188 protein-coding genes, 14 pseudogenes and 1 other annotated feature (1 of these 203 running past the window's edge) are annotated in these 223,967 nt (G+C 60.9%); of the genes and pseudogenes, 106 read left to right on the top strand and 96 right to left on the bottom strand.

Annotation, left to right across the window (positions count from 1 at the left end):
* The 5 genes and pseudogenes from VHN57_RS26880 to VHN57_RS26860 all read right to left on the bottom strand — a co-directional run.
* A pseudogene (locus VHN57_RS26880) lies at positions 1–227 on the bottom strand (c-type cytochrome); the annotation flags it as partial.
* A complete protein-coding gene (locus tag VHN57_RS26875; protein WP_423286524.1) occupies positions 224–820 on the bottom strand; it encodes a cytochrome c oxidase assembly protein in 597 nt (198 codons plus the stop codon). The pseudogene VHN57_RS26880 and the gene VHN57_RS26875, both read right to left, overlap by 4 nt.
* Entirely contained in the window at positions 817–1,194 is a 378-nt protein-coding gene (locus VHN57_RS26870) for a hypothetical protein (RefSeq protein ID WP_125990379.1), read from the bottom strand. Before VHN57_RS26870 ends, VHN57_RS26875 begins: the two co-directional genes overlap by 4 nt.
* Positions 1,191–3,713, bottom strand: a complete 2,523-nt coding sequence (locus VHN57_RS26865; protein WP_423286522.1) for a cbb3-type cytochrome c oxidase subunit I — start codon at positions 3,711–3,713, stop codon at positions 1,191–1,193. The genes VHN57_RS26870 and VHN57_RS26865 overlap by 4 nt, the downstream gene beginning before the upstream one ends.
* On the bottom strand, positions 3,710–4,678 hold the full coding sequence (locus VHN57_RS26860) for a cytochrome c oxidase subunit II (RefSeq protein ID WP_423286520.1): 969 nt from the start codon (positions 4,676–4,678) through the stop codon (positions 3,710–3,712). The genes VHN57_RS26865 and VHN57_RS26860 overlap by 4 nt, the downstream gene beginning before the upstream one ends.
* A gap of 182 nt (positions 4,679–4,860) precedes the next feature.
* On the opposite strand from VHN57_RS26860, the gene VHN57_RS26855 reads away from it, so the two are divergent.
* The 8 genes from VHN57_RS26855 (at position 4,861) to VHN57_RS26820 (ending at position 15,472) form a co-directional block, all read left to right on the top strand.
* Positions 4,861–5,289: a DUF2231 domain-containing protein gene (locus tag VHN57_RS26855; RefSeq protein ID WP_069339012.1), complete on the top strand. Its 429-nt coding sequence runs from the start codon at positions 4,861–4,863 to the stop codon at positions 5,287–5,289.
* Positions 5,286–6,581 carry a PQQ-dependent sugar dehydrogenase gene (locus VHN57_RS26850; RefSeq protein ID WP_423286518.1) on the top strand — a complete coding sequence of 432 codons (1,296 nt, stop codon included), beginning with the start codon at positions 5,286–5,288 and terminating at the stop codon, positions 6,579–6,581. The genes VHN57_RS26855 and VHN57_RS26850 overlap by 4 nt, the downstream gene beginning before the upstream one ends.
* A 28-nt stretch (positions 6,582–6,609) precedes the next feature.
* Positions 6,610–6,837 (top strand): hypothetical protein, encoded by a 228-nt coding sequence (locus VHN57_RS26845; RefSeq protein ID WP_017503822.1) that lies wholly within the window; start codon positions 6,610–6,612, stop codon positions 6,835–6,837.
* Between the two features lie 264 nt (positions 6,838–7,101).
* Positions 7,102–9,348, top strand: a complete 2,247-nt coding sequence (locus tag VHN57_RS26840) for an acyl-CoA dehydrogenase (RefSeq protein ID WP_423286515.1) — start codon at positions 7,102–7,104, stop codon at positions 9,346–9,348.
* Positions 9,345–10,631 carry an acetyl-CoA C-acetyltransferase gene (locus VHN57_RS26835; RefSeq protein ID WP_423286513.1) on the top strand — a complete coding sequence of 429 codons (1,287 nt, stop codon included), beginning with the start codon at positions 9,345–9,347 and terminating at the stop codon, positions 10,629–10,631. Before VHN57_RS26840 ends, VHN57_RS26835 begins: the two co-directional genes overlap by 4 nt.
* 8 nt (positions 10,632–10,639) lie before the next feature.
* Entirely contained in the window at positions 10,640–12,733 is a 2,094-nt protein-coding gene (locus VHN57_RS26830) for a 3-hydroxyacyl-CoA dehydrogenase NAD-binding domain-containing protein (protein ID WP_423286511.1), read from the top strand.
* Entirely contained in the window at positions 12,730–14,574 is a 1,845-nt protein-coding gene (locus VHN57_RS26825) for an acetyl-CoA hydrolase/transferase C-terminal domain-containing protein (RefSeq protein WP_423286509.1), read from the top strand. The genes VHN57_RS26830 and VHN57_RS26825 overlap by 4 nt, the downstream gene beginning before the upstream one ends.
* Positions 14,575–14,632: 58 nt before the next feature.
* On the top strand, positions 14,633–15,472 hold the full coding sequence (locus tag VHN57_RS26820; RefSeq protein ID WP_423286507.1) for a formate/nitrite transporter family protein: 840 nt from the start codon (positions 14,633–14,635) through the stop codon (positions 15,470–15,472).
* Between the two features lie 9 nt (positions 15,473–15,481).
* On the opposite strand, the gene VHN57_RS26815 is transcribed toward VHN57_RS26820, so the two are convergent.
* Complete coding sequence (locus tag VHN57_RS26815; RefSeq protein ID WP_313230971.1) at positions 15,482–16,201, bottom strand: glutathione S-transferase; 720 nt, start codon at positions 16,199–16,201, stop codon at positions 15,482–15,484.
* Between the two features lie 267 nt (positions 16,202–16,468).
* Between VHN57_RS26815 and VHN57_RS26810 the strand changes: the two genes are divergently transcribed.
* A complete protein-coding gene (locus tag VHN57_RS26810; RefSeq protein ID WP_423286505.1) occupies positions 16,469–16,678 on the top strand; it encodes a hypothetical protein in 210 nt (69 codons plus the stop codon).
* Between the two features lie 57 nt (positions 16,679–16,735).
* Here the strand turns inward: VHN57_RS26810 and VHN57_RS26805 are convergent, their stop codons facing one another.
* Positions 16,736–18,637: a GGDEF domain-containing protein gene (locus VHN57_RS26805; RefSeq protein ID WP_423286503.1), complete on the bottom strand. Its 1,902-nt coding sequence runs from the start codon at positions 18,635–18,637 to the stop codon at positions 16,736–16,738.
* A gap of 285 nt (positions 18,638–18,922) precedes the next feature.
* Here VHN57_RS26805 and VHN57_RS26800 point away from each other — a divergent pair, with 285 nt between their 5' ends.
* A complete protein-coding gene (locus tag VHN57_RS26800; protein ID WP_017503103.1) occupies positions 18,923–19,477 on the top strand; it encodes an outer membrane protein in 555 nt (184 codons plus the stop codon).
* A gap of 970 nt (positions 19,478–20,447) precedes the next feature.
* Positions 20,448–22,592 (top strand): catalase, encoded by a 2,145-nt coding sequence (locus tag VHN57_RS26795; protein WP_423286500.1) that lies wholly within the window; start codon positions 20,448–20,450, stop codon positions 22,590–22,592.
* A gap of 352 nt (positions 22,593–22,944) precedes the next feature.
* Here the strand turns inward: VHN57_RS26795 and VHN57_RS26790 are convergent, their stop codons facing one another.
* A complete protein-coding gene (locus VHN57_RS26790) occupies positions 22,945–23,571 on the bottom strand; it encodes an outer membrane protein (protein ID WP_423286498.1) in 627 nt (208 codons plus the stop codon).
* Between the two features lie 841 nt (positions 23,572–24,412).
* Here VHN57_RS26790 and VHN57_RS26785 point away from each other — a divergent pair.
* The 16 genes and pseudogenes from VHN57_RS26785 to VHN57_RS26710 all read left to right on the top strand — a co-directional run bounded on the left by VHN57_RS26785 (position 24,413) and on the right by VHN57_RS26710 (position 38,510).
* The gene (locus VHN57_RS26785; RefSeq protein WP_164546082.1) at positions 24,413–24,559 is read left to right on the top strand and encodes a hypothetical protein; all 147 of its coding nucleotides are present in this window, start codon (positions 24,413–24,415) and stop codon (positions 24,557–24,559) included.
* Positions 24,560–25,590: 1,031 nt separating this feature from the next.
* Positions 25,591–26,690, top strand: a pseudogene (locus VHN57_RS26780) (IS3 family transposase).
* 174 nt (positions 26,691–26,864) lie between these two features.
* Positions 26,865–28,093, top strand: a protein-coding gene (locus VHN57_RS26775; RefSeq protein ID WP_423282422.1) for an IS3 family transposase whose coding sequence is annotated in 2 segments (ribosomal slippage) — positions 26,865–27,153 and positions 27,153–28,093 — 1,230 coding nt in all. Because the reading frame shifts where the segments join, the coding sequence is not laid out codon by codon here.
* Positions 27,146–27,262: a sequence feature (AL1L pseudoknot), on the top strand. It overlaps the preceding gene by 117 nt.
* Before the next feature lie 227 nt (positions 28,094–28,320).
* Positions 28,321–28,887, top strand: coding sequence for a type 1 glutamine amidotransferase domain-containing protein (locus tag VHN57_RS26770; RefSeq protein WP_063976883.1), 567 nt, complete (start codon positions 28,321–28,323; stop codon positions 28,885–28,887).
* 54 nt (positions 28,888–28,941) lie between these two features.
* Entirely contained in the window at positions 28,942–29,232 is a 291-nt protein-coding gene (locus VHN57_RS26765; protein ID WP_017503095.1) for a hypothetical protein, read from the top strand.
* Between the two features lie 384 nt (positions 29,233–29,616).
* The gene (locus tag VHN57_RS26760; protein ID WP_026109599.1) at positions 29,617–30,333 is read left to right on the top strand and encodes a Crp/Fnr family transcriptional regulator; all 717 of its coding nucleotides are present in this window, start codon (positions 29,617–29,619) and stop codon (positions 30,331–30,333) included.
* Between the two features lie 57 nt (positions 30,334–30,390).
* On the top strand, positions 30,391–30,591 hold the full coding sequence (locus tag VHN57_RS26755) for a hypothetical protein (RefSeq protein WP_080727390.1): 201 nt from the start codon (positions 30,391–30,393) through the stop codon (positions 30,589–30,591).
* A gap of 160 nt (positions 30,592–30,751) precedes the next feature.
* Complete coding sequence (locus tag VHN57_RS26750) at positions 30,752–31,846, top strand: glycosyltransferase family 4 protein (protein ID WP_017503093.1); 1,095 nt, start codon at positions 30,752–30,754, stop codon at positions 31,844–31,846.
* 8 nt (positions 31,847–31,854) lie between these two features.
* Complete coding sequence (locus tag VHN57_RS26745) at positions 31,855–34,074, top strand: amylo-alpha-1,6-glucosidase (RefSeq protein WP_063976882.1); 2,220 nt, start codon at positions 31,855–31,857, stop codon at positions 34,072–34,074.
* A gap of 114 nt (positions 34,075–34,188) precedes the next feature.
* Positions 34,189–35,253 (top strand): AI-2E family transporter, encoded by a 1,065-nt coding sequence (locus tag VHN57_RS26740; RefSeq protein WP_063976881.1) that lies wholly within the window; start codon positions 34,189–34,191, stop codon positions 35,251–35,253.
* A 117-nt stretch (positions 35,254–35,370) separates the two neighbouring features.
* On the top strand, positions 35,371–35,556 hold the full coding sequence (locus VHN57_RS26735) for a hypothetical protein (protein ID WP_063976880.1): 186 nt from the start codon (positions 35,371–35,373) through the stop codon (positions 35,554–35,556).
* A 259-nt stretch (positions 35,557–35,815) separates the two neighbouring features.
* Complete coding sequence (locus VHN57_RS26730; RefSeq protein WP_063976879.1) at positions 35,816–36,292, top strand: hypothetical protein; 477 nt, start codon at positions 35,816–35,818, stop codon at positions 36,290–36,292.
* 107 nt (positions 36,293–36,399) lie between these two features.
* Entirely contained in the window at positions 36,400–36,594 is a 195-nt protein-coding gene (locus VHN57_RS26725; protein ID WP_063976878.1) for a hypothetical protein, read from the top strand.
* Positions 36,595–36,640: 46 nt separating this feature from the next.
* Positions 36,641–36,787 (top strand): lmo0937 family membrane protein, encoded by a 147-nt coding sequence (locus VHN57_RS26720; protein ID WP_017503455.1) that lies wholly within the window; start codon positions 36,641–36,643, stop codon positions 36,785–36,787.
* A 545-nt stretch (positions 36,788–37,332) separates the two neighbouring features.
* Positions 37,333–37,509: a hypothetical protein gene (locus tag VHN57_RS26715; protein WP_007711008.1), complete on the top strand. Its 177-nt coding sequence runs from the start codon at positions 37,333–37,335 to the stop codon at positions 37,507–37,509.
* Positions 37,510–37,616: 107 nt separating this feature from the next.
* Positions 37,617–38,510 (top strand): SDR family oxidoreductase, encoded by an 894-nt coding sequence (locus VHN57_RS26710; protein WP_026109678.1) that lies wholly within the window; start codon positions 37,617–37,619, stop codon positions 38,508–38,510.
* Between the two features lie 120 nt (positions 38,511–38,630).
* Here the strand turns inward: VHN57_RS26710 and VHN57_RS26705 are convergent, their stop codons facing one another.
* From VHN57_RS26705 to VHN57_RS26690, 4 genes are all read right to left on the bottom strand, one after another.
* The gene (locus VHN57_RS26705; RefSeq protein ID WP_017503453.1) at positions 38,631–38,981 is read right to left on the bottom strand and encodes a response regulator; all 351 of its coding nucleotides are present in this window, start codon (positions 38,979–38,981) and stop codon (positions 38,631–38,633) included.
* A complete protein-coding gene (locus VHN57_RS26700; RefSeq protein WP_017503452.1) occupies positions 38,978–39,865 on the bottom strand; it encodes an iron-containing redox enzyme family protein in 888 nt (295 codons plus the stop codon). Before VHN57_RS26700 ends, VHN57_RS26705 begins: the two co-directional genes overlap by 4 nt.
* 805 nt (positions 39,866–40,670) lie before the next feature.
* Positions 40,671–40,844: a hypothetical protein gene (locus tag VHN57_RS26695; protein WP_170828702.1), complete on the bottom strand. Its 174-nt coding sequence runs from the start codon at positions 40,842–40,844 to the stop codon at positions 40,671–40,673.
* Positions 40,845–40,872: 28 nt separating this feature from the next.
* A complete protein-coding gene (locus tag VHN57_RS26690; RefSeq protein ID WP_423286491.1) occupies positions 40,873–41,517 on the bottom strand; it encodes a type IV toxin-antitoxin system AbiEi family antitoxin domain-containing protein in 645 nt (214 codons plus the stop codon).
* A 201-nt stretch (positions 41,518–41,718) separates the two neighbouring features.
* Between VHN57_RS26690 and VHN57_RS26685 the strand changes: the two genes are divergently transcribed.
* Entirely contained in the window at positions 41,719–42,930 is a 1,212-nt protein-coding gene (locus VHN57_RS26685) for an IS256 family transposase (protein ID WP_099231114.1), read from the top strand.
* Here the strand turns inward: VHN57_RS26685 and VHN57_RS26680 are convergent.
* The 3 genes from VHN57_RS26680 to VHN57_RS26670 all read right to left on the bottom strand — a co-directional run bounded on the left by VHN57_RS26680 (position 42,897) and on the right by VHN57_RS26670 (position 43,935).
* A complete protein-coding gene (locus VHN57_RS26680; protein WP_423286543.1) occupies positions 42,897–43,133 on the bottom strand; it encodes an AbiEi antitoxin N-terminal domain-containing protein in 237 nt (78 codons plus the stop codon). The two genes, VHN57_RS26685 and VHN57_RS26680, sit on opposite strands and share 34 nt — an antisense overlap.
* Before the next feature lie 160 nt (positions 43,134–43,293).
* Positions 43,294–43,662 (bottom strand): hypothetical protein, encoded by a 369-nt coding sequence (locus VHN57_RS26675; protein ID WP_063976876.1) that lies wholly within the window; start codon positions 43,660–43,662, stop codon positions 43,294–43,296.
* A 138-nt stretch (positions 43,663–43,800) separates the two neighbouring features.
* Positions 43,801–43,935 carry a hypothetical protein gene (locus VHN57_RS26670; protein ID WP_017503737.1) on the bottom strand — a complete coding sequence of 45 codons (135 nt, stop codon included), beginning with the start codon at positions 43,933–43,935 and terminating at the stop codon, positions 43,801–43,803.
* Here VHN57_RS26670 and VHN57_RS26665 point away from each other — a divergent pair.
* Complete coding sequence (locus tag VHN57_RS26665; protein WP_063976875.1) at positions 43,934–44,152, top strand: hypothetical protein; 219 nt, start codon at positions 43,934–43,936, stop codon at positions 44,150–44,152. The genes VHN57_RS26670 and VHN57_RS26665 overlap by 2 nt on opposite strands.
* 173 nt (positions 44,153–44,325) lie before the next feature.
* On the opposite strand, the pseudogene VHN57_RS26660 reads toward VHN57_RS26665, so the two are convergent.
* Positions 44,326–44,534 (bottom strand): annotated as a pseudogene (locus VHN57_RS26660) (helix-turn-helix domain-containing protein); the annotation flags it as partial.
* A gap of 251 nt (positions 44,535–44,785) precedes the next feature.
* Complete coding sequence (locus tag VHN57_RS26655; protein ID WP_063976827.1) at positions 44,786–46,204, bottom strand: ISNCY family transposase; 1,419 nt, start codon at positions 46,202–46,204, stop codon at positions 44,786–44,788.
* A 234-nt stretch (positions 46,205–46,438) separates the two neighbouring features.
* On the opposite strand from VHN57_RS26655, the gene VHN57_RS26650 reads away from it, so the two are divergent.
* The 4 genes and pseudogenes from VHN57_RS26650 to VHN57_RS26635 all read left to right on the top strand — a co-directional run.
* A complete protein-coding gene (locus tag VHN57_RS26650) occupies positions 46,439–46,852 on the top strand; it encodes a site-specific integrase (RefSeq protein ID WP_234781603.1) in 414 nt (137 codons plus the stop codon).
* Between the two features lie 98 nt (positions 46,853–46,950).
* A complete protein-coding gene (locus VHN57_RS26645; RefSeq protein ID WP_017503640.1) occupies positions 46,951–47,220 on the top strand; it encodes a CopG family ribbon-helix-helix protein in 270 nt (89 codons plus the stop codon).
* Entirely contained in the window at positions 47,217–47,510 is a 294-nt protein-coding gene (locus tag VHN57_RS26640; RefSeq protein ID WP_017503639.1) for a type II toxin-antitoxin system RelE/ParE family toxin, read from the top strand. The genes VHN57_RS26645 and VHN57_RS26640 overlap by 4 nt, the downstream gene beginning before the upstream one ends.
* Before the next feature lie 163 nt (positions 47,511–47,673).
* Positions 47,674–47,856, top strand: a pseudogene (locus VHN57_RS26635) (transposase); the annotation flags it as partial.
* Between the two features lie 36 nt (positions 47,857–47,892).
* Here VHN57_RS26635 and VHN57_RS26630 read toward each other — a convergent pair.
* A pseudogene (locus VHN57_RS26630) lies at positions 47,893–47,967 on the bottom strand (hypothetical protein); the annotation flags it as partial.
* A gap of 117 nt (positions 47,968–48,084) precedes the next feature.
* Between VHN57_RS26630 and VHN57_RS26625 the strand changes: the two are divergent.
* Together VHN57_RS26625 and VHN57_RS26620 are read left to right on the top strand one after the other, a co-directional pair.
* Positions 48,085–48,907, top strand: a protein-coding gene (locus VHN57_RS26625) for an IS5 family transposase (RefSeq protein ID WP_423286486.1) whose coding sequence is annotated in 2 segments (ribosomal slippage) — positions 48,085–48,755 and positions 48,754–48,907 — 825 coding nt in all. Because the reading frame shifts where the segments join, the coding sequence is not laid out codon by codon here.
* Between the two features lie 116 nt (positions 48,908–49,023).
* Positions 49,024–50,061 (top strand): IS110 family RNA-guided transposase, encoded by a 1,038-nt coding sequence (locus VHN57_RS26620; protein WP_161730774.1) that lies wholly within the window; start codon positions 49,024–49,026, stop codon positions 50,059–50,061.
* Positions 50,062–50,586: 525 nt separating this feature from the next.
* Here VHN57_RS26620 and htpG read toward each other — a convergent pair.
* The gene (gene htpG / locus VHN57_RS26615; RefSeq protein ID WP_017503637.1) at positions 50,587–52,473 is read right to left on the bottom strand and encodes a molecular chaperone HtpG; all 1,887 of its coding nucleotides are present in this window, start codon (positions 52,471–52,473) and stop codon (positions 50,587–50,589) included.
* Between the two features lie 654 nt (positions 52,474–53,127).
* Positions 53,128–53,256 (bottom strand): hypothetical protein, encoded by a 129-nt coding sequence (locus VHN57_RS26610; RefSeq protein ID WP_017503785.1) that lies wholly within the window; start codon positions 53,254–53,256, stop codon positions 53,128–53,130.
* A gap of 177 nt (positions 53,257–53,433) precedes the next feature.
* Here VHN57_RS26610 and VHN57_RS26605 point away from each other — a divergent pair.
* From VHN57_RS26605 to VHN57_RS26580, 6 genes are all read left to right on the top strand, one after another.
* Positions 53,434–54,566 (top strand): IS3 family transposase gene (locus VHN57_RS26605; protein ID WP_148564904.1). Its coding sequence is split into 2 segments (ribosomal slippage): positions 53,434–53,695 and positions 53,695–54,566, totalling 1,134 coding nucleotides; the frame shifts between segments, so codons are not numbered across the junction.
* Between the two features lie 621 nt (positions 54,567–55,187).
* Complete coding sequence (locus VHN57_RS26600) at positions 55,188–55,679, top strand: hypothetical protein (protein WP_063976920.1); 492 nt, start codon at positions 55,188–55,190, stop codon at positions 55,677–55,679.
* 477 nt (positions 55,680–56,156) lie between these two features.
* The gene (locus tag VHN57_RS26595; RefSeq protein ID WP_063976921.1) at positions 56,157–57,668 is read left to right on the top strand and encodes a Fic family protein; all 1,512 of its coding nucleotides are present in this window, start codon (positions 56,157–56,159) and stop codon (positions 57,666–57,668) included.
* A 416-nt stretch (positions 57,669–58,084) separates the two neighbouring features.
* On the top strand, positions 58,085–58,612 hold the full coding sequence (locus tag VHN57_RS26590) for a lipocalin family protein (protein ID WP_234792487.1): 528 nt from the start codon (positions 58,085–58,087) through the stop codon (positions 58,610–58,612).
* A 120-nt stretch (positions 58,613–58,732) separates the two neighbouring features.
* Positions 58,733–59,134, top strand: coding sequence for a hydroxyisourate hydrolase (uraH, locus tag VHN57_RS26585; RefSeq protein WP_081331805.1), 402 nt, complete (start codon positions 58,733–58,735; stop codon positions 59,132–59,134).
* Positions 59,135–59,486: 352 nt separating this feature from the next.
* Positions 59,487–59,654 carry a DUF6771 family protein gene (locus VHN57_RS26580; RefSeq protein WP_164522541.1) on the top strand — a complete coding sequence of 56 codons (168 nt, stop codon included), beginning with the start codon at positions 59,487–59,489 and terminating at the stop codon, positions 59,652–59,654.
* A 572-nt stretch (positions 59,655–60,226) separates the two neighbouring features.
* On the opposite strand, the gene VHN57_RS26575 is transcribed toward VHN57_RS26580, so the two are convergent.
* Positions 60,227–61,404 (bottom strand): IS3 family transposase gene (locus VHN57_RS26575; protein ID WP_423286482.1). Its coding sequence is split into 2 segments (ribosomal slippage): positions 60,227–61,140 and positions 61,140–61,404, totalling 1,179 coding nucleotides; the frame shifts between segments, so codons are not numbered across the junction.
* A 216-nt stretch (positions 61,405–61,620) separates the two neighbouring features.
* Between VHN57_RS26575 and VHN57_RS26570 the strand changes: the two genes are divergently transcribed.
* Positions 61,621–62,040 carry an HD domain-containing protein gene (locus VHN57_RS26570; protein ID WP_202968880.1) on the top strand — a complete coding sequence of 140 codons (420 nt, stop codon included), beginning with the start codon at positions 61,621–61,623 and terminating at the stop codon, positions 62,038–62,040.
* Between the two features lie 126 nt (positions 62,041–62,166).
* Here the strand turns inward: VHN57_RS26570 and VHN57_RS26565 are convergent, their stop codons facing one another.
* The 11 genes from VHN57_RS26565 to VHN57_RS26515 form a co-directional block, all read right to left on the bottom strand.
* Positions 62,167–64,173: a hybrid sensor histidine kinase/response regulator gene (locus VHN57_RS26565; RefSeq protein WP_234791908.1), complete on the bottom strand. Its 2,007-nt coding sequence runs from the start codon at positions 64,171–64,173 to the stop codon at positions 62,167–62,169.
* Positions 64,174–64,246: 73 nt separating this feature from the next.
* Complete coding sequence (locus VHN57_RS26560; RefSeq protein ID WP_069335645.1) at positions 64,247–65,749, bottom strand: ATPase domain-containing protein; 1,503 nt, start codon at positions 65,747–65,749, stop codon at positions 64,247–64,249.
* 411 nt (positions 65,750–66,160) lie between these two features.
* Entirely contained in the window at positions 66,161–66,907 is a 747-nt protein-coding gene (gene arsH / locus VHN57_RS26555; protein ID WP_037523027.1) for an arsenical resistance protein ArsH, read from the bottom strand.
* Positions 66,904–67,932: an ACR3 family arsenite efflux transporter gene (gene arsB, locus VHN57_RS26550; RefSeq protein ID WP_037523025.1), complete on the bottom strand. Its 1,029-nt coding sequence runs from the start codon at positions 67,930–67,932 to the stop codon at positions 66,904–66,906. Before arsB ends, arsH begins: the two co-directional genes overlap by 4 nt.
* Before the next feature lie 5 nt (positions 67,933–67,937).
* On the bottom strand, positions 67,938–68,474 hold the full coding sequence (locus VHN57_RS26545) for a GNAT family N-acetyltransferase (protein ID WP_037523024.1): 537 nt from the start codon (positions 68,472–68,474) through the stop codon (positions 67,938–67,940).
* Positions 68,471–68,884: an arsenate reductase (glutaredoxin) gene (gene arsC / locus VHN57_RS26540; protein ID WP_037523022.1), complete on the bottom strand. Its 414-nt coding sequence runs from the start codon at positions 68,882–68,884 to the stop codon at positions 68,471–68,473. The genes VHN57_RS26545 and arsC overlap by 4 nt, the downstream gene beginning before the upstream one ends.
* A gap of 10 nt (positions 68,885–68,894) precedes the next feature.
* A complete protein-coding gene (locus VHN57_RS26535; protein WP_048938527.1) occupies positions 68,895–69,224 on the bottom strand; it encodes an ArsR/SmtB family transcription factor in 330 nt (109 codons plus the stop codon).
* Between the two features lie 547 nt (positions 69,225–69,771).
* A complete protein-coding gene (locus VHN57_RS26530; RefSeq protein ID WP_423286540.1) occupies positions 69,772–72,054 on the bottom strand; it encodes a heavy metal translocating P-type ATPase in 2,283 nt (760 codons plus the stop codon).
* 333 nt (positions 72,055–72,387) lie between these two features.
* The gene (locus VHN57_RS26525) at positions 72,388–73,914 is read right to left on the bottom strand and encodes a S10 family peptidase (RefSeq protein ID WP_069335648.1); all 1,527 of its coding nucleotides are present in this window, start codon (positions 73,912–73,914) and stop codon (positions 72,388–72,390) included.
* Complete coding sequence (locus VHN57_RS26520) at positions 73,914–75,455, bottom strand: S10 family peptidase (protein WP_026109422.1); 1,542 nt, start codon at positions 75,453–75,455, stop codon at positions 73,914–73,916. The genes VHN57_RS26525 and VHN57_RS26520 overlap by 1 nt, the downstream gene beginning before the upstream one ends.
* An 11-nt stretch (positions 75,456–75,466) precedes the next feature.
* Complete coding sequence (locus tag VHN57_RS26515; protein WP_423286477.1) at positions 75,467–78,250, bottom strand: TonB-dependent receptor; 2,784 nt, start codon at positions 78,248–78,250, stop codon at positions 75,467–75,469.
* A 242-nt stretch (positions 78,251–78,492) separates the two neighbouring features.
* Here VHN57_RS26515 and VHN57_RS26510 point away from each other — a divergent pair, with 242 nt between their 5' ends.
* The 6 genes from VHN57_RS26510 (at position 78,493) to VHN57_RS26485 (ending at position 85,358) form a co-directional block, all read left to right on the top strand.
* Positions 78,493–79,077, top strand: a complete 585-nt coding sequence (locus VHN57_RS26510; protein ID WP_026109424.1) for an RNA polymerase sigma factor — start codon at positions 78,493–78,495, stop codon at positions 79,075–79,077.
* Positions 79,061–80,011 carry a FecR family protein gene (locus VHN57_RS26505; protein ID WP_069335650.1) on the top strand — a complete coding sequence of 317 codons (951 nt, stop codon included), beginning with the start codon at positions 79,061–79,063 and terminating at the stop codon, positions 80,009–80,011. Before VHN57_RS26510 ends, VHN57_RS26505 begins: the two co-directional genes overlap by 17 nt.
* A gap of 592 nt (positions 80,012–80,603) precedes the next feature.
* A complete protein-coding gene (locus VHN57_RS26500; protein WP_069335651.1) occupies positions 80,604–82,124 on the top strand; it encodes a TolC family protein in 1,521 nt (506 codons plus the stop codon).
* Entirely contained in the window at positions 82,121–83,125 is a 1,005-nt protein-coding gene (locus VHN57_RS26495; RefSeq protein ID WP_017502347.1) for an HlyD family secretion protein, read from the top strand. Before VHN57_RS26500 ends, VHN57_RS26495 begins: the two co-directional genes overlap by 4 nt.
* Complete coding sequence (locus VHN57_RS26490) at positions 83,122–84,249, top strand: ABC transporter permease (protein ID WP_017502348.1); 1,128 nt, start codon at positions 83,122–83,124, stop codon at positions 84,247–84,249. Before VHN57_RS26495 ends, VHN57_RS26490 begins: the two co-directional genes overlap by 4 nt.
* Entirely contained in the window at positions 84,246–85,358 is a 1,113-nt protein-coding gene (locus tag VHN57_RS26485) for an ABC transporter permease (RefSeq protein ID WP_017502349.1), read from the top strand. The genes VHN57_RS26490 and VHN57_RS26485 overlap by 4 nt, the downstream gene beginning before the upstream one ends.
* Positions 85,359–85,735: 377 nt before the next feature.
* On the opposite strand, the gene VHN57_RS26480 is transcribed toward VHN57_RS26485, so the two are convergent.
* The 5 genes from VHN57_RS26480 to VHN57_RS26460 all read right to left on the bottom strand — a co-directional run bounded on the left by VHN57_RS26480 (position 85,736) and on the right by VHN57_RS26460 (position 91,624).
* A complete protein-coding gene (locus VHN57_RS26480; protein ID WP_423286472.1) occupies positions 85,736–85,963 on the bottom strand; it encodes a hypothetical protein in 228 nt (75 codons plus the stop codon).
* 112 nt (positions 85,964–86,075) lie between these two features.
* A complete protein-coding gene (locus tag VHN57_RS26475) occupies positions 86,076–87,287 on the bottom strand; it encodes an IS256 family transposase (RefSeq protein WP_099231114.1) in 1,212 nt (403 codons plus the stop codon).
* A 118-nt stretch (positions 87,288–87,405) separates the two neighbouring features.
* Positions 87,406–88,734: an IS630 family transposase gene (locus tag VHN57_RS26470; protein ID WP_423286470.1), complete on the bottom strand. Its 1,329-nt coding sequence runs from the start codon at positions 88,732–88,734 to the stop codon at positions 87,406–87,408.
* Between the two features lie 600 nt (positions 88,735–89,334).
* A complete protein-coding gene (locus VHN57_RS26465) occupies positions 89,335–90,408 on the bottom strand; it encodes an alpha/beta hydrolase (RefSeq protein WP_069335652.1) in 1,074 nt (357 codons plus the stop codon).
* A 16-nt stretch (positions 90,409–90,424) separates the two neighbouring features.
* On the bottom strand, positions 90,425–91,624 hold the full coding sequence (locus VHN57_RS26460) for an MFS transporter (protein WP_423286468.1): 1,200 nt from the start codon (positions 91,622–91,624) through the stop codon (positions 90,425–90,427).
* A 107-nt stretch (positions 91,625–91,731) separates the two neighbouring features.
* Here VHN57_RS26460 and VHN57_RS26455 point away from each other — a divergent pair, with 107 nt between their 5' ends.
* Positions 91,732–92,655 (top strand): LysR family transcriptional regulator, encoded by a 924-nt coding sequence (locus VHN57_RS26455; RefSeq protein WP_017502354.1) that lies wholly within the window; start codon positions 91,732–91,734, stop codon positions 92,653–92,655.
* Positions 92,656–92,853: 198 nt separating this feature from the next.
* Here VHN57_RS26455 and VHN57_RS26450 read toward each other — a convergent pair whose 3' ends face one another.
* Genes VHN57_RS26450 through VHN57_RS26440 form a run of 3 tightly spaced genes read right to left on the bottom strand, consistent with a single transcriptional unit; the run spans position 92,854 to position 95,200 of the window.
* Positions 92,854–93,969, bottom strand: a complete 1,116-nt coding sequence (locus VHN57_RS26450; RefSeq protein WP_069335654.1) for an NADH:flavin oxidoreductase/NADH oxidase — start codon at positions 93,967–93,969, stop codon at positions 92,854–92,856.
* Between the two features lie 29 nt (positions 93,970–93,998).
* Positions 93,999–94,682 (bottom strand): type 1 glutamine amidotransferase domain-containing protein, encoded by a 684-nt coding sequence (locus VHN57_RS26445; protein WP_069335655.1) that lies wholly within the window; start codon positions 94,680–94,682, stop codon positions 93,999–94,001.
* A 5-nt stretch (positions 94,683–94,687) separates the two neighbouring features.
* Complete coding sequence (locus tag VHN57_RS26440; RefSeq protein ID WP_202968882.1) at positions 94,688–95,200, bottom strand: SRPBCC family protein; 513 nt, start codon at positions 95,198–95,200, stop codon at positions 94,688–94,690.
* A 98-nt stretch (positions 95,201–95,298) separates the two neighbouring features.
* On the opposite strand from VHN57_RS26440, the gene VHN57_RS26435 reads away from it, so the two are divergent.
* The 4 genes from VHN57_RS26435 (at position 95,299) to VHN57_RS26420 (ending at position 101,012) form a co-directional block, all read left to right on the top strand.
* Positions 95,299–96,252 carry a LysR family transcriptional regulator gene (locus VHN57_RS26435; RefSeq protein WP_017502358.1) on the top strand — a complete coding sequence of 318 codons (954 nt, stop codon included), beginning with the start codon at positions 95,299–95,301 and terminating at the stop codon, positions 96,250–96,252.
* Between the two features lie 430 nt (positions 96,253–96,682).
* Positions 96,683–98,302, top strand: coding sequence for a glycoside hydrolase family 43 protein (locus tag VHN57_RS26430; protein ID WP_423286464.1), 1,620 nt, complete (start codon positions 96,683–96,685; stop codon positions 98,300–98,302).
* Positions 98,303–98,325: 23 nt separating this feature from the next.
* On the top strand, positions 98,326–99,894 hold the full coding sequence (locus VHN57_RS26425; protein ID WP_069335658.1) for an MGH1-like glycoside hydrolase domain-containing protein: 1,569 nt from the start codon (positions 98,326–98,328) through the stop codon (positions 99,892–99,894).
* Complete coding sequence (locus VHN57_RS26420; protein WP_069335659.1) at positions 99,891–101,012, top strand: endo-1,4-beta-xylanase; 1,122 nt, start codon at positions 99,891–99,893, stop codon at positions 101,010–101,012. Before VHN57_RS26425 ends, VHN57_RS26420 begins: the two co-directional genes overlap by 4 nt.
* Here the strand turns inward: VHN57_RS26420 and VHN57_RS26415 are convergent.
* Entirely contained in the window at positions 101,009–102,598 is a 1,590-nt protein-coding gene (locus VHN57_RS26415) for a rhamnogalacturonidase (RefSeq protein ID WP_069335660.1), read from the bottom strand. The genes VHN57_RS26420 and VHN57_RS26415 overlap by 4 nt on opposite strands.
* Positions 102,599–102,663: 65 nt before the next feature.
* A complete protein-coding gene (locus tag VHN57_RS26410) occupies positions 102,664–105,762 on the bottom strand; it encodes a TonB-dependent receptor domain-containing protein (RefSeq protein WP_069335661.1) in 3,099 nt (1,032 codons plus the stop codon).
* 193 nt (positions 105,763–105,955) lie between these two features.
* On the opposite strand from VHN57_RS26410, the gene VHN57_RS26405 reads away from it, so the two are divergent.
* Entirely contained in the window at positions 105,956–107,020 is a 1,065-nt protein-coding gene (locus tag VHN57_RS26405) for a LacI family DNA-binding transcriptional regulator (protein ID WP_069335662.1), read from the top strand.
* 86 nt (positions 107,021–107,106) lie between these two features.
* Positions 107,107–108,129: an IS110 family RNA-guided transposase gene (locus VHN57_RS26400; protein WP_423286461.1), complete on the top strand. Its 1,023-nt coding sequence runs from the start codon at positions 107,107–107,109 to the stop codon at positions 108,127–108,129.
* A 338-nt stretch (positions 108,130–108,467) separates the two neighbouring features.
* Here VHN57_RS26400 and VHN57_RS26395 read toward each other — a convergent pair whose 3' ends face one another.
* From VHN57_RS26395 to VHN57_RS26370, 6 genes are all read right to left on the bottom strand, one after another.
* On the bottom strand, positions 108,468–109,586 hold the full coding sequence (locus VHN57_RS26395) for a hypothetical protein (protein WP_081331581.1): 1,119 nt from the start codon (positions 109,584–109,586) through the stop codon (positions 108,468–108,470).
* 10 nt (positions 109,587–109,596) lie between these two features.
* Positions 109,597–111,228: an alkaline phosphatase D family protein gene (locus VHN57_RS26390; protein ID WP_069335663.1), complete on the bottom strand. Its 1,632-nt coding sequence runs from the start codon at positions 111,226–111,228 to the stop codon at positions 109,597–109,599.
* A gap of 70 nt (positions 111,229–111,298) precedes the next feature.
* Positions 111,299–114,466: an outer membrane beta-barrel protein gene (locus tag VHN57_RS26385; RefSeq protein ID WP_202968884.1), complete on the bottom strand. Its 3,168-nt coding sequence runs from the start codon at positions 114,464–114,466 to the stop codon at positions 111,299–111,301.
* A 143-nt stretch (positions 114,467–114,609) separates the two neighbouring features.
* Positions 114,610–115,620 (bottom strand): FecR family protein, encoded by a 1,011-nt coding sequence (locus VHN57_RS26380; RefSeq protein WP_125999163.1) that lies wholly within the window; start codon positions 115,618–115,620, stop codon positions 114,610–114,612.
* On the bottom strand, positions 115,589–116,125 hold the full coding sequence (locus VHN57_RS26375; protein ID WP_423286458.1) for an RNA polymerase sigma factor: 537 nt from the start codon (positions 116,123–116,125) through the stop codon (positions 115,589–115,591). Before VHN57_RS26375 ends, VHN57_RS26380 begins: the two co-directional genes overlap by 32 nt.
* Positions 116,126–116,695: 570 nt before the next feature.
* Positions 116,696–117,220: a GNAT family N-acetyltransferase gene (locus tag VHN57_RS26370; RefSeq protein ID WP_423286538.1), complete on the bottom strand. Its 525-nt coding sequence runs from the start codon at positions 117,218–117,220 to the stop codon at positions 116,696–116,698.
* Positions 117,221–117,494: 274 nt separating this feature from the next.
* Here VHN57_RS26370 and VHN57_RS26365 point away from each other — a divergent pair, with 274 nt between their 5' ends.
* The gene (locus VHN57_RS26365; protein WP_037522378.1) at positions 117,495–118,022 is read left to right on the top strand and encodes a LysR family transcriptional regulator; all 528 of its coding nucleotides are present in this window, start codon (positions 117,495–117,497) and stop codon (positions 118,020–118,022) included.
* Here the strand turns inward: VHN57_RS26365 and VHN57_RS26360 are convergent.
* Both VHN57_RS26360 and VHN57_RS26355 read right to left on the bottom strand, forming a co-directional pair.
* Positions 117,985–118,317 (bottom strand): LysR substrate-binding domain-containing protein, encoded by a 333-nt coding sequence (locus VHN57_RS26360; protein WP_412458749.1) that lies wholly within the window; start codon positions 118,315–118,317, stop codon positions 117,985–117,987. The two genes, VHN57_RS26365 and VHN57_RS26360, sit on opposite strands and share 38 nt — an antisense overlap.
* Positions 118,318–118,329: 12 nt before the next feature.
* Positions 118,330–118,413: pseudogene (locus tag VHN57_RS26355) on the bottom strand (helix-turn-helix domain-containing protein); the annotation flags it as partial.
* Between the two features lie 554 nt (positions 118,414–118,967).
* Here VHN57_RS26355 and VHN57_RS26350 point away from each other — a divergent pair.
* Both VHN57_RS26350 and VHN57_RS26345 read left to right on the top strand, forming a co-directional pair.
* Positions 118,968–119,213 carry a BrnT family toxin gene (locus VHN57_RS26350; protein WP_017502885.1) on the top strand — a complete coding sequence of 82 codons (246 nt, stop codon included), beginning with the start codon at positions 118,968–118,970 and terminating at the stop codon, positions 119,211–119,213.
* The gene (locus VHN57_RS26345; protein WP_017502886.1) at positions 119,210–119,497 is read left to right on the top strand and encodes a BrnA antitoxin family protein; all 288 of its coding nucleotides are present in this window, start codon (positions 119,210–119,212) and stop codon (positions 119,495–119,497) included. Before VHN57_RS26350 ends, VHN57_RS26345 begins: the two co-directional genes overlap by 4 nt.
* A gap of 97 nt (positions 119,498–119,594) precedes the next feature.
* Here the strand turns inward: VHN57_RS26345 and VHN57_RS26340 are convergent, their stop codons facing one another.
* Positions 119,595–120,824, bottom strand: a complete 1,230-nt coding sequence (locus VHN57_RS26340) for a Fic family protein (RefSeq protein WP_026109546.1) — start codon at positions 120,822–120,824, stop codon at positions 119,595–119,597.
* A gap of 73 nt (positions 120,825–120,897) precedes the next feature.
* Here VHN57_RS26340 and VHN57_RS26335 point away from each other — a divergent pair, with 73 nt between their 5' ends.
* Positions 120,898–121,215, top strand: coding sequence for a hypothetical protein (locus VHN57_RS26335; protein ID WP_080727349.1), 318 nt, complete (start codon positions 120,898–120,900; stop codon positions 121,213–121,215).
* A 117-nt stretch (positions 121,216–121,332) separates the two neighbouring features.
* Here VHN57_RS26335 and VHN57_RS26330 read toward each other — a convergent pair.
* A pseudogene (locus tag VHN57_RS26330) lies at positions 121,333–121,524 on the bottom strand (hypothetical protein); the annotation flags it as partial.
* A 129-nt stretch (positions 121,525–121,653) separates the two neighbouring features.
* On the opposite strand from VHN57_RS26330, the gene VHN57_RS26325 reads away from it, so the two are divergent.
* Both VHN57_RS26325 and VHN57_RS26320 read left to right on the top strand, forming a co-directional pair.
* Positions 121,654–121,857, top strand: coding sequence for a hypothetical protein (locus VHN57_RS26325; protein ID WP_017502892.1), 204 nt, complete (start codon positions 121,654–121,656; stop codon positions 121,855–121,857).
* Between the two features lie 318 nt (positions 121,858–122,175).
* Entirely contained in the window at positions 122,176–122,796 is a 621-nt protein-coding gene (locus VHN57_RS26320) for a hypothetical protein (RefSeq protein ID WP_125999161.1), read from the top strand.
* A gap of 254 nt (positions 122,797–123,050) precedes the next feature.
* Here VHN57_RS26320 and VHN57_RS26315 read toward each other — a convergent pair whose 3' ends face one another.
* The 4 genes from VHN57_RS26315 to VHN57_RS26300 are packed head-to-tail and all read right to left on the bottom strand — an operon-like array spanning position 123,051 to position 127,805.
* A complete protein-coding gene (locus VHN57_RS26315) occupies positions 123,051–123,908 on the bottom strand; it encodes a glucosamine kinase nucleotide-binding domain-containing protein (protein WP_017502894.1) in 858 nt (285 codons plus the stop codon).
* Positions 123,905–125,602, bottom strand: coding sequence for a D-lactate dehydrogenase (gene dld, locus VHN57_RS26310; protein WP_069337484.1), 1,698 nt, complete (start codon positions 125,600–125,602; stop codon positions 123,905–123,907). The genes VHN57_RS26315 and dld overlap by 4 nt, the downstream gene beginning before the upstream one ends.
* Positions 125,599–126,750 carry an N-acetylglucosamine-6-phosphate deacetylase gene (nagA, locus tag VHN57_RS26305; RefSeq protein ID WP_069337485.1) on the bottom strand — a complete coding sequence of 384 codons (1,152 nt, stop codon included), beginning with the start codon at positions 126,748–126,750 and terminating at the stop codon, positions 125,599–125,601. The genes dld and nagA overlap by 4 nt, the downstream gene beginning before the upstream one ends.
* Positions 126,747–127,805, bottom strand: a complete 1,059-nt coding sequence (locus VHN57_RS26300) for an SIS domain-containing protein (protein WP_069337486.1) — start codon at positions 127,803–127,805, stop codon at positions 126,747–126,749. The genes nagA and VHN57_RS26300 overlap by 4 nt, the downstream gene beginning before the upstream one ends.
* 172 nt (positions 127,806–127,977) lie before the next feature.
* Between VHN57_RS26300 and VHN57_RS26295 the strand changes: the two genes are divergently transcribed.
* The 4 genes from VHN57_RS26295 to VHN57_RS26280 are packed head-to-tail and all read left to right on the top strand — an operon-like array spanning position 127,978 to position 132,125.
* A complete protein-coding gene (locus VHN57_RS26295; protein ID WP_125999159.1) occupies positions 127,978–128,868 on the top strand; it encodes an N-acetylmuramic acid 6-phosphate etherase in 891 nt (296 codons plus the stop codon).
* Positions 128,869–128,874: 6 nt separating this feature from the next.
* On the top strand, positions 128,875–129,606 hold the full coding sequence (locus VHN57_RS26290) for a GntR family transcriptional regulator (RefSeq protein ID WP_017502154.1): 732 nt from the start codon (positions 128,875–128,877) through the stop codon (positions 129,604–129,606).
* Positions 129,607–131,100 (top strand): MFS transporter, encoded by a 1,494-nt coding sequence (locus VHN57_RS26285; protein ID WP_063976950.1) that lies wholly within the window; start codon positions 129,607–129,609, stop codon positions 131,098–131,100.
* 8 nt (positions 131,101–131,108) lie between these two features.
* Positions 131,109–132,125, top strand: coding sequence for a serine hydrolase domain-containing protein (locus VHN57_RS26280; protein ID WP_017502152.1), 1,017 nt, complete (start codon positions 131,109–131,111; stop codon positions 132,123–132,125).
* On the opposite strand, the gene VHN57_RS26275 is transcribed toward VHN57_RS26280, so the two are convergent.
* On the bottom strand, positions 132,122–133,255 hold the full coding sequence (locus VHN57_RS26275) for a serine hydrolase domain-containing protein (RefSeq protein ID WP_051035781.1): 1,134 nt from the start codon (positions 133,253–133,255) through the stop codon (positions 132,122–132,124). The two genes, VHN57_RS26280 and VHN57_RS26275, sit on opposite strands and share 4 nt — an antisense overlap.
* A 190-nt stretch (positions 133,256–133,445) precedes the next feature.
* Here VHN57_RS26275 and dacB point away from each other — a divergent pair, with 190 nt between their 5' ends.
* On the top strand, positions 133,446–134,888 hold the full coding sequence (gene dacB / locus VHN57_RS26270) for a D-alanyl-D-alanine carboxypeptidase/D-alanyl-D-alanine endopeptidase (RefSeq protein ID WP_234792400.1): 1,443 nt from the start codon (positions 133,446–133,448) through the stop codon (positions 134,886–134,888).
* A 3-nt stretch (positions 134,889–134,891) separates the two neighbouring features.
* Here dacB and VHN57_RS26265 read toward each other — a convergent pair whose 3' ends face one another.
* Positions 134,892–137,276, bottom strand: coding sequence for a penicillin acylase family protein (locus VHN57_RS26265; protein WP_327197082.1), 2,385 nt, complete (start codon positions 137,274–137,276; stop codon positions 134,892–134,894).
* Positions 137,277–137,678: 402 nt separating this feature from the next.
* Between VHN57_RS26265 and VHN57_RS26260 the strand changes: the two genes are divergently transcribed.
* The gene (locus tag VHN57_RS26260) at positions 137,679–140,555 is read left to right on the top strand and encodes a TonB-dependent receptor plug domain-containing protein (protein ID WP_206435073.1); all 2,877 of its coding nucleotides are present in this window, start codon (positions 137,679–137,681) and stop codon (positions 140,553–140,555) included.
* 239 nt (positions 140,556–140,794) lie between these two features.
* On the opposite strand, the gene VHN57_RS26255 is transcribed toward VHN57_RS26260, so the two are convergent.
* A complete protein-coding gene (locus tag VHN57_RS26255; RefSeq protein WP_206435072.1) occupies positions 140,795–142,426 on the bottom strand; it encodes an N-acyl-D-amino-acid deacylase family protein in 1,632 nt (543 codons plus the stop codon).
* Positions 142,427–142,592: 166 nt separating this feature from the next.
* Here VHN57_RS26255 and VHN57_RS26250 point away from each other — a divergent pair, with 166 nt between their 5' ends.
* From VHN57_RS26250 to VHN57_RS26230, 5 genes are all read left to right on the top strand, one after another.
* Positions 142,593–143,477 (top strand): LysR family transcriptional regulator, encoded by an 885-nt coding sequence (locus VHN57_RS26250; RefSeq protein ID WP_125999158.1) that lies wholly within the window; start codon positions 142,593–142,595, stop codon positions 143,475–143,477.
* Between the two features lie 94 nt (positions 143,478–143,571).
* Entirely contained in the window at positions 143,572–144,609 is a 1,038-nt protein-coding gene (gene dgcN / locus VHN57_RS26245) for an N-acetyltransferase DgcN (protein WP_423286448.1), read from the top strand.
* Positions 144,610–144,614: 5 nt separating this feature from the next.
* Positions 144,615–145,607: an N-acetyl-D-Glu racemase DgcA gene (dgcA, locus tag VHN57_RS26240; RefSeq protein WP_063976945.1), complete on the top strand. Its 993-nt coding sequence runs from the start codon at positions 144,615–144,617 to the stop codon at positions 145,605–145,607.
* 16 nt (positions 145,608–145,623) lie between these two features.
* Positions 145,624–146,856, top strand: a complete 1,233-nt coding sequence (locus VHN57_RS26235; protein WP_017502143.1) for a dicarboxylate/amino acid:cation symporter — start codon at positions 145,624–145,626, stop codon at positions 146,854–146,856.
* 169 nt (positions 146,857–147,025) lie between these two features.
* The gene (locus VHN57_RS26230) at positions 147,026–147,289 is read left to right on the top strand and encodes a hypothetical protein (protein WP_017502142.1); all 264 of its coding nucleotides are present in this window, start codon (positions 147,026–147,028) and stop codon (positions 147,287–147,289) included.
* A gap of 27 nt (positions 147,290–147,316) precedes the next feature.
* Here VHN57_RS26230 and VHN57_RS26225 read toward each other — a convergent pair whose 3' ends face one another.
* Positions 147,317–148,795: a tyrosine-type recombinase/integrase gene (locus tag VHN57_RS26225; protein WP_423286445.1), complete on the bottom strand. Its 1,479-nt coding sequence runs from the start codon at positions 148,793–148,795 to the stop codon at positions 147,317–147,319.
* 206 nt (positions 148,796–149,001) lie between these two features.
* On the opposite strand from VHN57_RS26225, the gene VHN57_RS26220 reads away from it, so the two are divergent.
* Positions 149,002–150,006: a hypothetical protein gene (locus VHN57_RS26220; RefSeq protein ID WP_139149894.1), complete on the top strand. Its 1,005-nt coding sequence runs from the start codon at positions 149,002–149,004 to the stop codon at positions 150,004–150,006.
* A gap of 413 nt (positions 150,007–150,419) precedes the next feature.
* Here the strand turns inward: VHN57_RS26220 and VHN57_RS26215 are convergent, their stop codons facing one another.
* From VHN57_RS26215 to VHN57_RS26195, 5 genes and pseudogenes are all read right to left on the bottom strand, one after another.
* Positions 150,420–151,631: an IS256 family transposase gene (locus VHN57_RS26215; protein ID WP_099231114.1), complete on the bottom strand. Its 1,212-nt coding sequence runs from the start codon at positions 151,629–151,631 to the stop codon at positions 150,420–150,422.
* Positions 151,632–153,957: 2,326 nt separating this feature from the next.
* Positions 153,958–155,088: a replication initiator protein A gene (locus VHN57_RS26210; RefSeq protein WP_063977119.1), complete on the bottom strand. Its 1,131-nt coding sequence runs from the start codon at positions 155,086–155,088 to the stop codon at positions 153,958–153,960.
* A 74-nt stretch (positions 155,089–155,162) separates the two neighbouring features.
* Positions 155,163–156,236 carry a ParB/RepB/Spo0J family partition protein gene (locus tag VHN57_RS26205; protein WP_026109382.1) on the bottom strand — a complete coding sequence of 358 codons (1,074 nt, stop codon included), beginning with the start codon at positions 156,234–156,236 and terminating at the stop codon, positions 155,163–155,165.
* A complete protein-coding gene (locus VHN57_RS26200; protein ID WP_037522374.1) occupies positions 156,233–157,429 on the bottom strand; it encodes an AAA family ATPase in 1,197 nt (398 codons plus the stop codon). Before VHN57_RS26200 ends, VHN57_RS26205 begins: the two co-directional genes overlap by 4 nt.
* A gap of 588 nt (positions 157,430–158,017) precedes the next feature.
* A pseudogene (locus tag VHN57_RS26195) lies at positions 158,018–158,958 on the bottom strand (IS110 family RNA-guided transposase).
* Between the two features lie 214 nt (positions 158,959–159,172).
* Between VHN57_RS26195 and VHN57_RS26190 the strand changes: the two are divergent.
* Entirely contained in the window at positions 159,173–159,475 is a 303-nt protein-coding gene (locus VHN57_RS26190) for a transposase (protein WP_017503617.1), read from the top strand.
* A gap of 226 nt (positions 159,476–159,701) precedes the next feature.
* Here VHN57_RS26190 and VHN57_RS26185 read toward each other — a convergent pair whose 3' ends face one another.
* The 5 genes and pseudogenes from VHN57_RS26185 to VHN57_RS26165 form a co-directional block, all read right to left on the bottom strand.
* Complete coding sequence (locus VHN57_RS26185; protein WP_125989604.1) at positions 159,702–160,022, bottom strand: hypothetical protein; 321 nt, start codon at positions 160,020–160,022, stop codon at positions 159,702–159,704.
* 281 nt (positions 160,023–160,303) lie between these two features.
* Positions 160,304–160,879 (bottom strand): hypothetical protein, encoded by a 576-nt coding sequence (locus VHN57_RS26180; RefSeq protein WP_081261097.1) that lies wholly within the window; start codon positions 160,877–160,879, stop codon positions 160,304–160,306.
* The gene (locus VHN57_RS26175; protein WP_125989606.1) at positions 160,876–161,424 is read right to left on the bottom strand and encodes a hypothetical protein; all 549 of its coding nucleotides are present in this window, start codon (positions 161,422–161,424) and stop codon (positions 160,876–160,878) included. The genes VHN57_RS26180 and VHN57_RS26175 overlap by 4 nt, the downstream gene beginning before the upstream one ends.
* Before the next feature lie 698 nt (positions 161,425–162,122).
* Positions 162,123–162,913, bottom strand: a pseudogene (locus VHN57_RS26170) (IS5 family transposase).
* Positions 162,843–164,438: a hypothetical protein gene (locus tag VHN57_RS26165; protein ID WP_423286441.1), complete on the bottom strand. Its 1,596-nt coding sequence runs from the start codon at positions 164,436–164,438 to the stop codon at positions 162,843–162,845. The pseudogene VHN57_RS26170 and the gene VHN57_RS26165 overlap by 71 nt, the downstream one beginning before the upstream one ends.
* 62 nt (positions 164,439–164,500) lie before the next feature.
* On the opposite strand from VHN57_RS26165, the gene VHN57_RS26160 reads away from it, so the two are divergent.
* Positions 164,501–165,633, top strand: a protein-coding gene (locus VHN57_RS26160) for an IS3 family transposase (RefSeq protein ID WP_148564904.1) whose coding sequence is annotated in 2 segments (ribosomal slippage) — positions 164,501–164,762 and positions 164,762–165,633 — 1,134 coding nt in all. Because the reading frame shifts where the segments join, the coding sequence is not laid out codon by codon here.
* A gap of 111 nt (positions 165,634–165,744) precedes the next feature.
* On the opposite strand, the gene VHN57_RS26155 is transcribed toward VHN57_RS26160, so the two are convergent.
* The 3 genes and pseudogenes from VHN57_RS26155 to VHN57_RS26145 form a co-directional block, all read right to left on the bottom strand.
* Positions 165,745–167,109 (bottom strand): hypothetical protein, encoded by a 1,365-nt coding sequence (locus VHN57_RS26155; RefSeq protein WP_423286439.1) that lies wholly within the window; start codon positions 167,107–167,109, stop codon positions 165,745–165,747.
* Between the two features lie 2 nt (positions 167,110–167,111).
* Complete coding sequence (locus VHN57_RS26150) at positions 167,112–168,704, bottom strand: hypothetical protein (protein WP_126000369.1); 1,593 nt, start codon at positions 168,702–168,704, stop codon at positions 167,112–167,114.
* Positions 168,705–168,874: 170 nt separating this feature from the next.
* A pseudogene (locus VHN57_RS26145) lies at positions 168,875–169,630 on the bottom strand (IS3 family transposase); the annotation flags it as partial.
* Between the two features lie 9 nt (positions 169,631–169,639).
* Here VHN57_RS26145 and VHN57_RS26140 point away from each other — a divergent pair.
* Positions 169,640–170,183: pseudogene (locus tag VHN57_RS26140) on the top strand (IS5 family transposase); the annotation flags it as partial.
* Positions 170,184–170,251: 68 nt separating this feature from the next.
* Here VHN57_RS26140 and VHN57_RS26135 read toward each other — a convergent pair.
* Positions 170,252–171,187, bottom strand: a complete 936-nt coding sequence (locus VHN57_RS26135) for a LysR family transcriptional regulator (RefSeq protein WP_063975933.1) — start codon at positions 171,185–171,187, stop codon at positions 170,252–170,254.
* A gap of 113 nt (positions 171,188–171,300) precedes the next feature.
* Here VHN57_RS26135 and VHN57_RS26130 point away from each other — a divergent pair, with 113 nt between their 5' ends.
* From VHN57_RS26130 to VHN57_RS26095, 8 genes are all read left to right on the top strand, one after another.
* A complete protein-coding gene (locus VHN57_RS26130; RefSeq protein WP_063975932.1) occupies positions 171,301–172,095 on the top strand; it encodes a type 1 glutamine amidotransferase domain-containing protein in 795 nt (264 codons plus the stop codon).
* 71 nt (positions 172,096–172,166) lie between these two features.
* Positions 172,167–172,463 carry a putative quinol monooxygenase gene (locus tag VHN57_RS26125; RefSeq protein ID WP_026109582.1) on the top strand — a complete coding sequence of 99 codons (297 nt, stop codon included), beginning with the start codon at positions 172,167–172,169 and terminating at the stop codon, positions 172,461–172,463.
* Positions 172,464–172,473: 10 nt separating this feature from the next.
* Entirely contained in the window at positions 172,474–172,650 is a 177-nt protein-coding gene (locus tag VHN57_RS26120) for a hypothetical protein (protein WP_155737981.1), read from the top strand.
* A gap of 18 nt (positions 172,651–172,668) precedes the next feature.
* Positions 172,669–173,409 (top strand): SDR family oxidoreductase, encoded by a 741-nt coding sequence (locus VHN57_RS26115; RefSeq protein ID WP_017503035.1) that lies wholly within the window; start codon positions 172,669–172,671, stop codon positions 173,407–173,409.
* 110 nt (positions 173,410–173,519) lie between these two features.
* A complete protein-coding gene (locus tag VHN57_RS26110; protein ID WP_017503034.1) occupies positions 173,520–173,813 on the top strand; it encodes a putative quinol monooxygenase in 294 nt (97 codons plus the stop codon).
* Between the two features lie 110 nt (positions 173,814–173,923).
* Positions 173,924–174,334: a GlcG/HbpS family heme-binding protein gene (locus tag VHN57_RS26105; protein WP_125999637.1), complete on the top strand. Its 411-nt coding sequence runs from the start codon at positions 173,924–173,926 to the stop codon at positions 174,332–174,334.
* Positions 174,335–174,633: 299 nt separating this feature from the next.
* Positions 174,634–175,773, top strand: a complete 1,140-nt coding sequence (locus VHN57_RS26100) for a glutathione-independent formaldehyde dehydrogenase (RefSeq protein WP_026109581.1) — start codon at positions 174,634–174,636, stop codon at positions 175,771–175,773.
* Positions 175,774–175,804: 31 nt separating this feature from the next.
* Entirely contained in the window at positions 175,805–176,374 is a 570-nt protein-coding gene (locus VHN57_RS26095) for a type 1 glutamine amidotransferase domain-containing protein (RefSeq protein ID WP_125999638.1), read from the top strand.
* Positions 176,375–176,630: 256 nt separating this feature from the next.
* On the opposite strand, the gene VHN57_RS26090 is transcribed toward VHN57_RS26095, so the two are convergent.
* The 3 genes from VHN57_RS26090 to VHN57_RS26080 all read right to left on the bottom strand — a co-directional run bounded on the left by VHN57_RS26090 (position 176,631) and on the right by VHN57_RS26080 (position 181,887).
* Complete coding sequence (locus tag VHN57_RS26090; protein WP_459116446.1) at positions 176,631–179,291, bottom strand: excinuclease ABC subunit UvrA; 2,661 nt, start codon at positions 179,289–179,291, stop codon at positions 176,631–176,633.
* Between the two features lie 394 nt (positions 179,292–179,685).
* Positions 179,686–180,795 carry an S-(hydroxymethyl)glutathione dehydrogenase/class III alcohol dehydrogenase gene (locus VHN57_RS26085; protein WP_063975929.1) on the bottom strand — a complete coding sequence of 370 codons (1,110 nt, stop codon included), beginning with the start codon at positions 180,793–180,795 and terminating at the stop codon, positions 179,686–179,688.
* Between the two features lie 102 nt (positions 180,796–180,897).
* A complete protein-coding gene (locus VHN57_RS26080) occupies positions 180,898–181,887 on the bottom strand; it encodes a zinc-dependent alcohol dehydrogenase family protein (protein WP_063975928.1) in 990 nt (329 codons plus the stop codon).
* 138 nt (positions 181,888–182,025) lie between these two features.
* On the opposite strand from VHN57_RS26080, the gene VHN57_RS26075 reads away from it, so the two are divergent.
* From VHN57_RS26075 to VHN57_RS26065, 3 genes are all read left to right on the top strand, one after another.
* On the top strand, positions 182,026–182,604 hold the full coding sequence (locus tag VHN57_RS26075; protein WP_234781428.1) for a TetR/AcrR family transcriptional regulator: 579 nt from the start codon (positions 182,026–182,028) through the stop codon (positions 182,602–182,604).
* Positions 182,605–182,679: 75 nt separating this feature from the next.
* On the top strand, positions 182,680–183,510 hold the full coding sequence (locus VHN57_RS26070) for an aldo/keto reductase (RefSeq protein ID WP_206434201.1): 831 nt from the start codon (positions 182,680–182,682) through the stop codon (positions 183,508–183,510).
* Positions 183,511–183,516: 6 nt separating this feature from the next.
* A complete protein-coding gene (locus tag VHN57_RS26065) occupies positions 183,517–184,266 on the top strand; it encodes a TMEM175 family protein (protein ID WP_081260918.1) in 750 nt (249 codons plus the stop codon).
* On the opposite strand, the gene VHN57_RS26060 is transcribed toward VHN57_RS26065, so the two are convergent.
* Entirely contained in the window at positions 184,206–185,159 is a 954-nt protein-coding gene (locus VHN57_RS26060; protein WP_081260921.1) for a xanthine dehydrogenase family protein molybdopterin-binding subunit, read from the bottom strand. The genes VHN57_RS26065 and VHN57_RS26060 overlap by 61 nt on opposite strands.
* Here VHN57_RS26060 and VHN57_RS26055 point away from each other — a divergent pair.
* From VHN57_RS26055 to VHN57_RS26030, 6 genes and pseudogenes are all read left to right on the top strand, one after another.
* Positions 185,101–185,518: pseudogene (locus VHN57_RS26055) on the top strand (site-specific integrase); the annotation flags it as partial. The gene VHN57_RS26060 and the pseudogene VHN57_RS26055 overlap by 59 nt on opposite strands.
* A gap of 244 nt (positions 185,519–185,762) precedes the next feature.
* Complete coding sequence (locus VHN57_RS26050; protein ID WP_125999639.1) at positions 185,763–186,335, top strand: class I SAM-dependent methyltransferase; 573 nt, start codon at positions 185,763–185,765, stop codon at positions 186,333–186,335.
* A 48-nt stretch (positions 186,336–186,383) separates the two neighbouring features.
* The gene (locus tag VHN57_RS26045) at positions 186,384–186,575 is read left to right on the top strand and encodes a hypothetical protein (RefSeq protein WP_026109716.1); all 192 of its coding nucleotides are present in this window, start codon (positions 186,384–186,386) and stop codon (positions 186,573–186,575) included.
* Between the two features lie 520 nt (positions 186,576–187,095).
* A complete protein-coding gene (locus VHN57_RS26040; protein WP_063975941.1) occupies positions 187,096–187,569 on the top strand; it encodes an Hsp20 family protein in 474 nt (157 codons plus the stop codon).
* Between the two features lie 100 nt (positions 187,570–187,669).
* A complete protein-coding gene (locus VHN57_RS26035) occupies positions 187,670–188,185 on the top strand; it encodes an Hsp20/alpha crystallin family protein (RefSeq protein WP_037522336.1) in 516 nt (171 codons plus the stop codon).
* Positions 188,169–188,651 (top strand): NADH dehydrogenase ubiquinone Fe-S protein 4, encoded by a 483-nt coding sequence (locus tag VHN57_RS26030; RefSeq protein WP_069336890.1) that lies wholly within the window; start codon positions 188,169–188,171, stop codon positions 188,649–188,651. The genes VHN57_RS26035 and VHN57_RS26030 overlap by 17 nt, the downstream gene beginning before the upstream one ends.
* Positions 188,652–188,679: 28 nt before the next feature.
* Here VHN57_RS26030 and VHN57_RS26025 read toward each other — a convergent pair whose 3' ends face one another.
* The gene (locus tag VHN57_RS26025; protein ID WP_063975924.1) at positions 188,680–188,949 is read right to left on the bottom strand and encodes an usg protein; all 270 of its coding nucleotides are present in this window, start codon (positions 188,947–188,949) and stop codon (positions 188,680–188,682) included.
* Positions 188,946–189,182 carry a hypothetical protein gene (locus tag VHN57_RS26020; RefSeq protein WP_063975923.1) on the bottom strand — a complete coding sequence of 79 codons (237 nt, stop codon included), beginning with the start codon at positions 189,180–189,182 and terminating at the stop codon, positions 188,946–188,948. The genes VHN57_RS26025 and VHN57_RS26020 overlap by 4 nt, the downstream gene beginning before the upstream one ends.
* Before the next feature lie 271 nt (positions 189,183–189,453).
* On the opposite strand from VHN57_RS26020, the gene groES reads away from it, so the two are divergent.
* From groES to VHN57_RS26000, 4 genes are all read left to right on the top strand, one after another.
* Entirely contained in the window at positions 189,454–189,768 is a 315-nt protein-coding gene (gene groES, locus VHN57_RS26015) for a co-chaperone GroES (protein ID WP_017503362.1), read from the top strand.
* Between the two features lie 55 nt (positions 189,769–189,823).
* Positions 189,824–191,449, top strand: coding sequence for a chaperonin GroEL (gene groL, locus VHN57_RS26010; protein ID WP_125999640.1), 1,626 nt, complete (start codon positions 189,824–189,826; stop codon positions 191,447–191,449).
* 56 nt (positions 191,450–191,505) lie between these two features.
* Positions 191,506–191,691 (top strand): YdcH family protein, encoded by a 186-nt coding sequence (locus VHN57_RS26005; protein ID WP_004209658.1) that lies wholly within the window; start codon positions 191,506–191,508, stop codon positions 191,689–191,691.
* A 359-nt stretch (positions 191,692–192,050) separates the two neighbouring features.
* Positions 192,051–192,338: a hypothetical protein gene (locus VHN57_RS26000; protein ID WP_063975922.1), complete on the top strand. Its 288-nt coding sequence runs from the start codon at positions 192,051–192,053 to the stop codon at positions 192,336–192,338.
* Here VHN57_RS26000 and VHN57_RS25995 read toward each other — a convergent pair.
* Together VHN57_RS25995 and VHN57_RS25990 are read right to left on the bottom strand one after the other, a co-directional pair.
* A protein-coding gene (locus VHN57_RS25995; protein ID WP_125985834.1) for an IS5 family transposase occupies positions 192,328–193,088 on the bottom strand; the annotation gives its coding sequence in 2 pieces (ribosomal slippage) (positions 192,328–192,755 and positions 192,755–193,088; 762 coding nt in all). The two genes, VHN57_RS26000 and VHN57_RS25995, sit on opposite strands and share 11 nt — an antisense overlap.
* Before the next feature lie 264 nt (positions 193,089–193,352).
* On the bottom strand, positions 193,353–194,918 hold the full coding sequence (locus VHN57_RS25990; protein WP_423286418.1) for a GH32 C-terminal domain-containing protein: 1,566 nt from the start codon (positions 194,916–194,918) through the stop codon (positions 193,353–193,355).
* 99 nt (positions 194,919–195,017) lie between these two features.
* Between VHN57_RS25990 and istA the strand changes: the two are divergent.
* The 5 genes and pseudogenes from istA to VHN57_RS25965 all read left to right on the top strand — a co-directional run bounded on the left by istA (position 195,018) and on the right by VHN57_RS25965 (position 200,470).
* Positions 195,018–196,540 (top strand): annotated as a pseudogene (gene istA / locus VHN57_RS25985) (IS21 family transposase).
* Positions 196,530–197,336: an IS21-like element helper ATPase IstB gene (istB, locus tag VHN57_RS25980; RefSeq protein WP_069338825.1), complete on the top strand. Its 807-nt coding sequence runs from the start codon at positions 196,530–196,532 to the stop codon at positions 197,334–197,336. Before istA ends, istB begins: the two are co-directional and overlap by 11 nt.
* A gap of 105 nt (positions 197,337–197,441) precedes the next feature.
* On the top strand, positions 197,442–199,637 hold the full coding sequence (locus VHN57_RS25975; RefSeq protein ID WP_423286415.1) for a catalase: 2,196 nt from the start codon (positions 197,442–197,444) through the stop codon (positions 199,635–199,637).
* Positions 199,634–200,263, top strand: a complete 630-nt coding sequence (locus VHN57_RS25970) for an ankyrin repeat domain-containing protein (protein ID WP_423286412.1) — start codon at positions 199,634–199,636, stop codon at positions 200,261–200,263. The genes VHN57_RS25975 and VHN57_RS25970 overlap by 4 nt, the downstream gene beginning before the upstream one ends.
* A gap of 24 nt (positions 200,264–200,287) precedes the next feature.
* Positions 200,288–200,470 (top strand): hypothetical protein, encoded by a 183-nt coding sequence (locus VHN57_RS25965; RefSeq protein ID WP_063975903.1) that lies wholly within the window; start codon positions 200,288–200,290, stop codon positions 200,468–200,470.
* A gap of 64 nt (positions 200,471–200,534) precedes the next feature.
* Here VHN57_RS25965 and VHN57_RS25960 read toward each other — a convergent pair whose 3' ends face one another.
* The 5 genes from VHN57_RS25960 to VHN57_RS25940 all read right to left on the bottom strand — a co-directional run bounded on the left by VHN57_RS25960 (position 200,535) and on the right by VHN57_RS25940 (position 205,037).
* Entirely contained in the window at positions 200,535–200,708 is a 174-nt protein-coding gene (locus VHN57_RS25960) for a helix-hairpin-helix domain-containing protein (protein ID WP_277788564.1), read from the bottom strand.
* 12 nt (positions 200,709–200,720) lie between these two features.
* Positions 200,721–201,218: a nucleoside deaminase gene (locus VHN57_RS25955; protein ID WP_125989765.1), complete on the bottom strand. Its 498-nt coding sequence runs from the start codon at positions 201,216–201,218 to the stop codon at positions 200,721–200,723.
* Between the two features lie 71 nt (positions 201,219–201,289).
* Positions 201,290–202,183, bottom strand: a complete 894-nt coding sequence (locus tag VHN57_RS25950; RefSeq protein WP_063975901.1) for an SDR family oxidoreductase — start codon at positions 202,181–202,183, stop codon at positions 201,290–201,292.
* The gene (locus tag VHN57_RS25945) at positions 202,180–204,039 is read right to left on the bottom strand and encodes a glycoside hydrolase family 15 protein (protein WP_423286407.1); all 1,860 of its coding nucleotides are present in this window, start codon (positions 204,037–204,039) and stop codon (positions 202,180–202,182) included. The genes VHN57_RS25950 and VHN57_RS25945 overlap by 4 nt, the downstream gene beginning before the upstream one ends.
* On the bottom strand, positions 204,036–205,037 hold the full coding sequence (locus VHN57_RS25940) for an SDR family oxidoreductase (protein WP_063975899.1): 1,002 nt from the start codon (positions 205,035–205,037) through the stop codon (positions 204,036–204,038). The genes VHN57_RS25945 and VHN57_RS25940 overlap by 4 nt, the downstream gene beginning before the upstream one ends.
* Before the next feature lie 299 nt (positions 205,038–205,336).
* Between VHN57_RS25940 and VHN57_RS25935 the strand changes: the two genes are divergently transcribed.
* Entirely contained in the window at positions 205,337–205,783 is a 447-nt protein-coding gene (locus tag VHN57_RS25935; RefSeq protein ID WP_063975898.1) for a PA2169 family four-helix-bundle protein, read from the top strand.
* A gap of 561 nt (positions 205,784–206,344) precedes the next feature.
* On the opposite strand, the gene VHN57_RS25930 is transcribed toward VHN57_RS25935, so the two are convergent.
* The 6 genes from VHN57_RS25930 to VHN57_RS25905 form a co-directional block, all read right to left on the bottom strand.
* The gene (locus VHN57_RS25930) at positions 206,345–206,659 is read right to left on the bottom strand and encodes a hypothetical protein (RefSeq protein ID WP_125989763.1); all 315 of its coding nucleotides are present in this window, start codon (positions 206,657–206,659) and stop codon (positions 206,345–206,347) included.
* A gap of 66 nt (positions 206,660–206,725) precedes the next feature.
* Complete coding sequence (gene treY / locus VHN57_RS25925; protein WP_423286404.1) at positions 206,726–209,119, bottom strand: malto-oligosyltrehalose synthase; 2,394 nt, start codon at positions 209,117–209,119, stop codon at positions 206,726–206,728.
* Positions 209,116–210,891, bottom strand: a complete 1,776-nt coding sequence (locus tag VHN57_RS25920; RefSeq protein WP_423286401.1) for a 4-alpha-glucanotransferase — start codon at positions 210,889–210,891, stop codon at positions 209,116–209,118. The genes treY and VHN57_RS25920 overlap by 4 nt, the downstream gene beginning before the upstream one ends.
* Positions 210,888–212,591 (bottom strand): malto-oligosyltrehalose trehalohydrolase, encoded by a 1,704-nt coding sequence (treZ, locus tag VHN57_RS25915; protein WP_423286398.1) that lies wholly within the window; start codon positions 212,589–212,591, stop codon positions 210,888–210,890. The genes VHN57_RS25920 and treZ overlap by 4 nt, the downstream gene beginning before the upstream one ends.
* On the bottom strand, positions 212,588–214,693 hold the full coding sequence (gene glgX / locus VHN57_RS25910; RefSeq protein ID WP_423286395.1) for a glycogen debranching protein GlgX: 2,106 nt from the start codon (positions 214,691–214,693) through the stop codon (positions 212,588–212,590). Before glgX ends, treZ begins: the two co-directional genes overlap by 4 nt.
* 46 nt (positions 214,694–214,739) lie before the next feature.
* Positions 214,740–215,066, bottom strand: coding sequence for a DUF2934 domain-containing protein (locus VHN57_RS25905; RefSeq protein ID WP_202906983.1), 327 nt, complete (start codon positions 215,064–215,066; stop codon positions 214,740–214,742).
* 43 nt (positions 215,067–215,109) lie between these two features.
* Between VHN57_RS25905 and amyA the strand changes: the two genes are divergently transcribed.
* Both amyA and VHN57_RS25895 read left to right on the top strand, forming a co-directional pair.
* Positions 215,110–216,600 (top strand): alpha-amylase, encoded by a 1,491-nt coding sequence (gene amyA / locus VHN57_RS25900; protein WP_277788570.1) that lies wholly within the window; start codon positions 215,110–215,112, stop codon positions 216,598–216,600.
* Between the two features lie 775 nt (positions 216,601–217,375).
* A pseudogene (locus tag VHN57_RS25895) lies at positions 217,376–217,882 on the top strand (IS110 family transposase); the annotation flags it as partial.
* 66 nt (positions 217,883–217,948) lie between these two features.
* Here the strand turns inward: VHN57_RS25895 and VHN57_RS25890 are convergent.
* A complete protein-coding gene (locus tag VHN57_RS25890; protein ID WP_099231114.1) occupies positions 217,949–219,160 on the bottom strand; it encodes an IS256 family transposase in 1,212 nt (403 codons plus the stop codon).
* A gap of 95 nt (positions 219,161–219,255) precedes the next feature.
* Between VHN57_RS25890 and VHN57_RS25885 the strand changes: the two genes are divergently transcribed.
* Positions 219,256–219,927: a transposase gene (locus tag VHN57_RS25885; RefSeq protein ID WP_423286391.1), complete on the top strand. Its 672-nt coding sequence runs from the start codon at positions 219,256–219,258 to the stop codon at positions 219,925–219,927.
* A gap of 333 nt (positions 219,928–220,260) precedes the next feature.
* Here VHN57_RS25885 and VHN57_RS25880 read toward each other — a convergent pair whose 3' ends face one another.
* Positions 220,261–221,046 carry an IS5 family transposase gene (locus VHN57_RS25880; protein ID WP_423285053.1) on the bottom strand — a complete coding sequence of 262 codons (786 nt, stop codon included), beginning with the start codon at positions 221,044–221,046 and terminating at the stop codon, positions 220,261–220,263.
* Between the two features lie 45 nt (positions 221,047–221,091).
* Positions 221,092–223,967 carry the 3' portion of a beta strand repeat-containing protein gene (locus VHN57_RS25875; protein ID WP_423286388.1) on the bottom strand. It continues 1,489 nt past the right edge of the window, so the window shows 2,876 of its 4,365 coding nt (coding positions 1,490–4,365); the start codon falls outside the window, past its right edge; it ends in the stop codon at positions 221,092–221,094.

Genomic DNA, 223,967 nt, shown 5'->3' with positions numbered 1-223,967 from the left:
GCTGCACTGACCAGGCCCTCATCGTCGAGCGGGTCGGGCGGTGCGTCCAGCCAGGCATAAGTCCGCACGGAATTGCGCATCGTCCAGTGAAGGAACCAGTCGGTAATACGCCAATGGCCCGACGAAGCGGAAATCTGCATGGCCCCGGACCAGGCGATCAGCATGCCGAGAATCCCAAGTCCGAGCAACGCGACAATTGCGCGCTTCAAGCTGATGCGAATGGTCATGCCGCCCCCCTCTGGCGAAGGAGGCTCGCCAACAGGACAAGACCACCGATGAAATAGCTGGCCCCGCCGACCAGCAGCATGAGGACACCAGCCAGTTGCTGGTCGATCAGCGGGTCGATGCCGGCCAGATGATGATGATCCGCGGCCGCGTAGAGAGGTCTTGGCGCCAGGCCGATCAGGACACCAAGCAACGTCATGTGCATCGATGTCAGCAGCAAGGCACCGATGCCAGCGGCCCGATGATCGGCGCGGAGCACCGATGACCAGAGCAGCAGACCTACGCCAAGGAAACTGACCTGCTCGAGCCCCAGCACTGGCAAGGACGTCATTGTCGCCGCGCGAAGGGCCGGCAGGTGCCAGAGCCAGACCGTGACAAGTTCCACCAGCATCATCGCCATAGGGGTTATAAGGCCGGGCCAGAGACGCGCAGGATCAAGCCGCCCTTGCGACAGGCCAATGGCAAGAAAAGGCGCTGCAATCGCCACGGCAATCATATGGCCTGCCATATGGCCAGTCATGCCAAGCGGAACGCCAGCCAGGAGCCAGCCGATCGGTACCAGCGCGAGGCCGGCGGCAAGTGCGGCACGTTTCATCGGCAGTCCCGCAGGAAGATGACCGGAAGCGCCGTGAACAGCACCCCGACGAAGCTCAGCCCTGCCAGGAGCAAGGTCGACTTGGCCAGGAAACGGAGCCGGTCGATCCGGGTCGAGTCCTCATGGGGCGGCGGATTGCCCGGCAGGCGTGCCTGCGCCCAGGCGATCCATCCCGAAAGCCCGATCATCAGCAGCGCAAGCATCGTGCCGATGACGAACAGCAGCGGAAAACTGGCAAAGCGCCCGGCCTTGGCACAGGAAATGGCCGCCCAGAGATAGGAGGCGAGGAAATGCCCCGCCCAGATAGCTGGTGGAATGATGAGCGTCCAGAGCGTGACCTTGAGCCGCTCATGCCATTTGCCTCGCTCGCTCATGTGATCTGCGGGAACAGGCCGATCGTCGCATAGGTGACGATCGCGGTTAGCGCATAGAAATGCATGTAGACGGTGACGTTGCGCAGGTCCGCGTCATGCACCGGGTCCATGCGCCCGGCGAGACTGCGCGCCAGTGCATAGCCCTGCATGATGGCGGCAACGCCCGCATGGGCCGTGGCCCAGATCGCGAGGGTCCACACGATTGCAGGATAGCTGTGCGCCTGCGGGTCCATGCCATGGGTCCATGGTCCGGCCAGACCCGCCCCAATTCCGGCAAGGCTGAGCACCAGCGCGACCAGGAGGAAAAGCCGGGCCATGCCCACATACTTGCGGGCATGCACCTCGCGCGCGCCTAGCGTCAGCAGCCAGCTTGCGATGCCCAGGAAGAGCGCAATCATCGGCCAGGCCAAGCCGGGTCCGTCCGCCAGAGCGACCGGCGGGAAATCGGCATGGCGGGTCCAGAAGAAGAAATAGCCAAAGACGAGCCCGGAAAAAGCCGTCGCATCGGCCATCATCGTGATGAACATCGCCCACCAGCCTGGCGCCGATGGCCCGGACAGATATAGCGGCAGTTCAAGGCCGTGTCCGATCGGTTTGCTGGGCTTTTCCGGAATTTCAGCCGTCCCGGTCCATAGCCACCACAGGGCGAGAGCGAGTGTGGCGATGCCACTGACGAGCGCAGCCCAATAGAGATGATAGGTGGTGAGGATAAAGACCCCGCCGAGCGCGACCGCCGTCAGCATGGGCTTGATGCTCGGGGTTCCCAGGCGGATCACTGCCAGTGGCCGGGCATCAAGGACGCTCGTGACGATCGTCTCGCGTCGCCCTTCCTCTGCATCGGGCAGGAAGAAGCGGCCCTCATCCACCTTGCGCACGAAATCTGTCTGGTCCCAGATCGGGTAGCGGCTCTCGATCAATGGCACCGACCTTATGCCCCAGTCCTCGTCCTCGGGATGGGCGAGCCACTCCAGCGTGCCCGCATTCCAGGGATTGCGGACGGTCCGAACACGGCGCGGCGAGAGGCTAAGATCGACGCATATCACCGCCACCCCCGCGGCAAACAGCCAGGCCCCCAGGGTGGACGCCATATTGAGCCCGCCCAGCCCCAGCTCGGCCGGATAGGTGAAGACGCGGCGCGGCATGCCCATCAACCCGGAAAGATGCATCGGGAAGAAGGTCAGGTTGGCACCGACAAACAGCATCCAGAAAGCGATCCGGCCAAGCCGGTCGGACAGCTTCTTGCCCGTCACCAGCGGCCAATAATAATAGAGGCCGGCAAAAAGCGGCATCAGCGTACCACCGATCAGCACATAATGGAGATGGGCGACGACGAAATAGCTGTCATGCGCCTGCCAGTCGAACGGTGCCACCGCCACCATCACGCCGGTAAGACCACCGATCACGAAAATGGCGAGGCTACCGGTCGCATAGAGAAGGGGCGTCGACCAAGTGACCCGCCCCGCCCACAGCGTTGCTATGAACACGAAGATCTGGACGCCGGTCGGAATGGCCACGGCTTCGGAGGCGGCCGAGAAAAACGCCAGGCTGATCTTCGGCAGCCCGGTGGTGAACATGTGGTGGACCCACAGGCCGAAGGACAGGAAAGCAGTACCCACGGCCGCCAGCACGATCCACGGATAGCCCAGGAGATGGCGGTTGGCGAAGGTCGGCACCAGCATCGCGAACAACGCGATCGAGGGCAGGAATATGATGTAGACCTCGGGATGACCGAAGATCCAGAACAGATGCTGCCACAGGAGCGGATCCCCGCCCCGGCGCGCATCGAAGAAGGGCCAGTTCAGCAGCCTCTCCATTTCGAACAATATGTCGCCGGCGATGAGCGGCGGAAAGGCAAAGAGGATCATCACCGCCACGACCAGTATGTACCAGGCATATAGCGGCATGAGATTGAGCCGCATGCCCGGCGGTCGACATTTGAGCACGCCGACGATCAGTTCGACGGCGGCGGCGACCGACGACACCTCGATGAAGGAAAGACCGAGCATCCAGATATCGGCTCCGAGCCCCGACAGGTCGGTCCGGGTGGTCAGCGGTGGATACATGAACCAGCCGCCGTCAGGGGCGGCATTGAAGAAGATAGATCCCCCAACGAACAGCCCGCCGATCAGGAAGGACCAGTAGCCAAAGGCCGACAGGCGGGGAAAAGGCAGGTCGCGCGCGCCCAGCAATTGCGGCAGCAGGATGATCGACACCGCCTCGAACATCGGCACGGCGAAGAGAAACATCATCATCGAGCCGTGCAGGGTGAAGAGCTGGTTGAAGGTGCCAGGCCCGACCAGATCATTGTCGGGCACGGCAAGCTGGGTGCGCATGATGAGCGCGAGCATGCCGGCAAAGAGCATGAAGCCGAAGGCGGTCAGCACATACCAGACGCCGACGCGATTATTGTTGCAGTCGGTCCAGCGCAGGAAGATCCCCCTGGGCGGTGCCCACACCGCGCGCAACCTTTCTTCCTGCGCCGCGCGGAGCGCCGGGTCATCCTGATCGTGGAGGCTCATTTCAGCCCCTCGAGATAATGAGCAATGGCAATGGCCTCCTGCTCGGACAGCTGGGGATAGGCGGGCATGCGCGCGCCTGGCTTTGCGATCTGGGGCGCACGGATGAAGGCCGCGATATTGGCGGTGGTCGGTGGCAATATCCCTGCCCCCAGCGTCCGCCTTTGCCCGAAACGGCTAAGGTCAGGCCCGATTGCCGCATGATGCGCGGTTCCCCGGATGGCATGGCAGGCGCCGCAGCCATGCGCATCGAAGAGGGACTGACCCCTCGATGAAACCAGGCCCGTGCCGGCCCCGCGCGCGTCCGCCAGCCATGCGTCGAAATCCGCTGGGTTCATGGCAATCACGTCGAAGGCCATCAGCGCGTGCGACAGGCCGCAAAACTCGGCGCAAACGCCCCGGAAGCGGCCGGCCTTTTCGGCGCGCACGACCAGCCTGTTGGTCCGTCCGGGGATCATGTCCATCTTGCCGGCAAGACCGGGGATCCAGAAACTGTGGATCACGTCCTGCGCGCCGAGTTCAAGGATCACCGTCCGCCCCACGGGAAGGCGGATCTCATTGGCAGAAACAAGTCCAGGCCCTGCGCGTGATGCCCCATAGGCGACCCGCCACCAGAATTGCTCGCCCTCGACCCGAATGGTGAGGTCGCCAGGCGCCGTGTCGCGCGGGCGCATGGCAGGCAAAGCGTAGAGAAGCAGCGCGCCAAGGATCAAGGCCGGGCCGATGGCGCCCAGCCACAAGATGATCCGCATGCCGCCATGATGGCTGAGCGCCCCTTCCGGAGCGCGAAGCGCGCGAACATAGATGAGGACCATGACCATCACGATGATCGCCGCACCGATGGTCAACAGGATCGCCATCTCGCGCACCTGCCGCGCTTCGGCGCCGAAGACATGGAGGGCCGACTGCTGCGCATTGCAGGCGCCAAGGCCGAGCAACATAATGGTCCAGAGCCATGGATTGCGCATTGCGCCCGCGTCACCCCTTTCGCGCCGCATCCGGTGTGCAGCGTCTTTCGTGCCAACACGCGAAGCGGCATCAGGTTCAAACATTTCTGTTTCGTAACAAGTGGATGAATTGCCGGTGTCGGCGAAACCAAAAGCCATCCGGCGCATTGGCGAGGGATCATTCTTCGACAAGGAGACATGTTTTGCCCAGCGCCCCGCCGCGCACCCGGCCCTTGCTCCATCCGCTTCACGGCCTGCTGCTCGCTTGGCCGGTCGCCCTTTTTCCCGCTGCCCTGCTGTCGGACATCACCTATCTCAACAGCGCGGAAATCCAGTGGAGCAATTTTTCGGCCTGGCTGATCACCGGCGCGCTGATCGGCGGCGGCCTAGTACTGCTATGGGCCTTGATCGCACTGGCGCGCGCCAAAGGGTCGGCACGTCGGCAGCATGGCCTTTATCTGCTGCTGTTGGCGCTGATGTGGGCCTGCGGGCTCATCAACGCCTTCCAGCATAGCCGCGACGGCTGGAGTTCAGTCGGGACCATCGGCCTCATCCTCTCCCTCCTCAGCAGCCTGGCTGCCCTTGCCGCGGGCTGGACGGCCTTTGCCGGCTATCGGGAGGTTCGGCCATGACCGTGCGTGCCCTCATCCTGGGCGCCAGTCTCCTGGCCCTTGCCGCCTGCGGGCGCAGCCAGCCTGGCCTTGACCAGACCGGTGCGCAGCCGGACCTGCCCGATCAGCGCCAGACATTGCTGCCGCCGATGAAAATCGCGACGCCCGCTGGCTGGGGGAATGAGAAGCCGTCGGCGCCGGCCGGCTTTAGCGTGACGGCCTTTGCCACCGGGCTCGCCATTCCCCGCCAGATGCTGGTGCTGCCCAATGGCGACATCCTGGTGGCGGAAGGGTCGGGCGGTTCGGCCCCTGCCCTGAGGCCCAAGGATGTCATCGCGACCCAGATCAAGGCCATGGGGAAGACCTCGGTCAAGGGTGGCAATCGCGTCACCCTGCTGCGCGATGCCGATGGCGATGGCCGCGCCGAATTGCGCAGTGCGCTCATCACCGGATTGAATGCGCCCTATGGCCTCGCCCTGGTCGAGGGCCAGCTCTATGTCGCGACACAGGACGCGCTGCTGCGCTTTCCCTATCGCGAGGGCGAGACGCGCATCACCATACCGGGCGTCGAAGTGACCAGATTGCCCTCGCGCATCAATCATCACTGGACCAAGTCGCTGGCAGCTGGCCCGGACGGATCGAAACTCTATGTCGGTATCGGCTCCAACAGCAATGTCGGCGAACGCGGCATGGCGGTGGAGGAAGATCGCGCCGTCATCTGGGAGGTCGATCGCCAGTCCGGCATGCATCGCACCTATGCCTCGGGCATCCGCAATCCGACAGCACTTGCCGTTGAGCCGCAGACGCGCCGGCTCTGGGCCGTGGTGAACGAACGCGATGAGCTCGGACCGCAACTGGTGCCCGATTATATGACTTCGGTTCGTCCCGGGGCCTTTTATGGCTGGCCCTACAGCTATTGGGGACAGAATGTCGATCCGCGGGTGCGTCCGCAGCAGCCCGATATGGTGCGACGCGCGATCCGGCCAGATTATGCCCTGGGATCCCATGTCGCGGCACTCGGCATCAGCTTTGCAACCGGCGCCGGTCTTGGCCCCGCCTATGCGCAGGGCGCCTTCGTCGGGCAGCATGGCAGCTGGAACAGGCAGGATCTGGCCGGCTACAAGGTGGTCTTCATCCCCTTCGCCAATGGTCGCCCCGCCGGCAAACCCCAGGACTTCCTGACCGGGTTCATCAAGGATGGACATGCGCGCGGACGTCCGGTGGGCGTAAGCTATGATCCGGTCCATGGCGCGCTGCTGGTCGCCGATGACCTGTCCAACAGCGTCTGGAGGATAGCCCCAACCCGTCGCTGACATGAGGCAAAGAGCAAGGAGAGAGAAAATGGAGAAACGACAGGAAGATGGCGAAACGGTAACCCATCTCTCGAAAGTCGAGGCGCGCAGCGGATCGCGAACGACCGTGACCCGGTCGATATTGGTCACAAGCCTTGCGCTGGTCATCGCGGTTCTGCTCATCGTGGTTGCGATCGGCTATTTCAGGGCCGACCAGACCGGCGCAGACGAGGTCAATAGCGACAACAGTTCGCAAACAATGTCGGCGCCAAATTGACATAACCGACATGACACCCGCCAGCAAATCCATCGCGATGGACGCACTGGCAAGGTGGATTGGCGACAAACTGCCCTGATCATTGCGAGCGGCCATCAATCGGGCAACGGCCCGTCCTTTCCATGGAGCGCTTCATCGCGCATGCCGCCGCACCCGCTGTTGGTTCGAAGGACATTTTGCGGCCGATTTTCAGGCGAGGCTTCCTGTCGCGACGGATCATGTGCGGGGTCTTCCGCGTTCATGGGGCAAGCAAAAAGGACAGAGATGATGCTTGCCAACGCCCGCCGTGAAATCCTCACCCGCCCGATCTTCTCCCTCGTCGAGGCAGCCCTGCCCGCCCTTTCCGCTACGGAGAGCGAAGCGATCGAGGCGGGCAACAGCTGGTGGGACGCGGCCCTCTTTACCGGCAATCCGGATTGGGATCAGCTTCTTGCCGTGCCGCCCGCCAGGCTGACCGCCGCAGAACAGGCATTCATGGATGGCCCTGTCGAACAGCTGTGCGGCATGATCGACGACTGGCGCATGACCTGGGAAACGCACGACCTGTCGCAGGAAGCCTGGGACTATCTCAAGCAGGAAAAATTCTTCGGCATCATCATTCCCGAGGAATATGGCGGCCTTGGCTTCTCCAATTTCGCCCATAGCGAGATTGTCCGCAAGATCGCCACCCGATCCGTATCTGCGGCGGTCACTGCGATGGTCCCCAACAGCCTGGGACCGGGTGAACTCATCCTGCGCTTTGGAACCAAGGAACAGCAGCGCTACTGGCTGCCGCGGCTGGCGGACGGACGCGAAATTCCCGCCTTTGGCCTGACCAGCCCGGAAGCCGGCTCCGATGCCGCCGCGATGGTCGACGAAGGCGTCATCTGCAAAGGTCAGTGGGACGGCGAGGAGGTGGTGGGCATCCGCCTCAACTGGCGCAAGCGCTATATTACCCTGGGTCCGGTCGCGACGCTGCTGGGCCTCGCCTTCAAGCTTCGCGATCCCGACCATCTGCTGGGCGGGCAGGAAGAAATCGGCATCACGGTCGCGCTGGTCCCCACCGACCTGCCCGGCGTGTCGATCGGGCGCAGGCACATTCCCTCGATGCAGAGTTTCCAGAACGGCCCCAATGAGGGCCATGACGTGTTCATCCCGCTCGACAACATCATCGGCGGCCCTGATCGCGTCGGACAGGGCTGGAAAATGCTGATGAGCGCCCTGGCGGCCGGCCGGGGCATTTCCCTGCCCTCCCTGTCTGCAGCCGCCGGCGCTTTTGCTGCCCATACGACCGGCGCCTATGCGCGGGTCCGCTCCCAGTTCAACCTGCCGATCGGCAAGTTCGAGGGGATACAGGAGCGGCTGGCGCGGATCGCGGCCAATGCCTATCTGCTCGATGGCGCGCGCCGCCTGACCTGCGCGGGTCTTGACCAGGGCAACCACCCCGCCGTCATTTCCTCAATCCTCAAGCTCCACGCGACCGAACGCATGCGGACCGTCATCAACGACGCGATGGACGTGCATGGCGGCAAGGGCGTGATCGACGGGCCCAATAATTACCTCGGCAACCAGTATCGCGCGATCCCGGTCGGGATCACGGTCGAAGGCGCCAATATCCTCACCCGCAGCCTGATGGTGTTCGGCCAGGGCGCGATCCGCTCCCATCCCTATCTGCTCCAGGAAATCCGCGCGGTCGCCGATGCCAATCGCGGACGGGCGCTGGCGCAGTTCGACGATGTGCTGTGGAAGCATGTCGGCCACGCGCTCAAGACCGCGATCCGGGCCTTCGCCCGCAACTGGACCGGCGGCCTGTTTGCGCCAGCGCCCAAGGCCGGGCGCGCGACCCGCTATTATCGCCAGATGAGCCGCTATGCCGCGGCCTTTGCCTTCATATCCGACATTGCCTTCCTGACCCTGGGCGGCGAGCTCAAGCGGCGGGAACTCCTCTCTGCCCGGCTGGGCGACATACTGTCGGAACTCTATCTTCTTTCCGGCGCCCTCAAGCGCTGGGAGGATGAAGGGCGACAGGATGATGACCTTCCCCTGCTCGCCTGGTGCATGGACAGCGGCTTTGCCACGATCGAACAAAGGTTCGTCGAGATCATCGAGAATTTCCCCGCGCGGCCCGTCGGCTGGATGCTGCGCCTGTTCATCCTCCCCTTTGGCCGGCGTCGTCATGGCCCGACGGACCGGACCATCCGCCAGTGCGCGCAGATCATCCTGGAACCCTGCCCGGCGCGCGAACGGCTGATCGACAATGTCTTCATCGGCGGCCCGGAAGAACCCGTCGCCCGCCTGACCGAAGCCTTCCGCCTGATGGTCGATACCCAGCCGATCCACGACCGGCTGCGCAAGGCGCGGATCAAGGATTGGGCCAAGGCGCACGAGCGCGGCCTGCTGTCGAGCGCAGAGCTGGCGCAGCTTGAAGAAGCCGATCGCGCGGTCGCGGACGTCATCGCCGTGGATGATTTTGCACCCGAGGAGCTGCCGCGCAATTCTGCTGCATCGGACCTGGCGCAGGCCGCCGAATGAGCCGGCCGGTCTATATTGTCGATGGCGCCCGCACGCCCTTTCTCAAAGCGCGCGGCGGCCCCGGTCCGTTCACGCCTGTTGACCTGGCAGTGCAATGTGGGCGCTCGCTCCTGCTGAGGCAGAAATTTGCCCCCACCGATTTCGATCAGGTCATATTGGGGTGCGTCAACGTCATCGCCGATGAAGCCAATCCGGCGCGTGTCGCCGCGCTGCGTCTGGGCTGCGGGACGCAGACGACCGCCTTTACCGTTCAGATCAATTGCGGTTCAGGCATGCAGTCGATGGACACCGCCTACCGCTATATCGCCGATGGCGGCAGCGACCTCATCCTGGCCGGCGGTGCCGAAGCGCTCAGTCACGCGCCCCTCGTGTTTCGGCAGGATGCCGTCCAATGGTTCGCCGCGATGCAGGGCGACAAGAACAGCCCCCTGGCCTCGCTCAAAGCGGCCAGCGGATTTCGCCCCGACTTCCTCAAGCCCATCATCGGATTGGAACGCGGCCTCACTGATCCCATCACCGATCTTGGCATGGGTCAGACCGCGGAAATATTGGCGCACCTCTTTTCAATCTCGCGGGCGAACGCGGACGCCTATGCGGTCGAAAGCCACAAGCGTCTTGCCCGGGCGCAAGCGGAGGGATGGCTGGAGGGCGAACTTGTTCCCGCTTTTGCCAGGGATGGGACCGTATATTCCCAGGATGATGGCGTGCGGCCCGACAGCAGCACAGAGAAGCTCGCGACGCTGAAGCCCGTTTTCGAGCGCCCTTATGGGAAGGTCACTGCGGGCAATAGTTCGCAGATCAGCGACGGCGCCTGCTGGACCATCCTCGCCTCGCAAGAGGCCGTCGAGCGCCATGGCCTTATGCCCCGCGCGCGGATCATCGACAGCCAGTGGTCGGCGATTGATCCCGCCATCATGGGCCTAGGCCCAGTGCTCGCCTCAACGGCACTCCTCAAACGCAATGGTCATGCATTGGCGGACATCGATCTGTGGGAATTGAATGAAGCCTTCGCTGCGCAGGTGCTGGCATGTCTTGCGGCATGGGAGGACGAGGACTTCTGTCGTACCATATTGGGCCTTGAGGGGGTAGCCGGGCGCATCGACCCCTCGCGCCTCAATGTCGATGGCGGCGCGATTTCCCTGGGGCACCCGGTGGGCACGAGTGGCACGCGGATCGCGCTGCATCTCGTTCAAGCGATGGAGCGGCTCGGGCTGAGGCGCGGCATCGCCACCGAATGTATCGGCGGCGGCCAGGGCGGCGCCATGTTGATCGAACGGCTGTGAAGGAGACCATGATGAACGATCCTGTCTGGTCCTTTCTGGCCGATCGCGATCTGGAGACCGGTCCCGCGCCCCATCGCGCGGAGGCCCTGCATCACTGGCGCTTCACGCGCGACGCCCAAGACATTGGCTGGGCTGTCCTCGATCAGCAGGGAACGGACACCAATCTGCTGTCCCAGGCCGTGCTCGAAGAGCTTGACCATATACTCGACATGATGGCGGACCGTGCGCCCCGGGCGCTGGTCATTCGCTCAGGCAAGAAACAGGGCTTTCTTGCCGGCGCGGATATCAGCGAATTTCGTGACATGCGCGACGAGGCGATGGTGCGCGACCGGATCGCCGCCGCGCATGCGATCGTCGACCGTCTCGAAGCGCTGACCTTTCCGACCATTGCGGTCATCCACGGCTATGCCATGGGTGGCGGTCTCGAGGTCGCGCTGGCGTGCCATCAGCGCATTGCCATCGAAGGGACAAGGCTCGGCTTCCCCGAAGTGCAGCTTGGCCTGCATCCAGGGCTCGGCGGCACGGCGCGCTTTACCCATTTATGCGATCCGATCGCGGCGATGGAACTGATGCTGACCGGCAAGTCGATCGATGCTGGCTATGCGAAAGACATGGGGCTGGTCGATGCGGTCGTCCCCGAGCGCCACGTCCACGCCGCCATCATCGCAGCGGTAGATGGAAATATGGATCAGGGCCGTCAGGCATTGCTGGATCGCCTGAAGGACGCCGCGCCAGTCCGCCATTTGGCGGCGCGGCAGATGCGCAGCCAGGCTGAAGCCAGGGCACCCTTGGCCCATTATCCCGCGCCCCATGCGCTCATCGACCTTTGGGAAACTCATGGTGGCGACCGGGAGGCGATGAAACAGGCGGAGATCATCTCCTTCGCGCATCTCATGATGAGCGACAGCGCGCAAAATCTCATCCGCGCCTTTTTCCTGCGCCAGAAGCTCAAGACACTGGCTGGGCCGGAAACGAAGACGATCGCCCATGTCCATGTCATCGGTGCGGGCGCGATGGGCGGCGACATCGCGGCCTGGTGCGCCTGGCGCGGTCTGCGCACCAGCATTTCCGACGTGAAGCCAGAGCCGATTGGCGCTGCTCTTGGCCGAGCCGCGAAGCTGTACGAAAAGCTCGCCCATGGAGATCGGCTCAAGGTTCGCGATGCGCTGGATCGGTTGATCCCTGACCCGGATGGTGCGGGCATCGCCAAAGCCGACCTCCTGATCGAGGCTGCCCCGGAAAAGGCCGATCTCAAGCGCACCCTCTATGCGAGCGCCGAGCCACGCATGAAGGACGGCGCAATCCTGGCGACCAACACCTCCTCCATTCCGCTTGAGCAATTGCGCGAGGGGTTACGCCATCCCGAGCGGCTGATCGGCATCCATTTCTTCAATCCCGTGTCGCGGCTCGACCTGGTGGAGGTCATAAGCCATGACGGCGTCGATCCGCAGGTCGAGGCCAGCGCAAAAGCCTTTGTCGGCATGATAGGCAAGCTGCCGGCCCCGGCCCGCAGCGCCCCCGGCTTCATCGTCAACCGGATCCTCACCCCCTATCTGGTCGAGGCGATGACGATGATGGACGAGGGCATCGCGCCCGAGACGATCGACAGGGCGGCAATGGATTTCGGCATGCCCATGGGCCCGCTGGAACTTGCCGATCAGGTCGGCCTCGATATCGGCCTTGCGGTTGCCGACATGCTGAAACGCGAACTGGACTGGCCCATGCCCGCCACGCCGATTTGGCTCCACGACAGGGTTTCGGCGGGTCATCTGGGGGCAAAATCCGGCAAAGGCATATATGCCTGGCAGGATGGCCATGCAGTCAGAAACAGCGCCGCCCCGCCCGCGCCGGACATGGCTGACAGGCTCATCATGCCGATGCTCAACATGGCCGTCGCGGTCCTGCGCGAGAAGGTGACCGATGATCCCGATATCATCGACGCGGCCATGATCTTCGGCACCGGATTTGCGCCCTTTCGTGGCGGACCGCTCCATTATGCCCGCGCACGCGGCGTTGGCGAAGTCAAAGCCGTGCTGGAGGGGCTGCGCGAAGCCCATGGCGAGCGGTTCCGGCCCGATCCGGGCTGGGACATGCTGCAATGAGGACCGGCGGGATCGAGCCCCTGGAACTTGGTTCGGCAGAAGAGGTAGCCGACCGCATCATCGCTCGCACCGACGGGCATATCGTCCTTGGCCTGCCGCTGGGCCTTGGCAAGGCGCCTCATGTCGTCAATGCCCTCTTCGCCCGTGCCAGCGCTGATCCCGCCATCAGGCTTCGTATCTTCACGGCGCTCACGCTCGAGCAGCCCTCGCTTGGCACGGACCTCGAGCGTCGTTTCCTCGAGCCCGTGTTCGAGCGGACAATGGGCGGATATCCCCGCTTTGCCTATGCGCAGGCGCAGCGCGCAGGCGAGATGCCGGCCAATATCGAGGTGAATGAATTTTTCTTCCAGGCCGGCAGCCGGCTCGGCAATGGGGACGCGCAGCGCCACTATATCGCAGCCAATTATACCCATGCGATGCGCTATCTGATCGACCAGGGCGTCAATGTCGTGGCGCAGATCGTCGCGCGACGGGGGAACAGCTATAGCCTCAGCTGCAATAGCGACATGACGCTCGACCTGCTGGCCGAGCGCGATCGGGGCCGGGCCGATTTTGCCCTGATCGGACAGGTCAATGACGAGTTGCCCTTCATGCGCGGGCCGGCCGAAATCCCGTCCGATCGGTTCGCCATCATCCTCGATAGCGCGCACACGCGCTTTCCTCTCTTCGGGCCGCCACGCCAACCCGTAAGCCCTGCCCAGCACGCCATCGGCGCCCATGTAGCCGCGCTGATAGCCGATGGCGGCTCGCTTCAGATCGGCATCGGCGCGATCGGCGACGCGATCGCCCACAGCCTAATCCTGCGGCAGGAACAGCCCGGTGCCTATCGCGCAACGCTCGACCGGCTGGGCGCTCCCGAGCCATGGGAAACCGGCCCCTTTGAGGAAGGCCTATATGCGCCGACCGAGATGCTGGTCGACTGTTTCCTCGATCTCATTAGGGCCGGCATCATCAAGCGCGCAGTGGATGGCGCGATCGTGCATGGCGGCTTCTTCGTTGGCCCGCGCAGCTTCTACGCCGCGCTGCGGGACATGGACGAGAAGCTGCGCGATCGCATCCATATGCGCGAGATCAGCTATATCAATGCGCTGTTTGGCGACGAAGCGGCCAAGCGCAAGGCGCGGCAAAAGGCCCGCTTCGTCAACAGCGCCATGATGGTCACGCTGCTGGGCGCCACGATCTCGGACGGGCTTGAAGATGGCCAGGTCGTCAGCGGCGTAGGCGGGCAGTATAATTTCGTGGCGCAGGCGCTCGAACTCGACGGCGCGCGTTCGATCCTCACCCTGCCCGCCACCCGGCGTCACAAGGGCGAGACCCGGTCCAATATCGTCTGGAGCTATGGCCATGAAACCATCCCGCGCCATTTGCGCGACATGGTCGTGACCGAATATGGCGTTGCAGACCTGCGCGGCCAAAGCGATGAGCAGGTCATCCAGCGCCTGATCGCCATCGCCGACAGCCGTTTTCAGCGCGAACTTGTGGAAATGGCACGGTCCGCGGAAAAGATAGCGCCCGACTGGGACATTCCCGAAGCGCACAGGGATAATCTGCCCGAGCGGATCGGCGCGGCCATGCCCAAGGAGACATTTCCTTCCTTCCCGTTCGGCACGGACTTTACGCAGATCGAGCAGCTGCTGCTGCCGGCGATGCAATATCTGGCAGACCATGCGGCAAGACCCGCCCAGCTGGCCGCCCTGATTGCGCGCGGCCTGCGCGGTGGTCAGCCCGACGAAGCGGAATTGGCCGCGCTCGAGCGCATGGGGCTGGATGCGCCCCATGGCGTCAGGGAGCATAGCTACCGTGCGCTCATCCTGGGAGCCTTGCGCAGTGCCGGACAGTAAGAACAGGAAAGCGGCGAGAGAGGCAGACGTCATTTCGGCAGACAGGGGAAGGGACCAGATGCATGAAGCCAAGGATAGCCCGCATCCCGATTTGGACGCTGAGGAGGCCGCGCATGTCGAGGAGCGCAGCACGGGTTCGGCAAAGGTGGTCCATGAGGTCGTGCGGCTCCAGGGCGAGGAAGAGCTGGATCGACCGATCCTCGCACTCATGCTTTCTGGCCTGGCCGCCGGCCTCGCGATCACCCTGTCGCTCATGTCCGAGCTGTTCCTGCGGGCAAGGCTGCCCGACACAGACTGGGCGCCTCTCATCTATCTGCTGGGCTATCCGGTCGGATATCTGATCGTGATCATGGGGCGGCTGCAGCTCTTTACCGAAAGCACGGTCACAGCGGTGCTGCCCGTCGCGACCCGTCCGAGCCTTGGCAATCTGGGCCGGCTCGCGCGCCTGTGGGGCTGCGTGCTGGCCGGGAACCTTGTCGGCGTCACGCTCGTAAGCGCGCTGATGGCCGGTGAGGTCATCATCACGCATGAACAGCGCATCGTGGCGCTGGATATTCTCGCCAAGCTCGAATGGCAGGACTGGTCGAAAACCCTGATGCTCGGCATTCCGGCGGGCTTCATCATGGCCGCGATTGCCTGGGCCCTGCCCAATGCCAGGGGCAGCGAATTCTGGGCGATCTTCCTCCTCACCTATGTCATCGGCCTTGGCGGCTTTTCGCATGTCGTCACCGGCTCGTCCCAGATCAGCTTCCTCTGGCTGAGCGGCGAGGTCAGTTTCCAGCAGGCCTGGTTCGGCTTCTCCCTCCCTGCGCTGGTCGGTAATATCATCGGTGGAAGCGGCCTGTTCGCGGTCCTGGCCCATGGGCAGATGCGAAGCGACCTTACCGAAGGGGGATAGCGTTCGGTTTCAAACACCGCCGGCGGGCAGAACTGCGCGCAGAGACTTCTCGATTTCCCCGCCGCAATAGGCGTCGCCATAGCGCGTCACGCCTCTTGCCTCGAGCCTCGCCAAGGCAGGATGAGCGCGCAGACGCTGGACCAGCTCCATCGTTGCAGGCGCATGTTGGGAGAGCATGGCAGCGATCGCGCCGAAGCGGCTGGCCATTGTGCCCCATAATGTCACGGTCACGATATCGGCCAGATCTGGCTTTGCGATGCCGAGCATGAAACCGTCTCCAGCTTCAAGGCCGTTGGTTGTGCCCACAGCCTCCCAGATGCGCATCCATTTCACCAGCCGAGGAATAAAGCTGGCCCATCGATCCTCCGTCCACATCTGCCGGCCGCCATCCAGCGTCAGTTCGTCAATGATATCATTCGCGTCATTGACGAGCTTGACCGTCAAGGCGCGTTCGCGGGTACCGCCATGCACAAGGGCAAGACGTTCTGCCAGATAGACCATGATTGCTGGCATCTGCGACAGGGCTAATCCGGTTTCATTATCAATCAGGAGGGGTGGCCCCATGAAGGGCACCGGCTGATCCTCCGGAGCCATTTTCATCAGGGCGGCGATCTCACCCTCATCATGTTCGTTCCAGCTCTTGCCCGCGAAGGCAAGCGCGGCCCTGATGAACTGTCCGCGGAATGGCAATGGCCAATAATAGAGCTCGAAATCCTTCACCACCTTCATCCCTCCTTTACGTCGGCACCTTTGCCAGAAGGCTTTCCTGAACATATTGGTTGCCATGGAAATCTAGCGGGCAACCGTCGGGCTATAGCGGTGCGCAGGAACACAATGGCGGAGTTCGCGTTGTCCGACGCCAGCTGCCCTCAGCAGTTTGCAGCGGCAGTTTCGGGGCCGACGCAGGCGATGAGACCGAAGCTTCGATGGGGGCATAGCCTCGAAAAAGGTCTTTTCCGGCAATGATGGTGCAGGTGCGCAGAGAGCTTGGGACGCATGTCGAATGAAATAGGTTCGGTTCGCCAATGGGATGAGGGTGACCTGATGGAAGCCTTCCGTCTTATTCAAAGCGAGCGCCATACCGGTGACGACCAGATAATTTTTGCAGAAATGCGGCGCCGTGGCGGTGGCGGCGCACGTGAGCAGCGCGATGCTTCGAACCGGCCTCGACTGTGGGACTTCGAGCCGGACAAGCCTCTGTGCTGAGATATGGTCGCCAGCCCGGCGCGCGCCAAAGGCGAGGCGTCGCCGGGCCGGAGCACCTCAACCCGCTGCAACCACGTCAGGCGAAAGGGGTCTGTCATTTTGACGAGCGCCCGCCCACTCACCCAGGCGGATTGCGATCTGATCGCGCCCCCCGCGCTTGGCGTCGTAAAGCGCTTCGTCTGCCAGCCGGTAAAGCGTGCCAAAGTCAACGCGGGATGCCGAGGCTGTCACGCCGATACTCACCGTCACCATGCGATTACCGATGATGTCGCCGTGGCTCAGATTGGCCAAAGTTCGCCGCAGGGTTTTTGCAAATTGCTCGATGTTCCCAATTTCAGCTCCTGTGATCATCATCGCAAATTCCTCCCCACCCAGGCGGCACACGGCGCAGGAGGAATTTTCATGCCGTGCGATGCAGCGGCCAATAGCTGCCAGAACGTGATCGCCAGCCTCATGACCATAGACATCGTTGATCGACTTGAACCAATCGACGTCGATCAGGAGCAGGGCAACCAGCGCGCCTGACGCAGGCAAGCCTTCAAGCATCCCGCCGGCTCTTTCCGTGAAACCCCGTCGGTTTGGCAGCCCTGTCAAAACGTCACGGCGGGCAAGCTCATGGGCCTTAGCCTCTGCGAGCCGGGCGAAGTCTCGTTCCATCCGCAACCGGGCATGAGCACGCGAAGCGGCAGCTGAGAGCCACAATGTTTGCCAGGCCGCTGCGAACAGGACCAGAATTTGCGACCCACCGCCCCAGAACATGGCGTCCGCGTCGAAAAAGCTGGTCGACGCAAGAACGGTCATTGGCAGTGCCCAGGCCCCACCGAGGCTCTGCGCCGCGCTGCTTCCCCGTCGCCATGCCTGGCCAATACAGGATGCGACCGCCGTCAGATTGGCCCGGACCAGGAATCCTAGCAGATTGCCGAGCATGTCGAACGGCCCCAAACGCATCAGCGAAAGCGGTAAGCCCAATGCGCACACGCTTGCGGTGAGGCCCAGGACTGTGCGCCTCAACCCCGCGTCGAGATGCTGTCTTTCAAGAGCAGTGACGGCGCTCAAAGTGGCGAGCGTGATGGCGAGACAGGAGAGACCAGTGCAGATTTGCGCCGATACCGCGCTAGCCATGGAGGGAAAGAAGAACAGATGAAGTTGCGACCAGCACGCCCCCCATATGACCATGCAGAATGCCCATGCAGCCTGCCAGCCGGCATGTTGCTGACGGACGGCAAGAGCCAGTGAGGCGTTATAAATCGCGCCCACAATCAGCAGAACGAGCGCAGCACCGGTCAAGGTAGCCAAGCCAGTTGTCTGGGTGGCTTCTTCACCACGCGCGACAAGCCTCATCCGCAGGAGATGCGCGCTCGCCACTTTGTCAAATCTTAAGGTGAAGGCCACGACAGGAACGTCGCGATAGGGCGCGCGGAACGCGAGTTGGCCGCCAGCTCTCCAATAGGTCCCGAAATTACCGCTCCGGACATGTTGCTGCTCGACGGCACCGTCACGATAGATGAAGCGCACGACGAGTCGATCAAATCGAGAGCTGTGGATGATCAGCGACAGATCCTCATGATCGCGCGAGCCTCGGGGCAAGGCGGCATGGAGCCACAATGTACCCTTCTGATAGCCATTAGGATCACCATTACAGGCAAAATGGGATGGGCGCATGTCGTTAGGGGCGATCGATCGGTTCACTGCGTGAGATAGGGCATCGCCAATGCGTAGCAATTCAGCGCGCGCAGGCGGTGCCCAGCCCAAGAGTAGCAGTGCGATCGAGAGAGCATGGGGCAGGCAATCGCCAGAACTTGTCGGGATAAACCCGTGGTCAGAATGCGCCCGTTCATCGCGCGCGCTTAGCATGAAATGCACGACGATGCCGGGCGCGGGTGCATGGCAACTGGGTCCGCTGCAGGCAGCGATCCGCCTGTATTGCGTCAGTTCTCGCCCTAGACTGACGAAGGCCAAAAAATATCTGAGAGTCGCAGAGCAAGAAATTTAATCCAAGTTAAAGATAGTCCCGGTCATGTTGCAAAAGTGGCATCATGATATTCTTGCTGAAAATTACGTAACGATGCCGAAACAAATTTAGAGAATGCAGTTCTTTGGATAATTTCATTGCAGAAGGCCTTGGCGATGGCATCCTAATAGTGTCAAAATTGCAACATCAGCATTATTGTTTTTGCATCGAGCAACCGTTGCGCATGTCCTTTAGTTTGAGCCTCGTTAAAAAATCAAACAGGGACGTACATCATGATGAAGATCATTCTCCCATTGCTGGGCTGCCTGGCACTGCCGACTGCTGCCATGGCCCAGGACGATACCGCACCCGATGGCAGCAAGGCCTTCGGTATCGAGCCGTATGTCGGCATTCTCGGCGGTTATCACACCTTTGACCGCGGCACCGAGTTCGGCAGCGTTCCGGGCGAGACGATCATGAACGGCGCTCTGATCAGCGGCATCGCGGGCGTGAACGTGCCGCTCGGGCCGGTGTTTGTCGGGGTGGAAGGGAACGCCTCGAAGGGTTTCAGTGACATTGACTGGGAGTATGGCGTGAAGGGCCGTGTGGGCGCCCGCGCAGGCGAGAGTGGCTTGATCTACGCCTCGGCCGGCTACCAGTGGGTCAATGGCAAAGGCGGCTGGCCCGACGAGAAGGACTGGATGTACGGTGCGGGTGTCGAAGTGGGGCCAAAGGAGATCGGCCTCGGCGGGGTTACAGGCAGCAGCGGTGTGCGCCTGCGCGTGCAGGTCGACACCTATGATTGGGACAGCTTCCGCCCCATGGCTGGCGTCATTTTCCACTTCTAAAAAATAGCATTGTCCAGGGGAGGGGATGAGGCGTTCCCTTCCCTGGGACGCAAATGCCTCAAGTGGAACACGGGTGGTGCCATGGAGTTGTGCTTGCAACTACAGTAGGGGCCGATCCACTGTTCAGCTAGAATCTGTTGGGCTAGTCCGCCTGTCCTGGGAATTTTCTCAGACCGTGAACTCGTTATATCTCAAGGCGTTTTGCGTTGGCTACTGCGCTTGTTGCAGGATTTTGGAGGCTTGCGAATGACGATTGAGGTTCGCTTTCCCGATGGTAGCCATCGTGATGTGCCGAGCGAACTTCGCATTCCGCACCCAGATAGCGGAAGCGAAGAGCACGCATTCAGGCATGTACCGCTCAACTGCGATTCCTGTTGGCGTTTTGCGTTTGACGGCGTCCTTTGGAATGCGCTCCCCAGGATCGGCAGTCTTGCTATGTTCCGCGGCCCGAGCACTGAGTGGTGGAGGGGCATTATAACAATGTCGGACGGACGGGCTGTGGATCACGAGCGGTGCCTTCCCGTCGCCGTCAACGCGTGATGGCCAATTAGCGCGAGCCGATGCGCTCCCAGTGTCGGCATAATTCATTAGAGCCGCTGCCACCCGAGCAGAGATCATCTCCAAATGCCAGCATGATGTAGAACATGAATGCGGGGGACACGCGTCAGCCTGTCGGTCGCAATCAGATCCTGATTACCACCGATATCCGCCATATCGGATGACAAAGATATCACCACGTCATTGACGGCACTTCGCGCGAAAAGGGGTATATCCACAGAAGGTTCTCACAATTTGTGACGGCCGGTTTCATGCGATCAAATCCCGCGCTGCCAACATTCCACGTTCATATTGATCGAGATTGGTTCTGGACATCTTCTTGCCACTCGCCGGAACCCAGCCTGCTGCTTCCAGTTAGAGGTCTGTCTGCTGCGACGATCGCAGCCTCGCATGATCATCAGGGAGAGTTGATATGACCGCTTCGGGTCCCAAGAGTGATGCAGCTCTGGAAAATAGTCTGGCTGATCACCGGCCCGGAGCTGGAAGTCCCGATTATGAGACGACGGCCGGAGAAGGTGGAGAGACGCAGCAGAAGCTGAAGGCAGAGCAATCCGGTGATGCCCTCACAGACAATTTCGGGCACCGGATCGCAGACAACCAGAACAGCCTCAAGGCGGGCGCTCGCGGTCCGACGCTACTAGAAGATTTCGTCCTGCGCGAGAAAATTTTCCATTTCGACCATGAGCGCATCCCTGAACGGATCGTACATGCCCGCGGCTCTGGCGCCCATGGGATTTTCGAATGCACCAAGGCCATTACTGATGTTACCAAAGCGAGCATCTTCCAGAAGAAAGGTGCGCATTGCCCCGTGTTCGTTCGCTTCTCGACTGTGGCCGGTGGCGCGGGTTCCGTCGATACACCGCGCGATGTGCGCGGCTTCGCAGTGAAATTCTACACCGATAGCGGCAACTGGGATCTGGTCGGCAACAACATTCCGGTATTCTTCATTCAGGATGCCATAAAATTTCCTGACCTTATCCATTCGGTCAAAATGGAAGCGGATCGCGGCTATCCCCAGGCGGCGAGCGCCCATGATACGTTCTGGGATTTCGTGTCACTCATGCCAGAGAGCATGCACATGATCATGTGGGCCATGTCCGATCGGGCCATTCCTCGGTCCTTGCGGATGATGGAAGGTTTTGGCGTCCACAGCTTCCGCTTCATCAACGAACAGGGCGACGGCAAGTTCGTGAAGTTCCACTGGAAACCGGTTCTGGGCGTCGCGTCCCAGGTCTGGGATGAGGCCGTGAAGACGGCAGGCGCCGACCCCGATTTTCATCGCCGCGATCTGTACGAAGCCATTGCCAGCGGTGATTATCCCGCCTGGGATCTGGGCGTGCAGATTTTCGATGAGGCTTGGGCGGCAGAACAGCCCTATGATGTGCTGGACGCAACCAAGCTGATCCCCGAAGAGGATATTCCTGTCGAGATCATCGGGCGTCTCACGCTCAATCGCAATGTCGACAATTTCTTTGCCGAGACGGAGCAGGTTGCCTTCCTGCCCAGCAACCTCATTCCAGGCATCGACTTCTCGAATGACCCCCTGCTGCAGGGGCGACTTTTCTCTTATCTCGATACGCAAAAGTCGCGTTTGGGAACGACCAACTTTCATCAAATTCCGATCAATGCGCCAAAATGCCCATTCCACAATATGCAGCGCGACGGGTTGATGCAGACGCTGGTTCCCAAGGGGCGCGCCAATTACGAACCAAACAGCCTGAATGAGGCGGGTGAGGATAGTGGTCCCCGCGTCGCGTCCGAAACCGGGTTCACATCCTTTAGTGATAATGGCGAGCGCAACGATCCAACTGAAAAGATGCGGATACGTGCCGAAACATTTGCCGATCATTATAGCCAGGCTCGGATGTTCTATCTGTCGCAGACGCAGAATGAGCAGGCGCACATCGCATCAGCCATCGTCTTCGAATTGTCGAAGGTGGCCTTGCCTCATGTGCGGCTACGGGTTCTCGCGCGTCTGCGCAACGTTGACGAGGTTCTGGCGCAACGAGTCGCCGATGGGCTGGCGATCGCTCTACCTGAAAAGGCGCCAGCGGCCCGAGAAATTGTGGAGATGCCCGTTTCTGACGCTCTTTCCATCCAGAAGAATGCCAAGGATGGCTTTGCGGGCCGTAAGGTCGGAATTCTGTTTGCAGAGGGTTCCGACAAAGCGATGGTGGAGAAGATCAAGGCAGGCGTGGAGAAAGCGGGCGGCAGCGTCTTTCTGGTTGCGCCGAAAGTCGGTGCCCTCAACGTCAAGGGCGGGACACTCGAAGCGGATGGAAAGCTCGATGGCTCGCCGTCGGTACTGTTCGATGCGATTGCGTCCGTGCTGATGCCGGAAAGCGCGGAAAAACTGTCGAAGCAGGGCGCTGCAGTTCAATGGTTCATGGACGCCTATGGGCATTGCAAAACCATCGCCCATTGCCCCGGCACGCAGATCATTCTGGACAAGGCAGGGGTAGAAAAGGACGATGGTGTCATTCCAAACGAAATGCTCCTGGACAAGGGACCCAAACGACATTGGGCGCGAGAACCAAAGATCCGAGATCTGGCGTGAGATAAGCTGCTGGTTCCGCATGCGCCCTAATACTGCGCATGTGGGCCTGTCTGTGCTACCAGTTTCAGCGCTGCCTATTAGTAGAGTCATACTCCACCTTCGACTGGAGGCTGGACTGGGCGAAATTCATCCGCGGCGCAAAGCACACTCCATCGAGCCTAGCCGTCACAGTTCAAGAGGACACGGTTCCAGGCCCTGGGGGAGCAAGCCGTATCGCTTGGCTATCGCAGCGCGGTCATTGCGGCAAAAGGAAAATGGCGGCCTGAAACGAAATTGGCCCCGACCATTTCCATGATCGGGGCCGGTGCTCCTGGACCGTCGTCCAAGGGCGAGTCGCTAAATCGCTATATCGTCAGAAATGGAAACCGCCAGTTACTGCAACTTGGTGACGCGACATTTTGACGCCGGTGTCGAGTTCGATGCCGCCTTCGCGATACACATATTTCCCATAGTCGCTGTAACGATATTCAAGGCGCGCGAAGTTTGAACCGTTGGTGAATTCTGCGCCTCCGCCGATGCGATAGCCATCGATATTGTCGCCGATGCTTGCACTGTCGCCATCGAGAGAATAGCGGAGCTTGAGGCGGGCATTGGTGTAGCCGCCCTTGGCATAAAGCAGCATGTTGGGGGAGACCGCGAAGCCGATCCGGGCACCAATATACAGGTCACGATCAGCGAGGAGCGACAGTTTGTCACCCTCGAACAAAATGTCGTGCGCCGACGTTTTCGTGGTAGAATCCGATGCCTCGGCTTCGATACCAAGGATTGCACCGCTGTTGCCGAGGGCGAAGTCATAGCCCGCCGTGACACCATACAGCATGCCGCTTTCGGACGCATCGACATCGTAACCATAATCAAAGTTCACGGTGTCGTAGCCGAGAACGATACCGGCTTTTCCGCCTTCGAAGTTGGAGGCGTCCTGAGCGAGAGCAGGAGCGGCGATAGCAACAGATGCCGCGCAAACGATGAACCTGACCACGGTTAACCCCTTGAATCGTTGTATTTGGTGGGGTGTCATGGCAGATGATACTTATTGATCGGTTAATTGCTCAGCGTGATAAGTATGACGATGCTTGTATTCTATTCATTGCCGCAGCCTGGTCAACAATCGCTTATGTCTGCAGATTGAAAGGCTCCTTTCTTACAGTGATGGAACGCAGTCGGGCCACGGACTGATTCACCAAGCGGCAGGCTTCGATCTGAGACAGATCAGGCCGAACCGAACGATCTATTAGTTCCCGACTTTTTGTTGTCGATGTTCGGCCATGACTCAGGGCGGCCGATCCCCGAACGCTCCAACTACGTCACTACCTAGGCGTCATCGGCGTAGAGGGATGACATACAGACGGCCGTGGAAACTCCTACCTATCTCAACGCTGCCAAAGCGGCAGTCATCTTGATGACGAGCGCACAGCTATCGTTGATCACGTTGCCGCTAGCCCGACAAATCGGCGACATCATCACAGGCGGTAGCCGGTTCGCAAGCTCCGGGTGCCGCGTGAAGGAAAGTGTAAGAGCAGTAGTTGCCGGGTGATCACCTATTACCAGAATGCCGATGAAACGGTTTTTTGTGACTGTTCTTTCAAAGTAAAATTAGATAAATTTAACAGGAGAAGAGAGCAAGCAAGCCAAGCATTCAGCGAAATAAATTAAAAAAGGATAATGGTCGTTGATGACGAAGATTTAGCCGAGATCATGTCTGGTCTGAACGATGTGAAGGATTATTACGCGATCAAGCGCTAAGAGTTGTGGTCCTTTAGCCGGTTGACGTGAGGGCCGTCCGTGCAGCGACGAAACTGTCTCAGGCGAGATCTGCCGAGGTGGACCATCTGCAGCTGCCGACGGTGAAAGGATGGGAGCAGAACCGCCGCGCCCCGGATCAACCCGCCCGCGTCCTCCTGCAGATGATCGCTACAGACCCAACCGGCGTAGCGAAGATGATCGAGCGGATCGCGCAACCGGCCTGAATTGGGACGTTCAGAAAATGAACATCAGATTAATGGTTGCCAACGATCGCGGAACAGCGCATGCGTCGATCGCGACCCGAAGGCTGTAACAAGCCTTCAAATAAACTCGGCCCATCCGAACTGTCGGATGGGCCGTTCCTTTTTCCGCGACGATTAACCCGATTTTCGCACCTTTGGCGCATACCAGCACCACAAGAGATCGCCATTTTCCCGGCGCTCCGAATTCAGTAGCGGCGAATATTAGCTGGCCCGATCCGCTCCCTGGTCGGGCCATTTTTTGACTTGAAGTCCCAAAAGACGTAGCATCGGAGGCGGACGGTCCCGAAGGTGTTATCGTTACCCCGGTGACGCCGTTCAGCGGTTGGGGCCGTCCAATCACATTGCATTGAACACTTGAAGCCCGATAAACTCTCGATATTGGCCGCCAGACAACCGCCCAGCGCCTTGATCGATCGCAACACCTCGAACCCACATCCGCTTAACGGCGCCTTTGCACCGGCATTCTAGCCAAGGAGCTGCTTTGTCGATGCTTTCGACACGAAGCCGGATCACGCCTGCGCGGGTAATCAATCACGTTTTTGCGCTCACGCCGGACAGGAACAATGGCGTGGGGAACCTTGCCCCCGCGTGTGCACCTTGCAACGATGCAACAGGAAGCTTTGAAGCGAGGTTCGTGCGCCGTGATTAGGCGCGCACGATGGATACCCGGCTGTGCGCCACCTGCCACCAACGTCCACGACACCGCAACGCCGTGAAGGCTCGCCTTGACTAAGTCTATTGTCCGGGAGGGTAAGGTACCCAATTCTTTTGGCCGGGGGCGCCTGCAACATCGTGATTTGAAGAAATCGACCCCGTGAATAGCCCTGACCGTATCATAGGACTCAGAACCGTTCTGGCCCGCACCGTGCTTTCCCCACGACGCTCTATCGCAAGATGGGCGAAGGCACTTGACCTGCTCCCCGTAAACTGGTCCGAGTTTGGAGAGAAATTCTCGGTTAGGTTTGGCGAATGCCGAACAAGGGAAACCGTGGATGAAAACGTCGAGATTCAGCGAGCAACAGATCGCGTTCATTCTCAAGCAGGCTGAGGACGGAACGACCGTTGAGGAGGTGTGCCGGAAGGCGGGCATCTCAGTTCAAACTTACTACCGATGGCGGAGCAAATATGGCGGCTTGATGCCGTCGGAGATGAAGCGGCTGAAGCAACTGGAGGAGGAAAATGTCCGCCTCAAGCGCCTCGTGGCGAACCTGAGCCTGGACAAGGAGATGCTGCAGGATGTCATCCGCCGAAAAATGTAAGGCCTGATCGAGCTCGGGAAATCGTCAGCTAACTGCGGACGAGCTACCAAGTGAGCGAACGGCGGGCCTGCAGCGCGTTTCCGATCAACCGATCGACCCAGCGCTACCAGTCACGTCGCCTCGATCAGGCCGGCCTCAAGATGAAGATCAGGGAGCTGGCCGCGACCCGTGTTCGCTACGGGTATCGGCGGATCCATGTCCTGCTGCGGAGAGAAGGATGGAAGATCAATCACAAACGGACGCATCGGCTGTACCGCGAGATGGGCCTGCAACTGCGCAACAAGACGCCTAAGCGCAAGGTGAAGGCGAAGCTGCGTGACGACAGGGCACCAGCGTCGGCGCCTAACGAATGCTGGTCGATGGACTTCCTGTCGGATCAGCTCTTCGACGGTCGTAAAATCCGTGTGCTGTCGATCATCGACAACTTCAGCCGGGTATCGCCGGTACTCGATGTCAGGATGAGTTACCGCGGTGCCGATGTCGTCCAAACCCTTGAACGGGTTGCGGCTAGGCATGGGCGACCGCAGCGTATTCGCCTGGACAATGGGCCGGAATTTATCTCGAAGGATTTGGATCTTTGGGCTTGGACGCACGGTGTCGTCCTCGACTTCAGCCGCCCCGGCAAACCGACGGACAACGCGTTCGCCGAGTCCTTCAACCGCCGCGTCCGGGCCGAATGCCTCAACGCCTTTTGGTTCTTGAGCCTGGACGATGCTCGGGTAAAATGTGAGGCTTGGCGGATCGATTACAACGAGGTCCGTCCGCACAGCTCCCTCGGCAACCAGACCCCGATGGAGCACGCTTTTGGATCAGGGCAGGCATGCCTGCCCTGATCCAAAAGCAGCCGGCTTTTCTCACAAAGGCCGGACCAGTGTTGGGGTGAGGGTCATCGTGGTCCAGACTATCATAGTCTCTGGGCCACTCAGCGGGGGGCAGATCAGACTCGAAGAGCAGTGAACCGCACCGGGATTGCCGGAGGCCCTAACTCCTGAGAGGAAGGGTCTACGATGAGCAAGACGACGAACAAGTTTGCACCCGAGGTTCGCGAGCGGGCGATCCGCATGGTTCTGGATCATGAAGGTGATTATCCTTCCCGCTGGGCGGCGATCACATCGGTGGCCGAGAAGATCGGGTGTTCCGGGCACACGCTGCTGGAATGGGTGAAGAAGTCCGAGGTGGACAGCGGCAAGCGCGGCGGGGTGCCGACGGAGACAGCCGAGAAGCTCAAGGCGCTTGAGCGTGAGGTCCGCGAACTGCGGCAAGCTAACGAGATCCTTCGCAAGGCGTCGGCATATTTTGCTCAGGCGGAGCTCGACCGCCCGTTCAAACGATGATCGCCTTTATCGATGAACATCGCGATGCCTATGGGGTCGAGCCGATCTGCCGGGTTCTGCCGATCGCCCCATCCACCTATCATGAGCGCGTCGCCAAACGACGCGACCCCGCACTGCAGTCCGCACGCATTCGACGAGACGAGGCTCTGAGGCCCGAGGTTTTGCGCGTGTTTGCGGAGAATTTCGGCGTTTACGGCGTGCGCAAGGTGTGGCGGCAGATGAAGCGCGAGGGTTTCGATGTTGCTCGCTGCACCGTGCAACGGCTCATGCGAGATCTTGGCTTGCAAGGGGTGATCCGGGGCAAGCCGGTGCGCACCACGATTGCCGATAAGGCAGCACCATGCCCGCTGGATCAGGTCAATCGCCAGTTTCATGCTCCGGCACCGAACATGCTCTGGGTCTCGGATTTCACCTATGTCGCGACCTGGGCGGGGTTCGTCTATGTCGCCTTCGTTATCGACGTCTACGCCCGCTACATCGTGGGCTGGCGCGTCAGCAGAACCGCGCACGCCGGCTTCGTGCTGGATGCGCTGGAGCAGGCTATCCACGATCGGCGGCCTGTTCACCGAGGCGGCCTGGTTCATCACAGCGACCGCGGATCGCAGTACGTGTCCATCAAATATACCGAGCGTCTCGCCGAAGCTGGCATCGAGCCGTCAGTTGGAAGCGTTGGAGACAGCTACGACAATGCTTTGGCCGAAACCATCAACGGTCTCTACAAAGCCGAGGTGATCCACCGTCGAGGGCCTTGGCGGTCGTTTGAGGCCGTTGAGTACGCTACGCTGGAATGGGTGGACTGGTTCAATAATCGGCGGCTCTTGGAGCCCATCGGAAACATCCCACCGGTCGAAGCCGAGCAGCGATATTATGCCATGCTGGACGACGTCCCACTGGCAGCCTAATTTAAATGAAATGGCCTTCGGCAATCCCGGTGCGGTTCACAGCGATGATATCCGAGGCTCTGGGACTCGCGTTATACGCACTTCGACTGAAACCAGCCCACACAGCCGATCGCGCAAAGTCTAACTAGCTCGAGCCTTGAGTTTGCGGGATTAGCGGATCCTGCTGCGCTTCTGGCCGTTGAACAGTCATCTGACCAAGTCAAGACATCATTTCCAAAGGAGTCGCCATGTCGCTCAACGGCCGTACGATCGCCGTTCTTATCGCTCCGCGCGGTACAGAAGAAGTGGAATTTGTGGAGCCCATGAACGCACTTAGGAAGGCCGGAGCGTGCGTCAAAGTGATCGGCCTTCAACCTGGCCAAGCGCGCACCAATGTTAATGATCTTGATCCTGGTGGCGAGTATGCCGTCGATACCGTATTTTCTGAGGCGGATCCGGCTTCATTTGATGGCTTGGTCATTCCCGGCGGCAGTGTCGGCGCCGACAAGTTGCGCGCGAGCGCCGAGGCGATATCCTTTGTCGAAGCAATTTTCGGTGCTGGAAAAACGATCGGTGCGATCTGCCACGCGCCATGGCTCTTAATTGAAGCCAAGATCGCTAAAGGCCATTCGCTCACCTCCTTCCCGTCAATTAAGACGGATATCCAGAACGCTGGCGGCCTTTGGGTCGATGAGAAGGTAGTGATCGATGGCCAATGCATCACCAGCCGCAGTCCTGAAGACCTGCCGGCATTCTGTTCTGCGCTCATCGAGGCATTTGCCGATACGCCATCGCGCTTGACAGCGCGGGACTGATTCTGAACGGGCGGAAATGCAGCCGCCATCGATATTTCAACAGGGTGAGGGTCTATGATGTTTCGTAAGAAGACCGCGCGGAATCGCGCTTTTGGCAAGTCTTATGATGAAGCGATGCAGGATGCAGTGAAGATCGGGATTGCGGAAACCGCAGCGCGCGCAGCCGTCACAGCTACGGTCACCTTCGCGGTCGGGTGGCTGCTCAAGCGGACTTTCGAGAAGACGGTGGCGCAGAACGCGCAATCCGCCTGCAAGACCAAGCCATCCATGGCGACAAATAGCCCTGCGGTGAGTTACAAGCAGACGCGGAAGCGGCCTGACGCCGATAATTCAAACGCTCCCTGAGGCAAGGCTTGGTATCCTCCATATGACCCAGACAGTCCGAGGCATAATACCAGTGGGAAGGCCGTAACGAAATTTGCGGATGAAGATATTTCTTCGGATACAAAACGCGCCTGCAGTAGTTATTTTTTTAGCAAGTCATTGATTTGCGGCCCCCCTAGCCCTGCATCGGAAGATGCAGGGTTTTTACTTCTGTGTTTGTGTCGCAGCCTCTCCATCGATCTCGAAGCGCTCGCCTGATACCACTTGCGAACGTGGCAATCGCGACCTCCACCGCTCGGTCGCCGCCAGCCCTGTCCGCACGAGTTCAAGCGACCCTTTGCGCTCGACCCTGTTCTGGTGATGTGCGAATGCATGACGATCCAATCTGCAATGCTGGACATGACGATGGTGTTTGCCGATTTTCTGCGTAGTCGCAGGCGTAATCTGCTGAGTGCCCAAGACCTTGGAGCACTTGAGGAAGCGGTTGCCGATTTAAGGACATTGCCTGCCCGCAAGACCTTTATATCTCGCGATCAAAATGTCAGCATGAGTACCTATCTCATCGAAGGTATGATGTGCCGATACATGGATGACAGGCAAGGAGAAAGGCAACTCGTTGCGGTGCATGTGGCTGGCGATTTTGTCGACCTCCATGGCTACCCGCTGGGTCATCTTGATCATGACCTCGCGACACTGACCGCCTGTAAGATAGCGTTAGTGCCTCATGCTGCTCTCGATCAACTCGTCGCGACGCGCCCGTCACTCACGAAATTGCTATGGTTCAGCACGCTGCTTGATGCCGCCATGCATCGCGAGTGGATATTTCGTCTCGGTCGTCTCGATGCGATTGCGCGGGTCAGCCACTTCTTTTGCGAGACCGAAGCGAAATTGCGAGCGATCGGTCGAAGTGATGGAGCGCGTTTTGCTCTTCCTATGACCCAAGCCGATTTGGGAGAAGCATGCGGCATAACGTCCGTTCACATGAACCGCATGCTGCGTGAACTCAAAGATCGCGATCTCCTAGCAATCCACCGCCATGATGTTGAGATCCGTGATCTGAGAGGTCTGGCGCGGTTGGGTGAATTTGACCCTGCCTACCTGTTCCTCGACGAGCAGGACTGACGGAACCGCCGCTGGTGGCATATCGTTCTTGTGTCCTTGAGAAGGAGCAGAGCCGTTATGCCTACCCCAGGTATCCATGAAGAAGCCGGCATTGCCTCAGCCCACGCCGGATTGATCATGCTGGATGGACCGAACGGTATTGCAATAACGCTGACAGCCAATGCAGCAGAGGGGACGGGCCTTTCTCTTCTGCGTGCCGCCGAAATAGCGCGTGAGCAAGTGGCTGCAGGCGAAGACAAGGATTTTCCTGAAGAATGAAATTCTCCTGATTGATCTAAATCAATACTAAAAATCATTTCGGTATTGAATTGTATTTTTTATTATTGCTGCAATGCAACTTTAGGCATTTGCGGGGCTTTACTTTGCGGCTCGTGTGCAGGGGGATGAACGAGGCCTATCTCCGGTAGAGGATAGCCGCATGAAGATCGCTCAAATCGCTCCCCTTGCTGAAAGTGTGCCGCCCAAGCTTTATGGGGGTACCGAACGGATCGTCTCCTATCTCACAGAGGCGTTGGTGCATCAGGGGCATGAAGTGACCTTGTTCGCGAGCGGCGATTCGCAGACATCGGCTGAGCTTGTTCCGATTACGCCGGCGGCGCTGCGACTGACCCCGGGTATCGTCGACACCATACCTTATCATATGATGATGCTGGATGCGGTGCGGCAAAGGGCCGACGAGTTTGATGCGCTCCATTTCCATATCGATCTGCTGCATCTGCCCATGATCCAGGATTTTATCGGACGAACCGTCACGACATTACATGGTCGACTGGACCTTCCCGATCTGCCGCCATTCTACCGGTGTTTTGGCGATCACTGTCTCGTGTCGATCTCCGATCATCAGCGCCAGCCCATGCCACCGGTCAATTGGGGTGCGACCATCTACCATGGTCTGCCGGTCGATCTGCTGCAGCCCAGCCTCGGCGCCGGTGAGGGGTATCTCGCTTTCCTCGGGCGCATTTCACCCGAGAAAAGACCAGACCGCGCCATTCGCATCGCAGCCCGGGCCGGCATCGAACTGCGAATTGCCGCAAAGATCGATGCTGTCGATAGGGGGTATTGGGAAGAGGAAATCGCGCCCCTCATCAAACTCTATCCCAATATTCGCTTCATCGGCGAGATCAACGAACAGCAGAAAGCGGATTTTCTCGGGGGTGCAAGGGCCTTGCTCTTCCCGATCGACTGGCCCGAGCCTTTCGGTCTTGTAATGATCGAAGCAATGGCTTGTGGGACACCGGTCATTGCGTTCCGATGCGGATCGGTGCCCGAGATCATCGAGCATGGGCGCTCGGGTTTCATCGTGGACAGCGAGGACCAGGCGGTCGAAGCGGTGGGCCAACTTCGTCACCTTGAGCGCGCAAGGGTGCGTGGCGCGTTCGACGCACGGTTCACGGCTGGCAGGATGGCCGCAGACTATGCCGCATTATATCACAGGCTGCCGGGCGCCCGTACGGATGCCGCCTGGCTGCGTCGCCAGCGCGGCGAGGAGTCGGAATTGCAGATCGTCGCATAGGAGTCGCCATGTCGCTGACCCAACCGCAGCCAGGGGTGCCGGGCATTGCAGGAGGACAGGCGCTGTCACAGGCGCAAACCCAGTTCTTCATCCCTGCTACCGCTTCATTGCACGAGCGTCGGCCACGCACGCTCAAGCATGGAGACAGCTTTGCCGTCTTTGACCATAGCGGCGACGCCATATCCGGACCTGGCAGTCCCGAGGGTTTCTATCATCGCGATACGCGCCACCTTTCGCACCTTTATCTCACGGTCAACGGCATGCGCCCGATACTGCTGAGTTCGGCGCTACGCGACGACAATGCGATGTTGACCTGCGATCTGGCCAACCCGGATTTCCTCGGATCAGACGGCCGCGTCGAAGTGGAGCATGATCTGATCCATCTGCGTCGCAGCCGCTTCCTGTGGGAAGGCGCGATCTACGAACGGATCATTGTGCGCAATTTTGACATTGCAGAGCGCCGGGTATCCGTGGGCCTCTCCTTCGCTTCCGATTTCGCGGATCTGTTCGAGATACGGGGCATGACAAGATTGCGCCGTGGTACCATGCACGAGCCGAAGGTCGAAGAGGCCGATGTCCTGCTGGGATATAAGGGGCGTGATGGCCTTGAGCGGTCGACACATCTCCATTTTGATCCCGCGCCAGCCCAGCTGACGGCCGAGCAGGCGCTATTCGATGTCTCTGTTGCTCCCGGCGGTCGATGCACATTGTTCGCACGTGTTGCCTGCGAACAAATGAGCGAAGTTGATCAGCCCCTGCCCAAGCTGTTCCTCAAATCCCTGCGCGAGGCCATGCGTGCGCTGCAGGTTTCACGCCGCCGCAGTGCGTCGATGCGATCGTCCAATGACCTCTTCGATGCTGTGACGCGACGTTCGGTATCCGATATCTCGATGCTCTCCACCGGTACGGAATATGGTCCATATCCCTATGCAGGCATTCCCTGGTTCAGCACGGTTTTCGGCAGGGATGCGCTGATAACCGCACTCCAGACGATCTGGATGGACCCGGCTATCAGCCGAGGCGTGCTGGGATATCTCGCCGCGCACCAAGCGACGCATTTCGATCCAGCCGCCGATGCCGAGCCAGGTAAAATCCTGCATGAAGTGCGTCATGGCGAAATGGCCGAACTGGGTGAAGTTCCTTTCCGCCATTATTATGGCAGCATCGATTCCACGCCGCTTTTCGTCATGCTGGCCGGTGCATATCTGGAACGCACAGGAGACCTTCAGTTTCTCGCCGGAATATTACCCAATATCGAGTCTGCATTGCAGTGGATCGACAATCATGGCGATCGCGATGGCGACGGCTTCGTTGAATATGGACGACTGACGGATCAGGGGCTGCAAAATCAGGGCTGGAAAGACAGCCATGATTCCATATTCCATGCTGATGGCAGTATTGCCAAAGGCCCGATCGCTCTCGCCGAAGTTCAAGCCTATGTTTATGGCGCGTGGCAGGCGGCGAGCAGCATTTATCGCGCAACAGGTGATCTGGATCGCTCGGAAGCCTATCTCGCTCGAGCCGTCGATCTGCAGGATCGTTTCGACGCGACTTTCTTTGACGCGGAACTGGGAACATATGTACTTGCGCTCGACGGGCAGAAGCAGCCCTGTCGCATTCGCTCCTCCAACGCAGGCCATGTTCTTTATACTGGTCTGGCTCGAACAGAGCGCGCACCTATGGTTGTGGCGACATTGATGGCGCCCGCCTCATTCTCCGGTTGGGGTGTGAGGACGATAGCGTCGACCGAGAGACGCTATAATCCCATGAGCTATCATAATGGGTCGATCTGGCCGCATGACAATGCGCTGATCGCCGCGGGCTTTTCGCGATATGGCTTTCAACGTCAGGCGGCGCAGATTTTCGAAGGCCTCTTTGCCGCTGCAACCTATGTTGATCTCCTGCGCCTGCCGGAGCTGTTCTGTGGTTTCCCGCGGCGGCGTTCGCAGGGCCCGACCTTCTATCCGGTCGCTTGCAGCCCCCAGGCATGGTCGGCAGCGGCTCCCCTGTCGCTCATCCAGGCCAGTCTGGGACTGGGGTTCAACGTGTCGTCCAACGAAATCATCTTCCGCCAACCGACCTTGCCGACATTTCTCGACAGTCTTTTCATCGCGTCGCTTCCATTGGGGGCGGGAGAAGCGGATATCATGCTCGACCGCCTCGGAGATACGGCGGTCGTCAAGCCGCAGCATCGTGACAGTCGGGTGAGGATCGTCACCATAGCGTGATCATCCTGTTTGCCCAAGGCGCAGAGATGAGCCGGATGGCAGAGGCCGATTGTCTCCCCCCGTACAAAGCGCCAGCCGGGCTGCGCATGTCAGTTATGAGCGATCGGAATTTGAATGATATCACGCGAGCGTATCGACAATGGAGGATTGATCCTCTTCATCGCTGTCTCGACGGTCGGACTTGCTCTGATCATTTCGGGTTTCATCTCGGCATTGCTATGGGCGGCTTTGGCAGCCTTGCTGTTTCAGCCGCTTTACAGGCATATTCTGATCGATTGTCGCGGACGACGTAATCTGGCGGCAGCGCTGACGCTGCTCATCATCATCATTGCCGTCATCATGCCGGCCCTGATCATCGGAAGTCTCGTTGTCGAGCAGGCAAGCGGCGTTTACGCAAAGATCAGAAGCGGCCAGATCGACTTCGCAACCTATTTTGGTCAGGTTCATGCTGCCTTGCCGATGCGCATGCAACATTGGGTCGAGAATGCCGGCTTTGGTACGTTCGAACGGGCGCAGGCAAAAATTTCTCAGGCGTTGAGCGCCAGCGCCAGCATGTTGACGCAACGCGCTCTGACGATCGGCGCGGATGCGGCTGCTTTCGTACTCTCCTTCGGTGTGGGTCTCTATGTGAGCTTCTTTCTCCTGCGCGATGGGGAGGCGCTAGCACCCCAGATCATCAAGAGATTACCTCTCGAACACGCCATATCCCATCGGATCGCAGCGCGCTTCGTGATCGTTGTTCGAGCGACGATTAAGGGATCGGGAATCGTTGCCCTGGCGCAAGGCTTTCTGGGCGCCGCTACTTTCTGGATAGTCGGCATGCCGGCCGCCCTCTTATGGGGGGTGCTCATGGCGATTGCGGCCCTGCTGCCAGCGATCGGGCCTGCGATAATATGGCTTCCTGTGGCGACCTATCTGCTTGCGTCGGGTGATCTTTGGCAGGCCATCGCCGTGATCGCTTCAGGCGTCTTCGTGATAGGTCTTGTCGACAATCTCCTGCGGCCAATGCTCGTTGGTCGAGACACCGGGCTGCCGGATTGGCTCATATTGGTGACGACTCTGGGCGGAATCGAGACGCTTGGCCTTAGCGGTATCGTGGTGGGGCCGATCGCTGCGGCATTCTTCCTCACGGGATGGGATATATTGTCAGAGCAAAAAGGCGCTACCACGTGCGACTGAAGCGTGGATGGCCAGTCCGCGCAAAGTGCCCGGAAACACGAAATCGAACTGGTGGAACGATCAGGCGATTGCCGCATTGTCGGCAGACCAAAGGCGCCGCATTCAAGGTCTCCGATCATGTTCAAATATGTTGCGATCAGGCAGGAGAAGGGCCGCTGGCATGTCAGTGCCGAGAGTGGGCGGGTGGGAGATCCTGTTCTCAATCTCGAAAATGGGGGCTACGCCTCTCGCATGGATGCCCTGCAGGCCGCTATGATCTACGCGAAGGACAATCGCCTGGATATCGTCGAGATGGCTCTTTGACGCGAGCGGGACGCTGGCGCGACCGCGTCCTCAAACAGGCATTGGTCGTTCAAAATCCTGTTTCCGGTCTCGCGCAGCCCGAGCAAGTCAGAACCGATATCTTTCAATGTTGGGAGCGATGGTGACATGAGCATAATCGCTCATTTTTCGATCTTGTTCATACCCCTTACGGCGCGAAAGCGCAGCCATTCGTCGCACCCACATGAACAAGCAACACCCAAGCTTTGGTGCGCCATCTCGATATCATCGGGGACCAGGCATGGTTCCTAAGTCGATCCTCTTGCCACGAAATGGGTGGGTGCCAAATAATCCCGTCCTGCCGGTCAAGCTGTATATCGAAGTGGAGCCAAGGGAGCGGACGGATCTGGCCGAAACTTTCGAGGCACGCTTTCACAAGCATGGCTGGGAACCCGAATGGCGTGATCAGATCTACGATTATGATCATTATCACTCGACCGCACATGAGGTGCTGGGGATGGCATCGGGTCATGCCATTCTCGCGCTTGGAGGATCCAAGGCATTTGAAATCAAGGTCAGAGCCGGCGACGCGTTGCTGCTGCCTGCTGGAACCGGGCATCGCGCAATTGAGCAGAGCCGGGACTTTCTGGCAGTAGGTGCATATCCGGCGGGACAGAACTGGGACATTTGTTGCGTCGCGCCCAGCCAGACGATGCTGGATCGGATCAACAGCCTGGCTTTACCGAAATATGATCCGGTCACCGGAAGCACATTTTAGCCGCCAGCACCGCCGGCCTGCAGCCTGATAACGCTCAACAAGTGGATGCTCAAGATGGACCATTTCAGACATTGGGGCGTTCATTGCATCAAGGAGAGATTAAGCCGATGCACCTTCCCCCCGTCATGCATTTCGTTGAGACGCTACCCGCCCCGCTGCCGCAGATAGGCATGTTTTCAGATGCGGAAGAGCTGCAGCTTTCGGATGACCATATGCCGACCCGGTCTGCCACCGGACAATATGTCGCAATGGGTGGCGCGATGCTGCTGGCTGCGATGCTGCTGGCACGTGGGCTGCGGTAAGGGCCGGCCGGTCAACGTCTCCGAAATCGTAAACAGGAGCCCCTACATGCTGTGGACAATTCTTCTCGTTATCCTGATTCTATGGGTTCTGGGCGCGTTCGTCATCCCGATCGGGGGTGGTCTGATCCATCTCCTCCTGGTTCTCGCCGTCATTGTTCTGGTCTATCAGTTCGTCACCGGACGACGAGCCTGACCGGCCTGACCGAGCGCGTGAAAACCCATGCCAATTGCGATCGGAGATGACGCGATCGGCCAAGAGGAAGACTGGCATGCCGCACAAGGATGTTCGAGCCGTAAAGACAGCTAAGAAAGCCGGAGATAGAACGGAGAATATGGGTAGCTGCGGCACGGCGCAAAGTCCGGTTTCTGCAATCGAACAGTCGCACGGGACCTCCAAGCGGGCAAGGCCAATTCTGACGCTTGCGTTCACCGCACTCAGGCGCACCTAAGCTACGCCGTCGCGCAAAGGAATCTAGAGCGGCGTGTATCCACATCGTGGCTATCGCGCGCTCCGGCTTGTTGCCGGCCAGCTGACGCGCACATGGTCCCGGTAGACCGCGACGTGCATCAAGTCCGCCTCCTGGCACACATGCTCAGTCATGCCGACGCACCTGAAACTCTTCGCGAAATCGCACTGATCGAGATCAATGTCAGCCGATTGCCCAGGAACGGCCTGCCTGGCCAGGGATTGATCTTGGTGTTGGGTGGCATCTGCCCCTGGCAGAATTGGAGAGTATCATGAGCATTGAAGGTAAGGCCAAGGAAGCCGCCGGTTACGTGAAGGAAGAAGCCTTCGAGCACGGCAAATCGCCTGAAAGCCAGAAGAAGGCTCAGGAAGGTCGGGATCTTCGCAATGAAGGTCGAATCGAAGACGGCAAGCCGCCGAAGACCGACAAGCCCGGCACCGGCGACTGACAATCTTCAGGGTCAGAATGCGCCGCCCCAGACGGGGCGGCGTTTTTCGTTGGCACTCAAAAGGCAAACCGGACAATGTCCATCATAGTACTCAGCAAGGAGCGAACATGGCAGAGCGTCTCACCATGCAGGATCCACGCACGCAATATCCCAGGCCGCCATTCCCCGAGCAACCGCAACCTGCTCCGGGCATCGCCGCGAACATGAATCCAGAACCTGATCATGGCGAGGACAGCTATGTCGGTTCAGGAAAGCTTAGCGGCCGCAAGGCGCTCGTGACCGGTGGCGATAGCGGCATCGGGCGGGCTGCGGCCATCGCCTTTGCGCGAGAGGGCGCCGATGTCGCCATTTCCTATCTTGCGAGCGAGGAAGCTGACGCAAGAGAAGTGATCGAGCTGATCGAACGAGAGGGGCGCAAGGCCGTCGCGCTACCGGGCGACATCACCGACGAGAGCTGTTGCCACAAGCTTGTCAATGAGACGCTTTCCGGTCTCGGCGGGATCGACATCCTCGTCATCAATGCTGGCCACCAACAATATCGCGATGACGTCACGGCCGTGAGCTCGGAAGATTTTGATCGCACACTCAAGACCAATCTCTATGCCATGCACTGGATTACGCAGGCGGCGGTTCCCCATCTTCCAGCTGGAGCATCCGTGATCACCACAGCATCGGTGCAGGCCTATGAGCCATCGGCTATTCTTCTGGACTATGCCACGACCAAAGCAGGCATTGTCGCCTATACCAAGGCGCTTGCAACGCAACTGATCGAGAAGGGTGTCCGAGCCAATGTGGTCGCGCCCGGCCCATTTTGGACCGTACTGCAACCCAGTGGGGGGCAGCCGCAGGAAAAGGTCAAAAAGTTCGGGGAACAGAGCCAGTTCGGTCGTCCTGGCCAGCCTGTCGAGATCGCGCCGATCTATGTTCTTCTTGCCTCTCAGGAAGGCAGCTACATCACTGGCGAAGTGTATGGCGTGACTGGGGGAGCAGGTATCGCTTGACCATGATATGGCCCCACTTAGCGCGGGGCCGGGTGGTAACGAATATTTGGGAAAGTTCCGGAAAATCGAAGTCAGGTGATCATTAACCGGTTCGTCAACCGATCGTTGATTCCATGATCATCAGTGAAGAATGCGCTGCAACGTCGGGATCAACCACATATGCAGTGCCGGCTTTAAAATGAGAGGCGCGGCCGGATGCTTCGCAACGGCGGGGTGATCGAATGACGCAGAACAAAATAGATAGGGGATGTCGTAAAGCTCGAGATCGTCTGCCAGGAGACCTACATCCTCTCTCTTCAATCGTATATCCAGAACCGCTCCCGCAGGCATGTTTCTAGCCACTGCCTCGACACCGTCGGACAAAGTGGCATGGGGGCCATCTACAACATAATGGGCTTGCTCGAGCATTTCGACAAGGAGTTGTGCGATGACGGGATCATCCTCAACCACCAGAATGGATCGGTTCATCATGCCACTCCAAGATGAGCGCGATAGCGGCTGAAACAGCGTGCGCCGCAATATAACCGGATAAGCGCACCTTCCGCCATTGCTGTCGCCCGGCGAGGATCCTCTTCGACAAGCGGTCGGATAGCCTCATCATTCCAGTCTCGGCTATGCTTCACGTCGAGAACGGCATGCAGATCGAAATATCGGCGCTCCGAGCCTGAAAGACCAATGCGGCGCAGGGCCTTGGCGGTATGAGCCGAGCGATCGGGTGCCGTAAGTTCGATCACGCCCAAGGCGCCTACGCTATGCCATGCGTAGCATCGCGAGGCCGCCATCGCCGTCATCGCATTTGCGAGGGCCAAGCTCTCCCAGACGGTGTTATGAATCTGAGTATCGAGTTCGAGTATTTCGATCAGCTGACCCAACATCGGACCGTGCATTCCCTTGGGATTGCCGCGACCCATCTCATCCCAGTAATTGCGTGCCAGCTCTAGCTTTGCTCGTGCGGGCAGCTTGACCTGCGTCATTGCGACGAGATCGTCAAATCCTGCTTCGCCGGCCGCCTCCTGCGACAGGAACCATCGCAATTCATCTCTGTCGGCCTCTTCCGCGAGCCAAGGGAATAATCGGTCATGTTGCCCAGGCCCTGTCGCCTTGAGCCCTTCAAACCACACGATGAATCCCTGTGGATCTGTTGGCGCTTCTAATGCCTCCCTGGATACCTGTGAGCGCAACTCTTCCATGAAAGCATGCTCCAAGCGCAGCATGCTTCGATCTCGATCGAGCTGCGAAGGCGTCACTGTATCAGGAAAATCAGGTGCGAGCCGCTGTCTGTTCCAACAGCTCAGCTCCTCCTGAAAATCCTGTTGAAGAAATTGCGAGCGCCAATGTTCAAGCTGGGTGGCCACGACGAACCTCTCTGTTTCTCGTATGACGAGAGAATACGGAAGGGCGCTGCTCGTTCCTGAAAATCAGATTAAACAGGATCAAGGTTGTTGTCGAAATGGATCAGGGGAGCAAATTGAGTTCAGTCAGCATCGCTTAATATCCGTTGCGTCGCGCTCGTGCCGTCCGAATTCGCACACGGAGGCGTCCTATGGAGCATTATGTCGAGCGCACCTTGCTCAACGAACTGGTCGAAGTTGCAAAGAAGCTGAAAGAGTGCCTGGCGATTTTGGATGCGCGCGCGAAGAAGCGGACGAAGCGATAAACGTCTGTCACGCGATTGAGACGCTGATCGGTGCGCCCTCCACGATGAAGCAGTGGCATGATGACCGACTGAAGCCCTGACAGATCAAAAGGCGAGGGTTAGGAGCAGGCTGTGAAACCTTGCGGCCGATGATCAGATCATCACGGCGGCCAGGAAGATTGCCTGGGCATTTAGAACGAGCGATGACCGATCGCGATCGTATTGGTAGTCGGGTTTCAAACGATCGCCTCAAAAATACCCCGCCAAAGTCGGCGGGGTAGGGTGGTTTCGCAATATCGGGGAGACCATCTAACGGTCGCTACCCCGCATCGGTTCCATGCTTACCGCAATAAGCCCAATAGGGCGGCGAACAACGCCCCGCACAGGGAGCCCAGAATATCGCACCGTCGACTCGAAAAATAATGTCATGTTAGCGGTGGGATCGGTGTCGGGGCGGCGGACCGTTTCTCGCCAGGTGAGCGTGTCGCGATGAAGCGACCATTCTCGTCGATTGGTTGCGCTGTTCAGTCGATCGAGCCGACGATCCCGTTGATCGCGACGAAGAACATCATCACGGCCAGGACGAACGCCTCGATTATCAGCGCAATGTCGGAACCGCCGCGCACTAGGCGTGGGTCGCGCGGCGGTTGATCTCGTCGATCACCGCTTGTTGCTGGCTGGTCAACGGCGCTGGGCATCCAGGCCTTCGAACATAGGTCTGCGCGGTCATCGGCTCTCGTCTCCTGCGCGCGCCGCGAAGGCGTCCGGCACGGTGATCTGATAGTGAGGATCGAGGCGCCCTCCGCGAACGAGCTGGCGCTTGCCGCGGCCAAGCTCGACATGGCTGCGATCAACGCGCTTGCTCCAGCTATGATCGTGGCGATCAGCGAAAAACAGGAAGAGCCGCTTGGCCCGTATGCTGCTGCATTGCTCGAGAAGCGCCGTCACCAGGCGCGGCCGTAATGTAGCGAGGTTTTCGAAGATTTTGTCGGCGTGATCGAACGAGAGCGACGTGGGCACGTCTTCCATCATTTCGATCGCGGCACGCTCTGGGCCGGCGACCCGCACAAAATGGTCCCAGGCTTCCTTCACGTCGGGTGAGGGGACGGCGGCGCCAAGCCGACGTGTTCCAAGATCGAGCCGGTGCCAGCCTGTGCCAAGAAGCGGATCCGTGCACAGGCCGCGACGATGCATCACCAGGGTGGCATCAGTCGGCAAAGTCGCAAGCCAAGTAGGGGCCGCGTGATCCGGGTCGTAGAGATGGACCTCCCGATCATTGCCGAGCCGTGCGAAGTGACTAAGGCCATGCAATTCGAGCGCTGTCATCCCGCCGATATAGAGTGTGCCTGCTGATGTGCTTTGCACCGACATGATCGCCAGCTCCCAGCGCAAGCGGCCGGTCGGCCCGTGCGGTTAGCGTCCGCGCTCGTGGTGTAATTTCCGGTGTAGATTGAGGTGATCGCATGGGGTTGGGCATGCCCAACCCCATGCGATTTCGAACTCGGTGGCCACCGGGCTCATCGGTAAGGTGGAGTTACCACACTTCACACGCCCACCGAGGAGTTGATCCCGATGACCGACGACAGACTACCGCTTGCCGAACTGATGGCGAAGACCGGAGATGGAGATTTCCTGCGTACGATCGCCGAGAGCGTATTGCAGATCATTATGGAGGCCGATGTCGACGGCCTGGTCGGCGCTGGCCGCCATGAACGATCGGGCGAACGCACGACCTGGCGCAATGGCTACCGCGACCGCAGTCTCGATACCCGGCTCGGCACGCTCAACCTCAAGATCCCCAAGCTGCGGACCGGCGCCTACTTCCCCGGCTTCCTGGAGCCGCGCAAGACTGTTGAGAAGGCGCTGGTCGCAGTAATCCAGGAGGCGTGGATTGCCGGGGTCAGCACCCGGCGCGTCGATGAGCTGGTGCAGGCGATGGGCATGACCGGGATATCCAAGTCCTCCGTGTCAAAGCTGTGCAAAGACATCGACGAGCGCGTCCATGCCTTCCTCAAGCGCCCGCTCGCCGGTGACTGGCCCTACCTCTGGCTAGATGCCACCTACCTCAAGGTGCGCGAGGGGGGACGGATCGTCAGTGTCGCCGCGATAATCGCCGTCGCCGTCAACACTGAGGGCAAGCGCGAGATCGTCGGCCTGCACATCGGCCCTTCCGAAGCCGAGCCCTTCTGGTCGAGCTTCCTCAAGGACCTCTCCCGCCGCGGCCTGACCGGCGTGAAGCTGGTCATCTCCGATGCCCACGAGGGCCTCAAGGCAGCGATCACCCGCGTGCTCAGCGCCACCTGGCAGCGCTGCCGCGTCCACTTCATGAGGAACGCGCTCGCCTACGTGCCCAAGGGCCAAAACACGGTTGTTGCTGCTGCGATCCGCCAAGTCTTCCTCCAGCCCGATCATGCGGCCGCAACTCAGGTCTGGCGTCAGGTCGCCGATCAATTGCGCGCCAGATGGCCCAAGCTCGGCGCCTGCATGGACGATGCCGAGCACGACGTGCTCGCCTACATGACCTTCCCCGAGCAGCACCGGGTCAAGCTTCACAGCACCAACCCGCTGGAACGCCTGAACAAGGAAGTGAAGCGCCGCGCCGATGTTGTCGGCATCTTCCCGAACGAGGACAGCATCATCCGCCTCGTCGGTGCCGTCCTGCTCGAGCAGAACGATGAATACCAGCTCCAGCACCGCTACATGCAGATCGAGGGCATGGCCGCCCTTGCCACACCCATAACCGAGGAGGTTCAGCCGCTACAGATTACACCCAAGGCCGCCTGAAAATGCAGCCCGATGGCCAGCACCGAAATTACACCACATTGACGGACGTGACCCCCGTGCGCGGTGGTGCGGCGGTAAACGCGAGATGCGACGCGCTCGAGCCAACCTCTGCGGACATAGTCGTGGATCGAAGTGCGCGAGACACCCTGCATCTGCAACCAAGCGGAATCCACCAGCAGGCCGGGTGCCAGCTTGTGCAACATTTGGCTTAAAGGTTGGCGCTTTTGTCTTTCCATGACGAACGAATAGCCAAATTTATAAACCAAAGGTAAGCGAGAGTTTATAGATGCCGTAATATGTTCGTTATGAGCGAACCTTTTGCCAAATCTCAGAACTCGAGCCCGTCAGCGCGATCGGTTGCGTTCAGGCGGCTTGTGATCGAGACCGGGTCGAACGGGCTGGGCGGACGCTGCTGCAGGGGAACGCCCGGCGCCGGCGCTCCATCGTCTGACCGCCGGTGCGGACCATGGCTGGTTGAACCGTGCGTCCCGCCGCGACATGGGCATCGAGGTGAGCCTTGGCAACCGACATCATGCGCGTCACCGCCTTGCGATTATCGAACAGCGTGCGCCGGATCACCGCCTCTACCACGCGCATCTGGCTATCGATGGCGCGGTCGTTTGGCAGCGTCCGGCCATCGGCCCGCTCCTTCGCGCGGTCTTGCGGTCGTTCCTGCAGTGACGCGCGAGGGGGCCCAGGCGTGCGGCTGTCGGCCGCGTCACGCGCCACCATCGGCGAGATCGTGCTCTTGCTCGCCTCGCCGCGCAGGCGATCGAGCTCCTGCAGATCATCAGCCAGGAGGTTGCCTCGCTGCTGTCAGAGTGTCGGACATGCCTTGATCGCCATTAAGTTCGGCGACTGCGTTCGCGGTCATCGCCATGACGAACGCGATCGCTGCCTGCTCGTCGCCGGGGCCGGCAACTCCGCGAGATCGCCAAGGACGAGCATATTGTCGATGATCTCGGCAAATCCCGCCAGTTCATCGGCGGTTAGCATGCGGGTCATGACCGGTTTCTCCCTTTGCGTGTCGGCGAGGCTGTGGAGCGCTGCGCAATGGGCCTCGATCGCCTACGTGACCGCATCGGAGCCGGCCCCGATGACCGGCGGAGGGGCGGGCTTGTTCGAGCGCAGCATGACGAGCCGTGGCGCGACTTTAGGAGGATCGGAGATCCGCGCCGTTAAGCGCTTCGAGCGGAAATATTCGATGGCGATTTCGATTTGAAGCGCGACATCCGAGGTGCTGCGTAGCATTTCGTCCGAGGACGGCAAAATTTATCCGGCATTGAGAAGGGCGATCTGCTCTCCCAGAACCTCGGGCGGAGTGGGATAGCCCGTGCATTTGCGGGGTGTGCTGTTAAGGCAATCGGCGACGGCCTGGATCTCCTTTTCCGACAGACGGCCGTTGGCCATGGTCTGCGCGGTCGTGGGGAATAGCCGCGAAACAGCGGATGCTCGTCCAGGTGCTGGTTGCGTTTGAGCTCGCGATAGATCGTCGCCGGATGGCGACCCAGCGCATCCGCGATCTACCGAACAGACCGTCCGGTGGCCATCAATTGATAAACATCCCGGCGCTCGTCCAAACCCAGATGCTGATAGCCGTTCATCATGTGCCTTCCTGGAAAAGGGATCAAACCCTCATAAATCCTAGGATTTCGCACTTCGATTTAGAGTCCAGCCGCTTACACGATTTGTTCCTGCCATTTAGAGAAGTCACAATCTCTGCCATTTAAAAATGTCACACGCTCGTGGACAGCAGGGGCTGCGTGGAGCCATCCACACAGCGCAGCGCAGACCCTGCTGATGCGCTGACCTTGGGGTAGTGGACCATGGACCCGCTGCTCTGCAGTGGGCCCGGTCATGCCCTTTGCACGAAGCTGAGCGTGCCGCGTTCGCGCAACGCCTCGTCACTGAGCCTGGGACCGCGTTTGAGCTTTGAACCACCCAGTTTGCGGCGGTCAATCTTTGGCGGCGGTTCTGGCTCGGGGAAGAGATGCAGGGGCTGGTCGCGGCGGGCAGGGGCGTCGTTATTGCGCTTGCGGTGATGCGGCATGATGGCCTGCATCTGTTTGGCCAACATCAGCGCCGCGTCCAGATGCTTATTCTCGACAATAGCAGGCTGGTTGACGTGCCGCATCTTATCGAACGGACGATAGGGCAGGACATGGCCCTCATGTTCAATCTCCAGCCGACCGTCAGGATATTCGCACACTGTCACCCGCTTGCGCGCCAATGCTTTGCTGATCGCTGTCGGCTCCAGAATGAACATCACCTTGTTGTAATGGAGCGTCAGCGCCGCCGTTACTGTCCGCTGCTCCCGCCAGACCATGATCGAGCGCAAATCGTCATGCGGGGCGAGGGGACGGTGCAGGTCGCGCACGTCAAAGGCGGGGCGAGCGAACCGCGCATTATGCCGGGCCATATAGCTGTCGAGAAAGACGTTGGCCTCCTCGATCGACGATATGCCTTCCAGACGCATCGCTTTGACTAGGCGATCCTGCAATGTGGCATTGGCCCGTTCGACCCGGCCCTTGGCCTGCGGCGAGTTGGCGCAGATAATCTCGATGTTCAGCGCATCCAGCGCACGTCCGAAATGCGTCATGCCATCGCCGCGTGCTGCGCTGGCTTTGGCGTTCCGAAACACGCTGTGCTTGTCGGAATAGAAGGCCACCGGTTTGCCGTGCCGCTCGATATACTCCCGCGTCGCATCCATATAGGCGAAGGTGCTCTCGCTTTCGGCCATTTTGAGGTGCATCAGTTCGCTGGTCGCATCATCAATATAGACGAGCAGGGTGCATTGCGGCCCGCGATCCTCGAACCACCAGTGCTTCGACCCGTCGATCTGGATCAGCTCGCCCCGGCAGTCGCGCCGGTAGCGTGGCTGATATGGGCGAGGGCGCCGGGCTTCGCGATCCTTCCACAACCCGGCCTTGATCATGAACTGGCGCAACGTCTCGCAGGCCAGATGAATATCGTGCCGTTCGGCCAGATACTCACGGGCCAGCGTGGGGCCGAAATCATAATAATGCTCACGCACGATCGCGACCACGCGCTCCCGAAAATCATCGGCATAGCGCCGGTTGCTGGGCCGGCCGCGCTTGGCTGACACCAAGCCGGCAGCACCTTCGGCTCTTAACCGATCCAACAGCCGATAAATTTGCCGCCGCTCAATGCCTAAAAGCCGCGCCGCATCCGTCGGCCGCAGCTCCCCACGATCCACGCGCATCAAGGTATCGAAACGCGAAAGCTCGCCATCGCTCATCACCAGCACCGCCATTATCGCACATCCTCCAACGCGAAGGATGAACATGACAGCAGCGCTCCGCCGATGATCCAAACTGTGTCATCTCTATCTAGCGGGGGTGTGTCATTTCTAAATGGCGCTTACAAGATTTAAGTTCGATAACAGAGATTATGTTAATCGCAGCACCGCAACTGTCCATGTAATCTGTGTCCAGTGTGTGGGGGAAGGCCGTGCAGTTGCCGAGGTTCCCCAACAGTATCTGCCACCGTGTCCACTTCGAATCTGCCGTCGCTCTGGCAGGCTGCGCGCATCGAGATGCCAGACGGTAGCCGGTCGTGGACGGTACTCGATGACAGTGGTGATGTCATCGCAAGCCTCCGCAACTGGATCGTGCATCTCGAACAGAGCCGGGCATCACCGAACACGATCCGGGCTTATCTCAGGCACATCGTCGAGTTCGCCAATTTTCTGAATGCGAACAGCGCCAACCTGCGCGAGGTCACGGTGGCGCTATACGATGGGTTTCTGGCCTGGCGTCTCGCGAGGTGGAAGGAGGCTTTGCCAAGCCCGAAGCTTGTCCAGTTGCGAAAGGCGGAGCATTGGCGGCAACTTTACACTGTCGCACTTGCGCTCGCGTCGTCAAAGTCAGTCCCCGTGGAGTTGCCTCCGGCCGGCGACTGAAGCCTTGGATCAACGCGGAGCCCTCGTTCTGCCATCCTTCTTGCTTACCCCGCCAATCGTGATTATATTTTAATCATCGTGATAACGAGTGATAGATCATGGCTTCAGAAACGAAGGTGTTGACGGCGCATGTCCCCCTCGGACTTGCCGAAAAGGTTGAAGCTGTGGCCACGCGCTTGGAGCGATCGAGGGGATGGGTGATGAAGCAGGCCCTGGCCGCTTGGGTCGATCAGGAGGAAGAGCGGCACAAAATGACGCTGGAAGCCCTGGAGGATGTAGATGCCGGGCGAGTGATCGACCATCAGTCGATCCAGGCATGGGCTGATAGCCTTGGAACGGATACGCCGCTGCCCTCGCCGACCAAATGAAGATCCATTGGACCACCAAGGCTTCGTCGGATCTCGTACGCCTCCACGAACACCTCAAACCCGTGGCACCCGATGCTGCGGCTCGCATAGTTCAGCAGCTTGCGCACGCCCCTAATCGCCTGCTCGATTATCCCAGGCTTGGCGAGAAGCTGGAAGCCTATGAACCGCGCGAGGTCCGTCGGATCATCGTTGGCAATTATGAGATGCGCTATGAAATCGCGGGCGGGACGATCTTCGTTCTGCGGCTTTGGCATTGCCGCGAGCACCGGAGCTTTGGATCCGACAATTAGCGACAAGCCTCAGCCCGGAACGCCGGATAGCCGGAAAACTCGGAGGGTTACGATCAAGGGAGTTTGAAGTGAGCCGCCTGCGGCGTCTTACACTTCCAACTGATCTGCCCCCCGCTGAGTGGCTCAGAGACTATGATAGTCTGGACCACGAAAGGGACGATGAATGCCGAGCAAGAAGCACAAGCCGGAAGAAATTATCGGCAAGCTGCGTGAAGTTGAGATTGTTCTGGCGCAGGGAGCCTCGACAGCAGAGGCGTGCCGCCGGATCGCAGTCAGCGAGCAGACATACTATCGCTGGCGCAAGGAATATGGTGGCCTGAAGACCGACCAGGCGAGGCGGATGCGTCCGTGCGATTTCTGCGATGTTGGCGCCGGACTCAAAACTCGACGCTATGATCCGGGCCTTAGCCTCGGCCGACCAGCGGCGACGCGAAGGTCCCGCTGGAATGACATCCATACGCGAGGGCCGCTGGCCCTCCTGCCTTTCGAAACCTGTTTCGAATGTTCTTAGAGGCTGTTTGGGAAATCGGCGGCAGGGGTTGTCATAGGCGTATCTGCGTGATTCAGGCTCTGGATGTGGACGCAGCAGAGCCGGGGGCGGATGGCCCAGATTGCGAAGAAGACGAAGCGTTATCCCAGTGACCTGACCGATGAGGAATGGGATCGCCTTGCGCCGTTGATGCCCAAGCCGGGTCGTCGAGGCCGTCCCCGCGAGGTGGATTTCCGCGAAGTGATCAACGCGGTCCGCTATCTGGTGCGATCGGGGTGTGGTTGGCGGATGCTGCCGATCCATTTTGGCGCCTGGCAGACGGTCTATGGCTGGTTTCGGGAGCTGGCACGCAGGTTCCTGTTCCAGACGATCCACGACATCGAATTGATGTTGGACCGAGAACGTGAGGGGCGAGAAGCCAGCCCCAGTGCGGCGGTCATCGACAGCCAGTCGGTCAAGGCGCCTTCCGCAGAAAAGCGCGGTTTTGACGCAGGCAAGAAGATCGTCGGTCGCAAGCGGCATATCGCAGTCGACACCGATGGACGCTTGCTGATGGTCAACCTCACTACCGCCGATATCTCCGATAGTGCAGGCGCTCAGGCGATCCTCGATGGCATCCGCAAGCGCTGGCCGTGGGTGAAGCATCTCTTTGCCGATGGCGCCTATGATCGCCTCAAGCTCATGGACAAGGCCAGCTACCTCGACTTTGTCGTGGAGGTCATCCGTCGAAGCGATCGCCAGCAGGGCTTCAAGGCTTCCGCGCCGCTGGGTCGTCGAACGCACCTTCGGATGGATGACCCGATGGCGCCGTCTGGTCCGCGACTACGAAAAGCGCATCGACGTCTCACAGGCGATGATCCTCGTCGCCATGGGTGGAAACCTACTACGCCGAAACGCTCATCCCTGATTTTCCAAACAGATGGGGTGATTGGGGCTCGCCACCGAGTTGGAGAGGTGGCTGCTCCTCGCAAATGGTAGAACGTGGTCCGTATCGAGCGGCCACAACCATGAGGAGAAGCAACCGTGAACTACTATGCCGGATTGGATGTTTCGTTGGAAGAGACGGCCATCTGTATTGTCGATGAGACGGGCGCGATCGTACGCGAGCTACGCGCGCCCAGCGATCCTGAAAGCTTGATATCGGCGTTCAACGGGGTTGCTTTGCCGATGGTGCGGATCGGACTGGAGGCCTGTTCGCAATCGGCGTGGCTTCACCAGGGTATGGCTCGGTCCGGCTTGCCGGTGTTGTGCATTGAAACACGACAGGCAAAAGCGGCCATGGGAGCAATGCCGAACAAGACTGACCGCAATGACGCGCGGGGATTAGCGCAAATCATCCGAACGGGCTGGTATCGGCAGGTTCACGTCAAGAGTGCCCCGTCACGGATGTCGCGCTCATTACTTGTGGCGCGCCGGACGGTGCTCTGTAAAGTGCGGGACATGGAGAATGCGGTGCGCGCCGTACTACGCGAAAGTGGGCTCAAAGTTGGAGCTCCAGGCCGCAAGCTGTTCGCCACGCGGGTGCGCGAACTCGCTGAAACCGACCCTTCGCTGGCGGATATTACAGAACCCTTGCTGGCCATCGTCGCCGCCATGCACTGCCAACTTGAACGGCTGACACGCCGTGTTCTTGAGACCGTTCGAGTTGAACCCATCTGCCGGCAGTTGATGTCTGTGCCTGGCGTGGGGCCGCTGACGGCGCTCGCCTTTCGCGCGACCGTGGATCGACCTGAACGCTTCCGACGATCTCGCGATGTCGGCGCCCATCTGGGCCTGACTCCAAGGCGATATCAATCGGGTGAAACAGATGTGCAGGGACGCGTCAGCCGGTGCGGAGACGAACTCGCGCGCACATTGCTTTACGAGGCGGCCCATACGTTACTGACCCGATGCAAGAAATGGTCGGCGCTCAAAGCCTGGGGCATGGGCATTGCCAAGCGGCGGGGGATGGCAAAGGCCCGCGTCGCTGTCGCCCGCAAGCTCGCGGTGATTTTGCATCGCATGTGGAGCGATCAGACTGAGTTTCGCTGGGGGAAGGTTCCAGCAGGCCAGATCGCATGAGGAGGCCCGAACAAGATCCCGTCTGAGAAGACGGGTAGCGTCGTTCCCATGGGGACGAAGGGCAAGACGATCTCGCTTAGAGTCCGGAACCTCAGCCCAGCTGAAGGTCGCGAAACAGATTGAGACGCCTTGCTCTCCATGACCCCATTATGCGGCGGCCTTGCGCCGACCGCGGAGAGAAGCGAGTGATCCATGGGAACGATCACGTAATCGAGGAAGCAGCTTGACCCAAAAGGCCCCAATCAGAGAGGACTCTTACATCATCATCCACTACGATACCCCTCGGATGAGGGGCAAAACATAGACAGATCAGCAGCTACGAAAATGTGGGGAGGTTTTGGCGCTTACCGAACGAGTGATCGTTGGCAGGAAATGGCTGTGTTCGTGCGCGTGGCCGAGAGGGGCAGTTAACAGTCTGTGCTTGGGACACGAATTTTCGGCGTTGATTGGCCAGTAGAGCCGACTTGAGAAATGGCTCAGCCGATCTAATCCAAACGAGGGGAGCCCGCAGGCTCCCCAAAGAAGTCATCCCCAGGCTTTCGCCATCAAGCGCTCTAGCCGCTCGGCAAACGCCCGCGAGTCAACCGGCGCCTCCCCTTCGGCTATTCGGGCTTCATCAAGCAGAAGGAACGCCAGATCCCGTCGCTCTTCCTCATCGCCACTCGCATGCCCCAGCTTCGCGATGAGCGCATGGCCGGCATTCACCTCCAGAATGGGCTTCGCTCGCTCCGGCGCACGGCCGGCAGCGGCCAGCATCCTGTCCAGTTGGAGATCCATGGCATTGTCCGCTGCAACGATGCAGACCGCGCTGCTAGTCAATCGGTCCGAAATGCGAACATCTGACACCTGATCTGCCAAAGCCTTCTTTGCAAAGGTAATAAAGCTATTGGCTTCCTCGCTGGGCGTTGCAGCGTTGCTGGTCCCGTCGGCCAGGGGGATGAGGCTCAGGTCAGCAGCACCCTGCGTGACAGACTTGAAGGGTTTGCCCTCATAATCGACGCCTATCGTCGTCCAGAAACTATCGACTTGATCGGGAAGGAGCAGAACCTCGATGCCACGCGCCTTGAAGCCTTCAATCTGTGGGGACTGAGCGAGCCGATCCAGATCGTGTCCGGTCGCATAGTAGATCGCTGTCTGATTTTCTTTCAGGGCACTCACATAGTCCTTGAGCGAACGCCATGCGCCATCGGACATCGTGCTCTTAAATCGCGCGAGGCCCAATAGCGCTTCGCGACGTTCGAAATCTTCGTAAAGACCCTCCTTCAACACCGATCCGAAATTTTCCCAGATCGCAGCATATCGCTCTGGCTCGCTGGTTGAAAGCTTGTCCAGCTCGGAGAGAATGCGATTGCTTATGCCCTTTTGAATGGCAGACAGAACCGGGCTGTCTTGGATCATCTCGCGCGACATGTTGAGGGGCAAGTCGGCGGAATCGACAAGGCCGCGTACGAAGCGTAGATAGCGCGGTAGAATCTCCGCTTCGTCGGTGATGAATACCCGGCGGACATAGAGCTTGATACGGCCCTTGCGATCCGGGTCAAACAGGTCGAAAGGCTTTGTTTCGGGGATGAAGATCAAAACAGAATATTCGTGCCGCCCTTCTGCTCGATAATGTAGCGTCAGCGCTGGTTTGTCGAATTGCCCTGCTACACCTCGATAGAAATCGGCATAATTTTCCTCACTGATGTCGGACTTCGCCTTGGTCCACAGCGCGACGCCGTCGGCAACCTGGTTCGGTTCATCCTCGCTGCCCGCTTCCTGAAGGAAGATAGGAACCGGGACATGACCCGATTGCGCTTTAATAATCCGCTCAACGGTGAAGCGCTCGGCATAGGTCCGGGCATCGTCGAGCAGGTGCAACGCGACGCGCGTGCCGCGCGCGGGCGCTGCGGCAGGATCGGCCGGCGCAATCGTGTAAGTACCCAGCCCATCGGAGGACCAGATCGCGGCATCATCCTCTCCGGCACGGCGAGAAGCAACCTCGACTTTACCGGCCACCATGAACGCAGAATAGAAGCCCACACCAAACTGGCCTATAAGCTGCTGCCCCTCGCCATTCTTATCCGCGGTAAGCTTGTCCATGAACGCCTTGGTGCCCGACCGCGCAATGGTGCCCAGTGTATCACCCATATCGGCGGCGGTCATGCCGATGCCGTTATCCTCGATCACAAGCGTGCCGGCTTCCTTGTCCAGCCTGATATTGATGCGAGATTGAGGATCTTCGCCCAACAGAGCCGGATTGGAGATCGCCTCATAACGCAGCTTTTCGCAAGCATCGGCAGCATTGGATATAAGTTCGCGCAGGAAAACGTCTCGGTCGGAATAGACCGAGTGGACCATCATGTGCAGAAGCTTGGAAACGTCTGCCTCGAAGGCCCGCGTTTCAGGGGCGGTAACGGTGTCAATTGTCATCGTCTCTCTGGCTCACATTTGTAATTTTGCGCGCGACAGATGGATCGAAACCTTGTGGTGTTCAAGAGGTGGAGTCGGCCATTCGAACACGATGACGGGCCGCGCTCATTTAACAAATCAATGCGTGGATTGACGATGGAGAAATGCCAGTTGGCACGTGATAACTAAGATCGGCCGGAAGGACGGCGTCAAAGCATCGATTCCGCGCAAGGGTGAGCAAATATCTATCATTTAAACTCGCTTGCGTCTGAAATCGCCGGCTGCGGAAGCTATCGCATCAAGCCCACGAGCGCAGCGAACATCGCTCCGCAAAGGATGCCTAGAGCCAGAACGCCATCAGCCTCGAAAAACGATGTAATAGTTTCTGGGCGGCGCAATGCTTATTTATCCAATGATCGGTTTGTATGAAACGAAGTTCTCGTAGATCGTTGCGCGGATCAGTGGCGGCTTTGAGGGGTCATCTGCGACGATGTCCACCTGTCGTCAAGCAACCTCCCCGGGTTGATACGACGGTCGCATACCGCTGTTCGGACGTGGTCAGGGCGGGAGAACAGAAATATCCCAATGAACGATCGGTCGTGAAAACGAAGGTGGGTTCGCTCGTCTCGAGTAGCCGCCTGATTACCCAGGCAATCACCAAGAGGGTATCTTACATCATGGAACAAGGTCGCGTGCTTTCATCTCTTCAATGACCTCGCGTTCATAATCGGAGAGATTTTCGGGGTCTGCATTGTTCCAGATCGCGATTAGGCTGGCATCGTCAAGGTCGCAGACATCCGGCATCAAGTCTCTCCTGGCGCAGCGATGCGGTCACCGGTCGCCACCTTCGTATCAAGAAATCGTCGACGCTGCTCAGGAGTTCCGGACCGAGGAAAGAGGTGGCCTGGAGAATCTGCACACTGAGATAATTGGATTTTCTGCCTCGGAGCAGCCAGGAAGGCTGCGAGACAGGAGCAGAGAATGAGCAGACGACCCCGGCGCAACCACAGCCCGGCATTTAAGGCGAAGGTGGCGCTTGCCGCGATCAAGGGCGAGAAGACGCTGGCAGAGCTGGCGCACGACTATGATCTGCATCCCAACCAGATCACGACGTGGCGCACGCAGTTGCTCGAAGGGGCGGCGGGCGTGTTCGGCTCGGAGAAGGCGTCGGACGAACCGGCCGTCGACGTGAAGACGCTTCACGCCAAGATCGGCGAACTGACGCTGGCCAATGATTTTTTGGAAGGCGCGCTCGGCAAGGCAGGTCTGTTGCCGAGCGCAAAGCGATGATCGATCGAACGCACACCTTGCCGGTGAAGCGGCAGGCGAAGGAACTGGGGATCAGCCGGGGCAGTGTCTATTATCTGCCGCGGCCGGTTTCATCCGAAGACCTCGCAATCATGCGTCGCATCGACGCGTTGCATCTGGAGTTCCCGTTCGCAGGAAGCCGGATGATGCGCGACTTTCTTCGTCAGGAGGGCATCACGATCGGCCGCTGCCATGTCGCGAGCCTGATGAAGAAGATGGCGATCGAGGCGGTCTATCGCCGTCCCAGCACTTCCAAGCCGGCACCAGGACACAAGATCTACCCCTATCTCCTGCGCAAGCTTCCGATCGTGAGGCCCAATCAGGTTTGGGCGACAGACATCAGCTACATCCCCATGGCCAAGGGGTTCGTCTATCTCGTCGCCATCGTCGACTGGTTCAGCCGCAAGGTTCTCAGCCACCGGATCTCGATCACGCTGGAGGCCGACTTTTGCGTGGAAGCGCTCGAGGAAGCCCTGGCGCGCTATGGCAAACCGGAGATTTTCAATACGGACCAAGGCAGCCAATTCACGAGCCAGGCCTTCACCAGTGTGCTGATGCGAGAAAAGATTGCCATCAGCATGGACGGCCGCGGCGCCTGGCGCGACAATGTCGTGGTCGAGCGGCTGTGGCGCTCAGTGAAGTACGAGGAAGTCTACCTGCACGCCTACGCATGCGTCAGCGAAGCGCGCAGTTCGATCGGCCGATACCTGGGCTTCTACAACGCCCGGAGACCTCACTCGAGCCTCGGCGGACGTACGCCCGATCAAACCTACTTTGACAATCTGCCACAGGCCGTGGCAGCGTGAATTGGCCGCGACTTGCGGGGCGTCACTCCGGCCGGGCTACGCCCGACCTCCATGACGCCCCGCAGGCAGCAGCTTGAACAACCAAACCGCAGACGATCCACTTATCAAACGTCAAAGGCTGTTCAGACAAACCGAGCCACTTCTGAGCTCAAGCCGACAGGAAATGCGGCGACCAGGCATGAGCTGTTCGTGCCCAACTTATACGCTAGCTTAAATACGCAGCTTTCCTATCTGCTTGGACGCTAAGACGATCGGCCTGAATCTATTTTGAAAACCGCATTGGGCCAGTCTATAACTGAGTTACCAGCAGAGCGGTCGCTCCACGTGAGCTGGGAAAAAATGCGGCATGGATCCTGAACTATTTCGTGCGTGAACTGCAACTTGCCGTGCTAATGGTGTTGCGCATACGGTATTGGCCCGGCTTATCGAGCGACCCACATACGCTTCTCCTTGTGCCCGCACATTGGCGATGGCGAGCTGAAAAGAGTCTGAGAGAGCGGGCGCAATGTGAGGAGCAACGACGTGCGCGGCAGGGAAACGGCTGACACTGGACCAACGGACCGCGCTGCGTCATCCGAGGACAGGCAGCATAATTCCCATACTATCACGGAACGCTGCGGTTTGCTGCGCGCCATCCAGCTGGTCGATATGCTACGATGCCAGCCAGAGGGCATCGGCCCTCTCGCTGAGGCAGCGCGGCTTGCCCTGGATCACCGGGTCGCTGCCAAGGCGGAAACGATAGGCCAGCGTTTCTGGCGTTTCCTGTTGACGCGTAGGTCACATGAACTGTGGATGGCGCTTCTAGTTCAGAATGATAGCCTGGGCCGTGAGCTGCGATCCAATTGCCCGTTCGGGGCCCTGATAAATGACAGCGAGGATCAGCGACGCGCGCGATGGCGATTAGCCAGACAGCAACTGCGTGACGGCACGCCAGCACCTGATCCAGTCTGGAACCGAACCCATGAAAAGGCAATTGCAAGGGCCAAACTGGATTGGGCGATCACCACCGGCAGGCTTACACCGCAGGAAGCGAACAAGCGGAATTTCATATTTGCCGATGTGGATTTCAGCAAAGTACGGATCGATCTATCGGGCCACGTGCCTGAGCTTTAAAGCTGGCCGTCATCATCGTCGTAAATGGCCTTCGGCAAAAACCCCACGGTCCTGACCTGTCTCTGGGTGACAGGATTTGCACGATCTTGCCCATAGGCGACAAAATTTCGCGACCGGACAAATTGTCTTGGACAGCTACCTGTCCGGTGAACAATCACGAATGCAGTGCAAGGTTGCTCAAGGCCGGAAGTCTTCAACACTATCTTCGCTCAAGATATAGCGAAACTTTTGCGCACTGGACTCAGCGATCCCACCTGCGCCGTTCCTATACTGATAACGATGAGGGCGCCGGTGTCACGCTCGCAGCGGCTGAATGTTATGTCGAGCGGGAAGGCGGTTGCTGAGATAGTTCAGCGCTCGTAAGCGGAGCATGGTCGTTCCCACCCCGGCCCACTGTGCATTAAAAGCTAAAATTCGCACAACTCGAAAAGCGAAATATGGCACAGCATTATAAGCGAAATATGATAGAAGTGGGGAATGGCCCGCCCTGCTGAAAAACTCGCCAATGCCCTAGAAGCGCTCGAACGTCTTCAGACGAACGGACTTGTTGCTATCCGTTCGGTAGATCTAAGTCGGCTGGACCGCGAGCGGCTTGTCGAAGCAGGTTTCCTCAAGGAGGTCATGCGTGGTTGGTATATTCCGGCTCGACCGGATGAACCGGCTGGAGAAAGCACCGCCTGGTTCGCCAGCTTCTGGGAATTTGTCACTGCCTATCTGACAGAACGGCTCGGTTCTGATTGGATCCTCGCGCCCGACCAATCCCTCTTGCTGCATTCTGGAAATCGAACGGTCCCCCAGCAATTGCTCGTGCGAGCACCCGGCGGCCGTAACAAGCCTACAGAATTGATCCACGGTACTTCACTGATCGATACTCGCCTGTCGCTTCCTGCGGATCGTGATCGCACGGTGACGGCTGACGGCGTCCGCATCTATCGCGCCGAGGCGGCCCTCGTCGCTGCTAGCCCGCAATTCTATCTCAATTATCCGACGGATGCTCGAACTGCGCTCGCCGCGCAGCGGGACGCCTCGGCGCTGCTGGAGAGACTGCTGGATGGCGGGCACAGTGTTGTCGCGGGTCGCTTGGCAGGCGCTTTTCGGAATATCGGACGAAACCGCATCGCTGACGACATTTCAGGCACGATGAAAAGTGCGGGCTACGACGTACGGGAGAGCGACCCATTTTCCCACCCCCTCGCCTACCCGCTCCCACGAGACCCTTCTCCAGCAGCCAATAGAATCCGCCTCATGTGGCAGGATCTACGAGAGCAATTGATTGGCCTGTTCCCGGAACCACCTCACCGCAACGACGCCGCCGCATATCTGGCGGAAGTTGAGGAAAATTACGTCAACGACGCCTACAACTCCCTCTCGATCGAAGGGTACCGGGTCAGCCCAGGGCTCATCGAGCGCGTGCGGGGCGGCAACTGGGATCCAGAGTTCAACGAGGATGACCGAGCGCACCGCGATGCCATGGCGGCGCGAGGTTATTGGCAGTCATTTCAGGCCGTGAAATCAAGCCTGACGGAGATTCTTGCGGGCCGCAATGCTGGCGATGTCGCGGACCGCGACCACCCTGTCTGGTACCGAGAGCTGTTTGCGCCAAGTGTTGCGGCAGGCATCATCAAGCCGAGCGATCTCGCCGGATACAGAAGCAATGCTGTCTTTATCCGAGGTTCACGGCACGTCCCGCTTGGGCCTGATGCCGTCAGGGACGCAATGCCGGTCTTTTTTGACTTGCTCCGGGATGAGCCGGACCCTGCGGTCCGGGTCGTTCTGGGGCATTTCGTGTTCGTCTATATTCATCCGTACATTGACGGCAATGGCCGCATCGGCCGCTTTCTGATGAACGCGATGATGGCATCAGGAGGTTACCCCTGGACGATCATTCCGGTCGATCGGCGGGACCAGTATATGACCGTGCTGGAGACAGCGAGCACTAGCGGAGAGCTCCGGCCCTTTGGCGAATTTATCGCTGGCCTCATCAAATGAGATGCGTCTCCGCCTTTTGCGGTCCTTTGCGAGATACACAACGCACTACAGACATCGCGCCCGTAATGAGCAGTCGGGGACATCTCGCTGGCCCATTTTCGATATCTTGCAGTATCTGCTTTCTACCAGCGGAGCGCTAGAGCGGTTCGAGGCAACCGTGAAGAGTGGCCTATCAGTTGCCTTCACAGCCACTGTTTCGACCGAGATATTTTTACGCCTGAATATGCACCGGCCGCCTTCCAAATGCCCTCCACCGTCTTACCTGCAAGAAATTGGAGCCTAGTTCGCTTAGATCGTATCCGGATGCCAAAGTAAGGCGGCCGGAGTGGTCCGCGTCCCTCCTTTGGAAACATCGAACATCCGGCGCGTATAGCAGGCCAATCACATCATATCGTGAAAGCAAAATGCAAAGAAAATTGATCATCGCCAGTCTGTTGGCCGCCACGACGCTTCTGGGCGCATGCACTGTCATTCAGCGGGCTGGGCCGGTGGGCAACATTAATGTGCCCGGCCCAGCCAAACCCGTCGACCTTACACAATATTTGGGACTTTGGTTCGAGCAATTCCGGTATGAGGCACCTTTTCAGAAGGACATGGACGGCGTCACCGCCAACTATGTGATGAACTCAGACGGCACCGTCCGAGTCATCAACCGTGGACGTCGCGGATCGAAGTGGAAGGAATCGGTCGGCAGGGCCAAGCCGGTCAAGGGGAGCAGCAATGCTAAACTCAAGGTGTCGTTCTTTGGTCCATTCTACGGTAACTATTGGGTGTTGGATCATGGCGACGATTATAGCTGGTCTATCGTTGGAGAACCCAGCGGCCGATACCTATGGGTGCTGACCCGTGACCAGCATCCTTCAGACCAAATGAAAACCGAGCTCGCCGAACGTGTCAAACGCTTGGGATATGACTGGAGCCTGGTACGCGTCACCCGACAATAACCGAGGTGTTTGAGCGCTTCATTGTGGTCGCATTTTATGCACATTGCTCCTCTGGTCATCGCTAAAAGGCGTGGGCCAATGGCGCGAAACCTAGAAAATTTGCTTCCCCAGGAGTTGATTATGAGACTATCCGCCATAGCTGCATTTGCCTCTATCTATGGATGCGGCATCATGCCGGCTGCTGCCGCTGACATTTCGACGCATGTGCTCGACCTCGCCCACGGCACGGGCCGCCAAGGCGTACCCGTTTCGCTTAAGAAACAATTGTCTGATGGCAGCTGGGAGCGAGTGGCGAAATCAATCACGGATGCAAATGGGCGCATTGGCAGCTTCGACGATGGCGGCCTGTTCGACACGGGTATCTACCGCCTTGAATTCGACATGTCGAAATATCCCGATGCGTCTGCAGATCCCTTCTTCCCTGAAATAACCCTGACGTTTCGCGTCGCCGACAAAAAGGGCCATTATCATGTCCCGGTTGTAGTCAGCCCTTATGGATACTCGACTTATAGGGGAAATTAACATCCAACAGTTGTCTTTTCCGGGGTTCGCGAGCGAAGCCTGCTGGCTGAACTGCTGATAGTGCGAGGCTGATGAGACGAGCCAGGAAGCGACGCCCTACGCTTTCTCTCAGCCGCCCAATGTAGCTCAAAGCAAATAGGAGTTGGCGCATACAGGCTGCAATCCTATTTTCGCCGCGGAGGCACGGCGCTGAGCATGGGATGCAGGAAAAGCCGTGAAGTGCTGAGTCGGCGGCTGGCGGCCCCTCGAAAGAAGATGGTGGACTTCTTTTTTGCGCTGCAGCCCCTGCTGTCAGGTGATGTTTACAACCAATGCGTTGCCTCGGCAGCCAAGGCCCGGCATAGACGAGTGCATGACTGAACCTGTGCAGGCCGCCATTCTCGCCGTGATCGAACGCGCACCGATGTGGATCAAGCAGGATCTGACGTCAAAGGATCCGGGGGCTCGTGTACGCGCGGAGGAGTCTCTCGCCATGATCATTGCCGACGCCATCAGCAAGCAGAGCGAACAGCCTGAATGACCGGCCATTGCATAATTGGGATATAACGCCAACGGCGGCGGGTTTCGATTCTGCGATGCGCCCGGCGCAGCCTCTAAGCACCGTACGGTCTAGTTGCTCGACGTATCCTCTAAGCCAGCTGAATTCCATTTTGCCGATTTTTTGTGGTGTTCGGAACAGCGGGCGTTCACGCGATCAGACGTCGACCAGCTGGCAGTCCCGCCCTTCCGCCTCGGTGTAGGAACCCGATGTGTGGACATGCGACCTGTAGATCGTCGGGACTAGAAGGAAGCAGTGGTAAAGGCTGTCGATTGCTTGATCTAGTTCAAGTCTGCTTGTTCGATGAAACCTTTGGCGATCGCAAATTTCGCGAGCTGCATTGGCCTTCCGCTGCAGCTAACCTCTTCTCGAAACATTCCTGTGCCATCGGGTGAGCCTGAACGGGCGTCTTGAACTTTGGGACATGGAGCTCGCAGTGCGAGACTTGGTAATGGGTGATGCCTTCCTTGGGGCACATCCATGAAGAAAGAGCAAATTTGTGGCAGGCCGTCGTCAACATTGATCTGCCCCCACCGAGTGGCCCGATTGGTTTGTTAGTGGATTAAGCCCATCGCCGCCATATCCGGACGGAGGTGGAGCGAAGCGGAACCGGAGGCCGGATATGGCGGTGTCGCCGTTTCCGGTGCCGGCGGTCGGTAGCCCAGGCTGCTTTGAGGGCGAACGGTGTTGTAATGCCGCCGCCATGCCTCGATCAGCACCTTGGCCTCAGCGAGGCTGTAGAAGATCTCGCCGTTGAGCAGTTCGTCGCGAAGCGACCCATTGAAGCTTTCGTTATAGCCATTCTCCCATGGTGATCCCGGGGTGATATAGAGCGTCTTCACGCCGATCTGCCCCAACCATTTCTGGACGGCGGTCGCGATAAACTCGCTACCATTATCGGATCGTATATGCGCTGGTGGCCCACGCGAGATGAACAGGTCAGCCAGCGCCGCCAGCACATCCTCGTGTTTGAGCTGCCGGGCAACGATGAGTGCCAGGCATTCCCTGCTGGCCTCGTCGATGATCGTCAGAATCCGGAACTTGCGGCCATCGTGCGTGCGCCCTTCGACGAAGTCGTAGGCCCACACATGCCCGGAATACTCAGGCCGCAAGCGGATACATGATCCGTCGTTGAGCCACAGGCGTCCCCGTTTGGGCTGACGCAGCGGGACCTTCAGTCCTTCGCGTCGCCATATCCGCTCGACCCGTTTGTGGTTCACCGTCCACCCCGCATGGCATAGCAACGCCGTCACTCGGCGGTAGCCATAGCGGCCATATTGCTTCGCCAGCGCGACGATGTCCTCCGTGAGCGCCTGTTCGTCATCTGCCCCACGCGGCACCTTGCGCTGTGTCGATCGATGCTGCCCCAGCACCCGGCATATCCGTCGCTCGGACACCCGGATCGGCAAATCTCGTCGCAACTGATCGATGCAGCGCCGCCGCCGCGCGGGGCTCAGAAGTTTCCCTTGGCAGCTTCCTGCAAGATCAGCTTGTCCAACGTCAGATCCGAAATCGCCCGGCGTAGCCGCTGGTTCTCTTTCTCCAGATCCTTCATCCGCCTCGCCTGGTCGGTCTTCAGGCCACCATATTCCCTGCGCCAGCGATAGTATGTCTGCTCGCTGACCGCGATCCGGCGGCACGCCTCTGCTGTCGAGGCTCCCTGCGCCAGAACAATCTCAACTTCACGCAGCTTGCCGATAATTTCTTCCGGCTTGTGCTTCTTGCTCGGCATTCATCGTCCCTTTCGTGGTCCAGACTATCATAGTCTCTGGGCCACTCAACGGGGGGCAGATCACAAGCGCCCCAGAAAACCCATGACCCATCCCTTCAGAGTGTGTGGTCATGGCGTATCGAGGTTTATAGCGAGTTAAGTAATCTCGACATTACCGTAACATAGATCAATAAATGCCAATTTTGCGTAATTTTCTCGCGTAAATTTGGCCATATTATGATGGAGATTGTCCGAAGGATCCCGCACACCGACGAAATGTTGGCTGCGGCGTTGTTGCACGATACGATTGAGGATACTGCAACAACCCGAGAGGACATCGCGCGCGAGTTTGGAGAGCCTGTTGCTGCTCTGGTGATGGAACTGACCGATCAGTGCCATGACGGCAACCGCGCTACACGCAAAGCAGCGGAAGCAAAACGTCTCGGTACCATCTCGCCCAATGCGCAAACCGTAAAACTCGCCGATTTCATCAGCAACACGCAATCGATCGTTGCGGGAAGTCCTGGGTTCGCCAAGGTTTATCTACGCGAAAAGCTGCAGGTCTTCTCCGTCATGACCGGTGGGGATCCTAACCTGTATCGTCAGGCCATGGCACTGATTGAAGATGCAAAGACGAGCATAGGCTTCCGCGCTTAAATTGATCTGCTCTGCCTGCAGTGTTTCGAACTACGCAGCTACGCCAGACTTCCCACCGATTGTGAACGTCCTAAATATCGGCAGATGGGTCGATATGCCTTCAGCCACATCCCCGACTAGTGCCATTCAGTTAAGCATCTCGCGGATCTTTGCCGACAGGATCTCGATCTGGAACGGCTTGGTGATCATAGCCATGTTCGTGCCAAGGAATCCGGCACGCATGGCGGCATTCTCGGCATAGCCGGTGACAAACAGGATCGGCAGCAAGGGCAGATGGTCGCGAGCGACTTCCGCAAGCTGACGGCCGTTCATGCCAGGCAGGCCGACATCGGTGATCATAAGATCGAACGGCCGGCCGGCCTCCAGAAGTCGGATCGCCTCGCTGGGCTCGGCGGCCTCTGCAATCTTGTAGCCAAGCTCGCGCAGCACTTCGCCGATCAGCAAGCGCACCGAAGGATCGTCCTCGACCAGAAGGACCGTCTGACCATCGCCTTCGAAAACAGTGTCGATACCGCCTGTTTCATCGGCGGCGCTCGTGGGATCCGCTATCGGCAAATAGAGCGTGATGGACGTTCCAAGTCCGGGCGTCGAATGGATGCGAACCTGGCCATTCGATTGCTTGGCAAAACCATAGACCATCGAGAGCCCGAGCCCGGTTCCTTGTCCCACCGGCTTGGTGGTGAAGAAGGGCTCGAACACCTTTTCTATCGTGGCAGCGTCCATCCCGACGCCGGTATCGGACACTGCCACCGTAACATACTTTCCTACCCCAATATCAGGTCGGGTCGCGGCGTAGCTCTCATCAACCGTCGCGACGCCGCTTTCTATCGTAAGGCGGCCGCCGTCAGGCATGGCATCGCGTGCGTTGATGGCAAGGTTGAGAATAGCGTTTTCAAGCTGGTTGGCGTCTACGAGTCCAGGCGGTAGCCCTTCAACCGTCACGATTCCGACCTCGATATTCTCTCCCATTGTCCGCCGAAGCAAATCTTCGAGCGATAGGACGAGTGCGTTGACGTCTGTCGCCTTGCTGTCGAGTGACTGACGGCGTGAGAAGGCGAGGAGGCGGGCGGTCAGCCCGGCTGCGCGTTGCGCGGACGTGGACGCCGCATCCATGAAACGATCCAGATCATCGAGGCGGCCTGACGCCATGCGCCGCTTCATGATGTCGAGGGCACCGATGACGCCGGTCAGCATGTTATTGAAGTCGTGCGCGATCCCGCCGGTGAGTTGACCGACCGCCTCCATCTTCTGCGACTGCCGGAGTGCATTTTCGGCGCGCTCGCGCTCTGCGGCTTCCGCTTGCAGCCTGTCGAGCGCGTTCTGCAAGTCCTGTGTTCTAGCCTGCACTTCGCGCTCCAGCTTCTGGGCTGCCTCGGCCAGCTCAAGCTGTGCGCGCTTCTGCGCGTCTATGTCGACGATCACGGAAATCGAGCCAGTGACGGCGCCGTCGGGGCCTTTCAGCGGCACGCCACTGACTCGCGTCCAGACGTCATCCCCCTGCAGGGGATGGAAGAGAAACTCTGATCCCTCCACTGTTTCGCCGCGTAGTGCCCGGACGGTGACGAACTGGTCCCGTTTGATACGGTCGCCAGTATGGTCATAACCGATCCACCGTTCCTCGCCGTCTGGAAGCTGCGAAGGCACAGCACCAGTGGGCGTGAAGCGCCGAAAAGCAGGATTTGAAACAAGAGTTTTATGATCCGTATCGACGAAGGCCACGCCGACGGGGAGATGCTCGAGGAGGACGCGCATCTGCGCATGCTGGGCATCGAGTTCAAGGATCCGATCCCTGATCTCGAACTGCTTCTGTCGCGCACGCATTGCGGAGTCGATCGCGCTGACCAGCGACTCTGAACTCAAAGGCCGTTCAAGCAGGACGACATTGTTGACCCGGTCCGGCAGCCGCCGTCGGATGGTATCGCCCGAACGGGCGATGCCCGCCTGTCGGCCCGCAAGGAGCACAAGCGGGATGTCCGACCAAGTAGGTTGCGCCAGTAGCGCCTCGCTCAGCGGCGCGAGATCGGTCGCCAGCGCTTCTTCCGTCAGGAGAATGACGCCAACATGCTCGTCAAGACGACCGGCGACGTCAGTGAGCCTTTGACAGATATGGGCGTCATAGCCCTGTCGCTTCAAAAGCAATGCGACGCTGTCCGCATCCCTCCCGTAGGGCGCCGAAATGAGGACGCGGTGACCTTCTGATGCGTTTCTATGCACGGGTGCCGCGATCTTCCATCAGCGGCGACTGCGTCCCGACATATTCTGGCGTGCCGCTTAAAACCCCACGAAACTCGGCCAGTGGATTGCCGACGCGGATGCCCTGAGTGTCAATCCGTAGTTCGCGGATCGTGTCCTCATGCGCGCCGCTCCTGTTCTTGACGATCGAGATCGCTTTACGGATGCGGCCTTGCGCCTCGAAGAAGCGAAGCAGGATGACGACGTCCGCGACATAGGAGACGTCGAGACCATTGGTCTGCATCGATCCGAAAAAGCCCTGCTGGGGATTGATGAGAAAGGTGACGACACCTGCCTGGTTGAGATAGGACAAGAGCTCATGTAGCTGCAGGATGAGCTGCTGCTCCTGCGGCATCGCCGCGACGTAGCCGTTGAGGCTGTCGATGATGATGATCCGCGCTTCGCGTTTTTCGACCTCTTCACGAACCATCGAGGCGAACTCGCCAGGCGCAACTTCGGCGGCATCAAGCTGACGGATCACCAGGCAGCCACCTTCGATGAAGCTAGCCAGATCAATGCCCAGCGCTTTAGCGCGGGCAATAAGCGTGCCGATACGCTCGTCAAATTCATAAATGACGCAGTTCTCACCGCGACGGCAGGCCGCCGCCAGATATTGCAGGGCGAGCGTGCTCTTGCCCGCGCCCGATGGACCGGTAATGAGTGTGCAGGTGCCGCGGGCCGGTCCGCCGCCCAGTAGCGCATCAAGCTCGGGAATCTCGCTCGCCACTCCCTCGTCGTTGAAATCGCTATGGTGGTCGGCGGCGATCAACCGGGGGTAGACTTCAAGACCGCCCTTGCGGATCGTGAAGTCATGGTAGCCGGCAATGAAATTGACGCCGCGCAGCTTTTGAACCTGGAGTCGGCGCCGAGCTGCGCCGAAATCGAGGGTCAGCCGTTCGAGTGTGATGACCCCGTGGCAGAGGCTGTGAAGATGATTATCGCGTTCCCCACTGTAACTCGTAAGGTCGTCGACCAGGATGACCGTGGTATTCAGGCCAGCAAAGAACTGTTTGAGTAACAGGAGCTGACGCCGATAGCGAAGCGGATCCTGAGCCAGCAGGCGCATTTCGGACAGACTGTCGAACACCACACGCTTCGGCTTGATACGCTCGACCTCGGCCTTGATGAGGTTAATTGTCTCACCGAGCTCCATCTCGAAGCTATGGAGGATCGACTGGTCGCGACCAGCTCCGAGCACTTCATCGGCCGATGCCAGTTCAAACAGGGCAATGCCGTCGAGATCCCAGCCATGCGACTTCGCAACGACGGATAGTTCCTCGCTGGTTTCCGAGAGCGTGATGTAGAGCGCTGGCTCTCCCTTATCGCGACCATCCAGCAGGAACTTGAGCGCAAGGGTGGTTTTGCCCGATCCCGGCATGCCCTCACAGAGATAGAGGCGATTGGCCGGCAGGCCTCCGCGCAGGATGACGTCCAAGCCTGGATTCCCGACGGAAACCGTGGCGGGTTCTTCACTCATGGATCGACGCCCCTTGTTCTATTTATTGCGACAACGCATCGACATGCCCTGAGCCAAGGGCCGTTCGAAAAGACACTGGAAGCGGCCCCTCCATCAGACGTTCGATCGTTCCCAGGCTCTCGGCTCGGATGGCACTTTCGTCCTTAGCGGCTAACGGATGGCAGAACGAGACTAAAACCCAGCGCTTTGATCTTGATTAAGGCATTTTATGCTCGTGGAAGAAGGGCAAGTGGAAGAAGAGTTCGACTGACGTTTATTGGCTGGAAATGACCGACTGTGGACGACAGCCACCGAAAAAGTGGAATGTCCGCTGCTGAGGATCAAAATTTGGGCGCTAAGCGTCCGGCATGGGTCGACAGCGGAGATGGCCGCTACGCGCTCTTTCCAGTCATTCGATGGTCAGGGCGAAAATCAGGATTGAGGCATGATTGCAATTGCGGAGTGGTCCGCTGCGTTATCAACCGGGAGCCCAGCCTCCTTCCGTTCGGAGTATCGGTCAACGAGCTGCACCCCGTGCGGCCTCATCAGCACGGTGAAGCGGACCAGTTCCTCCATCACATCGACGATGCGCTCGTAGTAGCTCGATGCCCGCATCCGGCCGTCTTCGTCGAACTCCTTGTAGGCCATCGCCACTGACGACTGATTCGGAATCGTGAACATCCGCATCCAGCGGCCCAGCAAGCGCAGCGAATTGACGGCATTGAACGATTGCGAACCGCCGGACACCTGCATGACCGCAAGCGTTCTTCCCTGCGTCGGCCGCATCCCGCGCATCTGAAGTGGCAGATGATCGATCTGCGTCTTCATGATGCCGCTGATCTGGCCGTGCCGCTCAGGACTGCACCAGACCATGCCCTCCGACCATAGCGCGTGCTCCCGCAGTTCATGCACCGCCGGGTGATCATCTCCCGCTATCTGATCGGGCAGCGGCAGGTCGCTAGGATCGAAGATCCGCGTCTCGGCGCCGAAGAACTTTAGCAGGCGCGCCGCCTCTTCCACGGCGAGGCGCGAAAACGAGCGTTCCCGCAGAGAGCCGTAGAGCAGCAGAATACGCGGAGGCGGTTGATCCGGGCCAAGGCCGCTGGCGGGACGAGCCAACGCAAAAGCTTTGTCTAGCGCAGGAAGGTGATCGGGGGCGGCGAGTTCGCGCAGTCTCATGCGGAAATACCTTTCTCGTACCAGGGACGGGTCCGCTTCACCAAGGCGACGATCGATAGCATCACCGGCACTTCGACCAGCACGCCCACGACCGTTGCCAGCGCGGCGCCGGAACTGAGGCCAAAAAGGCTGATGGCGGCGGCCACAGCCAGTTCAAAGAAATTGGAGGCACCGATCAGCGCCGAAGGGCCAGCGACGCACCATGCCACGCCAAAACGGCGGCTGAGCCAATAGGCGATGCCGGCATTAAGATAGACCTGAAACAGGATCGGCACGGCAATCAGCGCGATTACCAGCGGTTGCCGGATGATCTGCTCGCCCTGAAAGCCGAACAGCAGCACCAGTGTCAGCAGCAGGCTGGCAAGGCTGATCGGGCCAATGGCGGACAGGAAATGCTGGAGCCGCTTCTCGCCCCCGCGAAGTAGGACTCGGCGGAGCAGTTGCGAGATGACCACCGGGACGACGATGTAGAGTCCCACCGACAGCGCCAACGTGCTCCACGGCACGGTAATCGATGCCACGCCCAGCAGCAATCCTACGAGCGGCGCGAAGGCAAGGACCATGATCAGGTCGTTCAGTGCCACCTGGCTCAAGGTGTAGTTCGGCTCACCATCGACGAGGTTGGACCAGACGAAGACCATCGCCGTGCAAGGCGCAGCAGCCAGCAGGATCAGCCCGGCAATGTAGGACGACGATACGCCTTCAGGCAGCATCGGCGCGAACAGGTGGCCGAGGAAGAAGGTGCCGAGCAATGCCATGGAGAATGGCTTGATCGCCCAGTTCACTACGAGGGTAATGCCGATACCACGCCAGTGCTGCCGAAGGCTATGGAGGGCGCCGAAATCGACCCGTAGCAGCATCGGGATGATCATGAGCCAGATCAGGCCCGCCACCACGAGGTTGACGTTGGCGATCTCCAGCGCTGCGATCGCCTCGAAGGCGCCGGGAAGCAAATGGCCGAGACCGATCCCGACTACGATGCACATGGCCACCCACAGCGAGAGATAGCGTTCGAACAGCGAAATGATCGTCAGTCCTTCCCGGAAGCGATAGGCGCGGTCGCGGTGCCGCCACCCAAGGCGATCTGCATGTAAACTGTGTCGAGCCAGCGACCGGCCTTCCAGCCCATGCCGGTCAGGCAGCCGACCTGCTCAAAGCCGCAAGAGCCGTGCAGTGCGACGGAGGCCGGTTCACCGCCACCGATGACAGCGACCATCTGCCGGAAGCCATAGGCATCGGCGGCCTCCAGCAAGGCCTTGAGCAACAGCTTGCCGATGCCGCCACCGCGCCGGTCGTGCGCTACGTAGATGCTGTTCTCGCAAGCATAGGCATAGGCCGGTCTATCCCGGAACTGCGTGGCGTAGGCATAGCCCACCAGCTCAGATCCATCGCAGGCGACAAGGAACGGCCAACTCCGCCCGGTGATCATCAAGATCTTCTCGACGGTCTCGTCCGCGGTCGGCGGCACGACTTCGTAGGTTGCCGTGCCGTGAAGAACATGATGCGCATAAATGGTGGCAATGGCGTCCGCGTCGTCGACCTCAGCCCGGCGAACCGAAAGACTCATCGCCGGGTCGCTTCCACGACTTCGCCGTCTTCCTTGACGAAAGTTCTGCGCTGCTCGGCCGGCAGCAGGTCTAGCACTGCTTCGGAAGGCCGGCAGAGCTTCACGCCCAGTGGCGACACGACCAGCGGCCGGTTGATGAGGATAGGATGCTCCATCATCGCGTCGACGAGGGCCTCGTCCGTCAAGGTCTCGTCGCGGAGGCCCAGTTCGGCATAAGGCGTCCCCTTCTCGCGCAGCAGAGCGCGCGGGGTGATGCCGGCGCGGTCGATGAGTTCCAGGAGCAGCGCACGGCTCGGCGGCGTCTTCAGGTACTCGATAACATGAGGCTCTATACCCGCATTGCGGATCATGGCCAGGGCATTACGAGAGGTCCCGCAAAGCGGGTTATGGTAGATCACGATATCGGTCATTGTTGCCTCTTCAGCAGCAGGTAAGTTCGGCCAGAAGCGGCTCGCACAGTTCGGCGCGCCCCTGGCAGCAATCCTTGGCCAGATAGACCATGAGGCCGCGCAGCGCGTCGAGGTTGGCGCGCTGGATCTGTTGGCGACCACGCTTCTCGGACAGCACCAGGCCGGCCTTCACCATCACGGCCAGATGCGTCGAAAATGTGCTCTGGGTCAGCCCCGACGCTTCGACCAGTTCGCCGGTCGACAAGCCATCCGGCTCATGTCGGATCAGCAGCCGAAACGCATCGAGCCGCGTGGGATGGCCAAGGGTGGAGAGAATGGCAAGGGCGTCATCGGTGTCCATGCATCGAAATTATCCGATGCGATATGGCCCGTCAATGAGATATCGGATATTCCCGATTCTTTATTCGTCAGTCAGGCTTGAGGGCAGCTTGGGACCAATTGCTAGATGGAAGCTGGCATTCCGAGATCGGCTCGACGCGCGGTTGGAAGGGAAAACCTGACCGTCTGCTCCTGGGGATCAAAAATCGCCCCTTGAACGGCAAATTTGGGTCGGATTTGACCGATTAGAAGTCGCTGGGTTCAGTGGTCAGATTGTCAGAAATCGTACCTGCAGCCGCGTTGGCGTCCGCAGCGAGGTCGCGCAATGCCTTCGCGGTGTCTTGCAATAGGTTGTCACTGATGGGGCGCTCGCCATTGATGAACCGCCGGATAGCCCGCTCATCGATCCTGAGACGCCGAGCAAATGCTGTCGTTCCACCAAGCAGCTGAACACAGTAGGCGAATTGGTCCTGTCGATCTTGCATGTACCGAACATAGCCCGTCTGACGCGGGAGGCAATGTAATCGGATGCGAGAGTAGAGACGTCTGGGCGACGCAGGCGGAATAGCTCACAGGGTTCGTGTCCTCAGCCGAAGGGCATTTGTCACGACGCTGACGGATGACAATGCCATCGCCGCGGCGGCCAGCATCGGAGACAGCAGAATGCCGAACAGCGGATAGAGCAGCCCTGCGGCCACTGGGACGCCCGCCGCATTGTAGATGAAGGCAAAAAGGAGGTTCTGGCGGATATTGGACATCGTCGCCTGGCTGAGCCGCCGCGCGCTCACGATGCCGTTCAAATCGCCCCGCAGCAACGTTACGCCCGCGCTTTCCATGGCAACGTCGGTGCCTGAACCCATGGCAATACCCACATTGGCGGCGGCCAGCGCAGGCGCATCATTGACCCCGTCACCCGCCATCGCAACGACGCGGCCTGCGGCAATAAGGCGGTTGACCACTGCGCTCTTCTGATCAGGCAGGACTTCGGCTTCGACCTCGTCGATGCCAAGCTTGTCGGCAATGGCTTGCGCCGTCTTGCGGTTGTCGCCCGTCAGCATCACGATGCGGACCCCCTCTTGCCGCAAGGCGCCAAGGGCCTCTGCCGTGGTTGCTTTGATCGGATCGGCAATCGCGATGATCCCTCCGACCTGACCGTCCAGGCCCACGAAAATCGCGGTGGCGCCATCGCGGCGCAGGTCGTCGGCAGCGGGCGCCACTTCGATACTGTCTATGCCCTGATCGAGGAGGAATGGTGCATTACCAAGGACAACGCGCTTGCCCTCGACTGTTCCCACCGCACCGCGTCCCGTTGGGGAATCGAACTGGGATACCGGTGGCAGCACGAGATCGCGGGACCTGGCCATGTCGACGATTGCGAGCGCCAGGGGATGCTCGGATGCCTGCTCGACGGCGGCGGCGAGACGGAGGACCTCCGCTTCGGTGTGGCCGGACGCCGGTATGATGGCGGTAACCGCCGGATGGCCCAGTGTCAGCGTGCCGGTCTTGTCGACGACCAGCGTATCTACCTTCTCCATCTGCTCGAGCGCCTCGGCATTCTTGATCAGGACGCCAAGCCTTGCACCACGGCCCACGCCCACCATGATGGACATGGGCGTGGCGAGACCAAGTGCGCAGGGACATGCGATGATGAGGACCGCGACAGCGGCGATCAGGCCATGAGCGAAGCGCGGCTCCGGTCCCCATAGACTCCATCCGACAAAGGCCAATATCGCAACAAGGATCACGGCGGGCACGAACCAGCCAGCGACACGATCGGCCATGCGCTGAATGGGCGCGCGCGAGCGCTGGGCCTGCGCCACCATCTGGACGATCCGGGCGAGCATCGTGTCTCGCCCCACTTTGGTCGCCGCGATGACAAGCGCACCGGTCTGGTTGAGCGTGCCGCCAATGACCGTGCCATCAATCTTTTTGGTCACCGGCATGGATTCGCCGGTAACCATGGATTCATCGACCGACGATCCGCCGTCTATTACGGTGCCGTCCACCGGCACCTTCTCACCGGGGCGAACGCGCAACTGGTCGCCGACGCCGATCAAGTCGAGGCTGACCTCCTCCTCATCGCCATTCCACAAGAGCCGACGCGCGGTCTTTGGCGACAGGTCGAGCAGCGCCTTGATTGCGCCCGACGTCTGCTCGCGCGCACGCAACTCGAGGACCTGTCCCAGAAGCACCAGCACGGTGATAACGGCTGCCGCTTCGAAATAGACCGCGACGCTGCCATCGGCATTACGAAAGGCTGGCGGAAAGAGGGCGGGAGCGAGCGCCGCGATCATGCTGTAAGCCCAGGAAACGCCCGTGCCCATCGCGATCAGCGTGAACATGTTGAGGTGGCGTGTCGCGAGCGAACGCCATCCGCGCACGAAGAATGGCCAGCCCGCCCAGAGTACGACCGGCGTGGCGAGAGCGATCTGGATCCAGATCGACAATCTCGCCGGCACCAGATGATGCAGAGCGGGAACGAGATGCCCGCCCATTTCCAGAACGAAGACGGGCAAGGCGAGCAGGAACCCCACCTTAAGGCGCCACGTCATGTCGAGCAGCTCGGCGCTTGGTCCGCTCTGCGCGCTCGCCACTTCGGGCTCGAGCGCCATGCCACATATCGGGCAAGGTCCTGGATGATCCTGCTGGATCTCAGGATGCATGGGGCAGGTCCAGACAGTCCCGGAGACGATAGCGGGCTGCTCCCGCGCGGAGAGGTAAAGCACGGGGTCAGCGACGAACTTGGCGCGACAGCCGTTGCTGCAGAAATAATATCGATGACCATCATGTTCAGCGCGATGGGGCGTCAGTTCGGGGTCGACTTCCATCCCGCAGACGGGATCGTGAACCATTGCCTTCTGGCCATGATGGTCATGATCGTCCTTGTCGTGATGTCCATATGCATGCGGGGGCATGTTTTGCATCGACGGCTCCCTGTTGTGCGCAGCTCAAGTCCGTCCGGCTTCGCCTGGCAGATGGGCTACCCCGGAAAGTACCACAGGATCTTGATCCCAAGCAAAATTTGGTAGCCGCCTTCAGCAAGGCTTCTGACGAACGTCGCTCATTGCTTAGCCGGCGCACACCCTAGCCGCCCATCCTCGACTGTTGAGCGATAAGCCGACGGTCGGCATTTCGGAAGGCAAGAACAAGCGCTGAACGACTGAGAAGGGTCGGTATTACCCCGCCTAATCCGACTTTGCCTGAATGAAGCCACGGACATCGCGCGTCACATCATTGAAGGTCTTGCCGTCGAGATACAACATATGGCCCGAAGCATAATGGCGGCTAATGAGGTTCGGCCTGAGTGCGGGCGGCAGGTAAAGATGGGCGAGATCAAATTCGGTCGCGAAAAAGGGCGTAGACAGGTCGTAGTAGCCGCTCAGCGACAGGACCCGCATCTGCGGTGCGCGACGCATGGCAGCGCCCAGATCGATGGCGACATTGGCCATCGCATTTTGGCGCGGGCCGCCCGGCGGCATATGGCTCCAGTCCCAGACCGGAAAGAGCGTAGGCGTGTTCACCACATAGTCGCCGTCCGGCGCATAGCCCAGGTCATGGGCGAGGTAGGCGGAGAAATTGGCGATGATCGCGCCTGAGATTGCATCGTCGGCCGGATCGCTCTGCGCCATATCTGCCGCATTGTCCCCTTCGCTGCCGGTAAAGCGAGTGTCGAACCCGCCCGTAACGGCCCCGCGATCCCGCAGCAGTTCTTTGCGGAAGCGGTCGGGCGACACATGCAGGTCGGCCTCGCGCAGATAATCGGGGCTGAGGCCCGTCAGCGACGCCATCTGCGCAATCACGCTTTCGTGCTCCTGCGCACCGATATCCTGCCCTTTGGCCAGTGCTGCCGCATAAGGGCCTTGCGCGAACTGGCGCGCACGGGCGACATGCGCCTCCAGCCCTGTGCCCCGATCTACCTTGCCATGATACCAGGCGGTGGCGGCATAGCTCGGCAGATAATTGATATCCATCCGGTCGAGGCCGGGCGCGCGCTGGGCAAAATTGAGGATGGAGGACATGAGGATCACACCATCTACCGGCATGCCGCTGTCGATCAGCCGGTAGGAAACCATCGCCGACCGGGTGGTGCCATAGGATTCGCCAAACAGATATTTGGGCGAAAGCCAGCGATTGTTGATCTCGACATAGCGCCGGATCGCCTGTGTGAAGGCAGCAGCATCCTGGTCATTGCCCCAGTAAAGCTTCCCTCCCTGTGGATCGAGCCCGCGCGAATAGCCCGTACCCACGGCGTCGAGGAAAACCATGTCGGTAGTATCCAGCAGGCTGTCGGGATTGGGCGCGAGGCGCGGCATGCGGCCGCCCCCTTCCCTGCCCTGCGCCTCGACATCGACCGGCACCCGCACCGGCGCAAAGGAGGCCATGTGTAGCCAGATGCTGGAGGATCCAGGGCCGCCATTGTAAAAGAAGGTGACGGGTCGCCGCTCCCCTGCCTTTGGCGCGACCGTGTAGGCGACATAGAAAAGGCTCGCCCCCGGCTTTCCCTGCTTGTCCTTGAGCAGCAAGGTGCCTGCGGTCGCGGTGTAAGGCAGCTTCGCCCCGTTGGCCGTTGTCAGGATATGGTTGGTGATCACCCGCTTTTCTGCAGCCGGTTCTGACGCTTGTGTCTGCGCCGGTTTGTCGGCGGCGCAGAGCGAAGCCGTGGGCGACGCGAGTGTGATTGCCGCGATGGACGCGCTAAGCAGGCTACGCATCAGCGGGTCGTCGCATCATAGAAGCGGTCGAGATCGACCTTGAGCTTTCGCGATGCGGCCTCATCCACATAGGTCATATGGCCGGACTCATAATAGGAGAAGCTGATATTCTGGCGCAGATTGGGCGTCAGATAGAGATGCGAGACATCGAATTCCGCGCCGGCAAACGGCGTTGCCAGATCATAGAGCCCCGCAATCACCATCACATTGAGATTGGGGTTGCGCTGCATGGCGCCGGCGAGGTCAAGCGCGGTGTTGGGAACCGGAATGGGCTCATCGATCCCTGGCGCCTTGTGATGATTGTCCCAGGCCGGCGCGATCACGCCATTATAAAGTGGCCGATATTGCAGGTCCGGCTTGTAACCGATGTCACGCGCCAGATGATCCTGGAAGGTGGAAAGATGGGCACTGTTGACGCCTGCAGTCGCGGCGTCATTGGTCGCCGGGTCATAGGAGCCGTCGCCGCTCACATAGGAGGCCGGCGCGGTGAAGCGGGTATCGAACCGGCCGATGATCAATCCCTGATCAGCCATCAGCGCGCCGCGATATTGTTCCATGCCGACGCGCAGCTTGTTCTTCTTGAGGAAGTCGACCGACAGGCCGATATAGCCGCTGAGCGTGCGAGCCACGGCGTCCATTTCCTCGGCCGACAGCCGGTCCCCCTTGAGCAGCGCGGAGGCATAGGGGCCAAGGGCGAAGGCGCGGACCTCGTCGAGATAGGCCATCAGGTCGGCCGGGTGGGTCGCCGATTTGCCATGATACCAGGCCGTCGCCGCGAAGGAGGGTACTCGCCCGATATCCTCCAGGTCGACGCCGGGAAGGCCGGTGCCCGAATTGAGGATGGTCGACATCAGCACGACGCCGTTGAAATCCATCCCCTGATTCTGGAGCTTATAGACAAGCCCCGCCGACCGGGTGGTGCCATAGGATTCCCCGAACAGGTAGCGCGGGCTGTTCCACCGGTCGTTCTTGGTGATGTAGCGGTTGATGGCGCGAGCGAAGGAATCGATGTCCGCGTCGACGCCCCAGAAGGTCTTGCCCTTGGTATCGCCAATCGGCCGGGAATAACCGGTCCCGATCGCATCGATGAAGATGAGATCGGACTTGTCGAGCAGCGAATAGGGATTGTCCTGCACCACATAGGGGGCCGGCAGGGTCGCCTTGGGGGTCAGCGTCGGTGGGCGCTTTGGCCCGAACCCGCCTACATTGAGCCAGAGGCTGGCCGAGCCGGGACCGCCATTGTTGAAGAAGGTCAATGGCCGGGGCTTGCCCGCACTCGTCCCCTGGGCGGTATACGCGGTGTAGAAGATCCTGCCGCGCGGGACGCCATCATCATCGGTGATGATCAGCGTGCCGGCGCTCGCGTTGTAGGCAATGGTCTTGCCGTTGATCACCATCTTGTGATCGCGGCTGGCCAGTTCCTCCCTCGGTCCCACCTCTTTCTGCCCCTCGGCCGGTGGCTCACTGGCGCGCGCCACCGGTCCCTCGACGACAAGCGCCATCGCGGCGCCCAGCGCCAGCATCGATACAAAAGCCTTCATGGTGGGGAGCCTCATTTGCGCAGGGTCAGCGTCGCGCCGATCGTGCGCGGGCGGAAGGTCACATATTGATAGGGCAGCGTGTAATTCTCGTAGGTGGTGCAGGCCGCGCCCTCACCCGTGGCGCAGCCGGTCCGGCCACCCTCATTGCCCAGCACATCCTTGGAGTTGAGCAGATTGTCGGCGAAGATCGAGAATTCCCAGCCATCGCGGCGCAGGCCGATCCGCGCCGTCATATAGTCAGTCGCCTCCGACATATAGGTATCGGGCGTGAAGCTGCCCGTGCCGGGACCAAAGCTGTTCTGGTAGCGGGAGGCATGTTGCCAGTCTGCCCGCAGATAGGCGCCATAGCTGCCGATATCGAACCGATATTCGCCCGCGATGTTGAAGGCCCATTTGGGTACCGGCAGGCGATCGCCATCGCGGATATAGAGGGTGGACGAAGGGGCCGGGCCAACGACAGCCTGCGTATATTGCGCATCGGTATAGGCGACGAGGCCGCTCAGCGTGAAGCCATAGATCGGCTCCACCGAGGCTTCCAGGTCAAAGCCCTTGGATACGGCCTTGCCGCCGTTGACGACATAGCCAAAGCCGCAGGTCGGCAGGCCATAGCTTGCCTGGATATTGCTCCAGTCGATGTAGAAAGCGCTGGAGTTGAGGCTGAGCTTGCGATCGGACGAGCGCAGCTTCGCACCGACTTCATAGCTCCACAGCGAGTCTGCCTTGTAGGTCCCCGGCGTCGATGTGATACCCAACGCCGTAAGATCCGCCCCGCAGCGCGAGGCCGGCGGTGGCTGGTTGACGCCGCCCACGCGGAATCCCTTGGCTGCCGTCGCATAGAGCATGTTGGCGCTGTCCAGCTGATATTGCAGACCGAATTTGGGGGTGACGGGCGTTTCCTTGACCTTGCCGTCAGTGAGGCCGCCATTGGCGGTGGTCGGGGTCAGGAAGCCGGCAAAGGTTCCGGCCGTGACCTGATGATAGCTGAATTTTTCCCGACTGACGCGCGCGCCGCCGATCAGCTTCAATTTGTCGGTGATCGCGAAATTGGCCTCGCCAAAGACCGCCAGCGACTTTTCCTTCAGGTCCTGATCGCGATGATAGGTGATATTGCCGGGCTCGACCGGCACGCCGAAAATGGCCTGCGCCGGGGCGCCAAACACGGCCTGGGTTAGATCGTCCAGATTGGCGACGATATGATAGTTGGAATTATTCTTGTAGGTGGCGAAGAAGCCGCCCACCACCCAGTTGAAGCGGCTATTGCCGTCATTGGCGAAGCGGACTTCCTGGGTGAAACCGGTGCGCTTGTTCTCGTAGATCGGGGTCGAGCGATAGCTTTCGATATCGGCGACGAGGGGAAAACCGCCCTGGAAATTGCCCGGCTCGATATAGCTATAGTCGGACCGGCCATGGGTGCGGTCGCTGATATAGCTGGAGACCGAGGTCAGCGTGGTGCTGCCGATGTCCAGCTCTGCCTTGAGCGACGGCAGGAAGATGCGCGAGGTGCGCGGCTGCCTGGCGACACAGCGCGGCGTGCTGGCGGCATAATTATCACCCACATTGCAGTTGGCGCCCGTCTGATAATCGCCATAGACGGCAGCGGGATATGTGAAACCATTGAGCGTGGTTTCCGGCACGGTCTGCCAGGCTGTATCGGCATCATGCTGCTCACTCAGCGCATAATAGACCGAAGGCGTCAGGCTGAAATTCTCGGTCGGCTTGAAGAGCAGCGCGCCGCGCAGCGCCCAGTCGTCCGAACTGTTCGTGTCCTTTGCAAGCGTGTCGCCGGTGAAGCGATCGACATGATCGATATAGCCCGCCGTGCGGCGTTGCCACATGCTGACGCGGATACCAAGCCGGTCCTCGATCAGCGGGCCACCGAGCGCAATGCCCAGATCATGATTGACGCCGCCATCCTGGACGAAACCGACTTCCGCACGGGCATAGGCAGACATTTTCTCGAGGCTGGGTTCAGGCGTGATGAAGCGGATCGTCCCGCCGAGCGACGATCCGCCATAAAGCGTGCCCTGCGGGCCGCGCAGCACTTCGACCCGTTCCAGATCGAACAGCGCCGGAACCGGCGTGCCACTGCCCGAAATGCCGATCGCGTTGCGTTTCTGGAGCGGGGCATCATCGAGATAAACGCCGGTCGTCTGCGCGCCGGTTGAAGACGCCACGCCGCGGATCGAGATGCTCGGCACGCGATCGGCCGTGGTCGACGTCTGCATCGAGAGCGCTGGAACCGTGCGGACGATATCGGACACGCTGCGGATGCTGCGACGATCGAGCTGCTCCTGCGGCATCGCCTGCATGCTGATCGGCACACGGTTGAGAGTGGTTGCCGTCTTGGTGGCGGTCACGATGATTTCGCCTCCGGTGCCGGGCTCTGCCTGGGCTGTCGATGCATCGGCCGCCTGAAAGGCGCGAGGCGCGGTCCAGCTGCTGGTTGCGCGGGCCGATTGGAGGGAGCGCAAGGCGACCGGCGTCGTGACGGCACGGGCGCGCGGCTTCAAAGTGATGGCCGCCCCATTATCGGCAACGATTTCGAGGTTAGCGTCGGCAATCAGGCGGCGCAGTGCCGCCCGGGTATCAAAGACACCCATGATGGCTGGCGACCGGACACCGGCGAGCTGATCGGCCGGCGCGATGATCTGGATGCCGCTCTGCCGGGCGAACATCGGCAGCGTCATGTTGATATTGCCGGCAGGCACATTGAACTTGCGGTCCTGCGCCTGCGCGCTGCTGGCTACGATAGCCGTGGTTAGGCTGGCACCGATTAACAGGCTCTTGATCGTCATCGAACGGTTCATTGTCTGGCCCCCAGCCGCTCCCCGGACGCGGCGAATGGATCGGGCCTTTCAGACCGGTTTTCGCATCCTCCCTGTTCCCGTTCCCCCGGGGTTTTGCGCCCTAGATGCACGAGCGCGATTTTTCCCCCAGTGTCGGATTGCACTTTTTTGACATTGCGATCGGACATGGCATTTTTTGGATGCATGCATGGCGTGTCTGCGCGGTTCGCTCGTCATGGGGCTTGCCGAACATGACCGATTTTTCCGACGATCGCGCCTTCTGGCTGTCACGGCAGATCCTGCCGCATGAGGGTAGCCTGCGCGCCTGGCTAAGCCGGCGTGTCCATATCGGCTTCGACATCGATGATGTGATCCAGGAAGCCTATTCCCGGCTCGTCATGCTCGAGACGGTGAGCCAGATCACCAATCCGCGTGCCTATCTGTTCCAGACTGCCCACTCGATCATCCTCCAGGATTTGCGGCGATCCCGGATCGTGCCGATCGGCTCGATCCACGAGATTGGCGCGCTCGAACTGGAGGCGTCCGAGCCCCTCCCCGACCAGTTGGTCGACGAACGCATGGAACTCGAGCAGGTGGCAGCTGCCATTGAAGCACTGCCCCATCGCTGCCGCGAGGTCTTCATGCTGCGCAAAGTGCAGGGCTTGTCCCAGCGCGATGTAGCCAACCGTCTTGGCCTGTCGGAAAGCACGGTTGAAAAGCATGTCGCCAACGGTATTGGCAAATTATTGGATTTCTTCGCGCATAGCGGAAAATGGAGCGCTCGTGCATCAAGGGCACGTAAACGAGACAGCCGGCGCCATGAAAAGAGACAGTAGCGCACATATTGGCGACGCAGCAGCGCGATGGGCTTCGCGCATTGATCGCGCACCTCTGGAGCCCCATGAACAGGCGGAGCTTGACGCCTGGCTGGCGAGCGACACACGCTGTCCGGGCGCCTTCATGCGCGCCCGCGCTGCCTTGCTGCGCATGGACGCAGCCCAAGCCCTGGGCCCGGATTTCACGCCGCAAGCGCCGCGCCTGCACTTGTCCCGCCGCAATGTTCTTGCCGGATCAGGCGGCCTCCTCGCAGCATCGTTCGGCGCATTCCTGTTCTGGCCTAGATCGCAGGTCTATCGCACCGAAACAGGCGAAGTCCGATTGATCCCGCTCGATGACGGATCGATCGCAACGCTCAATACGCAGAGCGAGATGGAAGTCCTATTTACCCGGGAAAAGCGCCTGGTGCGCCTGATACGCGGAGAAGGCTATTTCGAAGTCGCCAAGGACAAGGCGCGACCTTTCATCGTCACTGCCATGGGCGCGCAAGTCCGTGCGGTCGGCACTGCATTTACCGTCCGAACACTGCCCGGCCGTGCCGTGGATGTGCGTGTCCAAGAAGGGATCGTCGAAGTCGGGAAGCCTGCACGCGCCAATCAAGCCGTCAGGATGGCCGCGAATATGGAAGCGAGGATCGGAGACGACGCTGATCGCATTGCTCCCGTTGCCATCACCCCGGACAATGTCCAGCGCGACCTTCTATGGCGGGAGGGACGCCTGAGCTTCGAAAGCGAGACGCTCGCGAACGCTGTCGCTGAGTTCAACCGCTATAATCGCACCGCCATCATCCTCGCCGGCGAGGGCATCGGCAAAAGGCATGTGACGGGCCTTTTCTCGGCAACCGATCCGCAGGGCTTTGCTCAGGCCATCGCCCTAAGCATGGACCTCAGCGCTCGTTCGAACGAAAAACAGATCGTGATTGAGAGCCGCTGAGCAGTCCACGATCCAGCATATCCTCGGACACTGCTCAGTTGAGCTAGCGCGGAAAACCCAACCCACGATCTCCCCGTCGACGGCCAACATCGAGAAAATCCTAATGATAACGGACGGTCCGTTTGTGAGAGGCGCGAAGTGGCGGCTGAAAGGCCGCAAAGGGTCGCGAGTTGCCTAAGCGTCGAACACCTTGGGCAGGGACTTTGCTGCCGTTCGCCTGCGGCATGTCGAACGGCGCCTCTCGTCAGAAGCCGACATTCAACGTTCGCCCGACCGGCCTCTGGTTATGTCAGAAGCTTGGCCGTTATACCAAGGATCATAGATGATGACTCCCCGCGCCAATGCCGAGGCGATCAAGGCGGCGGGCATTTTCCAGCGCTTTTATGTCTCGACCGGCATCGGCCATGAGTTCCTGACCTAGGGGCCAAACCTGTACGAAATGGCGCCGTTGCTGTTTCGCGACCGCACGGGGGCGGGGCATCCGAGGAATTCAATTGCGTGCGTGTTTCATTGCAAATATGCGTAATCGAAGATCACGCCGTCGCGGGAGCGACCCTCGGCGGCGTGGCAGGCAAAACAGGGGCGGAGCAGGGTGCGCAGCACGAAGCGGCAGGATCTACACGTCGCGCACCGTCGCTGCAGCGGGCCTGCCGCGCTCGCCCTACTGCTCGCCTCTACCGGCACCGCAGTAGCGCAGGAGGCGCCGCCGCCCCCGCTCAGTTTTCAGGCAGCGCTCGCCAGGCTCGACAAAGCCTCACCGGGGCTCACCGGCGACGACCATGCCGTCCGCGCCAGCGAGGAAATCGCCGCCGCCACCCGAACGCTGCGCCGCCCGGTGGTCACCGCCTCGGCGAGCGTGATCGAATATCAGAAGACGCTCTCGGTCGACCTGTCCGAGCCCAAGGCCGATGCGCTGAGCGCCACCAACGGCTTTCTAGACCAGCTTGGCGGGCAATTCTCCGGCGCGAGCGCGCAGATTGTGGCGCAGGTGACCCAGCGGATCGGCGCGGCCCTGCCCCGGCTGTTTGGCGCGATTCCCAACACGCTGGAGTTCCAGACGCGCGACACCGTGTTCCGTCCGGCGATCACCGCGGCGATGCCGCTCTATACCGGCGGCGCGATTCCCGCCGTCCAGAAGGGCGCGGACGCAGCGGTAGGCATCGCCCGGGCCAAGCAGGCGGGCGGGCAGGATCTCTCCCGCGTCAATCTGGTGCGCGCCTATTTCGGCCAGAAGGTCGCGAGTCAGCTGACCGTATCAACCCGCGAACAGCTCGAAGCCTTCGACCGGCACCTCTCGGACGCGCGCAAGCTGGAAGCGGAAGGCGTGCTCGCCCATGCCCGGGTGCTGGAGGTGGAGGTCGCGCGCAACACCGCCCAGCGCGCCTTCGAGCATGCCCGCAGCGAGGAGGCGATCGCCACCGATACGCTGGCGCGGCTGCTCGATCAGCCGCTGGGCGTCACCGCCTCCACTCCGCTGTTCGTCCATTCGGAGCCGCTGCCGCCGCTCCAGCGCTTCCTCGACGGCATCGACCAGTCGCCGCGCGCGCAGGGTGCGGATGCCGCCAAGAGCGCAGCGCAGGCCGGGGTGGATCTCGCCAAATCGCGTTATCGCCCCCAGGCCTTCGCCTTCGGCAGCTACAACGCCAATCGCAACAACGCGCTGCCGACCGAGCCCGACTGGATCGCCGGCGTCTCGCTGCGCATGACCCTGCTCTCCAACTTCGATCGCCAGAAGGCGCTCTCGGCCGCCCGCGAGAACCAGGCCGCCGCCGCCGATGCCGCCGCGCAAGCGCGCCGCGACGTCGCCGGTGAGATCGTTCGCGCCTGGAACATCGCCGAAGCGGCGCGCCGCTCCTTCCTGCTGCTCGATGCCAACCTCGCCGCCGCGCAGGAAAATCTGCGCGTGCAGCAGCTTTCCTTCCGCGAAGGCGAGGTCGCCTCATCGGCGCTGATCGATGCCGAGGCGGCGCTGTCGACAGTCCGCACCCAGCGGCTCGCCGCCGCCTATGAATATGACCTGGGGTTGATGGCGCTGCTCGCCGCCAGCCACCGCGTCGACGACTATAGCGACTTCATGGCGCGTGCCGACCGGCACGTGGAGGACCAGCAATGACCGACGAGACCGCGGCTCCGCCGCGCCGCAAGCCGCCCATCCTCGCGATCGTGCTCGGCATCGCGGTGCTGGTGCTGATCGTCGGCGGGCTGTGGCTCGCCAACCGGCCCGCACCCGAGCAGCTGCAGGGCATGGTCGATGCCGACGAGGTCAATGTCGCCACCAAGGCGCTCGCCCGCGTCGAGACTCTGGTGGCCGAGGAAGGCCAGCGCGTCCGCGCCGGCACGCTGCTCGCGACGCTGTCGAGCCCGGAGATCGCCGGCGGCAAGGCGCAAGCGCAGGGCGCGGTGGACGCCGCCCGCGCGATCGCCTCGGAAACCAATGAGGGCGTGCGGCAGGAGGACATCGCCTCGTTGCGCTCCACTTGGCAGGCGGCGCAGGCGGCAGCCGACCTCGCCGCGGTGACCAGCCGGCGCACCGCGAACCTTTATGCGCAGGGCGTGGTCGCGGCGCAGCGGCGCGACGAGGCGGCGGCAGCGCGCGACGCCAGCGCCAAGCAGGCCGAGGCCGCGCGGCAACAGTATCTCAAAGCGCTCGCCGGCGCACGCCCGCAGAACAAGCAGGCGGCCAACGCCCAGGTCCGCATCGCCGAGGCGGCGCTGCAGACCGCCACCGCGCTCGGCAGCGAGACCCAGCTGGTCTCGCCGATCAACGGCGAGGTTTCGCGCAAGCTTGTGCAGCCCGGCGAAGTCGTCAGCCCGGTGATCCCCGCCTATCAGGTGCTCGACATCGACCATAGCTGGGTAGCGCTCACCGTGCGCGAGGATCGCTTCAAGTGGATCGCGATGGGCAAGCGGCTGCACGGCCACATCCCCGCGCTCGGCCGCGACGGCGATTTCGCGGTCTATCATATCGCCCCGCGCGGCGACTTCGCGACGTGGCGCGCAACGCGGCAGGCTTCGGGCTATGACGTCCGCGCCTTCGAGGTGAAGCTGCGCCCGGTTACGGCGATCCCCGGCCTGCGCCCCGGCATGAGCGTGCTGTTCGACTGGCCGCAATGAGCGCCTTCGGCCACGCCTTGGGGGCGGAGCTGCGCCATCTGGCGCGGGACCGCTGGGACCTGGCCGGGCTGACGCTGATCCCCGCGCTTCTGCTGTTTCTGATCGGTGCGATGTTCTGGCAGGGATCGATGCGGCGGCTGCCGATCGTGGTGATTGACGACGATCGCAGCTCGGCGAGCCGCGATATCCTGCGCGCGATCGACGCGGCGCCGCTGGTCCATATCGTCGCGATGCGCGCCACCGAGGCGGAGGCAGTGGAGGAAGTGCGGCGCGGCCATGCCAATGGCTTCGTCCACCTGCCCAAGGATCTCGGCGCGGGGCTTGCCCGCCACCGCACGCCGGTAATCCGCATCCTATACAATGCCAGCTTCCTATCTTCCGGCTCGCAGGCGGCGAGCGGTGCGGAGAGCGCGGTGCAGGCCGCCGCCGCGTCGCTGGTGGTGGACCAGCTTTCCGGCCACGCCCTGCCCCCGGATCCGACGCGGCGCTTCGCCGTCGAGGCGGTGCCGCTCAACAACGCCGCGTCGAGCTTCGAGTGGTTCCTCGGCACGCTGATCTATCCGGCGGTGCTGCATCTGGTCGCGGCGGTCACCTCCGCGATGGCGCTGGGCCGGGAACTGGAGGGGCGGTCGCTCGGCGGCTGGGCGGCGCGCAGCGGCACGATCGTGCCCGCACTGTTCGGCAAGCTGCTGCCGTATGTCGGAGCCGCAAGCCTGTGGGGCATCGCCTGGCTGCTGTTCGTGACGCTGGGGCGCGGCTGGCGGGTGGAGGGCAGCGTAGCGGCGATCGTCGCGGGGCAGACGCTCTTCTATCTCGGCACCGCCGCGATTTCCGCGCTGCTCGTCGCAGCCACGCGCGAAACCGCCACGGCGCTGTCGGTCTGCGCGGTCTATGCGGGTTCGGCGTTAGCCTATGCGGGCGCCACCCTGCCGCTCAACGGCGGCAGCGGCTTCGCGCGCTTCTGGAGTGAGGTGCTGCCCCTCACCCATTACCTCGCGCTCCAAACCGGGCAGCTGGGCGGACAGGATGTCGCCACCATCTTCCCGCCGATTCTGGCACTGCTCGCCTATGTGCTGGTGCCGGGCGCGCTCGCCTGGCTGCTGATCCGGCGGCAGGCGCGATGAGTTTCGCCGCCGCCTTCCGCGCCACCTGGGCGACGGTGCTGACCTCCCGCACCCTGCTCAGCACGATGCTGCTCGCGGTGGTGCTCTATGCCTTCTACTATCCGGCGCCCTACAGCCAGGAAGTCGCTCAGCAACTGCCGGTGGTGCTGGTCGATGAGGACGGCAGCGCGCTCAGCCGCGAGCTGGTCCGCAACCTCGAAGCCACGCGCGCCGTGATCGTGGCCGAACATGCACCGAGCGTAGCCGAGGCTCAGGCGCAGCTCCGCGCGGGCAAGGTGGACGGCGTGGTGCTGATCGCCCGCGGACTGCAACGCCAGCTGCGTACCGGCGCGCCGGGGGCCGGGATCGCGGTATGGGTCAATGCCTCGTACCTCCTGCGCGCCAGCACGATCGGCGAGGCGGTGACCGAGGTGCTGCGCGATCTCGCCGTCGAGAAGCTGGACGTGCTGGGCCAGGCCGTGCGCACCGGGCCGCCGGTCACCATCGTCCGCGAGCCGATGTTCAACCCGACCGCGGGCTACAAGGGCTATGTCTTCCCCGCCGTGACCATCGTCATCATCCAGCAGACCCTGCTGTTCGGCGTCGCTACCTTCGTCGGCGGGCGGCGGCGCGATGGGCGCTGGCGGATGGGGCATGGCGAATATCTCGGCACGTGGGCAGCGTTCACATCGGTTGGGCTGCTGACCTGCCTGTTCCTGTTCGGCTTCATCTTCTGGGTGCAGGGCATCCCGCACGACGAGAATGTCGCGGGCATGCTGCTCGCCGCGCCGTTGTTGGCGGCCTCGGTCGCCGGGCTGGGGCTGTGGCTGGGCAGCTATTTCGACCGGTCTGAGCGGGCGATGATGATCCTCGCGCCCACCTCCGCGCCCTTCTTCTTCCTCTCGGGCACTGCCTGGCCGCTCGACCAGATGCCGGGCTTCGTCCGCGCGGTGGCTAAGCTGATCCCCTCGACCAGCGGCGTGCAAGTATTCGTGCCGCTCAACCAGATGCACGCCAGCCTCGCCGACGTGGCGCCGGGGGTGCTCACGCTCCTCGGCCTTGCGCTCCTCTATGGCGGGCTAGGCTGGTGGCGGATCACCGGGCTGCGTCAGAAGCTGAAGCTGAGCTAGCCGGCGACGAAGTCCGAACTCGCATAGCCTGCCTTGGCCGACGCCGGCCCAGCGGCGAGATGCTCGTAGCGGCCGGTCAGCGACAGCCGCGGGGTGAGTGACCAAACCTCCTGCAGCCGAGGGACATCGGAGGTCCGAGTGTGGCGGACTTCACTCTTTATACCGAAGGCGATCAACCACGATGCGGAAGGCTGTGGTTGCCTAGGGCCGCTTTCGGCCCGAGCGGTCGTTCAAAGTGACTGGTGGGAACGGCTTGAGCTGGTCGACTGACGCCGCCCCCTCCTGACGTGTCGGAAGGCACTTTCGGGAAATGCTGTTCGTCCGCCCCCGGAAGGTTGAGCATGCCAAAATTCAAAAGCGCCCACTCGAGCGGATTATTATCTCCAACGCGGATCCTTGCAATTATTGCTATCTGAGAAGGTGGCCTCGCTACGCTCCTCACCCCAGATGCGCTTGCCAGCCCGCTTGGGATGCTCGCGAAAGTGCTGGTTGCGCTCGGCGAAATAGCTGTTGATGGCTGCCCGTGCTTCGTCGACCGACTCATAATTGCTATTGTGGATGATTGCCCGAGCCATCCCGCTGAAGATTGATTCAATGACGTTCAAGAACTGAGCGCCCGCTGGCAGTGGAGCCGTTTCGACGCGCGGGCGTCTAGCCACCTCGGGGTCACGTCCGTCAATGTGGTGTAATTTCGGTGCTGGCCATCGGGCTGCATTTTCAGGCGGCCTTGGGTGTAATCTGTAGCGGCTGAACCTCCTCGGTTATGGGTGTGGCAAGGGCGGCCATGCCCTCGATCTGCATGTAGCGGTGCTGGAGCTGGTATTCATCGTTCTGCTCGAGCAGGACGGCACCGACGAGGCGGATGATGCTGTCCTCGTTCGGGAAGATGCCGACAACATCGGCGCGGCGCTTCACTTCCTTGTTCAGGCGTTCCAGCGGGTTGGTGCTGTGAAGCTTGACCCGGTGCTGCTCGGGGAAGGTCATGTAGGCGAGCACGTCGTGCTCGGCATCGTCCATGCAGGCGCCGAGCTTGGGCCATCTGGCGCGCAATTGATCGGCGACCTGACGCCAGACCTGAGTTGCGGCCGCATGATCGGGCTGGAGGAAGACTTGGCGGATCGCAGCAGCAACAACCGTGTTTTGGCCCTTGGGCACGTAGGCGAGCGCGTTCCTCATGAAGTGGACGCGGCAGCGCTGCCAGGTGGCGCTGAGCACGCGGGTGATCGCTGCCTTGAGGCCCTCGTGGGCATCGGAGATGACCAGCTTCACGCCGGTCAGGCCGCGGCGGGAGAGGTCCTTGAGGAAGCTCGACCAGAAGGGCTCGGCTTCGGAAGGGCCGATGTGCAGGCCGACGATCTCGCGCTTGCCCTCAGTGTTGACGGCGACGGCGATTATCGCGGCGACACTGACGATCCGTCCCCCCTCGCGCACCTTGAGGTAGGTGGCATCTAGCCAGAGGTAGGGCCAGTCACCGGCGAGCGGGCGCTTGAGGAAGGCATGGACGCGCTCGTCGATGTCTTTGCACAGCTTTGACACGGAGGACTTGGATATCCCGGTCATGCCCATCGCCTGCACCAGCTCATCGACGCGCCGGGTGCTGACCCCGGCAATCCACGCCTCCTGGATTACTGCGACCAGCGCCTTCTCAACAGTCTTGCGCGGCTCCAGGAAGCCGGGGAAGTAGGCGCCGGTCCGCAGCTTGGGGATCTTGAGGTTGAGCGTGCCGAGCCGGGTATCGAGACTGCGGTCGCGGTAGCCATTGCGCCAGGTCGTGCGTTCGCCCGATCGTTCATGGCGGCCAGCGCCGACCAGGCCGTCGACATCGGCCTCCATAATGATCTGCAATACGCTCTCGGCGATCGTACGCAGGAAATCTCCATCTCCGGTCTTCGCCATCAGTTCGGCAAGCGGTAGTCTGTCGTCGGTCATCGGGATCAACTCCTCGGTGGGCGTGTGAAGTGTGGTAACTCCACCTTACCGATGAGCCCGGTGGCCACCGAGTTCGAAATCGCATGGGGTTGGGCATGCCCAACCCCATGCGATCACCTCAATCTACACCGGAAATTACACCACGAGCGCGGACGCTAACCACCTCGGCGATCGCATTGTGATCCTGGATCCGTTGGTGCAGCTTTTTCGACATGTGCCAAGACGCGGCATCCCATGACAGATAGAGAGTGCGTCGATCGGCATATTGCTCGATCAGCACTTCCATCATGCGTATCATCTCGGCTGTATTCTTTCGCTCACTGTAGAAGTGCGTGACTTGGTTTCCGCTTAACTCCAGCGCCGCCGTCATGATCATGCAGCCCTTTGATCGCTGCCATTGTGGGACCACACGGTGTGGGCCAGGAGGATCGAGCTTGACTCCGGACTTCATTTTGACTGCGAAGGGGCCGAACTCGTCGATCGAGAAGAAGGCCTCATCTGACGCCAGTTTACCCAATATGGTCTGCACAGCCGCCAGTTTCTCCCGGTAGGCAGGGTCTTGGGATGTCAGCACGATCCTCGCCTTGCGCCATTTCCAGCCGGCATCCTTGACGATCTGCCGCACAACGTGAAGGCACGCCGGATGCCCCACCGAGGTTAACACCATCCGGAGATCGCGCATGGTCCAAGACGTACGATTGATGCCATGATCTTTTGGCGGCTCATGGAGAATGCGGAAAACGGCGGCCTTCAGATCCTCTTGCTGAGCCTTCAGCACTCCCCTGCTTATTGGGGCAAGCAATTGCTCGACGCCGCCAGCTTGGAACGCTCGAATATGGCGTCTGCAACTATTCCGGCTTAGCCCGAGGCACGCAGAGATGCGCCGGATCGGGAAGCCCTGCGCATAGGCTAGGACAGTGATGGCCCGATTGCGCCGCCGGCTGCTGGGATCATGGACGCAAGGCAGAAGCTTTGAAGCGACCTCGGCTGACACACGTAACGGGGTTCCAAGGTGGTTTCCCCTAAGCTCATTGATCCAATGCGCCACCTCAAGCCCCTGCTCGGCACGGCGGTCGCGCTCCAGACTGAGAGCGATGGTCGAGCCCGCAGCCGCTGCGTCAGCCTTGAGCCGATAGGCTCGGGACCCTTGAGCGAAAGCCACGCATGCGCCTGATGCGTCAAAGCCAAACGGTCGAACCGCGATTTTCACATACGAAGACTGGGCTTTCCGGCATTGCCTGCGGACGGCATCATAACTGCCAAGGCTGCCATGCTGATCTCGCAGCGACTCGTAAATCGCCTTCATCGTGCGGCGCTCCCGCTGCGGCTTCGCTTCATCCTCGATAAGCATTGAGGTGATAGTGGGCACATACGGGGCGATTGCTGGCGGGCGGCTCGGACGGCGATATTTGGCGGGCTGCTCCTGCGCGAGCATCTTGCGGACCACGGCTCGGCTAAGCCGTTGCGATCGGGCAACTCCTCTGATCGACTGCCCGTCGATCAAGACGAGTTTACGAATGCGGGCCCATTGGACAGGATCTGTATGCATCGCCGGGGACCTCCCAGCTGACATCATGCCGGATATGAGTTAATGCCTGTCGAACTCCGGCTGTGACCGAATCTCTAGCGCCCATTCTGCACTCATTGCCCTCGGCATAGATCTCAGCTCTCGTCAAAATAGCGTGAAGCCTGATGCCCTCGTCTCAAAACCGCTTGTGCCCCCCTATCTATTCGACTCCTATCAACGTCGCGACAGACCGGTTTCGACGTGACCGGACATTCATATTGCCGCGTAGGAAAGGCGAGATTTGGTCGCGACCTGCCGGTTACCGGACAGTCCGGACCTGGGGATGCGAAATTGGTGCCTGAATGGCGACAAAGGGTCGGCAGCGACCCCGCGTTAATCCCTGCCGCCGCTTTGAACGGGAGCCCTTCTCAAAGCCAGCCATTTTCGCAAGTCTGGCATCTGCCAGACAGAATGGCACTGGCAATGAGAATGAATCCCTTTGACAGCATAGTAGGTGGGCATGACGCCCACCCACTTGTTTCAGGCCGCGAGGTGGTCGTTGAAGAATGTCGTGAGCTTGTCGAACGGGATGATGTCAACCTGATCGTAGAGGTCCGTGTGCGTGGCGCCAGGAATGATCATCAACTCCTTGGGTTCAACCGCTGCCGCATAGGCCGTCTCGCTGAAATAGCGCGAATGTGCCTTCTCGCCATGGATGAGCAGCACCGGTCGGGGAGCGATCTCCGCGATATAGGTTAGGATCGGCAGATTGAAGAACGGCAGCGGCGTGGTGAGCGACCATGCGGCGTTCGAGTTGATCGCGCGGGGATGGAAGCCGCGCTTCGTCTTGTAATAGGCCGCATATTGCACGACGAACTCGGGTTCGCCGCCCTTCAGCTCCAGGGAGACCGGGCCATAGGCCGGAGTGCCCTTCTCGGCGTCCGTCCAGCGCTGGCGGCTCATCTGCTCCAACGCCTCGGTGCGCTGCTGCGGGGGCGTGCTGTCATTATAGCCCTTCGACATGACGCGGGTCATGTCGTACGTGGTGCTGGCGACGACCGCCTTGATCCGCTTGTCGATGGCGGTGGTGCTGAGCGCCATGCCGCCCCAGCCGCAGATGCCGATGACACCGATGCGCTCGCGGTCGATCTCCGGCCGCAGCCCGATGAAGTCGACGGCCGCGCTGAAATCCTCGGTGTTGATGTCCGGCGATGCGACGTTGCGCGGCTCACCGCCGCTCTCGCCGGTATAGGACGGATCGAAGGCGAGCGTTGCGAAGCCGCGCTCGGCCATGGTCTGAGCATAAAGGCCCGAAGACTGCTCCTTGATCGCCCCGAACGGACCGCTGACCACGATCGCCGGGAGCTTCTCGGTGCCGCGCTCCCTGGGGAGATACAGATCGGCTGCAAGCGTGATGCCGTAGCGGTTCTTGAACGAGACCTTCTGGTGATCGACGGCGTTGCTGCGCGGGAATGTCTTGTCCCAATCTTGTGTCATATCTGGAGCCTTTGCTGGGGAAATGGAAGGGATCGAAAGCACGCCAAGGGTGACGAGACCGGCTGCGCCAGCCCTGAGCACGCCGCGGCGCTCGAATGAGGAGGATCGGTCGGTCATGGCTGGGCTCTCCTTGTCAGGCCAATTGTTCGGCGAAGATCGGCATGGTGCGGATGCGCGACGTGACGACCGCCAGCAGCGACGCGATAACGAGTAGGGCGGCTGCGACGCTGAACGGGCCGCGATAGCCCCAAGCATCGAACAATGTGCCGCCGACCATCGCGCCGAGCATGATCGCAAGCTGGATGATCGCGACCATCAAGCCGCCACCGGCTTCCGCCTCATGTGGCATAGTCTTGCTGAGCCAGGTCCACCATCCAACCGGCGCGGCGGTGGCGAGCAGGCCCCAAAGGGTGAGGAGCAGGCCGGCGGTCAGGGGCGTGCCGTCAACTTCGACCAGCGTGATGGCAATGACTGCCAGCATGGCCGGGATGGTGATCAGCAGGCTGTAGTGGTGTGACTTGAGCAGCCAGCCAATCATGATCGTGCCAACAAAGCCAGCAATGCCCAGCGCCAGAAGTATGGCCGAGATCAGCGGCGCGTCGTTCCCCGTCACCAGGTCAAGGAACGGACGCAGATAAGTGAGCAGCGTGAACTGACCGAAGAAGAACAGAGAAACGGCAATCATGCCGATGGCGAACTGCCGATGTTTCAGCAGAGCGAACACGTCGCGTGCGCGGATCGTCGCTTTTTCGGGTGGCAGGGCCGGAAGGCTGCGCCACTGCCAAACGAACGCGATGACGGCGAGCGGCACCACGCAGAAGAAGGCGCCGCGCCAGCCGATCAGGCCGCCGAGGAAGCTGCCGATGGGGGCGCCCAATGTGGTCGCGACCGCATTCCCGCCATTGAGGATCGCCAATGCCTTAGGCACGGACTCCTCGGGCACGAGGCGCATAACGACTGCTGCCGATATTGACCAGAATCCGCCGATCGCGACCCCGAGCAATGCGCGCCCTGCCATCAGCAGCGGGGCATTGGGCGCGAGTGCGACCATCACGCCGGACACGACCATCAATGCGGTGAAGATTAGCACGACGCGACGCCTGTCAGAAACGCCGATGATCGCCGAGATGAACAGGCTAGTGATGAGCGCGAAGAGGCCGGAGATGGCAATCGACTGGCCAGCATGCCCCTCAGTGATCGCCAAATCGCGCGCGATCGGGCTCAACAGGCTGACCGGCATGAATTCCGATGATATCAGTATCGTGGCGCACAGCGCCATTGCTATCACCGCGCCCCAGGCAGGCGCTGTCGCGATTTTGCCGGATGCCGGCATGGTCTACCTCGTAGTTCTCGGATGAATTTCTCCTCCACTATCTAGCCCGCGCGTCGATCCATAATTAGAGGTCTAAATCTTCTGATAATCAGTAGGGATTTTAATTAATGGCGCGGGACACGCTGAGCGACATCACCGCCTTCGTCCATGTGGCGCGCGAGCGCGGTTTCACCAAAGCAGCCGGTAAGCTCGGGCTTTCCCAGTCCGCGATCAGTCAGATCGTCAAGAAACTGGAGGACCGGCTCGGGGTCCAGTTGCTCGTCCGCACAACCCGCAGCGTGGCGCCGACAGAAATCGGCGAGAGGCTGCTCCAGAAGGTCAGTCCCTATCTGGACGGGATCGAGGCGGAACTGGCCGCGGTCAACGAAGTGCGAGACAGGCCTACGGGCAAGATCCGTATCAGCGCATCGGACCACGCCATCAACGAACTTCTGCTGCCCAAGCTGACCGCTTTCATGAGGGACTATCCTGACGTCAGTGTCGAGATGATCACCGACTATGGTCTGATCGACATTATCAGCGAGCGCTATGATGCGGGCGTGCGCTACGGCGAAACTCTGGCGAAGGACATGATCGCCGTCCGCATCGGGCCGGACGCCCGCATGGTCGCCGTCGGCTCGCCAGACTACTTCGAGCGTTATGGTCGGCCTGAAAGCCCGTCCGATCTCCAGTCGCACAATTGTATCGGGCTGCGCCAGACCTCCGGACGGCTCTACGCCTGGGAATTGCAGCGGGAGGGCGAGACGGAGATCAAGGTGCAAGTCGGCGGGCAGCTAATCTTCAATAACAGCTATTCCTGCCTCGGCGCAGCCGTTGCAGGACTGGGTCTCGCCTTCATCCCGCAGGATCTGGCGGAAGCACATCTGCAAGCCGGCAGGCTGGAAATCGTACTCGACGAGTGGAGCCTGCCATTCCCCGGCTTCTATCTCTATTATCCGACGGTCACGCAGCCATCGCTCGCCTTCTCGCTGCTAGTCGAGGCCTTGCGGTATCAATGGCCGGAACGGACCATAAGATTGGGCGGCAAGTAATCGTGGAGCTGCGCGTTGCAGGGCGACCAAGGAAAGCAGACTGACCGCATCTGGGCATCGGAAATCGACGGCTGAGCGACCGCAAAGGGTCGAAATTTCACGCCGGTCCATCCGGGGCCGAGATTGCCATTTCGCCAGCATGACCGCCGCCCACGGCCGCTACGATAATCGCGAACCTCGACCTCCCCGGCGGTCAGATCATTGCGCAGCCGCCTTGCCAATGCCGCGATAGCGCGACAGCCAGTGGGCATAGGGTGCGGGAAGCACCCAAGCCGGCTTCTCAACGCCGAGTGCCTGCGCAGCAACATAGGGATAATGCGGATCGGCCAGGTGCGCACGCGCGATCATGACGAGATCGAGTTCGCCCTTTTCGACCGCCGCATTGGCGACCTCGGGCCCGTCGATGCACCAGGCGGTGGCGACCGGCAGGCCGGTTTCCCGCCGCAGGCGGCCGGCATAGGGCGCCATGAAGCCCTCTGCCCATGGCGTCTTGCCCTCGATCGTCGAGAAACCGATGCTGACATTGAGCATGTCGAGCCCGCGTGCCTTGAATTCATTCACCAGCGCAATCGATTCCACCAGCGTCTCCTCGTCGCGGCCGTCAAACTCGATGACGCCGAAGCGCGCAGTCAGCGGCAGATGCTCCGGCCACACCTTGCGGACCTCCTCCAGCGTTTCGATGAGGAAGCGGCCACGCCCGCGCCAGTCGCCGCCATATTGGTCAGTGCGCTGGTTGGCATGGACCGAGAAGAAGCTCTGCGCGAGATAGCCGTGCGCGAAATGCAGTTCGAGCCATTCGAAACCGGCGGCCAGTGCGCGCTTTGCAGCGGCGACGAAATCGGCCTTCACCCGCTCGATATCGGCAAGAGTCATCTCGCGCGGCACGCGGGGCAGGCCACCGCCGAACGGAATCGCGGACGGCGAGATCGGCTCCCAGCCGCGCGGATCGCCGGCAGGGATATGATCGTCGCCCTCCCAAGGCAGGTTTGCGCTCGCCTTGCGGCCGGCATGGCCGATCTGGATGCCGGCTACGGCGCCTTCCGCTTTGATCTCGGCGGCGATGCGGGCCATGCCCTCGATCTGGCCGTCATGCCACAGGCCGGTACAGCCCGGCGTGATCCGGCCATCGGCCGACACGCCGGTCGCCTCGACGATCACCAGCCCTGCGCCGCCACGCGCGATCGAGGGATAATGGATCCAGTGCCAGCGGTTGGTGACACCATCGATGGCGCTATACTGGCACATCGGCGGCACGGCGATGCGATTGCGCAGGGTGACGCCCTTCAGTTTGAACGGCTCGAACAATGCGGACATGAAAGCTCCTTGGCGGGCAAAAAAGGGGATCAGCCGCGCACGGCTGCGAGGACGAGGTGCGCGACTTCCTCCGACGATTGCGGGTTCTGGCCGGTAACCAGCTTGCCATCACGGCGCGCGAAGGGCTGGAAGGCCGGGCCGCTTTCATAATGCGCACTGAGATTGCGGATCCGGGTTTCGAGCAGGAAGGGCACCTGCTGCGTCAGGCCGGCCATCTCCTCTTCCTCGTTGGAGAAGGCGGACACAGTGCGTCCGGAGACGAGCGGCTTGCCGGCTTGATCCTTCGCGCTGACGAGGCCGGCCGGGCCGTGGCAGACGGCAGCGACGACCTTGCCTTTCGCCCAGGCATCGGACAATAGCGCGCCGAGCGTGGCATTGTCCGGCATGTCCCACATCGTGCCGTGGCCTCCAGGCAAGAACACGGCGTCATAGTCGTCCGCGCGCACATTCGCGATGGCCGGGGAGGATTTGATCTTTGCCATTGCAGCAGCATCGGCGAGGAAGCGATCGACGCTGACAGGGTTCTTGCCGGCTTCCTCGATCGAATGGGGATCGACCGGCACCTGGCCGCCCGCGACAGAGGCGATGTCCACCTCGGCACCGGCATCGCGGAACACATAATAAGGCGTGGTCAGTTCTTCGAACCAGAGGCCAGTCTTGCGGTCGCTGGCGCCGATCCGGTCATGCGAGGTGAGAATGATGAGGATTTTCATGGAGTTCAGCCTTTCGTGCTGCGGGCGGCGACAATGAGGCCGTCGAGCCAGTCCTGATGACCATTGATCATGGGATTGGGTTTCGTTGTTGCCAACGCCTTCGCCGGCGCGCCGTTCTGCGTTTCCTGGGTGAGGATGCGGACGCGGCCACCGGGGAGATTCTCGACCAGCCAGGCATGGTGGACATCAAGGCGGCTATCGCCTTCGCCAGCCCAGCCGTGCCAGGCGACACGGCCCGGTGCGTTGTCTGACGGCGCGACATATTCCACCACCTCGGCCTCGACCGGGAAACCGAAGGTCTCGAAATAGAAGCGCGTTCCGCTGGCCAGTTCAGGGCCGCCACCATCATAAAAGCGAATGTTGGCACTGTTGGCGTAATAATCCGGCCAGCGGGGTGCCTCGGCCAGCAGCGGCCAGATATCAGCGGCATTCAGCCCCGCCACGATCACCTCGTTCGAGGCGAAATTGTCGCTGAAGCCGGGGAGAAAGCCCTCGGGCCAGTGGATTGCGTTCATCATGATGTCGCCCTCGATAATATGGATCGGTTGCCGCTTTCCTCGAAATGGGCATCGTGCAATGATAAGGCAAATAAGCTCCATCTATCAGGGCTATCATCGTGCGTGATATCAGAACGATCGATCTCAACCTGCTGCGCGCGCTCGATGCGCTGCTCGACGAACGCAACGTCAGCAAGGCGGCGGAGCGGCTCGGCGTCACCCAACCCGCTGTCAGCGGCATGTTGACGCGACTGCGCGAGAGTTTCGACGACAGCTTGTTCGTGCGCTCGCAGCGCGGTGTGCAGCCCACATTGCGCGCCCTCGCGCTGGCCGAACCGCTCAAGCAGATCCTCGCCAATGTCGAAGCCCTGCTGCGGCCGGCAGCCTTTGATCCGGCGACGGCATCCTTGACGCTGACTTTGGCAGCCACCGACTATGCCCTTCAGGCGGTGGTGGTGCCGTTCGTGATGAAGCTGTGCCGTTACGCACCCGGAATCCGGGTCGCGACACGACCGATCGACAATGACAGGATCGCCCAGCAGTTCGAACGGGGTGAACTGGATCTGGCGCTGATGACACCGGAATCCGCCCCGCTCGACCTCCATTCGCGGCGCCTGTTCGACGAAACCTATGTCTGCGCATTGCGGGCCGGCCATCCCGATGCCGGCGGCACGACGATTTCGATCGAGCGTTTCTGCGCGCTCGATCACGCGCTGGTGTCCTTCTCAGGTGGCTCGTTCCACGGCGTCACGGACGAAGCACTGGCCCGTGAAGGGCGGGAAAGGCATGTGGCGCTGTCATTCCACAGTTTCCTCGCTCTGGCGGAGGTGCTGCGAGCCACCGATCTCATCGCGGTCGTGCCACGGCGGCTGGCGGCTGCCTCCGATGGTCTAGCACTGATCGAGCCACCGGTCGCCGTTCCGGGCTTCACCAAGCTTGCCGTGTGGCATGGACGCACACACAATGACGCAGGACATCGCTGGGTGCGTGCACTTCTTTTCGAGACATGCGGCGCGGTCGATGCGCTCAGCAGCGAGTTCCTGCGATGCTGCAGCCTAGATCAGACGGGTTGATCGCACTCGGGCCTTCGCCGCAATGGTCTGGTCAAGGGCAGGCCTCTGGCGCTTGGCCAACTCCCTTCCCGCGATGAGCAAAGCCTTGGAGCCGTCTATTTGTGCCGGTGGTCGAGCATTTCTAATGCCCAGCGGAGCCTAACGGTAGCAAATCCTTGCTGATAAGGGGCAGCCGAAACTGGCAAGTCTCGGGCATCCGGAAAGGAAAAGCGGACGGGCTGCACGTGGGAAAGAAAAATTGGTGGTTGAACGGCCGGGAAGGGGCGAAACTGGCAGCATATCAACATCGAACAAATGATCGTGGTGAAAACGTACCTAGACAATGGTAGCGCTATCTAAAAATGGTTGCGTTACGGCACTCTTCCAAGCACAATCAGTCCATCAACGAGCAAAGCCCATTCTAAAGCCTTGCCGACAGGAGGGATATCTGATGCCGCTTCAAGGCGGAATGCTGGCAAGACTGTTATGCGCTGCATCTCTGATTTGCGCCACTGGTGCCGGGGCGGAGGCGTCACCCTCCGCATCGACATACGTCAACCCCATCCTCTACGCCGATTATTCCGACCCCGACGTCATTCGCGTCGGACAGGATTATTATATGGTGGCATCGAGCTTCCATTTCTCGCCCGGCATCCCGATCCTCCATTCCCGCGACCTGGTCCACTGGTCGATCCTTGGCCATGTCTTGCCGCGCCTGCCGTTCGCGCCCGAATATGACATGCCCGGCCCCCACAGCCTGACCGACGCGATTTCCAAGCCGATCGGCGGCACGCGCTATGCCGGCGGCGTCTGGGCGCCGTCGATCCGCCATCATGCCGGCCTGTTCTACGTCTATTGGGCGACGCCGGACGAGGGCATCTTCATGGCCACCGCCAGCAAGGCGGAAGGCCCCTGGAGCGCGCCGGTCAAGGTGATCGACCAGCCGATGCTGGAAGACCCCTGTCCCTTCTGGGACGATGATGCCCAGGCCTGGCTGGTCCATTCCCGCCATGGCGCCGGGCCATTGATCCTCCATCGTATGAGCGCGGACGGCAAGAGCGTGCTCGATGGGGGAACGGTGATCGTCGAGGACAAGCAGAAGCTGCCGATCCTGGAAGGCCCCAAATTCTACAAACGCAACGGCTATTATTATATCTTCGCGCCCTATGGCGGCGTGGAGAAGGGCGCGCAGGCCGCTCTGCGCGCGCGCGACATTCGCGGCCCCTATGAAGCGAAAACCGTGCTGGCCCAGGGCAGCAGCGCTCTGCAAGGGCCACATCAGGGTGGCTGGGTCGAAACGCCGTCGGGCCAGGGCTGGTTCATCCATTTCAACAGCAGCGGCGCCTTTGGCCGCATCACCTATCTGGAACCGCTCAAATGGGTCGATGACTGGCCGGTGATCGGCGACCTGCGCCCTGGCAGTGATGTCGGCCAGCCGGTCGAGCGTCATGCCATGCCGTACACGGGATCGCCCCTAACGAAGGATCGGCTCCAGGACACGGACGCATTCGGCAGCGCGAAACTGGGGCCACAATGGGAATGGAACCATAATCCGGACAACCGTGCCTGGAGCCTTACCACACGCCCCGGTTTCCTGCGTCTCCAAGCCCTGCCCGCCGACCATCTGGTGACTGCCCGCAACACGCTGACCCAGATATTGCAGGGACCGAGCAGCCGGATCACGACCCGGATCGAGATCGGCCGGATGACCGATGGCCAGCGGGCGGGGCTTACCCTGTTCGGCGTAAAGCCAAGCTGGATCGGCATCGTCCGGCAGGATGGGCAGTCGCATCTGACTCTGGCGTCAGCCGGGGACGAAACCACCGGCCCAGCCCTCACCGGCTCCTCCGTCGAATTGCGGGCGGAGGTCAGCGAAGACCAGATGGTCCGTTACAGCTACAGTCTCGACGGCCGCGCATTCCAGCCGTTCGGCGACGCCATCGCCCTCGCGCGCTTTTCCTGGTGGAAGGGATCCCGACCGGGGCTGTTCACCTTCACGCGCGGCAAGCCCGACGGTTCTATCGACGTTGACTGGGTCCGGGTCGATCATCCCGCGCCTGCCGCGCCATAACGCCAGTTTCCAGGGGAAATTAAATGGATCGACGTTCCTTCCTGCTCACCGCCACGAGCGCCCTTGCCAGCGCTGGCACAAGTCGTATGGCCTATGCGGGGCCTGCCGCCGACACGCCGCGCTTCAGCACCGCCAACCGTCTTTGGCAGGCGGCCTATGACAAGGCGCTGGAAGTACTGGCCGCCAACGTTCAGGTCATGCCCTATGTTAGCAAGCCGGTGCTGATCGAAGGCGCCGTCTATCAGGGCATCTGGCAGGAATGCGGACCGCACGAGGCACTGGTCTATCGCAAGTTCCGGCCGGACGTGGCCCGTAACAGCCATATGACCTTTTTCGAATTGCAGCGGGCGGACGGCCAGTTGCCCGCCAACAACAAGATTGTCGAAACCGGCTTTGGCCAGATCCAGATGGTCGTGCCGATCGCTGCCACCGCCTGGGAACTGGCGCGGGCGACCGGCGACAGCGCGCTGCTGGAGGCCAGCTACCGCGCCTGTTCGGCCTGGGATGGCTGGCTGATGCGCTATCGCAATATACGCGGCACCGGACTGGTCGAAGGATTTTGCACCTATGACACCGGCCATGACAACAGCCCGCGCTGGGCCGGCATGCCCAACCAGTGCCCGAACAAGGATGCCCGCACCCATCACCCCATCGCCACCCTGCCCCGTCTGTGCCCGGACCTGTCCGCAACCGTTTATGGCGGGCGCAGGGCCTTGGCCGAAATGGCAAAGGAGCTCGGCAAGACCAGCGAGGCCGACCGCTGGGCAGCGCAGGCCGAGCATATTCGCGGCCTGATCCTTTCCAAACTCTATGTGCCGGAAGATGCGGCCTTCTACGATCTGGATGCCAAGGGCGATTTCGTGCGCGTGCGTTCCGACATTCTCTCGCGCGTCTGCGGCGAACATGTGCCCGACCAGGCGCTGTTCGACATGCTCTGGACCCGGCAACTGCATAATCCGGCAGCCTTCTGGGCACCCTATCCGCTGACGTCGGTGGCAATGGACGACCCTGCCTTTGTCGGATCAATCCCGGCCAACAGCTGGGGCGGCGCCACCCAGGCGCTGACGGCATTGCGCGCCGGCCGCTGGTTCGACCATTATGGCCGCACCGCCGAGTTCAGCCAGATGATGAATCCCTGGTGCGCAGCGCTGATCCGCGACATGACCTTCCGCCAGCAGATGGACCCGCGTACCGGCGCCTTCACCCATGCCGAGGCCGCCGGCTACTCCCCCGCCGCGCTGGTGATGGTCGATTATAGCTGGCGGCTTGTCGGCGTCTGCGAGGAAGCCGACGACCTGCACTGGAATGTCCGCCCCGGCCATGAAGCGGCGCAGGCCACCCGCCTGTCGATGCCGACCGATGCAGGGCGCAGTGCCGCCATGGCCTATCGTGCCGGCGGCGCCGACCTTAACCTTGCGGGCGCAGAAATCGGCCGGATCGAAGGCGGGGCCGCGCGCCTCGTCACCGACAAGCAGGGCAAGCCGCGCCATCTGATCGGTATCGAGCCACAGGCCCAGACGATCCGCCTGCGCCTGACGGGACAGTCTGTCCGCCAACTGACCCTGCACGCCAATGAACGAGTGACGCTGTGAACCGGGTGATCGACCGCCGCAGCCTGATCGCGGGCGCCGCTGCCCTGGCCCTGCCGATTCCTGCCTCGGCACGATCGGCAAACTCCCTCGCTGCGCTGGGCGCCGCCAAGGGCATCCGCTTCGGCAGCACGGTCGGCAAGGATAATTTCGCCGACCCCGGCTATCGCGCGCTCAATGCCGCGCAATGCGCGCTGGTCGTGCCGGAAAATGAAATGAAATGGTCGATCACGCGTCCCGATGCGCAGCATTTCGACTTTCGCGCCGCCGACCGGATCGTCGATTGGGCTGGTGCCAACGGCCTTGGCGTGCGCGGCCACACCTTGTTGTGGCACAGCGAGCGATGGATGCCGCAATGGGTGGCGGAGCATGATTATGGCCCCAATCCCAGAGCAGAAGCGGAACGGCTGCTGACCGACCATGTCGCCACGGTCGCCGGCCGCTATGCCGACCGGATCGACAGCTTCGATGTCGTCAACGAAGCGATCGATTCCGAAACCGGGGCGCTGCGCGACACCGCTTTGTCCCGGCATATCGGCGCGTTCGAGACTATCGACATCGCCTTTCGCACCGCGCGCGCGGCAGCGCCCAAGGCCCAATTGGTCTATAATGACTATATGGGCTGGCGCGCAGACGAGGGCGTGCATCGGGATGCGGTGCTGCGCCTGCTGGAACAGATGCGCAAGCGTGGCACGCCCGTCGATGCTCTCGGCATACAAAGCCATCTCGGCAGCAAGTTCAGCGATACGCCGACGGGGCTAGGGTCGTTGGATGAGCCCGCCTTCCGCCGCTTCCTGGATCAGGTCACCGGCATGGGCCTTGGCCTGCTCGTCACGGAAATGGACGTGCATGACAATCCGCTGCCCGGCGCCATCCGTCCGCGCGACGCGCAGGTCGCTGCCCATGCCAAGGCCTATCTCGACCTGATGCTATCCTACCCCCAGACGAAGACGGTGATGTGCTGGGGCCTGTCCGACCGCTATAGCTGGCTCAGCGGCATGCGGCTGCGGCCCGACGGCATGGCCAAGCGGCCCTGCCCCTTCGATGCCGATTTTCACCCCAAGCCGTTCCGCGATGCGATCGCGGCGGCTTTCGCCGCCGCACCAGACCGCAGAAGTTAAAAATCGCCGGACAGCGGGCCGTCGCTCCGGCGGTCCCCAATCCAGCGCGCACCGCTGCTGCGGAAGCCAGTGACCCGGTCAAGCGACCAGGTCGTGCCGCGTGGTGCGCGCAGGCCGACAAAGTCGGCATCCTGCACATCCTCCAGCCGGAAGGCCGCACGCGGATCGGGCGCGGCCACCGCCACCTCGACATTGCTGAAACGGATATTGCGCGCATGGCGGACAAAGAAGCCAGTGGCGGGCAGATCGCCGAACATCGTCGCTTCGGGATAGGCCAATTCGGCTTCGGGCGGGCGCACCTTGGCCATCGCCGCCGGCGCACCACCGACATGCTGGAAATGACAGTCGGCAATCGAGACATCCTCGATCGGGTGATCGATCAGCCCCGCAATCACCGACGGCAGCATATTGGCGCCCGAACTCACCACATTCTGGATGAGGATGCGCTTCATCGTGCCAATCGGCACGCCCGCAGGCCCACGCATCCGCTTGCCCAGCCGCAGGAACAGCGGCGCATCGATGATACCCCGCATCGTGATATTGCTGACCGTCACATCCTCGACCACCGCCCCGTCGACCGTCTCGAACGCCAGCCCCCGGCTATCCTCGAAGATGCAGTTGCTGATCGTGATGTTGCGGAAGCCGCCATTGGATTCGGTGCCGAACTTGATCCGGCCGTGGATCTTGGGCGCGAAGGATGGCGGCATCTTGCGCCAGCTACCATCCAGCACCGACCCGACTTCATAATTGCCGGTCACGAAACAGTCGGAAATGGTGAGATTTTCGGTAATGCGGGGATGGCCCAGCGCATAGCTGCTCTTGGGACAGATGCCGTCATCCCACGGGGAATTGACGGTGCAATTGCTGATCCGCACATTGCGGCAGCAATCAATGTCGAACCCGTCGCGGTTGGTGTCTACCAGCACATTGTCGATGGTGAGATTATCGACCCCCGTGGCAAGCAATGCGAACCAGCCGCCCTCCAATATCCTGATGTCGCGCAACAGAACGTTGCGACAATTTTTGAGCGCGATCGCCTTGTTGCCGGTACCGGGACCGGTCGGATCCTTGAGCCAATTATCCTTGCCGTCCCCCCGGCCCAGCCCCTTGCCCCAGATCAGCCCCGGACCAAGGATCGCGATGTCGTTCAGCCCCTCGCCCCAGATCAAGCTGTTGCGCCAATGGCTGTGCCCGAAATCCTGATAGGCCCCCCACTCCCCGATCGGTTCGGCATGGTCATAGCCTTGCGTGTCGGTCGGCGCGGCGGCCAGCAGGACAGCGCCGTCCGCCAGGAACAGCGTGACCCGGCTCTTCATCCGGATCGTATAGCTGGCATAGGAGCCGGCCGGGAAATAGACGGTCCCGCCGCCCAGCCCTGCGACATGATCGATCGCCTTGTTGATCGCGCCGCTATCGATCGCCGTGCCGTCGCCCTTGGCGCCGAACTGGCGGACATCGACGATCCCGCCAACGGCCCCGGCAGCCGATCCCAGGCCCGCACCGGACGCGGCAAAAGCCGGTTGCGCGATCCCGGCCATGCCTGCCAATGCGCCGCCCTGCAGGAAGCTCCGCCGGTCAAAACCCATCATCCATCCCCTTGTCATGATGAAGGCGGGAATAGTCCAACTGTCCCCGCCCTCCTGTCTCATCCTCAGAATTTCAGCGATGCGCCGATGAAGAACTCGGTCCCCAGCACATCATAGGTCGCCGAGAAGGTGTTCGCATTCGGCCCCTGGGTGGTAACCGGCGGCTTGTTGTTGAACATGTTGTTCGCGCCGCCGAAAATCTCCATCCCCTCACGCAGCTTGTAGTTGAACGACAGGTCGAAATAATTCTGATCGTTCAGCACCGGATAGGCAAAGCTGTCGAGGCTCGGCGCGTTCGCCGCCCCCTGACGATGCGGTACGACATAACGGTCGGTCGTGACCTTGCCGATATAGCGATGCCGCAGGCTGAGGCTCAGATCCTCAACATTCCAGGTGATGCGCGACGTCGCCCGCCAGCGCGGCAGCGGCTGCCCGCAGGTCGGGCCATAGGCACCGGCACATTCATTCTTGATGTCGGGCAACGCCGCGACCGGCGTGGACGTGAACTCGTCCAGATAGGTCAGGTTGCTGCTGATATCGAACGAGCTGGTGCTGCCCAGACCCGGAAAGCCGAAACCGACGTCGAAAGAATAGCGCATCGCAAAGTCGATGCCCGACGTCTTGAGCTTGCCGGTATTGGCGTTGCGGATTTGCGCCACATAGGGATCGTTGATCTCGCCCGTATTGGGATTGCGCACGATCGCCCGGCAGAACTCGCTATTGGCGTCCTGAATGACGGTATAGCAGAGGTTGAGCGTGTTCTGCAGACCACCGCCCAACGACGAGATCGCGCCGTCCAGCGAGATATTGAAATAATCGACGCTGAAATAGAGTTTGGGCGCGAAGCTGGGCGTGAACACGGCGCCGACGGTGAACGTGTCGGACTTTTCCGCGCCCAGATTGACGTTGCCGCCAAAGTCCGCCGGCATGATGTTGTTGGGCTGGACCGCATCGGTGAAGACCGCGCCAGCTGGAACGCCCGTCGCGATGCAGACCGCGCGGACGGCATCGGTCCGCTGCGCCGCCGAAGCGCGCGAGGAACAAGGATCGGTCGCGACACCGACCACGCGGGTCACACCACCATAAAGTTCGTTCACATTGGGCGCACGGATCGCCCGCTGATACTGGCCGCGGAAGGCCAGATCGCGGTTCACCCGCCAGTCGAGCCCGCCCAGATAGGTCCACTGACCGCCAATGCCGGACAGGCTATAGTCGGAATAGCGGAAGCCGCCATTGGCAACCAGGCTCTCCATGAACGGCGTATCGTGGATCAACGGCACGCGCAATTCGCCGAAAATCTCGTTCACCGACACGCTGCCCTTCGTCGGCAGGCCGGGATTGAAACCGGCGACGTCGCCCGAGGCCAGGAAGGAGTCCGGCGTGAAAGTTGCACTGGTCTTGCGCCATTCATAGCCGCTGGAGAAACCGACTGGACCGGCGGGGAGCTGGAACAAGGTGCCGGTCACGCTCGCCTGCGCGACCTGCTGGGTGGCGATGGTCGAGTTGGTGGCGTTGATGCGGATCGCACTCGCGCAGGCTTCGGAAATATTCTGGCCGAAGATGTTGCAGACCGGAGCAGCGCCATTGACCGACAACAATGCCGCCTGCAGCCGGCTACGCGAAATCGCGTTCTGCAGCAGCAGCGTGTCTTCGCTGCGGGCATAGGTATAATAGGCGTCGAACTTGAGATCGGTCAGGACATTGTCCGACACGCTGCCCAGATTACCCTTGAAGCCCCAGGCGCCACGGAACACGTTGCGCCGTTCGCTGGCCAATCGCGGCCCCACCTCGCGATAGCGCCGGCCGGCGGTCAGGACCGCCAGGCCGTCCCCTGCGGTCGTCGTCCGCGTCGCGGTACCGCTGGTGACGGTGGTCGTCCCGGTTTCGGCCAGGTCAAGCTGACGGAGCACTTCCTGCAACTGCGGCGTCAGATAGGGATTATTGACGTCGAACAAGGTGGGCGACCCGACATTGGTCGGCGCCAGCCGGGCATTCACCACATTGCCGCTATAGTGAAGCTCCATATAGCCGGTGATATCATCGGTGAAATCATAATGGCCGAAGCTGTTGATCATCCAGCGCTTCTGCGGCTGGATCAGATAATTGTCGGGCCCCAGATTGAAATCATCCTGCGGCGTGATCTGTGGCCGGGCGGCCGTGCCTTCATCGTTGAAGGTGAAGCCGCGCGACGTCATCGCCGAAAGGCCGGCATTGGCATAGGCGGCATTGAGCGCCGCATTGGAGCCCCCCGCCGCCGGGATACCGGAAAAGCGTCCATTGGGGATATCGCCGCTGCCGCCGGCGACGAAGCCAAGCTCGCCGCCGCCCGCGACACAGCCCAGGCCGGAGGCCGGCGTGAAGGGCGTGCCGGCCCGGTCATGGCCGCCGCTGCCCGGCACGATGCATCCATCGTTGAGCGAGTCATAGGCAAAGCTGCCGCGCTGCCCGCGCGTAATCGAGTTGCGCTTGAGATAGTTGCCCGACACAACCAGATTGCCACGCCCGTCGGCAAAATTGCCGCCCATCGTCAGGTCGACGGTGTAGACGGGCGTGCCGGTGGGGCGATCCATGTTAAGCTGGGCGCGCGCTTCCACGCCTTCGAAATCGTCGCGCATGATGAAGTTGACGACGCCGGTGATGGCATCGGAGCCGTAGACGGCCGACGAACCACCCGTCACGATTTCCGTGCGCGCAATCAGGCTCGACGGGATCGTGTTGAGATCGGTAACCTGCTCCGGACCATAAATGGCATAGCGCCGCCCATTGACCAGCACCAGATTGCGGGTCGAACCAAAGCCACGCAGGTTGACGTCGGCAAAGCCGCCGGGAACGGTATTCGAGGTCGCGCTACCCAATTGCGAGCCGACCACCTGCGGCAACTGCGCCAGCGTCTTTTCGACGTTCACATTGCCCGAGAGCTTGATGTCTTCGGAGCCGACCACGCTGACCGGGGTCGAGGCATCGAAGCCATTGCGTGCGATGCGCGATCCGGTGACGACGATGTCTGCGGTTGCGCTATCCGAACCGCCCTGCGGCTGCTCGGCAGCAGTGACAGCCGGCGTTTCGGCGGAATTTTGCTGCTGTGCCAGCGCTGGCACAATCGGACAAAAAATAAGCGCGGCTCCCGTCAGGAAACGCACGCGCAACGATTGTATCTGCTTCATTCGATCCTCCCCTTCTTTCTTGCAATGACCAGTTGGAGCCTTGACCTGCTCCGCCGTAAATTGCTCGACACGCTTTCGTTAGCGCTATCATTGATGGCCGTGGATTATGCCTCTCCAACCCGCACGTCAAGCCAAATAGATGGGCGTGATGGTAGCGCGTGACAGAAGCAACCAGTCAGCATAGCGTCCGACCATGAATAGCAATGCTTCGTTCAATAATGGCCATGAGCCAACCATTTCTGACGTCGCGGATCGCGCCGGCGTTTCGATCCGCACGGTTTCGCGCGTCCTCAACAATTCGCCGCGGGTCAGTGACGACACCCGCGGACGCATTGAACAGGCTATTGCTGCGCTGAACTTCAGGCCGAGCCTGCGCGCAAGAGCCTTGGCCAAGGGCCGCTCCTTCCTGATCGGCATCGTCCATAATGATCGCAACGCTCTGGTCCTGGACACCGTGCAACGCGGCGTCGGACGAGAAGCGACACGGCGTGGCTATGAGGTCATCTGCCATTCCACGCCGCTGGAAGAAGAAGGCGCGATCGAGGATGTGCTTGCCTTCGCCCGCAGGTCTCGCATCGATGGCCTGATCGTGCTGCCGCCCGTGTCCGGCATCATTGGCTTGCCCCAGGCCTTGCAAGCCGAACAGGTTGCCGCCGTGGCGCTCTCAGCCGTGCCGATCGATGGCTATGGCAGCGTCATATTGTCCCGCGAAGCCGATGCGGCCGGTGCTGTCGCGGATTATCTGGTTGCCCTCGGCCACCAGCGGATCGCGATGGTCACTGGCCCCCAGACCATGATATCCGCCATCGAACGGCGTCGTGGCTTCATCGAAGCACTCGACCGGAATGGGGTTGCCTTCCTCCATGAAATCGAGGGGGATTACAGCTTGGCCTCCGGCGTGGCAGCAGCCGAGCAGCTCCTGTCCCTATCGCCGCTACCCACGGCCATTTTCGCCGCCAATGACATCATGGCCGCAGGCATATTGAAGGTTGCGTCGGAACGCCGCATTTCAGTGCCCTGCCCGCTTTCCGTTGTCGGATTTGACGGCAGCCTGGTCGCAGAATTATTGACGCCGGCGCTGACCACCGTGGCAAGACCATTTGGCGAGATGGCCGAGATAGCGACCCATCAACTCGTCGATCTTGTCGAGGGGCAGCCATTGCCTCATGCAACGCCACCCCCGCTCCGGTTAGTGATCGCTCAGTCAACTGCTGCCGCTCCTATAGGAGACCGTCAGCAGTTCGGAATGACAAATTAAAAGCAGAGCGTCCACAAATGATAACGTGGACGGCCCTCCACCCCACCCGCAGGATGATCTGCGGATGAGTCGGAAGGAGAGCCACGATGGGAACTGTGAAGACCATAGGTCTGGACCTGGCGAAGAGCGTGTTCCAGGTGCACGGAGTTGACGCTGATGGCATGGCAGTCCTCCGCCAGCGATTGACGCGCGGACGCATGCTGAAGTTCTTCGCGAAACTGCCTCCGTGTTTGATCGGCATCGAGGCGTGTTCGTCATCGCATTACTGGGCGCGTGAGTTGATGGGTTTGGGGCATAATGTGAAGCTTATGCCTGCGCAGTATGTGAAGCCCTATGTAAAACGGGGTAAGAACGACGCTGCCGATGCGGAAGCGATCTGCGAGGCAGTGACCCGACCAACCATGCGTTTCGTAGGGATTAAATCGCCCGAGCAGCAGGGAGCTATGCTTCTGCATCGGGTCCGCCTGATCCTCAATCGACAGCGGACACAGATTTCCAATGCACTTCGGGCTCAGATGGCCGAGTTTGGTATCATTGCGCCAGCAGGTCGCGGAGGTATTGATCGGCTGCTTGAGATTATTGCGGATACGGCAGACCAGAGAATTTCCAGTGAGGTGCGCGACTGCATGGAAATGCTCGCAACTCAACTGCGTATGGTGAAGGTTCAAATTCTCGAGAATGATCGCAGAATTCTGGCAAGCGCACGAGCGACTGATATGGGCCGCCGTTTGATGGAGATCCCCGGTGTAGGTCCGCTACTCGCTAGCGCGTTCATCGCCACTATCGCCGAACCGAAGATATTCAGGTCGGGACGAAACCTCGCTGCATGGATTGGTCTGGTACCACGGCAAAATTCAAGCGGTACGAAGGAGCGGTTAGGTGGTATAACCAAGGCAGGAAATCGCTACCTGCGCCAAATGTTGGTTGTCGGCGCAATGGCGGTGATCAGACAAATAGAACGTAGCGGTGCCAAGAAGCCTTGGCTGGTACAACTGTTGGCCAGGCGCAAAATCAAGGTCGCTGCCGTTGCACTCGCCAACAAAACGGCCCGTACTATCTGGGCGATGATGATTAGCGGCGAACATTACCGCGAGCCTGTTGCTGTATAAAGCAAGCACGGCAGGTCGCCACGAGGTTGGAAAGGGCAGAACGGAACTAATGCATCAAGCCGGTTGAAACCGCCGGATCGGGAGATCCCATATCGACCCAGCACTTCGAGTGCGTACAAATGATCGGGGCCCGAGACGCGCGAATGGCATTATGGCCAGCGGCATCAAAAAGCCGCCTAAACAGGTCGGACACATGGCCGCACCAACCAGCTGAGCAAAGTTCCTAAACCCTTGCCAACGGAGGGCCGTCCACACAGGGTCGTTGTCGTCCTTGGCAAGCATACAAGATATCGGCGCGCGGTAAGGGTACTTCCATCAAACGCCAGTGGGTGAGCACGTCATCGATCGGCCATTGGTATTGTCTCAAAGGGCTTGGAAGAGGCGCCCGTCCAATGCATCAACCGCGTAACGGCGGACTGCGCGCCGCGCACACCGTCGTTCTGGACGAGATAGTATAGGCCATCTCCCAAGGGCTGTATTCCGACATTGGCCTTCTGATACCACCCCCGCACACCCGTCTTCACATCATGAATCCCATCCTGAGCGAGTGGCAGTAGCAGGCCCTTTTCTGGATTCATGCCTTGAGGAGAAGCCAGGCCTTGCAAGGCCTGGCGACGTGGCCGGCTGCGGGCATCGAGCGCGAACAGCAGATAATTGGGCCAGTCGGGTTTGGCACCCTGATAGACGCCCATGAACCAGCGTTGCAGGCTTGAATCATAGGCGAGGTTCTGGACGCCATAGCGGGTGTTGCCGGTAAGGACGAAATATTTGCCCCGAGGGGTAGTCGGGCCAGAATGGTGCAGTGCCTGTTCGTCAATCGGCTGCGCCTCTCGGCCCCAGTCCGTCGCGTCATATTGCAGGAGGACCTGATGATCATTGTCGCTGCGGGCGACGTCGCCATAAATGCCGTAAGCGACGGTCAGGTAGAGCGGGCCGTCGCTCCGGCCGAAGGCGGGGCCAAAAGCGACGCCATCGATGCCTGAACAGCCATAGCGATGATCCGCCTTGCCGTCGCCATCGAGATCGGCGGCATAGTCGCGCGTCACTTCGGGCAGATAGACGGCGCGCAGCAGGTCGGTGCCGGCAACCGTCATGCCGACCCGATCGATCCGTGCCCCGTCGATCATCGCGATATAGAAGGCGTCCTGCTTGCCATATTCCAGCGAGCCATAGACCCGTCCGTCGACCGGGTTGAAGTCCAGGTCGCCCAGATGCCCCGACCAGCCGGTCAGTGTGCCGACGAGCCGGCCTTCAAAGTCATATTTGGCGAGCATGTCGGTGAAGGAATAATAGATGAAGCCGCCCTTGCGATCGACCGCGATACCCTGAACATGGCCCGAGGCGAAAGGGCCCGCGACCTGTTCGCGCGGCAGGTCGGCAGGCGGAAACGGCGTCGCCGAGTGAGCAGGCAGGCCAGAACCAAGCAGCAGTAGCGCAACGATCGCGAACCGCATCATAATCTCCTGATCAGGCGCTAAAGACACGGCGGCCGCGCTCGACCGACATGCGATGGGTGCTGGCGATCCGCGTGCTGCGCGCCTTGATCGTATCGAGGAACAGCCATTCCCCGGTCACCCGATCGGGGCTGATGTCTATCATCATATAGCCTCGCTGATGCGTGTTGGCCCATTTGAGTTCGGGATTGGCAGCGACGAAGCCACGCGCCACCGCCTTCGGATCGCCGTGCAGGTCACCCTCCATGCCACCCGACGTGACCGCCTGTCCGGCAAATTCGACGCCTGCGGGCTGGCCGTCCTCCACCAAGCCATAGGCCCAGGCATTGTGGCTGTCGCCCGCCAGCATGATGAGGTCGGCGTCGGCCGCCTGTGCCGCCCGGAGCAGGCGCGAGCGGGCGGCGGGATAGCCGTCCCACCGGTCCATCCACATCGGCAGGCCATTTTGCGCCATGCGCACGCTGTTGCGATAGCGTTGGACCAGCTTGGCGTTAGCGTCGGGACGGAGCCAGTCGGTGACATTGGCCGGCATCACCGTACGGCCGATGATCGTCCCCATGCCGACCATCTGCCAGGCGGTGGTGCGGGCGTTCGCCCGGAACGCGTGGGCCAGCCAGCTTTCCTGGGTGCTGCCCAACATGGTGGCCGATGGATCCTGCCACATGCCATCATGAAAGGCTTTTAGCGCGGCGTCCGCGTCGAGCGCGCTGGCTGCGACGGTGATGTCGGCCGGGCGCGTACGGGCGAGCAGGCGGGATTCTGTGCGGTAGAGCGTCGCCAATGTACCGATATCATAGGCCTTCCACGGCTCGTCCGACACCGGCATCCATTCGCGATAGACCTGCATTGCGGCGGCGCGGCGGATGTTCCAGTCGCCTTCCTTGTCGGCCTGATGGTTCTGGGCGCCGCCTTCCCAGCTGTCATTGGCCGATTCATGATCGTCCCACAGTGCAACCATCGGCGCCATCTGGTGCAGCCGTTGGAGGTCGGGGTCAGCCCGATAGGTAGCGTAACGCAGGCGATAGTCGGCGATCGCCAGAATTTCCGTGTCGGGCATCAGTGTGCGCCCCACGATGCCCTGACCGGGCCGTACCGACGCATTGCCATATTCGTAGATATAGTCGCCGACATGCAGCCACAGGTCGAGATCGTCGCGCGCCGCAGCATGGGCATAGGCGTTGAACCAGCCATAGGGCAGGTTGGAACAGGAAAAGACGCCCAGGCCAAAGCGCTGCACGTCGCCTTGCGGCAACGTCCGGGTGCGGCCGACCGGCGATTTGCTGCCATCCGGCGTGACGAAGCGATACCAGTAGGTCGTGCCCGGCTGAAGCCCGTCAATTGTCACTTTCGCTGTCCAGTCGCGATAGCCGCCGGTGCGCACCGTGCCGCCGCCGACGGTCCGGGCGAAGTCGGGATCGATCGCGACTTCGACGTCGAGGCGCACGCTCTCGACATCGCTCGCAGGAACATAGCGGGTCCATAGCAGCATCGAATCCGCCCCCGGCTCGCCGCTGGCTACCGCATGGGTGAAGCCGCGCGCGCCGATCAGTTCGGCTGCCAGCGCCCGGCCGGCAGGCAGCGCCAGCGCCCCAACGCCCCAGGCGCCGCCCAGGATCATGCTGCGGCGGTCGATTTGCATTACCATTATGATGCCTTTTCGATGGGATTGGAAAGGGACGGAGCTGCCCAAGGCCGCTCCGTCCAGTGGGGGAGGATCAGAAGCTGCCCTTGATGCCGATGTTCCACATCGAGCCGTAGATGCTGTACTGGCGCACCCGGCTTTCGAGGTTGGAATAGATGACGTCGGGCGCATTGAAGATATTGCGGCCGGCGACGTTCAGCTCGAAATTGGGGCTCAGCTTGTAGCTGAAGCTCACATTCCAGAGCTGGCGATCGGTATGATAAAGGACGCCATTGTTGGCGGTGGTCGGCGTGGCGCTCAATGCACTCACCCGATATCGCGACTGCCAGTTGCCCGTCAGCTGGAAGTCGAACGGCCCATAGCTGTAGCGTAGGCCCCAGTTGGCCGATTTTTCCGGCGTGTTCACACGCTCGGCATCGGGGAAGAGACGGGTGAAGGAACCGCGCAGACCCAGCCCCTTGAGGATGCCCGGCAGAAAGGTCAGCTGCTGGTCATATTCGAAGATGAGCCCCTCATTGGTGCTGGTCCCCGGCAGATTCTGCGCGCTTCGGAATGTGTAGCCGGCATACTCATCAGGATCGAAGCCGACGGCGGCGGGATCGACCTCGATTCCGGTGACCTGCATGTCCTTCATGTCGAGGCGATAATAGGACAGGCCGATGATGCCCGACGGCTCCAGATAATATTGAAGGCTGGCGAAATATTTGGTCGAATGTTCGGGCTTTAGCAGGGGATTGGGTACATTGACGATCTGTGTATCGTCATTGACCGACACCACGCCGCCCAGATTGCCATAGTCGGGCCTCAGGATCGACTGGCTGAAGGCGATCTGGCCGATCAGACGGCGGCTGAAATCATATTTCATGCCCCCGCTCAGGAACCAGTCGTCATATTCGCCATGGCGGGTTGAATAGGTACCGCCATTATATTGGTAGAGCAGCCCCTCGATCGTGTTGGTCTTGTAGCCTGCCGCCTCGACCTCGCTGGTCGGACGGATATTGGCGACCAGCGCGCCAGTCCTGGTCTTCTCGTAGCGCAGGCCGAGGTCAAAGGTCGCCTTGCCAACGCGCGCCTCCGCCTCGACATAGGCGGCGTAGATATCTTCCTTGACCCGCTTGTTGTTGTCGAGGTCGCGCTTCAGATTGCCGACCGTATCGGCAACGAAATATTCCGGATGCGCCTTGTAGATGTCGTACATCGCGTAATTATTGTCGGCGCGCCAATTCTGGTCGTTGAGGTTACCGGCGTTGAAGCCGATGATCTCGAACTGGTAGCGATTGGTCCAGGGAATGACCGCGGCCGGGTCCTTTTGGCTCAGATCGCCGTTCGGGCCGACATATTGGAACTGGTCATAAGACCCCTCATTTGTGCGCCAGTCATTCACCCGCGCGCCGGCCCCCGCCATCAGCGTCAGCGGCACGTCGCCGACGAACAGCTTGCGCTTGATGTCCAGATTGCCGCCATACATTTCATTGCGGGCGTCCGATTCAGCCGTGCGGATATTGTTGCCGATGTCGTCGTCGCGGTTGAAGCTGGTCGGGTCGCTCCAGGACCGACCGGCAGTCTGCTGCAGCGTCCAGGCATTCGAGCTATCCGACTCCCGGTCTAGCGTAAAGCCGATCCGCGTCAGCCAGCTGTCGGTGCGCTGGAAGAAGCCTTTGGAATTGTCACGAAAATTGAATTCCGAGCTGGAATAGCTGCCGCGCAGCGCGACTTCCCAATCGTCATTCTTATATTCGAGCTTGGGTGCCAGCAGCATTGCCGGGGTGCCGGCATAGCGATGCGAATATTGGGTGTGCAGCCGCGTGTTGGTGCCATTGGGATTGACGACGATATGGGTACCGGTCGAATCCGGCGTGGCATAGGATTTGGTCGAAGTGCCGAAAATCAGATAGGTATATTGGTTGAAATATTCGACCTCGTAGAGGGAATAGCTGCCCCGCAACGACAGCGCGAGTTCGTCGGAGAATTTATAGTCGACCGATAGGTTGGCGGCGGTGCGGCTGGTCTTCTTCGGGCCAGGACGCCACATGACCTGATAGGGGATGACCCGGCCATCGGCGAGATAGGACCAGTCGGTCTGGACGCGATCCTGCTGGACATAATTGGCATTGTAGCTTGCGCTCAGCGCGACGCCGAGCCGCCCCTCCAGAAACACGTCGCCATAGTTGAGGCTGGCCGACGGATAGATGCGGGCATGCTTGTCATTGTCGGGCAAATAGATTTCGCCGATCCCGGCATCCGAGGTGCCGACCCCGCCGACCTGGAAGCGCAGTTGGCGCTTCTTCAGCTGAAACGCATATTTGCTGCGCAGGTTGATCGCGCCGCCAGGCGCGTCGGCATCCATGCGGGCGGTCAGCGTATTGTTCAGCTCGATCGACTCGATGCCGGTGATCGACATCTGCTCGAAACTGTTTTGACGGCCATTATTGTTGTTGGACGTCGCCGTCGCCATGCGGGCGCCGTCGGTGGTGAAGGTCGAATATTTGGGGTCGAGACCACCAATGCGGACCGCCGTGGCATCAACCTCGGTATAGTCGAGCGAGATGCCCGGCATCTGCTTCATGAATTCGCCGACATCGCCCATGGTCAGCAGGCCGTAATTGTCGGCGGCCACCACGGTCTTGGCATTGGTGGCAGCGCGGCGTTCCATGATCGCGGCCGCCTGCCCCTCCCGCCGGGCGGTGACGGTGATGGCCGAGCCGTCGTCGGCGGAAGAGCCCGCAAAGGTCGGTGCGCGCAACGCCACGTCCAGCGTCGCGACTTCACGCGGGCTGACAGTGGCGATCAGTCTTTCGGTCTGGAGGCCGGTATATTTGACGACGATCGTCGCTTCACCGGCCGGAATGTTGGACAAACGAAATTCGCCATTATCCTCCGAATAGACGGTGATCGGCGTGCCTTCGACGCGAATTTCCGCGTTGCGCAGATATTCGCCGGTGACCGTGTTGAACACACGGCCGCGCACCATGCCATTGCCAACGCTGGCTTCCGGGCGCGCCGAGCGCAGGGTGATGACATTGCCGTCGTCCGATCCAACCCGCAGCGGCGTGTCTGCGATCAGGCGGCGCAACGCTTCGCGCACGTCCATCCGCCCCTTGATTGCGGGCGTGTTGATGCCGGCCAGATCACGGGCCGGGGCTACGATCTGCACTTGTGCCTGTCGGGCCAGTTCGGGAATGGCACGGACGGCGGGCTGGGCGGGTATGTCGAAGAGTCGTTCCTGCGCATGGGCCGGCACGGCGACGGCAAACGCAACGACAGAAGCCCCACAAGTGAGGAGAGAATGACGCGAATACATTAGCTGGTAGCCCCCTGCTGGCCGCGCTCTGCACGGCGTTCGACCCTAAGAGGTGGGAGGCCGGCAGTTCCGCTAATACGGGGTCAATTTTTTTTCGACTGCGCTGTGCGGCTCAGGATGAGGTCATGGTCCTGCCGGACCAGGCGAGCATCGAAGATGGTCGAAATGGCGCGACTGAAGCCAGCGGGATCATTGGCTGTAAACAGACCCGTTACAGGTTCGCGCGCCAGTGCCGCGTCCGGTATAAGGATGCGGGTTTCGCTGTAACGGGCAAAGGCATTGGCCGCCTGCTGCAAGGTCTCGCCCTCGAAGGCCAGTTTCCCGTCGCGCCAGGCCAGCTCCCGGTTGATGCGCTCGGGCGAGATCGGTTCGGGCCGTTCCGCGACGAACAGGCTGGTTGCCGCATTGGCCATGACCATGTGGGTATTGCCAGCCAGGGCAACGACCTGACCGCTCATGGGATTGACCGCAGGCAGTTCGACCAGTCCCTGATGCACCAGTATGTCGACAGGCGCCTTGGCCAGCTTGCGGACGCGAAAGCCGGCCTGCGCTGTGCGCAATCGGCGACCGCCGACCTCGACAATGAATGGGCGCCGCTCGTCGCGTGCGACCGAGAAATAGACTTCGCCATCCAGTAGCGAGACCAGACGTTCCTTTTCACCATAGAGGATCCGGATGCGGCTGTCAGTATTCAGCAGCGCGGTCGACCCGTCCTCCAGCGGCACCAGCCGCATCTCGCCGCGACCGGTGCGGATTTCCGCACCCGATGCTGGCATGCCGACGGTCAATGCCGCCATGCCCGCCATGGCGGCCAGCGCACCACCGCCGATGCCGAGCAAATGTCGTCGCGACAGGCCGCGCTGTTTTGTTGGCTCGAACAGACGAGGGTCGAAATCTGGGCCCAGCGCCTGCGCGGACTCACTCATCAACGACAATGCCTGGGCACGCAGCAGGGCACCCTTATGGCGCGGATCGGCGGCCAGCCATTGCTTGAGTTCGGCATCCTGCGCCGCAGACAGCGCGCCACGATCCAGCCGCGCCGCCCAATCGGACGCGGTTTGGTCAATGCTGCGACTGTCTTCTTGTCCGGCCATCAACTGCGCGCGTCTCCGTTGTCACATCCCTAGAGGTTTGGGGCAGCGTCTTTCCACCACGACCGAACCAGTCAATCAAAAATCGGATGCCGCGCGAAATATGCGTCTCGACCGTATTTTCCGATATACCCATCTGCGCGGCGATTGCGCGCTGAGGCAGGCCCTCGACCCGGCGCAGGATGAACGCCTCACGCGTCTTGAGCGGCATGGCCGCGATCGCGCAGGCCAGCTGGCGCAATTCATCCCGGTCGATCGCCGTCTGCTCAGGTGATGCGGTATCGTCAGGATGGTCCAGATGGTCAAGATTGTCGACCGCGTGGATGGGAACGATCCGCGCACGACGGACATGGCGGGTTACCACAGACCGGGCTACCTGGAACAGATAGGCCTGGGGAAAGGCGATGGTGTCCACCCGATCCATCTCCGCGAAGATGCTGTAGGACTCCTGAATGATATCGTCGGGTTCCAGTCCGCCCAATGGCCGACGCGCCAGCCAGCCGCGCAAAGCAGGCTCATGCGGCAAGATATTACGCAGCAGCCAGCGCGCTCTTTCCCTGTCCGTTCCGCTCATCCCAGTTCCGCGACCGTTTATTATGACGAAGTGTCGATTCTGGGGGTGGCTAGAGGGGAAATGTGACAAACAGACTGCGGGATCGACATCTTCAAAACGCGCGACCCATCTTTTCGAGGGCGGTGCGTTCAAACTGCCAGCATGCTTGGGTGCCCCCTTTCAGCTTACACTGCGGGAGAAGCACGGCCTTAATCGAATCTAACAAGCAGACCGTCAACACTTGGCGATTGAAAATCGACCTCCGAACGGCAGCAATGGGTCGACAGCCGGGATGAATACTACGCGCCCATCCAAGCCATTCGCCCGCAAAATTACTATGCTTGGAAACGGACCGTCAATTTTTAAGGACAAATCCCTCCCCGGGTGCCCGGCTGTCTGTCCGGTACGCGCTCGACCAGTTCGACACGACAATGCGCAGCAAAGCACATCACGACGCTGGCGACAGCCGCAGCCACACCTCATGATCTTGTGGGAACACCGGGCGCAGAATCAAGGCCTGCCCCTTCACGCCTCGTTACCCTGGAACTCTTCGAGGCGACGGCCCTGACCGCCTTCGTCATCAAAGTTGGCAGGGTCGAGCCACGCCTGCAACCCTGCCGACACGCCGGGCCACTCGGTATCGGTAATCGCGAACCAGGCAGTGTCACGGTTCTCGCCCTTCACCACCATATGCTGACGGAAAACGCCCTCGAAGATGAACCCGAAACGCAGCGCCGCGCGCTTCGATGGTTGATTGCGATCGTCGCACTTCCATTCGAGCCGACGATAGCCGAGTTGATCAAAGGCGTAAGACGCGAACAGATAGAAGGCTTCCGTTGCTGCGCGTGTGCGGGCCAGCGCCGGCCCCCACAATATGTTGCCGATTTCGATGACGCCGTGAGTGGTGTCGATCCGCATCAAGGATTGTCGACCTTCCGCGCGTCCGGTTGCTTTGTCGACCACGGCAAAGAACAGGGGATCGGTGGAAGCGGCAGATCGCTCGATCCAGTCCGCAAACTCCTTCTCGTCGATGGGCGGTTGATCGAACAGATAACGAAACCGTTCTTCCGCCCCGCTTCAAGCGCCGACCGGAGCAGATCCTTGCTATGCTTCGGTTCCAGCGGTTCAAGCCGTGCATAACGCCCGTCGAGAGCGACACTACGAGGACGTGGTGCGCCGTTCCAATCAGCCATACTCATATCGCTCTCCGCATCAGACGGGAGATACCCGTGTTGTTCGCCATAAAGTTCGTTGCCTACCGTGACCGAGCACTACGATCCAATCGACTGTTGGACGGTCTTATAAATCCAATTTATCAAGAGCCATGTCTCGGAATCATCCCCCATTGCTCGCAATCAGGGCGTTCGAAGCGATCTCTCGCTGCGGTACGTTCACTGCGGCGGCTCATGAGTTGGGGACCACGCAGGCCGCGATCAGCAATCAGATCAAGGTGCTGGAGGGGCGCCTGGGATTGCGGCTCTTTGAGCGTCATGGCCGACGGGCCATGTTGACAGATGACGCCCGGCGCGTAGCCGCTCGTCTCTGCAAGGCATTCGATGAGATCGAAGCGGCTTTCACGGAGCTGCGTGAAAGTGAAGAGGCGGTGTTGCGGATCACGGCCAGCAACACCTTCACCGAACGCCTGCTGGCGCGCCACATCGACAGCTTTCAGGCAGTGCACCCCGAACTTGAAATTCGACTCAATGTCGGCAACCGCTACGTCGACTTCGGCACCGAGCAAGTCGACGTGGCGATCCGCTGGGGTGGAGGCGTGTGGCCTGGCTTAGCATCCGATCACCTGCTTAAACTCGACTTTACGCCAATGTGCGCGCCAAGGATTGGGTTTCCGTGAACAGATGCCGCGCATGGGCAACGGATACATCCGGCTTGAACCCATGGATGATGAGGTCGAGCTTACCGGTCGCCAGTCTTTTGAACATATCGTCGGTGTAGCCGGATATTTCGACCTGACATCCCGGCGCGGTCTTGCCGATCGATGGCAGTATGGGAAAAAGGACCGACAGCATGCCATAGTCCGTCGCAGCGATGGAAAATCGGCGTTCCAGTGTTGCTGGATCGAAATCCGCGGGTTGCAACACAGCCGCCGTTATCGCCATCCACTCTTCGAGAGGTTTGGCTAATTCCATGCCGCGTTGAGTCAGCGCCATGCCTCGACTGGTCCGGACCAGAAGCGGATCGGATAGAAGCTTACGCAGCTCACTCAAAGCTCGGCTGACTGTCGGCTGGCTTAGCCCCGGCGCATGGCTGTCCGACTGACACTCTGCGTCTGAAGTAAAACAGAAAGAGTTGGCAACAAATTGATATCAAACGCCTTCATTGCTGACTCCGGCTTTGCGAATAAGCCGCGTTAGCGCTGAAAGGTTGGTGTTTCAATGGAGCGGAAGGGTGGCTGTACTGCACTATGTTCGACTTAAAATTGGAAACGGCATTTTCCACAATCATCCGCTCACGCCTGCTTGCCTTCTTGCTGCCGCTTCTGGCATCGAGTTATGGAAAGCAGACGGACCGCTCCTGGGACCCCAAATTTGGCGTCTGAGCGCCCGCAAAGGGGCGGGCGCAGAAGTGCCTCTACGTGCCGGCCGCGAGCGTGGCCGCCAGTCACCAAATTCGCCGTTCCATGTATGATCCGGTCAAAATGAGCCTACGGTCCGCTTTCCCCTCTGGAGCACGTTCGCCTGCGGCGCCCGGCGGATTCGAAGATCGATCACGACACCAACGGCATTTTGTAGTAACGATAAGCGATTGACTGCTAATCAAATCGTAACTACAAAATGCTATGATCATCGTATGGGATGAGCCGAAGCGGCAAGCGAACCTCGTCAAGCACGGGATCGACTTTGCCGATGTGGGCGAAGGGTTCTTCCTCTCCGCCCTGGTCATGCCTGCGAAGGATGGACGCTTTGCCGCCATCGGTGAGATGAACGGTAAGATCACGGTGATTTTCGCTGTGCTGGGCACCGAAGGCGTCTCGATCATCTCGGCCCGCCCGGCCAGCATTACGGAACGGAGGCTCTTGCCATGACCTACCCGAAAAACGCCGCTCTCGGTTACACCAAGGCCGATATGGATGCGGTCAGCAATAATCCTGAATGGACTGCTGAGGATTTCGCCAGGGCCAAGCCTTTCGCTGAGGCCTTCCCGGATCTCGCAAAGTCGATTCGTGCACGCGGTCCGCAGAAAGCCCCGAAAAAGGTTAGTACCACACTGCGCCTTTCGCCCGAGGTGATCGAGCATTTCAAATCCGGCGGCCCGGGTTGGCAGTCACGGATCGATGCAGCACTCAAGGATTGGGTGGCTGCACACTGAGGCCGACAGCGCCCATCCGCCCGGAAGGGCGAAGACAAGCTGCCGGACCGCTCCTGGAGAGCTGAGCACGACCGCTCACGTCGGTATAGGGTCGCTGTCAGGCGAAGAGCTTTGGGAAAAGCGTATCCTGGGTGTCACTCGAGAAACGAAGTGATACCGGCCCCTTCGGGGTATCGGACGCCAGCAGTCCAGCGTCGGTGAGTTCCTTTAGGACGCGTCGCGCGCTGCGCTCGGGCAGACCCGTAAGGCGCGGAGCTGCACCCCGCTCGAATTCTCCTCGAATAAGGGCTTCCTGGAGTAACCAGTTACTCTCCGGAGACAAGCCATCTGTGATCAACACATGGCGCTCAAGCCGCTTCGATAGGGTGTCGAGTTCGAAGACGCCCGACATGTAGCTGATTTGATCGAGACAGACTTTGAGAAACCACTCAGCAAATCCCACCAGATGCGCTTCGGAAAGGTTTCCCCGGCCATCGCGATCTCCCTGGCGCGGTGCATCGGCTAAGGCCATGTATTTGCGATATTCTGTCCGGCCAGCATCTCCGGGCTCCAGCCCGCGCGCAAGCCCTCGAGATACCGACCATAGCCCGTGCGCGCCGATCCCTGCCTTGAGCGCCATGGCGTGGCTCATCAACCGACTAACCCGGCCATTGCCATCGGGAAAGGGGTGAATCCAATTGAACCGGTGGTGTGCTGTTGCCAGTGCCAGTATACGCTTTGCTTTCCCGGCTCCCACTGCGGTCAAGCGCATTCCATCCTTGGGTTCAAAGGCAAACCGCGAGAAGAAATAGCTCATGAAATCGGCCACTCTGGCCGACGATGGCGGAGTGTGGCGGCCGATCTGGACATCGTGCTCGGCCCTTGATCGCCATTCGCCCGGCGTCATGACAAAGCTTCGCTCCCCACCGCGCACGGTGAGCATGTCGATCGAGGCATCCGCGTAGAAATCGCGGTGCAGTTGCAGGATAAAATTTGGGTCGGCAGGATCGGGAAGTTCGCCATGAATGGCAGCGCGATCGATGGCTTCCTGTACGCGGTAATGCGCGGCAGCTTCGGCCATGAGATCTCGTTGATCGTCATCGCGTTCGCCGGCCAACGCGCGCTCGATATCCCGTGGACGGGTGCGGTGCCCCTCGATGAGGTTACTGTAGTAGGTGTTCATCACTCGCACGAGGCTGGCTAGATGGAGTGCGGTCTGCGGATGAAGTGCTCGCCCGAGACCTTCGGCCCTGGCTGCTATTTCGACGACGAGATCCGGCAAATCACCGGCCGGTGCATCGATCCGTGCAGGCTCGATCTGTGTGGGGGATTCGACGTTCACTGCCACAGTTTTGGCCGATCCTTCTAGCCGGTTCTCTTATGCTCACATTAGCCCAAGAATAGCCGTTTTCCCAGCCTTTATGCTTTACTTTCAGCACTGCCTGATGGGCTATGGAGTGGCAATTTGGCCGGTCATTTGGCCGATCTTCTTGCCAAAGTTCGCCCTCCGTCGCGGCACCCCGTTCCGACAGGCCTACGCTTCGGTTGCACTTGACGCCCATTTCGCAACAGTAGGCAGCCGTGCCGATATCGTCCGAAGCGCCATGGCCCCCAATCCGCATGATGCCACCAACAAGCCGCTGGAGCGAGGTCCCAGCGATCTTTCCGACCACGGCTTGGACATCATTCCGGGTCAGCCGACCCAGGGCATCAAGGTGAAGACGCGGGATTTTCGTTAAATGGCGGCAGGAGCTGCTGCAATCGAGCCGCCATTTCCATCGGCGACACGCAGCACGGGATAAGGATCATCGCCAAGCAGTATGCCGATGAGCTCGCGCCGCGTGCCGCGTGGCATGTCATTTGCGCCTTGCGGGCTTGCACGCGGATCGGGCCTCGGCCCCGTTCTGGTCCTGATTTTCGAACACCCAGTTGAGATAGGCGGCGATGCGGATAACCTTGCGGTTCGAACGCGGTGGGATGACCGGCAAAATGTTGCTCAGGAGCAGGTTCTCGCGGAAGCGGTCGCCATCATAGCCTTTGTCGGCAAGCAAGGCGCCCCACATGCCGAGCGCGGCATTTTTCGGGAAATTTCTGCTCCTGTGAGGCATTCGCACCTCCTGGGCTCGAAGTCGCTAGACGGGCGTCCGACACATTTTCGACGAGGGGGGAATTCCATCATGCCCAGCACCCGATTGACCAGGCTCAAGCGCCTGCGTCTCAAACTCGACATCGACCGGCCCGCCGCGCATGCGGGTGAAAGCAGGGTGTCTCACACCTCCCGCGTCGCCCAGCCGACCGCCAGCGCGCCCGACAGCCAATCGCGCCCGTCAAGGCTGAGCCTCCGCCGTGCCGCAATGGCGCGCGGTGGCGCGCGTCGCTGACCGCCCTCCGTCCCGCAGGCTTGATGCCATGGGCACGCACGCGCCGATGCTCCGCCTCTCCCGTCCGCCAGGGAACAGCCACAAGCCCCCGCCTCCGCGCATTCGCCAGGCCCCGGCGCGGGTAGCGGAAGAATCCGCGGCGTCCACGCGCATTCATCGCATTGTCCATGATCTGTTGGGGATTTTGTCATAGGCCGCGCCGCGATGATGTGCGAATCGCTCATGCCGCGCCTTTTCCGGACCATCCTCCCTCTCCTGTGCATGATCGCATGCATGGTGATGATGGCACTTGGATGGTCCTCCCCCGCCGCCGCGGAAATGCTGCGGATCGGCCATCCTTTATGCCATGCCGTGAGCCAGGCGGTGGCGCAGGGCGATCGCGCGCCTTCCCCCTTCGCCTGTCGCGGCGCGCCTCTAGGATATCAGAAGGGAACACTCTGGCTTCGCGCGACGCTGCCCGCTCGCGCAGGGGAGCCCGACGACCTGTCGCTGATCGTCCACAGCTCGCGTTTCGATCGTCTCGGCGTCGCATTCACCTTTGCCGATGGCGCGGTGGAGCGCCAGCATGTGCGCAGCGGTGATTTCGGGCCCCATTGGCGGGCCGGCGGACAGCTTGCCTTTCGCGCGCCGCGCTGCGACGCCGCGCTCACGGCCGTGACCCTGCGGTTCGACAAGGTGGCGAGTGCGCGCCTGCTGCGCATCAGGCTCGTCGGCGAGGCGCAGAAAGCACCCAGACGGCCGCGCTTCATCATCACGCCCGGCCAGACTGGCGACGTTACCCAAGCGCCGGCCCTGCTGCACGGGCAGGAAGGCGGCGTCGTGCTCGCCGACAAAGCTTATGACAGCAATGCTTTACGGACAATCATCGCGAAAATGGGCCCGAAGCGGTCATACCTTCAAACCGCTGCCGTAAGGTCGCCATCCCGCATGACACGCTGATCTACAAACACCGCAATCGTATCGAACGATGCTTCGGCAGGCTCAAACACTTCCGCCGCTTCGCAACACGCTACGATCGCCGCACCATCCACTTCGCCGGCTTCACAAACCGCGACGCCGCCACGATCTGGTTACTCTGAATGTCGATCCGCGCCAGGATTGTCAGCGGGCAGGCGGATTGAAGTGCGGCAAGTGCCCTGAATGTTCTGCGCATAATCGACCCTAACCCCAAAATTGTGAAACCAAGAAATGCATCACAAATAGCTGGCAAAGAGCAATGCACCGTCCAGCGGATCGCCCAACTTAGGGCTCAACCGCCCCACCGTTCGCGCCCGCAGCCAAGGCTGCATGCGATCGGCCAATCCGCCGACCAGCGTGCAGCGGCTAGCTCCGCGTTCAAAAATTGTCTCGATGAACCGTTCGATATGCTGGACCGCATCCTCGACGATCGAACGAGCAATGGCATCATCCGCTTCAGCGTAGTCCATCACCAGAGGCGCAAAACTGCCGTAGTCCTTAGGCGTAGCCTTATCCATCCAGCCGATCGCCTTCGTTGTGTCATGATCGAACCGCTCTGTTACCGCTCGGCTCAGAGGAGTGGCCTGTGATCGCCCGTCCAATGCGCGCAGAGCATGGCGCATTGCGCTCAAGCCCAGTGCAGCGCCGCTGCCCTCATCTGATATAGGGAAACCATAGCCACCGATGGTAAAGTCCCGGCCACCTGCGCGCACCTGCGCGATACTCCCCGTTCCTAAAATAAGGATTGCCCCATCTGCGCCGCCATGCGCCCCTAAGTTGGCGATGAAGGCGTCCGTCCCATAATTGACTGAGGCAAAGGGAAAGGCGAACCTCTCCAGCGCGTCGCGCACACCCGGTCGAGAAATGCCGGCAATGCCCATGCCCGCACGGATCGTTTCTACCTGCATCGAAGAAAGTCCCGCTTCAGCGATCGCTTGATTGGATACCGCGCACAATGTCGTATAGAGCGCTTCCAGGCCGATCCGAGCATTGGCCGTTCCGCCCTGTCCTGTGCCGATCACATTGCCTTCACTGTCGATCAGCCGCGCACGGCAATTACTGCCACCCGCATCGATGCCCAAAAAATAGCTCATGATGGAACTTCCTTTTGCTGTTCGCCCCAATGGCGCGCCCGCACTGTCTGGCCGATGCCGGGATTGCACTGGTTGCGCGGGTCGATCTGGCGATAGAAATCCGCAAGATCGGGCTTTGCCTTGTAGAGATGGCCAACATTATGTTCGGCTGGATATTCCGCACCGCGCTCATCGAGCAGCGCCCAGATGCGATGCTCGAAAGCCAGCAGGTCTACGCCTTTACGAACGATATAATCCTGATGGAACACATGGCACATAAAATGGCCATAATAGAGGCTATGGATGCTCTGCGCCGCCAGATCCGGCGGCAATTTCTCCTGCCATTCCGGTATATTGCGCGGCAAAGCTACGTCCAGTGGCACGATATCCTCGACTTCGCGAGCATGCACTGCGCGATAACGCACCGCCGCCCCCGCCGCGACGAAGCGATGCAGGAACGCCTTGGCCGCCAGCGCTGGGCTACACTCAAAATACCCCCCCTCGCCGGCGGCAAATAGATCGGTGAGTAAAGCGCGGGTATCCGCAACCGCCGCCAACGGCATCTTGAGCAGCAGATGATGCTCGAACCTATTGCGCCAGGCGCGCATCTCAGGCGGCAGATGATCGGGCAGCATCCGGCCGATACGCTGCATTATCCGGTCGCTAAACCCCGCCCCGACAAGGGGAAGCGCATCAACCCGTGATTTCAATGCAAACAACCGGGGCAGCCGGTCCGTCCCCAGCCGCTCGATCGCGATGAACATGTCCTTGCCATAACCATCGGCAATGTCGAACGCGTCGCGGTGCATATATTCGCCCGCCACCGGCAGAAGGCTGAATTCACCCAATATGGTGCGCCGTATCGCCGTCAACTGTGCGGGATCATTGGTCCCGATATAGAAGGTGGTGGCGCCTTCTTCCTTCACGAAACTGTCCAGCCGCACGGCAAAGACGATGATCTTGCCGGCGCTGCCCGCAGCTTCATACAGGCATCGACTGTCGGCATTGAATCGAGCGGGCGTCGCGCTGTCGATATCGCGCACATGGCCGGCATAACCACAGTCATGCGCCCATCGATCCGCCGCCGCATCGACATCGTCGGGCCGGAAGTCGCCACTCTCCAGCCGCCGCAGCATCTCTTCGGGATCATCGCCCAGCGCCACGCCCAGATGATTGACCAGCCGCAACGCCCCGTCCGCGCCGATCTGGCCATAGAGACTGAGCTGCGTATAGGCAGGCCCGCGCTGCACCAGCGATCCGCCCGAATTATTGCACACGCCTCCCACCACCGACGCGCCGAAGCAGGAGGAGCCGATCACCGAATGCGGCTCTCGCCCCAGCGGCGCCAGCGCCTTTTCCAGCGCATAAAGCGTCGTACCGGGCAGGCAGACGACTTGCGCACCATTGCGGATAAGATGCAGCCCGTTGATCCGCGTTGTGCTGATGATCACGCAGCCGCCGGGATAACCATCGCCATTGGGCGTCGATCCGCCGGTCAGCCCGGTATTGGACGCCTGCATAATGATCGACACATCTGCCGCCACACAGGCCTGCGCCACTCGCCACTGCTCGACCAGACTGCCCGGCCGCACTACTGCCAGCGCAGCGCCCGATCCGGTACGATAGCCATGGCGATAGCGCGCGGTCGCCTGTGAGCCAGTCAGCACATGGCGCGCGCCCACGATCGCGCGCAGCCGGGGCAGCAGGCCCCTCATTCGCTGCTCTCCTCCATCTCCCCATTGATCCAGGTCCGCCGCACCTGCCGGTCGCAGTCCATGTGAACAAGATCCGCGCACAGCCCAGGCGCTATCGCGCCTTTGCGATCCTCCAGCCGCAAAAAGCGCGCCGGATTGCCGCTCGCCATGCGCGACGCTTCAACCATGGAACAGCCCATCATGTCTATCGCGTTGCGAAACGCCTGCGCCATATTGAGCGCCGATCCCGCCAGCGTTCCGTCCGGCCCGCGGCATATGCCATCCACGACATGGATAGACTGTCCCATCAGGGTGAAGCTACGCTGCGCACCTCCCACCGGCGGCATCGCGTCCGTCACCAACATCGCACCCTCTAGTCCGCGCGCAGCAATTGCCACACGCAGGGTCGCTGGATGCACATGTACTCCATCGACGATCAGGCCGAAATGGCTGCTCCGATCCAGCAATGCGGCCGCCACCATGCCCGGCTCCCTGCTTCCCATCTGCGTCATCGCGTTGAACAGATGGGTGAAGCCGTTCAAGCCTTCGCTTAGCGCCGCGACCGTCTGGTCATAATCAGCCAGGCTATGCCCCGCCGCGACCAGAACCCCCGCATCACGCAACGCCCGGATAGCCCCCGACGGTGCCAGTTCCGGCGCCAGCGTCACGATCCGCCGCCCGATCGTCGGCCGCGTCAGCCGCTCCAGCACCTTGGGATCGATGGCGGTGAATTTGGCGGCGTCATGAATGCCTTTCTTCACCGGGTTGAGGTGCGGCCCCTCGATATGCAGGCCCAGGACGCCGGGCACGCCCTGCACGAGCGCAGCTTCTCCTGCCGCGATTACCGCATCGACCACATCCGCATCATCGCTGATCAACGTCGGCAACAGACCCGTCGTCCCGAACCGCCGATGCGCGCTCGCAATCGCGCGGATGCCCTCCACATCAGGCTGATCATTCAACAGTATGTTGCCGCCGCCATTGACCTGCGTGTCGATAAAGCCGGGTAGCAGCCATCCGCCCTCCAGCGCTACCGTATCATATCCTGCTGGCACCGCGTCCCGCGCCACGATGCCAAGGATATGCCCGCCTTCAAGCAGCAGCGCGCCATCATCGGCAATCCCATCCGGCTGCACGATCGCTGCACCGACAAGCGCCTGCCCGTTCATAGCGTCCGCGTCACCTTAGCCAGATGCGGCGGCGCGTCGGGATTATACCCGCGCGCCAGCGACAGCGCATTGGCGAGGCCATAGAAGCTCTGTATTTGCGCGATCGCATTCAGCACCGGATGCACATCCCATTGCCCCGGCAACGCCAGCGTCGCCGCCGCCACATCATCAGGATGGCCCACCGCAATCACCTGCGCCCCACGCGCCCGGAAATCCTCCAGCCGTTCGCGCAGCCCGGCCCGCGCCGCATCGATCGGTCCCAGCGCCAACACCGGATCACCCTCGCCGATCAACGTCATGGGCCCATGCGCCACCTCCGCAATGCTGAACGCCTCGGCATGCAGGCTCGACGTTTCCTTGAACTTCAGCGCCGCTTCCCCCGCGATCGGCAGGGTCAGGCCGCGCCCCAGCACCAGCATATTGCCTGGCTCTTTCAGCAACGGCACAGCCCCGGTCCAGTCGGCCGCAACCGCCGCCTCCAGCACATCGCCGACAGACGCCAAAGCCGCCAGCAACGCCTTGTCCTCGCTCCATTCCGCCCCCAGGTGCGCCAACGCGACCAACGTACCGATGAAGCTCTTGGTCGCCGCCACGCTGGTTTCCGGGCCAGCATGGATGGGAATGCAGATATCCGCCAACTCCGCCAGCGGCGACGCATCATCATTGACGATGGTGACCACCAGCGCGCCCTGCCGCTGCGCATCCACCGCTGCGGCGATCAGGTCCGGGCTGCGCCCCGACTGCGAAATGGCAATCAGCGGCACGCCTTTGAAGCGCGGCGACGTCGCCTTGTACAACGAGCCAATCGATGGCGCATGACTCAATGTCGGCAAGCCCGCCCGCGTTTCCAGCAGCACCTTGGCAAAGGCCGCCGCCTGATCCGAACTGCCCCGCGCCAGCGTTGCGGCAAAGGGCGGCGCCAGCACGCGCAGCCGCTGCCCAACCTCCCGCATCAGACCGGCATTGCGCGCAATCTGCGCCGCACAGCGTTCCGGCGCTTCAGCCGCCTCACGCGCCATCAGCGTGGTACGGCTCTTATCCTGTATCGCGATCATGCCGAAACAATACCAAATGAACGAAAAAAGGCAATTGGATTTATTTTGGTTGCATCGAAATGCAACAAGGACAATACCACATGCCAGAAGCGCCGCTTGCACACATACTGCCTGCTGCGCATGAAGTTGAACCGATTAAAGCCGGGCGTCAACGACCGGCCACGGAGTGTCCATGAGTACCGAAACCATCGATCCGCGCTATGTCGACATCGACCAATGGCCGACCATTCGCGCGGTCGAAGCGATGCTGGAAGGGCAGATGGCCGCCATCGCGGCCATCGGATCGCAGGCGAAGGCCATCGCACTGGCCTCCGAAGCCGCCGCCGCGCGCCTCGGCACGCAGGGGCGACTGGTCTATGTCGGCGCCGGCACCTCCGGCCGCATCGCGGTACAGGATGGCGTCGAACTTTATCCCACTTATAACTGGCCGCAAGAACGCCTCTTATTCCTAATGGCGGGTGGCCTAGCAGCGCTCACCGAAGCGGCCGAAGGGGCGGAGGATGATGCGGACGCAGCCCGCGCCGAAATCGCCGATGCCGCCGTCGGCCCGCAGGATGTGGTGATCGGTGTCGCCGCCAGCGGACGCACCCCCTACACGCTCGCCGCCATCGCTGCCGCTCGAGAGGCTGGCGCGCTGACCATTGCCGTCGCCAACAATTGCGATACCGCTCTGCCCGCCGCCGCCGACCACGGGCTAGTCCCGGAAACCGGCACCGAAATCGTCGCCGGCTCCACCCGGATGAAGGCGGGCACCGCGCAAAAGGCGACGCTCAACATCCTGTCCACCGCAATCATGCTGCGCATGGGCCTCGTCTATCGCGGCCGTATGGTCAACATGCGCATTTCCAACGAAAAGCTGCGCTTGCGTGGAGAGGCCATGGTGCGCGACATTGCCGATGTGGACATGGCCGCCGCATCGCGCGCACTCGATGCAGCGGGACAGGACATCAAGCAGGCGGTGCTTGTTGCCATGGGGGTAGCAACGCACGAAGCGCACCGTCTTCTTGAAATCCACGGCCAGAATCTGCCGGACGCGATGCGCGCCGCGCAAGGGGGGGAATAGGGGGACATGCGGGAAAAACTGGTCGCACGGGGGGAAGACGGGACGCCGCTCTACCTGCAACTGGCGCGCAATCTGCGCGATCATATCGAAAGCGGCGGGATCATACCGGGCAACGCCCTGCCGTCCGAACGCGACCTCAGCGAAATGGCCGGCATTTCGCGCGTCACCGTGCGCAAAGCGATCGAACAGCTGATCGAGGAAGGCGTGCTGTTCCGCAAGCAGGGTTCCGGCACCTTCGTCGCCCGCCGGATCGAAACGCCCGCCTCCGTCCTGTCCAGTTTCACCCATGATGCCCTGTCACGCGGCGAAGATCCCGGCGTCATCTGGATGATGAAAAGCTATGCCCAGCCGACCGAGGAAGAGGCCGCCGCGCTTTCTATTTCCCCGTCCGCCCGCGTCGCCCGCCTTGGCCGCGTGCGCCTATCGGGCGGCGAGCCGCTGGCGATCGAACATGCCATCGTTCCGGCCGATTGCCTGCCCGACCTCACGACCATCGGCGACTCCCTCTATGAGGCGATGGGCCGGGCCGGTTTCCGTCCTACCTCCGGCACGCAGCGCGTCCGCGCCTCGCTCGCCACGCCGACCGAAGCCGGCCTGCTCTGTGTCCGCCAGAATAGCGAAGTGCTGCGTATCGAACGCATCACCCGCATCCCCGGTGGCCGGGCGGTCGAATTCACCCGCTCCGTCTATCGCGGCGACCGCTATGACTTTGTGACTGAACTCAAGGAAATCGGCTGAATGACAGCATCGATCGCCGCCGATCTGACCGAAGGCCCCACGCCAGAGCGCCCGCCGCTCCGCACGCTGGGCCTCTATCTCCTCCTCGGTTTTTCCGCCGGCCTGCCCTTCTACATGTTCAATGCGGTGCTGACGCTGCGGCTCGCGCGGCATGGCATCGACATCGTCATCATCGGCTTCTTTGCGTGGATCGCGCTGCTGCCGACCTTCAAATTCGTCTGGGCGCCTTTGCTGGATCGCTACAGCGTACCCGGCTTCTCCCATTTCTGGGGCAGGCGGCGCGGCTGGATCATGCTGTCGCAACTCGGCATCTTCTTCTCCATGGTCGCCATGGCCTTCACCTCCAGCGACCAGAGCCTGCCGCTTACAGCGCTCTTCGCGATCCTGCTCGCCTTCTGGACGACCACGTTGGAAGTCGCGGCCGATGGCTGGCGCATCGAACTGGCGCCCACACAGGCGCAGCAGGGGCCGATCGTCGCCGCAAACCTGTGGGGCTATCGCAGCGCCATGGTCGCGGCGGGCAGCGGCGCGGTGCTTGTCGCCGCCTGGGCCGACTGGACCTGGGCCTATCTCGCCATCGCCATCGCCGCCTTCCTACCCTTCCCCATTCTCGCCGCCATGCGCCCGGAACAGGAAAAGACGAAAGGCCGCACCGGCGCTCTAATCAGCGGCACCCTCGTTAGCCTCGTCATCCTCGCCGTCACCGGCGCGGCCACCGCGCTGATCGGCTGGGTACTACTCTCTGCCGTGCAGAGCGCGGGCTTCTCCGCCCAAACCAATGTTACGCCGATCGTGCTGGCAGTCGCGCTGCTGCCCTTCGTCGCGCTCGCCATCGCCCTGCCGCGCATCCGCCGCCTGCCGGCCGATGCGCCGGCGAAAATGCCCGGCTTCATCGCCCCCTATGTCGAGATTTTCTGGCGCTATGGCTATGCCGTGCTGCCGGTGCTGGCCTTCGTCTCCTTCTACCGTATGGGCGACGTGCTGACACTCACCCTCTCGCATCCGCTGTGGAATGCGGCGGGCTACAGCCTGGAACAGATCAGCATGGCTGACGGCGTCGTCGCCCTCACCTGTTCCATGGCCGGCGTGGCGCTGGGCGGCCTGTGCGCCGCGCGCCTGCCGATGACGGTCGCGCTTATCATCGGCGCCTGCGCCTCGGCCATCGGCAACTGGGTGTTCGTCTGGCTCTGGTATGCCGAACCGTCCGCCTTCGTCCTGTATGTCGCGGCGGGCGTGGACCAGTTCGGCCATGGCCTGGAAGGCGCCGTCTTTGTCGTCTATCTCTCCATGCTGGTCAGCCCGCGCTATCCCGGCACCCAATATGCCTTCCTGTCGGGCTTCGCCTTCCTGCTGCCCCGCCTGATCGGCGGCGCGGCCGGCGCGATCCAGAAGCAGATCGGCTATGACGGCTTTTTCATCCTGTCGGGCGCGCTCAGCTTCGCCGCCATCTTCTTCCTGCCGATCGTCATGCGCGTTCGGGCCAGAACCGTTTAGGACCAATAATGATAGATGAAATCTGCGAAGCCGCCTTCGCCCCGGCGGTCGAAGCGGTCGCCAGTGGCCGCATCCCCGGCGCGACCCTTGGCATCGTCAGTGCCGACGGCAAAAGCGCAGTGCGCCTGGTCGGTTCAGCCGCCATCTTGCCCGAACGCGAAGCCCTGACCCGCCACCACTGGTTCGACCTCGCCTCCGTATCGAAGGTGATCGCCACCACCACCATGATCTTGCAACTGGCGGAGCAGGGCCGACTCGATCTCGACCGTCCTCTGACCGACGCCATTCCCGACCTGCGCCAATATGACGTCGCCAATGCAGCGGAACGCAAGCTGACCTTCCGTGATTGCCTCGCCCACCGCAGCTTCCTGCCCGCGGTTGAGCCGATCTACACCTATGGCGATGATCCCGCGCGGCTGCGCGCCTTCGTCCTCCAGCGCGAATGGCACCATGGCCCGCCAGTCTATTCCGACATCAATTTCATAATGCTCGGCATCGCGATCGAACGCATCACCGGTGCGCCGCTCAGCGACTGGCCGCTGGGCGATGGCCTGTCCTACGGCCCGCCCCCTGGCCCCGCCGTCGCGACCGAGGCATGCAGCTGGCGCGGACGGGTGCTCAAGGGCGAAGTGCATGACGAAAATGCCGCCGCACTGGGCGGCGCGCCGGGCCATGCCGGCCTGTTCGGCACGGTCGACGGCGTGCTGGGCTTTGCCAGAACGATGCTCGACGGCTCGATCCTATCCCCCGCGATGCTGGCCCAGACCCGCACCGCGCAACTGGGCCACCGCACTTGCGGCTGGGAACGCGCCTTTGCCAGCTGGTCAGGCGGCGACGCCTGTTCGACCGCAACGATCGGCCACACCGGCTTCACCGGCACGGGTCTATGGATCGATTTCGAGCGCGGCCTCGCCTGGACCCTGCTCACCAACCGCGTTCATCCCACCCGCCATGCCGACAGCGGCATCTTCACCCTGCGCCCTGCGGTGGGCGACGCGCTGATCGCGGCGTGGGATGCCGCTTAGGGGAGCTGCCCCTGCGCCAACCCTTCCTCGACCGGCGTATAGGCGCTGACCGCGCCACGCCCGGCCGGAACATCCGTCGCGAAATAGAGCACGCCTGTACCGCGCTTCGGATCGATCCACAGTCCGGACTTCAGGCCATAGGCATCGCCGGCATGGCCGATACGCTGGCGGCCATCGCCGAACGGATCGTCGGCACAACCCTTGGCGGACGTCGCAAGGAAAGCAATCGCCAGACCATAGCGGCAGGTGAAACCGGTGTTCGTGTCACCCGTATCGGCTTCCCCGGTCACGCCATTGGCGGCATCGACGCCGCCATAGGTCCATAGCGGCGTCATCAGTTGCGTCATGCTCTGCGCGCTCAGCAGGCGCCGGCCATCGACCACGCCACGCCCCAGAAACAGGCGGCCCACCGTCGCCAGTCCGCGCGCCGAAATCCGTAGACCGCCCTGCGGAGAGAAGATCGCGCCATTGCGCCCTGCAACCCAGGTCGACAGATCGCAACTGCCATCGCGGGCCGGCGTCACGGTGCAGTCTGGCTTCGCGCCCTTATTATCGTCCCGCACCGGCTGCCCGTCCTGATAGAGCACCACCGCCTGCGCAGCGCGGGCATCCGAACAAGTCGACCAGTTATAGCAGGCGTCCAGTTTCAGCGGCTTTAGCACCAGCCGATCCATCAATCGGTCGAACCGCTCCCCGGTCGCCCGCTCCATGACGGCAGCGACGACCGGAAAGTTGAGATTGGTATAGGCATACCAGTCGCCGGGCCCGTGGTGCGCATCCCATGCTTCCGCCTTGGCCAGGGTGGCGCGCATGTCCGCATTCAGCGGTAGTGCATAGCCGGCGCTGTCGACCAGCCCGGACCGGTGCGACAACAGCAGTCGCAGCGTGATCGGCCGATCGGGAAAGCCGGGGTGGCGCAGCCTGTAGCCCAGCCAGTCGGACACGTCCTGGTCCAGGTGCAGCTTGCCCGCCTCCACCAGCCGCATGACACCGATGGCAACAACCAGTTTGGAAATGGACGCAACCCGCACCGGATCATCAATGGTCAGCGCCCGCCCCGTCGCCTTGTCGGCTGGGCCGCTGACCTTGCTATCGGTCACGCCCGTGCGATCGAAGCTCACCCGAACCATCGCGACAGGCGGATGCACCGCAGGGACTGCAACAACGGGAGCGGAGGCGAGAGCTAGGACAAGAGACAGCATGCGCAAAAGGCTAGTCCGATCCCCGCCAGCACCGCAAGTCCGCCCCATTGCCGCAGGTTATGGCTTGCGCCGTGCACGCCCTATTCCCCTGCCCTGCCTGCTCTCTATGATCCACCTCATGCGTATCATCCTCCCCCTGCTCGCCCTCACCCTGCCACTGACCAGCCTTTCCGCCCAAAATGCGCCGCCGCCGCTCCTCAGCGCGGTCGAACAGCAGCTGGCGCAGGGGCCTGCCGGCACTCGCTACGGCCTGATGGTCGCCACGCTGGATGGCGAGCCGATCCTCGCCATCGCCCCGGACCAGCGCTTCATCCCAGCCTCCAATACCAAGATGTTCACCACCGCCACCGCCTATGCCGATCTGCCCGCGCTCGACGCCGCGGCACGGGGCACCGGCGTCCGCCTCGATCGGGGCGACGTCATTCTGGTCGGCCATGGCGACGCGCGCCTGTCCAGCGCGAACGGCTGCACGATCAACTGCCTCCAGACGCTGGCCGACGCGGTCGCCGCGAAGACACGCCATGTGCGCAACATCGTGGGCGACGATAGCTGGTTTCCCGACGAACGCTGGGGACCGGGGATGAGCTGGAACAATATCCAGTCACGCTATGGCACCGGCATTTCCGCGCTGACGCTGGACGATAATGAGGTGACGGCGTCGGTCGCGCCCGCCGCGATCGGCGCATCGCCAGCCGTCACCGCGCCGGCCTATTACGGCATCGACAACCGTATCATCACCGTCCTCGGCAAAAGCGAAGCGATCACGGCCGACCGCGCGCCCAACAGCCGCCTCATCCGCCTGACCGGCACGATCGGCGTGGAAGCGAGACCCGCCACGCTCCATTTCAGCATCGACGATCCGGCCCATTATGCCGCCTGGCGGCTGCGCGAGGCGCTCCTCGCACGCGGCGTGAGGGTCGATGGCGATATCCTCACCCGCCACCGCCCGCTTGCCCCCGCCGATGATCCTGCCATCCGCAAGGACGCGCCTGCCGCCCAACCGCCCTCGCCCGATATGCTTGCGCAACTCCCTGCTCTGCCGTTGGCGCAGGACATGCGCATCATCAACAAACAGAGCCAGAATCTCCACGCCGACCTGATGCTGCGCCGCGTGTCCCGCGCGCAGGCGAGCGGCTCGATCGCCGATGGGCAAGTCGCGCTTCACCGACTGATGGCGCAAGCCGGTCTGCCTGAAAGCAGCTACAGCTTCGCCGACGGATCGGGCATGTCATCCTATAACCGGATCACCCCGCGCGCCGCTGTCACCCTGCTCACATGGATCGCCCGCCAGCCCTGGGGCATGGCCTGGCGCGAGACGCTGCCGATCGCGGGACATGACGGCACGCTGCGCGGCCGCTTCAAGGGCACGCTGCTGGAAGGCAAGCTGTTCGCCAAGACCGGATCGCTCAACGCCGCGCGCGCCGTATCGGGCTATTTCATCACGAAAAGCGGCCGCACTTTGGTCTTCTCCGCCCTCGCCAACGACATGCCCGATGGCACTGACGGACAGGCCACCGCCGCCGTCGACCGCGCGCTGGTCGACATAGCGGCGGCGCTATAAGCCTTATGCTGGAATGATCTCCACCCGGTCCGCCGCATGCTGCTCCACTGCAGCGCGGCTGAACCACAGCGGCTGCATCTCGCCCGCCAGCCAGCGCGGGTAGAAATTGCGATAACGCGGCGATCGCGGGTCGGCCGACTGGCCGGGCAGCAGCAGGAAGCGGCTATTGTCCCATGCGCCGACATCCGCGACCAGCAGATAGCTGGCACCATGCGACACCTGATAGCCGCGCTTTGCATTGAAACCGCGCGCCATCGGCGTGAAGCCGTCGCCGCCTGACCGCCCACCCTCGATCTTCGGGAAAGCCGCTGCGACCCCCGGCAGCGACGACAGCGGATGGGCCAGCGTCACCCGATGCAGATCACCCCAGCGCCATTGCGCGGGATCGGCACCGCCCAGTTCCACCGCCTTATTCCACCCGGCGATCAGCGATCGTTCGATCAGCGCATCGCGTGCCAGATCCGGCACCGGCCCCAGCCGCGTGTCGGGCGCGGCCAGTATCCGCAGCATTTCGAACAGATTGACCGACGGAATATATTCCCGCGCCGCCGCCGGCACCACCAGATCGCGGAAGCCCGATTGCAGTTCGGGCATCACCATCTCATAGAGCAGGGCCGCGCCGCTATCCGCCTCCAGCCCGCAATCCCAGCGCTTCAGCAAGGCCGCCGCCGGCTGCGCTTCGGGCAACAGCTTGTCCGGCAGCAATTTCACTAGCGCCCGCGCCGGCAGCGACTGGACATCATGCTGCAGCGCGATGCTGTCCTCGATCCGATGCTTTGGCTGGCTGCGCAGCACTTCGGCAATGCGGTCATAGCGGAAAGGATCGCTCCAGTCGAAGCTGATGACCTTCTTGCCATAGGGATAATCGGCCGGGATATTAAGCTGATTGGCCGACGCGAACCAGCCTTCCTTCGGGTTATGGACAGACGGCATTTCCTCCACCGGCAAGATCCCGGTCCAGTCGAAATCACCGTCGCCCGGCGCCGGGAACAGCCCGTCATGCTTCGGGCGCATCGGCGTGAAGCCGATCGTCTGCCAGCCGGTATTGCCGTCTACATCGGCATAATGGAAATTGGTCGGCGAGGTATGGATCCTGAACGCCCGCCGCAGCGTCGGCCAGTCCTTGGCCAGGTTGATCGCGATGATGGCAAAGCGCATGTTCGCGCCCGGCAACATGCTGACCGTGGCAAAGGCACTGGCCCGCTGCTTTTTGGCATCCTGCGCCACGATCGGCCGGCCCTGCGCATAGCGCAGCGTCACCCGCTGCATCGGCCCATCCTTGACCGCGATCTCATCCTCGAACGTCTCGAACCGTTTCCACTGCCCCTTGTGCCAGTAACGCTCGGGATCATCCTTGTCGGTGCGCAGGATGAACAGGTCGGTCTGGTCGATATGGAAATTGGTGCGGCCAAAGGCGAAACGCTCGGTATGCCCCTGCATGATCCCCGGCAGGCCCGGCGCGCCTGCGCCGATCACGTCCAGCCCCGGCGCGGTCAGGTGGATCATATGGCGCGGGCTGTTACCACCAATGCCCAGATGCGGGTCATTCGCCAATATTGGCCGCCCGGTCGCACTGCGCGACGCGGCGATCGTCCAGGCGTTGCTGCCCTGCGCAAAGCGATCGGCGCGGCGTTCCGCCCGGTCGAGCGAGGCTTCCTGGATCGTGTCGAACGGCACTGGCCGGTTTGCCGGGTCCAGCACACCCAGATCCGCCTCGCTTACTGCCGAGCAGTCGAGCCCTTCCGGCACAGTGAATTGCCAGGCCGGGCGCAGCGGCGCCATCAGCGCGTCATGCGCCAGCAGCCCCTTGGCCTGCATCTGCGCGCGCCGCACCTCATCATCGGCGTCGCCCATGCCGATGCCCCGGTTCCGCACCAGATCGCGCACGTCCCAGCGCAACGGCGTCAGGTTCAATATGCCATATTCCAGCGGCATTTGCGCCGGGTTGGCCTCGAGTTCAGAAATCCGTGCATTGACGCCCGCGACATAGCCCTGCGCACATTCGAGCACGCCGGGCGGCAAGGTCGCCAGTTCCGCATCGATGTCACCGCGATACAGGAACAGCCGCGCCGCCTTGTCCGCCGCGACGAAGCGCGGCCCGAACGCTTCAGCCATCCGCCCCATGTCGCGCCGATAATCCATGTCGATCTGGAACAAGCGGTCGCGCGCCACCAGATAGCCCTGGCCGAAATAGGCATCGTGCAGCGACTGTGCCCGCACATGCGGCACGCCCATTTCATCCTCGACAATCTCGATCGGCGCCTTGGCACCCGCTATCTTGACCCGCAGCGGCTTTCCGCCCCGCACCATCGGTTTCGCCATCAACCCGCCCGGCAGGGCGAATGCCGCCACACCGGCCAGAAGGAACGCACGACGCTGGATCAACACATTCTCCTTGTCTTGGAAATTGGGGCAACGATCATCGACACCGAACCCGGTCCGCCCATGGCAGGCCGGCAGGTGCCTAAACGTTGCAAGCTATCCCGGCTGGCGGCGAGAAATCCACCCCGCCATTCCCTTCGGCTATACCTGTATAAGATCAAAGTAATACCAAATCTATTGACCAGCCGTGACCACCCTGTAACCTCCCCGTCATGAAGCCGGTTTTTGCGCCCATTAGCGGAGCCTTGCCGGGTTCGTGATGACGGTATGGTGGGAACCGGCAAATCGACAAGACAGCCTGCCTGCGGTCATGTGATGTTATGGGTTGGATAGGGCCAAACCGGCGCAATAACGCCGCGCACGCATGAATGCGAGCAGCCCCGTCCTGTGAAAAGGGGGTTTTTATCTATGCGTGATTTCAGGCGAATTCGTCGGTCCTTCGGCCGTCGCCATGGCCTTGGCCTGGCCATGACCGCAATAGCATTGGTGCATGCAGCCCCCGCTCTAGCGCAGGAGGTGGCCACGCCCCAGAGCGGCATGGAAACGGCACCGACCAATCAGATCGTCGTCACCGGCACCCGCATCGTACGCGACGGCTTCAAATCGCCCACCCCCCTGACCGTGATGACACAGGAGGCGATCCAGAACCAGTCGCCGACCAACAATATCGCGGACCTGATCAACCAGATGCCGGCGCTGGCCGGCAGCACCCGTCCGTCCAACTCGCGCCTTGCCATTAGTTCGGGCCTGGCGGGCATCAATACGATGAACCTGCGCAACCTTGGCGAAGTGCGTACGCTGGTGTTGCTCGACGGTCGCCGTTCGGTGGGATCCACCATTACCGGCCTGGTTGACATCAACACTTTCCCGCAGGCGCTGGTGAAGAGCGTGGAAATCGTGACCGGCGGCGCATCGGCCGCTTATGGTTCGGACGCCGTCGCGGGCGTGGTCAACTATGTGCTCGACAAGACATATGAAGGCTTCAAGGTCAATGCCGACACCGGCATCACCGACAAGGGCGACGGTTTCAACTACAGCTTCAACGCCGCAATCGGCAAAAGCTTTGCCGACGGGCGCGGCCATATCCTGCTGTCGGGCGAATATGCGCACAAGGACGGCATTTTCCAGGTCGATCGCGACTGGAACCAGCTGGGCTATCGCACCGTCGCCAACACCGCAGCCGCCATTGCAGCCGGCGGCCCGGCCAGCCTGGTCGTGAGCGGCGCTGGCACCTGGAACACCACACCGGGCGGCATCATCCGTTCGCAGGTCGGCGGCACGACCAGTCTGCGCGGCATCTATTTCGGCCAGGGCGGTGCGGCCAAGCAATATCAGTTCGGATCGCTCAGCGACAGCTCGCAGACGATTGGCGGTGACTGGGAAGTGAACGACACGTCGCGCAATATCGGCCTGGACGCGCAGGACGACCGGCGCGGCGTATTTGGCCGCCTGAGCTATCAGCTGACCGACTGGCTGGAAGTCTATGGCGAGGCGTCCTACAATTGGAACAAGACGCTGTTCAACGCTGGACCTCAGGCCGCGACGATGACGCTGACCGGCGACAACGCCTATCTGATCAATGCGCTGGGCAGTGCGGCGCTGGCCGGGGTAACTTCCGTCACGCTCGGTACTTCGGCATCCGACCTGCCCTATCGCAAGAATAACAGCACACGCGAAGTGCAGCGCTACACCATCGGTGCGGGCGGCGAATTCCAGATGTTCGGCAACAAGGCCGTGTGGGACGCCTATGGCCAATATGGCCGCACCGACACGCATGAACTGCTGCGTGACATCATGAACACGTCGCGCATGGCGCTGGCGACCGACGCGGTATTTGCGCCGGCCGGCAATGCGCTGGGCGTAGCAGCTGGCACCATCGTCTGCCGTTCGTCATTGACCAGCCCGTCCAATGGCTGCGTGCCGCTCAATCGCCTGGGCACCGGCGTCGCCAGCCAGGCGGCGATCGACTATGTGCTGGGCGATCCCTATCGCGATCAGACCTTCAAGCAGACGGTCGCGGGCATCAACCTGTCGACCACGCCCTTCGCCACTTGGGCAGGCGATGTCAGCGTTGCGATCGGCGGTGAATATCGCAAGGAAGAAGTGTCGGGTTACGTGCCCACCGAATATCAGAGCGGCTGGTCAGTCGGCAATTTCCGTCCCACTTTCGGCAGCTACAATGTCAAGGAGGCCTATCTGGAAACCGTCGTCCCGCTCGGCCTGGGCGCGGAATTCAACGGAGCAGCACGCCTGACCGACTATTCGACATCGGGCACTGTCACCACCTGGAAGGCGGGCCTGACCTGGCAGCCGATCCCCGACATCCTGCTGCGCGGCACTCGTTCGCGCGACATCCGCGCACCCAACCTTAACGAACTGTTCCAGTCGGGCACATCGCGTACCAACACATTTGGCACCAATGCATCGGCCTATGGCCAATATGCCGGTGCCACCTTCCGCGAACTGACCACCGGCAATCTGGCGCTCAAGCCCGAAAAGGCCGATACGCTGACGCTGGGCGGCGTGTTGCAACCACGCTTTGCACCGGGCCTGTCGATCTCGGTCGACTGGTTCCGTACCAAGGTGAAGGATGCGATCGCGCAATTCTATGCCGACGACATCGCCCAGCGCTGCAATGAAGGCATTCAGAGCTTCTGCGCCGCGATCGTCGCCGATCCGCTGGGCGAGCGCGACTATTATGTGACCGCCAGCCCGTTCAACTTCGCCCAGGTCAAGGTGCGCGGGATCGACTATGCCGTGAACTATAACCTGCCGATGGATCGCCTGTTCAACAATGGGAGTGCCAGCAGCCTGACCCTGAACGGTACTGCTACCAACTATCTGGAAAATCTGGTCGACAACGGCATTTCGGTACCTGTCGATACGGTGGGTCAGAATAGCGGCCAGTCCAGCACCCCGAAATGGATCTTCCGCATGTCGGCCACGTTCGACACGCCGACCTATTCGATCACCGCGGTCGGCCGTGGCGTGAGTTCGGGTACCTACAACAACACCTATATCGTCTGCACCACGGGTTGCCCGACCAGCACGGCAGCTAATCCGACGATCAACAACAACCATGTCGACGGCACCTTCTACACCGACCTCAACCTGACGACGAAGATCAAGGTCGGCGGATATGATGGCCAGCTGTTCTTCAACATCACCAACCTGTTCGACAAGGATCCGATCCTGCTGCCGGAAACCGGCCTGTCGGCCAATTCGACTTACAGCGATTTGCTGGGCCGCGCCTTCCGCGTCGGCGTGCGGTTCAAAACCAACTGAGCATTTTCGAAGCAGATGCCATCATCTGCGGACTCGGAAAGTGCTGAAAAACAAAGAACATCTTAAGGAGGAACAGGGTGGCGGATCAACGATCCGCCACCCTTTTTCTTGCGCAGGTCCCCAGCCTACCGCGCGGGCCATATTGCTCCGGATGATAGACGCCTGGGATCGGACAGACACGCCCCTTATCGGCACGACATACCGACCTGCGCAGATTGGCTGATGGTCCCTTTCGTCCGTCAGGAGCAGCCCGTCGTCGGCCTGGCCCGCAACAGCGCCCGCCCGGCCCTTGCGCCGGTGGTCTGGCTGTCACTGACCGCAAGGGTCCCGTTAACGAACAGCTTGGCCACCCCGACGCTCAGTTCGCGAGGATGCACATAGTCGGCCCGCGGCGCATATTTTGCAGGGTCGATCACCACGACATCGGCATAATAGCCGGCTTTAAGATAGCCGCGATGATCGATCTTGTAGATGTCGGCAGTGGCCCCCGTCGATTGCCGCACGAAGGTCTGCAGGCTGATGACCGGCCGCTTGCGCACATAATTCACATATTTTTCCGGAAAGGTCGCGAACATGCGGGGATGACCGTCTGATCCGTCCGACGATGTCACGATCCAGGGTTGCTGCATGATCAGGTCGACATCGCTCTGCGCCATGTTGAACGAAGCAACCCCCGTGCCCTTGCCCTTCTTAGCCGGATCGGTCGTCTCGATGCTCTGGCGGATGATGCGCAGCGCCGCGTCGCGCGGATCGACCTGCCATTCGCTCGCCACCTGTTCCAGTGTCTTGCCCGTCCAGGGGAAGCCCTGTGCGATCAGCAGCAGCGCTTTCGCCCCGCCGCGCCGGCGCATGTTATTCCGCATCTCGTCCCGGATCTTTGCCAGCATCGCCGGATCGTCCAGCCGCTTCACCAGCGCCTCGCCGCCGCCATCGACGGCCCAGCCGGGCAACAGCGACGCGTCCAGGCTCGATCCCGACGCCAGCCAGGGATATTGATCCGCCGTGACATCCTGTCCTGCCTTGCGGGCCGCCTCAATCTCCGCAATCACCGCCGGTGCCTGACCCTGCACATCGACGCCCAGCGCCTTCAAATGCGCAAAATGCACCGGCATGCCGGCCTGCCGGCCGATCGATATGGCTTCCTTCACCGAACCGAGCAGACCGATATTATAGCTGGATTCGTCGCGCTGATGGGTATCGTACAGACCTCCCCGGACTGCAGCTTCCTTCGCCACCGCGACCACTTCTTGGGTCTTGGCAAAGCTTTGCGGCGGATAGAAAAGCCCGGCCGAAAAGCCAGTTGCGCCTTCGCACATGCCATTGGCGACCAGCGCCTTCATCTGCGCCAGTTCCTGCGCATCAGGCGCGCGGGCATCATCGCCCAGCACCTGCTGCCGCACTCGCCCGAAGCCAATAAAAGGCACGATATTCGTCCCAATACCCGACGCCTGCAGCTTGGCGGCATCCGCACCCACATTGGGTGTACCGAACCCGTCAACGCCGATCATCACTGTGCTTACGCCCTGATCCAGCCAAGCGGCATTGACCCGCGTACCTGCGTCCGGCGAGCGGATGAAACTATCGGCATGGGTATGGGCGTCGATAAAACCAGGAGCGACGATTAAACCTTTTGCATCAATGACCTTGCTCGCTTTCATGCGCGCCGCGCGACCGACATAGATGATCCGATCCCCCCTCATCGCGACATCGCCCACAAAGGGCATGCCTGCACCACCATCATAGATGGTGCCGCCGCGGATCACTATGTCCGCCTGCTCGCCCGGTGCTGCATGGCTGAAAGCGGCAATGGCTGACAGCCCCCCCGCCATCAATAGGGCCTGGAGGCGACGCGCGGCGGTGAAAGAAGGCATGGGTAGGAAGTCCTTGGAAGCTGAGCCTTATCGGCAACATGGCCCCGATAAGTGATGGCCGTCCAGTCCGGCCTGTTGCACCACCTATAACCGAATGTCATAGCGGTTACGTACCCAGCCGTCGTTGATCCAGACGAACAGGGCCGCACCTGAAGGGACCACGCCTGTGAACCTGCGCCAGATTGAAATTTTCCACGCCGTTTATTTGCACGGCACGGTCAGCGCCGCCGCGCGCGCGCTCAATGTTTCGCAGCCTGCCGTCACCAAGGTACTTCGTCATACTGAGAGATTGATTGGTTTGCCATTGTTCGAACGAACGAATAATGGCTTGATACCAACGCAGGATGCCCGCACCCTGTTCGCGGAAGTCTCCGACATTCAAGACCGAGTGCGTTCACTGAAGCAAGCTGCTCAGAATATGCGCAACGGCCGCGGCGCCATGTTACGGTTTTCCGCTCTTCCTTCTCTTGGGTTAGGCGCAATACCCGAGGCGGTCTCGCGCTTCCTGCGAAGCCACGAAGACATCATGTTCGATCTGCAAACGCTCCATCATGACGAGATGGTACGAAAACTCTATGAGCGGGAAACTGATATTGCTATCAGTTTCGAAATTCCGATATCCGCTCCCGTGGCTCATCAGGTAATCGGCGAAGGCGAGTTGGTCATACTGTATCGCGAAGATGACCTGCCAGCTGCTCCGGCGCGGTTACATTTGGAAGATTTGCGGAACAGAAAATTTATCAGTCCGATAAAGAGCGGGCCAATTGGTGTGATGCTGTCCAACGAGTTGAGCCGTCTCGATGTTGAGCTTGAAGAGGTGGTTTCGGCACGCACTTACTATATCGCAGCCGCCTTAGTACGCGCGGGGGTCGGCATGGCCATCGTGGACAATTTTACGGCACATGCCGCTGCTGCACCGGGTCTTTCAAGCCGGCCACTCCAACCAGCCATAACCTTCGACATAAATGCCATATATCTACAGAACCGGCCACCATCGAAAACAGCATCGGAGTTTTTGAATCTGCTCTCGACCATTATCGATAACCTATAGCCTCAGGCTATGACCTTCATGGCCATTGATATTGGGTTGGGTGGGAACGTGAAGATAAAGCACGTCCTCCCATCAGCATAGGTTCGACACATCCATGATCGCCACGCCCTATCTTCTCTATCTCGGCCACAGCAATGACGATATTGGCATCAAGACTTCGCGCGGGCTGGCGGTGTTCCGGCCTGATATCTGTGTAGGAGAATTCCGCCATGACGATTGCAGTCTGACGCTGGGCTTCCCCCGCATGGATTTCGCCACCGCTTATGCCGGAGGCGCACGGACTTTGGTGTTGGGCATCGCCAATGCCGGCGGCAAGCTGGGCGAAGATTTGGTACGTGACGCGCTTGCGGCGATGGAGGCCGGGCTCGACATTGCATCGGGCCTGCATCAGCGGTTGAAGGACGAACCGCAACTGGTGGAAACCGCTAAACGCCTCGGCCGCACCTTGCATGACGTGCGCGATCCCCGCGCCGACATTCCGGTCGGCAACGGCAAGAAGCGCGCCGGCAATCGCCTGCTGACCGTCGGCACCGACTGTTCGGTGGGCAAGATGTATACCACGCTTTGCCTGGCCCGCGCCCTGTCCGCACGCGGCGTGCCCGCTGATTTCCGCGCCACCGGCCAGACCGGCATCCTGATCGCAGGCGACGGCGTGCCGCTGGACGCCGTGGTGGCCGATTTCATCTCCGGCGCGATCGAACAGATTTCGCCCGATCGCAATGATGGCGGCTGGGATTTGATCGAGGGTCAGGGTTCGCTCTTCCACCCCTCTTTCGCCGGCGTGTCGACAGGCCTGCTGCATGGTGCTCAACCCGACGCACTGGTGCTGTGCCATGATCCTATGCGCCAGAGCATGCGCGGCCTGCCCCATTACAAGCCGCCGGGCCTTTCCGACTGTTTGGAAGCCAATCTGCGCACCGCCCGCCTCACCAACCCCGATGTCCGCGTCGTCGGCATCGCGCTCAACACCTCCGCCTTGGAAGAGGCAGAGGCGCTAGCGCTCTGCGCCCGTATCGGCGACGAGTTCGGCTTGCCCTGTTCCGATCCCTATCGCATGGGCGTGGAGGCGATCCTCGACCGGCTGCTGGAAACGCACACGGCGACGATCGCGCCCGCAACGAAGACCGCCTGATCCCCATGGCCCGCACGCTGACCGCTCTGGGGGAAAGCTTTCCTCTCGCCACCCCTTTCCGCATTTCGCGCGGGGTCAAGACCGCCGCTGATGTCGTCACCGTCACCCTGTCGGAAGGCGGCGTCATCGGCCGGGGCGAATGCGTTCCCTATCCCCGCTATGGCGAAAGCGTGGAAAGCAGCATTATCGAGATCGAGGCAATCCGGGAAGCGTTGGAAAGCGGCATCGATCGCCGCGTCCTTATCGATATGCTGCCCGCAGGCGCAGCGCGCAACGCGGTTGATTGCGCCCTGTGGGATCTGGAATTGCGCTTGAGCGGCAGCGACATCGCCACGGCCATGGGTCTTGCCCGGCCGCTGACACCTATAGCCACGGCCATGACCGTCGGCCTCGACACGCCCGACGCCATGGGACTGGCCGCTGCCGCGCTTGCCGACGTGCCCCTGATCAAGGTGAAGGTCGACCGGACCGATCCCGCCGCCCAGCTCCGCGCCGTCCGCGCCGCCGCGCCCTCCCCCCGCATGATCGTCGATCCTAATGAAAGCTGGACGATGGCGGAGGTCAGCGATCTTCAGGCGCTGATGATCGACCTGAGGGTCGACCTTCTGGAACAGCCGCTGCCCGCGCATGAGGATGGCGATCTCAACGGCTTTAGCTCTGCGATCCTGATCGCCGCCGACGAATCCATCCATGTCGCCGCTGATCTCGATAGCCTGCCCGACGGCTATGGCGTGGTGAATATCAAGCTGGACAAGACCGGTGGCCTGACCGCCGCGCTCGACCTGGCTCAGGCCGCGCGCGCGCGCGGCCTTGGCGTCATGACCGGCTGCATGATCTGTTCGTCCCTCTCTGTCGCGCCCGCCTGGGCCATTGCGGCGGACAGCGAGTTTGTCGATCTGGACGGACCGCTCTGGCTGTCGGTCGACCGGGAAGGCGGCGTGACAGGGGTTCGCGGACATCTGTTGCCCGCGCAACCGGGCTTCTGGGGCGGACTGTAACTACAGCATGTCAACAATGACCCGCCGCTGGTTCGCCATTCCCCTCTGGCTGCGCGTGTTGGGCGGGTTGCTCGCAGGCGTGTTGACGGGGCTATTCTGGCCAGCCGCTATTCCCTGGATTGGCTTTGTCGGCGAACTCTTCGTCCGGCTGATCCGCATGCTGGTCGTCCCCATTGTCTTCGTGTCGATCGCATCAGGCGTAACGGCTCTCGCCGATCCGCGCCGGCTGGGATCAGTAGGCGGGCGTACGGTCCTTCTTTTCGCCTTCACCACTGCCTGCGCCGTCTCGATCGGCATGGCGCTGGGATTGTTGATCGGGCCCGGCACCGGCGCAGCACTGGGCAAGGCTGTGCCCCATGCATTGGAGGAGGCGAAATCGCTGCATGATCAGTTGATCGGCATCGTGCCCGTCAACATCGTCCAGTCATTGGCCGAAGGGGATATGCTGGCAATCATCTTCTTCGCCATGCTGTTTGGCTGCGGCGTCATTCTGGCCGGAGACGAAGCACGGCCCATGGCCAATATGCTGCAATCGGCCAGCCGGGTGCTGTTTCACCTTGTCCGCCTCGTGATGGAAATCACGCCCTTCGGCGTCCTAGCCCTGATTGCCAAGGCCGTGGCGGACAATGGCATCGCCGTCTTCGCCAATATCGGCTGGCTGGCGCTGTGCGTGCTGCTGGGTGTGATAGTCCAAATATTGCTGGTCCATCTGCCGCTCATCAGGCTGGTCGCACGCCTATCGATCCGCCGCTTCTTCCACGCGGCCGTTGATCCGTTGCTGGTCGCCTTCTCTACTGCCTCTTCCGCAGCGACATTGCCTGTCGCGCTACGGGTAGCACAGGAAGAATTGCAGCTAGATCCCGCCATCGCATCGACCGTGTTGCCCATTGGCGCCAGCATTGGCAAGGACGGCACCGCCATGTATGTCGGCCTGCTCAGCATCTTTGCCCTGCAGGCGCTGGGCGTACATCCGGATTCTACGATGCTGGGAATTATGCTGTTAACCGGCGCGTTAGCAGCTTTTGGTACCGCGCCAATTCCATCTGCATCTTTGTTCATGCTCGCAGCTGTGCTATCGGCAGTTGGCATTTCACCGGAACAGACCGCGCTGGTGGTAGGCTTTGTACTGCCGTTCGACCGTCTGCTCGACATGACTCGTACCATTGCTAGCGCGAGTGCGAACTTGGCAGTTACAACTGCCGTCGCGCGTAACGACACCCGGTCCAATCAATTAGCATTTCCGCAGTAGGCGAGGCGCCGGTCAGCTATTACCGATAGTCACTCAGCTCCAAACGTGGCGAAGACGACCCTCTTGTCCTTCAGCAGCGCTGAACACCGAAATGCGGTCGCTTCCTGCCGCCCCCCCCTGTACCTCGTTCGCGTCGACGTTTTCCTCAGCCTGATATGAATGCTGCGAGATGAGCCCTGATCCCTCACCGCTGCATTGGGTCGACGATAGCGCTTACTGGAGTGCCAATCGCGCCCAGCATGCAATTGTCGGCGACTATGAGCTGATTGCCTATGATATTCCTCCGACGGGCGACGCGGCGGCGAAGATTGGCTGGGAAATCTATACCGGACCCAACCAGAGCCAACTTCTAAGGACGCAAGAGGCAACGGATTTCAATGCAGCAAAAGCTGCTGCAGAACAGGCTTGGCGCGACCTTCAGAACGACTTGTAACGCCTACGGGCCGAGATTGTGTGACGCCTATTTCATGCGCGTCAGCAACCGCCCCGCCGCGCCGTGCTCCGCTGCCAGATTGCGGTTATAAAGAAGCGGCATCTTGGGTGACTTCCAGCGCAGCGCATCCATGATACCGGCAATATCCTCGCCGGCCGCAAACAGGTCGTTGTTCATGCCGATCCGTGTAGAGTGGGCACTGATTCCCTTGTGCCATTGGGCAAATTCTTCAGCTGTCAGGTCGGGGATAAGGCCCTTATCCCAGGCCTCCTGTGCACGTGCCTTGAATATCTGCGTAACCGCCTGGGGGCGAAGCGGTTCCTGCCCAAGCGTAACCACCTTCAAGGGACCAGCGCCCGCGCGCTTGCTGCTACCCTCGTCCAACATTAGGCCGGGTAGACCCAAATAGGTAGCTGCTGCCCTGCGCCGGGCATCAGCACGCAATTTCGCCGGATCGGCAGGCTTGCGCATCTTGATGAACAGACGCCGGAAGACGGCGCCCTGCTCACCGGGTACGCCAAGTTCGTCCTTGACCTTCGCCCAAGCCTGAAGGGCAAGGACCGAGCGCATCGACAGAAAGGCAGTAGCCCCCTCCCCTTCCTGGTCGCCCTTATGCCGGGGAATGACGAGGAGCCGGGTATCAGGATCGCTTGCAGGCAGGATATGCTCAAAGCAGATGGCCACAAGTTCTGAAGCGCGCAGACCGGTATCATAGGCGACGGAAAGCAAGGCGCGGTCCCGAATCCCCTTTTCGTCCGAGCCGCAGGCTTCGAGCAATGCCTTAAGGCTCACCCCTCGGCTCTGGGCGCCGAAGACATCGCTCACGGCCCCCTTGTATCGCAAAGGCCGCGCCTGTTTTTGGGCGGTGCCAAGACGGCGCCGCAAGGCCTTCATCTCGAGACGGACAAGGTCGTTTCTGGTGGGATCCTCGAGCCCAAACAACCTATGGAAGGTCCCGATAGCCCATAGGATACGGGACAATGTCGCGGGACGGGCAGACTTTCCCCCTACCCCATCTGCGCGATCCCGCAGGAATGCGATCACCGAGGCGGGCTGCGCAGGCAAGGCGCTCACGCCTTGGGCGCGGCAGGCATCGCCAAAGCCGCGCATGTCAGCAAGGAGACCACGCACCGTATTGGCAGCACTGGCCGCAAGCGTCGCCTCGACAAGATCAATGTTGAGCACCGGCCGTTCGCGACCGGGCAACTGGGCGAGAACCGCCTCAAAGCGCTGCAGCGGCGTGCGCGCGCGGTCGGCCTCGCGCCAGCTTCGCCGCGCGGCCAGTTCCTGCTTACGCGCGCCATAAGCCCAACGCTGCCCGGGCGCAGGCATAACAGTGCCGGTCAGCAACGGGCCCGGCGGCGCATCGGGTGGGACCTGAGATGTGGCAGGCTCCGGGGCAACAGGCTCGCTCTGCGGCCGGGAGAGCACGGGAACCTCGGCCTCTTCCGGCAGCGCCATGAAGGCTCTCAATCCGCGCAAGGGGCGCTTGGACGTATCGTTCATGCCCATGTTCGCTTCGCTGTCATAAGCCATCTTATAGAAAATTACCGATTTTGGATCAATGATAATGGCCCTTGTCGGTTATTCAGTTTTTTAAGCTATGTTCACCATTCACTGAAATGACATTTAGCTTTAATTATGGATTACCAAATGGCAGGAAACTGGACTAAACATCCTATAGAAATAGCCATCGTGGAAAGCAGCCCGACGTGGATCGCAGCGATCTTATGCTTGCCTATGCAAAGGCCCATGGCGCCCTCGAGCGATTGGATGATCGATGGGCCACATCTCCGATTGCCGGCGCATGGCGCGCACGCATGGCCTGGACCGAGCGTCATGCCCTCGCCTGGGCCGACAGTTTCGACATACCTGCCGACGCGCTTGTGTTCGACAAGCGCGGTCGACTGCGATCGGGCGACTATGACCTTACACATTGCAAAGATGCGATCGGGGCACCGATCAGCCGCAGGGCGCTGCTCGAAGAGCCCGAACAGCTTCTCGCCTGGCTGGGTGGGGAGCGCGCAGGCGCCGGACCAGACTCACGATGGGAAACGATTCAGGCCATCGAGACCTGGTCGAGAGCCAGCACAGCACTGCCCCCTGCCCCGCCCCTTCTCATGGCCGCCCGTCTCTCTTCCCTCTGGCGGCGCCACGCGCCTCTTGGACGCGGCGACGTTGTCGCCAGCCTTCTTATCGGTGACCGGTGGAGCATGGGCCGTCAGCCAGGTTCGCAGGGCGGGCTTGTCGCATTGGGCATGCGCCACAATGGTGGCCGCTGGAAGACGGCGAGCGGCGAGGAGGCCGAGCATCTGTGGCTTGGCGCCATTCGGGCAGGCGCAATGGCCCATCTCGAACTCGAGAACCGATTGCGCGCCTTCGCCATGCGCGTGCGCCATGTTCTCGTGCGTCGTCGACGCAGCGGTCAACTTGGAGAGCTGATGGCCTTTGCAATGGAGCGCCCCCTGATCAACAGCAGCGACGTGGCACAGCGTACGGGTCTCACGCACGCCGGCGCCATCAAGCTGCTGTCGATCGCGCATGACGAAGGCCTGCTGATCGAAACGACTGGCCAGGCCAGCTACCGGCGCTATGCTATCCCGCTCAGCGAACCACAAAGCGCGACTTTGGTGGAACAGCAAAGATCCCAACCTATGTTTGCAGAGCCTCTCGGAGAGGTTGAGGCCAAAAATCACCCCTTCCAGGAGCCCTTCTGAGAGCCAAAATGCGGCATTGATGATCCATATCCTGCCGGCGCGTCCAAGGCCCTCCAGTAGCCCTTAAAACGCACCATGCGCGATTTCATGATTTGTTCCTTTCGAGAGGCATCATCGCAGCTATTGCGCGGGCACATAGGGCATGCATGGGGTCAGTCGGCGTTGTTGGCCGCTTGAAGATGGTTCTCATACTTGGTGAGTGACAGCATCAAGCCTGCATCAACCAATGAGGGCTCTGATCGGGCCGCGGCAGATCGTCCATTCACCAGCGCCCCTGTCGCGTTGCACTGCATGTTTCAAGCGCAAGCCACGCGACTGCAGAGCCAGAATGATTGCGAGCGACGCCTGGACAGGCCTTGGGGTCACGTCCGTCAATGTGGTGTAATTTCGGTGCTGGCCATCGGGCTGCATTTTCAGGCGGCCTTGGGTGTAATCTGTAGCGGCTGAACCTCCTCGGTTATGGGTGTGGCAAGGGCGGCCATGCCCTCGATCTGCATGTAGCGGTGCTGGAGCTGGTATTCATCGTTCTGCTCGAGCAGGACGGCACCGACGAGGCGGATGATGCTGTCCTCGTTCGGGAAGATGCCGACAACATCGGCGCGGCGCTTCACTTCCTTGTTCAGGCGTTCCAGCGGGTTGGTGCTGTGAAGCTTGACCCGGTGCTGCTCGGGGAAGGTCATGTAGGCGAGCACGTCGTGCTCGGCATCGTCCATGCAGGCGCCGAGCTTGGGCCATCTGGCGCGCAATTGATCGGCGACCTGACGCCAGACCTGAGTTGCGGCCGCATGATCGGGCTGGAGGAAGACTTGGCGGATCGCAGCAGCAACAACCGTGTTTTGGCCCTTGGGCACGTAGGCGAGCGCGTTCCTCATGAAGTGGACGCGGCAGCGCTGCCAGGTGGCGCTGAGCACGCGGGTGATCGCTGCCTTGAGGCCCTCGTGGGCATCGGAGATGACCAGCTTCACGCCGGTCAGGCCGCGGCGGGAGAGGTCCTTGAGGAAGCTCGACCAGAAGGGCTCGGCTTCGGAAGGGCCGATGTGCAGGCCGACGATCTCGCGCTTGCCCTCAGTGTTGACGGCGACGGCGATTATCGCGGCGACACTGACGATCCGTCCCCCCTCGCGCACCTTGAGGTAGGTGGCATCTAGCCAGAGGTAGGGCCAGTCACCGGCGAGCGGGCGCTTGAGGAAGGCATGGACGCGCTCGTCGATGTCTTTGCACAGCTTTGACACGGAGGACTTGGATATCCCGGTCATGCCCATCGCCTGCACCAGCTCATCGACGCGCCGGGTGCTGACCCCGGCAATCCACGCCTCCTGGATTACTGCGACCAGCGCCTTCTCAACAGTCTTGCGCGGCTCCAGGAAGCCGGGGAAGTAGGCGCCGGTCCGCAGCTTGGGGATCTTGAGGTTGAGCGTGCCGAGCCGGGTATCGAGACTGCGGTCGCGGTAGCCATTGCGCCAGGTCGTGCGTTCGCCCGATCGTTCATGGCGGCCAGCGCCGACCAGGCCGTCGACATCGGCCTCCATAATGATCTGCAATACGCTCTCGGCGATCGTACGCAGGAAATCTCCATCTCCGGTCTTCGCCATCAGTTCGGCAAGCGGTAGTCTGTCGTCGGTCATCGGGATCAACTCCTCGGTGGGCGTGTGAAGTGTGGTAACTCCACCTTACCGATGAGCCCGGTGGCCACCGAGTTCGAAATCGCATGGGGTTGGGCATGCCCAACCCCATGCGATCACCTCAATCTACACCGGAAATTACACCACGAGCGCGGACGCTAACGGCCTTGGTCTGAGCCACTGGGGCTCGACGAAATGCACAGATGTTTCCGATCGCAGGGTTAGGATGCCCTTTCATCCCGTCGCTCTTCCTTGAGCGGATCTCCGCGACGGCCTGTGACCGCAGCATGCTGCCTGGCCAGCGGCTGCCGAGGATAGATCGTGCGACAAAAGACCTGATCATCTGCGCCGAGCGGACATTGCCGTGATGACCGGGACGCGACATGAATGATGAAGAGAGGCTTCGGTTGCGAGATTGGTATCGCTCCCCTCCTCTGCAGCCAAGTGCGAAAACAGGGGATATGCGCGTAATCCTTGTTTGGCAGGCCCTTCCCATCAGGCCTTGCACAAGATTTGCTGATCAGGCTTTCATATCGATGAGGAAACCGAGCATTGTCATGCCAGCATTGGTAGTGGCCCTTGTCGGTTGTCAGTCCAATTCCCGGCCTGGGACTGACACAAGAGGCCCTCCCATCTCTGGCTTGGGCTTGGACTTGGCGAGCCTCAAGATGTTTGTCGAGATCGTTAGCCCTGGCCGGCATATGCCGCCAATGAGCGGGTGCGGTGATGCGTTCCCTGCCCTGTCGAAGGCCCTCGAACTTGGCAGGTGCTGCGTCCAGATTATGACTATGCGGGTCGGGGCAGATGGATGGGCCGTAATGTCCGCGCGAGTGGTGTTCGGACTTCTGGCCCATTGTCCGGCGCACCCTTGCCTCCCTGCGCCATCAGCAGGCTATCGTTGAAGCTCTACGTGCAATCGAACAATCCAGGGTCTTCCGCAAATCCCTGTCTCCGGCTAAATTTCAATCAGGAAGGAAAGCGCCGCAAGGCGCGTCTTATCAAGTTTAGAAGAATCCATAAGAAGTTAGCGCTGCTCAACAGGCTGGGCGAATCGCGGATTCAGCGCGATTCGCATCAGAAGCACCGTTCCTGAAGTCCCGCTGACCTGTTCCTGAAGTCCCGCAACTGGTGTTCCTGATACCCCGTAGATGCGTTCCTGAAGTCCCGCTGGCCGTTCCTGATATCCCGTGCCGTATGCCAGTAGGAGTGGCGGGCGATAGAGAGTAAAACATGTTTTACTTGCCGATATGTCACCGAAAAGTCGGGTTTTTGTATGCATATCACCTGTCCGATCGCGACGAAAATTGAGCTGCGAGCATTGGCGCAGGCCCATCGGCAAGCGGGACCGACATAGGGCTGCTGCCTGGAGGCACGGTATTTGAGGAACATGGCCTTCGGCTGGAAAATGGCCATCTGGCCGCTTCTTGCTGGTACCAGACCGGGTACGGAGCGGGCTTGAGCCATTTTAGCGCCCACTCGCTACGGAACTTCGGGAACGGATGGAGTGACGAGGGCATGTGCGCCATCTGTCATGCGCGGGATTTAAGGATCAGCCGATCCCGGCTCCCTGTGCCGCAGCCTCGTCCTGTCCGGGACAAGGCCCCCTCCCCTCCCAGGGGTGTTCCCGCAGAGATCCTGCCTTTGTTCGCCCTTATGAGCTGCTGCCTTCAGGACTGGATGCGTCGCCAGGGGCGCTGCCCAGTCCCGGGCATCTTGGCCCGACCGGTGCTATACAGGCTCCCGCTATCGATGTGGCGCTGCAAGGCGCACGAGGCTGAAACACAGATGTCTCGCGACGGTCTTCCAGCTTTGGGAGCGATCGGTACATGGTTGGCGCATCGTGCGCGGACTGGCTGTCGGGCTCGTGCCAAGGCCGTTCCTGAAATACCGCCTTGGCATGTTCTGGCTGATCAGCGTCGAGCGAGACCGACAGATCGGCACGATCATAACAGAGCGGGAAGCTTCGGCTTGGGGGGCTTGGCGGTGAGCCGGCGAAGCGGCGGCTTTAAAGAACCAGCGCATGGGGCAGGGGAGGGCGCTTGCCGCCACGGCACGTCAAGCGAAGCCCTTGTCACTTGCTGGGACCGGCCATGCGATCTGGCGTGCCCATGCACGCCAGATCGCCGTCAATGCCGATCGGCCACTCATGCAGCGGACATCGGATGAAGGGCAAGAATGAGTGCCGCAGCAGGTACCAAGTGATGTGGTTGCAATTGCGATCGCTAGGAGAGGGGAGGGACATTACCCGTCTCTTCAAGGCGGTATTTCAGGAACGGACCGCTCCCGATCGCCTGGGCGGAGGCAAAAACGATCCTGATGGCGACAAGGCTCAGCTTGCAGGACGCTGCTTCGCGCAGAAGGAGGCAAAGATGCTGGTGATGTTCCTGGCATCAAAGGCGATATCGCGGGCCCGCAGGAAGGCGCGGAAATCATCTGCAACAACCAGATGGTCGCGCTGGGGCGAGGGCAGGTTCGCGCGTGCGATCGCTCCGAACGCGCCATAGCCGATGGAACCCTGTTCAGGAAAGCGCACTGGTGCTTCCCTGGCGTCTGCAGCCTCTCTACCCTTTGGCGCCCGTGCGGGTGCAGCGCCGGGCTCGCGAGAGGAAAGGGCAGGGGGCGTGGTATCGAGCTCCCGCCGCGCCATGCGGATCATTGGCTCGGTGCCTTCCCTGTGGACAAGGTCGAGGGCATAGCCCGGCAGTGCATTTTCCCTGACGATTTTCGCCATTTCGAATTTGAAGCGGCGATAGTCGCCCTCCGCACCCGACTTCTCGAACAGCGTGGGCATGCTGATCGAGAAACCATCGGGGCCTGCGCCGCCGGCATGCTTGCGTGCGACGCGATAGAGCCAGCGTTCGCGGCCGCCGGTCAACGAGAAATAGGCCGGATCGATTGCAAGAACCCCACCCTCCATCAGGACGCCGTCATAGAACCATTTGGCAAGCGTGATGCGCATACCACGGACCTGGCCATTGCGATCCTTGAGCTGGCTATAGCTGTCGATCCAGGAAAAGGTCGTCTCCACGGCATCGCCTGAACGGATGTTGGTCTTGACGGTGGTCGACTGGAGCCGATCAAGCGCATTGCCAAGCAGCTCATAGGATCGTCCCCCTGCATCGCGCTTGAGCGTCGTGAGCATGTCATAGGGGACGATATGAAGCGTCTGGGGAATGTCATTTGCCCCACGCCTCTTATGCTCGATCAGCACAGAGGCGCAGTAGATGAGGATGTCGAGATCATAGATTGTCGCCAGCCCATATTCGGAGTTGGCACTCACATGGACCGTTACCTTGCGATCGGGACTGACATAGTCGATCGGCTTGAGACGCTTGCGCTTTGAAAGCGAGAAGAAGGGCCTCTCCATGGTCTCGCGCTGATCGCGCATGGGGAGGGTGGTGAGCTGCGGTAGAAACAGATCAACCTGGATATCGTCCCGGGCATCCTTCCGTGAAGCCATGTTCGTTCTTGAACTCCATCAGAGTAAAACATGTTTTACTCTTAGATAAGTATCTGAATTAAGACGACAAAATCCTATCGCGATGTGAATTTGGCGCCTTCGATCACCGGGCGCAGCGCCTCGAGGATCTCGTCGATATCAAGCTTGCCCCGAGGATTGATCGTCAGCGTCATGCCCTTGATCCGACTGTCCGCTACGATCTGACCAAACTCCTCGCCCTTGCTGGTCGAAAGGCTGGAGCGATGGCGAGGGGCTGCCTTGGTCGCCGGGCGTGCATTAGCGGCAGCCAGGCGCTGAAGAACCTGGGGGCCATCGATCATCGGCTCGCCCGCTCGTCGACGCCGGTTTTGCTCCGCGCTGATGATCTTGGCTTCCGCCATGATCGCATCGCGCAAAGTCGGCTGCTTGAGGAGCGGCGACAATTTCATGCCATGACGAACCTTGAGATCGGACAGGGTTGCAAATGCGTCCACTACCTCCTGTGGAAGCTCGGCCAATTGTAGCAGGTTGTGCAGGTTCTGCTTACCGATGGCGAGCCGCTCGGCCATATGCGCCCGCACGCCACCATAATAAGCGCCGACCGCATGCTGGTAATTGCGAGCCCGCTCGACGTCGGACACGTCCTCACGCTCGCGATTCTCGATGTCGGCAAGGCGGAACGCGCCTTCATCATCCAGAGTCTCAATGCGTGCGATGAGATCGATCTGGGCATGATTATTGGCGCGAAGCCAGGCGACCGAGAAATGGCGCCTTGTTCCTACAATCAGCTCATAGGGCTTTTCGCCATCCTGCGTCCGGCGGATGACAACCGGTTCCCGATTGCCATTCTCCTCTTTGATGGAGTCAATGAGCGAGGCGCAGCGCTCATGGCTCAGGCTCGCATAGTCGCGCGCATTACCCGGCCACACGGTACATTCGTCCGGCCGAATGCGGATAGTGGGCCGCTTAACGGTCCGCGCGATCTCGTCAAACGCAACGCCGCGCCGCTCGAGAAAGGAGGGCGTGGCTGCCTCCTGCCGCGTGGGCGCGGGGCTTGATGGGGCAGGTGCGACCGCCGCGCTGCCCTGCTCGTGGACAGGCGCCATAATATCCAGGCTGTCGATCGCGCTGGCCAAAAGGCTCCGACGGCGTCCTCCCGCGCTGCTCATGCCGCCTCCGTCAGCCTGTCAGTGCCCAGCTGGGCAAGGCGAGAGGGCCACTGCTTGCAGATATCCTTCTCGAGTTCTTTGAACACGGCGTTGAGATTGTCCCTGCAGCGCGTATAGGTCTGATGAGAGCCGTAAGGCTTGTTGATCTCGTAGATGGACGACATCGCGATCCCGGCATTCTTGATCTCTTCCGAAAGCAGGATCGGAGTCGAGAGCATCTGGCCGGCATAGGTCTTCTCCATGACCTGCAGCATCTGCGCCTCGTTGGTGCGATTGGGCTGGAACATCGTGCATACTACCCTGATGAAGCCATAATCGATGGAATTGTCGAACTTCGACACTAGGCTCATCGCCTCGCGACAGGTCTGCATGAAGTGGATCGTCGAGAGATAGTCGAGCTGGCGTGCCGGCACCGGGATGAGAAGCCCGTCCGCTGCGCTCAGTGTATTGACGCCCAGAAAACCCATGGCCGGCGGCGGGTCAAGAATGATGACATCATAGTCATGACGAACCTCTTCCAACCCGACACGCAGCATTCTGAACGCTCCGGCGATGGCGTGCGGTCCTTCCTCGATGGTGGCCGTCAGCTCCCACTCTGTATCCTGCAGCCCAAGATTGGCTGGGCAGATGTCGATGTTGGGCCAGGCGGTAGGCTTGATCGTCTTTCGGAAGGAATCCGCCTCATCGATACGGGGCGAGAGATAATTGGAAAGTGTGTGCGTCTCCTCGACCAGTTCCTCAAGATTGACGTCGAACATGACACTCATCGAGGCCTGAGGATCGCAATCGACGACGAGAACGCGGTAGCCGCGCAAAGCCAGATAGTCGGCCAGATGCTTGGATGTGGTCGACTTGCTGACACCGCCCTTGAAATTCTGGACCGCGACCACGACAGCGCGTTCGTCGGGCAACTTGCCCGCCTTAATGCCGAGCGCCTCGCGGATCGCGATAAGGTCCTCGACCGTATAGAAGCGTCGACCATTGTTCGCGGTCTTGGGCGCGGGCAGGCGACCGCGCGCCTCCGCCTTGGCCAGTGCTTCAGGGGTCCGCCCGAGAAATTCCGCGGCAACCGACGCCCCCATGGTGATGCTCAGGGTCTTGCGATCAGAGGGATCGATCGCCGCTCGTCGCAATACGCTCTTGGCGTTTTCGCACGATGTGATCATGGTGTCCAAAATCTGGCCGGACAACATCGGCGCGTCTCCTTGTTACGGTCTCGAATCAGGGCGGTTCGTAAAAAACGTCGAAATTGAACCCCCTATCCCGGACACATATGTCAAAATGGCGATGGTTAGTCAAACACGCTTCCAGGTAGATGATGTGCAGGACAGTTAGGCATCATGGAGGACTGTCGGGTACAGAAGGAGAGGGGGCCATCCGAGCAGAATGAATGCTGGACTGCCGCCCCTGTTATCGACCAACCTATGTAGAGATTTTGGTTAATCGTCCGTAATCCCCATACGTCGATCAATTCGACTTTGGCCCCGCGCCACGTTGCGCGGCGCCGGGCGTCTAGGGGCGTGCTGAGAAGTTTTGTTGAAGTATCTCAGGCGGGAGGGGGGAGGGCATCCGAGCAAAATGAATGCTCGACTGCTGCCCTAATTATCAACCAACCTGCGCAGAAATGTTGGTTAATTGTCCGTAAACGCCAAAACCTCCCCACATTTTCGTAGCTGCTGATCTGTCTATGTTTTGCCCCTCATCCGAGGGGTATCGTAGTGGCTGATGATGTAAGAACATTCGAAACAGGTTTCGAAAGGCAGGAGCGACTATCTGTCTCGTCAATAGGTCAGAGGGATTGAAAGTCGGGTATCGCGCATTTTGGCATTGAGCCTGACGAGGAGCTTTCGGGCCAGAGCGATGCGGACGACGAGCTTTGGTTTGCCAGCTGCGAGGAGTTTGTCGCGGAAGTCAGCGAGGCTTGGCTCGAAGCGCCGGGCGATGTCAGCGACGAGGAAGAGGATAGTTCGAATGGAGGCGCGGCCACCGCGAGTTCGCCTTTTGCCGAATCTGGCGCCGCTGTCATTTGCGATGGGAGCGAGCCCGACGAGCTTGACGATAGCCTTGTTTGAGAGGGTGCCCAGTTCGGGCAGATCGGCGATCAGATAAGCGGTAGTCCGATCGGCCAAGCCCTTGATTGAGCGGATGGTGCGATCAAAGGCGCGCCAGTGAGGATCGCTTGCGATGGACTGCGCGATCATGGCGCTGATGTCCTTTGCCTGTCTGGCGAACAGAGCCAGTGTTTCGCCGATCTGGGCCAGGGCCAGCGGATCGGTCGTGGCTGATCGGCGCTGCTTCTGGACGATGATATCGCGCGTCACATGACGCAGCCGCGCGGTGAGCGCTTCAAGCTTGGCCTGTTGTGCGCTGGGCGGCGGCGTGGGGATGAGCTTGCGGGCATCAGCGAACCAGGCCAGCATCCGGGCGTCGATGCGGTCGGTCTTTTCCAGGCACCCCATCGCCTGTGCGAAGGCGCGGGCGTGACGCGGATTATCGATGGTGCAGGCGATGCCCTGCGCCCAGAGCTGGAGGAAGGCCAGTTTCTCGCATCCCCCACTCGCCTCCAGCACGACCAGCCCATCATCACCGGCATGTTCCCACACGAAATCAGCGAGATCAGCAATGCCTTCGGCCGTGTTGCCACAGCGTTCGCATGATCCGGCGCGGTCCACGCATCCAGCCATGCCTTCGAACTATCGACTCCGATCATAATGTGCGTCACCTTGTACCTGCCTTGTCTGTGCGATTGGCAACCATCCGACTGTTCGGTCGCAGGGCAACAAGCAGGCCGATCCCAAACTCCCGACGGTCGAACGGACCTGAGGGGCAACGGGCGTCGACACTGCGGCCATGAGATCGGGTGGCCACCCGATCTCATGGTGCCAGGTCATCCTCATGACCTCAGGCACAGATACAAGGGGCAGCGCCCCTCGCGCATGGATGTCATTCCAGCGGGACCGGCGCATCGCCGCTGGTCGGCCGAGGCCAAGGCGCGGATCATCGCGTCGAGTTTTGAGCCCGGCGCCAACATCGCGGAAATCGCGCGGACGCATGGGCTGCTGCCGCAGCAGCTCTACGCGTGGCGGCATGACAGCATTCCGGGCAAGCGCTTGGCCAGCAAAAGCTGGGCTTCGTCCCGGCGGTGGTTGAAGATGCAGGCATCCGAGCAAAATGAATGTTCGACAGCAACCATGATTATCAACCGGACTGCACAGGAATTGTGGTTAATTGTCCTGTAATTCGCGACCTGCGATCAACTCGGCTTTAATCCGGCGCCATGTCACGCGCCGGACTCAACCGATACCGCCAGGTGCATTGAAGCATCTTGGCAGTCCAGCCAGCACCGCCCCGACCTAGCTCTGTCATCGAGAACGTGAGCGATCTCGCCTTCGCTTCGCTGCTTATGCATGGTTTTGCAAAGAGGCGACAATTCCGAACGACATCCGACCATCGTAGCAGCCGGTACTAAAGTTCAGGAATATGTTCTGACAGATCGATCCGTGCCTTGTCCATATCAACGGCTGCAAAAATGAAGTTTCGCTTGTTTGCCTCCTGCGGTGTGAGCCTGCCAGTCTCGATCTCCCAATCCAGCTTGGCTCTTGCGATTGCCTTCTCGTGGGTTCGGTTCCAGACAGGATCGGGTGCTGACGTGCCGTCCCGCAGTTGCTGTCTGGCTAATCGCCATCGCGAACGTCGCTGATCTTCGTTGTCATCGATTAGGGCATCGAAAGGGCAATTTGATCGCAGTTCGCGGCCCAAGCCATCATCCTGCACCATAAGCGCCATCCAGAGTTCCTGTGGCCGACATGTCAACAGGAAGCGCCAGAAACGCTGGCCTATCGTTGCCGCCCTGGCGGCGACCCTATGATCCAGGGCAAGCCGCGCTGCCTCAACCAGAGGGCCGATGCCCTCTCGCTGGCACCGTAGCATGTCGACTAGCTGGATCGCGCGCAGCAAGCGGCAGCGCTCCCCAATAGCGTGAGCATTATGCCGCCTGTCCTCGGAAAACGCAGCGCGGTCCGTCGGTCCAGTGTGAGCTGATTTCTTGTCGCGGATGTCCTTACTCCTCATACCGCGCCTACTTTCTCAAACTCTTGCCAGCTCGTCAGCGCCGACGCGCAGCCGTTATCGCAGCAGACATCCCGGGCGTGAAGACCAAAGCCATTAGCTCCAAGCCTACGGGCAGGCACGATCAGATGGACATGCGGGTCGTTCGATGAGCCAGCCCAATATGGTACATGTAGCACCATCAGCACCGCGAGTTGCAGTTCGCGTACGAAATAGCTCAGGACCCATGCCCGGATATCTTCCCAGCTCACGTGGAGGGGCCGATCGGCTGACAAGTCAATTGTGAACTGAGCATATCCCGTCTTCTCGACCGCTGGGTGCGTGGCATCATAACGTTCGAGAAGATAGGAAAGCTGCGCATATTCACCCGGCGCATTTGTCGGTACTAGCAGGTCATGTCGGGCTGCTTCATGTCCTGCTGGCGTCAGCTTTGCGAGAACGGCGGCGGAAACGCCGTTCCTTATTCCGTCATTCTTCCAATAATAGCGGACGTAGCGAAAATGGGGATGGTCGGTGCTATCCCCAACGTAGGCGGACAGCGCCTCGGGACCAGAACGGCTCTTCTTGCCAGTCATGCTGCCCACCTCCCGGCAAAGGGGAGCATTTTTTGGCTGGTGCAGGGAAACAGGATAAGTCCCTCGGTGGAAGCCCTGACTCCAGGCTGGCCATCCTCAAGCATCGGCATGAACCACAGCCTGTCGTCGAACCAGGCAGACCGATAGTCTACCAGCCACTCGCGCCTCCTGTGGAAATGAATGTCCAGGCTCTGCGGCCAGGCCCCCGAACGTAGGAGCAGCAGGTCTAGCCCATGGCTATCTCCCATCTGCGCCAATTTTTCACGGGTTTCTGACCCAGAAACATTTGTGCCCGCAATCAGCAAATTGGCCTGTTCGAGAAGCAACATGCCTTCGGTGCCGGTCAATTGTCGGCTCGGTTCAAGATCGATCGGCGCGCCGATATCGCGCGCGATCCTCATCATCGCTCGCTGGACCGAACTGCGAACGAACGGAAGGGTTTGCGCCCCCCCATTGGGGACGCATTCTGGAATATATGTCACATTAATCACTTTCAGATTGGGGAGCCGCGCCACTGAGCCGGGCTGCACTCTCCCTTTTTTCATTCCGTTACTCAGTTGTACTGAGCTACTTGCTTACTTGATAAATCGGGCTGCGATGGCAGCCCTTGTCCCGCAGGGACAGCATCTGTTAATCCGGGCAAGATTAATGGTCGATCGCTACCATGATTATCAATCGGGCTCGGCAGGGTTCACGCTTAATTATCCTGTGACATGCATTCAGCGATCAAATCGGTTTTGGCCCGGTGTCATGTCGCACGATGCTCCGTAATCCGGGCCATTGCTCTACCCAATGGGGCGACGGGGGCGAATGATCCTGGGCCTTTCCCGTGTCCCGCGGACCTGCAATCCGTCCCTGCAGCCGGGGGCTGTTCGGTTATCCGAACTACATGTGTTCGCGAAACGGGCATGGTTGCACCGACATTGTATTGGACTCGGCCACTATTGCGGAGAGTATGCCGCGTACCTACAAGACTTGGCACGTGCTGTTCGAGGCCGGCCAACCCTTGGCGCTGGCGGCCATTTCTTCCGCTGAGGAATTCATATTTGTAGCCGGCAACTTTGGTATGGTTTAACTGATCAGCAAATCATCGGCGCTCGGACATAGGAACCAAAATAACTCCAAATCATATCGGATAGGCATAAGATTGCTACCAGGTACCATATGATTTCAGCCGACCTCCTGCATGGCCCTTCCATTCATTTCCCTGAACAGTTTGACGATCAATGCTAGGCGACGCTGGCTAGGTTTCGTGGACAAAGGGTATCCATTGCAGGGCTGAGACGAGATTGACGAAGCCGAGGTAGGACTCTTTGGTTTTGTCGTATCGAGTTGCGATACGCCGCCAGTTCTTGAGTTTGTTGAAGAGGCGTTCGACAAGATTGCGCCAACGGTATTTTTCGCGATCGTGTGGGATTGGATCGCGCCGATTGCTTTTGGCGGGAATGACAGCCTCAACGTCAGCATTGGCCAATTCCTCGCGGATGGCATCTGCATCGTAGCCCTTGTCCGCCAACAATGCCTCGATCTTATGAGCAATCAAACGGAACAGCGGGCCAAAGCCTTGGATATCGTGGCTCTGGCCCGGCGTCAGGACAAAGCCGAGCGGTCGGCCTTTGGCATCGCAGCGGGCGTGGAGCTTTGTGCTGAATCCGCCTCGCGATCGGCCAAGCGCCTCGGTTTCCTGAGTCCCTTTTTTATGCCGACGGCACAATGATGTGCTCGGACCACGGTGCTGTCGATCATGTCCGCAGTGGCATCACGAGCCACCATTTCGCCCAGTGTCTCGAGCATCGCCTCGAACACCCCGGTCGTAACCCAGCGCCGGTAGCGGCGGAAAACGCTGTTCCACTTGCCATATTCATCCGGCAAGTGGCGCCATTGCGAACCTGTGCGGGCGATCCACATCATGCCTTCGAAATACAGCCGGTTGTCCTGTGCTGGACGACAGCCACGACCACGCTCAGATGGCAGTAATGTGCCGATGATCCCCCACTCGTCCTCCGTCAGCCCAATACGCTCGCCCAACGCCACCTCCAAAAGGCAGCCTTGAATCAACGCCCGATCCTGCTGTCAACCTTTGTCCACGAAACCTAGTAGGGCGGGCCAGGGCATCGGCCGCCAGTTGCTCAGCGCGGACGTGGATGGCCAAAAGAACAATCGCCAATTTGAACGCGCGATCATCCTGTAGGCTTTTACGTTCTTTCTGTTCTAGCCTGACCGCAAGCGACCCGCGCCACCGGCTGCGCCCCTTCAATGGCGGAATGACATCCCGGCTTTTCAGAAAAAGATGCAATGTGGCCGAATTGCGCATTGGATAAAGTTTGCATGTGTGGCGCAGATGAATGTCCGCCTCCTTAAAGCCCATGGCCTTCAACAGCAGATTGACGAAAATGTCTCCGTCTTTCAGGTTCCGGAAAAGGAATTCATTACTCCTTGTATTTTGCAACATCGCTGTGAGCGCTGTTTCCAGTACTCGAGCCTCACGCGCGCCCACCTTTCGACTGAGGCTCAGGCGGCTCTCCAGCGCCTTCAGATAGGCGGGATCTTTCGTCAGTGGGGAAAGCAGCAGCTGCCCTTTCTTGCCTTGCCAGAATCCAACTGGCAGAAGACTGTTGCTGGCCCTCCTCCAATAGACATGCTTGCCATTGCCAGCCTGCGCGTTGCCCGAAAACAGATCAATCATGTTCCGAGCGGGAATGGCATGTGGCGCAAGCCAATCCCTTGCGCGCTTCTTGGACCTCGGCTTGTGTATAGCTTGAGGCGAGGTGGGCAGCTGCTTTTCCTCTGCTGTGAATGTTGCGGGCCTACCGAAATTTTCCGGCAACGGCCTTGCCGATCGCGAGGTAAAATCAACGGCTAGAGACTTGCTGGCCTTCTTAAGCGCCGATTGCAGCAAAGATATCTCAGCCCTTTTGGCGTCCATCTGGGGCGTGTAGGATAGAAGCTGCGATGCAGTCGGGCGACAGGGCAATGGAGGGCATTGCAGTGCGTCGGACCTTTTCAGCCGACCCTTTCGCTTGCGCCATGCGTCCGGTTTGACTTTGGTCAATTCCTGCAGCAATTCAGGCTCAAGCACATCGAAGGAAGAAGGGCGGGCGCAATAGAGGCCCAGCAACCAATCCAGTAGATGGATATATGAACGCAATGTCATGTCTGGTCCGCTATGACCCATAACCTGGCTGACTGCGTGTAGGGCGCTGGCTCCGAGTCTTTCCGCACCTAGCAAGCGCTGCGCGACCCGTTCCCTGCGCTGCTGCGAAATCACGCTGGTCAGTCGGCGCGGCACGGGCGGTTCGGCCATATCGACCGGCAACATCAGCGTCGCCAGCAAATAGGACGCGAAGCTGTGGCGTAAATGACCGTGCTCCAATTCACGGGCAGAAGCCCTTTTCAAGGCATCGTTGATCGCGCTGCTCGCGAAGGCGGGATTCGGAGCAGTCGCACTATCGGCTGTACCGAACAGCCACCCGTCGCGCCCTTCGATCGTTTTGGTCCGTTGCGCTTTAAGAAAGCGCTGCAGTCGCGCCAGTTCAGAGGTGGCCTGGAGAATCTGCACACTGAGATAATTGGATTTTCTGCCTCGGAGCAGCCAGGAAGGCTGCGAGACAGGAGCAGAGAATGAGCAGACGACCCCGGCGCAACCACAGCCCGGCATTTAAGGCGAAGGTGGCGCTTGCCGCGATCAAGGGCGAGAAGACGCTGGCAGAGCTGGCGCACGACTATGATCTGCATCCCAACCAGATCACGACGTGGCGCACGCAGTTGCTCGAAGGGGCGGCGGGCGTGTTCGGCTCGGAGAAGGCGTCGGACGAACCGGCCGTCGACGTGAAGACGCTTCACGCCAAGATCGGCGAACTGACGCTGGCCAATGATTTTTTGGAAGGCGCGCTCGGCAAGGCAGGTCTGTTGCCGAGCGCAAAGCGATGATCGATCGAACGCACACCTTGCCGGTGAAGCGGCAGGCGAAGGAACTGGGGATCAGCCGGGGCAGTGTCTATTATCTGCCGCGGCCGGTTTCATCCGAAGACCTCGCAATCATGCGTCGCATCGACGCGTTGCATCTGGAGTTCCCGTTCGCAGGAAGCCGGATGATGCGCGACTTTCTTCGTCAGGAGGGCATCACGATCGGCCGCTGCCATGTCGCGAGCCTGATGAAGAAGATGGCGATCGAGGCGGTCTATCGCCGTCCCAGCACTTCCAAGCCGGCACCAGGACACAAGATCTACCCCTATCTCCTGCGCAAGCTTCCGATCGTGAGGCCCAATCAGGTTTGGGCGACAGACATCAGCTACATCCCCATGGCCAAGGGGTTCGTCTATCTCGTCGCCATCGTCGACTGGTTCAGCCGCAAGGTTCTCAGCCACCGGATCTCGATCACGCTGGAGGCCGACTTTTGCGTGGAAGCGCTCGAGGAAGCCCTGGCGCGCTATGGCAAACCGGAGATTTTCAATACGGACCAAGGCAGCCAATTCACGAGCCAGGCCTTCACCAGTGTGCTGATGCGAGAAAAGATTGCCATCAGCATGGACGGCCGCGGCGCCTGGCGCGACAATGTCGTGGTCGAGCGGCTGTGGCGCTCAGTGAAGTACGAGGAAGTCTACCTGCACGCCTACGCATGCGTCAGCGAAGCGCGCAGTTCGATCGGCCGATACCTGGGCTTCTACAACGCCCGGAGACCTCACTCGAGCCTCGGCGGACGTACGCCCGATCAAACCTACTTTGACAATCTGCCACAGGCCGTGGCAGCGTGAATTGGCCGCGACTTGCGGGGCGTCACTCCGGCCGGGCTACGCCCGACCTCCATGACGCCCCGCAGGCAGCAGCTTGAACAACCAAACCGCAGACGATCCACTTATCAAACGTCAAAGGCTGTTCAGACAAACCGAGCCACTTCTTTCTTCAGATTCGAGCAGTATGTCGAGGGGAATGATTCGTCGACTTCCCGGTGTTTTCAAAACCCGTTCTTCATTTTTTTCCACGAAGAGTTCTAAACGATCGCCCGCACTGGCAAAATCGCCGCAACGCAGTCCAACGGCCTCTGTCAGACGGAGGCCGGTGCGAAAAAGCAATATAACGACAAGGGCAATCTGCTCCTGTTTGGTTCTATCGAGTAGGCGGATGAGTCGATCATATTCTTCGGGCAACAGAAGATCGGCGGAAATAGGGTCTTCCAACCGATATTCGTCCAGTCCGAAATCGATCGGTTCTGAACCACGGCAATTATACAGGAAGCGCCCGAATGACTGAAATGCATTTATGCACTTATTACGGTGCTGATGACGCTTTTCATTTGCTAGAAAGGATTTTACATATTCTTCAAGAGTGAGCCATGGGATGGTCAAGGGGTTGAATTCATGATGCCAGCCTATAAACATTGATACTAGGCAATCAAAATAACCTCTTACCGTAGATATTGAATAACCTTTTCCGTTTCGACCGCGTTCGCTCCGAATTGCATATTTGCACCAATCTACAAGTGTGTTTTGCAATTTAAATTTGTCGTTGTCAATCAGTGATATATTTGACAAATTATTTAGTACTATTCTTTTTATTTTAGATTTCTTTAGATTTACGCCACTTTTGAAAATTGATCGGGTAGGATTAAGTGCATCAGATGCGGCCAGAATAAGCGGGTCCAGAATTATATTGTATTTCTTTTCATTTTTCCGCTTATCCTGCACCGGTTTTAGGACTTCGCCAGGCACCACATCACCATGGATGATGCGAAACCAGCTTTCATGGCTGACGGACACGCCGGGGGCACGGCCCTGCGCGTGGGCCAAAAGCAATCCGGGTAGGTGCATTCGCCAGGCTCTGCCGGCGTCTTTAACCAGTAGCTGACCGCGGCGCCCATCTTCATCTATTTCTGTTCGTCCGTACGCAGCAAAGCATTCCTCCGGGGTCGCCTCAGCCGGTAGCCGATGCCCATCTCTCCTCCATTGCACGATCAGCATGGCGGTGACAGGATCGGCAAACCATCGGGCCGAATGGCCATCCAACTCCATATCGATCGACAGCATGCTACCCTGGACCAGAACCCAGCGATCAACTCCCTGCATCCATGAAGGCCAGAGCAGCGCGTTATGCAATCCGCCGCGCTGGACGGCCGAAGTTAGCATTTTTCCCATAAGATAGAGCGGCGAACGCACATCAATTGCGGATTCCTGTACCTCAACGGCATGCAAATCGTCATCTTCATATGCCAGGTCGAAGTCTGCCAGCACCATTGTCACAGCGTGGCGATCGCGAGATTGGCGGCACGCGGAATCCATCCGGCTGCCTGAAGGACAGGATCAAGCGTACGGGCGAGATCGGCCCGATACACCGCTGGGTCGAGCGCACTGAACATGTCCCAACTGCCGCTGTCCAGCGGCCCATGGCCGTAAAAGGCATGAATGGTTTCAGTACTGCATTGTCCGACGAGCTTCGTCCGCAACCAGTGACGGCCTGCATTTTTCCTTAAGTGCTGCACGGCCATGGCCTGACCGATTGCGTTTGTTACCTTGATTGGCTCTGCCGTGAGCAACTCGCGATCGAACGATTTTGAACGGTGGCGTTTCAACCGGAAAAGCGGAAGATCGCGTTGTTCCCTGATCTGGCCAACCTGTCGTGCCGTCTCTTCTGGAAGCATATCTTCGAGACACTTTACATGCTCGTCATAGAGGCGCAGTTGCTCCATGGCTGTGTCACAGAGCCAGACCAATCTCTGGGTTTCCGTTCCCCTGACATTTTTGTCTGTGAGCGAGTAGAAGCGCGTGTTGTCATCGACGTCCTTTGACGCCGGCAAGGATCCTGTAATTCCGCGATGGGCAAGAGCAAAGGCCAGCAAGCCTACGCTGTAACGGGTCATGGCCTGATGGAGCATCTCGATAGGCCGCGGCGCCGCTTCCAGACCCTCGGCCAGAGAGCGCACCAGATCACCAACGGTCTCATCCGTGGGCGTAAAGCGTCCACCGATATGTGTAGCGGCCACGGTTGCGGGTAAAGTGACAGGGGGTAGGGTGTCGATCCCGTTGATGGAGGAACGATAATGGCGGGCCAGCCTGTCCTGCGAAAGGGCCCCGTAGGCGCTTGAGGCTTCGGCCATGCTGGGAATGATTCCGGTGATGGCGGCCGTTAGCACCATGTCGCCGCCCGCTGCTTCGTTCATTGTAGCGGGCAGCCACCGAGTGAGGGACGCCGTTGTCGCCGCTGCGTCGCGCGCTTTGCGCCCGGTCTGCGGATCGTGGCGCTCAAGCCAGTGCATCATAGTCGCGACCAGCAGGTCCTGTTCATCGGGTTCGCCTGCAACTTGTCGTCCGTATCTGCCGACCTCCCAATGGGTGAACAGGGGCTGGGCAAATCTATCGGGCGCGCATTTACGCTGTGCAAGGCATCGGTCAATGATAGTGACGGTCAGATCCGTGACGGGGAGGTAAATACGCTCTGACAGAGTTAGCGTGCCTGCCTCCGTCGGCTTTGGATCGGCCCGATCCCTTAGGTCCAGCCACCATGCCCAATTTTCGCCATTCCTTACCAACGCTGGCGACGTGGCGACCCAATTGCTTTCGTTTGATGCGGTATGGAAGCTGAGAGGCAGCAGTGTTTTATAGCTACGCCCAGTCGTCAGCGAGGCCCAGATGAGAAGGCAGAGTTCCAGTTCAAACAGACCAATGTTTTCCTGTAGTCTTGCGCATACAATGCCTTTGAGATGGTCGACATCCACGGCCGTCAGCCTGTCCCAGCTGTAGGGAAGCGTCTGGAAATCGCGAATGCGCCTGTTTCGGAAACCGGAACTGAGCGGCCGTTTCCGTCCTTTAGGTGATGGATTGCCTTCAGCCAATTATAAGCCCCCTTTGGTAGGGTGGCGCTTAGGGGCGTAAAGTTTATGCAATATTTACATGTGGTTATATTTTTTAGTCAAATGAGATGGTGGTTGCGAACAATCCGATCTTCACTATTTGTCTATGACGGAATTGTGATCTGCCCCCACCGAGTGGCCCGATTGGTTTGTTAGTGGATTAAGCCCATCGCCGCCATATCCGGACGGAGGTGGAGCGAAGCGGAACCGGAGGCCGGATATGGCGGTGTCGCCGTTTCCGGTGCCGGCGGTCGGTAGCCCAGGCTGCTGTGAGGGCAAACGGTGTTGTAATGCCGCCGCCATGCCTCGATCAGCACCTTGGCCTCAGCGAGGCTGTAGAAGACTCGCCGTTGAGCAGTTCGTCGCGAAGCGACCCATTGAAGCTTTCGTTATAGCCATTCTCCCATGGTGATCCCGGGGTGATATAGAGCGTCTTCACGCCGATCTGCCCCAACCATTTCTGGACGGCGGTCGCGATAAACTCGCTACCATAGCACATTGGGAAGTGCCGGATCGGGAGCCGCTATGGCCCACGCGAGATGAACAGGTCAGCCAGCGCCGCCAGCACATCCTCGTGTTTGAGCTGCCGGGCAACGATGAGTGCCAAGGCATTCCCTGCTGGCCTCGTCGATGATCGTCAGAATCCGGAACTTGCGGCCATCGTGCGTGCGCCCTTCGACGAAGTCGTAGGCCCACACATGCCCGGGATACTCAGGCCGCAAGCGGATACATGATCCGTCGTTGAGCCACAGGCGTCCCCGTTTGGGCTGACGCAGCGGGACCTTCAGTCCTTCGCGTCGCCATATCCGCTCGACCCGTTTGTGGTTCACCGTCCACCCCGCATGGCATAGCAACGCCGTCACTCGGCGGTAGCCATAGCGGCCATATTGCTTCGCCAGCGCGACGATGAGGCACGCGTGTTCACGCGCATCATAGAAGGTCCGGCTGCGGTGGGCGCCAAACCCAAAACGGTGATGATCGACGCGACCTACCTGAAGGCGCACCGCACGGCATCGAGCCTACGGGTAAAAAGGGGGATCTCGACCGCCTGATCGGACGCACGAAAGGCGGCATGAACACCAAGCTCCATGCCGTCGCCGACGCGAACGGTCGCCCTTGAGCTTCTTCATGACCGCCGGTCAGGTCAGCGACTACACCGGTGCGGCCGCGCTGCTGGACGACCTGCCAAAAGCGCAGTGGCTGCTCGGCGACCGCGGCTACGATGCCGACTGGTTCAGGGACGCTCTTCAGGCCAAGGGCATCGAGCCTTGCATCCCAAGCCGCAGGTCGCGCAACGAGCCCGTCCGATACGATAAGCGCCGCTATCGGCGCCGCAGCCGCATCGAGATCATGTTCGGCCGCCTCAAAGACTGGCGCCGCGTCGCCACCCGCTACGATCGCTGCCCTACGGTCTTCTTCTCCGCCATCGCCCACGCTGCCACCGTCATCTTCTGGCTGTGATCAACGCGTCCTGACCCTAAGGAATGTTTGTGAAATTCAACCGGCGTCGCCCGGCCGAATGAAGTCCATCACGTTGGCGACGTCATGGCTGTTGCTGCCGTCTTGTCCTTGAAGTCGGTGATGACTTCGCCGATCAGCGCCCGTAGCCAGCGGTGGGCGGGATCGTGGCGGTAACGGACGTGCCAGGCCATCTCGACGGGAAAGCTGCCGAGGTCGACCGGGGCGGGCAGGACCTTCAGCCGGGGGTCGTGCATCAACTGTCGGCAGATGAGCGTGGGCAGGGTGGCGCAATAGTCGGTCACCGCTACCATCTCGGCTGCCGCGAAGAAGTTGGTCACGGAGATCGCGACGTCTCGCTTCAGCTGTTGCTGCGCCAGCGCCTGAAACAAACCGGCGCGCATCCGTCCGGGCGGCACGATGTTGACATGCTTCATCGTCTCGAACTGCTCGCGCGTCATGACATCGCCGACGCCCGGATGGTCAGTACGGACGGCGCAGGCGAGCCCTTCGTCCATCAGGTGCTGGACGACGAGGTTATCGGGCGGATCGACGATGCGGCCCAGCACGAGCGCCGTCGTGCCCGACACGACGCCTGTTTCCACAAGATCGTTCCCGTAGGGCGTCAGACGAAGCTTTATGCCGGGGGCGACCTTCTCCAGGCGCGCCACGATAGCGGGGACGAGGACGAACTCGACATAGCCGTTCGGCGCGATCGTGAAGAGCCGTTCGGCCTTTACGGGGTCGAAGGCCTGCTGACCGAGGACCGCATTGTCGAGCTGCGCAAGTGCCTCGGCGATCAGCGGTGAGAGTTCAAGCGCGATCGGGGTCGGCTGGATGCCGTAGCGCTCGCGGACGAACAGTTGGTCCTGAAGCATCAGTCGTAGACGCGATAGGGCATTAGACAGGGCGGGCTGCGTCATGCCCATGCGCTCGGCAGCCCGCGTGACGCTGCGCTCCTCCATCAACGCGACGAAGATCGGCAGCAGGTTCAGATCGTAGCGCATGCAGTCATCCTGTCAGACGTATATCTGACATTAGAAATATAAACTTCTAGAATATATCAACGAGGCCCATTTCCCATCCATCGGCGACGGGCGCCGCGAACATGGAGGTTGAGATGAGCAAGGGTCAGGTTCTCGTTCTTGGATCGAATGCGACACGGCTCGGTCTGCGTAGCGGCAGTACCGCAACGGTCGGTCAGTATCTCAACGAGACGGCAGTCCCCGCGCTGGCACTGCTCGACGCCGGCTATGATATTGTTCTCGCTACGCCCAACGGGACCAAGCCGCACATCGACGCCGGCTCCGACACGAAGGACCACTTCGGCGGTGATGAGGCGGCATACCAGCGCGCCAAGGACTTCTTCGCCAGCCACCCGGCCATGAACGACGTCCGCACGCTGAAATCGGTCGTCGACGAGGGTCTGGACGGCTTCGTTGGCGTGTTCGTGCCGGGAGGTCACGCGCCCACTGTCGATCTGATGCAGGACCGCGATGCGGGCACGATCCTCCGTCACTTCCACGCGACGGCCAAGCCGACCGCGCTCCTCTGCCACGGACCGGTGGTCGTTGTCTCCGCGCTCGACGATGCTCCGGCCTTCCGCAAGGCGCTGGAGGAAGGCGATGACGCCGGGGCGGCCGACCTGGCGCGAGACTGGATCTACGCGGGTTACCGCATGACAGTCTTTTCGGCGAGCGAGGAAAAGATCGCCGAGGAGCAAGTGCTGAAGGGCGAACTCTACTTCGACATGGAAAAGGCGCTGCGGTCGGCCGGTGGCGACGTCTCTGTCACCGACAAGAACTTCGCTTCGAATGTCGTCGTGGACCGAGAGCTGATCACGGGTCAGAATCCGGCGTCGGACCAAGCCATGGCCGACGCTTTGATCGAAGCCCTCGATCGCGCCGCTGCGTGAGTACCAGGATGACGGGCGGGGCGCTCAGGATGCGCCCCGCTTCGCATAGAACCATTATGAGGAACGGTACCATGACCTCCAACGTGAAGATCGTCGCCGTCTTAACCGCCCGTGCGGATACCGTCGACCGCCTGCGCGCTCTGCTCGACGCCATGCTAAAGCCGAGCCGTGCCGAGCCGGGCAATTTGCGCTACGATCTCTGGCAGGACCAGAGCGATCCGAACCGCTTCGTCCTCGACGAGCTGTACGCGGACGCGGATGCGGTTACCGCCCACCGCGCGACGCCCCACTTCCAAAACTACCTCTCTCAGATCGGCGATCTGGCTGAGCGCGGCGCGTTCGTCCTCAACCCCGTCTCCGCGACCTAGGGGTGCTGCCATGGGCAACCTTAAAGAATGGGTGGGGTCGGCGCTGCTGGCACAACCGTTCTACATAAAGGAGCTGCGGATGATCGGCCTGTTGGCACCTGCGCTTCGCCTGGGCCTTATGGGCCTCGTTCATCCACGCGGCTACCGCTGGCGCGGGGCCGCGACCCAGCGAAAAATCAACATTTGAAGTGAAGGAAACACAATCATGACCAAAGGTATCGAAGGCAAGGTTGTTCTCATCACCGGCGGCAGCACCGGCATCGGCGCGGAAACCGCGCGGCTTCTCGCCGAACGCGGTGCGAAGGTCGCCATCGCCGCACGGCGCAAGGACAAGCTCGACGAGGTCGTCGCGCAGATCGCCGAGAACGGCGGAACGGCACGCGCCTATGCGCTCGACGTCACCGACAAGTCGGCGGTCCAGTCCGTCGTCGCCGCGATCGTCGCCGACTTCGGCCGTCTCGACGTACTGATCAACAACGCCGGTCTGATGCCGATCCGTCCGATGGCCGAGGTCAACACCGACGAGTGGGACCAGATGATCGACGTCAATCTGAAGGGCACGCTCTACGGCATCGCTGCGGCCCTTCCCGGCTTTCTCGAGCAGGGCAGCGGTCACATCATCAACTTGAGCTCGGTTGCGGGCATCAAGGTCTTCGCTCCGGGCGGCACGGTCTATTCCGGCACCAAGTTCGCCGTCAGCGCGATCAGCGAGGGCTTGCGCCACGAGGTGGGGGAAAAGGTCCGGGTCACGTCAATCGAGCCTGGAGCTGTCGAAAGCGATTTGAAGTTCACGACCTCTGGCGCGGCTGCCAAGACGGTGCTGGACTTCTACAAACAGGCCATCCCGGCGGCATCGGTGGCGCGTGCTATCGCGTTCGCTGTCGAACAACCTGATGACGTCGACGTCAACGCGATCGTCATCCGGCCGACCGCACAGCAATTCTGATTTCGACCAGGAGGCGGGGCCGCCTGTGCTCCGCCTCATGGGGAACGACCGGCCCGCTCGTCCGTTACTTTGCCGAATAACATCTGCCCGTTTCACTTGGGGAGTCATTTATGCCCAAACTTGCCCTGTATGTACCACTGAAGGCCAAGCCCGGAAAAGAGCGTGATGTCGCCAATTTCCTGACCTCGGCATTGCCGCTCGTTCAAGCTGAGGCGGGCACTCTGACCTGGTATGCGATCGAGGAAGGTCCCGGTGCGTACGCGATCTTCGATACGTTCGACACAGAGGAGGATCGGCAGGCCCATCTCGACGGCAAGGTTGCCGCCGCATTGATGGACAAGGCAGACGAACTGTTTTCCGAACCGCCGCAGATTCACAAGTTCACCTTGCTGGCCGCGAAATAGCGGAAGCAGTCGGCACCCTAGCGCGTCGCTCTCATCGCCCGCGTGGGGGAAACACGGGCGCGGCGGCGTGCGTCGAGCGGTTTTCCCCGGACTGGCCACGGAGACACGCCATGCACTCCATCCAGACGCTCGACGCGCGGACGATCATCGATGCGGGGATCGCGGAGGCCGAACGGATTGGCAACCCGACGAACATCGCGGTGGTGGACGCGAGCGGCTGCCTCCTGGCGTTCGCGCGGATGGACGATGCGTGGCGCGGCAGCGTCGACATCGCGATCGGCAAGGCGTGGACGGCGCGCGCGTTCGACGTCGAGACCAAGGCGCTGGCGAAGCTCGCCCAGCCGGGCGCCGACCTCTACGGCATCCATGCCTACAACTGCGGCAAGGTGATGATCTTCGCCTGTGGCATGCCGATCAAGGAGGGCGAGACGGTGATCGGCGCGGTGGGCGTGTCGGGCGGCACCGGCAAGCAGGACGAGAGCATGGCCGAGGCAGCGGCGCAGGCGTTCGCGCGCGGCTGAGCCTTGGAGCGCGGCGCCGGCTCAGTCGGCGGCGGCGCTCGGGCGCCGGGCGTGCCTCCCGCGCGGCGCGGGTCGCCTCCATTTAGCGCGTTATTCGGCTGTTCTGGCCCAGTTATTCAGAAAACCGCAATAAATCGATCCCGGGACGGCCATACGGGTAGGAACCTCTCAGATGGCAGAAGGTTCAGGAAACTGAGATCACTTGGAAGGGTGCGATGTCGTCCGCCGTTGCGATGGACCGGATCACCAAGCTGTCGATTTGATAACGCGTTGAGAAGAGCTGCGAAAGGAAAAGATCCGTGAAAGCTGTCGTGTACAACGGGCCCAAAGATGTTTCTGTCAGCACCATCGATGATCCCAAGATCGAAAAGCAGACCGATGTTATCATCCGGCTGACCACGACCAATATCTGCGGGTCGGACCTTCACATGTATGAGGGCCGTACCAGCTTCGAGAAGGGCAGGGTCTTCGGTCACGAAAACCTTGGCGAGGTCATCGAAGTCGGCTCTGCGGTAGATCGTATCAAGAAGGGCGATCGCGTGTGCATGCCGTTCAATGTCGGTTGCGGTTTCTGCGAAAATTGCGAACGCGGTTTGACGGGTTTCTGCCTCACCACCAACCCTGGAACCGCCGGCGCAGCGTATGGCTTTGCCGAGATGGGTCCGTGGCAAGGTGGTCAGGCCGAGTTGATGCGCGTTCCTTATGCGGACTTCAATTGTCTGAAACTGCCTGAGGACGCTGAGGAGAAGGAGGATGACTATGTCATGCTCTCCGACATCTTCCCCACCGGTTGGCATGGCGTCGAACTGTCGGGTTTCCTGCCTGGCGAAAGCATCGCGATCTACGGCGCCGGTCCGGTCGGTTTGATGGCCGCGCACTCAGCCGAGATCCGCGGTGCCTCTCAGATCTTCGTGGTCGATTCTCACGATGACCGCCTGAAACTGGCCAAGGCGATGGGCGCTATTCCGATCGACATGCGCAAGGGCGATCCCGCCCAGCAGATCCTTGACGCGACCAGCGGCCTCGGGACCGACCGCGGGGTCGAGGCGGTCGGGTATCAGTGTTGCGATCGCCACGGCAAGGAGCGCAGCAACTACACGATGAACTGCCTCGTCAAAAGCACGAAGGCCACCGGCGGAATCGGCGTCGTCGGCGTGTTCATTCCGGAAGACCCGAACGCGCCCGACGATCTCCAGAAGGAAGGCAAGATGGCGTTCGACTTCGGCAACTTCTGGTTCAAGGGCCAGAAGATCGGCACCGGCCAGTGCAATGTAAAGCACTACAACCGGCGACTGATGAAGCTTATCGAGCAAGGCCGGGCCAATCCTGCCCAAATCATCTCGCACCGACTGCCGCTTGATCAGGCACCAGACGCCTACAAGCATTTTGACGAGCGCGACGCTGGCTGGACGAAGGTCGTGCTCAAGCCGGGCACCTGACCTTAGTCTTCGACGGAATAGGAAATAAATTATGACTTTGGAAGGCAAATCCATTGCCATTCTGATCGCACCCCGTGGGACGGAAGAACCAGAATTCTCGAAGCCCAAGCAAGCTGTCGAGGACGCTGGTGGCAAAGTGACCGTGGTCAGTTTTGAACCGGGCAAGGCTCGCACAGTCAATGGCGATCTTGACGAGGGCGCCAGCTATACTATCGACAAGACGTTTTCCGAGGTGAAAGCCGACGATTTTGACGGACTTGTTGTGCCCGGAGGGACTGTCGGTGCCGACAAGCTGCGCGGCAGCGTCGAGGCAATTGCTTTCATCCGGGCTTTCTTCGATCAGAAAAAACCTGTTGCGGCTATATGCCATGCACCTTGGACATTGATCGAGGCGGGCGTGCTTCAGGGTCGCACCTTGACGTCCTACCCGACGCTGAAGGTCGATATCGAGAACGCCGGCGGTGCATGGACCAATGAGGAAGTCGTGGTCGACAACGGCCTTGTTACCAGCCGCGATCCCAATGATTTGCCCGCCTTCTGCGCCGAACTCGTTGAGGAAATCGCAGAAGGTGTCGGCGCAGCGCCCGCAGCAGGGAATTAAGGCGGGGCGTTTCGACGAACCATGTGAGGGCCCTCTCCCTGGAGAAGGTCCGCACAAAGCAAGCGTGGCGGATGGCCAGCGATTGGCCGTCCGCCACGCCGCGTATCACACGAACACGGCGCACCTGACGGGCACCCAAACCCTAAGCCGCGTCAACCGCGGTGACACATCGCCGGCTCCCACTTCCAGATTCGACCCAACCCAACGTGTGATTGAGATGCACCTGATCGAACGTGCGTTCGGCCAGATTTACGACCTACAGCGCCGCCTTGAGATAGCGGGCGGTGAGACTGCCTTCCGCTTCCGCAACGACGCCAGGGACGCCGCTGGCAACGATACGGCCCCCATCTTCCCCGGCCCCCGGTCCCAGGTCGATGATCCAGTCCGCCTGTGTGATGGCGCGCATGTCATGTTCGACGACTACGACGGTATTGCCGGCTTCTACGAGGCCCCGCAGGTGTCGCATCAGCCGGTCGCCATCGGAGGGGTGAAGTCCCGAAGTTGGCTCGTCGAGGATGTAGATCGTGTTGCCGCGTTGAGCGCGTTGCAGTTCAGTCGCCAGCTTGATGCGCTGCGCCTCCCCGCCAGACAGCTCGGTCGCCGGCTGACCGAGCCTCAGATAACCAAGACCGATCTCCCGCAACACGTCGAGGGAGCGCATCACAGATGCCTCGCCAGCGAAGAAATCGCACGCATCGTCGACCGTCAGTTCGAGCACCTGGGCGATATTGCGCCCGTTCCATTCGACTTCGAGCGTTTGCGGGTTGTAGCGAGAGCCATGACAGGTCGAGCACGGGGCAAAAACGCTCGGCAGGAACAGCAGCTCCACCATGACGTATCCCTCGCCCTCGCACACAGGGCAGCGGCCTTGCGCGACGTTGAACGAGAACCTTCCCGGGCTGTAGTGCCGCCGGCGGGCGAGCGGCGTATCAGCGAAGATCCGTCGCACATGGTCGAACATGCCGCTGTAGGTGGATAGGTTCGAGCGCGGCGTGCGGCCGATCGGCTTCTGATCGACCCGCACCAGCCTGCGAACATGCTCCATGCCTGCGACAATGCGTCCTTCAGTGTCGTTCTGCGCAACATCGAGCAGCGGATCGATATCCTCCTCCTCGGCCACGGGGGAGCCGCCGAGGTGTTCCGTGACGAGCTCGGGCAGCGCCTGACTGACAAGACTGGATTTGCCCGATCCCGAAACGCCGGTGACAGCGGTGAAGCAGCCGATGGGAAACTCGACGTCGAGACCATGGAGATTGTTCCGCCTGATCCCTTCCAGGCGTAGCCATGCCTTGGCATCGCGCGGTGTGTGCTCACTGCGGAGCGGCTCTGCGAACAGGTAGCGGCGGGTGATCGAAGTCTCGACGTTGGCAAGCCCCTCTATCGGCCCGCTGTAGAGGACTTCACCGCCCTTTTCCCCGGCTCCTGGCCCGACATCGACGAGCCATTCCGCGCGGCGGATCACGTCGAGATCATGTTCGACGACGAACAGGGAGTTGCCCGCAGCCTTGAGACGCTCGAGGATGGTGAGCAAGGCTTCGCCATCTGCCGGGTGCAACCCTGCCGAAGGCTCGTCAAGCACATAGACCACGCCGAAAAGCTGTGACGACAATTGCGTGGCAAGCCGCAAGCGCTGCAGCTCTCCGGAGGAAAGCGTCGGCGTGCTGCGGTCGAGCGAAATGTAGCCAAGGCCAAGATCGATCAGCGGCTCTAGCCGCTCGATCAATTCGCTGGCAAGGCGTTGGGCGGCGATCCGCTTCTCGTCGGAGAGATTGGGCGTGCGGCGTACGTCGGGCGCGCTCTTGTGCGCCGAACCTCCTGCCGCGACCCGCCGTTCGACCGCCGCATCGCGGGCCGCCTTGCCGAGGACATGGCTCTTCGGGACCGCCGCGGCGCCCCCATATTCGCCATGCGCGACGGGCGTGAGCAAGTCCCGGAGTTTCAACACCGTCAGATCGCCGAACTCGGCGATGTCGAGGCCCGCGAACTTTACGGACAGGGCTTCGCGCTTCAGGCGCTTGCCGTCGCAGGTCGGGCAATCGCGTCCGATGATGTATTGCGAGACGCGCTTCTTCATCAGCGCGCTTTTCGTGTTGGCGAAGGTTTCCAGCACATAGCGGCGCGCGCCGGTGAAGGTGCCCTGATAGCTCGGTTCCATGCGGCGCTTCAGCGCCACGCGGGTCTGTTCGGGCGTCAGGCCCGCATAGACCGGCACCGTCGGCGCCTCGTCGGTAAAGAGAATCCAGTCGCGATCCTTCTTCGGCAGATCGCGCCACGGCGTGTCGACGTTATAGCCGAGCGACACGAGGATATCGCGCAGATTCTGGCCATGCCATGCCGCCGGCCAAGCGGCGACTGCGCGTTCCCGGATCGTCAGCGTGTCGTCGGGCACCATCGTTTCTTCGGTCGCGTCATAGACGCGCCCGATGCCGTGACAGGTCGGGCAGGCGCCGGCGACCGTGTTGGGGGAGAAATCCTCCGCATAGAGCATGGGCTGTTGGCGCGGATATTCGCCGACGCGCGAATAAAGCATTCGCACCAGGCTAGAGAGCGTCGTCACGCTGCCGACCGAGGATCGCGCGTTGGCCGAGCCGCGCTGCTGCTGCAAGGCGACCGCAGGCGGCAAACCGTCGATCGCGTCGACCTCCGGCACGCCGGCCTGGTCGATCAGGCGACGGGCATAAGGCGCAACCGATTCCAGATAACGCCGCTGGGCTTCGGCATAAAGGGTGCCGAACGCGAGCGATGACTTGCCCGAGCCCGATATGCCGGTGAACACCACGAAGGCGTTGCGCGGCACATCGACGTCAACATTTTTGAGGTTATTCTGGCGTGCGCCGCGAATCTGCACGCAAGCGGGCGGCCCCGTATGCCCATGATCGGTGGCCGGCGTCGTCGCGTGAATATCCTTGCTCTTCAATTCAGTCTTCTGCCTTATACGCCCGTGCGGTCAGTGGTTCATCACAGTCGGGTAACAGATGAATGCATTTCCGACTCAATACATCCAACGGCCAGGCTGGCCCGATGTTCGGCACCTTTGAAATATTTTTCCAGCATTAGACAAAAGATTACGACAAAACCATTTTTCCCGTTGGGTCTCGCGACGAGGCCACACACACTTCGCTGGTAAGCGCCTGGGCCAGGCGGCTCTGGTCCGTGCCGCTATCGGCATGTAACGACCGCACTTCGGCGCTTGTTACCGCATCGCGACGCTTTGCCCATTTGCCAGAGCGCGGTTCATCATGGCCCGGGTCGGGCCATGATGACGGCCGAGTTGTCGATCCCAGCGCCTCGCGCCGCGTCGGATCGGCGGGTCAGTAGTGAATGACCGTGCGGATCGACTTGCCTTCGTGCATCAGTGCGAAGGCCTCGTTGATCTCCTCCAGACCCATCGTGTGGGTTACGAATGGGGCCAGATCGATATCGCCTCTCATCGCGTCCTCGACCATGCCGGGGAGCTGTGTCCGTCCCTTGACGCCACCGAAAGCGGACCCCTTCCATACGCGGCCCGTGACGAGCTGGAATGGGCGGGTGGAGATTTCCTCGCCCGCGCCGGCAACGCCAATCACGATCGACTGACCCCAGCCACGGTGCGCTGATTCAAGCGCGGCGCGCATGACGTGGACGTTGCCGATGCACTCGAAGGTATGATCGATGCCCCAGCCCGTCATCTCGATCAGCACTTGCTGGATGGGCTTGTCATGGTCCTTGGGGTTGATGCACTCGGTTGCACCGAACTGGCGTGCCAGCTCGAACTTGGACGGATTGGTGTCGATGGCGATGATGCGACCCGCCTTCGCCTGGCGCGCACCCTGAATCGCCGCGAGGCCGATGCCGCCGAGGCCGAACACGGCGACCGAGTCTCCGGGCTGGACCTTGGCGGTATTGTGGACTGCGCCGATGCCGGTCGTGACGCCGCAGCCGAGCAGGCAGACATGTTCGGGGTTTGCCTCGGGATTGATCTTAGCGAGCGAGACTTCGGCGACGACAGTATATTCACTAAAGGTTGAACAGCCCATGTAATGATAGAGGGGCTGACCATTGTACGAAAAGCGGGTGGTCCCATCGGGCATCAAGCCCTTGCCCTGCGTTTCGCGGACAGCGACGCACAGGTTGGTTTTGCCCGACAGGCAGAAGTCGCACTTGCCGCATTCGGCGGTGTAGAGCGGAATCACGTGATCGCCCGGCACGACGCTGGTGACGCCTTCACCGACCTCGACAACGATGCCCGCGCCCTCGTGGCCCAGAACCACCGGGAAAACACCCTCCGGATCACTCCCTGCCAGAGTGTACGCGTCGGTGTGGCACACACCGGTGTGCGTCACCCGTATGAGGACTTCGCCTTTCCGGGGTGGGGCGACATCGATCTCGACAATTTCGAGTGGCTTGCCCGCCTCGAAGGCTACAGCGGCGCGAGATTTCATGTTGGGATACCCCTTGTTGAGTTAAACTGATTGCTGGCGCGAGGCCGTCGCGTCAGCACAAATTCGTGGAGGAGCGATCGCTCACTCCCCCCGGTATTCCGGTCAGACCGTAACGACGACCTTGCCGATCTGGTCGTTCGATTCGAGGAAGCGGTGAGCGTCCTGGATGGCGTCGAGCGGGAAAGTGCGCGCGATCCGCGGCTTGAGCGCGCCCGATTCCAGACCCGCCACGATGAACGCCTTGGCGCGATCGAGGGCGGCATCGTCCGAGACGATCTCGCTGTAGAGATACCCCTTGAGCGTGAGGCTCTTGCCCAGCACGGAGAACAACGGGAACGGCGTCGGTTCGCCGCTGAGCGCGCCATATTCGAGCAGGATGCCGCCGCGTGCCATGCTCTGGGTCAGCGGCTCGAACGACGGGCCTCCGACCGGATCGAGCACCACGCGCGCACCCTGACCATCGGTTATTTCCATCACCCTCGCTACCAGATCCTCTTCCTCGGTCGCGACGACATGATGTGCACCGGCATCGATCAGGGCCTGGCGCTTGGCGCCGGTACGTGTCGTCGCGATTACCGTTGCGCCGACCATCCGCGCAATCTGGAAGGCAGCAAGGCCGACGCTGCTGGAGGCAGCAGTGACGATGACGAAATCGCCCTCGCCGAGTTTCGCCTGCTCCACCAGTGCACCCCAGGCGGTGACATACTGCATCCACACAGCCGCCGCTTCCTCGAACGACAGCGCCGCCGGATGCTTGACGACGAGGCGGGCGGGCACGTTGGCGACTTCGCCATAGGTGCCCCAGCGTGCGATATCGAGCGGGGGGATGACGCTGACGGCTTCGCCTTCCGCAAACCCGGTCACGTCCGCGCCGACCGTAACGACAGTGCCGGCAGCCTCGTAGCCGAGGCGGCTCGGGAACTCGGCTTCCTGAAGGTAGGCATTGTTGCGGAACATCACCTCGGCGCGGTTTATGCCTATCGCCTTCACCGCGATCTGCACTTCATCGGCCGCGGGCCCGGGCACTGCCACATCTTCAATCCTGAGGACGCTGGCGTCGCCATATTCATGGATACGGACGATGCGGCTCATGGGACACTCCTTGATTATTGAACGATTGTTCTGTATCGGTGTGCGCCACCAGCTTCAAGATATTATTTATCGATCGTTCCATATCGTGCGCCAGAGATGACAGAGACGAAATCCCGTCGCCGCGCAGGTCGCCCTCGTGTGTTCGACACTGACGCTGCGCTCGACAAGGCGGTGCGGCTGTTCTGGCAGCGCGGCTACGAGGCGACATCGATGGCCGATCTGGTGGCGGAGACTGGTGTCGCCGCCGCCAGTCTCTATGCAGCGTTTGACAACAAGGCGGGGCTGTTTGCGGCGGTGATCGAGCGCTACGCCGCGACGTTCAGCGTCCACCTCTATGCACCCATCAACGATCCGGCGTTGTCCACCTACGAGGCCGTCAAAGGCCTGCTGGAACGGGCGGCGTCATCATTCTCGGAACCCGGAACGCCGGCCGGCTGCTTCATGTATTCTGCAGCGGCAGCCGTTTCGCCGGCGTCCGCCGCCATCGAATGCCTGCTGCGCGACAAGCGTATCGCGGCGGAGGCCCTCCTGATCGAGCGTCTGCAACGCGGCGCCGCGCAGGGCGAGCTTGCGGCCAACTCCGATCCGGCCGTGCTAGGCAAATTCATCAATACGGTCATGGAAGGCATGTCCGTTCAGGCGCGCGACGGCGCTACGATCAACGAACTGCTCTCCATCGCCAAAATGGCACTCGATCGATGGCCGGCCGCGATATGATCACTACATGGTGGTCATCTGCCAATCCGCCTCCCGCGACCGAACAGTCGAACTCATCTCATAGGACGAAAGCACATGAAACACGTGACATTGCCCGGCGGGGAAGTGGTTCCTTCAATGGGTCAAGGCACCTGGAAGATGGGCGAACGTGCCGAGCGGCGATCCGATGAGATCGCTGCGCTACGCGCCGGTGTCGAGTTGGGCATGACGCTCGTCGATACCGCTGAAATGTATGGCGATGGTGCGGCGGAAGCGCTGATCTGCGAAGCGCTCGGCGACCGTCGCGACCAGTTATTCCTCGTCAGCAAGGCGTATCCACAGAACGCATCGCGCTCCCGCCTTGCCGGTGCGTGCGAGGCGAGCCTGAAGCGGCTCGGCACCGATCGGCTCGACCTCTACCTGCTCCACTGGCGGGGATCAGTGCCGCTCGCTGAGACGATAGAGGCAATGGAGGCGCTAAAATCAGCGGGGAAAATTAGGCATTGGGGTGTCAGCAACCTCGATACCGACGATATGGACGAGCTTATCGCTGCCGGCGGGGATGGCTGCGTGACCGATCAGATCCTCTACAACCTCGTGCGTCGAGGCCCCGAGTTGGACCTGTTACCGTGGCTCGCCCAGCACAAAGTGCCAGTGATGGCGTATAGTCCCGTCGAGCAGGGACGCCTCACAAGCCATCCCGCCCTCGACAAAGTAGCGGCCAAGGTTGGCGCAACCCCTGCGCAGGTCGCACTTGCCTGGACGTTGCGCCACGATGGCCTCATCGCCATCCCGAAAGCGAGTTCGATTGCACATGTGCGGGAGAACCGCGCGGCCGCAGATATCGTCCTCTCCGACGCCGACCTTGCGACACTCGATGCGGCATTTCCCCGGCCAGCGGGCCGTCGCCCACTCGAAATGCTGTAGCGTCAGATGGCGACATCCTCTCTCAAAGCAACCAAACGCAAATCGGACCGCCTCGAGGCATTCATGGACGCGGTGCTGGCAATTGCCATCACCCTCCCGGTGACCGAACTACACGCACCAGAGCCGACCGACGGCGACCTGGCAGCGGCATACCTAAAGCTGGCACCGGAATATGCGGCCTACGCCCTTAGCGTGGTTTTGATCAGCCTCTACTGGGCGCACAGCCATTTCAGCGGCAAGCTGCTGGAGAACCGATCACGGCTACAATCTGCTCGGCATTGGCTTTCTGGCTGTCGTCAGCATCACTCCATTTCCCGCGCGCCCGTTGGTCGAACACCTCAGCGGAGATGCGGAGAATACCACCGCCGCCCTTTGGTATCTGGGCGTAGCAGCGACACCGGCGACCTGGTAGTTTCTTCGTTGGGTATACGCCACCGCGAGAGGTCTTCCAGACCCGCGCCTGACGGACGCCTACCTCAGGCGAACAACCCTCAAATTCGGCATCACTGCCGGAGCCTATTGGGCTTCCTTCGCTTTGGCTTTCTGGGATTGGCGTGCTGGACTTATCGTCGCGGGGATCGTTACGTTGAGCTATATCGTTCCGCCAGCAAAACCCATCTACAAGCTGGGTCAAGAACCGGAGAATGGCTGAGACCGGCTATAGACCCGGCACGGCGGATGCCGACTTCGGCTAATCAGCCCAAGATTTTATCGATCGTGATTGGCAGGGACCGCACCCGCTTACCGGTCGCGTGATAGATCGCATTGGCGATCGCAGCAGCGGTGCCGACGATGCCGATCTCGCCAAGCCCTTTGACCCCGAGCGGGGTCACTTCGGGATCGGGTTCGTCGACGAAGATCACTTCGATATCGTGAATGTCGGCATGCACGGGCACATGGTATTCGCCGAAGTTGTGGTTCATCCAGCGACCCAGCCGGTGGTCGGAGAAGGTCTCCTCGTGGAGCGCCATGCCCATGCCCATCACCACGCCGCCGAGGATCTGGCTGCGCGCTGTCTTCGGGTTGATAATACGGCCGGCGGCGACCGCGTCGACGATACGCGTGACCGGCACCACGCCCAGCTCCTCGTCAACCTTCACTTCCGCGAAGATCGCGCTGTGGGTGTTCTTGGATTTGTGCAGACCCTTCCACATGTCGCCGAACCTGGGCGCAGCGGTGGCTTCCTCTTCGATCGCCGCCAGGTCAGCGGCACGCATCGCATCGCCGAACGGCACCCGCACGGTCGGCGTGTCCTTGAGCACCAGGCAGCCGTCCTCGAACAGCACGTCGTTTATCTTCGCGTCGCCCAGTGGTTCACCAGCGATCTTGCCGGCCGCCTTAAGGAGCTTCTTGCCTACTGCCTGACACGCCAGCTGCATCGCTGAGCCGGACGAGGCGGCGCCCCACGACCCGCCCTCGACCGGGGCGGTCGGCAGGTCTGAGTCGCCCAGCTTGGCGGTGATCTGCTCGGGCGGCAGGCCGAGCGTGTCGGCGGCGACCAAGGTCATGACCGTGTAGCTGCCGGTCCCGATGTCCGACGTCGCGCAAGCTACTTCCAAACGTCCGTTGGCCCTGAACTTGGCGCTGGCAGTGCTCGGACTGGCGGACCCGACCAATGACCCACTTGTGAAGCTTCGGCTAACTGGCATTCGTCGCCGGATGGGCACGGCACAGAAGCAGGCGCGACCGCTGCGGTTCAAAGGCCCCGTGCGCGATGTCGAGCGGGACGCGCCGCGGGGATTAAATGCGGACGCTGCTCGAAAGCTGTGGTGGTGACCTGCCGGGTTTGCGGGATAGGGCGCTGCTGTCGGTTGCCTACGATACCGGCCTGCGGGCCTCCGAACTGGTGGCGGTTGAATTTTCTCACATCATTGAGGCGATAGACCCTGAGGCGCGCCTGCTGATGATTGCGCGCAGCGAAGGCGATCAGGAAGGGGAGGGGGCGACGGCCTATCTCTCACCGCGATCCGTGCGGGCGATCGCGGCCTGGCGGGCGGCAGCGCGGATCGAGGTGCCGCGCCGCCCTGAAAGCGATCATGCCGATCAGCCCGGCGGGCAATCGCTCGATTATGATGATAGCAATGGCCGCCGCCCATTAGGCCGAGCCAAGCGGCGAGAGGAGGCCATGGACCAGCGAATCGCCGAACAGGATGAGCACGACTATCATCGCACCGGCGCAGTTCGAGGTACTGCTTCACTCCCCGCGAACCACTGGCCGCGAGTATCGTTGTCACGGTTGCAAGGAGAGAGCGATGGCGCAGGATTCAGCTTGGGTGGCAGTCTCGGAGTTTGTGCGCAATCCCGGCATGGTCGGCTCGGCCGTCCCGGCGAGCGCGCGCATGGTTCGCCGCATGCTCGCCCCGCTCGACTGGCAGCGCATCAGCATTCTGGTCGAATATGGTCCGGGCACGGGGCGTTTTACCTTCGAAGCGCTGGAGCGCATGCGGCGCGATGCCGTTCTTCTGGCGATTGAGATCGGCGAAAGATTCGTCAAAACTTTGCGGCAGCGCTGCGACGATCGCCGGCTCATCGTCGTTCAAGGAACGGCGCAGGACGTCAATCGCCACCTTGCCGAGCATGGACTGGGCGAGGCCGACTGTATTTTAACGGGCTTGCCCTTCTCGACGCTCGAGCCGGGCGACGCCGATGCGATCATGCGCGAGACGGTGCGGGCCATGTCGCCGTGCGGCACGCTGGCGGCCTACCAGATGCGCACCGCCATCCGTCCGCTGCTGAGGCGTCATTTCGCGAGCCTGCGCGAAAGCTACGAATGGAGGAACATCCCGCCCTGCCATCTTTATTGGGCGACAGGAAAGCGGCAGTGATCGGTAATGGCATCAAGCGAGATCGCGGCATGACGAGGCAATGCCAGCATGATCGACGCGCGGTTGCTGTTCTGTCTCATCGAACGGCACCGGCCGCCGATAATTTCGGTCAGCCGGCGCAAGCGGGGCGGCGACCTTTCGGCGCTGTGCGACAGGTGCGGCACACCAATCGAGCGCTCGCGCAGCGGACGCTGGCTAGCGCTTGGCCCGATCTACGAAGAGGGTGGTCCCGCGTCCTGACGCGAAATTTGCGCGTCGTTCGGCAAGCTCAGGTGCGTTCCGTCTCTGCAGCAATCAGAATAGCGTACCATTGTCCGGCGACCGTTCGAATCATCAGCATGGGCCGCGAACCGCCCATAGGCTCGAGCCGGTAGCGATCGTGATCGGCATGGTCTTCGAGCCATGCGCGAGCCCACGTCGTCGCGGCCAGTTCGCCTCGAGATCCTCGCTCGTAGTCGCCACCGAGCGGTCGTCATCGCGCAGCAGTCGGTACCTCATGAGAACACATTACCTCTATTTGGATTGAAATCGCCCGGTAAATTGGTCTTGCTGGCGTTCGGTTCCCCGGCTGAGCACAGCGCCTGAGCAAATCTGCGCGCGCCGCAAAAATTTTTTGGCCGCACTATCTTGAAAGCCGCGCGACCAAAATTAGCTCACGGGTACCGGACGCCAAACCGGGTCCGGTTGGACACATGAGAGCGCCGGCTCTTGGTTACTGGCGCATCTCATGCCCGAATTGCTTCATTTGGAGGATTTGGAGATGAGACCGAACTTTGACTTTACGCCCTATCGCCGTTCGACGGTCGGCTTCGATCGTTTGTTCAACCTGCTCGAAGCGGGTGCGCGCGAGGAAGATGGCTATCCGCCCTTCGACATCCAGAGGATCGACGACGACAATTTCCGCGTCACCATCGCGGTCGCCGGCTTCAATCCCGAGGATATCGAGATCGTCGCGCACCAGAACCTGCTCTCGGTCACCGGCAAGCGTGCCGATGACGCCGACAAGGGCGAATACCTGCATCGCGGTATCGCGGCCCGGGCGTTCGAGCGGCGCTTCCAGCTCGCCGATTTCATCGAGGTCGGGAATGCGAACTTCGAGCACGGCCTCCTGTCGATCGAGCTGACGCGTGTCGTGCCCGAGGCGATGAAGCCGCGCCGCATCGAGATCTTCGGCGCCGCTTCCAACAACAAGCGACTGGGCGAAGAGAAGGAAAAGGCGGCCGAGCCGGCCTGATCCCGCGCCCATCGGCCTGCCGGCGCCGCCTTCCAATACCCCCCGCACGCGGCGTCCGGCAGGTTCAGCCTTTCATCCAGCCAGAAAAGGAGATGTCATCATGGCTATTCGTGATCTCATTCCCTGGAGCCGGCAGGAAAACCGGCTGCCCGTTCCGGTCAGCGCCGAGCGGGAAAGGGAAACCCATCCGCTGCAGTCGCTTCACCGCGACGTGAACCGTCTCTTCGACGATGTCTTTCGCAACTTCGGCATGCCCGCCTTCGCCGGCTTCGACCGCATGTCAGGATGGCCGCATCTTGAGCTGGGCGAGACCGACAAGGAGATTCGGGTAACGGCGGAACTGCCGGGCCTCGACGAGAAGGACGTGGAGATCTTCGTCGAGGACGGCGCCTTGACCTTGCGTGGCGAAAAGAAGTCCGAAGTCGAGGACAAGGATCGCGGCTACTCGGAGCGCAGCTATGGCCGCTTCGAGCGCCGCATCGGCCTGCCCAGGGGCATCGAACGCGACAAGGTCGCAGCCACCTTCAAAAACGGCGTGCTGACGGTCACGCTGCCGAGGACAGAGGCGGCGGAGCAGCACATCCGCCGGATTCCCGTCAATGGCGGCGCCCGCTGACGGCCGGGCCCGGACTTTCGAGTCCGGGCCTTCGGCTAACGACAACCAGGCGGTTGCCCTCGCGGGTGCGACCTCGTTCCCGCTCGGTGCTAAGGCGATTATCGAGCCGCTGGCCTTGGCGACAAGTGGCGGCCTACGCCGCCAAAATCGATGGCGGGTCAGGTTTGCACCGCGCTGGGGCCCGGTTGCCGACCCGCTGATGGGTTGGACCGGCGGAGGCGATCCCCTCGCGACGATCGAACTGCGCTTTCCTGACCGCGCCTCGGCCGAGCGATATTGTCAGACGCAGGGTCTCATCTTCGAATGCCGGTCGGCGCCATCGCCGGGCCAAATCCGTCCAACTATCCCCGATGTTGTGGGTCCCGTGCTTTGCTGCTGGCCCACAGGCCCGCATGCCCTGTGCTGCGGCAATTTCCCTTGCGCCAGCACGGCCGCCAATGAGGAGGTTGATCGCAAATCTGCATAGGTAGCGGCGCACTTGAGCAGACTGCGCGTCACCGGATATCGATGACACCATCGACCGCGCGCCACTCGGTAGGGCGGATCATCCCCTCATGGGAAATGCACACCGAGTGGAGCGGGGCCTCGATCTCGCGTCGCCAATGCTCGAGAAACGCGAACAGCCTTGGAAAGTCGGGCGCGAGATCGTACTCCTGCCAAACGAACAGCTGCAGCAGCGAGGGCGCATCCGGACGGTAGTAACGAATTTCTGCCGTCGTCAGCCGATGGCCCTCGAGCTGCCGGATGACATCGCGTCGGCTCATGGCGAAGCGCGGGAACTTTCCGCGGGCCTGTCGATCGCATGCATGGCGGCAAGGATGTCATCGATCGGCACCGCGCGCGTGGCGCCGGGCGGCATGCGCAGGCCGGGATGGTCGCGCACGGCGGCGCGGTCGGACGCCCAGGATGCCAGAATGGCGCGCTTCACTTCCGGCTCCAGGCTCGGATTGTGCGCAACGTCGAAGGGATGAAGATAGCGGGAAAATGGCTGCGACATGGCTCTGCCTCCTTCCTTTGGTGTCGCTCCTTTCTCATGAGCGGGCGCGCCGCCCACGCCGCAAATTTTGGAACGCTGGCGAGTCGCGTCAAGAGGGAAAATCGCACCGTAACAACTCGATAAGCCGGCACCTGGCACTCGATGCCTGCGAGTGCCAAAAATTTCGCGCACCATCTTGACGCAAAAAATGAGCTTTCCTAATTCCGCGTCACCTGACGTTCGAATAAACGCCGGGCCTATCACATCTCAGTTTTGCATCTGGAGGTTATGCATGCATTTCCGCCCCTTGCACGACCGTGTGGTCGTCCGCCGCATCGAAGCCGAGGAGAAGACCTCGGGCGGCATCATCATCCCCGACACCGCCAAGGAAAAGCCGCAGAAAGGCGAAGTGATCGCCGTCGGCGCGGGCCTGCGCGACGACAGCGGCAAGCTCGTTGAACTCGCCGTCAAGGCAGGCGACCGCGTGCTTTTCGGCAAATGGTCGGGGACCGAGGTCAAGATCGATGGCGAGGATTTGCTCATCATGAAAGAGAGCGACATCCTCGGCGTGATCGAGGCCAAGGCAGAGCTCAAGCAGGCCGCCTGACAGCGACCTGCATCCTCTGACACGTGGAAGGAAATCGAAGAAAGGAGACGAGTCAATGGCTGCCAAGGAAGTCAAGTTTGCGTCCGACGCGCGTGATCGCATGCTGCGCGGCGTGGATACGCTGGCCAACGCAGTGAAGGTGACCCTGGGTCCGAAGGGCCGCAATGTGGTCATCGAGAAATCGTTCGGCGCGCCGCGCATCACCAAGGACGGCGTCACCGTCGCCAAGGAAATCGAACTCAAGGACAAGTTCGAGAACATGGGCGCGCAGATGCTGCGCGAGGTTGCGTCGAAGCAGAACGACAAGGCCGGCGACGGCACTACTACAGCCACCGTGCTTGCCCAGGCGATCGTGCGCGAAGGCTCGAAGGCGGTCTCCGCCGGCATGAACCCGATGGACCTCAAGCGCGGCATCGATCTCGCCGTCGGCGCCGTGGTCAGGGACCTCGAAACCCATGCTCGCAAGGTCAGCGCCAACAGCGAGATCGCCCAGGTCGCGACCATCTCCGCGAACGGCGACGAGGAAGTCGGCCGCATTCTCGCCGAGGCGATGGAGAAGGTCGGCAACGAGGGCGTGATCACCGTCGAGGAAGCCAAGAGCCTTGCGACCGAACTCGAGACTGTGGAGGGCATGCAGTTCGACCGCGGCTATCTCTCGCCCTATTTCGTCACGAATACGGAGAAGCTCAAGGTCGAACTCGAAGATCCCTACATTCTCATCCACGAGAAGAAGCTTTCTAACCTGCAGGCGATGATCCCGCTGCTCGAGCAGGTCGTCCAGTCAGGCCGACCGCTGCTCATCATCGCCGAGGACGTCGAGGGCGAGGCGCTGGCGACGCTCGTCGTCAACAAGCTGCGCGGCGGCCTCAAGGTCGCGGCGGTCAAGGCGCCGGGCTTCGGCGATCGCCGCAAGGCGATGCTCGAGGACATCGCGATCCTCACCGCCGGCAATGTCGTCAGCGAGGAGCTCGGCACCAAGCTCGAAAATGTCATGGTCGGCATGCTCGGCCGCGCCAAGAAAGTCATCATCGACAAGGACAACACCACCGTCGTCGATGGCGCCGGCGCGCGTTCGGACATCGATGCCCGCGTCGCGCAGATCAGGGCGCAGATCGAAACCACGACCAGCGACTACGACCGCGAGAAGCTGCAGGAGCGCGTGGCCAAGCTCGCGGGCGGTGTAGCAGTGATCCGCGTGGGCGGCGCGACCGAGGTCGAGGTCAAGGAGAAAAAGGACCGCGTCGACGACGCGCTTCACGCCACTCGCGCTGCGGTCGAGGAAGGCATTCTGCCCGGCGGCGGCATTGCGCTGCTGCGCGCGCTCAAGGCGCTCGACGGCCTCAAGGCCGCGAACGACGACCAGCAGTCGGGCATCGATATCGTGCGGCGGGCACTTCGCGCGCCGGTACGGCAGATCGCCGACAATGCCGGCGAGGACGGCGCCTTCATCGTCGGCAAGCTTCTGGAGAGCGAGGACTACAATTGGGGCTTCAACGCCGCTACCGGCCAGTATCAAGATCTGGTCGGCTCCGGCGTGATCGATCCCGCCAAGGTGGTCCGCACCGCGCTCCAGGACGCAGCTTCGGTGGCCTCGCTGCTGATCACGACCGAGGCGCTCGTCGCCGAAGCGCCCAAGGATGACAAGGGCGCCAGGGCCGCGATGCCGGAAATGGAGTACTGACAGACGAAGGGCCCGGCTGCGGCCGGGCCCCATCATCGAACATGAGGAACTCGACGATGAACGACCACTATCTGCGCTACCTCGAGCGCGAACATGCGCGTCTCGAAGCCGAAATCCGCGAAGAGGAGAAGCGTCTCCATCCGCGCCATTTCCTGATCGGCCGGCTCAAGAAGCTGAAGCTGGCGGTCAAGGACCAGATGGCGGCCTGCTCGGGTCACGCGGAAGAGCGCGAAGCCGCTTGAGCGAGAGTCCGATGCGGACGATCCGCGCAAGTGCCCGCCGCTTACCGGCAGCGAGCTTTTGCCGGAAACCCGATGGCGCCCATCTGCGTTGCATGGTCGTCCGCCCCGTTCGGGGAAGCTCGCGAGGATGGACAGGGGAGCCTCGAGCCAGCCGCCGGGGCTCCTTTCTCTGTCAGCAACAATCTATGGGACACGCCAAGGATCCTGCCGATGCTGGCGCGTAACGAAACGGCTGCCTGCAGCTGGCGAGAGTGGCCGGCGACACACTATCGTCCAGATGGAAAGGGGCGAGGAAATCGATTTCATCCTGGATAGTGGTCTTGCCGTCACGCGCGGCACCGATGGCTCATTCCTGATCGATGAAGGGAGGCATCCACCGCATCAGTTCAGACCGCTTCATTGCCGATTGGCAAAGCAGCGACAGCCAGCGTCAAGCGCTCAGCCGCAGCGGCGACCATAACGCAAGCGGGAAGGTGCGTGAGGCTATGGCGGGCATGGCGAAGGGGCTGGAACGCGATCCACAGCTGGAGTCGCTGCTGCGCAATCGCACCCAGGAACTGGGTCTGTCTTCCCAAAGCGGCCAATCGCTGTCGCAGGATCTCCAACGGCATCTCGGCCGCTCGCTAGGCTCAGGACTCATTGATTGAGCCAGAAGATGACGGCGGCGGCGATACAGATGGCGGACATGAAGGTGTGGGCGCAACGGTCGTATCGGGTGTGGATGCGCCGCCAGTCCTTGAGCTTGCCGAACATGTTTTCGATCTTGTGGCGCTGACGATAGAGCGCGGCGTCGTGCGGGATTGGCACCTTCCGGTTCTTCTTTGAGGGAATACAGGCGGTGATGTTGCGCTCCGCAAGCGCTTTGCGGAACCAGTCGGCGTCATAGCCTCGATCGCCGAGCAAGGCTTTGGCGGGAGGCAAGGCGTCGAGCATCAGGGCAGCGCCCTTGTAGTCGCTCATCTGGCCCTCGCTCAGCAGCATGACCAGCGGCCGGCCCTTGCCGTCGCAGACGGTGTGGAGCTTCGAGTTCAGGCCGCCCTTGGTGCGTCCGATACGTCTGGGAACATCCCCTTTTTGAGCAGGCTTGCCGCCGTCCGGTGTGCTTTCAGGTGGGTTGCATCTATCATCAACTGGTCGGGCTTGCCGCCCTTCGCCGCGAGGGCCGCGAAGATCTTGTTGAACACGCCGAGCCGGCTCCACCGGATGAAGCGGTTGTAGATCGTCTTCGGCGGGCCATAATCGGCAGGCGCATCGCGCCACCGCAGGCCGTTCCTGATCACGAAGATGATCCCGCTGATGATCCGACGGTCGTCCACCCGTGGCACCCCGTGCGATAGCGGAAAATATGGCTCGATCCGGCGCATCTGCGCCTCCGACAACCAGAGCAGGTCACTCATCACGACGTCTCCTCACGCCGTCATTGAATCAACCCTTCGCTATCACCGCAAGCGATTTAATAGGTCCTGAGCCTAGGCCGTGGTCTTGGGCTCTAGGACCTGATCGTGCCCGAACAAGCCACGCCATCTGGATGATGACGATTCATCTTTAAGGTGGCGCGGAGCAAATTGAAGGAAGAAGCAATTATTGGCTAGCTTATGTTCACATAAAATTCCATGTGCTGACGTCAGCACGTAATTGTTCGATGATTTATGCTGATAGACTTAACTTGATATTGAAACTTTTGATACCATTACACTACCCTGTACAGTCGCTAGATTCAAAGACGTGTCGGATATGCGCGCATTGATAAGTTGCGATAGCGTAGCTTCTCCATTGTTTAAAAATAACTCTACGGACGAAATGTCGATAAATAAGCTAATTTCTACTACACCTTCCGAAAAATCGCATGGTAGACTTCGATCTAGGCGCCACGCCTCGCTGTCAGGCGCTTCAGGGCCACTGGTCACGCGTCTGATAAATGCCCTATTATTACCTAGCTCAAAGCAGATCTGAGTGGAGTAACCGGAACCTCTGCGGACGGATAGCCACACTATTGATGGCCAAGCCGATCCGATCCGGTTGAGCGTGAGGTCGATCCGCCCCGCAACCATTCTAGCATTGTCGGGCCAGATATAATCATAACCATCTGCAATCGTCTGATCAGAGCCCTGGGCAGTAAGCGCGAATATCTTGTTCTGTGCTGGTAGAGGGGTGCTAAAAAGTCGCGGTACATTGTTGATCAATCGTAGGCGCAATTCGCGAACAAGGCTGAGTTGACCTCGGTAATCGTAGGTCGGCAGCAGTTGGTTCGCATATGCCCAGTTGTTCATCCATCCCATTGAGTATGCACAAGCAATGGGATCGGCTGCATGCGGGTCATTCCATATAACGGCCGCGTAGAAATCAGCTCCGCCATCAAGCCATTGGCCGTCGGGAGTGCTGGCCGTGAAGGTCGTGCCATCGAATTCGCCCACCCAGTACCAGGTTCCACCCGTGAATCCAGAAGCCGTCCCATCTCCGCCTACCAGCAAAACCCATTTGTCTGCCGAAGTTGTGCCGTCTGGATTGTATAGATGCAGTTTGAAGAGATGCGAGCATTCCATCACGCCCCCGACGACCGTTGACAGAAAACCGCTTGAATAAGTCCAGTGCTTGAGATCTGGCGAAGTGTAGATGCCGATCTTGCCTTCCTCTGACAGCGTCATAATCCAATTGCCGCTGGTCTCGTGCCAGAAAATCGTGGGGTCGCGAAACTGCCTGTTGCCTGGGAAATTGGGTAGCACGATGTCGTGAAAGGTGAAGCTGGCACCCTCATCAAGAGAGTACCAGAGTGCGCAGGACTGGTTTTGCCCGGCGGCATTGTCTGCGGGCATGGTAACGAGCGCGATCAGTGCGCCGGGGCCGAATCCGGCAGTATTGGTGACATCGACAACCGCGCTCCCGGTCCAGATGTCTCCAAAGGATGTTGTGCGGCGTGGGATCGATATACCTTGATCCTGCCAAGTGACGAGGTCTGTTGAGGTCCAGCGGCGCCATTCAGTGCCATCGGTGGGATAGGTTGGATTGAAGAGCGCCCAAATCGTCCAGTGATCTCCCATTCGCACAGGGCGCTGTGGGTCGTTGATCCAGCCTCCTGCCGGGGCCGCGATATGATATCGTGGTCGTCCGCTAATCGGGGTTGCCGTTGGTAAACCAGTAGAATCGGGGGTTCCACTCGATACAGGCATTGCGCCAATTGCAGGTTCTGCTTCGCTGCCGCAGGATGAAAGCATTGTGTTGATTTCCACTGAGAAGTGACCCGGGTAGGGCGTAAATTTCCACTAAGAATTGACCCATGTTGAACTCGTCCCTGGCTTTGGCAAGCGAGGGTATATGGAGTGTTGGACATGGCGTTATTGAGCGTTATCCGGCGCTGGCATTTTCGCGATCATCTACCGATCCGGGAGATAGCGCGGCGCACCGGACTATCACGCAACACGATCCGCAAATATTTGCGGTCCGAGACGATCGATCCGCGATTCAAGGTGCCTGATCGACCAAGCAAACTGGATCCATTTGCTGAGCATCTGGCGGCCTGGCTGCGGCGCGAGATGGGCCGATCGCGCAAGCAGAAGCGCACGATCAAGCAGTTTCACGCCGATCTGGTGAGCCTGGGTTATGAAGGATCCTACAACCGGGTTGCCGCTTTTGCTCGGGACTGGCGCGAAGATTATCGGCGCCAGCAACAGATTGGCGGGCGTGGGACATTCGTGCCCCTGTCGTTCGCGCCGGGGGAAGCTTTCCAGTTTGATTGGAGTGAGGACTGGGCAATCATTGCCGGGGTTCGGACCAAGCTGCAGGTCGCGCACTTCAAGCTCAGTTACAGCCGGGCATTCATCGTGCGCGCCTACCTTCTGCAAACCCATGAGATGCTGTTCGACGCCCATAATCACGCCTTCCGCGTGCTGGGCGGCGTGCCGCGCCGGGGTATCTATGACAATATGCGCACGGCCGTCGACAAGGTCGGGCGTGGCAAGGAACGCACCGTCAACGCACGCTTTCTGACGATGGTCAGCCACTATCTGTTCGAAGCCGAGTTCTGTAACCCGGCTGCGGGATGGGAAAAGGGGCAGGTCGAGAAGAATGTCCAGGATGCGCGGCACCGTCTGTGGCAACCCACGCCGCAGGCCGAGAGCCTTGATGCGCTGAACCTGTGGCTGGAGGAGCGCTGCAAGGCGTTATGGGAGGACATCTCTCACGGGATCGAACCCGGGTCGGTTGCCAATGCCTGGGCCGATGAATTGAGTGTCTGATGGTTGCGGGCAGGCCCTTCGATGGTTTTGTGGAATATCGCAAACGGGTATCGCCGACCTGCCTCATCCACTTTGAGCGCAATCGCTACAGCGTACCGGCCTCTTTCGCCAATCGCACTGTCAGCCTGCGCGTCTATCCTGATCGCTTCCAGGTCGTCGCCGAGGGGCAGCCAATCTGCGCACATCAGCGCATCATCAACCGCTCTCACGACGGTCCAGGTCATACGGTTTATGACTGGCGCCATTATCTGGCGGTCGTGCAGCGCAAACCCGGCGCCCTGCGCAACGGAGCGCCCTTCCTTGAGCTACCCGATGCGTTCCAGCGTCTGCAGCGACATCTGTTGCGCAATCCCGGCGGCGACAGGGAAATGGTCGAAATACTGGCGCTGGTTCTTCATCATGATGAGCAACTGGTGCTGACGGCGGTCACCATGGCGCTGGAGGCTGGCGTTCCGACCAAGACCCATATCCTCAATCTGCTCTATAGGCTGGTCGACGGAAAACCGATCTCCACGCCGCCGGTGACGGCGCCCCAGGCGCTCAAACTGGTCAGCGAGCCGATGGCCAATGTCGAACGCTATGATGATCTGCGCAAGGAGAAGCGTCATGCGTCATGACCCTGCCAGCGGCGCCATCGTCGTCATGCTCCGCAGCCTCAAGATGCATGGCATGGCGCAGGCCGTCACCGATCTCATGGAACAGGGATCTCCAGCCTTCGAAGCCGCCATCCCGATCCTCTCCCAGTTGCTCAAAGCCGAGACAGCAGAACGGGAGGTTCGGTCTGTGGCCTATCAGCTCAAGATCGCGCGCTTCCCTGTCTATCGCGATCTGGCCGGCTTCGACTTTACCAGTAGCGAGGTCAATGAAGCTCTAGTGCGTCAGTTGCATCGCTGCGACTTCATCGACATCGCCGACAATATCGTGCTGGTCGGCGGTCCTGGCACCGGCAAGAGCCATGTGGCAACGGCGCTGGGCATCCAGGCCATCGAACATCATCGAAAGCGCGTCCGCTTCTTCTCGACGGTCGAACTGGTCAATGCGCTCGAGCAGGAAAAAGCACAGGGCAAGGCCGGTCAGATCGCCAATCGCCTCCTGCACTCCGATCTCGTTATCCTGGATGAGCTTGGATATCTGCCGTTCAGTGCTTCAGGTGGCGCGCTGCTCTTCCATCTGCTGAGCAAACTCTACGAGCGCACCAGCGTCATCATCACCACAAACCTGAGCTTCAGCGAATGGGCCACCGTGTTCGGCGACGCCAAAATGACCACGGCGCTTCTCGATCGGCTTACCCATCACTGCCACATCCTGGAGACCGGCAACGATAGCTTCCGCTTCAAAAACAGCTCTGCCAAGCAGGCCAGAACCCAAAGGAGAAAACCACGGGTTGACCCACCCATGACACCCGAAACATAATCCGCAGACGGGTCACTTCTCGATGGAAAACCCGGGTCACTTCTCAGTGGAAATCAACAGCATGGAACTCATGCCGCCCTACACCGGTAATTAGGAACCCATGCGATGGCAAAATCCCCTTCGCGCGGCGTTAAGGCGCCCGCTGCTAACAAGCGCAAATCCGCAAGCACCGCAGCGGGCGTGGAAGCCCATCTGGAAGGATTTGATACTCAGATCGGGTCCGGTGGTGAAGTGCATCAGCTAGCCAAGGATGACGTGCTTACGACCCAGCAGGGTGTGCCTATCTCGGACGATCAGAACAGCCTGAAGCTCGGCGAACGCGGCCCGACGCTACTGGAGGATTTCATCCTTCGCGAAAAGATATTTCATTTCGATCATGAGCGCATCCCCGAGCGCGTGGTCCATGCTCGCGGATTTGGCGCGCATGGCACCTTTACGCTGAAGGAAAGCCTGGAAGAGTTCACGGTCGCCAAGGTGCTGACCGAAGTCGGCGAGCAGACGCCGATGTTCGTTCGCTTCTCGACAGTGGCGGGTAACAAAGGATCGGCTGATCTCGCCCGGGATGTACGCGGCTTCGCGGCGAAATTTTATACCAAGGAGGGCAACTGGGATATTGTCGGAAACAACATCCCGGTCTTTTTCATCCAGGACGCAATCAAATTCCCCGACCTCGTCCATGCAGCAAAACAGGAGCCGGACCGCGGCTTTCCTCAGGCTCAGACGGCGCACGATAATTTCTGGGATTTTATCAGCCTCACCCCGGAGTCCATGCACATGGTGATGTGGATCATGTCGGATCGAACCATACCGCGCTCGTTCCGGTTTATGGAGGGGTTCGGTGTTCACACCTTCCGTCTGATCGATGCTGACGGAAATGGCAGCTACGTCAAATTCCATTTCAAGCCCAAGCTTGGCTTGCAATCAGTGATGTGGAACGAGGCCGTCAAAATCAATGGTGCCGATCCTGATTTCCATCGGCGCGACCTCTGGGATGCTATCACCATGGGGACGCCGCCGGAATGGGATCTGGGTGTTCAGATTTTCGATGACGCCTTCGCGGACGAATTCGCGTTCGACATCCTCGATTCCACCAAGCTTATTCCTGAAGAACAGGTGCCGGTGAGGATTATCGGGAGCTTCGTCCTCGACCGAGTGGTCGACAACTTCTTCGCGGAAACCGAGCAAGTCGCTTATTGCACCCAGAATGTCGTGCCCGGCATAGGGTTTACGAATGATCCGTTATTGCACGGGCGGAACTTCTCGTATCTCGACACGCAGTTGAAGCGTTTAGGCAGTCCGAATTTTACGCATATCCCTATCAATGCGCCGCATGCGTCAGTCAGCAATTTCCAGCAGGATGGGCATATGGCGATGCGTAATCCCAAGGGGCGCGTCAATTACGAGCCTAATAGCTGGGCGTCATCGCCCACCGATCCTCGAGAAGATCCACAAACCGGCTATCGCCATTTCGCTGCCGAAGAAAGCGGGCGCAAGGCACAGGTGCGCTCGCCCTCATTTGCCGATCATTATAGCCAGGCGCGGCAGTTTTTCATCAGCCAGACGCCGATCGAGCAAAAGCATATCGGCGACGCGTTGGTCTTCGAACTCTCCAAGGTTGAGCGTGCAGACATTCGTGAACGCATCGTTGCTCATCTGCGAAATATCGACGAGACGCTCGCTACCGTCGTTGGCGGCGGGCTGGGGCTTTCCGAGCTCCCTCAAGCGTTCCCGGCAACAGTCGAAACCCGTCAGGATCTGCCGCCGTCTGACGCCCTTAGCATCGTCAAGAACGCGCCAAAAAGCTTCGAAGGGCGTAAGCTGGGCATCCTAGTCAGCGATGGGGCGCCCGCCGCGCTGATCAACGCCTTCATCGAAACCTTGGGTAGACTACCAGCGGTGTATGAAATTGTGGCACCCAAGATTGGAGGTGCTGTCCTCGATGACGGCACTCTGATAGAAGCAAAGCAGAAAGTCGATGGTGGACCATCGATCCTTTACGACGCCGTAGCCGTGATCCTGTCGCCAGACGGGGCGGCTATGCTAGCCAGCGATAAGACGGCCAAGGATTTTGTCAGCGATGCATTTGGACACGGCAAGTTCATCGCCTGCAATGCCGATGCCCTGCCGTTACTCGATGCTGCTGGGGTGTCGGAAAAGGACCGCGATGATGGTGTTGTCACGGTCGCGAACGCCAAGGACGCCAAGGCATTTGTTGCTCTGTGCGGCGAAGTGCGTTTCTGGGAGCGCGAGTTCAATGTAGACCTGGATGCGGCCGGTTTCCTTCAGGCGAATAAAGCATGAGCTCGCTGGAAGAAGCGGGGGGGGCCTCTCCGCTGCTTCCGCCTCCGGAGCGTTTGCAGCAATTGCTATTCGACGCTGCCCGACTGGGCCGCGATGATATGATAACTGCACTTTTGCAGGCAGGCGCAGACGTTGAAGCAGTCGATGATCGCGGCCATAGCGCGCTCATTCTGGCAAGCTATCATGGTCATGGGACGACGACCGACCTGCTATTGAGCTTGGGTGCTGCACCGGATGGCAAGGATACAATTTCAGGAAATTCTGCGCTGATGGGAGTGGCATTCAAAGGCTACGACCATATCGCTCAGGCGCTAATCACAGCAGGGGCTGACCCTAACCGTACAAATCGCGCCGGTCAGACCGCACTGATGATGGCGGCTATGTTTGGACGCGTGTCCGTTATCGACTTGCTGCTGGAAGCAGGCGCTGACTTGCATTGCAGAGACTTGGAAGGAAATGATGCAGCGGCAATAGCGCGCTCCCAAGGTCAGGCTGAGATGGCAGAGCGCCTCTCTGCCCCTGAGCGCGTCTTACGATCGTGCGGCAATGCCGCTGCGGTTGGCAATCTCAGCTGCAGTTCTAGGGTGATTACACCGGAACCCTGTGGTCCACTCAAGGTTATGTAAATATCATCTCGATAGGAGAGCTATATGAGCATCGAAGGCAAGGCCAAGGAGGCTGCGGGTTTCGTCAAGGAAGAGATGAACGAGCACGGCGACACGCCCGAAGCGAAGAAGAAGGCCCAAGAAGGCCGTGATCTTCGCAACGAAGGTCGTATCGAGGACGGCAAGGCCCCCAAGACGACCGAGCCGGGCACCGGCGCCAAGGAATAAGGCTCCTACGAGTTTCAGAACGCCGCCCTTCTAGGGGCGGCGTTTTTGTATCTGCCGCTGCTTTCTAAAGAGTCAGTAGGTTATCTAGCCCATCGGCATTGCCAGCCATCCCTGGCACCTCTTCAAGTTGCCGCAACGCCGTAAAATTGCCCCGATCCTCGCGGTAGCGAACGATCTCGAAACCATGCCCCTTAGGCTGCGGGACATCATCCAGTTCCTCAGCCGTCGCGGTATTCACATTTGACCTGCGTCATAGGTTGGCCTGCTCCTCCTCTGATAGATCGGCTTCAGGTGGATAATAAAGCGCCGCGCATTCCTTGCGCAGGCAGCCTCCTTCAATGACGATGTCATCCCGATAGGCGTCAGCGATGAACGCCAGCGTATCGACATGTCGGGCTTCGAAATACATTTCATGCACGTCGTCGCGCCCTGCGCCATAAACAACCCTTCCTACCTTGGACCAGATCGATGCCATTGTACACATCCCGCATGGCTGCAGTGTGGAGTAGAGCGTAGCGCCGCGCAGCTCCATTTCGCCGCTGTCCTCGCACCCCCGTCGGATCGCCATCATCTCGGCGTGGGCCGTAGCGTCTGGCAACTCCTCGGTCTGGTTGCGTTCGCCTGCGATGATCTTGCCATCGAGGACGATTACGCACCCCAAGGGCGATGTGGATGGGTCCGAGCCTTTGGACCGCGCGATCTCGATCGCTTTGCGCATCCATGCTTCGTCGTCTTCTGCCTGTGACAATGAACCCTCCTCAATCGTGTGCAGTGAAGTGCAGGGGCACAAGGCATCGCTCTGAGCCCCTGCAAGGGCCGTCAGGCAACGCCAGCGCCGCCAGTGGCCCCAAACACCTCACCGGTGATATAGCTGCCTTCCTGGCCTGCCAGCAGCACGTAGATCGGTGCGATCTCGACGGGCTGGCCAGGGCGCCCGAACGGGGTCTGTTCACCAAACTTCATCACTGCGTCCTGTGGCTGTCCGCCAGAGGATTGCAGCACGGTCCAGAATGGCCCCGGCGCCACGACATTGGCGCGAATGCCTTTTTCCATAAGCTGCTTGGACAGTGCCTTGGTGTAAGCGACGATCCCGGCCTTGGTGGTCGCATAGTCCAGCAGGATTGCGGAAGGGTCATAAGCCTGGATCGAAGCGGTCGTGATGACCGATGCGCCGGCGGGCAAGTGCGGCACCGCCGCCTGCGCGATCCAGTGCATCGCATAGAGGTTGGTCTTCAACGTCTTGTCGAAGTCCTCCGACGACACCTCCGAAATGTCCTCGCGGTACTGCTGTCGGCCCGCATTGATGACGAGGATGTCGAGCCCGCCGAGCTTATCGACCGCCTGCGCGACGAGATCGCGGCACCAGTCCTCGTTGGTGACGTCACCGGGCAGGTCTATCGCAGTGCGCCCTTCGGCCTCGATGAGCTGGATCACCTCGGCTGCATCGGCCGCTTCGCTCGGAAGATAGGAGATGGCGACGTCCGCACCTTCGCGGGCATAGGCGATAGCGGCAGCGCGGCCGATGCCGCTGTCGCCACCGGTGATGAGAGCCTTACGGCCTTCGAGCTTGCCGGAACCCTGATAGCTCGTTTCCCCATGATCGGGCACCGGGTCCATCTTGCCGGCTTCGCCGGGCACAGGCTGAGGCTGACGGGGGAAGGGCGGCTGCGGATATTGCGTGCGCGGATCCTGCATCGTGAGGCGATTGCTCATTGGTGAACTCCTTGGGTTGGGGATTTTTTTTCGCAGTCCGCTTCGTCCGTCAGGACGGCAGCGGCCATGATATGGGCGAGATGGCTGAGGCCCTGCGGCATGTTGCCAAGAAATCCGCGGCTCTTCGGGTCGATCATTTCAGCCAGAATGCCGTGGCCATGGGCAAGGCCGGTCTTCAGGCGTTCCATACGCGCGCGCGCTTCGGCCCGTTCGCCCAGAAGCGCCCAGGCTTCCGCCATCCAGAATGAACAGGCAAGGAAACAGCCTTCCTCTTTGTCCATGCCGGTGTAGCGATAGTGGAACTCGCCAGCACCTAGCTCCCTGTCGATTGCAGTCAGTGTCGCGCGCAGGCGCTCATGGCCGTCAAAGCCAAAGCGCACCGCCAGCGCCACGGATGCATCGAGCTTGTCGCTGCCGGGGTACATGGTGAATGCCTGTCTGGCTTCCGACCAGCAGTGCTCCTCGACCCATTGATAGATCCGGTCGCGCTCGCGCGCCCAGCGTTCACGGCAAGTGGTCGGTAGCTGTCCCCCATCGGCCAGTTCGACCGCACGCGCGAGCGCCTGCCAGCAACTGATCTTCGACATGGTGTAATGCTGCTCATCCTCCAGCTCCCACATGCCGGCATCGGGCATTCGCCAGCTGTCGGCGCATTCGTCGGCGAGGTGGGAAAGAAGTTCGGCGCTGGCACTGTCGAGGATGTTGCCACAGCCGACAAAGCGGCTCGCCGTCTCGAAAATGTCACCATAGACGCCGTGCTGTCGCTGATCGGTCGCCTGATTGCCGGTAATGACGGGGGTCGAACCGCGATAGCCCGGCATGTGCCATCGCTGCTCGACGGGGACGGGCTTGCCATTAAGGGTATAGCAGACGCGTGCGCCATGCGTGCGAAGCTGGTTGATAAGCCAAGTGAAGGCCGCCTTCGCCTCGGCTTCGGCATTGGCGGCGAGGAAGGCTTCGATCGTATAGCCCGCATCGCGTACCCAGGCGTAGCGATAATCCCAGTTTTTGGCCCCCCCGATACCTTCGGGGAGCGAGGTGGTGGCAGCGGCGGCGATGGCGCCCGATGGGGAATAGAGCAGCAGCTTCAGCGCCAGCGCGCTGCGCAGGAATGCGTCCCGATCCCGGCCATCATAGGAAACGGTGCTGCACCAGTCGCGCCATTCCTGATCGGCGATGTCGATACGCGCATCGATCTGCTCGATGCCGGGGGCCACAAGTGGCTCATCGGCGCCCGCCACGATGGCGACGGTCCGCCTGTCGCCAGTGCTGACCGTGATCGAGCCGGTAATGCCTTCGTCCGACCATTCGCAGGCAATGTCATCGCTCTGGATGAAGAGGCCCAGCACCCGGTCGACATGGAAGACCGTGTGCTTCCCGATCTTGGAATGATAGGGGTTAACGGTATCGCCGCGCCGCCCTGGCCGCATCATCAAAGCGAACGTGACGCTGCCGTCCAGCCCATCGATGCGCCGCGCCAGTTCAGCCCAAGGGAGGCGACCGGCATGGCCGCTATTGAGGGATTCGGTGAGTTTCGCGCGCCCATGCTGGGTCTTGAAGATCGTTTCGAGGACATTGCTGTTATCGCGATACCGCCGCTCGACGGTGTAGGGCTCGTCCGGCTCGATGCTGAAGACGCCGCCATTCTCACTGTCGAGCAATCGATCGAACAGCGGCGGCGAGTCCATATTAGGCACGCACCACCAGTCGATGGCTCCGTCTATGCCGGACAACGCAACGGAGCGGCCGTCGCCCAGCGCTCCATATTGTTCGAGTGGCAAATAGCCGTTGGAACGTTGGCTCAGTGGAGCGGGTTCGCTGGAGGCCGGACGCAGATTGTCGAGTAGCGCCTTCAACGCAGGAGCCTCCCAAACCCGCGAGAAAGGCCAAGTCCAGCTATCGCACCAAGACCGAGTAATGCGCCGGTCGCAGTCATTTTGAGAATGTCGCGGTGACGCGATGTGAAAAACTCGGCCCGGGTATCGATCACGCGATCCTTCGCATCACCATCGATCAGGGCCGGTCCTGTGACAGCCTCGTCGAGATTACCCTCGCGTGGTCCCATCGGCGCACCAAGCTGGGCTGTGACCATCTCAGCTGCCTTGCGATCGGAATAGGCGGGCGCAATACGCTGGCCCAGCGCCATCATCGCCGTCGTGCGCCCGACCCAGACCTCGCGCTGCGGATTCTCGACCGTCGCCCATACCGCTTCGGCGCAAAGCCGCGGATCGAAAAGGGGATCAGGAATGACTTGCTCATGGCCTGATCGGTTGCGGGACCATCCGGGCTGCGGCGTGTTGACGCCGGGCAGATAGACGACGCTGAGCGCGATCGGGGACGCCTCGTCGATCAGTTCGGCCCGCAGGGAATCGGTGAAGCCGGTGACGGCAGCCTTGGCACCGCAATAGGCCGCCTGAAGGGGGGCAGGGCGGATTGCGAGGCCAGAAGAAATCTGGACGATCGTACCTTTACCTGCGCTGCGCATATGCCGCAGCGCCGCCAGTGTCCCATAAACCTGTGATAAGTAGGTTGTCGCAGTGACACGCTGATATTCGGCAGAGCTAATTGCACCGGCGCGGGCGATGACGGTCGACATGGCGTTGTTGACCCAGGCGTCGATGCCACCAAGTTCGGTGGCTAAACGATCAGCAGCGGCATCGACGGCGTCGGGATCGGCTAAATCTGCACGCAGAGCAACTACTTTCCCGCCATGCGCTTCCAGCAGGCGCTTGGCACCTTCGAGACGCTCGGGTTGGCGCGCGATGAGGCCGACCTGCCAACCGCCCTTTGCAAAGCGCTCGGCGATAGCGAGACCTATTCCGGCGCTGGCGCCGGTGACAATGACGGACTGCATTAAAAGCCTTTCCGGTTCAGCAGAACGGAAAAGCGCCCGCCCGCATTGTGGCTAAGCTTCAAGAATGCGGCGCGCCGCATAAGGTTCGACGCGGAAGCAAAGAAATCAGGCGTCGGCAAGCCCGTTTGAACAGCCCACGCGCCTCATGCCAGACAGACGCACAGTTGATCGACGCGCCCAAAATCTTCCCGGAAACAATTCTTCGTAATCGAGTTTAATGATCGCTGAAACGCGGCCTCGACCATGCTTGAGGCAAGCTAATCATATCAGATTTCCATCCAAGCTCGCAGGAGAAATCAATGTCCACCGATCATGACATCAAGACGCTCAATTCGCTGATCGAGACGGTCATCGACAGCGCGGACGGCTATTCCGAAGCGGCGAAGGCTTCCGACACTTCGCGCTTCACGCCGATCTTTCTGCGTCGCGGCAGCGAGCGCCAGGCCCTGACCACTAAGCTGCAAGGCGAAGTGCGCGCACTGGGCGGTACGCCGGAAGATGACGGCACGCTTCTGGCAGGCGCGCATCGCCTCTTCCTCAACCTGCGCAATTCAATGTCGAGCGACGACGTGGCGATTGTCGATCAGGTCGAAGCCGGCGAAGATCACATCAAGCACAAGTTCGAAGACGCAATCCGCGACACGGAAGTCAGCCCGGCGGTCAAAGCGATCATCGAGGATGCCTATGTGACCGTGAAGGCCGGTCATGACGAAATTCGCGACCTGAAGCACTCGCTGCACGACTGATCTCGGCTATACCGTACAAATAGGAGGGGCATGGCGGTTTCGCCATGCTCCTTCTTTTACGCGGCAAATATTGCGCAGAAAATAAGCGAGGTTGCGTTCAGTTTGGCCGTTAGACGAATGTCCGGTTCGGCGCCCCATCGCGGGGATAGCTGAGCGGCAAACATCTCTGTATCTGCGCTCCAAACGCGACAGTCGCCTACCGGCCAGTCTTAAACATCCAGAATGGGGAAAGCTGCCTCTCTGCATCTGGGGACGCGAAACTGATGGCTAAGCGCGTCCACAAGCGGTCGTTTTTTGGCGGGAATGCGCCAGTTCAAATCGGTCGCAGCGTTCCGAGAAAGTCTCCAAGAAATCGGGCCTCCAGCTGCAATGTGGGTGATCTTTGAATCTCGAGAGGGGCGGCGCTAGTCAGTATGTGACTGTCGAGCCGCACCTATTGCGGTGATTTTCGGACTATGGAGGGATGGTGAGCCGCCTGCAGATTTCCGGTCGCATGCGGCGGGCTAGGAGGTCAGATGACTAGCGCAGCGATCCTGACCTTCACCGTTAGGAAACGAAATTTCACGCAGCGACGCCGCTCGTCAGCCCGATCCCGTCGACCTGTTGAAGGAGGGCAACACAGTTCTCAAAGCTGGACGAGGCCACATACACGTGACTGCCATCTGCGTGGCGGATGCTGAGTTCCCAAAGCATGTCAGTCGAAATGCAAAGTCGGCGCGCTTCGTCATTCTCGAACTGGACAGTCTCACCCCGGCGCTCCCGGTCCAGAAGATGCCGCGCCACGGTTGTTCGCATATCACGATGGGCGTTACAGCGGATCTCGATAGTATCGACGCGGTTGGCAAACCATTGCAACGTGCGGGATTCAAATACCACGAGCGTCTCCAGTCAAGGAAGGCTGAGCAGCCAATGAGACGCGCGGTCTGGCTCCTTGTTCCACAATTATTCGAAACCTTTATCGAGATTAATAAGAAAGGGTTCATGGGCAAATAATCGGTGGGCGGGGACGATCTCGTCGAGCACAAGATGCGTATCGCGCCACCATTCAGCTGGAGGCAGATCGCCAGTGGCGGCAACTGTGGCTGCCGCGCGGATCATGAAGGCGCACGTCAGTCGCACATCGCGATGGCTGCGTGTGAAGCCAAGAACGTGGCCGGCCCGTGGTCCTTCGACCAGCACGGGCTTGTAAGTTCCGGACGCGAACAGTTCGGGATTGTCGCGGCGCATCGACAAAAGCCGATGAACAAGCTGCAGCTTACCGTTTCCGCCGACGTCGCGCATTGCGAGCAGTGCTTTGCGTCGGGCATAATCTACAGCCCGTCGATTGTCAGGGTCGACGAGGCTGAAATCTTCCAGTTCACATCCCTGATAGATGTCAGGGACGCCTGGCAGGCAGAATTTGAGCGTCGTCTGAACCAGACTGTTGATCCGCGAAGCAAGCGCCATTTGCTTGACGAACTGCGCCAAGTTGCTCGCGAAATTCTGGTTGGCCAGCAGATTGGAAACCAGCCGGGCCGCCTTCTTCTCATAATCAAGATCCGGATCCTCCCAGCTTGATCGTAGGCGGGTCTCTCGCAGCGATTTCTGCTGCCAGGCGAGGATACGCTCCTCGAAGCGGGGGGACGTGCCTTCATCTGACCAAGCACCGAACAAGGTTTGGAAAAGCTGATAGCGATCGGCGGGATGGACGTTAGGCCCGCACTCATCGGCAACAACGTTCCATTGCTGGACGCGGTCCGCCCACAGTTCGGGAATAGCGCTCAGGGTGGCGATGCGCGCGCGACTATCCTCGCCCCGCTTATGGTCGTGGGTCGCGGTTGCCAGCATCGCGCCTGGAAAATCGCGCGCGCGGTCCATCACCCGGCGGTGGAATTCGGCTGGCGAGATCGCAAACTGCTCGGGCGCCGATCCGACCTCGTTGGCCGACAGGAGAGGCGCTCGGCGATAAAAGGCGGTGTCCTCGACCCCTTTGGCTGCGATGGGCGCCGAGAGCTGCTGGAACTTGCGAACGGCCTCGGCAGCAAAATCTGCGCTGCCGGGGCCGTCGCCCGCAAGCCAGGCAAGGATTTGCCGGGCCACCGGTCCTTCGCCCGGCGCCAGCTGCGACCGCGCTGCTTCCCATGCGTCCGCCCGCGCAACCGCATCGCTATCGGGAGCAGAGCGCCCGTCGCCATAGGTGCGATAAACCGGAAAAGCCTGCAACAGGCAGGCGATCGCTCGGCGGAGCATTGGCGCCGTCCATGCTTCGATCATGGACTGGCCGCTGCTCGAGGCAAGCCTCCCAAATTCTTCCACGCAGGCGGCCAACTGCGCCTCGAACTGCCAGTCGAGCATGTCGCGCTTCGCCTGTCGGACTACCTTCTGCGGATCGGCATGATCGGCATCGAGCGCCACCCAGAGGCGTGCGAGCGGCGCCTCGCCTACAGGGTCGTGCAGCAGGGCCATGATATCGCGCATGAAATCATAGCCGGTCGTCCCGTCTACACCCCAGTCTGTGGCGAGAGCTTCCTGCGCGCCGAGAATCTTCTCAATCAGGATGATGGCGCCGGGACGTATGGCAGCCATGCGGGCGCGGAGCTTGCGGCAATAGCCCGCCGGATCGGATAGACCATCGACATGGTCGATCCGCAGACCGTCGATCAGGCCCTGGCGATACAGGCGGAAGTATAGCGCATGGGTGGCTTCGAAAACGGACAGCTCCTCGACCTTGAGGCCGGCCAGTTCGTTGATGGAAAAGAAGCGGCGCCAGTTCAGCAGGTCGTTGGCGGCGCGCCAATGGACGAGAGCGTAATGCTGAGCATGGGCGATCGTCGATACATCGCCTTCCAGCGGCCCATCCGGGCGTAGGGGCAGCTTCTGCTCTCCATAGAGGAGGAGATGTGCTTCGCCCTCCGATCCCAAGACCAGATCACCCTGCGCGATGACGTCAGCCAACGGGGCTCCCAATATCGGCAGGATCAAAGGCCCATTCCAGTCGATATCGAAGTAGCCGGCGTAGGAGCTGGCACGGCCCAGCCGCAGAATATCGTTCCACCATGGGTTCTCGCCGCCCGCCACGCCCATATGGTTGGGAACGATGTCGATGATGATGCCCATGTCATGGGCACGCAGGGCTGTGACGAGGCTGCGGAAGCCGTCCTCGCCGCCCAGTTCGGGATTGATCCGGGTCGGGTCGACGACATCATAGCCATGCGTAGAGCCGCTGCGCGCGGTCGTGATCGGCGATGCATAAAGGTGACTGATGCCCAGATCCGCCAGATAGGGGACAATCGCCTCGGCTGCTTTGAAAGGAAAATCCTTCGTCAACTGCACCCGATAAGTCGCGCGCGGCGTCATGGCTGCTCCTCCTGCAACAGGGCGGCTGCCGGACGGATCTTGTTCAGGCAGGCGATGCGCCGCTGAACCGCAGGCTCGGCCAGCAGAGCGTCGATCGGTGCCGGGAGGCGGCGACGCCAGTTGGGATGCTCGGTTGTGGTGCCAGGAAGGTTGGGCTGTTCGACAAGACCGGCCAGATCCTCCATGGGTACCAGCAGGAGCGGCGAAGCTGACCCGGCCAGAAAGCTTAAGGCCCGCTCGATCACGGGCGTCGGATCGTCGTCGCTCGGCTGCGGCGCTCCCGATCCGATGGCCTGCCACAGCTTACTACGTGCCTTGGCGCGTTCCGCCTGAGTCTCTCCACCTCGATTGAGCGTGCGGTTCCAATCCAGGTCGCGGCCGGTCCACCAGCCGGCGATTGTCGCGATATCATGGGTGCCGCTCATGGCGACGGATCCTGGAGGATAGGCGGAGGCGCCGAGAAATCCCTTATCGTCGCGTGTAAAGGGGAGGACGGTCATGCCGTAAATGCCCGCCTCTCCCAGCGCCTCGCTAAAGCCGGGCGGCCGGGTGCCCAGATCTTCGGCGATGACGATCGCGTCGGCGCGCCAGGCCTCCAGCTTCAACAGGCGCAGCAGGTCGTTGAACGGATAAGTGAGATAGGCCCCCTCGCTCGCCGGACGGCCCTGCGGGATCACCCAGAGCCGCTGAAGACCGAAGGCGTGGTCGATGCGAATGCCGCCGCCTTGCGGCAGATTAGCCCGCAGCATAGCGATGAAGGGGGCAAATTCCCGATCGGCGAGACCTTGCGGACTGTAGCTGGTGAGGCCCCAGTCCTGTCCCTGTGGCCCAAGTGGGTCGGGCGGTGCACCGATGCGCAGTCCCTGCAGGAATAGGCCGGGATCACCACGCGCTTCCTCGCCCTGCGGATCGACGCCGACCGCAAGATCGGCGATGATGCCGATAGCCATGCCAGCATCCCGCGCGGCGCGCTGGACGGCGTCGAGCCCGGCCCGCGACCGCTTCTGGACGAAATGTTCGAAGCCTCCCGCCTCACTTGGCACCACATCATCCTGTGCGCTGCGCGCGATCGCCTCCTCAAGAGCGGCCAGCCTGGCCGGGCCGGCGACGTCCCAGTCGATCAGAGCTGCCGAGGGCGACACGCCGGCTGTCTCAAGTGGGGCAAACAGCGCATTGAGCGCAATCCTGCTCGACGGCGAGTAGGGTGCGAAACGGCCCGGGTCGGCCAGCGACAGCGCATGGACCGGGCTCAGCGCCACAGCATCCGCACCACATGCCCCCAGCTGTGCCACTGCCTCGGCCAGCAGGCCAAAATCACCAAAGTCCTTGTCGTCGCCGCGCAGCGACGGGATCTGGATCGTGACGCCCCAGCCGCGTCTTTTTATGGCCGGGCAACGGACAGGGGCTGCCGCAAGAAGGATGCTACCGTCATCATAGACCGCGCGGTAGTAGCCGGGGCGCGAGAAGCCGCGCTCCGCGTCGATTTCGATCACCTCGCCCGTGTCGGTTCGAAGCGTGCGTACGCCCTCGGGCAGGGCGAGCGGTTCCCCGCAATCCACTGTGATGAGGGCAGGGCGGGCCGAACGCCGCTCGTGAAGCGCCGCGCGCGCGATGGTGATGGCTGCCTCGTCCCCATTTCCGAGCCCCAACCCCAGCGCAGACAGGATTTCCCGCAGGCTCTCGTCGCTCACCTGTCGCTCCTCGCCATCCGCGTCTGTCCAGAGGCGGGCTATGCCCGCTTCCTGCGCAAGCTGATGGAGCAGCGTCATCATGGCAGATCGATCCAGACGGCGCAGCTGGGAGGGCCACCTGGCGTTCCAGCCGAAAATGCCGGCTTCTCTCGTCTGGAACAATCGACCGGCAGATCGCCAAGATTGAGAAGGATGGAAAGCAGACGCCCGTCGCCGAGCCGCCATAGCGCCTGTACAGCGCTTTGGGTCAGCACGGTCGCTTCAAGCGCGTGCGCGCCAGCGATTCCCGGCACGATCGCGCGGTGGCGCAGTGTCAGAAGCGTTTGGTAGAAGCGGCGCCATTCGGCCGCGTCAGGCCCCTCCACTATCCGACCCACGTCGAAGGTTTTGTGGGCGTTGGGATCAGGAATGCGCGCGCGGGCGTCCTGCCTGGCGAAGGCGGCAAAGCTCTTGAACTCGCGGCGTCGGCCCTCGCGTACGGCATCGGCCAATTCGTCATGGAAATCGGTGAAGAAGAGGAAGGGGCTGGTCGCGCCGGCCTCCTCCCCCATGAAAAGCAGGGGGATGTGCGGCATGAGCAGCAGGAGCGTCGTCGCGGCCTTCAGCCGTTCCGGCGATGTCAGCGCGATCAGCCGCTCGCCCAGCGCACGATTGCCGGTCTGGTCGTGATTTTGAAGGAAGGCGATGAAGGCCGATGGGGGGAGATGGGCGCTAGGCGTCCCACGTAGCTTGCCCTGCTGATGGGGCGATGGATCACCCTGATAGATGAAGCCTTCCATAAGACATCGCGCGAGCCGGTGCGCCGGGCGCTCGGCGAAGTCCTCATAGTAGGCGTCACGCTCACCGGTCAAAAGGACGTGCATGACATTGTGGAAATCGTCATTCCACTGGGCATCATAGCGCATGGGCCCCAGGCGGCCGGCATCATTACGCTCATTTTCCAGCATCAGGTGGATGTGGCGCCCGGGCGTGGCGGCGCGAAGGTCGTGCGCCAGCGCGTCGAGGAACGCGTCGTCGCCGATCGCATGGACCGCATCGAAGCGCAGTCCATCGAAGCCATAGTCATTGAGCCACATCAGCGCATTTTCGCGGAAAAAGGCCGCGACCGGCGGACGATCGACCGCCACCGCGCCGCCCCAGGGCGTGTGGCGTTCGGCATGGAAGAAGGGCGCGGCATAGGCGCCCAGATAATTGCCGTCCGGGCCGAAATGGTTGTAGACGACGTCGAGGAAGATCATGAGACCCAGTTCATGCGCGGCGTCGATCAGGCCACGCAGGTCCGCAGGACTTCCATAGACCTCGGCCGGCGCAAAGGGCAGGACGCCATCATAGCCCCAGTTGCGCGATCCACTAAAAGCGTTGACGGGCATCAATTCGATCGCGGTGACGCCCATGGCGGCCAAAGCGGGCAGTCGGTCAGCCACTCCGGCGAATCCGCCGCACAGGCCGACATGCAGCTCATAGATGACGGCTTCTTCCCAGGGGCGACCCGTCCAGCCGGTGGCAGGCGGCGATATCGGGGTGACGACGCTCCAGCCGTGGACACCGCCAGCCTGGCGGCGCGACGCGGGATCAGGGACTGCAAGGTCGGGGGCAAGGCGGAAGCGATAATGGCTGTCCTCGCTGGCCCTGGTCTCAACACAGAACCAGCCATCATCAGCGGGCTCCATCGGCAAGGTCGCTCCGCCCTCGATTTCGAGCGACACGCTTTGTCGGTCGGGTGCCCAGAGAGCGAAACGCCAGCGTCCCCCACCGATGTCGGCCGGGCCCCATTGGATCATGGTCGCGGCCTTTCACCCAGCCAGCAAACCAGCACAGCGGAGTGGGCCTCGACCCGGTAATCGTCGCCGATCGCGAAGGGTTCCCGCTCCGGCTGCGCGCTGTCGATCAGCACTTGCCGCGGCGCCGAGGGAGCGGGGAGGGTGAAGTCGATGGGGTCTCCGCTCGCATTGAGGAGCAGTGTCAGCGCCTCGACTCGCCCATCCTCCAGCAGGGTCGCCCGCCGCATGACGAGCGCACGCCCGTCAGGGTTATCCCAGTCCTCCCGGGACAGTTGCTCCCCGCGCTCGTCCCACCATTCGATGTCGTTGATGCCGAACCCCGGAGAATTCTGCCCGTAGAGAAAGGTCGATGCGCGCAACACCGGATGAGCCTTGCGCAGGGCAATCAACCGCGCGGTGAAGGCGAAGAGGGCCTTGCCTTCCTCTCCCTCCATCAGCGACCAGTCGAGCCAGCTGATGTCATTATCCTGGCAATAGGCATTGTTATTGCCGCCCTGGCTGCGGCCAAACTCGTCGCCGGCCACGAGCATCGGCGTGCCGAGCGAGGCAAGCAAGGTCGTGAGCATCGCTCGCCTTACCCTGCCTCTCGTCGCGAGGATGGCCGGCTCGGGGGTCGGTCCTTCCGCGCCCCAGTTGCGCGAAAGATTATTGTCATGGCCGTCGCGATTATCCTCGCCATTGGCCTCGTTGTGCCGCTCTTCATAGGAGACGAGGTCAGCGAGCGTGTAGCCATCATGGCTGGCGAGAAAATTGACGCTTGCCCAAGGGCGACGCGCACGACGATCAAACAGGTCGCCCGATCCTGAAAGCCGGGCGGCGAGATCGGCGCGCTGCCCGGGATCGCCTCGCCAGAAGCGCCGCGCGGTATCGCGATATTTGTCGTTCCATTCGGCAAATCCGGGCGGGAAATTACCGAGCTGATAGCCGCCCATGCCCACGTCCCATGGCTCGGTGATAAGCTTGAGGCGACCAAGGATCGGATCCTGGCGCAGCACGTCGAAGAGACCGGCATTGGGGTCGAAGCCATGATCCGTACGGCCAAGCGTCAGCCCCAGATCGAAGCGGAAACCGTCTACTCCGAAGCTGGTTGCCCAGTATCGCAGCGAGTCGGCCACCATCTGGATCACGCGAGCATGAGTGAGCTTGAAGGTGTTGCCGGTGCCGGTGTCATTGAGGCAGTAGCGCGGATCGTCGGGCAACAGCCGGTAATAGGTCGCATTGTCGATGCCACGCCATGACAATGTCGGGCCAAGCTCGCTGCCCTCGCAGCTATGATTATAGACGACATCGAGGATCACCTCGATCCCGGCCGCGTGCAGGCGCCGCACTGCGACGCGAAACTCGTCATGGCTATCGCTGGAAAAATAGCCTGGCTCGGGCGCGAAGAAGCTCAGACTGTTATAGCCCCAATAATTACGAAGGCCTTTTTCCAGCAGGAAGCGATCCTGCGTGAAGGCATGGATCGGCATCAACTCGAGCGTCGTGATGCCCAGCCGCTTCATATGGTCGATGACCCTGGGATGGGCGAGCGCCGCAAAGGTGCCGCGCTCCTGCGCGGGGGCCGCCTCCAGCAGCTTGGTCAGGCCCTTGGCATGCGCTTCATAAATCACTGTTTCCGACCAGGGAACGTTCGGGCAGACATCGCGCGACCAGTCGAAACTGTCGTGAGTGACCACAGCCTTGGGCATGGCACTGGCACTGTCGCGTCTGTCGAATCCCAGATCCCTGCGCCGGCCGCGGACCGGATAGCCGTGCAGCACATCATTCCATCTGATGGCGCCAGACAGCCGTCGGGCATAGGGATCGAGCAGCAGCTTGTTGGGATTGAAGCGATGGCCCTGTTCGGGGGCGTAAGGGCCATGGACGCGATAGCCATAGAGGAGGCCCGGCCGTGCGTCGGGCAGGTAGCCGTGCCAGACCTCATCGGTACATTCGGGCAAGGTCAGCCGTGCGATTTCCTTGCGGCCTCCGGGATCGAACAGGCAAAGTTCGATCCGATCGGCATTGGCTGAAAAAATGGCGAAGTTGACGCCAAGCCCGTCAAAACTTGCGCCAAGAGGATAGGGTGATCCGCTCTCGAGGCGGTCAGGATGCTGGCTCAATGCGGCTCGGTCCTGTCATGGCGGGGGCGGGCGAGAACCAACGGGGTCAGACCGTCGGTTTGGGCACTTTCGGCCTGGTCAGCGCCTTTGCCGCTGCTCCTGTCGCAGCGGGAGGGGGAAGCTCGGCCAACTTGTCGACCTGCGCCACTTCCTCGGCCGCCTGACGCCAATGTTCTTCGGCAAGCCCCTCAGGATGACCCTGCGCTTCCCAGATGGCATGTGCCCGTACCCGAATGCGGTCGTCTAGATTATCCTGCACGCAGTCCTCCATCCGATACCGCAATGCGCGGCCAGCGATAAACGCGCAGGAAGCCCAATGGATGCAGCGACTGATCCAGATCAGCGAGAATTTTTGTTGCGCTGCAACCGGCATAACTTTGGCTCGTTGAGCGGCGGCCTCCGTTCAAGGATTTGCCATGGCTCCGCGCACGCTGCTTCAATTCTTTCACTGGTATTATCCCGCCGATGGCTCGCTCTGGAATGAAGTGGTCAAGGCCTCTTGCGAGCTTGCTGCAATGGGCGTGACGGATGTCTGGCTACCGCCAGCCTACAAGGGCGCATCCGGACAGCAGTCGGTGGGCTATGACAGCTACGACCTTTTCGACCTTGGCGAGTTCGACCAGAAGGGAGCGATCGCGACCCGCCATGGCGATCGGACCGGATTTGAAGGCGCGACGAAGGCCCTGCGTGACGCCGGTATCGGCGTGATCCTCGATGTTGTCTTCAATCACAAGATTGGCGCGGACGAAGTCGAGCCTGTGCGCGTACGCCGGGCCAACCCAGACGATCGCAACCAGTTCGAGGACGAGGCTTTCGAGGCTCATGCCTGGACGCGCTTCACCTTCCCGGGCCGACAGGGCCAATATTCAGAATTCGTGTGGGACAGCAGATGTTTCACCGGCGTCGATCATGTCGAGCAGCCGGACGAGGATGGCGTTTTCCGCCTGGTGAACGAATATGGCGATGGAGAATGGCATGACGAGGTCGACGGCGAGAATGGCAATTATGACTATCTGATGGGCGCCGACGTCGAGTTCCGGAATCAAGCCGTTTATGAGGAGCTGAAATATTGGGGGCGCTGGATCGCCGAGCAGGTGCCCTGCAACGGATTTCGTCTGGACGCGGCGAAGCATATACCCGCCTGGTTCTTTCGCGACTGGGTTGGCCATATGCGCGAGAGTGTCGATCCCGAGCTTTTTGTGGTCGCGGAATATTGGCACCCCGACATGGCGGCGCTTGGCCAATATCTTGAGCAAGTCGACCGGCAGCTGATGCTGTTCGATGTAGCGCTACATCACCGCTTTCGCGAGGCGTCACGCGCCGGTGGCGACTTTGACCTTCGCACCCTTTTCGACGACACGCTTGTCGCTGCGATGCCAGACCATGCCGTGACGATCGTCGGCAATCATGACACGCAGCCTTTGCAGGCACTGGAGGCGCCGGTCGAAGACTGGTTCAAGCCGCACGCCTATGCTCTGATCCTCATGCGCGAGCAGGGGACGCCCTGTCTCTTCCATCCCGACCTTTATGGCGCGCGCTACAGCGACACAGGGAGCGACGGCAAGGTGCATGACATAATGATTGCTCCTGTTGATTGTCTGCCACGGTTAGTCCAGGCGCGGCAGCGCTTCGCTCATGGCGCGCAGACGGACATTTTTGACGACCCGTACTGCCTTATAGTCGTGCGGCATGGCACTCATGAGCAAGCGGGCGCCATCCTCATTCTTACCAACCGTGACACCATGGAAAAGACGGTGGAACTGGGTCGCGATCATGCCGACGCCGCCTTTGTCGACTATCTTGGGCATTGCGACGAAGAGCGTGTCGCGGACGGGGAGGGGCGATTGACGGTGCGGGTGGCGCCGGGGTCCGTTAGCTTGTGGGTACGCAGCGACGTGCACGGCTGATCGCTCGACTGGCTGCATTCGGCTTCGCATTTCGCGGTAAGGAGCTAAATAGCGGGGACGTGGAAGCGTCGAGCCCAGCCTCATCAGACCGTCATGAGGTAAGTAGCTTCGATCTTTGAGGTCATGGTCGGAGGCGTTAACGGTGGTGATTTTGTGACCTATTGCCGAAGTTTCGGAAAGGGTAATACGTTCATCACCTATTCAGGATAACAGCCTCGCCTATGGCCGCAGTTTATCAAAGCCGGTTGCTTCGAACTTTCGCCGAAACAATTCGTCGACGATCGCTTGTTGCTCGGGGGTGAGGTTTGCAGGGTCAACGATTGCGGATCGTCCATCGACCAATTTTATCGTCTGTCATGGGCAATGCGATGGCCGCACAGCCGAGATGGTCTTGCATTCGATTAGCAGTGGTCGCGCACAGCGCTGTGCGGAGAGGTTGTCACCTGGCGTGATTATCAAGATGGCTTGTTTTGCGGCGGTAAAGTGGCTGCTTCATCAACCGGCATGCCTTTGCGTACTCGGTACATGAACGCACTCATGGAGATGCGATTGTGTCGTGCAACGAACAATGCACATCGGCCATCGGCCATTCTCAGTTCTCGGAGTTTCCTGACCATTAAATCGTTGAACTATCCGGCCGAATTTTGGGTCCAACTGAGTAGCCCCTAGACCGTATGTTCGTGCGGTGAAGTTGGCCCGCCCTCGGAGTAAGCAGGAAACGGGGGTTACGCCGGACGGGCCGGCGCCTATCCCCATGCTTAGGCGAGGGCGAACCATGCGCGAGTATAACGAACTCTTTATCGGACTCGATACATCGAAAGCGAAGATTTCGGTTGCGGTCGCGGAAAAGGAGCGGAACGGCGAAGTGCGTTTCTTTGGCGATATCTCAGCCGAACCGACATCGGTTGCATCGATGGTAGCCAAGTTGGCAAAGCGCGGGGCCACTCTTCACTTCTGTTATGAGGCTGGCCCGACCGGGTACGACCTTTATCGCCAGATCATGGGGCTGGGGCATCAGTGCCAGGTCGTTGCTCCATCCCTTATTCCCAAGCGTCCGGGCGATCGTGTGAAGACCAATCGGCGCGATGCAGTCAGCCTGGCACGGTTGCATCGCGCCGGAGAGCTGACTGCTGTTTGGGTTCCGGACGAAGCCCATGAAGCTGTGCGAGACCTTGTCCGCGCTCGTGAGTGCGCTCACGACGCGCTGAAGAAGGCACGTCAGCAACTCCAGTCATTCCTGTTGCGCCATGGTCGGATTTATCCGGGACGCTCGCCTTGGACACGAGCCCATTTTCGGTCACGTCCGTCAATGTGGTGTAATTTCGGTGCTGGCCATCGGGCTGCATTTTCAGGCGGCCTTGGGTGTAATCTGTAGCGGCTGAACCTCCTCGGTTATGGGTGTGGCAAGGGCGGCCATGCCCTCGATCTGCATGTAGCGGTGCTGGAGCTGGTATTCATCGTTCTGCTCGAGCAGGACGGCACCGACGAGGCGGATGATGCTGTCCTCGTTCGGGAAGATGCCGACAACATCGGCGCGGCGCTTCACTTCCTTGTTCAGGCGTTCCAGCGGGTTGGTGCTGTGAAGCTTGACCCGGTGCTGCTCGGGGAAGGTCATGTAGGCGAGCACGTCGTGCTCGGCATCGTCCATGCAGGCGCCGAGCTTGGGCCATCTGGCGCGCAATTGATCGGCGACCTGACGCCAGACCTGAGTTGCGGCCGCATGATCGGGCTGGAGGAAGACTTGGCGGATCGCAGCAGCAACAACCGTGTTTTGGCCCTTGGGCACGTAGGCGAGCGCGTTCCTCATGAAGTGGACGCGGCAGCGCTGCCAGGTGGCGCTGAGCACGCGGGTGATCGCTGCCTTGAGGCCCTCGTGGGCATCGGAGATGACCAGCTTCACGCCGGTCAGGCCGCGGCGGGAGAGGTCCTTGAGGAAGCTCGACCAGAAGGGCTCGGCTTCGGAAGGGCCGATGTGCAGGCCGACGATCTCGCGCTTGCCCTCAGTGTTGACGGCGACGGCGATTATCGCGGCGACACTGACGATCCGTCCCCCCTCGCGCACCTTGAGGTAGGTGGCATCTAGCCAGAGGTAGGGCCAGTCACCGGCGAGCGGGCGCTTGAGGAAGGCATGGACGCGCTCGTCGATGTCTTTGCACAGCTTTGACACGGAGGACTTGGATATCCCGGTCATGCCCATCGCCTGCACCAGCTCATCGACGCGCCGGGTGCTGACCCCGGCAATCCACGCCTCCTGGATTACTGCGACCAGCGCCTTCTCAACAGTCTTGCGCGGCTCCAGGAAGCCGGGGAAGTAGGCGCCGGTCCGCAGCTTGGGGATCTTGAGGTTGAGCGTGCCGAGCCGGGTATCGAGACTGCGGTCGCGGTAGCCATTGCGCCAGGTCGTGCGTTCGCCCGATCGTTCATGGCGGCCAGCGCCGACCAGGCCGTCGACATCGGCCTCCATAATGATCTGCAATACGCTCTCGGCGATCGTACGCAGGAAATCTCCATCTCCGGTCTTCGCCATCAGTTCGGCAAGCGGTAGTCTGTCGTCGGTCATCGGGATCAACTCCTCGGTGGGCGTGTGAAGTGTGGTAACTCCACCTTACCGATGAGCCCGGTGGCCACCGAGTTCGAAATCGCATGGGGTTGGGCATGCCCAACCCCATGCGATCACCTCAATCTACACCGGAAATTACACCACGAGCGCGGACGCTAACCCATTTTCGATGGCTGGCGGCGCAGAGTTTCACCCATCCCACCCATCACATAGTCCTCGCCGAATATATCCAGGCCATCGAGGATGCGGCCATCCGTGAAGACCGGCTGACCAAACAGGTCGCGGAAGTAGTTGCGTCCTGGTCCATGGCGCCTGTCGTGGAGGCCTATCAGGCAATGCGCGGAATTGCGTTCATCGCTGCGGTCACCTTTGTCGTGGAAATCGGCGACGTACGACGCTTCGAAACGGCGCCGCAGTTGATGGCATACCTCGGGCTTGTTCCATCTGAGAGTTCAACAGGCGAGCGGGTGAAGCGCGGCGGCATCACCAAGGCCGGCAATAGGCGAGCCCGCCGAGTGCTAATCGAAGGTGCATGGACTTATCGCTATCCCGCTCGCGTGAGCCAGACGATTCAGGCCCGATTGGACGGGCTACCACGCTCAGTCCGCGAGATTGCATGGAAAGCCCAGATCCGGCTTTGTGCACGCTATCGCAGACTGATCACTACCGGCAAGCTCAAGACCGTCGCGGTAGCGGCGATTGCGCGGGAAATGGCTGCCTTCCTCTGGGCAATCGGGCAGGAAGTCTCTCCCACTGTTCGGGCATAAAGGTTCTTCCTCGGTAAATCGCGACGAGAAAGGAGCAATACAGAACCAGCGTCATCATCTGCTTGATGTGCAAAGTTGGGAGCAGGGCCCCGGTGGGGAATCCTCGTGAAAACTAAGTGGCGGACAATAACGTCTACGCCCGACCCTAGGCAGAGGCAGCCCCAGACGAACATACGGATATGTGGTAGCCAACCCGCGCATAAGAGTATGCCAACCGTCGTCGAAAGCCCTGCTCCCTACTCTGCACATCAGCTCCACACCTTTGACTTCGTCATCTAAGGCGGAAAGGACCTCATCATGTCGAAGGCTCTTGAAATCGAACATAAGAGTTTTCTAGGTTTCGTGGACAAAGGGTATCCATTGCAGGGCTGAGACGAGATTGACGAAGCCGAGGTAGGACTCTTTGGTTTTGTCGTATCGAGTTGCGATACGCCGCCAGTTCTTGAGTTTGTTGAAGAGGCGTTCGACAAGATTGCGCCAACGGTATTTTTCGCGATCGTGTGGGATTGGATCGCGCCGATTGCTTTTGGCGGGAATGACAGCCTCAACGTCAGCATTGGCCAATTCCTCGCGGATGGCATCTGCATCGTAGCCCTTGTCCGCCAACAATGCCTCGATCTTATGAGCAATCAAACGGAACAGCGGGCCAAAGCCTTGGATATCGTGGCTCTGGCCCGGCGTCAGGACAAAGCCGAGCGGTCGGCCTTTGGCATCGCAGCGGGCGTGGAGCTTTGTGCTGAAATCCGCCTCGCGATCGGCCAAGCGCCTCGGTTTCCTGAGTCCCTTTTTTATGCCGACGGCACAATGATGTGCTCGGACCACGGTGCTGTCGATCATGTCCGCAGTGGCATCACGAGCCACCATTTCGCCCAGTGTCTCGAGCATCGCCTCGAACACCCCGGTCGTAACCCAGCGCCGGTAGCGGCGGAAAACGCTGTTCCACTTGCCATATTCATCCGGCAAGTGGCGCCATTGCGAACCTGTGCGGGCGATCCACATCATGCCTTCGAAATACAGCCGGTTGTCCTGTGCTGGACGACAGCCACGACCACGCTCAGATGGCAGTAATGTGCCGATGATCCCCCACTCGTCCTCCGTCAGCCCAATACGCTCGCCCAACGCCACCTCCAAAAGGCAGCCTTGAATCAACGCCCGATCCTGCTGTCAACCTTTGTCCACGAAACCTAGGTCGATCGACCCGATGATCGTGCCGCTGTTGCGGATGCTGTCGGCGCCATTGCCGACGGTCTGGATCGCGCCGGCAAGGTAGGGATTGCCGAGCGAAAGCGCCAACTGGTCCGTGTCGGCCAGGACGGTGCCCGCCCCGCCATGGATCGTGCCGGCATTGTCGAGTGTCAGCGCGGCGTCGCTCACCCAGATCGCCGTCGACAGGGCACCGGTCGTCTCGATCATGCCGTTCGCCGCGTTGGACACGGCCAGTGTGGCCGCATCATCGCCAAAAAGGGCGATAGCGGCGGAAGGCTGGGAATAAATGAAATCCCCATATCCCGGATAGGCATAGGTTTCCGTCACGCCGTCGCCATTGGCGCGAATGGTACCGCTATTGACGATCTGGGCGCTGTCGCCCGGGAAGCCAAGGCTAAGGCGAATTGCAACGCCTAGGGCACCGCCACTCTCGATCAGGCCACTATTGTCGATCGCATAATGGCCGCCGCTTGCGGTAAGATAATGGTAGTTGCTGACCGCGAGCGCATCGCCTCCGTCAAAGCGCAACGTCCCGCTGTTAGTGAAGCTGAAGCTTCCGGCCGTTTCTCCGGCAAAGCCCGTAAGGACCGACATGGAGCCTTCTATGAGGCCGTCATTCATGATGCCGAGATGGCCTGCTGCCGTCTCTGCGAAACCCGTATTGATGACCACATTTCCGCTGATGAGGCCATCATTGCGGAAACTGACATCGGACACACCATCGCCGAACAGCTCGACCGCGCCATAGCTCGCGCCAGTGATAGTGCCATTGTTGGTGAAGCGAAGATCGCCTTCATAGCCATATTGGACGACCGCAGCGGAATAGCTCAAGTCGGAGATGCCAATGCTGCCCTCATTATCGAAGGTAACGGTCTTGCCTGCGAAGCCGCCGTTCAACGTGCCACGATTGACGAATGTTGCCAACTTCCTGGGCAGATAGGTGGCGACCATCGGTGAGGAATAATAATAGGGAATGTCCGTCGAAATACGCCCGTCGAGCGTCGCCAGATTGACGAAGGCCCCTTCGCCGCCGATGAACAGAATATCGGTCGACTGGGCGGCGGCATCGATCGATACCGTCGCGCCAGCCTGTGCCAGCAGATAGTCGCGTTCAAACCCGATGTCCGGCCGTGCGCCCAGCTTTACCGTGGTGTCGGTTGCGAAGACGCGGCCGAACATGTCCTGCCCCGCGCCACCATCGATGGATCCGGTGACACCAAGATCGTCCCCCAACTGGAAAAGAATGTCGCTTCCTGAGCTGAAGTACAGGTTGCCCTCAATCGTACCTCCATTGGCGATATAGACGCCGGGACCGCCGAAATAATCGTCGCCGAAGCGGACATCGCCCTTGATTATGCCGGCGTTGCTGATCTGGCCGCTGTTGAGGGAAATGGCCGTGTTGCCGACACCGCCCTGAATGGTTCCGGCAGCGTCGTTCCGGATCGACGCTGCGTAGTAGAGGCTTGAGATTGCCGCGCCATTTGCACTGCGGATCAATCCGCTGTTGGTGAGTGTCGCGCCATAAACGAGATAGTCATACGCAACGGCGGTATTGCCCATGTCGATCGTGCCGCTATTGACCAGCGTATTCGCATTGATGATTCCGCGTGCGGTTCCGTCGCCACCTGTCGCTTCGCGAATGGTGCCGCTGTTGATCACGGTCGTCTTGTCATAGGCCGAATAAAAGCTGCCATTAAAAGCGTCCGCTCGGCTGATCTCGATGGTTCCGCTATTAATAATGGTACCGCCGCCAGCGATGGCCGTCAGCCGATAATATTGAGTACCCGTTGCAGTTATGGTGCCCGCATTTTCAAAGCTGTTTTCGCCGCTGACCGCTATCAGGGGCGCCCCAAAAGCAAAGGGATCGGTCATTGTCTTGGACAATGTGCCATGGCTTACCAGCGTAACCGCGTTGGCGATTGCTAGGCCCTCTGCGTCTGTGACGTAGGATGCGGTATTCAGGCGGATCAGAGGATCAGAAAGGCTGGCGGCCATGTCTGCGTTCAGATCGACGCTGCCCTGCCCGGCAAATGTCAGAGTGTCCGCGGGCATTGATGAGGCGCTCAAGGTCAGCGAACTGCCGGTTACCAGATCATAGCCCATGCGCCGGAATATGCCTGTCCTGCCGACGTCAGTCGCAAACGTCCCGTCGATGATATAACGGAGATTCTCGCTACCGTTGCCGGTGACGGTGCCGCTCACTCCGGCAAATTGACCGGGACCATCATTTACGAAGTTGGTGACAAGCGTGTCGTTATCACTTCCCAGATTCAAATCGCCGTCGAGCATGCCGCTCGGGCGAGCGACGAACATGTTGCTGCTAGGCATTCCACCGCCGCCGCTGCCGAAATCGACATCGCCGATTATCAGGCCGGCGTTGGAAAGGAGCGAGCCGCCGGAACCGGGATAGACGGAAGACTGACGAACCGCGGCCATGCCGCCGCGCACGATGGCGCCGGATTCATTGTAAAAATTGCCGCTATAGCCGAACTCCAGGGCTGTTCCGGCGGATCCGATCGTGCCGTTGTTGACCAGAGTGGCATAATAGATACGTGCGCCAACGGTTGCGCCTTCTATAAGCCCGCTATTGGTGGAACGTCCATTCAGCGCATTGCTGAAATCCACGCCTAGTCCAGCGGTGGAGCGGATCGTGCCGCTATTGGCTAGCGCAATGGTCGTGATGACAGCTGTCCCGTCGGCAAGGATATCGCCGCTATTTGCAAACGCGTCGCCACGGGTAATGCGGACCGCGCCACCGCCAATTGCCGAGATAGCGCCGGAATTGCTGAAATAGGACTCGTTATCCAGATCAACCGCGAACTGATCCGTGCTGA

This window comes from Sphingobium salicis subsp. salicis (genome assembly GCF_049472635.1).
Classification (GTDB): Bacteria; Pseudomonadota; Alphaproteobacteria; order Sphingomonadales; family Sphingomonadaceae; genus Sphingobium; species Sphingobium yanoikuyae_A.
The sequence above is the reverse complement of the archived record's forward strand: the minus strand, read 5'-3'. Positions and strand labels throughout refer to the sequence as shown.

Excerpts from the sequence above, each read along its gene's own strand:
- VHN57_RS26875 (WP_423286524.1), bottom strand. The coding sequence starts at position 820 with ATGAAACGTGCCGCACTTGCCGCCGGCCTCGCGCTGGTACCGATCGGC.
- VHN57_RS26870 (WP_125990379.1), bottom strand. The coding sequence starts at position 1,194 with ATGAGCGAGCGAGGCAAATGGCATGAGCGGCTCAAGGTCACGCTCTGG.
- VHN57_RS26865 (WP_423286522.1), bottom strand. The coding sequence starts at position 3,713 with ATGAGCCTCCACGATCAGGATGACCCGGCGCTCCGCGCGGCGCAGGAA.
- VHN57_RS26860 (WP_423286520.1), bottom strand. The coding sequence starts at position 4,678 with ATGCGCAATCCATGGCTCTGGACCATTATGTTGCTCGGCCTTGGCGCC.
- VHN57_RS26850 (WP_423286518.1), top strand. The coding sequence starts at position 5,286 with ATGACCGTGCGTGCCCTCATCCTGGGCGCCAGTCTCCTGGCCCTTGCC.
- VHN57_RS26845 (WP_017503822.1), top strand. The coding sequence starts at position 6,610 with ATGGAGAAACGACAGGAAGATGGCGAAACGGTAACCCATCTCTCGAAA.
- VHN57_RS26840 (WP_423286515.1), top strand. The coding sequence starts at position 7,102 with ATGATGCTTGCCAACGCCCGCCGTGAAATCCTCACCCGCCCGATCTTC.
- VHN57_RS26835 (WP_423286513.1), top strand. The coding sequence starts at position 9,345 with ATGAGCCGGCCGGTCTATATTGTCGATGGCGCCCGCACGCCCTTTCTC.
- VHN57_RS26830 (WP_423286511.1), top strand. The coding sequence starts at position 10,640 with ATGATGAACGATCCTGTCTGGTCCTTTCTGGCCGATCGCGATCTGGAG.
- VHN57_RS26825 (WP_423286509.1), top strand. The coding sequence starts at position 12,730 with ATGAGGACCGGCGGGATCGAGCCCCTGGAACTTGGTTCGGCAGAAGAG.
- VHN57_RS26820 (WP_423286507.1), top strand. The coding sequence starts at position 14,633 with ATGCATGAAGCCAAGGATAGCCCGCATCCCGATTTGGACGCTGAGGAG.
- VHN57_RS26815 (WP_313230971.1), bottom strand. The coding sequence starts at position 16,201 with ATGAAGGTGGTGAAGGATTTCGAGCTCTATTATTGGCCATTGCCATTC.
- VHN57_RS26810 (WP_423286505.1), top strand. The coding sequence starts at position 16,469 with ATGTCGAATGAAATAGGTTCGGTTCGCCAATGGGATGAGGGTGACCTG.
- VHN57_RS26800 (WP_017503103.1), top strand. The coding sequence starts at position 18,923 with ATGATGAAGATCATTCTCCCATTGCTGGGCTGCCTGGCACTGCCGACT.
- VHN57_RS26795 (WP_423286500.1), top strand. The coding sequence starts at position 20,448 with ATGACCGCTTCGGGTCCCAAGAGTGATGCAGCTCTGGAAAATAGTCTG.
- VHN57_RS26770 (WP_063976883.1), top strand. The coding sequence starts at position 28,321 with ATGTCGCTCAACGGCCGTACGATCGCCGTTCTTATCGCTCCGCGCGGT.
- VHN57_RS26765 (WP_017503095.1), top strand. The coding sequence starts at position 28,942 with ATGATGTTTCGTAAGAAGACCGCGCGGAATCGCGCTTTTGGCAAGTCT.
- VHN57_RS26760 (WP_026109599.1), top strand. The coding sequence starts at position 29,617 with ATGGTGTTTGCCGATTTTCTGCGTAGTCGCAGGCGTAATCTGCTGAGT.
- VHN57_RS26755 (WP_080727390.1), top strand. The coding sequence starts at position 30,391 with ATGCCTACCCCAGGTATCCATGAAGAAGCCGGCATTGCCTCAGCCCAC.
- VHN57_RS26750 (WP_017503093.1), top strand. The coding sequence starts at position 30,752 with ATGAAGATCGCTCAAATCGCTCCCCTTGCTGAAAGTGTGCCGCCCAAG.
- VHN57_RS26745 (WP_063976882.1), top strand. The coding sequence starts at position 31,855 with ATGTCGCTGACCCAACCGCAGCCAGGGGTGCCGGGCATTGCAGGAGGA.
- VHN57_RS26740 (WP_063976881.1), top strand. The coding sequence starts at position 34,189 with ATGATATCACGCGAGCGTATCGACAATGGAGGATTGATCCTCTTCATC.
- VHN57_RS26735 (WP_063976880.1), top strand. The coding sequence starts at position 35,371 with ATGTTCAAATATGTTGCGATCAGGCAGGAGAAGGGCCGCTGGCATGTC.
- VHN57_RS26730 (WP_063976879.1), top strand. The coding sequence starts at position 35,816 with ATGGTTCCTAAGTCGATCCTCTTGCCACGAAATGGGTGGGTGCCAAAT.
- VHN57_RS26725 (WP_063976878.1), top strand. The coding sequence starts at position 36,400 with ATGCACCTTCCCCCCGTCATGCATTTCGTTGAGACGCTACCCGCCCCG.
- VHN57_RS26720 (WP_017503455.1), top strand. The coding sequence starts at position 36,641 with ATGCTGTGGACAATTCTTCTCGTTATCCTGATTCTATGGGTTCTGGGC.
- VHN57_RS26715 (WP_007711008.1), top strand. The coding sequence starts at position 37,333 with ATGAGCATTGAAGGTAAGGCCAAGGAAGCCGCCGGTTACGTGAAGGAA.
- VHN57_RS26710 (WP_026109678.1), top strand. The coding sequence starts at position 37,617 with ATGGCAGAGCGTCTCACCATGCAGGATCCACGCACGCAATATCCCAGG.
- VHN57_RS26705 (WP_017503453.1), bottom strand. The coding sequence starts at position 38,981 with ATGATGAACCGATCCATTCTGGTGGTTGAGGATGATCCCGTCATCGCA.
- VHN57_RS26695 (WP_170828702.1), bottom strand. The coding sequence starts at position 40,844 with ATGCCCAGCGCCGTTGACCAGCCAGCAACAAGCGGTGATCGACGAGAT.
- VHN57_RS26690 (WP_423286491.1), bottom strand. The coding sequence starts at position 41,517 with ATGTCGGTGCAAAGCACATCAGCAGGCACACTCTATATCGGCGGGATG.
- VHN57_RS26685 (WP_099231114.1), top strand. The coding sequence starts at position 41,719 with ATGACCGACGACAGACTACCGCTTGCCGAACTGATGGCGAAGACCGGA.
- VHN57_RS26680 (WP_423286543.1), bottom strand. The coding sequence starts at position 43,133 with ATGTTGCACAAGCTGGCACCCGGCCTGCTGGTGGATTCCGCTTGGTTG.
- VHN57_RS26675 (WP_063976876.1), bottom strand. The coding sequence starts at position 43,662 with ATGGTGGCGCGTGACGCGGCCGACAGCCGCACGCCTGGGCCCCCTCGC.
- VHN57_RS26665 (WP_063976875.1), top strand. The coding sequence starts at position 43,934 with ATGACCGGTTTCTCCCTTTGCGTGTCGGCGAGGCTGTGGAGCGCTGCG.
- VHN57_RS26670 (WP_017503737.1), bottom strand. The coding sequence starts at position 43,935 with ATGACCCGCATGCTAACCGCCGATGAACTGGCGGGATTTGCCGAGATC.
- VHN57_RS26655 (WP_063976827.1), bottom strand. The coding sequence starts at position 46,204 with ATGGCGGTGCTGGTGATGAGCGATGGCGAGCTTTCGCGTTTCGATACC.
- VHN57_RS26645 (WP_017503640.1), top strand. The coding sequence starts at position 46,951 with ATGGCTTCAGAAACGAAGGTGTTGACGGCGCATGTCCCCCTCGGACTT.
- VHN57_RS26640 (WP_017503639.1), top strand. The coding sequence starts at position 47,217 with ATGAAGATCCATTGGACCACCAAGGCTTCGTCGGATCTCGTACGCCTC.
- htpG (WP_017503637.1), bottom strand. The coding sequence starts at position 52,473 with ATGACAATTGACACCGTTACCGCCCCTGAAACGCGGGCCTTCGAGGCA.
- VHN57_RS26610 (WP_017503785.1), bottom strand. The coding sequence starts at position 53,256 with ATGCCGGATGTCTGCGACCTTGACGATGCCAGCCTAATCGCGATCTGG.
- VHN57_RS26595 (WP_063976921.1), top strand. The coding sequence starts at position 56,157 with ATGGCCCGCCCTGCTGAAAAACTCGCCAATGCCCTAGAAGCGCTCGAA.
- uraH (WP_081331805.1), top strand. The coding sequence starts at position 58,733 with ATGAGACTATCCGCCATAGCTGCATTTGCCTCTATCTATGGATGCGGC.
- VHN57_RS26580 (WP_164522541.1), top strand. The coding sequence starts at position 59,487 with ATGACTGAACCTGTGCAGGCCGCCATTCTCGCCGTGATCGAACGCGCA.
- VHN57_RS26570 (WP_202968880.1), top strand. The coding sequence starts at position 61,621 with ATGATGGAGATTGTCCGAAGGATCCCGCACACCGACGAAATGTTGGCT.
- VHN57_RS26560 (WP_069335645.1), bottom strand. The coding sequence starts at position 65,749 with ATGAGTGAAGAACCCGCCACGGTTTCCGTCGGGAATCCAGGCTTGGAC.
- arsH (WP_037523027.1), bottom strand. The coding sequence starts at position 66,907 with ATGAGACTGCGCGAACTCGCCGCCCCCGATCACCTTCCTGCGCTAGAC.
- VHN57_RS26545 (WP_037523024.1), bottom strand. The coding sequence starts at position 68,474 with ATGAGTCTTTCGGTTCGCCGGGCTGAGGTCGACGACGCGGACGCCATT.
- arsC (WP_037523022.1), bottom strand. The coding sequence starts at position 68,884 with ATGACCGATATCGTGATCTACCATAACCCGCTTTGCGGGACCTCTCGT.
- VHN57_RS26535 (WP_048938527.1), bottom strand. The coding sequence starts at position 69,224 with ATGGACACCGATGACGCCCTTGCCATTCTCTCCACCCTTGGCCATCCC.
- VHN57_RS26530 (WP_423286540.1), bottom strand. The coding sequence starts at position 72,054 with ATGGTTCACGATCCCGTCTGCGGGATGGAAGTCGACCCCGAACTGACG.
- VHN57_RS26525 (WP_069335648.1), bottom strand. The coding sequence starts at position 73,914 with ATGCGTAGCCTGCTTAGCGCGTCCATCGCGGCAATCACACTCGCGTCG.
- VHN57_RS26520 (WP_026109422.1), bottom strand. The coding sequence starts at position 75,455 with ATGAAGGCTTTTGTATCGATGCTGGCGCTGGGCGCCGCGATGGCGCTT.
- VHN57_RS26515 (WP_423286477.1), bottom strand. The coding sequence starts at position 78,250 with ATGACGATCAAGAGCCTGTTAATCGGTGCCAGCCTAACCACGGCTATC.
- VHN57_RS26510 (WP_026109424.1), top strand. The coding sequence starts at position 78,493 with ATGACCGATTTTTCCGACGATCGCGCCTTCTGGCTGTCACGGCAGATC.
- VHN57_RS26505 (WP_069335650.1), top strand. The coding sequence starts at position 79,061 with ATGAAAAGAGACAGTAGCGCACATATTGGCGACGCAGCAGCGCGATGG.
- VHN57_RS26495 (WP_017502347.1), top strand. The coding sequence starts at position 82,121 with ATGACCGACGAGACCGCGGCTCCGCCGCGCCGCAAGCCGCCCATCCTC.
- VHN57_RS26490 (WP_017502348.1), top strand. The coding sequence starts at position 83,122 with ATGAGCGCCTTCGGCCACGCCTTGGGGGCGGAGCTGCGCCATCTGGCG.
- VHN57_RS26485 (WP_017502349.1), top strand. The coding sequence starts at position 84,246 with ATGAGTTTCGCCGCCGCCTTCCGCGCCACCTGGGCGACGGTGCTGACC.
- VHN57_RS26475 (WP_099231114.1), bottom strand. The coding sequence starts at position 87,287 with ATGACCGACGACAGACTACCGCTTGCCGAACTGATGGCGAAGACCGGA.
- VHN57_RS26465 (WP_069335652.1), bottom strand. The coding sequence starts at position 90,408 with ATGACCGACCGATCCTCCTCATTCGAGCGCCGCGGCGTGCTCAGGGCT.
- VHN57_RS26460 (WP_423286468.1), bottom strand. The coding sequence starts at position 91,624 with ATGCCGGCATCCGGCAAAATCGCGACAGCGCCTGCCTGGGGCGCGGTG.
- VHN57_RS26455 (WP_017502354.1), top strand. The coding sequence starts at position 91,732 with ATGGCGCGGGACACGCTGAGCGACATCACCGCCTTCGTCCATGTGGCG.
- VHN57_RS26450 (WP_069335654.1), bottom strand. The coding sequence starts at position 93,969 with ATGTCCGCATTGTTCGAGCCGTTCAAACTGAAGGGCGTCACCCTGCGC.
- VHN57_RS26445 (WP_069335655.1), bottom strand. The coding sequence starts at position 94,682 with ATGAAAATCCTCATCATTCTCACCTCGCATGACCGGATCGGCGCCAGC.
- VHN57_RS26440 (WP_202968882.1), bottom strand. The coding sequence starts at position 95,200 with ATGATGAACGCAATCCACTGGCCCGAGGGCTTTCTCCCCGGCTTCAGC.
- VHN57_RS26430 (WP_423286464.1), top strand. The coding sequence starts at position 96,683 with ATGCCGCTTCAAGGCGGAATGCTGGCAAGACTGTTATGCGCTGCATCT.
- VHN57_RS26425 (WP_069335658.1), top strand. The coding sequence starts at position 98,326 with ATGGATCGACGTTCCTTCCTGCTCACCGCCACGAGCGCCCTTGCCAGC.
- VHN57_RS26415 (WP_069335660.1), bottom strand. The coding sequence starts at position 102,598 with ATGGGTTTTGACCGGCGGAGCTTCCTGCAGGGCGGCGCATTGGCAGGC.
- VHN57_RS26410 (WP_069335661.1), bottom strand. The coding sequence starts at position 105,762 with ATGAAGCAGATACAATCGTTGCGCGTGCGTTTCCTGACGGGAGCCGCG.
- VHN57_RS26405 (WP_069335662.1), top strand. The coding sequence starts at position 105,956 with ATGAATAGCAATGCTTCGTTCAATAATGGCCATGAGCCAACCATTTCT.
- VHN57_RS26400 (WP_423286461.1), top strand. The coding sequence starts at position 107,107 with ATGGGAACTGTGAAGACCATAGGTCTGGACCTGGCGAAGAGCGTGTTC.
- VHN57_RS26395 (WP_081331581.1), bottom strand. The coding sequence starts at position 109,586 with ATGATGCGGTTCGCGATCGTTGCGCTACTGCTGCTTGGTTCTGGCCTG.
- VHN57_RS26390 (WP_069335663.1), bottom strand. The coding sequence starts at position 111,228 with ATGGTAATGCAAATCGACCGCCGCAGCATGATCCTGGGCGGCGCCTGG.
- VHN57_RS26380 (WP_125999163.1), bottom strand. The coding sequence starts at position 115,620 with ATGGCCGGACAAGAAGACAGTCGCAGCATTGACCAAACCGCGTCCGAT.
- VHN57_RS26365 (WP_037522378.1), top strand. The coding sequence starts at position 117,495 with ATGTCTCGGAATCATCCCCCATTGCTCGCAATCAGGGCGTTCGAAGCG.
- VHN57_RS26360 (WP_412458749.1), bottom strand. The coding sequence starts at position 118,317 with ATGGAATTAGCCAAACCTCTCGAAGAGTGGATGGCGATAACGGCGGCT.
- VHN57_RS26350 (WP_017502885.1), top strand. The coding sequence starts at position 118,968 with ATGATCATCGTATGGGATGAGCCGAAGCGGCAAGCGAACCTCGTCAAG.
- VHN57_RS26345 (WP_017502886.1), top strand. The coding sequence starts at position 119,210 with ATGACCTACCCGAAAAACGCCGCTCTCGGTTACACCAAGGCCGATATG.
- VHN57_RS26335 (WP_080727349.1), top strand. The coding sequence starts at position 120,898 with ATGCTTTACTTTCAGCACTGCCTGATGGGCTATGGAGTGGCAATTTGG.
- VHN57_RS26325 (WP_017502892.1), top strand. The coding sequence starts at position 121,654 with ATGCCCAGCACCCGATTGACCAGGCTCAAGCGCCTGCGTCTCAAACTC.
- VHN57_RS26320 (WP_125999161.1), top strand. The coding sequence starts at position 122,176 with ATGCTGCGGATCGGCCATCCTTTATGCCATGCCGTGAGCCAGGCGGTG.
- VHN57_RS26315 (WP_017502894.1), bottom strand. The coding sequence starts at position 123,908 with ATGAGCTATTTTTTGGGCATCGATGCGGGTGGCAGTAATTGCCGTGCG.
- dld (WP_069337484.1), bottom strand. The coding sequence starts at position 125,602 with ATGAGGGGCCTGCTGCCCCGGCTGCGCGCGATCGTGGGCGCGCGCCAT.
- nagA (WP_069337485.1), bottom strand. The coding sequence starts at position 126,750 with ATGAACGGGCAGGCGCTTGTCGGTGCAGCGATCGTGCAGCCGGATGGG.
- VHN57_RS26300 (WP_069337486.1), bottom strand. The coding sequence starts at position 127,805 with ATGATCGCGATACAGGATAAGAGCCGTACCACGCTGATGGCGCGTGAG.
- VHN57_RS26295 (WP_125999159.1), top strand. The coding sequence starts at position 127,978 with ATGAGTACCGAAACCATCGATCCGCGCTATGTCGACATCGACCAATGG.
- VHN57_RS26290 (WP_017502154.1), top strand. The coding sequence starts at position 128,875 with ATGCGGGAAAAACTGGTCGCACGGGGGGAAGACGGGACGCCGCTCTAC.
- VHN57_RS26285 (WP_063976950.1), top strand. The coding sequence starts at position 129,607 with ATGACAGCATCGATCGCCGCCGATCTGACCGAAGGCCCCACGCCAGAG.
- VHN57_RS26280 (WP_017502152.1), top strand. The coding sequence starts at position 131,109 with ATGATAGATGAAATCTGCGAAGCCGCCTTCGCCCCGGCGGTCGAAGCG.
- VHN57_RS26275 (WP_051035781.1), bottom strand. The coding sequence starts at position 133,255 with ATGGTTCGGGTGAGCTTCGATCGCACGGGCGTGACCGATAGCAAGGTC.
- dacB (WP_234792400.1), top strand. The coding sequence starts at position 133,446 with ATGCGTATCATCCTCCCCCTGCTCGCCCTCACCCTGCCACTGACCAGC.
- VHN57_RS26260 (WP_206435073.1), top strand. The coding sequence starts at position 137,679 with ATGCGTGATTTCAGGCGAATTCGTCGGTCCTTCGGCCGTCGCCATGGC.
- VHN57_RS26255 (WP_206435072.1), bottom strand. The coding sequence starts at position 142,426 with ATGCCTTCTTTCACCGCCGCGCGTCGCCTCCAGGCCCTATTGATGGCG.
- dgcN (WP_423286448.1), top strand. The coding sequence starts at position 143,572 with ATGATCGCCACGCCCTATCTTCTCTATCTCGGCCACAGCAATGACGAT.
- dgcA (WP_063976945.1), top strand. The coding sequence starts at position 144,615 with ATGGCCCGCACGCTGACCGCTCTGGGGGAAAGCTTTCCTCTCGCCACC.
- VHN57_RS26235 (WP_017502143.1), top strand. The coding sequence starts at position 145,624 with ATGACCCGCCGCTGGTTCGCCATTCCCCTCTGGCTGCGCGTGTTGGGC.
- VHN57_RS26230 (WP_017502142.1), top strand. The coding sequence starts at position 147,026 with ATGAGCCCTGATCCCTCACCGCTGCATTGGGTCGACGATAGCGCTTAC.
- VHN57_RS26225 (WP_423286445.1), bottom strand. The coding sequence starts at position 148,795 with ATGAACGATACGTCCAAGCGCCCCTTGCGCGGATTGAGAGCCTTCATG.
- VHN57_RS26215 (WP_099231114.1), bottom strand. The coding sequence starts at position 151,631 with ATGACCGACGACAGACTACCGCTTGCCGAACTGATGGCGAAGACCGGA.
- VHN57_RS26210 (WP_063977119.1), bottom strand. The coding sequence starts at position 155,088 with ATGGCTTCACGGAAGGATGCCCGGGACGATATCCAGGTTGATCTGTTT.
- VHN57_RS26205 (WP_026109382.1), bottom strand. The coding sequence starts at position 156,236 with ATGAGCAGCGCGGGAGGACGCCGTCGGAGCCTTTTGGCCAGCGCGATC.
- VHN57_RS26200 (WP_037522374.1), bottom strand. The coding sequence starts at position 157,429 with ATGTTGTCCGGCCAGATTTTGGACACCATGATCACATCGTGCGAAAAC.
- VHN57_RS26190 (WP_017503617.1), top strand. The coding sequence starts at position 159,173 with ATGGATGTCATTCCAGCGGGACCGGCGCATCGCCGCTGGTCGGCCGAG.
- VHN57_RS26185 (WP_125989604.1), bottom strand. The coding sequence starts at position 160,022 with ATGGCGCTTATGGTGCAGGATGATGGCTTGGGCCGCGAACTGCGATCA.
- VHN57_RS26180 (WP_081261097.1), bottom strand. The coding sequence starts at position 160,879 with ATGACTGGCAAGAAGAGCCGTTCTGGTCCCGAGGCGCTGTCCGCCTAC.
- VHN57_RS26175 (WP_125989606.1), bottom strand. The coding sequence starts at position 161,424 with ATGAAAAAAGGGAGAGTGCAGCCCGGCTCAGTGGCGCGGCTCCCCAAT.
- VHN57_RS26155 (WP_423286439.1), bottom strand. The coding sequence starts at position 167,109 with ATGGTGCTGGCAGACTTCGACCTGGCATATGAAGATGACGATTTGCAT.
- VHN57_RS26135 (WP_063975933.1), bottom strand. The coding sequence starts at position 171,187 with ATGCGCTACGATCTGAACCTGCTGCCGATCTTCGTCGCGTTGATGGAG.
- VHN57_RS26130 (WP_063975932.1), top strand. The coding sequence starts at position 171,301 with ATGAGCAAGGGTCAGGTTCTCGTTCTTGGATCGAATGCGACACGGCTC.
- VHN57_RS26125 (WP_026109582.1), top strand. The coding sequence starts at position 172,167 with ATGACCTCCAACGTGAAGATCGTCGCCGTCTTAACCGCCCGTGCGGAT.
- VHN57_RS26120 (WP_155737981.1), top strand. The coding sequence starts at position 172,474 with ATGGGCAACCTTAAAGAATGGGTGGGGTCGGCGCTGCTGGCACAACCG.
- VHN57_RS26115 (WP_017503035.1), top strand. The coding sequence starts at position 172,669 with ATGACCAAAGGTATCGAAGGCAAGGTTGTTCTCATCACCGGCGGCAGC.
- VHN57_RS26110 (WP_017503034.1), top strand. The coding sequence starts at position 173,520 with ATGCCCAAACTTGCCCTGTATGTACCACTGAAGGCCAAGCCCGGAAAA.
- VHN57_RS26105 (WP_125999637.1), top strand. The coding sequence starts at position 173,924 with ATGCACTCCATCCAGACGCTCGACGCGCGGACGATCATCGATGCGGGG.
- VHN57_RS26095 (WP_125999638.1), top strand. The coding sequence starts at position 175,805 with ATGACTTTGGAAGGCAAATCCATTGCCATTCTGATCGCACCCCGTGGG.
- VHN57_RS26085 (WP_063975929.1), bottom strand. The coding sequence starts at position 180,795 with ATGAAATCTCGCGCCGCTGTAGCCTTCGAGGCGGGCAAGCCACTCGAA.
- VHN57_RS26080 (WP_063975928.1), bottom strand. The coding sequence starts at position 181,887 with ATGAGCCGCATCGTCCGTATCCATGAATATGGCGACGCCAGCGTCCTC.
- VHN57_RS26070 (WP_206434201.1), top strand. The coding sequence starts at position 182,680 with ATGAAACACGTGACATTGCCCGGCGGGGAAGTGGTTCCTTCAATGGGT.
- VHN57_RS26065 (WP_081260918.1), top strand. The coding sequence starts at position 183,517 with ATGGCGACATCCTCTCTCAAAGCAACCAAACGCAAATCGGACCGCCTC.
- VHN57_RS26060 (WP_081260921.1), bottom strand. The coding sequence starts at position 185,159 with ATGCCAGTTAGCCGAAGCTTCACAAGTGGGTCATTGGTCGGGTCCGCC.
- VHN57_RS26050 (WP_125999639.1), top strand. The coding sequence starts at position 185,763 with ATGGCGCAGGATTCAGCTTGGGTGGCAGTCTCGGAGTTTGTGCGCAAT.
- VHN57_RS26045 (WP_026109716.1), top strand. The coding sequence starts at position 186,384 with ATGATCGACGCGCGGTTGCTGTTCTGTCTCATCGAACGGCACCGGCCG.
- VHN57_RS26040 (WP_063975941.1), top strand. The coding sequence starts at position 187,096 with ATGAGACCGAACTTTGACTTTACGCCCTATCGCCGTTCGACGGTCGGC.
- VHN57_RS26035 (WP_037522336.1), top strand. The coding sequence starts at position 187,670 with ATGGCTATTCGTGATCTCATTCCCTGGAGCCGGCAGGAAAACCGGCTG.
- VHN57_RS26030 (WP_069336890.1), top strand. The coding sequence starts at position 188,169 with ATGGCGGCGCCCGCTGACGGCCGGGCCCGGACTTTCGAGTCCGGGCCT.
- VHN57_RS26025 (WP_063975924.1), bottom strand. The coding sequence starts at position 188,949 with ATGAGCCGACGCGATGTCATCCGGCAGCTCGAGGGCCATCGGCTGACG.
- VHN57_RS26020 (WP_063975923.1), bottom strand. The coding sequence starts at position 189,182 with ATGTCGCAGCCATTTTCCCGCTATCTTCATCCCTTCGACGTTGCGCAC.
- groES (WP_017503362.1), top strand. The coding sequence starts at position 189,454 with ATGCATTTCCGCCCCTTGCACGACCGTGTGGTCGTCCGCCGCATCGAA.
- groL (WP_125999640.1), top strand. The coding sequence starts at position 189,824 with ATGGCTGCCAAGGAAGTCAAGTTTGCGTCCGACGCGCGTGATCGCATG.
- VHN57_RS26005 (WP_004209658.1), top strand. The coding sequence starts at position 191,506 with ATGAACGACCACTATCTGCGCTACCTCGAGCGCGAACATGCGCGTCTC.
- VHN57_RS26000 (WP_063975922.1), top strand. The coding sequence starts at position 192,051 with ATGAAGGGAGGCATCCACCGCATCAGTTCAGACCGCTTCATTGCCGAT.
- istB (WP_069338825.1), top strand. The coding sequence starts at position 196,530 with ATGCGTCATGACCCTGCCAGCGGCGCCATCGTCGTCATGCTCCGCAGC.
- VHN57_RS25975 (WP_423286415.1), top strand. The coding sequence starts at position 197,442 with ATGGCAAAATCCCCTTCGCGCGGCGTTAAGGCGCCCGCTGCTAACAAG.
- VHN57_RS25970 (WP_423286412.1), top strand. The coding sequence starts at position 199,634 with ATGAGCTCGCTGGAAGAAGCGGGGGGGGCCTCTCCGCTGCTTCCGCCT.
- VHN57_RS25965 (WP_063975903.1), top strand. The coding sequence starts at position 200,288 with ATGAGCATCGAAGGCAAGGCCAAGGAGGCTGCGGGTTTCGTCAAGGAA.
- VHN57_RS25950 (WP_063975901.1), bottom strand. The coding sequence starts at position 202,183 with ATGAGCAATCGCCTCACGATGCAGGATCCGCGCACGCAATATCCGCAG.
- VHN57_RS25940 (WP_063975899.1), bottom strand. The coding sequence starts at position 205,037 with ATGCAGTCCGTCATTGTCACCGGCGCCAGCGCCGGAATAGGTCTCGCT.
- VHN57_RS25935 (WP_063975898.1), top strand. The coding sequence starts at position 205,337 with ATGTCCACCGATCATGACATCAAGACGCTCAATTCGCTGATCGAGACG.
- treY (WP_423286404.1), bottom strand. The coding sequence starts at position 209,119 with ATGACGCCGCGCGCGACTTATCGGGTGCAGTTGACGAAGGATTTTCCT.
- VHN57_RS25920 (WP_423286401.1), bottom strand. The coding sequence starts at position 210,891 with ATGATGACGCTGCTCCATCAGCTTGCGCAGGAAGCGGGCATAGCCCGC.
- treZ (WP_423286398.1), bottom strand. The coding sequence starts at position 212,591 with ATGATCCAATGGGGCCCGGCCGACATCGGTGGGGGACGCTGGCGTTTC.
- VHN57_RS25905 (WP_202906983.1), bottom strand. The coding sequence starts at position 215,066 with ATGCCGGTTGCAGCGCAACAAAAATTCTCGCTGATCTGGATCAGTCGC.
- amyA (WP_277788570.1), top strand. The coding sequence starts at position 215,110 with ATGGCTCCGCGCACGCTGCTTCAATTCTTTCACTGGTATTATCCCGCC.
- VHN57_RS25890 (WP_099231114.1), bottom strand. The coding sequence starts at position 219,160 with ATGACCGACGACAGACTACCGCTTGCCGAACTGATGGCGAAGACCGGA.
- VHN57_RS25885 (WP_423286391.1), top strand. The coding sequence starts at position 219,256 with ATGCCCAACCCCATGCGATCACCTCAATCTACACCGGAAATTACACCA.